This window comes from Myxosarcina sp. GI1 (assembly GCF_000756305.1).
Taxonomy (GTDB): domain Bacteria; phylum Cyanobacteriota; class Cyanobacteriia; order Cyanobacteriales; family Xenococcaceae; genus Myxosarcina.
Genome location: NZ_JRFE01000017.1, coordinates 115,344 through 293,206, shown reverse-complemented (window position 1 = coordinate 293,206; position 177,863 = coordinate 115,344). Strand labels below are relative to the sequence as shown.

Genomic DNA, 177,863 nt, shown 5'->3' with positions numbered 1-177,863 from the left:
AACTTTAATCTAGAAGTTGCCTCTAACTTTAGTGATGCCGATCTCGACAGCAACCTGACCTATAGTGCGACTCTGGCTGACGACACGGCGTTACCCACTTGGTTAAAGTTCGACCCCACTACGGGAACTTTTAGCGGTACTCCTACCAATGGTGATGTTGGTAGTATCGCCGTTAAAGTTGTTGCCAGTGACGGCGGCGCAATCAACGCTAGCGATGAGTTTAACCTCGAAGTTACCAATACCAATGATACTCCTTATGTTGTCGATCCCATAGAGAGTCAAATCTTAGAGTTAGATCAAGCATTGAATCTGCCAGTCAGCGATGCTTTTGTCGATCCCGATGGCGATCTTCTTTCTTGCACAGCGACACTAGCCGACGGCTCTGCTTTACCTAGTTGGCTGAGATTGGAGCAAGTTCTCAATAGCTATTTCTTCGTCGGTACTCCTAGTCTCGAAGATCTTAACGAACCTCTTGATGTCAAAGTTACAGCTAATGACGGTAATCTAACGATCGCTACTAACTTCACGATTGCCAGAGCTAGCCTTTTTGGCAATAATAGTGGTGAAGCTACTAAGGGGTCTTCTGGAGATGATATTGTTAAAGGCTTGGAAAACAAAGATATTATCTTTGGACGAGGAGGAAACGATTTAATCAACGGTAATGGTGATAAAGATCGCCTTCATGGTAACGATGGCAGTGACGAGCTTAGTGGAGGTGATGAAGCTGATTATCTATCTGGTGGTACAGAAGGCGATCTTCTCTCTGGAGGTAATGGTAATGACTTTTTAGTAGGACTAGAAGGAAATGATACGCTTCTAGGAGGAGCAGGTATAGATGTACTGTTTGGTGGTGAAGGTAACGATTATCTCGATGGTGGTGCGGGAAGCGATCGCCATACGGGATTTTCAGGAACAGATATTTTTGTTTTAAATTCGGGCGACACTGGCAACAGCATTCTTGACTTTGAAGATGGTATCGATTTGATTGGGATTAACCTTCTTAGCTTTGGTGCTACGTCAGTACAAGACGTATATGACTCAATTTCTCTAAATGAAGTAAATGGCAATACACAAATTTTCTCTGGCAGTGATTTGTTAACTACAGTTTACAGAATTAGTCCCGCTCAATTAACTTCTGCTGATTATAGGGAAGCTTAATAGAACCAGATAACTTGAATTGAAAAAAATCGCAGCTATCCTCTCAACTTTTTCTCAAGTTTCAATCAATTAGCAAACAAAAATAATGAACAGCACAAAAATCAAAAAAGTAATAATTTTCACGGGTCTAACAGTAGCCTACACGATAATTTTTCAGCATAGCGTTCGTGCGTTTCAGTTTACTTTTGACGAAGCTAGTAGCGATGTAGCCAACGGAACTTATGTCTATGACATTAACCTTGAAGATGGTGAATCATTAAGCAGCACAGATCCAGCTAACGATCTCAATGTATACAATTTAGCGGAAGTAACAAATGTTTTCACCGATTCGGCAGGTCCATATACCTTATCGGAAGATGGTGGTTTTGACGAGATTTCTGCTAGTCTTACAGTAACAAATGAAGATTATTCTACAACAGACAACATAGTTACCATTGAATCGACTATTACTACCCCTGGACCAATTGATTATCTGGGCAATTCAGAAGGTGGTGCGACTCCGAGCTATACAGGTTCGACTTTAGGTCCTTCCGTTCAAGCGGTTCCTTTTGAATTTTCACCTAGTCAAGGTTTATTCTTAGTTGCGGGATTTTGGGGATTATTTTACTATCGAAAACATCGCAAAAAAAGAATTGCTAACCAAGAGCTTGTCAGTGAAAATAACTAAATCTTTGCGGCAATCTCCTCTATACCAAATCAACTTTTCAAAGTTACACTTAATTGTAATTGGTAAAACAAAAACCAGAGCTATAGACTGCTCTGGTTTTTGTTTTTTTAGCTTGAGACTTAAGCTTGTGCCGTTTCCTCACTAGCTTCAGTTTCTTCAGCAGATTCTACAGGAGTATCCAACTCTTCCTCTCCAAGTACAGTTTCTTCCGTTTCGGGTTCGGGTTCGGTAATAACAGTAGGAGTGACCACAGAAAGTACAGTACGCTTAGGATCTTCAATTACCGTAGCTCCTTCTGGAAGAGTCAGTTCGCCTACGTGTAAGGTTGTACCAACTTCAAAACTAGAAATATCTACCTCAATTGATTCGGGAATACTATCTGCTCTACAGCTGATGTTCAATTCAGTAATAACCTGTTCTACAACTCCACCTTCTTGTGCGCCTATAGCTTCACCAACCAAATGAACGGGTACGACAATTTCTACAGTTTGTTTGGCAGAAACGGTAAAGAAGCTGAGATGATAGAGAGTTTTTTTCCAGGGATGAACCTGTACTTCTCTAATCAAAGCTTTACCAGACCAAGAAATATCGGGAACTTTCAAATCTACCAAAGTATTGTTAATTGCTGCATCTTTTAATAAAGTTTCAGCTTTTTTAGCTGGTATGGTCAAAGATACAGATTCACCACCTTTATGTCCGTATAAAGAGGCAGGAATCAAACCTTCGCGCCGTAAAGCATTTGCCTTAGTGCCTTCTGGTCTGCTTTGACATTCAACTGTAATATTCATAGTTTGTAATGGTAATTAGATGGTTTAAAAATTAAAACTAAACGTTACTAATATAGTGACTAAAAGGCAAAGCTAATGTCACTTAAAAAATTGCGTTTTCGAGCGCGCTAAATAAATACTGCAAGAGAGTAAAAATTTTAAAACATATCAACGGGAATACCGTTGGCATCAAGCAGAGCGCGTTTGGGTCCGTGAATTGGATCTTCAACAATAATAGTTTGGTCGCGACTGGCACCGACAGAAACTATGGCAATTGGAACTTTCATAATTTCTGCCAGAAATTGCAGATAACGCAAAGCTTCTTTAGGCAAATCATCTAAAGAGCGGCACTCAGTAGTAGATTGCCGCCATCCAGGCAGGATTTTGTATACTGGCTCGCAGTTGGCAAAAGCACTGGCATTAGTAGGAAAATGATTGCAAATAACGCCATCAATCTTATATGCTACACAAACTTTAATTTCTTCTAATTCGTCTAGAACATCTAACTTGGTAATCGCCAGACAATCTAAACCATTGATGCGAACTGCATAACGACCGATAACAGCATCAAACCAACCGCAACGCCGACGACGACCTGTAGTAGTACCAAATTCCGCACCGCGATCGCACAATAAATTGCCGATGTTACCGTTTAATTCGGTTGGGAAAGGTCCTTCACCGACGCGAGTAGTATAAGCCTTAGCAACGCCAATAACGCGGTCTATAGTGGTAGGTCCTACTCCCGCACCTACACAAGCTCCTCCTGCAATTGGATTAGAAGAGGTAACGTAAGGATAAGTACCGTGATCTAAATCGAGTAAAGTTCCCTGCGCTCCTTCAAAAAGAATGTTTTTTTTCTCTTGTACTGCCTGGTAAATTTTGAGAGAACTATCGACTACGTGAGAACGCAAACGCTCTGCATAGACTAAGTATTCTTTTATAATGCGCTCTGAATCCAGTGGGGGCAGATTATATAATTTCTCTAAAATTGCATTTTTATAATCAATCGTCCATTTTAACTGCTTGTGTAAATGTTTCGGATTCATTAAATCTAAAATCCGAATTCCAGTTCTTTCTGATTTATCGGCATAGGTAGGACCAATTCCCCTACCAGTAGTTCCAATTTTATATTCACCCCGACTCTCTTCCGAAGCGCGATCGATCTGGCGATGATAGGGCATCGTTACGTGAGCAGTCTGAGAGATGTATAAATTATCTACCGATACGCCCAAAGCCTTAAGCTGGTCTATTTCCTCAATCAACACTTGAGGATCGATTACTGTTCCAGAACCAATAATACATTCTGTATTCGGGTACAAAATACCCGAGGGAATCAAATGTAACTTAAAAGTTTGTCCCCGAACCACAACTGTATGTCCGGCATTAACTCCTCCTTGGGAGCGTACTACTACGTCTGCCGAGCGGCTTAGTAGATCGGTTATTTTTCCTTTTCCTTCGTCACCCCATTGGGCACCGATAACGATAACGTTAGCCAAGGGTTTATTTATAAGCTAAAGTTTACACAAACTATTACTATATTTTTTTATTAGTCAAAGTGTCAAGCAATTTTAAAATATTTTTTAGGCGATCGACAACTAAAGAACCGCACTTTAATAGTCAATAACTAAAGTGCGGTAGATTTACTGAGATTGCCGATCGCTTTATTACGAGCGAACTGCTAGCAATTTTTAATAAAGTCCTGGATTAACGCGCTCTGAACCTTGATTCATCGAGGGAGCAGGTTGGGTAACGATAAATTTATCCAGGTTTGCCTGCAACCGCTCTTTTTGGCGATCGCTCAAGCCAGGAATATCCAGTACATCTTCTACGTTGTTATAGGGAGCGTGTTCTAGAATTTTGCTAGCTAGATTGGGATAAAAACCTCGTAGCTCGCGAAATTCTCTAATATTGCTATTATTTAAATCTAGTTTGCCTCTTTCTAGTTCGAGTCGTTTTGCATCAGCAGCATTGACACGTTCGGCTACTAGCGAGGGAGTGCGCCAATTTAACAAATTTAATTCACTCGCTTGAGCTTGGTTAATTCCCGTCAATCCCCACGAACTAACAATTAGTAGTAAGCCAGCAATGATACCGATTAGTTTCTTCATTAACTAAATTCCTCCTGTTCTCAATATATTTTACTTATAGAGTTAGTATTCTATCTCTACAGCCTTAACGTTCTTGTTATTCGTTATTGTCTTTGGATGGTTGTCAAGTCCTTAAAGACAAACTTAATCTTATTTAAAGATCGCTTTAATAATTATCATAATTGGTTCGCTCCACTTTTTGAACCACAATTTACTTCCAAAACCAGATATCTGACGAAAAAATTATTCGAGCCTTGCCCAATTTATATTTGTGTTAATCTCGTGTAGTTCAACGACCGCCAGTTTTACTATAGTAAATTGAGAGTTCAAATTAGACGGTAGTATTAGACTGGCAGTTGAATTTATAAAAAGAGAGATTATCATTAAGTGCAGGAGCATTATAAAGTGTGTCTACTTTGAAACCTATAGTTTTTGATTTTCTCTTTTTTGGTAAAAGGGAAAAAGAATTATTTTGAAAACTCCAGTTTTCACTTCACGGACGCGGTTTATTTTTCTTGTGGAGCAAGATTTTAGGAAATTAATTTATTTGAAGATAGAGCCTTTGCAATCAGATGTCTAAAATCGTTATGAACAGTCGTCACAAACAAAGATCGGTACCACAGAAATCACTTGTTAGAGAACTAATTATTTTGTTTGCCTTCCTCGCCATATTTTGGATAGTTGAAATTATTGATGTTTTGGTGTTTCAGGGAAGTTTGGATCGATACGGTATTCAACCCCATAGTTTGACTGGACTACGTGGGATTGTTTTTGCTCCTTTTTTACATGGTGGGTTTGGTCATCTCATCGCTAATTCCATACCATTTTTAGTTTTGGGCTGGTTGACGATGATTCAAGAAACCAGCGACTTTTTTATCGTCACGTTATTGTCGGCAATAGTAGGCGGTATGGGAGTTTGGTTGTTTGCACCTACTGGTTCGGTTCACGTTGGTGCGAGTATTTTAATTTATGGCTACTTGGGCTTTCTTTTGTTCAGGGGATATTTTCAGAAAAACATTCCCTCAATTATTCTGTCGATCGTGGTCTTTTTTGTTTACGGTGGTTATGTCTGGGGTGTTTTACCCTCGCAAATGGGCATTTCCTGGCAGGGACACTTATTCGGCTTTATCGGTGGAATAATTGCCGCTAGTGCGATCGCTAAAGAAAAGAAATACTATAAATAAATCTTTGTGGCGATCGCCTTGAAACACTGCATTTAGCGATCGCCAATCGCAAAACTAATATATGTAATTTTTGTAATTAACTTAGCCGAAGAACAGTATTTACTCGTCATAAGTATCGATAAAAAGATCGATACCTAGTTTAATAAAAGCAGCAAAGAAAAAGGATATAAATAAAGTTATTCCAATTTCTTGGAGTTGCTGTATACTTTCCAAATTGTTAATACGTTCGGCAGAAAATGAATTACAAGCGAATGTTATTAATAGCCCTATTAATGGAAAAATGAATAGAAAAATATTAGAAATAAGTAAGCCACTATACTGAGAAACTCTATTGTTAGAATATTTAATATGAGTTATATCGCCTAAAAATGTATAGAAACTTGCACTAACTATCTCAGCTTGAGCATTATACTTAACTACTACAAATTTGTACTTTCTGAGGCGATCGCGGACAAATTTAATAGGATAGTTTTTTTTATAAAGATAGTTTAGCGGACTGAGTCGCGTTTTTGTAACGCAACCAAGTTATTGCACAAAAAATTCGACCGAGTACTATTACTCCTATTACTTCTACAATAGCCGTCAAAGCGATCGCACCATTACTAAAAGAAATATTAATTTCTGACATATTTTAAACGCTTCTTTCAAAGCCTAAGATCATCCACCACTTATTTTGGCTTTGTAACCCAATTTTGTCAGAGTTTCTAATAACTTTTGTTTGTGGTCACCTTGAATTTCTAAGGTATCGTCTTTTATCGTACCACCACAGCCGCACTGGCTTTTTAGCTTTTTGAGTAATTTGCTCAAAGTTTTCGTGTTATGCTGAAATCCCGTCATTACCGTAACGGTTTTGCCCTTACGACCCGATCGCGTTGCCTGAATTCTAATATCTTGTTTTTCTGGCGGTAAATCGGGAACTGCTCTTTCCATAGCCGAGGAATTATCGGGAGTTCCAAATTCCTGATAAACAATACGATTTTTTCCAGAATTGGGTTTAGCAGCCATTATTTCTTATAAAATACTCTTTTTATACATTAGCAAGCATTGAGAAATGCTATTAAGGGAGTAAAAAATTTATTTATGGTTTTTCAACCGCCGATGACCATGATGGACTTCTTTCGCAAAAGTGCGGGTAAATGGTTTACCGAAAGAAGCGTGCATCACTTTGACGTAGTTGCCGACGAGTCGGGGCAATCTAACCTGATAGTTACTGTAATAGAACCCGACGACCCCAGAGTTAAAGAAGCCTGCGAACTACATGGTTTAGATTTGAGTCTGGCGAAGGGAGGAAGTAGCTTTAGTTGGCAGTCTAACATGGACGATCGCGAACCCAACCCCGATTATGCTGCGGTATTAATTGATGTTCCCGATGACGAAACAGGACTGACGGGTAAATTGATTCGCGACAAAGGTTATGTAGAAGGTTTGCCTGTAATTAGCCGCTACTGGTTTGGCAAAGATGGCGTATTAACAATCGATACCGATTACGATAAGAACCAGGGACAAGAACGCTGTTGGTTTATTACCGATGATTTTCGCGTGCGCGTTGGCACTGTCCAAATGCTTAATGGTATTAGCTTAGTAAGCTATTGTTCCGAACGTCGCTGTGTATCTAGTGAAGTTTTAAAGCAAATGGTGCAAAAACATAAAGAGCGTTTAAACTAAGCTTGCCTTTGCCAAGGACGATAGCGTTGGGCATAATAGTCTAAAATTTGCTCGATTTGCTGTTTGTGGCGATCGCTTAAAGATTGCGGATGTTCGATCCATAAAGCTTCAATTTGACTTTTACTATAATCAAATTCGTTTTCACTACTTAGAGGACGAATAATCAATTCAGTTTGTACGGTTGTCACCTGTCGCAAATGAGCCGCAACTTCTCGATATACTGCTAGAGGTAGTTCGGGATTTACCAATCGATATTTAATTTTGTTTTTCGCGATCGATGATTGCATCCTGTTGACTCCATTGCACTAGCAATTATTAGTATCTGTATAATCTGCCAAGATTCCTATTTTAGCGACCAAAATCATTGCATAATATAAAGATATACTAAGAAGTTAGCTATAGGGGATCGTCAAAAAAAATGCCAAAATTTAATTCCTGCTATGGCGATCGCCATGTTACACCCAAAATTGTAAGCTTAAAAAATTAGTCTAATATGAAAACTGTTTCAGATAGTAAAAGAGCTTTTTATAACCATCACACTCGACCGATTAACTCAGTTTATCGCCGAGTAATAGAAGAATTGTTAGTAGAAATGCACCTGCTTTCAGTCAACGCTGATTTTAACTCCGATCCTATTTATTATCTAGGAGTTGTCACTTCTTTCGAGCGTTTAATGCAGGGATATCAACCAGAAAAAGACAAACAGTCTATATTTAATGCTCTTTGTAAATCTACTGATGGCGATCCCGAAGTATATAAAGAGCAGGCAGGTAGTTTGTTATCTTTAGCTCAAGGTAAAACTTTAGAAGAATTAATCGAATGGTTGGGTAATCCTCAAAGCCAAGAAGGCGGAGAAAACATTGTCGAACCAATTCAAGCAATTGCTAAAAACCAAAATTTTAAATACAGCCGTCCTTTTGGAATTGGACTGTATACTTTGCTAGAAGAAGCAGATTTAGAGTTAATCAAAGACGATAAAAAACGCAACGAAACTTTAGATACACTAGCAGAGAAGCTTAATTTACCCGCAGAAAAACTCAAAAAAGATTTAGAGCTATACCGCAGCAATCTTGAAAAAATGGAGCAGCTGCTCAAAGTAATTGAAGATGTTTTGCAAGCAGGACGCAAACAAAGAGAAAGAAGAGAACAAGAAAAGCAAACAAAAGAAACAGCTACTGAATAATTATTTTTCTAGGTGAGCCAGTCTCACCTTATCAATGAGCAATTATCAATTTCGGGCGGTCAGCAAACGAGCTTCGCGTTTCGCCGTTGCGATCGCAACGGCGGCGGACACAGCCCTTAAAGAGGGCAAGTTGCGCTTGACGCGCTTGGCAGCTTTGCTGCCGTGTCCGCGAGGAAACCTCCGAATTACGCTCTCACAATGAACAGTAAGTAGTTAAGTGTAACTGTTTAGTTTAGCTGTTGAATAAAGAATTTTTCATTGTAGTTCTGCTCTTTGTTTATTGATGTTCCGATACCTGTTGTTCTACTGCCGATAATCGTCCGTCAATATTTCTCACGTCTTCTTTTAGTTCGATTAATAATGTAGCTAGGCGTTCGTAAAAAGGATCGCTCGGTCCAACTGCTTCTCCATTAACTATCGGAGGATTACCCGATCTATTACTAGAATAAGGTTTAGAGTTACTAGATCTGGGAAGATTACTACTCGGCGACTGGCTCAAACGACCGACCTGACTTTCTAATCGATTGATTCTAGTACGCAAACTGCTAATTTCTGAGTTTAAACTTGTATTACTTTGCGCTAAGGCTTGAGGTCGAGAGAGCAAATAAACCCCTATGTATACGCTTATAGCTAACAACAAACTAATAACAGCACGGAAGCGCGATCGCTTTTGAAAAAAATTCATAAACTTGTTCGAGTCTCAAAGCAGATAATTTATTACGCTTGCTCTAGCTCTAGTTTATTTTTTTGACTGTAAATTACTCTTCCATAGAAAGATAGAATTCGACGAAAGAAAAAAAATCGGGATACTTGCGCGATCGCCACATATCCCGATTTTTTAAGAATGTCTCAGCAGTTGTTTTTTTCTAGCTTTAAAACTTTTTTAAAGCGTCAGAGATTGAGCGTCAGTTTCAATTAGCTTGGCTAAATCTTGCAAGAAAGCAGCAGCCTGTGCGCCATAAATAATGCGATGATCGCAGGTGATATTAACTTTCATCTGTCTTTGTACGCCAAACATTCCTGCTTCATTGGCTACAAGTTGGGGACGAGAGCCGCCAATAGCTAAAATCGAGCCTTGTCCTGGAGGTAAAATAGCATCAAAGTTATCTACACCAAACATCCCCAAGTTAGATAAGGTGAAAGTTCCACTATTGTATTCTTCTGGCTGTAACTGTTTGGCTCTAGCGCGGTTTACCAAATCTTTCCAGGTGCGAGACAGAGAATAAATATCTACCTCATCTGCACAACGCAATACGGGAGTAATTAAGCCGCCATCGGGCATAGCTACCGCAACGGCGATATTAATTTCCGAACTGTAACGAATGGCATTATCGCCATAGCCAGCATTAACTATAGAATGCTTTTGTAGAGTCATGGCAACTGCCTTAGCCAGCAACGCCGTCATGGTTACACCTTTGGGTTTGATTTTTTTATACAATTCGTCAAGAGCATCGGTAACGATCGTATAGGTGACATGGAAAATCGGTACTTGCAGACTAGCAGTCATGTTTTGCACTACTGCTTTTTGTAGAGTATTTAGCGGTACAGTTTCTCCTGGTGCGACTCGTTGGGGAACAGGAGCGGGCTGTGGCGCAGTGGTAGGTGCTGGAGTGGGTGTGACTTGACTTTGTTTTTGAGGTACTGCAAAGCTAGTAGCCTCTGGTTGGGGTTGAGAAGTAGTTTTACCTGCGGCTTGTTCGATGTCGTCAGCGACGATGCGTCCGTAAGGACCACTACCTTTTAAACTTTTCAAATCTACCTTAAGCTCTTTGGCAAGTTTTCTCGCTCTAGGAGAGGCAACGAGTCTGCCACTACTACTACCATTACTGCTACTGCTCGCAGGAGTTGGAGCAGGGGTGCTGGCTGCTGCGGCAGCAGGTGGAGTTTCTGGTTGTGGGGTTGATTTGGAGGTGCTGGTTGTACCAGAAGATTTAGCCTGTTGTTGGGCGGTTTCAATTTCGGCTTCGGTTTCGGCAATTAAAGCGATCGCGTCACCAACGGGTGCTTCATTTCCTGCTTCTACTAAAATTGCTGCCAAATAACCTTCATTAAAAGATTCGACATCCATGTCGGCTTTGTCCGACTCGACCACTACCACCGTCTCTCCTTTTTCGACCTTATCCCCAGGAGATTTTACCCATTCGACAATTTTACCTTCGGTCATTGTAGAGCTAAGAGCGGGCATAAAAATATCGTGAATCATGGTAGCAGTCTATTTCCTGAATAATTATCTAATTAACGATCTTAGTTACTGGTTCGATGTGTCTCATATACCGACAATTTTTCCAGTTATCTTAAAAGATCTCGATATATAATGATACCCAATCGTGGCAGTTAGCGTTGTGCTAACTGTGGAGTTTTTCCCGTTAGTCCCGTCATAAATTTCAGGGCAAAAACTTTTAACGGTTTGACATTGTTCATCAACCACAAACCACTGCGACGAATTATTACTATAGGCAACCAGTTGTTAGAAAACATGCGGTCTAATAGATCGGTAAAGCCAAGAACGGCTAGATTTTCTAACTTACGCCAGTTTTGATAGCGTTTTAGTACCTGGCGATCGCCTATATCTCTACCTTGTTGGCTGGCTACCGTAAGAATTTCCGCCAGGGTAGCTGCATCTCTAATGCCCAAATTTAAACCCTGTCCGCCAACGGGATGACAGCAATGCGCCGCATCGCCGACTAAAGCTAGTCGCCGTTCGATATAGCGATCGCACTGCATCAACTGTACGGGAAACAAAAAGCGATCGCTTGTTAGCTGTAAGTTACCCAAAACACCACCCGTATGTCGTTGTAGTTCGGCTAAAAATTGTGTTGCTTCTAGCTGCTGTAAAGCCTTGGCTCTGCCGTGGGGATTAGTCCAGACAATCTGACAGTGATTTTCTGGTAGGGGTAAAATTCCCATTGGTCCTGTAGCGTGAAATTTTTCAAAAGCGATGTCATTCTGTGGTGCAGTATGTTTGACCGTAAACGCCACACAAGACTGCCAATATTTCCAACCGTGAGTTTTAATCTTGGCTAAAGCGCGAAGACGCGATCGCGCACCGTCAGCACCGATAACTAAGTTGGTTTTGATAAACTGCGATTTTCCGTCTATTTTGACTTCTACGGTAGCAGCAGAGTTATTAATTTCTACATCAATAACTTCAGCAGGACATAGCCAGCTAACGTTAGGACAATCTGTGTTGAGATAATTTTGTAGAGCCGTTAAGACGATATTATGCTGCGCGACGTATCCCAAATGCTCTGTATCTAGGTCCTGAGTATTAAATTTCACTGCTGAAATGCGATCGCCGTCTGAAAGATCGATTTGAGAAAATTTACCTATATAGGGAAAAATTTCATCCCATACGCCAATTTTTTGATAAATACGGCTAGAAAGCAGCGAAAAAGCATAAGCCTGTTGTTTGGCTGCAGCTGAGGCTAGAGTTTTGGCTTCAATAATAATTATTTTTAGTCCAGAATCTTTTAAAGCTGAAGCCAAAGTTGCTCCAACAATTCCACCACCGACAATAACTAAATCGGATTCTAAGAAGTTGTGGTTCTGAGGGCGGCTTTGTATTTGTTCGAGAAGCATTAGCAATAATATTTTAAGAAAATGATATATATATTTACATTTTTACATTTTCTTTTATCGTGACGCACCGATCTTTTATAGTTCTTTTTCCTCTTGATAGCGATACGTATTGACATTGTGACACTTATTACTTTCAAGCAATTAACAATGAGCAATTGTTCAATGTAATATTACTGTCCGAATTCCGAACGAGCCTGTTCGACAATTGCCGAGGTTACTTCTTCTAACTCCGCATTACGAGCCAATTCTTCTATACGTTGGCGTGCTTGAGAACGAACGAAGAAAGGAATTTTTTTGAGTTTGTCCCGTGCTTCTGGTGTCCAATACAGATCGTCCATTAGATCGAAGTTATTCATAATGGTGCTTAATTCCAAAGTAAATATCTTTAATCTTAAACTTTAAGATCGTTTAGAGTTGTCGCACTTAGGCAAAATTAACTATCAGAAATCGCTATAACTAAAAAACAAAATGATGCCAAATTAATCTAATTTTCCATCAACCAAACCATTAAAACCGTAAACCTCTCGATTACCAGCGTAAGCCACCAACTCTACTTCTTTTTCGTCTCCTGGTTCAAAACGCACCGCAGTACCAGCAGGAATATTGAGACGCATTCCTTTAGTAGCTTCGCGATCGAATTGTAAAGCCGAATTGACTTCATAAAAGTGAAAATGCGAACCTACCTGAATTGGGCGATCGCCTGTACTTGCTACTCGAATTTTTTTAGTTTCTTTCCCTGCATTGAGTTCGATTTCTCCTTCTGGAGTAAAGATTTCACCTGGAATCATAAGTTACCGTGAGTTGAATATTTTAAAGTTTGTGATGCTGCCTTTTGTAGCTATAAGCTTTAATAATTTCAAACAAAAAACTGATAATTGTTCATTGTTCACTGAATGGGATTGTGTACCGTCACTAATTTAGTACCATCGGGAAAAGTTGCTTCTACCTGAACTTCGGCAATCATTTCTGGGATACCTTTCATTACATCATCGGCAGAAAGTAAAGTTTTACCAAAGCTCATCAATTCGCTTACAGTTTTACCTTCTCTAGCACCTTCTAAAATCGCTGCCGAAATATAGGCAGTCGCTTCGGGGTAGTTTAGTTTTAGTCCCTTATCTTTGCGCCTTTCTGCTAGTAAGGCAACGGTAAAAATAGTCAGCTTATCTTGTTCTTGAGGTGAGAGTTTCATCAGCTTATTGAATTGGCGATCGCAAAATACTATTGTGTAAAAGTATAAAGCAGCATCGCCACAAACTTAAACCGCATCCATTTTGATAACGATAGTTTTTAAGGTGGAGAATCAACTCTTGCCTCTTGCCCAACCCCAAACTCCACCTATATAAACGAACAAGATCTAATTAGATTCTGTTTCTAATTGTTGCCGCGCTTTTTCCCATCTTTCTTCTGCTGTTGACATTACCTGTTCTAATTTTTCGGTTATTTCTCCTGGATACTCTTCTAGAACCCTGGTAGAAAAAGACATCCGATTTTTGTATTCGTCAATTTGTTTGATGACTACTTTGATTTCCTGCCCGACTTTGAAAAGGGTAGTTAGAGCTTCGATATGGGTATTACTTACTTCGCGGATGTGCAGCAAACCCGTTACGCCGCCGATATCGACAAATACACCATAAGGTTTGATGTTGACAATTTTTCCCGTTATTAATTCTCCTTCACCAATTTTAGTCATGGCCACGGCGCGCATGGCATCTCGTTGTGAGAGGACTAACTTTCTCTGTTCGGGATTGACCTCTAAAAAAGTAGCGGTTAGTAGTTGTCCTACAAGAGATTCAAGATTATCTCGTTGTTGCAGGTGCGATCGCGGAATAAAGCCTCTGAGTCCTTCTACTTCTCCCATAATTCCGCCTTTATTAACTCCTGTGACCCTCATTTGTGCAGATTTACCGCTATCGGCAATTTCGGCTACCCTCTCCCAGGCTTTGTCAATCTCCATTTGACGGACAGAAAGAGTAACTTGTCCATCGGAGTTTTGTTCTCTAATGATGACAAATTCTCGTTCTTCATTGAGAGGTAAAACCTCGGCTAAATTGTCTACTGTTTCTAAAGCAGCTTCTCTAGCGGGAACAAAAGCAGGAGATTTACCGCCAATATCTACATAAGCACCTTCAGGAGCGATTTGAATTACTGTTCCTCTTATTTTTTGCCCCTTAGCAAAATCATAATCGTATTGTTCGAGGGCGTTAGCAAAATCTTCCATAGAGAAAGATTGAGAGGATTTGGCAGAAGTAGAATCGGAATTCATGTTAGTTAGGTTATTCAATGTTGGCTTATTTCAAAAATTCTTTGAGTTGAGAATTCTTAAATTCGGCTAAATAAGTCTAACACTTTTCCCCAAGCATCTTCTGCTGCTTCTGGATTATAACTATCGCGGCGATCGCACATAAAGCCGTGAGTTGCGCCTTTATAGCGAAATATTTTATGGTCAATATTTTGGGCTTGTAATTCGGCTTCGATTTGCTCGGTTTGTTCGTTGGGAATTAAAGGATCTTCCGTGCCAAAAAAAGTATAAATAGTTCCTGTAATATTTTTAGTTCGACTTATAGTAGGTTGTTCTTCTCCAGGACACCAGGTAGCGATTTGTGCGCCGTAAAAAGAAGCAGTAACTCTCACATCGGGTAAAGTTGCGGCTAGATAAACCACATGACCACCATAGCAAAAACCGATCGTACCGACTCTGCCAGATTTTATATTGGGCAAGGTGTAAAGATAATCTATGGTGGCTTGAATATCGCTTAGTAACTCTGTAGCTTTAGTTTGGTTTTTATACTTTCTGCCAATTTCCATATCTTTGTCAGTGTAACCCGTTTCAAAGCCTGGCGCTTGTCGCTGATAAATTGCTGGCGCGATCGCAATATATCCTTCTTTGGCAATTCTTTCGGTAATATCGCGAATATGGTCGTTTACGCCAAAAATTTCTTGAATCACCACAATACCAGGATAAGTTCCTTCTGCTTCTGGCTTTGCTAAATAGGCATCGATAGCCACATCTGCATTATTAATTTTGACGGATTCAGTAGAAATTGCGGTAGTCATTAATTTAATCTTATATTTCCTCTTGCTGTCTAAATTTTAGAGCGATTGTAGTCCCGAACTCAGCTAAGATCCCTTTTTTTATTGTTAATTAAGAATTTAAATTCAATCTGGTATCCAACCGCACTGCAAACAAAATAAGTTTGGAGTAGCGTTTATAACCATGCTGGTGTCAAAGCGTTGGCACTAAAGAAGCGATCGCGCTTTGGTAATAACTCGATACGAAATTACTTCAACCCAATCTTGGAGATGCGCTCTAAGTGGACTTATGAATGCTTTAAACTTAACCGTCGAACAAAATAGTTCTCAAAACCAACCTGCCCTAGAAGACTATAGCCGACTCCAAGATTTTCTCGATATACTGCAACTATTAATTCGCGAACCATCTGTTGTTGGTAGTGAAGACTCTTTTTTTCGGGTACTTCGTCGAGAATTAGAAGAACTCAACATAAATGTTAGTTACTATCATGGGGTTCTGGTCGCTCAGGGTGACAAACCTCACGATTTAATTCTCTCTGCACATATCGATCGCCACGGTTTATTGTGTACGGGTGCTAATGAATTTCAATATGCAGCCTTTGTTGCCAGCAATCGTGCCGATTTGAGTGGTGACTCGGTTTCCGAACAGATGATGCGTACCATCGAAAATCGCTTTCAAGGACAACCAGTACAGGCGCATCTACCCTATACGGGAACCTATTTAGGTCAAGGATACATCAAACATACTTATATTTGCCCTGCCAGAAACAATTTAATTTTTGAGTTAGACGGTTTGGATTTCTTGCAGCCTGGTACGCCAGTCTCATTTCTCGATCGCCTGAAGATAGAAAACGGCTGTATTTCTGCTCAATTAGACAATGTAGTCAGTGCGGCGATAATAATTTATTTATTTAAAACTGGTTTTCCAGGTACGGCATTATTTACAGCACAAGAAGAAGCAGGCAAAAGCTGGCGGTATGCTCTATCTTGGTTTCAACGTCAGCAATTAAACACACAACGTCTATTAGTTCTAGATACCAGTCCCTATCCCACTCGCGAAGCGGCAGAAATCCAGCAAGTGGTGCTGCGTCGTCAAGATGCTAATGGAGCTTTTGCGGACGAACTGACATCGGAAATACAGCAAAAGTGCGAAAATTTGGGCATTACCTATACTTTTAAAGATGCCTATATCGAGGCTCAAAACAAAGAACGCAGCAAGCCCCTTTCTCTCGGTCGTACTGAGTTAGGTAGACTGGTAAGCGCGTCCGAAGGACAGATTAACGGGACTACCTTACAAATCCCTACTACTGGTTATCACACTCCCAATGAAACTGCTTCCCTCTCTTCAATTGCTGGAGTAATTGAGTTATTAGAAACGTATATTGACTGATATCTTATTGAAGTTTTCTTATTCGTTTGCTCGATAAGATTTTTAACTGTTAATCAACTCATAGAGATAGGCAAAACTAGATCGGGATTAATAATTAGCGACTCTGAGTTTGATAGCAAGCGGAGTAAAGTAACTGTTATTCCTTCTAGCACCAACCCAAAAAAGGAGGTGCTAGAATTTAAGTTACTGCAACCGAGCAAAATGGATTGGATAGAGACAGCATAATTATAGCTATCGAACCCGCAATATTTGATAAAGAAAGGCTGAAAAAATATTTGGGCAATTTAGAACCAGAATTATTAATTGAAGTTAAGCAAAAATTAAGTATTTACTTAAACTTACTGTCAATTAGTGAAAGTTAACGATATTTAGATACGGTCTATCCTGCCATCGATCGCCCTTGAGCTTCGGGTAAAGGTTCGGGTTTGACGGTTATATCAATACTTTCATTTTGCCGCTCAATTTCTAGCTGTAAATTGCGATCGATGCCATTTTCATCCAACAATCTTTGCAAAGTCTCGGCTTTAGTTACCGTTTGCTGGTTTACGGCTTTAATAATATCTCCTACCTGTAGTCCTGCTTTAGAAGCTGGAGAATTCCCAGAAACAGTCATAATTAAAATACCGCGATCGCTGGTAATATCTAACTGACGATTAAAAGACTGGTTAAATCTCTGCTTAATTTCGGGTGTCAGAGAAACCATTTCAATGCCGATGTATGGATGTTCGACCTTGCCGTAGTCAATTATCTGTCTGGCTATTCTACGAGCGGTGTTGATAGGAATAGCAAAACCCAACCCTTGTGCGCCACCAATAATGGCACTGTTGACGGCAATAACTTCTCCGTTGGCATTTAATAATGGTCCTCCAGAATTACCAGGATTGATCGCCGCATCGGTTTGTAAAAAACCAATTCTTTTATCGGGAATGCCAATATCGCGACTAAAACGATTGGTCGCGCTGATTACCCCTACCGTTACGGTTTCTTGTAAACCTAAAGGATTGCCAATAGCGATCGCCCATTCTCCCTGCTGCACCAAATCTGAGTCGCCAATGGTTACAGCAGGTAAGAATTCTGGCGACTCTACCTGAATTACAGCAATGTCAGTAATGGGGTCTTTGCCCAATACCCTACCGTCGAGAAGAAGTCCATCTTGAAAAGAAACTGTTACTTTGTCGGCGCGATCGACTACATGAGCGTTAGTTACAATCAAACCGTCAGTATCGATGACAAAGCCAGAACCTACACCTTGTAAAGTTGGTGCGGTTCTGTTACCAGGAGATCTGCCAAAAAATGGTAAAAATACGCCGTCCAAGCTACGGGAAACGTTAATCTGCACTACCGCAGGTTCGACATTTTTAACCACTGAAGTAACAAAATTATTCAGTTCGACGGGGGTAGGAATCGTACTACTATCACCTATAACTTCCGCCGCAACTGTCGATGGCTCGATAACCAGCAACCCAACTGCGAATGTGAACGCGATCGAGTAAAGAATCGCTTGTTTTATTAATTTTTTTAGTCTGACAGTTAGGTTTTTAAAATCGAGTTTCATCATCAAAATAGTTAGTTTGAGCGATCGCAATGTCTGTGATTGGTAAGTCTGCCTAGCTAAATTGACACAAAAATAACCCCCGATTCATCTTACGGAGGTAGTAAAATTTTAATAGCGCGATCGCTATTCTTTAGTTATCCAGTCAAACATCACAAAAGAGCTAACGCTACCGAAAAAATGCGCTCCCAAAATATTGACATTAGCAAAAATCAATAGCAAATCTAGAGTTCTGACAACTTTTTCCCGTTCGTAGACAGCCACTGATTGGGGTTTGGCAACTGCTTTAGCCAGTGTAGCAACGGTACTGATTTCTGAAGCCAAAAACGCCAATAACAGTCCTGCTAAGCTTACTATCAGACCTATACGCAATACTCTTACTATCTCTTGTCGTTTGGGGTGCAGGCTAGGATTAGGATTTTGCAAGCGTTTGGCTAAACGAGAATAGCGTAATGCCCAATATACTCTAAATCCCACGCAAACAATCGAGCACAAGGAGAAAAATAAACTCAAACCAATAACGGCACTATTAGTTTCGCTGAAACTACGGCTAAAAATTGTCAATAGTAAAATAATGCCCGATACAGCACCCAGAAATAGATGTATCCAGTAGCTGATTCTTGCCAACAGACGAAAGCGATTGGCAAATTCTTGTTTACTCGGTACTGAAGTTCTAGATCTTAAATTATCTTGCATTTCAAAAAAAGTATTTCAGCTATATAATAGTCAATGATTAATAGTCTTACTCAATTTTAGTAAGATGCGTGTTTTTTTATTGTCTTCACCTAAAATTCTACACTTCAATTATTTAAGCGAAGCTATATTAATATCTTGCTGCTTATATTATCAAATTACTTTAGCTATTTTCTCTATCTAAATAAAGAATTGTTTTTTGCCATAGTAGTACTTATAGCCAGTTTTTGCTGAATACATCTTTCCTTCAATTAGATAAAAACAGATAAAAAAACTTTCTATTTTATTTCATAGTGACTAGTGAATAGTGACTAACGACTAGTACTTAAATTATTCATTCATGTTTTTGTAGGTAGCTACTGAAGATGGCGAAATGCGATTGAGATAGCGGAAAATCCAATATTTCAAAACCGTATCTAAAATCACGGGAAAAGTAGCAATAAATAAAAAGTTAAAGTCACGGTTTTCTGGCAAACCTAAATGTCGAGAAATACCTTCGAGAATAACTTCCCATCCGTGAGGAGAGTGATAGCCCACAAACATATCTGTCAAAAGAATTATTAAAAAAGCTTTAGCACTATCACTCAAACCATAAGCAATTTCATCGATAAAAGACTTAATAACTAATATTTCTCGCTGACAAAAATAAATAATTGCGCCAAAAGCTAGTAAAGAACAAAAATCTGCAAAAATATTACCGATCGCGTTAATGCCTGAATTGCGATAGTCAGCAGCTATTTCTTCTGCTTTTACATGAATTCTTTCAACTTTTTCTGAGTCCGACAAAGGAGGAATTATGCCGATCAAACTTTCAAAATCCAGCTTTTCTTGATAACGCTGTAATTCTACAAAAGCTTCTTCTTCAAGATCGGTGTTGATAAATAAAGTTTGTTCTTGATGACTGGCAAAGTAGTTTTTTACAATTGGCGTAATTATAAAAGTTTTAGTTATTTGATGAGTCATTAAAGGTACAATAATCAAAAGCAGCAAAAATCTAATTGAAATTGCTGTTTTATTGCGACTCTGACGAAATCTTTTAATTACCTCTTCTTCTGTATCATCTGCTTTAGGATCGATTTCTCTACCGATGCGATTTAGAGTTCGCATAAAAGAGCGTGGCAGCACGCTGGTTTTGTCGGTAATAGTTTCGATGTTGGTATCTTTATTGGAACGCTTGCTTTCAAAGCTGTCGTCATCAATTATTAATTTGCGATCGCGCTTCGCGCGCTGGCTTTGCCAATCGTCTTCAGCAGCAAACCGTCCGTTTCTGGCAGTACCGCTCAAACGCCGAGCTTTTGCAGTCGTTTTGGTTGTAGGTGAAGTTTGCTTATTATATCTAGAAACGACTGAATCGATAAAGTTTAGTTTATTAATAACCGTTGCTTCGCGATCGCCAACAATACCTCTACCTCTAACTATCTGAGTAGAGTTTTCAGGTCGATTATCAGCAAAAATTCTTAAGGAACGACTGCTTCTAAACTCCGCCAATCTCATTTTAATCGTGTTGAGATAGTTTTTGACATCAGCCTGAAAAACCTTAACCACGCTTTCAGAATAATCAGCAGACTCTGCCGACACAACTCTACCGTTAAAATGCTCGTCTTCAATTGCCTTAATTTTGATCGCGGCACGATAGGCTGCATCGAGAGATCTTTCTGGTGTAGCAGATAGCCAGTTTCTGCCTAAATTGACAATATCGTTAAATTTCATCTTCTATAAAGAACGATCGATTATAAATTTTGGATCTCGTTCGGACACAGCCAACTTTAGAATAACTTTTATGATACTAAGAGAGAAGGAAGAATAGTAACAAATTACCAAAAACTTAAATTGTGTCGAGCTTATCTCTTTGGTTTACAGGAACGACGCGCACGGGAAAGACTTCACGTTTGGTGGCTGAGTTTCGCGACTGGGTCAGAAAACAGTCCCTCGTTCGCCACAGTAAAGCGAAACGCCCATCTCTTAATGACTTGTCTGCAACGGTGTTAGTTTTTGCCGCCAACAATCAAAATCGCCGCGAGTTAAACGACCGCCTGTCTGTTGCTGTTGAAGGTACATATCCCGTATTATGCAAAACTCCCCTGGGTTTTATCACTGACGAAGTAATGCTGTTTTTTCCGCTATTATTCGAGCGGTTGCAGCTTAAAGCTCAATTTCCTCTAAGATTGCGTCCCGAAACCGAACAGGAACTGGCAACTAAGCTGTGGCGAGAACAGCCAGATTGGGAAACCTTGTGCGAATTTGACAGCGAATATCGCCTGGTACGTCAAACTTTGGATTTATTGCAGTTAGCCGGGGCTAGTGGCATACCTGCCGAAGATATTAGCTTGATTTTACAGGAAGGATATCTCGGGCGAGAAACCAGCATAGAAGCACAATCGCATTTATGGCAACGGATGGGTGAATTGCTTCAAATTTGGCGTACATGGTGTTTGGAGCGTGGTTTGTTAAGCTATGGTTTAATTTACGAGCTTTATTGGCGTTATTTACTACCCGATCCTCAATATCAATATCATTTGACTCGACGCTATCAAACGATTTTTGCTGACGATACCGATGATTATCCCGCGATCGCCCGCGATTTGTTTGAATTTCTCTTAGATCGAGGAGCTAAAGGTACATTTACCTACAACCCCGATGGTAAAATTCGCCTGGGTCTAAACGCCGATCCAGATTACTTAAAAGGTTTAGCCGTTCGCTGCCAGATAGAAACTCTACCACCACTAAATAATAGTCTGGCAACAGAATTTGCTACCACTGCAGTCGAACTAGTTAGCGAAGAAGCATACCTGGTTGATTTACCAGACAAAATTCAATCGTTAGAAACTATTTCTCGCGCAGAATTACTCAACCAAACCGCAGAGATAATTATTCGCGTCGTCAAACAAAATTTAGTCAAATCCGAAGAAATTGCCATCATTGCCCCTGGTTTAGACGAAATTGCTCGCTACACGCTGATTCAAACTTTAGAAGCTCAAAAAATTGCCGTCGCGCCACTAAACGAACAGCGTCCGTTGATTAGTTCCCCCGTAGTAAGAGCCTTGCTAACTTTATTAGCGTTAATTTATCCAGATTTAGGACGTACCATCGACCGTAACGCGATCGCTGAAATGCTAACGGTTCTCAGCCAGAAACCTCAAGGAGAACTGCTAATTCCCGATATCGATCCCGTAAGAGGGGGACTAATTGCCGACTATTGCTATCATGCCGATCTCCAACAGCCTTATTTATCTACCGTCGAATCTTTCCCCCGTTGGGATCGCTTGGGACATCAAGCCACTACTGCTTATAAAAAAATTGTCGAATGGATCGAAGGGACAAAAATTCAGTTAGGACAAACATTTATCGTACCCACCGTGTTGTTAGATCGCGCGATCGCAACTTTCTTTGATGGTGGCAGTTATTTTCAGCGCGATCGCCTGGCAGTTTTGCGGGAACTCATTGAAACCGCCCAACATTTTTGGGAAGTAGACCGCAGACTGCGCCAAAACGAACCGAGTTTTCAAACTCAAACCGCTACCGTCGCTCAATTTATTCAGCTACTGCGACGGGGTACGATTACCGCCAACCCCCGTCCAGTAGGGCAATTTCAAACCCAAACAGGCGCAGTTACTCTAGCTACAGTCTTTCAATATCGTTCTTTGCGTACCATCCATCGCTGGCAATTCTGGCTGGATACAGGTTCGCCTTTATGGCAGCAGGGAGGGGCAGCAACCCTATTTGGCGCACCTTTATTTCTCAAAAACTGGTCGGGACGTACCTGGATGCCCGAAGATGATTACGAACTAGACAAGCAGCGTTTGCAGCGTATTATTAGGGATGTTTTAGGACGCGCTCAAGAGAAAGTTTTCTTGTGTCACAGCGATCTCGGTGTCAACGGTACGGAGCAAATGGGCGCGTTATTGCCGTTGGTGCATTCAGCCAAGCCGTTTGCCGAAGAAGCAGGAAGGGATAAGGCAGTGCCTTATCCGTACGTGTAAGATATAGGGTAAGCAGGTTGGGTAGAGATGGGTAGCGATCGCTCGCTAGATAGATGTAGGTTGGGGAGCGCGAAAGTGCGGTGCAGCGGCAAAGCCGCAAGCGTCGCAGGCGCGACTTGGAGCGATAGCTCCTGCGAGGTTCCCCCCATGAGCAACTTTCGTAAGAAGAACGATAGTGAAACCCAACAATGGAGCAAACAGTGAAAATTAACCTTGTTAAACTCGCGATCGAGTCAAAATGTGAAGGGTGTTTTTTATGGCGATCGCGGTAATTAAATTATTACTTACTTTAAGAACGCTGGGTTTCGTTCCTCAACCCAACCTACAGAACGGGCTGACTCACCAACGCCGAATCGTTTGTATTTAGTCGTAGCGGTCGCTATTCTTTACAGCACGATTATGGGAACAACAGTTCAGCTATCTGGATTGAGACAACAAGTCGATCTTCATTATTCGAGAGGGTTGAGTTATCTAAAAATAGGCTTGCGATGGTTGAGAGGCTCAATTCATAAAGGCAGGGAGTTGCTTCAATTATTGCCTTTGCCCTACCTCGATCCTGAACGTTGTTTTGCCAGTCGCCGAGCTGAAGCCGATTATTATGAGCAATTATTATTTTCTCGTGTACGCTCTCTTCATTGTGCCTAATAACGTCAGGCTTTGATTGATATGTGTCCATCAGCCAGCTGCAAGACTACTGATGAATCTGCTTTTGATGCGTGCGGGTTATCCAATTGCGATTATCTCAAATGCCAAGCGCAACGATTATATAAATGCTATTTTTTACGGACAGCAAAATTGAGATAATCTCAGTCAGCTTGTAGACTTGGTTCTTGAGGCTGCCAAAAGTTCTTTAATTGAAACTTTGAGAATTGTAGCAACTGCTGCTGAGAGTCGAGGTAAAGGATTGCCTTTTTATGAAGATACAATGGCTTTTTTAAATGAATGACTTCTTTAGTCAAACAGATTTTTGACCTTTGCTATACATAATTTATTTGTCGATCGAGAAGTAAAGGTATAGTTGAAAGTAGAGAGTTTAATCCCATATAGCGATCGCAAGACACAAGAAATGGTTGCACCACAAACTGAGACAATCTTTAAAGCCGCAGCCTGAAATTCGTCTTCAAGTGTTTGCCTCAGTACTAAGTTATTAGCGCTCGCCTGCCATAAAAATTAGCAAAAAGCTTAACTCGGTAGCACCTAAGAATCTATAGTGGAAAAGGCTACCTAATTCAAAAAAAAGATCGTGAAAGCAATTACTGTTCTTGGCTCGACTGGTTCTATCGGTACGCAGACTTTAGATATCGTGTCTCAGAATCCCGATAAATTCCGCGTAGTAGGATTGGCAACTGGTAACAACATCGAATTATTAGCCGAGCAAATTCGCACTTTTAACCCCGAAATTGTGGCGATTTGTAACGAAAACAAATTAGCAGAATTACACCAGGCGATCGCTTCGCACTCCCACCAACCAATAATTTTGGCAGGAGAAGGGGGAGTGGCAGAAGTTGCCAGCTACGGAGATGCTGAAAGCGTAGTTACAGGAATTGTGGGTTGTGCTGGTTTGTTGCCTACTGTGGCGGCAATAAAAGCAGGTAAAGATATTGCTTTAGCCAATAAAGAAACCTTAATTGCTGGTGCGCCTGTGGTTTTACCTCTAGTCGAAAAACACGGGGTTAAACTACTGCCAGCAGACTCCGAACATTCGGCAATTTTTCAGTGTCTTCAAGGAGTGCCAGAAGGCGGTTTGCGCCGCATTATTCTTACTGCCTCTGGCGGTGCTTTTCGCGATCTTTCCGTAGAGAAATTAGCTTCAGTTACGGTTAAGGATGCCCTCAAACATCCTAACTGGTCGATGGGTAAAAAAATTACTATCGATTCGGCAACACTGATGAATAAGGGATTAGAAGTAATCGAGGCGCACTATCTATTTGATATGGATTACGATCGCATCGATATTGTCATTCATCCCCAAAGCATTATTCATTCTTTAATTGAAGTTCAGGATACCTCAGTTTTAGCTCAGTTGGGTTGGCCCGATATGCGTTTACCCCTCCTCTACGCTCTTTCCTATCCCGAACGCATCTATACTGACTGGAAACAGTTCGATTTGGTATCGGCAGGAGATTTAACTTTCCGCGAACCCGACCATAAAAAATATCCCTGTATGCAGTTAGCTTATGCTGCGGGTAGAGAAGGTGGTTTGATGCCAGCCGTATTAAATGCCGCTAACGAACAAGCAGTAGAATTATTTTTAGACGAACAGATCGAGTTTTTAGATATTCCCCGAATTATCGAAACCGTTTGCGATCGCTTTACCAGACACAATACTGCTAGTCCTAATCTCTCAGATATTATTGAGGCGGATAAATGGGCAAGACAGCAGGTAAAAGAAATTAAGCAAGAAGTTTAATTATCTGATAAAGGTTGAAAAGATGCGATCGCCTTTGGCACAATCACCCAATTTACTTCAAGGACTTTTAGATTGAAATAAGATAAAAGACGCGATCGCTTACATTTTGTAATTCATTATTACCAACGCGATCGCACTACCTATTTATTTAGCGGTCTTCCTAAATAAAAAAACCGATTCTGTACACAGAATCGGAATAATTAAACTATTTATTTAGTTTTCATAGTTTTCGTTCGATATCTCAAAAACTAGTCACGACCATTGATAGCAATCAGCAACCTTAAAATGAATACAAAGAGGTTGATGTAAGTTAAATACATCGAGAGTGCTGCTGGTAAATACTGTTCGTTCTTGTAGGTACGGGGCAAGATATAAAAATCAACTACTGCCGAACCTGCAAATAATGCAACTCCGATACCAGATATAGCAACTTCTAGCCAGCTAGGAGTATAAACGCCAAATACAGAAAATAGTAATTGTCCGACAAGTACGACGAGTAGAGCGATAATTCCCAGGCGAACGGTTTGCGCTAGTGCCATACCGTCTTCGTCGGAAAGATTTGAGCCAATATTACGCCCTGCAATAAAGGTCACACCACAGCCTAAAGCGGCGATACCGACACCCTGGATTCCTACACCGCTAGTACTGAGAGCCAAAGCTACGATACCGCTGAGGGTATAGCCCGAAAGCAGGCTGTAAAGAGCTAATAAAGGTAGTGCAGTGCTATTGTTACCTTTTTCCGCAATGCCGCGAGCGACAAAGAATAAAGCGAATTCGGCAATTAAAGCTACCCAAAAAGTGGGCATAAAGATTTCGGGACGAGAACCAAGTACGCCCAAACCGCCATAAGTACCAACAGCGGTTAAAATCAATCCGCCTCCTAGATAAGGCAGAGCATTGGAGATAACTTCAGGACCGACTATCGACTGTCCTTGAGCCTCTCTCATGGCTTTTCTAAAGTTACTGGTATTACTCATGAAATTTTTTACTGAAATTTTTTCAATATTTACTATCGATCGTAACTCAACCGATCGCTTTAGGGTTTATGGTAATTACCGAATTTGTAAACCTAATTACTCGCCATAAATCGTAACCATAATCTGTCGCTGTCTAGGTTTGATGTCGCATTCTAAGTGAAAAATTTGCTGCCAGGTGCCTAGCTTTAATTTTCCTTGAGATACGGGAACCGTCAGCGAAGGTCCTAAAGTGGTAGCCTGTAAATGAGAATGCCCATTGCCATCGTGCCAGGTTTGTTCGTGTCCGTAATCTCGACTAGGAGGCATGAGCTTATTTAAGATAGCTGGTAAATCTTGCTGCAATCCAGGTTCAAACTCGATCGCGCCAATTACACCAGTGCTGCCTATATTAAATACATGAGCGATTCCTGTCTTGATGCCCGATTGTTTGACGATTTTATCTACGAAAGTCGTAAGATCGTGCATATCTCCGTCGGGTTGAGTTTGAATGGTTATTTGTTCTTGAAAAATCGTAATTGCACCTCCTGCGATCGCAATTATTAATTAATCGAGTTAGTATTATCCTTTTACACTGATAATAAAGATATAAAGTAAGGGCGCGACCCCGAATCGAATTCGGGGGCTCGTGTCGCCCGTAAAAATACTTAAATTTATCTCAGCGATCGGCGATCGCTAGCAGTAAAGGAAACATTTAAAATCAAATGCTCGATACTAACTCAATTTTAGAAGTTTTACGCCCCGTACAAGACCCCGAACTCCAAAAAAGTTTGGTAGAGCTAAACATGATTCGCAACGTCAAGGTAGAAGGCGACAAAGTTAGCTTTACCCTAGTTTTAACTACCCCTGCTTGTCCTTTAAGAGAATTTATCGTTGAAGATTGTCAAAAAGCTGTCAAACAGCTACCAGGAGTAGAAACAGTAGAAATAGAGGTAACAGCCGAAACCCCACAGCAAAAGTCTTTACCAGATCGTACTTCTGTAGAGGGAGTTAAAAACATTATTGCCATTTCTAGCGGTAAGGGAGGAGTCGGCAAAAGTTCGGTAGCGGTTAATGTAGCTGTTGCTTTGGCTAATAAGGGTGCCAAAGTCGGTTTGTTAGATGCCGATATTTACGGTCCCAATGCCCCTAATATGTTAGGACTGTCTCAGGCTCAAATTGTCGTCAGACAGGGCAGTAATGGAGAAGTGTTAGAGCCTGCTTTTAACTATGGGGTCAAACTAGTATCGATGGCGTTTTTAATCGACCCCGATCAGCCTGTAATTTGGCGCGGACCGATGTTGAACGGCATTATTCGTCAGTTTCTCTATCAGGTAGAGTGGGGAGAATTAGATTATTTGATTGTCGATATGCCTCCAGGTACGGGAGACGCACAGCTAACCATGACTCAAGCCGTACCGATGGCAGGGGCGATAATCGTCACTACGCCGCAAACCGTGTCTTTATTAGATGCTCGTCGGGGTTTAAAAATGTTTCAACAGTTAGGAGTAAAAGTGCTGGGTATTGTCGAAAATATGAGCTATTTTATTCCTCCTGATATGCCAGAGAAAAGTTACGATTTGTTTGGTTCGGGAGGAGGCGAAAGAACTTCTCAAGAACTGGACGTACCTTTACTCGGTTGCATACCCCTGGAAATTGGCTTGAGAGAAGGAGGCGACAAAGGCATTCCTATAGTCATTGCCGAACCAGAGTCGGCTTCTGCTAAAGCTATAATGGCTGTTGCCGAACAGATTGCGGCTAAAGTTTCTATTGCAGCGTTTGCATAATTACAGTCGATAACTTGGTTATTAAAATAAATAAAAAGCTTGTTTAAAGCAAAAGTTTATAGAAAGTAGGTAATAGTTTTACATTGCCAAAATAGCTTATCTCTAAAAATAGAAGGTTGCCTATTTTCACTCAAGCCTAGTGTTATCTATTGCCTAAGTAAAACTATGCTTTAAACTATTTCTAATACCAGTTTTTTTGATAATAGATACAGCAAGCGATCGCCATATAAATTTTATAAGCTAAAAAAAAGCGATCGCTCTAGCTACAAAACATCAATACATTAATATTATTTAAATAACCTGCAACCCTAAATCAAACACAGACTAAACAGAATATTTTGTCAAAATCTTAATATAATCACTCAATACAAATTATGTTTGCAGCCTGAAACTTTCAATTTCAAGTAACATATAGTTGCTACGATAATCAGAATTAAATTGTTACAACAATACTTCTGCAAATGAATTTCTCTAGTCGTCGAATTATTTCGCAGTCGCAGCTAAATGCTTTTGAGTTATTGAGTAAACCTATTTGGATTTTCAAGCTTGAGGAACGAAAAGTATGGTGGGCTAACCAAGCTGGTAAAAATTTTGGCAATATCTTTAGCTTAGAACAATTTATAGCTCGCGAAGCGAATAATTTTGAAGCGGAAACTGGGTTAGATTTACAAAACTATTGGCAGCAATTTTCTCATAAAACTATAGACAAAACTTGGACGTTTAGCGACCGCGATAGTAGCGTCTCACTTTGGCTTACTTGTTCTTTCGTCAATATAAGTACTGACAAGTTGGCAATTTTAGTAGAAGGTAATCTCGATTTAGAAACAAAAAAACAAATTGAAGTCTTGAATCAAACTACATCTATAATTTCCGTGTATAACTTTGACGGTTCTGTAGTGATGCAGAATTCGGCAGCAAGACTTTGTTATGGCAACAATCGTGCATTTTCAGAGCCAAATATTGATTTTTTCAAAGGAAAATTTGTCAATCCTGGTATTGCCGAGCGTGCCATAGCATATTTAGAGCGAGGAGAAACTTTTAATACCGAAACAGAAGTATATACCCTCAAGAATATTCGTTGGCACGAACTGAGAATAGAACCGATAAATTCGTTCGTTACTCAAAAAAAGTTAATTCTAGTCACGGAAAACGATATTACCGAGCGCAAGCAGAGTGAGCTAGCTCTATACGCTGAAAAAGAATTCGCTCACCTGACTTTGAATAGTATTAGTGATGCTATTGTCGCTACTAATATCAAAGGTAAAATTAAATATTTTAATTCTACAGCAGAAAAACTATCGGGTTTGAAAAGCCATGAGGTCAAAGGAAAATTTTTAACTGAAGTTTTAACCTTTGTTGATGAAGAAACTCGCCAACCAATAATCGATCCAGTAGCTAGAGTTTTACGAGAAGATCGAACAATACATTTAGCACCTAGCACTGTTTTTGTCTCACAGGGAACTACAGAATATGCCGTTGATAGCTCAATTTCTCCAATTAAAGCTAAAAATGACAAGATTATGGGTTTAGTTTTGGTTTTTAAAGACGTTACTTCTACTCGTAAGCTCAATCGCCAACTATCTTGGCAGGCTACACACGATTATTTGACTAAGCTATTTAATCGTCAGGAATTCGAGCGTCGCTTACAAACAGCAATTAATACAGCCAAACAGGAGCGAGAACACCATGTTTTTTGCTACATGGACTTAGACCAATTCAAAATAGTTAACGATACCTGCGGTCATTTAGCTGGAGATGAATTACTGCGTCAAATAGCAACTATACTGCAACAACGAGTTCGTGCTACAGATACCCTTGCTCGTCTGGGAGGTGATGAATTTGGGTTATTGCTCTATCAATGTTCTTTATTGCAAGCGGAAGAAACAGCTAATACCCTCAAACAAATAATTCGCAATTTTCGTTTTATCTGGCAAGGTAAAAGTTTTAATATTGGCGTTAGTATCGGTCTGGTAATAATTGACGAATATACTACCGATTTGGCAGCTATTTTTAGTGCTGCTGATGCAGCTTGTTATGCCGCTAAAGAAGATGGTCGTAACTGTGTGAAAATTTATCGGCTTGACGACAATAATTTAGCCAAGCAGCGCGGAGAGAGACGGTGGATTTCTAGAATCAAGCAGGCGATAGCAGAAGATCGTTTTTGCCTTTACTGTCAAAAAATAGTACCCGTAGAAAAGTCATCGAAAATAGAATATTACGAAATTTTGTTGCGGTTGCAAGATGAAGCGGAGCGGCTCATCCCGCCAATGGCTTTTATTCCTGCTGCAGAACGTTATGGATTGATGATTACAATAGACTGCTGGGTAATTAGTACTTTTTTTGCCTACTACGATAACTACTGCGAGCAACATTTATCTAAAACTAAAAAGCTTTCTCAAACTATTTTTACCATTAATATTTCTGGTGTCAGCATTAATAATCCTCAATTTCTTAACTTCATTAAAGATGAATTTAGTCGCTCGCGATTTTCACCACAAATCTGTTTTGAAATTACCGAAACTAGCGCGATCGCTAATTTAGCCAAAGCTACGCAGTTTATTAACGAACTTAAAACAATAGGTTGTTGTTTTGCTTTAGATGATTTCGGTAGAGGAATGAGTTCTTTGTATTATTTAAAAAATTTACCTGTAGACTATCTCAAAATTGATGGTAGCTTTATAAAAAATCTCGATCGCGATCGTGTCAATTACGTAATGATCGAAAGCTTTAATCGGATCGGTCATGCTATGGGAATTAAAACTATCGTCGAATTTGTTGAAGATAGCCTCATTCTCACGAAACTAGAAGCTATTGGTATAGATTATGCTCAAGGTTATGGAATTTCTAGACCGCAATCGATAGATTTATTGATGTTATAGTAGTGCGTTTTAAGGTTAAGACACAAAATAAGATTTTGGGAGTCAGGAGAGAGATATAGATGAAATAAATAAAAAATGTCCTAATGTTTTTTCGTAGAGCTATATAAGACAGGCAATGGTTAATAGTTAACGCGGTAGTAAAAAATTTAAAATAACTACCAATCAAACTGAAAGACTGTTAGACTGGGCGGTCGATAGTAAGTATAGCAGGACATAACTTCAAGATAAATTTTTAACTATGTCACCTTCAAGTAATACTTCAGCTTCTAATTACAATTCTCATAATAGCGACAAAATAGTTCATAAGCCATTTGCTACAGGGGAAATTAATATTTTTCGTCCTTTTAAAGGCAAAATCGATCGCCGACGCGAAATAACAACACCAATAACAGATGGATTAGAAACTGCAACTACCGATACTTTAATATCATCTCAGTTAAAGTGGCAAAACCGAATTTTTAATGTCTGGAGTCTTGGTGCGATCGCTATTGTGCTTTTGACTAATGCTATAGCTATAGGAACGATAAAAATGCGTAACGCTCAACAAGCTGCCGCACCTGTAAAAACTCAACGTCCTACCATCGGTCATCGGGATCTAACAGCTAACGAATTTATGCCCTTAGATTTAAGCACTTTGAGCAATCTACCCTCTGCCGAAAAACCACAGGCAAATGAAGAATCGGAACTAGTACCGCAGTCTCTAATTCCTCCTGCATTTGTTCCTTTTAATAACAATACTTTTTTAGCTCGAAGCGATCGCTATCATTATGTGCTTACCGAATATGCTGGCGATCGCTCATTAGAATTCGTACGCGAAAAGCTTACCAATATTTCACTAGTTCATCTACCCGAAGGAATGTTTGTTTATTTAGGGGCTTTTGTAGAGCGAGAGCCTGCTAATAATTTTATTCTCAAACTACGACAAGAAGGAATCGAAGCGAAAATTTATCCATTTGAGTAAGAGCTAGTTTTAACTCGCTACGCGAGAAGGAAGAAAAAAGAAAACAAAATTTACTTTAAAATTAACCTTTCTCCTTCTTCCTCCCAACATCTTCCTGCGTTTGAGCGGGCTATAGTTTTAGTAACGTTTTTCTAAATATTGACCGATAGTAATTTCCTGTCCCGCACGAGAAATAATTGTTTGTCTGGTGCGATAGTTGGTACCAATTAATTTGATTTCTTCTTCAAATACCGAACCGTTGTACTCGGTACGCAGACACATGGTTTCGGGATTAGTAAAAGAACAAACGGCAATTATTGGTTTTGGAGTAGCAAAACCGCGATCGCGATAGAGTATATTTCCTGAAATGCCAAACCTGGTAGAACCTTTACTAGGTTTGCGATTTTGATTAGTGTAGTTACTTTCCCAAGTCACTTTAGTACCGCAAACTAAAGCTTCTGTATCTTCTAATTCGTGGAGTCTGGCAAGTTCGAGCAACTCTGGCGCACCAGCTTCAATAAAAGAAATGGACAAAAAGCTTACAACTTCTTGAGGTTCTGTCTCTTTATTCAAGGTGTAATAACGTCGCTGGGATTTCCAATTACCTACAGACTTACGAAAAAAATCCAGTGCTAAAGACTGTAATGTAGCGTTAGCTGTTTGCCCAGATATCATAAAAACCTCACCTCTTTTATCGTTTAAATACACCCTTTCTTGGCACTAATGTCAAGAACAAAGGTAATATTGTTACCTTTTTTAATATAACAGATTTAATCTTGTTGGTTTTATAGCTAAAGATAGGGAAGGTGGCTCAGGCTCGATTCTTAGTTTTTTACTGATTTTTTTAAGTCTAGACAAGAGTTACCCAGTTTTTCTGATGCCTTAGCTCTGGTGCGCCGATTTTTCTGGGCAAGTTATTTCCATCTCATCTAAATCTACTGACACTAGAAAAGTCCCTCGTTCTTTATTCAACCGTTTGAAAGATCTTGCTATTTATACAGTTTGATTGGATAAAGTCGAGCTTAGATCGAGTCGGCTTACTTACCGTAATCACTAATTGATATTAATGCGACGATATTTTGCTTGAACGAATAAATAAACTCCGTAAGCTACTAAACCCAAAGCCACAATACATAAAAGAATCTTACCGAAAGGCTGTTGAGCGATAGTTTGCAATACTCCATCCAGTCCCTTAACTTCGCTGGCATCAGATTGTTTTGCTGCTTGAATAAAGAAAAAGCCAAGAATGATAAAAATCACGCCTCTGGCTGCAACGCCAAAACGACTAATATTTACCAGCCAATCTTGTTTGTTATTATCCATTTCAGATATCTTAAGCTGCTTGCGGAACTTTATCTTATAAGCTTCATAAAGACGATAAATACCAATGCCAATAACTAAGGCACCTCCTATACCTACCAACCACTGTCCAAAAGGCTGCTGCAAAACTTTTGCCGTCCAATCTTGCTGGGAGTTACCACCACTGCTGCCACCTCCCGAACCGAGAGCGAGTAAAATTGCGTTTACCGCTACACCAACGTATGCCAAACCACTAATCGCATATCCCAAGCGGCGAGCAATACCTTTAGCGTCGTCTCCTTTATGTTCGGGATCGTTTATTGCCTGGATCAAACGCCAAACTACATAACCTATAAGTCCAATACCAATTATTAGTAATAAAACTGTACCGAAGGGCTTGCTGGCAATGGTGTGCAATACTCCTGAAGTGCTAGTAGTTTGCCCTCCACCTGCGTTAAATGCAGCTAGTACTGCCAAGACACCGATTAAGGCATAAACTACCCCTTTAGCCACATAGCCAAATCTAGCTAATTTTTCCATAATATTTTCTATCGGTCAAAGCTTTGCAGACCGTTAAACAACTATATTTTTATGTATAAAATTTGTTATTTTATATAATACAGTGTTGATTAGAGTTTAATACATCTATCTTTAAGTTTATTTATTTGAGTAACCGACAAAAATCTTTTGCAAAGGATCTTCAAAAAACGTTCGCCACCGCCAAAAAATTACTGCAAACAAGTCGCAATTTGCTTTTTCCCAAAACGTCTATTTTCTAGCTAATTTTACCGTAACGGTATACTGTGGCTTTTATTAAGTAAAGCTTCCAATCCTTAATTTTTTTATTGCTCTTACCTCGTTAATTTGTTGAAAACAACCATCTTCTATCCATAGAACGATGAATTTTATACGTATAAAAACTTAATATTGTAAGTAACCAAGACAACTACAGAACTATATTATGTTGCAGATGTTGAATGAAAGGTACAGTAGCCGCTAGCCATAGAAGCAATATTAATTTATTGCTTAAATTTCAGTAATTATTCAGCATCACTACAAATCATCCAAATTGGTAAGTAAGAGGTTATTGCATTATTTTCTAATAACTACCAGGGTAAATAAATTTTTTTATAGAGAACACCAACGGTACAAGAGCATACAAATCATTCATGAAAACTAACATAGAAGCATATTTAAAAGAAATAGGTAGAACACCATTATTAGATGCAGCGCAAGAAGTAAAACTAGCCAATCAAGTTCAGGCGATGTTGCCTTTATTAGAACAAGAAGAATTGACCAATGAAGAGAAAAAAATAGTCAAGCATGGGCAAAGAGCTAAGCAAAAAATGGCAAAAGCAAATCTGCGATTGGTAGTATCCATTGCCAAAAAATACCAAAATCGCGGTTTATCTTTTCTAGATTTGATTCAGGAAGGTAGCTTTGGATTGATTAGAGCTATTGAAAAATTCGATCCCACTAAAGGCTATAAATTCTCTACCTACGCTTATTGGTGGGTGCGTCAAGCAATGACCAGAGCGATCGCCAATCAGGCTCGTACGATTAGACTACCAATACATATTACCCAAGATTTAAATAAAATCAAAAAAGCTACTCGACAACTATCACAAGATCTTGGCAGACAGCCTTCAGAGCAAGAATTAGCAGACAAACTCGATCTAGACATTAAGAAGTTGAGATCTATTCGTCAGGCTGCTAAGAGAACTAAATCTAGAAGCCTTAACATTGTAATTGACGACCAAAAAACCGAGTTAGAACAACTTTTATCTTCAGACTCGCCATTACCAACAGATATACTTGCAGAAACCGAACTAAGAGATAGAATTGATAATTTATTAAATAGTTTGTCTCCCAAACAGAGAGACGTAATTGCTCTCCGCTTTGGACTCAGTGATGGCAAGCCAATGACCTACGAACAAATAGGCAATCATTGTGGTATCAGTAGAGAAAGAGTACGCCAAATTAAAAACAAAGCCCTAAAACTGCTTAGAAAGAAAGCACTCGATCTTAGAGAAGCAGTATAGATTATCTTAGAAGGTTGTTTTGGAGCTTAGCATAGTCCTCAAAAAATTAACAAACTTTAAGTTTAATGCAACCAAATTTGCTCTTTGTGTTCTAAAAATATTCTTTATAGGCGAAGGTAATAGGAAAATATTTCTATTACCTTTAATTTTATCTAAGCTGGCATACAAAAATAACCTTCGGCTTAACTCTGTGCTTCACTTTACTTTCGCTTTTAGCTTAGAAAAAGTACCAGCGAAACAGGAGTTAGTGAAACTATTTAGTATTTAGTGCTTCGTACTTATATTATTTTGTTTGGTTTACTATGCACGAAAACTGCTGTAATTTTAACCACCATAAGCAGAAAGTGTGAGATTTTTAATCTCTTGAGTCTCATCATAGATGGTTAACGTGTGTGGTTTACAACGCATAGTTTCTACTTTTACAACTCTCGCTCCTTCTCCTGTTATATCCTCGATATAACCTGCTTGAGCGGTATGAGCTTCATCCACAGTCAAAAAAGGTCCGAAGTAATAAGTACACTGTGGCTCGTCGGAAATAATTTTTACCCAATGCGCTAAGCCAATGCTGTTTAGTAATGTTGTTAACATCTCTTTCATTTGGTTATCCTCTATTTTTACTAAATTAAATTAATTTTTATAAAGGGTTTATTCTTTTTTATCTAAATTATTTTATTTTTACCAACTTTATTTTTTATTTATATCTTCCAATTGACTTAGTTTTAAATTAAATAATGTTTTTCTTGGGATCGCTCTGTCGTTGCCGTAATATTTCGTAGAGTGCGATCGCTGTAGCTACCGAAGCATTAAGGCTAGGTGTCGTACCCACTAAAGGAATTGCTGCCAATTCATCGCAATAGCGTTGAGTTAGAGAACTGATGCCTTTACCTTCCGAGCCTACTACCAATGCTACTGCACCGCTAAAATTAATAGTGTGTAATAATTTACTACTTTCTGCTATGGTGCCATAAACCCAAAAGCCAGCTTCTTTTAGTTGCGCGATCGCCTGATTCAAATTCACCACTCTTGCAATTGGTAAATGCTCTGTAGCACCTGCTGCCGCTTTCATTACAGTAGAGGTTATTCCTACCGCTCTTCTTTGAGGAATAATCAATCCTCCTACTCCCATAGCTTCTGCCGTACGAATAATTGCTCCTAAATTGTGGGGATCTTCAATGCCATCGGCAATAACAATCGTCGGCTCGCTTTGTAATTTGGCTTTGTCAATTAACTTATCTAATTCCCAATAAGCATAAGGAGCAATTTGGGCGATAACGCCCTGGTGATTGACTCCAGAACTTAAAATATTAAGGCGATAATTATCCACTTCATCTATTATTGCCCCTTTGGCTTTAGCTTCGGACAATAAAGACGCAAATTTAGAACTGGTTCGTAACTTATGCGTAATCCAAATTTTACTAATAGCGCGATCGCTTGCTAAAACAGCCAAAACGCTATGGCGACCGTAAACTAAGTCAGTAGCCAAAGAAACATTTGCCTCTGATTCTGTATTCTCTGCCAAATCTCGATTGGATAGGAGCGGGCGAGGTCTGGAGCTATTTCCTTGAGACGATAAGCCTGTAGCATGGCTTTGCTTGCGTTGTGAGTGACGTTTCATTAATATTTAGCTTATTTTCGGTATCGATTTTAATTTAGCTAATAATTCTTGCAAGCGTTGAAAATCTGTTAAATAAAGATAGCCGATTAAAGTTTCAAAACTAGTTGCCTGTTGATATACCTTTAATGTCAAACGTTTGGGCTTTACACGACAGGCATTTCTTCCGCGACGTAAAATATCCTTTTCTAAAGCGGTTAAATATGGTTCGAGAATTTCTAATTTAGCTGCCTGAGCTTCGGCTTTTACCTGTCGAATAACCAAATTATGATAGTCTGCCATGCGTTTTGGAGGCATTAACAGGAAGGTACGAACATACAACTCGTAAACGGCATCGCCAATATATGCCAAAGCTAATGGTGACAGCCGTTCGATTTGGACAAATCGCTTTTCGGCTGTCAAATTAGCCATGTTGTTTATGTTTGCCCAAGCTCTAACCGAGTCAAATGGCATTTTATGATAATCGGAGTCTGGTAAATTCACACCCAAACAGGACGTTATTTTTTGAGATTTTCTAGTGCGATATCTACTGAAGGCTGTAGAGAGAGAAATTTCTCTAATCGAACTAACTTGACAGTCTGAGTCACGCGAGGATTGGTGACAACTTGCAAGCTACCTCCTCCAGTTTGAGCTTGTTTTACTAGCTGCACTAAAGCTCCCAAACCAGAGCTATCAATAAAATCAATTTGAGACAAAACCAAGACCACGTCTTTTGGTCCTTCATCTATACAGTTACCGATTACCTTACGAAATGCTGGTTCGGAAAAAGCATCGAGCAATCCAGTAAGACGAAAGATTTGATAATTTTTACTGACTTCGCGAGTGCCTCTCAAGCTCACAGTCAGGTTTAGCTGTTCTGGAATAATTTCCTCCTCAACTTTTCCTAGATTTCGATCTTGAAGTATACTCCATCTTTCAGATAACGAGGGCAACTTCAATCGCATTAATGCTCAAGTATAGATCATTTTAAACTCAGACGGTATGAGTCGCCAGACGCAAACGTACATTAGTCGGCTAAAAACAATTAGTTTCGTCTCAATTGTTATCCATCTTAACTTTAGATTGAAACAAATACTGCTTAATAGAAATATACATCTTATGAATTTATTGTCTCAAGTAAGCAAAAATAAAAAAGAAATTTCTTACTCCAAACTCTTTCTAAGGAATATTTATTTTAGCGATCGATGTCTGAATTTTGGTCAAATCTTTTATCCTCTAAATTTTTTTGCCAGTTAAATCAAGTAAAATCTAAAATTTGGCAGTTTGCGATTTTATTTATTGCTACGATCTTACTGCTTGGTTGGCTCGTACCTGCATTTTCCCAACAGCCAGTTACCGTTAGTATTCTAATGCGAGCCGATGAAGGCGCACAGTGGCAGCCACTAGTAGAAAAATTTCAGCAGCAGCATCCTCAGATTAAAATTAAAGTTTTTGCTGCTCCCAGCGATAGCAATCAAGTCGAAGATTTATACACTTCTACATTTTTGCTTGGCGAATCCGTATACGATTTAGTCTATATGGATATTATCTGGACTCCCAAGTTTGCTGCTGCTGGCTGGCTAGAAGATTTATCGGGACGTTTATCGGCTGATGAACTCAATGAGTTTTTAGAAGGCGATGTCAATGGCGGAATGTATCAGGGTAAGCTGTATCGCGTTCCGTTTCGTTCCGATGGAGGAATGCTCTACTACCGCACCGATTTTTTACAACAGGCTGGATATGAGCCACCAGAAACCTTTACCGATTTGATCGAAATTTCTCAAGATTTACAGCAGCAGGGTTTGGCAGATTGGGGTTATGTCTGGCAGGGCAAGCAGTATGAAGGATTGTCGGCAATGTTTGTCGAAATACTTGAAGGTAGTGGCGGTTTTTGGATCGATCCCGATACCTCAGAAGTTGGATTAGATCGATCGGAAGCAATTGAAGCAGTAGAATTTTTACGCACTACCATCGATAAGAGAATTTCTCCTCCTGGGGTTACTACCTACGCCGAAGAAGAAACTCGCCGTCTGTTTGAAAATGGTAAAACTGTATTTTTACGTAACTGGCCCTACGTTTACAGTCTAGCTTCAGAATCGCAGATTGCAGGTAAGTTTGCTATTAAACCTATGATTCATCAGTCAGGCAAGACTAGCGGTGCTTGCTTGGGAGGTTGGGGATTGGGCATTGCCAAAAATAGCAAACATCCCGAAGCAGCTTGGAAGGTAATTGAATTTTTTAGCAGTGAAGCTAGTCAACGCCAGTATGTTTTGGAAACAGGATACGTTCCCAGTCGTAAAGCTTTATTTACCGATCCGCAAATCGTAGCAAAATATAGTTATTATCCCCAATTATTAGAGGTAGTACAAAATTCAGCTTTACGTCCGCCAATTCCTCAATATTCTCAGGCTTCTGACATTTTACAGCGTTATTTGAGTGCAGCTTTCACTGGTAAAATGAATTCCGAGTCGGCAATGAAAGCTGCTGCTGCCGAAACTCGCAGATTATTAAAGTAATTATGACTCTAGAACGACAAGGAAAAATTACTGGTTGGCTGCTGTTGATTCCTGCCTTAATCGTGCTGTGTTTGGTATTTATTTATCCCATCGCTAGGGCTTTTTGGTTGAGTTTGTATGCCGAAAATCTGGGAACTCAGTTACAGCCTGTTTTTGCTGGTTTTAGTAATTACCAACGAATGATCGGTGACGGTAGATTTTGGCAAAGTATGCTAAATACTGCCATTTTTACGGTATTTAGCATTACCTTGGAGTTAATTCTCGGTTTGGGTACTGCCTTAGTTTTAAACCGAACATTTTTTGGACGGGGAGTCGTTAGAACTATTGCTATTATTCCCTGGGCGTTACCTACAGCGGTTATGGGTTTGGCTTGGGCGTGGATTTTTAACGATCAGTATGGTGTAATTAACGATATTTTACAGAGATTGGGACTAATTGACACGGGTATTAACTGGCTCGGAGATCCGACTCTAGCAATGGTGGCTTTAATTGTTGCTGATGTTTGGAAAACTACCCCGTTTATCAGTATTATTTTGTTAGCAAGATTACAGTCGATTTCTCAAGACTTGTACGAAGCCCATGCCTTAGATGGAGCTAGTCCCTGGCAGAGCTTTTATCAAATAACTCTGCCTCTATTGATGCCGCAGATATTAATTGCTTTGCTGTTTAGATTTGCTCAGGCATTTGGAATTTTCGATTTGGTACAGGTGATGACGGGGGGAGGACCTGCTGGTGCAACCGAGACGGTTTCAATATATATTTATTCGACGGTAATGCGCTATTTAGATTTTGGTTATGGCGCGGCTTTAGTAGTAGTAACGTTTCTGCTGTTAATTTTGGCTGTAGCTATTACCTCCTGGTTGATAACTAAGGCTCGTTCTTATATTTAGCCAGACTAAACTTTAAAGATAAATAACTTATGTCTTCCATACAGTTACAAAAAGATCGACAGGCAAAACTAACTCTTGGTAAAGTCGTTTTATGGTCGAGCATTTTAGCAGTCTTAGTTTTTTTTCTCGCACCGATAATCTGGCAAGTCTTAACGTCAATCAAAGTAAATGAAGATATCTCGGCAATTCCCAACGTTTATTTGCCAGACAAGATTACTTTCAAACACTATCAAGCATTATTCGTTCGTCGTCCTTTTTTACTATATATTTTCAACAGTGCTTTGGTATCGATAGTCTCTACAATTTTATGTCTGGTTATTGGTTCTCCAGCAGCTTACGCTCTAGCTAGAACTAAGCTACCAGGTAGAAATATAATTCTGTCTGGTGTTTTAATCGTTTCTCTGTTTCCCTATGTTCTACTCTTTTTAGGATTGTTAGAAATAGTTAAAGCCGTTGGTTTGGGCAACAGTTATCTAGCTTTGATTATTCCCTATACGGCAATCAATCTACCGCTAACAATTCTGGTAATGCGGAGCTTTTTCGAGCAGTTACCCAAGGATCTTGAAGATGCTGCCAAAATTGACGGTTATAAAACTTTGGGGATGTTGGTCAAAATTGTCTTGCCCATGACTTTACCTGCTTTGGCTACTACAGGTATTTTGACCTTTATTTTTGCCTGGAATGAGTACATTTTTGCCCTGACTTTTATTACCCAGGAAGCTAAAAAAACTATTCCTGTTGCAACAGCACAGCTAGGAGGAGCAACTCTATTTGAGATTCCCTACGGTCCGATCGCAGCAGCAACGGTTTTAGGTACTCTACCGTTGGTTATTCTGGTACTGGTCTTCCAGCGTCAGATCGTACAGGGCTTAACTGCGGGAGCGGTTAAAGGATAGTAACTAATTATCAAACCGCCAATGTATATCTCAGAACCCGATAAAGGCGAGATCCGTAACTGCATCGAACGACAGCTAAAGGCATTTCAAGAAGATGATGCCGAAGGAGCGTTTGCTATTGCTAGCCCTGCTATACAGCAGCAGTTTGTAACGGCAGAAAACTTTTTAGCGATGGTAAAAAAAGATTATCATGTCGTCTATCACCCGCGATCGGTAATGTTTCGCGGTTTTACTTCAATTGATGATTTTCCCGCCCAGATAGTAATGCTAATGGATGAAGCAGGAACCCTGGTTAAAGCGGTTTATATCATGCAGCAACAGCGCGACGATCTTAGCTGGCGCATTCATGGTTGTATGTTAGTATCTCTCGACGAATCTTTAGAGTGAAGGTAGAGGGTGAAAAAATGAAAGAAAATAGGACAATTTAGTAGCGCGATCGCATTTTTAAAAGCTAACTACACAAAACCTTAGCGTGATGGCGAATATGGTCTTCAATGAAGGTGCTAATAGTAAAGTAGCTATGATCGTATCCTTCTTGAAATCTTAAATTTAAAGCTTGACCAGATTGCTTACAGGCTTCCTCAAATATTTCTGGTAATAATTGTTTTTGATGATAGAAATTATCGGCGGTTCCCTGATCGATAAGAATGGGATAGTCTAGCTGTGTTTGTCGGACGAGTTCGCTTGCGTCGTATTGTTTCCAAGTGGCGCGATCGCTACCTAAATAGGTAGTAAAGGCTTTTTCTCCCCAGGGACAGTTCATCGGCGCGGCAATGGGGGCAAATGCCGAGGCAGAAAGATATTTATCGGGATTTTTCAAAGCACAAATTAAAGCTCCGTGTCCTCCCATCGAATGCCCAAAAATACTTTGTTTTTTTGGCAATACGTTAAAGTTTGCGGCAATCAATTCTGGTAATTCCTGGGTAACGTAGCTATACATCTGATAGTGCTGTTGCCAGGGTTTAACGGTAGCATCGACATAAAAACTAGCACCACTACCAATATCCCAATCATCATCTGCTCCAGGTATACCCAAATTGCGAGGGCTGGTATCGGGCGCGACTAGCATAATACCGTAGGCAGAAGCGTATTTTTGCGCTCCTGCTTTAACGGTAAAGTTTTCTTCAGTACAAGTCAAACCAGATAGATAGTAAAGAATGGGGACTGGTTGAGTTTTTGCCTGTGGAGGTATGTAAACGGCAAAGTTCATCTCACAATTGCAAGTTACAGAAGCATGAGAATAATAGGCAACGGTTCCACCAAAGCAGAGATTTTCCGATTTTAGCTGGAGAGAGTTAGGCATAATTTTGAATTACGATACTATTTCGGTTAATGCTGGCTGTAGTTCTGGATATTGGTAATCAAAGCCAGCAGCCTGAGTTCTTTTGGGCAATACCTGTTGACCTTCTAAAACTACTTGCGCTCCATCTGCGAGCAGCATTTCCAAAACAAAATCGGGAACTGGTAGCCAGGAAGGGCGATTCATAACCTTACCCAAAGTGTGGCTGAGTTGATTCATTCTCACGGGGTTGGGTGCAGTGGCATTATAGACTCCTTCTAAGTTTGAATTAGCGATCGCTTCACAGATTAAATTAACCAGATCTTCGCGATGAATCCAGGAAAACCACTGTTTGCCACTACCAATTGGACCTCCTGCAAACATTTTAAAAGGTCCGATCATTTTGCCTAATGCGCCACCGTTAGCCAAAACGATACCGATGCGTAAAATAACCAAACGCACGCCATACTCTTTGGCTGGTTTGGCTGCGGCTTCCCACTCTTGGCAGACGCGAGCCAAAAAATCGTTACCAGAATCGCTGCTTTCTTCAAAAGTTGCGGTTTCACTAGTGCCATAATAGCCAATTGCCGAACCGCTTACTAAAACTTGAGGCTTTGATTTGGCTTGCGCGATCGCTTCAACTATTTTTTCTGTCACCTGTTTGCGGCTGTCCATAATTGCCTGTTTTTTAGACTTCGTCCAGCGTTCTGCCAGGGGTTCTCCTGCTAGATTAACCACTGCATCGGAGCCTGAAACTTTTTTTTGCCATTCACCAGAGGTGTCTGGCGTATATTTGATTACTTCCAAATTCGGATAAGCCGTACTGGGAAAAATTCGTTTAGCTTTGTCTGAGTTACGAGTAAAAACTAAAATTTGGTGTCCTTCGCTATTTAGCTTTTCGACTAGGCGAGTACCGACAAGTCCTGTTGCTCCTGTTATTGCTATTTTCATATATAAATATTAGCTAATTGTTATCTACGTAAAGATTTTATCTAAGTTGCAGTCGCTATCGATCGCCAGATCGCTTCTAATCTAAAAGCGACCGCTGTGTTAGCGATCGCCTCTTATAAATTCATTTAAATACGATAATTATGGTCTAATATTATCAGTCTGCTCGGTTTCTTCGCCGCCTTGAATTTTTAGCAGCAAAAACCCCCAACTCATGCCGATTAAAGTCAGCACGATTCCTAAAATTGCTCCGTTAAACAACATACTTTCAGCACTCATGCAAATTTCTCCTAGTTATTTGTTTTAATATTTATTAATGGATTAATCTTACCTTATCGATTACTAATAATACTTTAGATCGTCTCTATAACGAGATTTTGTTAGTAGCGATCGCCTTATTTTAGTCACTAAAATTATGATTCCACATTTAGCAGTTACTTTGGGCGATCCAGCAGGAATTGGAGGCGAAGTTATTTTAAAAGCCCTTGCAGATTCGTCTCTAACTAAAAACTGCCAGATTACAGTAGTTGGTAATCGATCGCTCTTGCAAGCTACTTACGAACATTTACTGGAAAATAGCCAGTTAGAAGCTAGAGATTTAGCCAACCCCCGACATCTATCAGTTATCGATCTGCCTTGGGATGAAACCCTGAACTTTGGACGGGGTAATGCTGCTACAGGACAAATTAGTTTTGCTTGTTTAGAACGAGCGATCGCTCTAACTCTAGCAGGAAAATTTCAGGGTATCGTTACCGCACCAATTGCTAAATTTCTCTGGAAAGCCGCAGGTTATAACTATCCAGGACAGACAGAAGTTTTAGCGCAAAAAGCAGGAGTAGATAAGTTTGGAATGCTGTTTGCAGCGCGCTCGCCTCACACTAATTGGCAATTAATTACGCTTCTGGCTACCACACATATTTCTCTAGCGCAGATATCTCAAACCCTAACGCCCGACTTACTATCTGAAAAACTAAGTTTGTTAATAGACTGTTTGCGACAGGATTTTGACTTCGATCGCCCGCAAATTGCGATCGCGGGTTTAAATCCCCACAGTGGTGAGGCAGGACAACTAGGAACCGAGGAAAGAGATTGGTTGAACACTTGGCTGAAAGACGAACGAACCAAATATCCTCAAGTTGAGTTACTCGGTCTAATTCCTCCCGATACCATGTGGGTCAAACCAGGACAGGCTTGGTATGGCAATTATGACGGCAAGAGTGCTAACGCTGCCGATGCCTATCTCGCCCTCTATCACGATCAGGGATTGATTCCCGTAAAGTTAATGGCATTCGATCGCGCCATAAATACTACCATCGGTCTACCGTTTATTCGGACTTCACCCGATCATGGAACGGCATTTGATATTGCTGGTCGCGGAATTGCCGATCCTAGCAGTATGAAAGCAGCGATCGAACTCGCTACTAAAATAAGCATTCAGAGAACTAGGGACAATTTGTAAATTACCCTTACTCTTTTTTAGCAATTCTAGGTTTTTCTTTGCTAGAGCGAGATTTATTTTTTCTGCCAGAATTATTAGAAGCTTGACGGGTCGGGCGATCGCTTTTTTCACCGTCATAAATATCTAAATAAACCGAATGACCTGCCAAAGCAGCAGCAGTATCTATAACAGTTCTAATTGCTTGAATATTGCGTCCACCGCGACCGAACACTTTGCCTCGGCTTTCGCTATCGAAAGCAACTCTCAGCCAAATTTTTTCTCTAACTACTTCACTGTTGGCATACAGAGATTCTGGGTTGTCTAACAAAGGCTCGATTAAAAATTCAACCAGCCCTACATAGTCTGGGCTAGTTTTGGTCTGTCTAGGCATTAACTCTGTCGAGAACTTGGGCTTTTCTAAGAATGCTTTTAACGGTTTCGCTAGGCTGTGCGCCCTGTTCTAGTCGTTTGACAATTGCAGGAACGTTGAGTCTAGTTTCGTCAGTTCTAGGATTGTAATAGCCCAATTCTTCAATGGGACGACCATCGCGGCGATCTCTGCTATCAATCGCTACCAAACGGTAGCTGACTTCTCTTTTTTTACCAAATCTTTTTAAACGGAGTTTGAGCATATATATTTAAGTTCTTTAAGAGCGAAATACAGTCCTTAACGATTGTAAACTATCTATCTATTTTGCGAAATTTTAATTCAGACAATTTTCTATTCTACAACGTACCAAAACCTTTTTTCTTTTTTTTCTTCTTTTTCTTAGGACTGGTTTCCTGCTGAGGGCGAAAACCAGGCATCGCACCGCCGCCCATACCTGGCATTCCCATTCCTGGCATACCGCCGCCCATACCTGGCATTCCCATTCCTGGCATGCCTCCTCTACCCATTTGCTGCATCATCGAGCGCATCTTAGTAAAGTCTTTAATCAATTTACTGACATCTTTTTCTAAAAAACCAGAACCTTTAGCAATACGGCGGCGACGACCAGGAGATTTTGCCAGTAAATCTGGATTGGCTCTCTCATCTTTAGTCATCGAATTGATCATCGACTCGGTTTGTTTGAGTTGAGATTCACCTTTTGCCAAATCTGCACCGCTAATTTTGCCCATACCAGGAATTAGCTTGAGAATGCCACCTAGAGAACCCATATTTTTGAGCAGGCGCATCTGCTTGAGAAAGTCGTTAAAGTCGAACTGAGCCTCCATGATTTTGGACTGCATCTGTTCTACATCGGCGAGATCGATTTCTTCTTGAGCTTTTTCAACCAGGGTAAGGACATCACCCATATTAAGAATCCGAGAAGCCAGGCGATCGGGATAAAATGGCTCTAGTGCCTCGACTTTTTCTCCCGTCCCGACAAACTTAATTGGCTGTCCCGATACCTGTCTGACGGATAGTGCCGCACCACCGCGACTATCGCCATCTAACTTAGTTAGAATTGCTCCTGAAATGCCAATTTCTTCGCTGAAGGTATGGGTAAGATTGGCTGCTTCTTGTCCCGTCATCGCATCGACTACCAGCAAGGTATCGTCTGGCTTGACAGTTTCTTTAATGCGGGCTAATTCCCCCATCATTTCTGGGTCTATTTGCAGTCTACCAGCAGTATCGATAATTACCGTATCTACTTCCATTTCCTGGGCGCGGGCAACACCCTGACGGGCAATTTCTACGGGATCGGCATCAGTTCCCATTTCAAATACGGGAACATCAATTTGTTTGCCCAAAGTCAACAACTGATCGATCGCCGCAGGACGGTATACGTCGGTACCAACCATTAAACAACTGCGTTTTTGCTTGCGTAGATACAGAGCGAGTTTGGCGGTAGCGGTAGTTTTACCCGTACCCTGCAAACCTGCCATCAAAATAACTGTAGGCGGTTTCTCTGCTTTAGCCAGGGGAACGTTGCTTTCCCCCATTACTCGTACTAATTCGTCGTAAACAATTTTGATAAATTGCTGTCCTGGATTGACACCAGAAATTACCCCTTCTCCGAGGGCTTTTTCTTCCACCTCGGCAATAAAGGTTTTAACTACCTGCAAGTTGACATCGGCAGATAGTAAGGCGCGTCGTACTTCCTTAAGCGCGTCTTGAATATTAGATTTAGATATTTTGTCCTGACCGCGTAGTTTTTTCCACGCATCATCTAATTTATCGGCTAGAGCATCAAACATAAAGCAGTTATTGAATTTATTATTGGCTAATTATTATTTGTTTGTTATTGATTAGATTTTAGTTTAGTTATCCTATTTTACAAATTCTTCGGGTTTGGTTATCGTTTTTGTAGAACACTCTCGAACGGTATGAAAAAAATTTTGTTCTTTTTGCCGATCTATACTTTCTTTATTAAACCTAATGCCTAGTGTCTAGTGCCTAGTGCCTAATCTTCAATTGACCAAACAAAGACTCGATACTTTACTTGTAAGCCTTAACTTCTGCAATTCTCGTGCTGTAGCACAACGTTATATCAGAGCGGGAGAAGTTACGGTAGACGATCGCCTGATTGATAAACCAGGTACTGAGGTTGATGTCAATGCGGCAATTGTCCTCAAGCAAAAACCACCTTATGTATCTCGCGGTGGAGAAAAGTTAGCTGAAGCTCTAAAAACTTTTGACATCGACGTTAACGGACGTATTTGTCTCGATGGGGGAATTTCTACTGGCGGGTTTACCGATTGTTTGTTGCAGGCAGGAGCGGCACTGGTATACGGTGTTGATGTCGGCTACGGACAGGTAGCCTGGAGTTTACGGCAGAGCGATCGCGTAATTCTTAAAGAAAGGACTAATTTTCGCTATCTCACTCCTCAAGAACTTTATGGCGATTGCGATCGCGCTAATTTGGGAGTGATGGATTTATCCTTTATTTCTCTAACCAAAGTTTTAGCCAACCTACGTAACTTTTTAGCCTCACCTCACGAAGTAGTTTTGCTAGTCAAACCGCAGTTTGAAGTGGGAAAAGACAAGGTTGGTAAAAATGGCGTAATTCGCAACCCCCAACATCGAGCCGAGGCAATTTATCGAGTTTGGCAAGTCGCCCGCGATCTAGGCTGGCAATACCAAGGGCTAATTCCCTCTCCCCTTCGAGGTCCTGCGGGAAATATCGAGTATTTACTCTGGTTGAAAACGCACCTACCAGAACAGCCAATAAATTCCCAACAAATTGAGAAAATTATTAGCGAAGTAGCCAATATTTCTAGTTGATTAAAGTATCCCTGGAACGCTTTAAAATTTGTTCTTTAAAAGCTTTGCGAGCAAAACTGTCTTCTGCATTTTGTCGTAAAAACTCCGAGTCAATTTTAACCAGAATTTTTGGACCTGAATTTGCCAGACGTAAAGTCATGCCGTCAACTAGTGAAACTATAGTGATACTTTTTCCGTTAACATAGGTACCATTTGCTCCTAAATTAATTGCTTCCCAACTTTGTTCGGTTTTCTTAAACTCCAGATGATAGCGCGATACTACAGCACTATAAAGTACAACTTCATTATCGGAAGCACGTCCGACCCGAATAGTAGATTCATTTTTAAAAGTCCAGCTTTGAACTGGTACTTCTTGAAGGGGATGCAATAAAGTTAGAGTAATCACAAATAAGTTATATAGGTCAGTTAAGGATTGACAAACAACTGGCAAAATAAAATAAAAATTACAATTTCATATTAGCCGATCGCTTTTTGAATGTCGGTACGTTAGTTATGTCTGAGGCAAATCAGACTTTAAAGAATAATAGTTTGTTTATACTATGTTCGAGTCATAGATCGAGCGGCAAAACAGAGTTTTATAATTAAACCGCCACTTTATAAAAAACGGTGCTTTCCAAAATCCGCTCTAGTGAACTGTCTTAATACAAGTGCGATCGCTCGATATTTAATGAGGTAAATAGTACTCCGCTTTGAAAAGACGGAGTACTGTTAGCTAACGCCAGCTTTTATTTTCCAAATTTCTGATCTGGCGTTCGAGGCGATCTATTCTGCCTCTCAACTCGTCTAATTCTGATTGTCGAGGAACGCCTAAATCCTGTAACATATTTTTGACCTGTCTTTCAGCTTGCTGCTGCATATCGCCAGAATCAGATCTAAATTGGCTCATCAAATCGTCAACCATAGACTTGGCTTGCTCGGAGTTAATTTTTCCATCTCTGACCCATTCTTCGCTAACTTCACGAATCTTTTCGGCAACCAGAGAAGTCGTACCAATACCAACCATCAATAGCTGTTTCAACCAATCGTTATTTTCCATATTAATTTCCTCAAATTTATTTACTATGTTACTGCGACCTAAGAATAGTCACAGCATACCTACGTCTGTTAGGCATAGGCTTTTAAAACAATTTCGAGAACCAACTCTCTACCTACTGTGACTGACGGTTAAGCATACAAAAATATTATTATCAATTTTTTATTTATATGGTTATTGAATGGCTTAAGTTTAGAGTAGCATCAGATGCCAGAGAAAAATTTATTCAGCAAGATGAAGCAATTTGGACGGCAGCACTAAAAAGTCGTTCTGGTTTTATCGGCAAAGAAGTTTGGCTCGATCCGAGTAAAGCCAGTGAAGTTATTTTTGTAATTCGCTGGCAAAGTCGCCAACAGTGGAAATCTATTCCTATGGATTTTCTGGCAGCTACGGAACGTGAATTTATCCAGGCTATGGGAAAAACTAAGTATAAAATGATAGAAAGCAAAGAATTTCAAATCCGCAAATTTTCCCGTTTAGACATAGAAAAGTAGCTTTGGTTGTTTTATGGCTCACTGTCCTCGCTGCGATCGCGCTATTGATTCTCAAGCAATAGAATGCCCTCACTGTCACGAACGGCTTAAAGCTTTCGGACATCCAGGGATTCCCCTGCACCGAGCTACAGAAACCGAGTTTTTATGCGATCGCTGCGTCTATCATCATGACGATACCTGTAATTTTCCCCAACGCCCCAACGCCAAAACCTGTACTTTGTTTCGCGATCGCTCTTTGCCTATAGTTGAAGAAACCGCGCCTCCAGCTATAAGTAGTTGGCAATCGTTTAAAAACTGGTGCGCTCGCCATCGTGCTTTGGTAATAGTTGCCGTAATTGCTCTGTTTAGTGTTTTACTAACTTTACTGTCAGCTTAAGCGAGTAACGATTGCAAATCTGACTTGCACTCTCCCTTGCTCCCCTGCCTTCCAAACTAGTTGCTACTATGGTTTACTGTCCTGTTTTTCCGTTGCTCGTACCAGATTATGGTCTAGAGACTTATCGTAAATAGGTAAATCGAACCAAAAAGTAGTTCCTTTTCCAACCTCGCTTGTAAGATGAACCTGACTGTTGTGTTTTTCAATAATATTGCGGACGATAGAAAGTCCCAGTCCCGTTCCTTCTAAAGTATGAACGCGATTTTCAACTCTAAAAAATCGCTCGAAAATAGCTTCTTTGTCCTCGGGAGAAATACCAATTCCCGTATCGATTACTTCTACTCTTACCTGTTGTGGTTGAGTGGGAATTACGGTGTCGGGTTCGACAGGGTATGCCCGAATAGTTACTTTACCACCTGCATGAGTAAATTTAAGACTATTGCCAACCAAGTTAGTCAACACCTGTAATAACAAATCGTAATGCCCTAAAACAGTGGGTAAATTTGGCGCAATTTCCCGTTCGATTCTAATTCCCTTATCTTTGGCATTAAGCTGATAAGTTCTAAGAGTTTGTTCGATTGGTTGGGTCAGATCTACTTCACCAAGTTTATAAGTTTTTGAAGATTCTAAGCGAGATAGATCTAAAACATCATTGACCAAACGGCTGAGGCGATCGGTTTCGTGATTTGCCGTTGCTAAAAATTCTCGCTTTTGTTCTTCGGTTAAATCCTCACCGTATTCAAACAGAGTTTCGATAAAAGATTTGATATTAAATAAAGGCGTTCTCAATTCATGAGAAACATTGCTAATAAATTGACTTTTAGCTTCGTTGAGTTCTACTTCGCGGGTAATATCTTGAATGGTCATGGCAATTCCTTTGATATTTTCCCGTTCGCTATCGACAACTCGTCTGAGTAAAACTCTAACAGTTCTTTCTACTGGTTGCGCGATCGTAATGCGAAATTCATCTTGAGGAATTAGATGTTCGCTATTACCAATCGTTAAACTATGTTCATGAGTCTGAACCTCCGATTCGCTTTCGTTCTTGTTAGCAATAATTTGATATAGAGGCTTAGTTAGTTTGATAGTAAGTTCTGAGGGTAGATGATGGAGTATATTTTCACCGATCGCATTTTCTTTCCAGTCAAAGAGCCTTCTAGCAGTAGGATTGACCAAAATAATCTTCATATTGGTGTCGATGAGAACCGCACCGTCAGCGATGGTAGTTACTAGCGTTTCTAATTTGGCTTTTTCGGCAGTTAATTCTTCAATATTTTGTTCTTCGTATTTTTCCAGACGTTCTGCCATGAAGTTAAAGCTAGCGATCAATTCGCCTAATTCTCCTCTAAGTGGCAAATCGATGCGCTGTTTGAAGTTTTTGGCGGCAATGTTTCTCACACCGACTAGTAGTTCTTTAATCGGTCTGGTAATCATCAAAGCATTAAAGACATTGCCTAAAATTACCATCGCCCAGATGGTAATAAATACCGAAATTGTGACATCTCTAGTCAGGTTGGAAGAAGCGACTATTGTAGGATTGGGATTGATGCCGACAGCTAAAACTCCCAAGTATTTATTTTCTTGTCTTAAAGGAACGAATACGTCAGTAACTTCCCCATTAGGAGTATCGTGCTGGCGAATAAATGGCAGTTCGCTATTTTCAGCATAATCGTCTGGTAATTGAATTTGTCGCTTAATTGTCAGAGAATTTTGTACCTCAGCCTGAGAATAGGGAATACCAAAAAAGATATTACCATCGCGATCGGCATAAATTAGATAGCGTACGCTGGAAGTACTGAGGAAAAAACGACTGGAAAAACGAGCTAAACCACTAAGATCGTCTTCAGCAATAAAAGGAGTAGCATTAGCCGCCAGCAACAATCCCAAATCGCTACCAAAACGAGTGTCGTGAATTCTGGCATCCTGTTGAATTGTATTTACCGTCCAGAAAGTAAGACCACTCATCACCAAGGAAACTACTAAGGTAGCTGCTGCCATGAGTTTGGTCTGGAGAGTGAATTCCGACCACCAAAGGGCAATAATTTCTTTAAGCTTGGTAATAAGAGTCAGCAAAATACTCCGCGTAAATAATTAATAAATGTTAAGTTGCTTGCAATTATAGTCTATCAATTAGTACGGAAGTAATCGATGAATTTTATAGTTTGAGACGATGACCGATATCGCGACGATAATACATAGCTTCAAATTGAATAGTCGCTACCGTACCGTATGCCAGCGAGATTGCTTCTGAGTGGTTGTTTCCCAGGGCGGTAACTCCTAAAACCCTGCCACCATCGGTTATAAGGCGATCGCCCTGTAATTTGGTTCCTGCATGAAAAATTGTCACTCCCGATTCGCTATTGGTTTTTAGTCCAGAAATTTCATATCCTTTTTGATAGCTGTCGGGATAGCCGCCAGAAGCTATGACCACACAAACTGAAGCTTTATCATTCCAGGTTATGGGCGGTTGCGCTGCCAATCTCTGTTCTACGCAAGCAAACAATAATTTCTCCAGAGGCGTTGCCAACAAAGGTAAAACTACTTGAGTTTCAGGATCGCCAAAGCGACAGTTAAATTCGATTACTTTAGGATTGCCTTGGGGTGTAATCATCAAACCAGCATAAATTACACCTCGATAATCGATACCCCGTTTGTTTAGAGCTTTGAGAATGGGTTGCAAAATTTCCTGTTGAATTCGCTGCTGCAAGCTATCATCTACTAGAGGCAGTGGCGCGTAAGCTCCCATACCGCCAGTATTTTTTCCCGTATCTTTTTCGCCAATACGTTTGTGATCCTGAGCGGGTATTAACGGGCGAATAGTTTTACCATCGGTAAGTGCCAAAACCGAAACTTCTTCCCCTGCTAGAAATTCTTCAATTACCAACTGAGTAAAATTTTGCGCGAATAAACCGTCGATCGCCGCGATCGCTTCTGAAACTGTAGCAGCGACAATTACTCCTTTACCTGCTGCCAAACCATCGACTTTGATTACTATCGGCGCACCTTGTCGTTCGACATATTCCCTAGCAGCAGCAGCATCAGTAAAAGTATGGGCTTGGGCAGTAGGAATATTTTCTGACTGCATTAACTCTTTTGCCCAGGACTTACTCGACTCTAGCCTCGCTCCTGCCTGAGTAGGACCGAATACGGGAATCTGCTGCTGCTGTAAATAATCAGTAATACCCATAGCTAGAGGTACTTCAGGTCCTACTACTACCAGAGAAATATCATTGGCTTTTACCGCACTAGCTATTCCTTGAAAATCATCGACGGCTACAGCTAAATTTTGACAATTTTTCAGTGTGGCGGTACCGCCATTACCTGGAGCGCAAAATACTCTTTCGACATTGGACGAGCGCAATAATGTCCATGCCAGGGCGTGTTCTCTACCACCGTTACCTACTACTAAAATTTTCATTGACAAGCGACTTACAAACAACCAACTATCAACTATATAACTAATAGGGGAGCAAACGTTAATCGATCGCCATCGCTGCATTTTTTGTCTGAGTTAATATTTTATCGATGGAGATTTAATTAAAAGCTTGCAACTTCTCGAACAGTTGGGTTACTTTTGTTAGATCTTTATCACCAGGCGATCGCTCCACACCACTAGAAAGATCGATTCCGTCAGGATTCAAACGTGACAAAGGGTCTAAAATATTTTCTGGGGTTAAACCTCCTGCCAGCAGCCAAGGTAGCTCGGGATTAAATTGCTCTAAGTCCTCCCAATCGAGAGTTTTTCCCGTACCGCCTAACATTTGAGGGTCATAAGCATCTAACAAAATAGTATCTATCCGATGGAGATAGGGTTTGAGCTCGGCTAAAATTGCGGCAGTTTTGATTCTAAAAGCTTTAATTAATTCGATTTCTGAAGGCAGAATTTGACGCAGGCGATCGCAATATTCTGGAGTCTCATGACCGTGAAGCTGCACACTGGTCAACTTAGCAGTAAGTACCGTCTGCAAAATGGTTTCTGAAGCGGTATTGGCAAATACGCCAATTTTATCTACGTCGGGTGGCAAAGTTTCCACTATTGCTTTAATTTGTTGCGGTCTAACGTATCTAGGCGATCGCTCCACACAAATAAACCCTAAAGCAGTCGCACCTAATGCAGCGATCGCTTTTCCTTGTTGCGCTTGAGTAATGCCACAAATTTTAACTCGCACGATTAAAATCTATCTTACTGTTAATTATTTAAAAGAAACGAAGTTGTTTGCCCAAAGATTTTTATAATCTCTATAAACTAAACCACATAAAGTATAAACAATTCAAGGAAACAATATTTATATGCTATCTACTTTAGTCTTCGCGGCTCAGACAACTCCTGCAACTATTGATTGGAATCCTTCGGTAGCCATCGTGATGATTATGTGCAATTTAATTGCGATCGCCATTGGACGGTATGCGATTCAAAAACCAGGTCAAGGTCCAGATTTACCCGTCCCCCAACCAGAAATGTGGGATAAGTTTGGCGTTCCCGAACTGTTGGCAACTACTAGCTTAGGACATATTATTGGTGCTGGCGTGATTTTAGGATTGGGTAACGCTGGAGTTCTTTAGAAAGTAAATTTTGAGAACCGAGAGCGAATGATTATATCCGCTCTATCAGTTGGTAGTTAACACTATACTACAAACAGAACAGTGTTCTTTAGCTTTGTCTCCGTAGCCTGGCTGCGGAGTTTATCTAGCTATTGTCGATTTTCAAAAGAATGCGGCTCAGAGTGTTGTTCGTACAGCACCGAGAAAGGTGCAGCAGTGATACCATGAACGATAACAGAACCCATAACAATCAGACTAGTAAAGTACCATATCAGATCTATACCAGTTTCATGTGCGGCCAGGTTAGCGTAGAAAATTGCTGCAACGCCAATCGGACCAAACCAACCCATAAAGAGGGCATCTTTATATCCTTGAGTATGGGGAATAAAGCGATTGAGAAGCAAGAAAGCTGGAAGGCGACGCAGCAACAAAATTGCTACCACCAGAGCTAATCCTTGCCAACCGATAGATAGCCATTCTTGCCACGGTAAAAACAAACCAAACAGAGTAAAGGTTACTGTAGTAGTAATCAGATCGAAGGCATCTTGGACATTTTCTTCTTGTAAGCGATCTGACGCTTTGATAACCAGGTCAAAACCCACCCCTGCCATAAAGACAGCTAAAATGCCGTCACTGCCAATTAATTTAATTCCCCCTAAAACAATCAAAGTCAAAGCAACCACGTACGCTAAAAAAGACTGTTTGTCCATCGTTTTCTTGCGCTGTCCCCATTGCAAAAATTTGGCTGCCAGATAACCAATAAGTAAGCCAAAAATTATCGCTGCTCCCACATCCCAAAGCAAAGTAACAGTAAGCCAATGAACGATAGGATTGGGATGAGATGGAATAAGAATAAGCAGGGGTAAAAAAACAAAGGGATAGGCTAAACCATCATTCAATCCAGACTCAGCAGCCAGGAGATTGCGAACTCTTGAAGGAAGGTGCTTTTCGGCAAATTTACCAGTAACGATGGTTGAGGCTAAAACTGGGTCGGTGGGGGCGATCGCTGCACCCATGAGGAGCGCGACCCAAAGATCTACCCCCAGAAACCAATATATTAGTAAGCTACTGACTGCCCACATTGCCAGCATTAAAGGACCGAGCAAAATCGCCAAACTACGCCAGCGATGCAAGGGATAAGCTTTTTCCAAACGGAGAGCAGTAGAAACAAGCTGAATCGCGATTGCCAGACGAGTGATTTCTTCAAAAATTAGTTCTCTGGTTGCCCATTGTTGGGGATTAAAAATATTAAAAATGGGTCCCAAAACGATTCCCAAACAGACAGCGAGAATAGGAGCAGAAAGATAAAGTCGCTCTTTAATATAGCGAGACAGCAATCCGTAAAGGAACAGAATCCCTCCCAAACCTAACAGAGCGATATTAAACTTTGTTGGGTCGAGAGACTGAGCCATAACTTTGTAAATGTCAAAACCAAAATATTATCAGACTTATTATCAAATTTATTACGCGATCGCTTCATCTTTCAGAAGATAGAAGGGTAAATAGATTACAGCCAGAAAAAAAATTACTAGCGCGGTAATTTATCACTCAGGCTAGATTCAAGTAATGGTGCTATGGAACGAAACTTTAGCCTAGATTGCGATCGCTCGTTACAGTGAACTATTTCCTATTAAAATAGAATTGGTTCGCTTCCAGATGTAGAAGCAATTGTCATCGAATCAGCAGAAACAGTTGCCGTGATTAAGAAAGAAACTAAACTATAGAAGGACTGAAGGATTCTTCGGCAAAGATACAGAACGAGTTAGTTTTATGTTAGACATTTAGTAGTGAAGATCGCTCTATTTAATGAAGTAACTCGGTTCGGGTCATTAAAAATAGCTTTGAGATATCAGACCGAGACTTTGAATATTCGATTGTTTAAACCTTTGCAGTTTAGGGTGCTGCTTCTAGTTTTTCTCGGTTTAGCGATCGCACCAAGCTTATAGGAAACTCCTGCCTGCTGATTCTGGCAGCATAGTTGGCGGACAAATATGCTCGAAAATCTTGGCGCTCGCTAATATAGGTCTTAAAAAAAGCCAAACTTAGTTGTTTGAGATAATTTTGAGCGATGCGAGGACTCGGACCAATAGCTCTTTGTGGTACGGGAATACTGCCAGAAGACTCATTGAGTACCGAAAAATGGGTTCCTCCTTTAAGTAAAGCCAAATATTTTTGCTCTGTAGTCAGCCAGGTAAAGGGCATGATTTGTTCTGCTAATGCTGGAGTAACAGGATCGGCACTACCAGACATCAACATGACGGGAATTTCTATCTCGCTCATGCCAGCTTGACCAAAAACTGCACTAACTAAAGGATTGATCGCTATTGCTGCGACAATTCTGCGATCGCGCAGTTGGTATTCTCGACGGGGTAATTCTAATGCCAAACACTGCAAGAGCAATGAGATATTGAAAGTATCTTCGAGATTGCTGCACTCACTTCGCAGATTGTCAAAATTTAACTCGGCACCTGCTAAAGCTAAAGCGGTATAGGCTCCAAATGATTGTCCGATAATTCCTACCTGCTGAGTATTTAGCTGTTGAGAGTAGTTGGCTTCGAGTTCGTCTAGCAAAAATTTAATGTCCAAAGGGCGATCGACTAATTCACGAGGTGGAGTGACATCATTGGCAAAACCTTCTAACAAATCCTGAATTTGACTGGAGTTACTACCTGGATGTTCGGGGACGGCAACTGCAAAACCACGAGCGGCTAAATATTTGGCTAAATAGGCAAAGGTAGTGCGATCGCTGCCCAAACCATGAGAAATAACAATTAGGGGAGTTTTACCCTCAGTTTGAGGTAAATAGAGATCGACAGGGAAAGTTCGTTTGCGTTGGCGATCGCGCAAAGTTAACAGTTGTTGGCGATAGGAAAAGTCATTAGAGCTTATGGGTAAAAGGTTAGAAGCGGCAAGATTTTCATTTCTTTCTGCACTCGCCTCTCGTTCGACAGCAGCGAAAGCTCTTTCGCTTTTTTGAATGATTTCACTAATACTGCCAACAATGGCAAACCCCTGATTGGAATCAATGCGAATGCCTTGAGTGGGATATTTTTTAAGTACGTTAAGCAAAGTCAAACCTTCTCGTTCGTCGGCTGCGGCTAAAATTAATGCCGAACGCAAAGCATAAAAACCTGGTTGTCTTGCGGAAGTTTTGATAACCCTGCCAATTCTTTCGAGTATTTTTTCTCCCTGATAGGAATAGAGAAATTGCGCGATCGCTAAGGGACTTAGATCGGCTTTAGTGCTTAAAGCAGTTTTAAGTTGTTCTAACTGTGCTGGTTGGAGATAGCCAGCAAAAGTATTAAAATCGCTCTCGATCTTGCCTTCTTTGGCATAAATCTCTAAAGATTTTACCGATAAACTAAATTCTAGCGGTCCATAATCTAAATAAATGTTTTCCGCACTTATAGCTTTTGACGCTGGCAAAGCAGGAATACCCAAACAGCAGCCCAAATTAATTATCGCAACTGCTAATTTAAAACCCAATCGAGAACGCTTACTACTATTTATTCGAGCGGTAGAGCGATCGGCAATAACAGACGAAATTGGTGACATCAAACTTTTGTAGCGCAATTATTCTCTACCGTTCTAACATTTTCTCGACCCAATTCTAAATTAGTTAAAAACTGCGTCTACCCCCTTGTTAAAACCATTAGTTTTTTATAATAGCTTAAGGCTTAAAGCTTCAATTAAAATTCATAGCCAAAAGTTTCAATATCGATACTGAATGCCTCACTAACAAGCAGACGTGTTTCTGCAGTGTAGTAGTCACGATATTTGTCACGCTTGGTAGTGTTTACCTTTGGTAATTGCTGGCGAACTATGTCGAGGCGATCGCAGATTTTGTCGAAGTCTGACTGAAAGTGTTCGTACCGACCGATAAAATCTACTAATAATTTGCCATCGGCATAGAGAAAATCGTATTGCAACCTGACTTCTTCACTACAACGCCAGCGGATGTAGCGATCGAAATTTTCCATACTTTTGACCAAGGGAATGAGTGGATGCATAGTGTCGGGGCTTCTTAGCATATAGTAATATAACGACACCTGCCAGTCCCAGGGATTTCTGACAAAAGCGAACTTAAAATAATTATCGTAGCGATCTGCACCGATTAGCGTCCTGACCTTTTCGGCACTAAAGTGTTTGTGAGGACGTGCCAGCACTGGCATATCGCTATTAGTAACTTTTCTCGCCAATAATTTTAACCGACAGGTAAGATCGAAACGCCGATCGTATTTTTCCAACATCTTTTGAACGCTAGTACCGCCTGTTTTATAAATATGAATAAAGACAAATTTTTTGGAGTCTGAGACTAACATGGGCGATCGATGATTGGCATTATGTTGTAAATACTATACAGCTTCTACCTAAATAGTCTGGCAGAAATTTGTTTTACTTTTGCTTTTGGTTTTACAATGAGTTTTTTCCATATCTTGTCAACAGCCAAAATTGCTCTAGTCATACTATGAAACAACTCAAGGGAAGAGATTTACTAGCCACACCTGACTTGAACCAACAAGAAATAGAAGATGTGTTGCAGCTAGCCAAACAGCTAAAAAATGGTGAATTAAAGCCTCGCTGCGATAAAGTCCTGGGTTTATTATTTTATAAAGCTTCGACTCGTACTCGCGTTTCTTTTAGCGTGGCAATGTATCAGTTGGGCGGTCAAGTAATCGATCTCAACCCTAAAGTTACTCAAGTAGGACGAGGCGAACCAATTGAAGATACTGCCAGAGTATTAGACCGCTATTTAGATATTTTGGCGATTCGTACCTTTGCCCAACAAGATTTGCAAACCTTTGCCGAGTATGCTGCAATTCCTATTATTAACGCTCTGACCGACTTAGAACATCCCTGCCAAATTTTGGCAGATTTATTGACCGTACGAGAAAATTTTGGCTCTTTAAAGGGTTTGACTTTAACCTATGTCGGTGATGGTAACAACGTGGCTCATTCTTTACTTTTAGGCGGTGCTTTAACGGGTTTAAACGTAAGGATCGCCGCGCCTGAAGATTATCAGCCAAATTCAGAAATTGTTAGCCAAGCCAAACAATTAGCTACCAATTCAGAAATTGAAGTTCTAACAGATCCCATTGAAGCGGTAACGGGAGCGCAAATTGTCTATACAGACGTTTGGGCAAGTATGGGACAAGAAGATTTAGCCGATGCCAGAATGCCTATTTTTCAGCCATATCAGGTCAACGAAAAGCTGATGAGTCATGCCGACAAAGAAGCAATTGTGCTGCACTGCTTGCCCGCCCATCGTGGAGAAGAAATTACCGCCGAAGTCATGGAAGGAGCGCGATCGCGCATCTGGGATCAGGCAGAAAATCGCATGCACGCACAAAAGGCTTTGATTGCTGCTCTATTAGGATTGGAGGAATAATGGCGATCGGAAATGATACGGGCAAGGCATGCCTTGCCCCTGCTACTACTGCATTTCTCCTAAATTAAACAAAAAGGGAACGCTGCCGTTGGATTCGCCGCCCATTACTAAGACTTTGGGCATTTGCGAACCTCCCTGTCGCCAGGCTTCGATCGCTTCTTTTTGCAGTACTAGTTCGCCACCTTGTGCTTTGAGGGTTTCTGCCAGTAATCTTTGAGCCTCAGCGCGTCCTTTAGCGCGGTTGACATCTGCTTGAGCCTGTTGTTCTGCTTCCCTGGCAATATATACAGCTCGTCTGGCTTTTTGCTCGGCAATTTGTTTTTCCTCTACGGCTCTAGCAAATTCGGGAGAGAAGCTCAGATCGACTACGCTGGTATCGAGAACGGTAATGCCATACTTATCTAATCGCGAACCAAGGGCAATATCAAAATCTTCTTTAAGTTCGCTGCGTTTGGTAATTGCTTCTTCTACAGTTCTTCTAGCGGCAGCAATTTTAAATGATTCTTGAGTTTGGGGAGCAATAATTTTGGCAACAATATTTTGTAAGGTTCCCTGTTTGCGTCTAATTTCGACAATTTGAATTGGATCGAGACGAAAGTTAATCGCAAAGCGAGCTTTAAGATCTTGTAAATCTTTAGTAGAGCTTTCGGCAGGAACTTCAAATTTTTGAACGGTTATATCGTATATATCGACGTTAGAAACTAGGGGTGGTCGAAAATGAAGTCCTTCGAGTAATTCTCCATCTTGAGCTTTACCTAAAATACTCAGAACCCCTGCTTCACCTGGATTGATAATTACAAAGGAATTAAATGCTATGAGGATAATTAGAGCGGCAATAATACCACCTGCTAGTGGCTGCCAACTGGTAGACTGATTATTCATTCTTGTATATATTTAAAAAGTTTTCGTAATGCTTTGTTCGCGCACGATTTTGAAACTCCGTTATAAAATCACAGAGTATGCAACCTAGAAAGTTTATCGTATTTCAGAAATTAAAAGCGGGAATTATTTACCCAAACTTTTGCTAGCGTACTACAAAATTAACAGTTGACTTTAATCTAGTAAATAATAATGTCATTTAGCAACGAGGATTTAGCCTTTCTTCCCGCACTCAAACAAGCTCGATTAATTCGCGATCGCGCTATTTCGCCTTTGGAATTAACCGAATTATATTTATCCAGAATCGATAAATACAACCCCCAGCTAAACTGTTTTTATCATGTAGCAGCAGATTCAGCGATCGCCGATGCCCGACAAAAAACCGAATATCTGGCAAAGAGTAAAAGTAATAGCGATTTACCGCCTTTATTTGGTGTACCCACTGCTATTAAAGATCTGACCTCAGTTAAAGGTATGCCGACTACTTACGGAGTAGGAGCGATAAAAGATAATTTTGCTACCTATGACGATAACATTACCCTCAAGCTCAAACAGGCAGGCACAATTATTTTAGGCAAAACTGCAACTTCTCAACTTGGTTCTTTACCCTACACCGAACCAGAAGGATTTGCTCCCACTCGCAACCCCTGGAATTTAAACTATACACCAGGAGGTTCTAGCGGTGGTGCGGCGGCAGCAGTAGCGGCTGGCTTATGCTCTATCGCTCAAGGTGGCGATGCAGGAGGCTCAATTCGAGGTCCCGCTTTTTGCTGCAATCTGGTCGGACTCAAACCCAGTCGGGGCAGAGTTTCCTACGCGCCCGTTGGCGATCGCCAAAACGGTATTGCCAGTAGTGGAATGCTAGTGCGTACCGTAGCCGATGCCGCAGCTTTACTAGATACTATTTCTGGTTACGTGACGGGCGATCCCTATTGGTTGCCAAATCCCGAAACATCTTTTTTGGAGATGAGCGAACGAGAACTGCCTCAGTTACGCATTGCCTACGCCACCGAAATTTTACCCGTAGGAAAAGCGGCTGCTGAATGTCAACAAAGCCTTGACTCAACAATTCAAATCTTGGCTGAAATGGGTCATGAGATAGAACCCATATCCATAGACCTTAGCGAGTTGATTGAACCATTTAAGCGGATCTGGGCTGCTGGAGTAGCAGCAGCAGGAATTCCTGCCGAGATTTTGAGTCAGATCAATCGCTGGATTATGCAACAGGCTGGTACGGCAGGAGAATATTTACAGGCAGCAGGGCAGATGCAGGCGATCGCCAGAAACATAGTTAGTATTTGCGATCGCTACGATGCTCTAATAGTTCCTACTTATATGCACCCCGCCATTAAAGTTGGCGAATGGGCGCATTTAAATTCCGAAGAAACTTTAGAAAAAATTGTTAGCTGGATTCTACCCTGTCCTCCCTTTAATGCGACGGGACAGCCATCTATTAATATACCTGCTGGTTTCGATCGCAATGGCGTACCTTTAGGCGTACAGCTAGTAGGAAAACCTGCTGCTGAAGAGACAATTTTAGCACTTGCAGCCCAAATCGAAGCAGCTAAACCCTGGAGTCACTTTTGTCCAACAGGGTTTAAAGTTTCTGTGTAGTAGTAGAGGATAGGCGATCGCTGACTTGGGAAGAACGCAGAGCCTTGACTTCTTTGATTTACAGTTACATTAATCTCTATGACACTTTTCGACTCGATATAAATTGGCGACTGGCTATTAGTGCAGAAGCAGCATGATGAAACGGCTTCTATTGCTATGACAAATCTAATAGAAAAGCTAAAGCTGATATTTCATTGTAATACACAGCTAAACTGAAAAAAACAGTGATTTTGGAAAATTTACAATTGTAAGAGAGGTAATAATCGACAATATTTTAATATTTAAAAATTATTTATATGAATAGTAAACAAATTACTAAAGTTATTTCTGAAAAGTATCGGATTATTAAACTTCTAGGAGAAGGAGGAGTAGGAAAAACTTATGAAGCAGAAAACATAACTACTTCCGAAAAAGTGGCAATTAAAACAGTTTCTCTGCGCCAAACTAAAGATTGGAAAGTCTTAGAACTATTTGAAAGAGAAGCCAAAACCTTAGCCTCTCTCAATCATCCTGCCATACCCAAATATATTGAATACTTTCACGTTGACACTGCCGAAGATCGTTATTTCTATTTAGTAAGAGAGTTAGTTACGGGTGATTCATTATTCGATTTAGTGAAAAAAGGTAAACGCTTTAATGAGAGTGAAGTAAAGCAAATAGCTATTAAGGTTTTAGAAATACTTGACTATCTCCATCAACAAACACCACTCATAATTCATCGCGATATCAAGCCTCAAAACTTAATTAGGAGTACTGATGGAAAGTTATTTTTAGTTGATTTTGGTTCGGTACAAGAAATCTATCGTCAAACCCTCAGTGGTGGTAGCACTTTCGTTGGAACCTTGGGCTATATGCCTCCCGAACAGTTAAGAGGACAAACTAGCTTTGCTACCGACTTGTATAGTCTTGGTGCAACTCTACTGTTTTTATTGACCAAGCAAACTCCCGACAAGCTTCCGCAAAAAAAATTGAAACTCGATGTTCGTGCTTCAACTAAAGTTTCGGATAAATTTGCGAACTGGCTCGATAAGCTGTTAGAGCCTATTGTGGAAGAAAGATTTCAATCTGTAGCAGAAGCTTTAGAAGTTTTTTATAGTGAGAACAAATTTCCCCAGCCTGCTAATAGTCGAATTGTATTAACTAGAAACCAGAGTAAGATCGAGATAAAAATGCCTAACTCTGGATTTCAAGGCAGTATTTTAATACATTTATATACGCATGGTATATTTTCTTTGGCTGCCGTATTAACAGCGTTGTTTATATCTGCTGTCGTCAACTTAATAGCTTTTGCCACAAAATCATTGATATTTGCTACACTTGCTTCTTTGTCTTTAATTCCTTTTTGGAGATTTTTAATATATCCTTTAGGAATGTTTTTCTGGGGATTATTTGGTTATACAGAGATAGAAATCGATCGAGATAGATTTAAGCTTCGGAAAAGTATTTTCAAATTAGGAAAGCAAATTTATGGAAAAACAAATAAAATACAAAGTATAGAACAAGGATACACATCTTACGATGTAGATGATATAAATGACAACAAAAGCTATTGTTGCCATTTAAACGAAACTAGTAGAACGACGGAATTCGGTTATATGATTAGACCTGATGAGCAAAAATGGATAGTTAATGAAATTTCTGATTTTATTACCCAGATTAACTAGAGCTAAAATATTAGAAAAACAAAATTTACATATTAAGTCTTTTAATTTGAGCGAGCGATTTTTGATAGTCATCCAAATTGTTTTGCGCTTTCCAAATTAAAGCTGCTTTCTCAAAATCATTAATAGCTAGCTGTTTTTCTCCGATAGCCAAATGTGCATAACCTCTATTCCAATAGATTTCTGCTTCTTCTGAATCAGGATCTATTTCCAAAGCTCTATTATAGTAATGCAAAGCTTGTGAGGCATTATCTTTAGAGGCATAGGCATTACCAAGGAAATAATTGGCTGTAAAGAAGTTAGGATTTATTGTAATTGCTTGCTCCAAGTCTTTAATACTCTCTTCTATCCTCCCCAAATTTAATTTAATTGCTCCTCGGCTATAGTAAGCATCGCAAGATTCGGGTCTAATTATTATTGCTTGGTTAAAATCTTCGAGTGCTTCTTCCAATTGTCCTCTTTTAAAGAATAAGTTACCACGATTGTAATAGGCACTATAATTGTGCGAATCTAAAAAGATTGCTTTATTGAGATCGGCAAGTACCTCATTTTGATTATTTAATTTAATATTGATTTTGCTTCTGTTGAGGTACATAGTAGGGTTGTTAGGTAAAATTGCTACTATCTTGTTACACTCAACAAGTGCTTGCTGCCATTCATTTTTATGGAGATATATACCCACTAGAAACTCGATCGCCCGAATATTGTTCGGTTCGATACGTAGCAACAACTTAAGATCTTCGCTCGCCGCTTCCAAATTACCTGCTTCAAAACTAAGCATACTTCTCAATTCGTATCCCTCAGATTCCTCTGGTTTAATTTGAATAGCTTTGGTAAAGTCTGAAAATGCTTTTTGTGTATTTCCAGTTTTAGCGTAGGCAATACCTCTATTAATATAAGCTTTAAAATCAGCAGAATCTAAATTTAAGACTTGTGTATAATCTTCAATTACTTGGGGATAATTTTCTTGTTCTAAATGAAGATGTCCTCGTCTGCGGTAAGTTTCTATATCGTCATAATTGAGCCTGATTATATAGTCTAAGTCAGCAATTGCCCCTGAAATATCTCCTAATTTTTGTTTTACTCTACTGCGATTTTCATAGAGGGCTACATCTATATCTTCTCGCTTGAGTTCGATCGCTCGGTTCAAAGATTCTAAAGATTCTTGCATCCTACCGAGTCGATAACAAATTTCGCTTCTGTGATTATGAGCAGCTACAAAATCTGGTTTGGCTTGTAGAACACGATTAAAATCATCTAAGGCTTCTGACAATAACCCTAGCTCTGAGTAAAGTACGCCTCTATTTTGGTAAACTTCAATATCATCAGGATTTAGTTGTACTGCTTTATTCAAGTCCTCTAACGCTCCGTTTCGATCGTTATTGTGGTAACGAGCAATGCCTCGAAGTCTGTAGACTAAAGCATTGTTGTTTTGAGAAGATATAAGGCGATCGCAATCAGCGATAACCTGTAGATAGCGTTCGAGATATGTATTGCATAAAGCTCTTACAGTTAATACTGGCATTTGGTCGGGATCTAAGGCAATAGCTCGGTCGAAATCTGCTACCGCTCTCTCGAAATTCTGAAATATATAAAACACAGCACCACGATCGAGGTAGCTTTCGGCATCATGTGGTTGGGAAATTAGAACTTGTCGAAGCTCGTCAGGGAATTGAAAATCTTTATCTAACAGTTCGGGATTAATTTGTAAGACAGATTGTAAATCTTTAATAGCTGCTTGAAAATTACCTAAAGTGAGATTAATCTTGAGGCGAGCGCTTAAAGCTTCTGCGTCGTCGGGTTTGAGCCGCAGAACTTGTTCTAGATCCCTCAAAGCGGCTTCTAGGTTTCCTTGTTTCCAAAGTATTCTGCTTCTATTTTCATATGCGGCAACGTAGTTGGGATTTAGTTCTAGAGTGCGATTAAAATCAGCAATTGCTTGTTCGTAGTTGCCAAAAGTAACATATACTCCGCCACGATTACAGTAAGCTTCAGCAGAACTAGGGTCTAAAATTAAGGCTCTATTGAATAGATCGAGAGCTGGTTCGTATTCTTCTCTAATAAAGGAAACAAGACCACGCAAATTGTATAGAGTAGCATCATTTTGATTTAGAGCGAGAGCTTTACCACTGTCTTCCCAAACGCCCTCAAAATCGCCTAATGATAGACGCAGTATAGCTCTGATTTTATAACTTTCAAATGAATCTGGTTGTAGCTCTAATCCGCGCTCTAAGTCTGACAAGGCAGCCAGCACTTCTCCCTGTTCCATTCGAGCCAGGGCGCGAAATTCATAAACTTCAGTATCGTGGGGAGTAAACTCAATTGCCCGATTAAAATTTGCAATGGCTTCTGTAAAATTATCGAGAAGTAAATAAGCGTGTCCTCGTTGTTTGTAGACTTCAACCAAATTAGGATTTAATAGTAAAGCTCGGTCGAAGTTTTCAATTGCTCCTAAAAAATCTTTTTGTTCGAGTTTTTCTAGTCCTTGTTGGTAAAGAGTTTCGGCATTTGCTGATGTCATTTTTGTAGCTTTTAATTTTAAATATTCAATAAATTCAGTCAAGCGATGAAATGTTTGCTTCCCCAAAAATAGAGTTATCTGTCAAACCTATTGCAGAGAAAACTAAAGTATCGTTCTGTTATAGAATTCCCCAACAAGTCTCAAAAATGGTTGATTTTAAAAAAATTTTAGGAAAATTTAAATGGTGTTGTTGACATTTACATAGTCATCCATTAAATGCTTCGTTTGCATTTGTATTCAAGAATATAAAAATCGCTGCGATCGACTCTACGATTAAAGGCGATAATGGGATTTTGCCTAAATATTAAGTAACTAATAGCTATCTGGAGAGTCTACAACTATATGTCTTACACGATTGAGGCGGTACTCAATTCAGCAGAAAAAAGCGATCTGCGCGAATTTATTAGCGAATTGGAAGCTTCCGACAAAAGATATTTATTGCGTAACGATATTCTGAATGCTTTTCATAAATTTTGTCAGCAAAAAGACGATCCGCAATTTGAGTCTAGTTCGCGCCTGGGTAAGTTAATTTATTACACTCAGGAAATTATTTTAGATGAAGAAAGCATTTGCCTGATTATCAGACCCAAAATCGCCCAACAAGAAGCCTATCGCATTTTTGACGATCTGACTGTCGAACCGATCTCAATCCCTCAGCTATTAGACATACGCGATCGCTTTGTAGGTCGCCATCATCCTGAAGAAGGTGATGTTTTTGAAATTGACTTTCAACCTTTTTACGATTATTCGCCAATTATTCGCGACTCTAAAAACATTGGTAAAGGGTTGCAGTATCTCAATCGTTTTTTATCCAGCAAACTCTTTCAAGACCCGAACCAGTGGCTAGAGGCTCTGTATAATTTTCTTCATATTCATAGATACAATGGCGTTACTCTATTGATCAATGGTAGGATTGCCAATCGCCACCAGCTATCCGATCGCGTCAAGCAGGCTTTAAACTTTGTTGGTGAATTACCAAGCGATAAACCTTTTGAAGAATTTCACTTCGATCTGCAAAACTTGGGTTTTGAACCTGGATGGGGTAATACCGCAGGACGAGTTAGAGAAACTTTAGAAATTTTAGACGAACTGATCGACTCTCCAGACGATCGCGTTTTGGAAGCTTTTCTCTCACGCATTCCAATGATCTTCCGTATCGTTTTAGTGTCAATTCACGGCTGGTTTGCTCAAGAAGGTGTATTGGGTCGTCCTGATACGGGGGGACAGGTTGTATACGTTTTAGACCAGGCTCGAAGCTTAGAAAAACAGCTAAAGGAAGATATTACCCTGGCTGGCTTGGATAGTTTTAAAGTTAAACCTAAAGTAATTATTCTCTCGCGTTTGATACCCAATAATGACGGCACTCGCTGTAACGAAAGGTTAGAAAAAGTACACGGCACCGATAACGCCTGGATTTTGCGCGTTCCCTTCCGCGAATTTAACCCCAACATGACCCAAAACTGGATTTCGCGGTTTGAAATATATCCTTATTTAGAGACTTATGCGATCGATGCCGAAAAAGAACTTTTTGCCGAGTTTCAATCTAGCCCAGATTTAATTGTAGGCAACTATTCCGATGGCAATTTGGTGGCATTTTTGTTGGCGAGAAGATTAAAAGTTACTCAATTTAATGTCGCTCATGCTTTAGAAAAATCGAAATATTTGTTTAGTAACCTTTACTGGCAGGATTTAGAAAGCACCTATCATTTTTCTCTCCAGTTTACTGCCGATATTATCGCCATGAATGCCGCTAACTGTATCGTTAGCAGTACCTATCAAGAAATTGTCGGTAGACCCGATAGCGTCGGACAATACGAATCTTATGAAAATCTGACCATGCCCGACCTCTACCACGTAGTCAACGGGATCGAATTATTTTCGCCAAAGTTTAATGTCGTTCCCCCGGGAGTTAACGAAAACGTCTATTTTCCCTATACGCGACATGAAGACCGCGTACCTAATAAGATCGAGAAGCTAGAAGAACTGTTATTTACTGCCGAAGACCCAGAGTTTATCTATGGCAAACTCGAAAATCCCAACCGCCGTCCACTATTTTCGATGGCGCGACTAGACCGCATCAAAAATCTTACGGGTTTGGCAGAATGTTTCGGTCAATCACCAGAACTACAGGAACGCTGTAATTTAATTTTGGTTGCGGGTAAAATTCACACTTCTGGTTCGACGGACAACGAAGAACGAGAAGAAATTGAAAAGATGTATCGCATTATCGAGCGGTACGACCTCTATAGCAAAATACGCTGGTTGGGTATTCGTCTGCCCAAAGTCGATTCGGGAGAAATTTATCGGGTAATTGCCGATCGCCAGGGGATTTTCGTCCAGCCTGCTTTGTTTGAAGCGTTTGGTTTGACTATTCTCGAAGCAATGATTTCTGGTTTACCTACTTTTGGCACCCAGTTTGGTGGACCTCTAGAAATTATTCAAGACACAGTTAACGGATATTATATCAATCCTACCAATTTAAAGGAAACCGCTCAAAAACTGCTTGATTTTATTAGCAAATGCGATCGCGATCCCAGCTATTGGCAGCAGATTTCGGATAAAGGGATGGAACGAGTTTACAGCACCTATACCTGGAAAATTCATACCAGTCGCTTACTATCTCTGGCTCGAATTTACGGCTTTTGGAACTTTACCTCTAGCGAAAAACGCGAAGACTTACTGCGCTATATCGAATCGCTATTTTATCTAATTTACAAACCAAGAGCTAAGGCGTTGTTAGAAGAACATTGGCAACGGTAAAGAAGGCTTTAAGCTTTAGGCTTTAGGGAACAGGCAAAAGACAATGAGCAATTATCATTTAACATTTATCGTCTGTAGTGCTCAATGTTCATTGTTCATTGTTCTCTGTTCATTGCTGAATGGCTGACTTATTTTACGACTTTTGTTCATTTTAGTGATAAGACAGTAGGGCGGTATTAGGCAATTTTCAAGTGAGGTAGATTAAATTATGTTTGACTGTATTATTGTTGGTGCTGGTCCTGCTGGAGCGAGTGCGGCTTATCAACTGGCGCAAAAACAGCATTCGGTTTTAGTAATTGACAAAGCTGCTTTTCCCCGTAATAAATCCTGTGGTGGTGGTGTTTCTCCTGCGATCGCCAAGTTATTTGATTTTGATTTTGCTCCCGTTATCGAGCGTACCGTTTCTAAGGTGAAATACACCTGGAAAATGGACGATCCAATGGAAATACAGCTAAGAAACATTAGCCCCATGTGGATGGTACAGCGCGATAAGTTCGATAACTTTTTAATCGATCGCGCTAAAGAAAAGGGCGTTGAGTTTAAAGACAATTTGGAAGTAACAGGAATTGAGTTACAGGGAGATAGTTGGCAGGTTAGCACTAGCAATGGCAATTTCTCGGCTAAGTATTTGATTGCTGCTGACGGTGCTAATAGTAAAGTTGCAGAATGGTTGGGTTATGCTGCGGCGCAAAAAGTTCCTGCTGCCAGTTTGGAAGTTTCAGGGGAAGTGAGCGATCGCCGTTCGGATATGGCGTTTTTTGACTTTGGTTCGCTAAAAAATGGTTTTATGTGGTGTTTTCCCAAAGCCGATGGCTATACCTTTAGCGCGGCATTTGTGCGCGATCGCCAGGGCAAACCCGAAGAACTCAAACAGCAGCTTAATAACTATGCTGCCAAGTTTGACTTAGATACATCAAATGCTGAATATCGCGAACACGAAATTAATCTGTGGCAAGAAGATCGCCCCTTACATAGCGAGCGCGCCTTAATTATTGGTGAAGCTGCTGGTATTGTCGATCCGTTAATTGGGGAGGGAATTCGCCCCGCGATGTTTACGGGTGTTGCTGCTGCCGAGGCAATCGATAAAGCCTTAGCTGGTGATGCTGAAGCTTTGGCGCAGTATAGCGAAACTATTAAGCAAGAATGGAGTTCGGATCTGGGTAAAGCACAGTTTTTAGCCAATATCTTTTATAAAGCACCCAAACTAGCATACAAACTAGGTTTGAAACGCTCTAGTGCGGGGCAATTGATGGGTAGAATTCTCTGCGGTGAATTAACCTATTCTGAAGTTGCGGCGATCGCAACTAAAAAATTGAGATTTATTCCTGGTTTGGGGTAAATAAAAAGTAGCGAGTAGCAAGTAGCAAGTGGTAGCTCGAAATTGAACGGTCATAATTTTGATAATAAAGAGATCGCATCTTTGTAGGGTGGGCAAACGCTCGCAACATTCAATAGAGATTTTACTGTAGAGCTACATTGCCCACCTTTTTTTATAAAATTTTAAAAAATTAATTTAACCCCACAGCATCACCGTAGGGTAGGCATTGTCAAACACTTTAAAGGTGACGAATAATCATCTGATGCTTACCGCGATCGCATTTTAATGCTAACAATCGGTTATTTGGTGGGCAAAGAGTTATCCCCAAGCGATAATTGACTCTGCTGATTGTTTGCCCACCCTACAAGGCTACAAGGCATGGTCGAGGCTTCAGGTTCGAGAGATGTAAAAATATTTACCCCATAGGGCATTCTCTAATTGAAGTGATCGCTATACCCAATCATAATGCCCAACTATCGAAGACTGTATATTCCAGGTGGCACCTATTTCTTTACTATAGTTACTTATTGTCGCCGACCTTTGTTTAAAGATCCTCAAAACATTGAAATTTTACGTATGGCAATCGCTAAAATTAAGGATAAAAAACCTTTCAAAATATTAGCGGCGGTAATTTTGCCAGACCATCTACATTTCCTGTGGCAATTACCTCCTGACGATGCTGATTATTCTCAACGAATATCGAGAATGAAAGTTTTATTTACTCGTGCTTACAAAGCTAAAAACTTTTCAAATCTCGAACTTTCGGCATCTCGTCACAAACATCGCGAAAGTGATGTCTGGCAACGTAGGTTTTGGGAACATGCGATCGCCGATGAAACAGATCTGCAAAAACATTTAGATTACATTCATAATAATCCCGTCAAACATAAATTGGTTTCTTGTCCTCATTTGTGGCAATATTCTAGCTTTGATCGCTGGGTAAAACGAGGCAGATATCCAGCGAATTGGGGTTGTGTTTGCGATCGCTTTTCCGTTTAAACATGGATTATTGATGGGTAGGGTGGGCATTACTAACTACTTGAAACGTGACGCATAATTTTCTTAATGCCCACCGCAATTAAAATTTAATGTCGATGATTGGTTGATTTGGTGGGCAAAGAGTTATCCCTGAAACGATAATTAACTCTGATAATTATTTGCCTACCCTACTAATTTTGCCCACCCTAATGACTAATAACTTAAAAAAATTTGACAAATTACCTAAAGTTTACCTCTACGAATAAATCGCCTCTCTCAGTGTCTGGCGCATCACTTCTACTGGTACGGGTTGCTGTAGCCAAATCTCTAAAGCTGCCGCTCCTTGCATAACCAGCATTTCTAGCCCATCGATCGAAACTGCACCATTATCTTTGGCAAGCTGTAAAAACTTGGTCGGACTAGGATTATAAATCAGGTCGTAGGCGATCGCATCTGGTTTTAACTTCTTCATTGCTATAGCATCTACGGGTGAATTATCTACATTAGGAGACATACCTACTGGTGTTGTGTTAATCAACAGATCGGCAGCAGGAATTAAAATATTTAAATTATCTAAGTAATGAATTTTTAAAATAGAACTAATTTCGGGTATATTCTGCCAACTTTGATAAAATTGCGCCAATTTTTGATAATTGCGCCCCACGACGTGAATTTCTGGGCAACCGAGTTCTGCAAGACCTACTATTACCGCTCTAGCCGCACCGCCATTACCTATAACTACAGGATTAACATTGCTCCAATCTCGCGACATAGCTTTTAAAGGAGCGATAAAGCCAGTGACATCGGTATTGGTACCGCTCCAACCTGTTTCAGTACGCCAGACGGTATTAACCGCACCTACTTTTTTAGCAGTAGGAGAGATTTCATAGAGCAAAGGCATCACTGCTGTTTTGTGGGGAATAGTGATATTAAACCCAACTAGATCGATCGCCGCAAATCCTGCTAATGCTGTCTGTAAATCTATTGCTTTTACTGGTAGAGGTAGATAAACATAGTCCAATCCCAACTGCGCGATCGCCGCATTGTGCATTACTGGCGAACAAGAATGTTTGACTGGATCGCCAATTACTCCTAACAGTTGGGTGGTTCCTGCGATCGATTGTTTTATACTCATGTATCTTAAAACAGTAAAAATAAAGCGATCGAACTAAAATATTGGTAACATTTTTAGGCGATCGAACTCAGGGAACAACTATGTTGGTTTCTTTTCCCAGATCGAAACTATCATAGCTAATGATAAAGACCCATAATTGACAATTTACAGCTAACACCGATCAATGTCCCATCCTCTCTATGTCGCTTTTATTTGGCATCAACATCAACCCCTTTATAAATCACGCGAAGCAGTAGGCACAGACTCTTGGGGACAATATCGTTTGCCCTGGGTGCGCTTACACGGAACTAAAGATTATCTCGATTTAGTCTTGCTGCTGGAACGCTATCCAAAGCTGCATCAAACCGTAAACCTGGTTCCCTCTTTAATCTTGCAGCTAGAAGACTATGCCGCAGGTGAGGCGATCGATCCCTATTTAGCTTTGGCTTTAACCCCAGTAGCAAAGCTTACAATCGAACAAAAGCAGTATATCATCGAGCATTTTTTTGATGGCTACTACCACACCTTAGTAGAACCCCATCCTCGCTATAACCAACTCTATCAACAGCGACAGGAAAAAGGGAAACCCTGGTGTCTGGAAAACTGGAAAGGTCGGGACTATAGCGACTTGTTAGCGTGGCATAATCTAGCTTGGATCGATCCGTTATTTTGGGACGACCGAGAAATTGCCGCCTGGTTGAAAAAAGGCAAAGATTTTACTTTAAGCGATCGCCAGCGTATTTATTCCAAACAAAAAGAAATTATTCGTCGCATCATTCCCCAACACAAAAAAATGCAGGATGCAGGACAGCTGGAAGTTACCACAACTCCCTACACCCATCCGATTTTACCTCTACTTGCCGATACTAATTCTGGTCGCGTAGCAGTACCCGAAATGGCGTTGCCGCAGATGCGTTTTCAGTGGGAAGAAGATATACCCCGTCATCTCAGCAAAGCCTGGGATATGTATTTACAGAGATTCAACCGAGAACCATATGGGCTATGGCCCTCAGAACAATCTGTCAGTCCGACAATATTGCCCTACATTAGCAAGCAGGGTTTTAAGTGGATTTGTTCCGACGAAGCCGTACTCGGTTGGAGTATCAAGCACTTCTTCCATCGCGACGAAGCAGGTAACGTTTACGAACCAGAACTACTCTATCGTCCCTATCGCTTGGAAACCGAACACGGCGATTTGTCAATTGTGTTCCGCGATCATCGTCTGTCAGATTTAGTTGGCTTTACCTATAGCGGTATGAATCCCCGTCATGCCGCATCGGATTTAATCGGTCATTTGGATGCGATTGCGCGATCGCTAAAATCCCATCAAGGTAATCCCGAAGCCGCTTTAGAACAACCCTGGCTAGTAACCATTGCTCTCGATGGCGAAAACTGCTGGGAATACTATCAGCGCGACGGCATACCTTTTTTAGAAGCTCTGTACGAACGTCTGAGCAAAGATGAAGACATCAAGTTAGTAACCGTCAACGAATTTATCGAACAGTTTCCCCCTAGTGCAACTATTCCTGCCGAGGGACTACATAGCGGTTCCTGGGTAGATGGCAACTTTACTACCTGGATTGGCGATCCTGTCAAAAATCGTGCCTGGGACTTGTTAACTGCTGCTAGAGAAGTATTAGCACAACATCCCGAAGCTACAGAAGAAAACAACCCCGAAGTCTGGGAGGCTTTGTATGCTGCTGAAGGTTCGGATTGGTTCTGGTGGTTTGGTGAAGGACATTCTTCCAATCAAGATGCCATGTTCGATCGCCTGTTCCGCGAACATATCTGCGCCATCTATCGCGCTTTGAATGAACCAATTCCCAAAAATTTATATCAGTCAGTAGATGTTCATGAAGCTAGAGGCGATCGCCAGCCTTTAAGCTACATTCATCCAATTATTAACGGGAACGGAGACGAGCAAGATTGGGACAGAGCGGGTAGAATCGAAATTGGTGGTGCTAGAGGCACTATGCACCGCAGCAGCACAGTGCAGCGACTTTTTTACGGTTTGGATCACCGCAACTTTTATTTCCGTCTCGATTTTAAATCTGGTGTTAAACCTGGGGAAGATTTACCAGGAGAACTGCATTTATTCTGGTATTATCCTAATGTAATCAAACACAATAGCCCCGCTTCTCTGTCTGGTTTACCCGACGAAGCACCATTAAATTATCAGTTTCACCATCATCTGGGAATCAATCTAATTACCGAGTCGGTTTGGTTAGAAGAAGCCGAAGAACATTATACCTGGCATACTCGTGCGTGTCGTGCCGAAGCAGTGTTTGATAAATGCTTAGAAATTGCCGTTCCCTGGGCAGATTTGCACATCGAACCAGACTATCCCCTACATATTCTTGCTGTTTTTGCCGAGCGTGGTGAGTACCGCAGCTATGTGCCAGAAAATAATTTAGTGACCTTGCAAGCTCCATAGCCTGCTTTTTAGCTGGTAATAGCAATAAATAAAAATATGAGGTGTGTTTTTCTCTCTAGCCCTCGCTTGATTGTCAAACACGCCTTTTGATATTTTTATTTTTTAAAGATTTTAAAGAATAGATAAATAAGTCAATCTTAACTTAATTTAACTATAGGCATTAGGCTTACTTTAATACTTTAGTGGTTAGTGGTGTTTGCATTTGAGTTAAAGAGCGCTCTGTTACCATTCGATCTCAGTTATTCTGTTCGCCTCGCTTTTATAAAAAAAGTTTTTTATAATGTTTTTGAATATTTGTCAACTGACTTGAGATAAATATTAAGCAAAAATTCGAATATAAGGATTTTTTTTACATTTTTTTACATTTTTTTAATAATTAGTGATAGACTCTATTGTGTAAACTTGCTTTAATAAAATAGTAAATCAACAAAAGTAAGTCATTTTTTTCCCAAGCTTTTAGCCGATTAAATGATTAGTCTTAACTCGAGGAGTATTTTTTTCAACTATGACTATGTGCAGATACTCATGGTAAGGGAAATATGCTTAAATATATCGGGATCGAAAAATTTAACAAGCTAAAAAGCTTAACAACAGTACTTTTTTGAGGATAATTATTTTTTAAAATTTAGCCAGGCAACCCCCATATTTATGTGTCGCAGGGAAAAACGCTCGGCTAAAAATTGGAAACCAGCGAGCTGCTAGATATGCAGTCAGAGATATTGCCATTAATGCTAATGGTTATATTTTTAATGCCGCAAAAATTTGTACCTATGTTGAAACAATGTATTTATTGTTACGACTACAGCAAATAAAATCTACGCAAGCACGCTAGTGAAAGTTAAATCTGCAAAATAATTTTGTAGTAAGTTTAGTTGTGTTTATTTCGAGAAAGTAATGAGTCAAATTGAAGCCAAGTTTGTAGCTACAGACAATAACTTTCGCGTAGAAGGTTATGAAAAGATTGAGTACGATCTTCTGTTTGTAGAAGGAGTATTCAAAGTAGAAAATACGGAAATAGCCGAAAGCTATCGTAAGTTCGGACGCTGTTTAATGGTAGTAGATGCCAACGTGTATCAGCTCTATAAAAAAGAGATCGATGCTTACTTTCAGCATTACGACATCGAACTAAAGGTATTCCCCATCATCATTACCGAACTCGATAAAAGTATGCGGACATTAGAAAAAATTGTCGATGCTTTTGCCGATTTTGGTTTGGTACGTAAAGAGCCAGTTTTGGTAGTTGGCGGTGGTTTGATTACCGACGTAGCGGGTTTTGCCTGTGCGGCATATCGTCGTAGCAGCAACTATATTCGCATTCCTACAACCATGATAGGTTTGGTGGATGCCAGCGTTGCCATTAAAGTGGCAGTCAACCACAAAAAACTCAAAAATCGCCTCGGTGCTTATCATGCCTCGAAGCAAGTAATCTTAGACTTTTCTTTCTTACGCACCTTACCTACCGCTCAGGTACGTAACGGTATGGCAGAGTTAGTCAAGATTGCCGTAGTCTCTCATAATGAAGTATTCGAGCTATTGGAAAAATATGGCAAACGACTACTAGAGACTCGCTTTGGCTATCTCAATGGTGATGAAGAGATTAAAGAAATCGGACGCAAAGTAACCTACAAAGCAATTAAAAAAATGCTGGAGTTGGAAGCACCTAACTTACACGAACTCGATTTAGATCGGGTAATTGCTTACGGACATACCTGGAGTCCTACTGTAGAGCTTACTCCCGAAGTACCTTTATATCACGGTCATGCGGTTAATATCGACATGGCACTGTCGGCTACGATCGCAGCAAGACGCGGCTATATTACCGAAGCAGAACGCGATCGCATCCTCCAGACAATGAATAATATTGGTTTGGCTTTAGACAATCCCTTATTAGACATCGATCTGTTGTGGAAAGCCAGCGAGTCGATAACTCAAACTAGAGATGGTTTGTTGAGAGCGGCAGTACCAAAACCCATTGGTACTTGTTACTTTATTAACGATCTGTCTAAAGAAGAGTTAGAAGAAGCCTTAGCCGAACACAGACGCATTTGCGCTGACTATCCCGATGCAGGGTTAGGTACGCAAGTGTACATGAACGAAGGTAAAGAAGATGCAGAATTAGAATTAGCAGGGAGCATTTAATTGTGGTGAGTACAGCAGCAAAAAAAACTGCTAGACCAGTTACTCCTTTAGGAATTCTCGTCCAGCAGCTAGAACAAATCCTCAAGTTAGCAGAAACCGAAACGGTTTCCACCGAACTCAAGACATCCTTAATCCAAGCATATCATCTAGCCGCAGGTATCGACCCCTATCTGGAAGACTGCACTACTCCCGAATCTGAAGCTTTAGCTAACTTATCTCAGAAAACTCAACAAGAGGACTGGAGCAAACACTTTAGTGACGGTGCGACGGTACGCGCTTTAGAACAAGAGATGCTGTCGGGACATATTGAGGGGCAAATGCTGAAAATGCTGGTATCCCTTACCAAATCCAAACGCGTCTTAGAAGTAGGGATGTTTACGGGCTATTCCGCTCTGGCGATCGCTGAAGCTCTCCCTGATGATGGTTATGTAGTAGCTTGTGAAGTTGACGACTATGTAGCAAAATTTGCGATCGACTGCTTTGCTGCTTCTCCTCATGGAGAAAAGATTAAGGTCGAGGTAGCACCAGCCTTAGAAACCATGCAGCAATTGCTAGAAAGAGGTGAGTCATTTGATTTAGTGTTTATAGATGCAGATAAAAGCGAATATATCGACTATTTTCGTCTGCTCTTAGATACCAAATTGCTCGCTCCCGATGGTTTTATCTGCGTAGACAATACCCTACTGCAAGGACAACCATATCTATCAGCAGACAAGCAAACCACTAACGGCAAAGCGATCGCTCGTTTTAATCGTTTTGTCGCTGAAGATCCGCGTGTCGAACAAGTCATGATTCCTTTGCGTGACGGATTGACCATCATCAAACGCAAGTAAGAGATTACTCCGCCGACTTCGCAATGCGAAGGCGAATTGCTTCAGCGATTGACAGAGCCTGCTCTGACCGTTGGTAAGTACCACAAAATAAAGAGCCAGGGTAACAGAAAAAAATCCGCTCTCTTTATCCTGCTCTTTACTTTCTGCTTCCTATTTTGTTAAAAATATGGCACAAATACTATTTGTTTCGGGACAGGGGACAGCTTCGGCAATAGTCAAGAACCTTGGCACTTTGTTCTTATTATTACTCTTACTTCCCTTTAATCTAGCAGTAGTTTTTTTATCTTTAATTTGGAGTATCTTTACCACTCCGTTTCGCCGCAGAAACATTGGCACTAACGAGAAGAAAAGAATTTTGATTACTGGTGCCAAGATGACTAAAGCCTTACAGCTAGCCCGCTTTTTTCATCGCGACGGACACGCAGTATTTTTAGTCGAAACCCATAAATATTGGCTGTCGGGACATCGCTTTTCACGTGCGGTTAAAGGCTTTTATACTGTACCAGTGCCCGAACAAGACCCAGAAGGCTATTGTCAGGCATTACTAAAAATAGTCAAACAAAATAATATCGATCTGTTTATTCCCGTTTCCAGCCCCATCGCTAGTTATTACGATTCTTTAGCCAAAAAAACTTTAGAACCATATTGCCAAGCCATTCATCTCGATCCAGAATTAACCGAGATTTTGGATGACAAATATGCCTTTTGTTCTAAAGCTCGCGAACTTGGTTTGTCCGCACCTAAAGTATTTCGCATTAGCGATCCGCAACAGATTCTCGATTTTGATTTTGACAGCGATGGTAGCAGATATATTCTTAAAAGTATTCCTTACGATTCGGTGCTGCGCCTCGATCTAACTAGATTGCCCTTTGAGGGAATGGAAGGTTTTGTTAGAAACTTACCTATTAGTGAAGATAAACCTTGGGTAATGCAAGAGTTTATTCGCGGTAAAGAATATTGCTTTCACGCTACCGTACGCAATGGCAAAATTAGACTGCACTGCTGTTCCGAATCTTCTCCCTTTCAAATCAATTACCAACAAGTAGATAACCCCGCTATCTATCAGTGGGTAGAAAAGTTTGTCAGCGAACTCAACTTAACAGGACAGGTTTGTTTTGACGTAATTCAAGCAGCAGATGGCAAGGTTTATCCCATTGAGTGCAATCCCCGTCTGCATTCGGCTATTACCATGTTTCACGACCATCCTGGAGTAGCTAAAGCTTATTTGACTGATGGCGAACCTGGAGAAGAACCGATTACTCCCTTACCTGACAGCAAACCAACCTACTGGACATATCATGAGTTGTGGCGACTGACTGGAATAAGCTCTTTGTCCGAACTAAAAGCCTGGTGGCATAAAGTGACGACGGGTACGGACGCAATTTTAGATCTAGACGATCCGTTGCCTTTCTTAATGCTTCATAACTGGCAGATTCCCCTGTTACTTTTAGATAACCTCCGCCGCCTCAAAGGTTGGGTCAAAATTGACTTTAACATCGGTAAATTAGTCGAACTAGGCGGAGACTAAATTTTGTCAAACAAGGTTAAAACGAAATAATTTTTAAGTCGATGGTTGAACTGTTGCTTGACTACTAACTATTAACTACTAACTACTAACAAAAATAAATAATGGTATCGACTGTATCTAACTCCAAAACCGCAGCCAAACAAAAAGTTTTCGATTTAATGTTAACTTTTGTTAAAAGCAAATGTCTTTATGTCGCTACTCGCTTGGGTATCTTCAATATCCTTGACAATGAAGGAGAACAAAGCGTAGAAAGTCTGGCTAGCAAAACCGATACTAATGCAGAAAGACTTTACTTTATTCTCCGCGCCTTAGCTCATGTCGACGTTCTAGAAGAAAAGCCAGAAAGAGTTTTCGCACCTACGGAAGTATCGTCCTTATTGGTAACTAATAAAGAACCTTCGGCAGGACATTTGGCAATGCACCTCATCGAACCCGCCCAGTGGGATGCCTGGCGAAGTTTGCCAGAAGGTTTAAAGCAAGGGGTAGTTCCTTTTGAACTCGCCAACGGCAAAGGAGTTTACGACTATTGTCGCGATAATGAATGGAGTGGCGACACCTTTATTAAGGCGATGAGCTTTTTAACTAATTCGCAAGTCGGCGGTTTGCTCGATGCCTATGACTTTAGCCAATACGATACGGTTATGGATGTCGGTGGCGGACAGGGTGGATTAATTTCTCACATTGTCAAGCGTTATGGCTGCAAGGGAATTTTATTCGACGTGCCTTATGTAGCAGAAACCGCTAAAGCTTATATTGCCAAGCAGGGACTAGATCCCGATGCCATTGAAATTAAAGTAGGAGATGTGTTTGAGGAAATACCTCAAGGTGCGGATGCGATTGTCATGAAGCACTTTATCTCGGCTTGGAACGATGAAGACGCTTTAAAAATTTTGGAAAACTGCAAACGCGCCCTACCAGCACACGGTAGAGTAATTTTATTACAGTCTTTTGTTCCCGATATCGACGAACCTAAAGTGGAAGCCGATGGCATTATGCCTGGGATTTTTGCCGTACAAATTAACGTCGCTACTCCTGGCGGTGGCTGGCGTACCAAAAAGCAATTTCAAGAGTTGTTCGAGCAAAGCGGTTTTAAATTAGAAAAAGTAATCAAAACCGATAATAGTCTTTCGGGTATGGAATTTAGCAAACAGTAAACCATTAACTCGTTGTGAGACAAGAAAATAAGAAAGAAGAAAATAGTTGTTAAATTAAGCTACAACATCTTCTTCCCTCTTCCCTCTTCCCTCTTCCCTCTTCCTTCTTCCTTTCTAACAATGTCGATCGCTCTTACTTTTATCGCTTTTTTGCTGTTGTTTACCGTAGTGGGTATCTACTCGGTAACTCAAAAGCAAGATACAACTGCTGACTATTTACTAGCTGGCAGAAAGGTCAATCCCTGGCTGGTGGCACTATCAGCACTGTCGACTGGTCAAAGTGCCTTTTTGTTTACGGGACAGGTAGGATATGCCTATACTCAGGGTTTATCGGCGATTTGGTTGGCGATAGGTTGGGCAATTGGCGATTATTTCTCTTGGCTACTGGTTTTTAAACGATTGCGCCTAGTTTCTGAAACTTCTAATTCAGAAACCGTTCCTGCTTTTCTGGCACAGAAACAGCAGGGCTATCGCTGGATTGCGATTGTTTCGGCTTTAATTACCATTGCTTTTTTGGGTTCGTATGCCGCAGCGCAACTACTGGCAGGAAGTAAAGCCCTCAACAGCCTGTTTGGTTGGAATTACTCTTGGGGAATTATTATTGGCGCGGTTGTTGTCGTCGCTTACTGCTTTTCTGGCGGAATTCGCGCCTCGATTTGGACTGATGCCGTGCAGACGATAGTGATGATCGCTGCGTTGCTGATTTTGTTTGTGGTGACTATTGTAGAAGGCGGTGGAGTTGCAAATATATATAGCAATTTAGGACAGATAGATGCAAATCTGGTCAGCTTATTTCCTTCCGATTTGGCCTGGGGATTTTTGCCCTTTTTCATCGGCTGGCTGATAGCAGGATTTGGCGCGGTGGGACAACCTCATATTTTAGTTCGGGCAATGGCGATCGATTCTGCTAATAATATGGGCAAAGCGCGAGATATTAGGACTATTTGCGGCATAATCACCGCTTTTACGGCTATAGCTATTGGTTTGACAGGTAGAGTCTTGTTACCAAATATTAACGATCCAGAATTAGCACTACTCGATCTCTCTGTAGACTTATTACCAGGAGTTTTGGTAGGAGTAATGCTAGCGGGTTTGTTTGCGGCAACTATTTCTACTGCCGATTCGCAAATCTTATCCTGTTCGGCAGCTTTAACTCAAGATTTGTTCCCAGGGTTGGCTAAATCCTATCGCTACGCTAAAATTGGCACTTTAATAGTTACGGCTATTGTTTTAGCGATCGCGCTAATTAATAACGACAGCGTATTTAATCTAATTACCTTCGCCTGGTCGATTTTGGCTTCTGGTTTGGGAGTTTTATTGATTATACGAGTGTTTGAAAAACCGATAACTACACCTGTGGCGATCGCCGTAATGATAGCAGGAATTGCAGGTGCTTTAGTTTGGAAATCGGTTTTAGGCTTATCAGGTGCGATGTACGAAGTTTTACCAGGGATGGCAATAGGATTTTTAGTTTATGCTGTGGCGAGTCTGTTTTTAGGCTCTAAAATGCAAAGAGAGTAGAGTAAATTTTTGCTTAGAAAAATTTTTGCCACCAAACTTCTTCACCTACTGGTTCTTCGCGATCGTATTCTTTATCAAAATTCTTACTATTTGTTTCTTTTAGCAATTCTTTGAAGGTATATTTCTGTTTTTTTAAAAGTGAAAACGATGTTGTTATCATTTACATCGATAGAATTTGACATGATTGTCTTGTTCAATTTGATTTGGTTATATCAAAAACCATTTAGCTTTTTATTGCCAGTCAAAAGTAGTCAAAGTAAAAAATCTAATTTTACACTCTTAAAATCTTCAGAAATTTTATTGATTTAATCGATAAAATTTCACTGCCGTTTCTCTCTGTTATATTTTTTAATTATTAAAACAAGCGGCGTTAAGTGCATTTGGCAAAAAACGCCGCAATACCTAGCTTTTAATTAACTTATTAGTTAGCGCCGTCAAAACAACTGCGTTAATTCTGAAGAAATTAAGAAAGTTGATTCTTCACTCAAGAGATGAATTTGAGAATTGCTCGGATTATCAAAAGCAACTACAAGTTCGTTATCAGAAACACCAGCTATATATTTACTTTTATCTAAGTATTCATAAAGTGTTTCTTGACGATAATCAATGTTGCCATCTCCATCATAATCAGCTTCGTAAACGCTAGTTAGTTGATTGCCCCATTTGTCATAGGTATTCGTGGTTGAATAGCGATAATCAATGTTACCGTCTCCATCGTAATCGGACTCAGAAACGCTAGTTAGCAAATTACCTCGTTTATTGTAGGTGTTGGTAGTTGAATACAAAGAATCAATATTACCATCACCATCGTTATCAGATTCTGAAATGGTAGTTAGTTGATTGCCCCGTTTATCGTAGGTATTGGTAGTTGAATTACGATAATTAAAAAGACCATCGCCATCGTAATCGGATTCATAAACGCTACTTAATTGATTACCTTGTTTATCGTAGGTATTGGTAGTTGAATACAAAGAGTCAATATTGCCGTCTCCATCACTATCAGATTCCGAAATGCTAGTTAGCAGATTGCGCCGTTTATCGTAGGTATTGGTAGTTGAATTACGATAATCAAAAAGACCATCGCCATCGTAATCGGATTCATAAACACTACTTAATTGATTACCTCGTTTATCGTAGGTATTGGTAGTTGAAGAACGAGAATTAATGCTACCATCTGCACCATCGTCATATTCGTAAACGCTACTCAGCAAATTGCCACGTTTGTTGTAGGTACTGGTGGTTGAAGAACGATAATTAAGTAGACCGTCTCCATCATAATCAGATTCATAAATGCTGGTTAGTTGATTGCCTCGTTTATCGTAGGTATTGGTAGTTGAATACAAAGAGTCAATATTACCATCGCCATCGTAATCAGATTCATAAACGCTGGTCAGTCGATTTCCCTTTTTGTCGTAGGTGCTGGTGTTTGAGTAGCGAGAGTCAATGTCACCGTCTGCGTCATTGTCATATTCAGAAATGCTGGTTAGTTGATTTCCCTTTTTGTTGTAGGTATTCTTAGTTGAATACAAAGAGTCAATATTGCCGTCTCCATCACTATCAGATTCCGAAATGCTAGTTAGCAGATTGCCTTGTTTATCGTAGGTATTCTTAGTTGAATACAAAGAGTCAATATTACCATCACCATCATTATCAGATTCTGAAATGGTAGTTAGTAAATTGCCTTGTTTATCGTAGGTATTCTTAGTTAAATAGCGAGAATTGGAAAGATTGTCCCCATCATAATCAGATTCCGAAACGCTAGTTAACAGATTGCCTTGTTTATCGTAAGTATTGGTAGTTGAATAGCGAGAGTCAATGTCACCGTCTGCGTCATTGTCATATTCAGAAACGCTGGTTAGTTGATTTCCTTTTTTGTCGTAGGTGTTAGTAGTTGAATAACGATAATCGATATTGCCATCTCCATCGTTATCAGCTTCGTATACGTTTGTTAGTTGATTACTATTTTTATCAAATGTGTAAACATTTAAATAGCGAGAATCAATGTTGCCATCTGCATCATAATTAATGCTTGTAGAGATAGTTTGAGATAAGGTTTTCATTTTTTCTTCTCTTTTTGTCTAAAAAAAAGAGAAGCTTTTTCGATTAGTACGACCAAGTTTTGAATTTATGTACTAATTTTATCAACGACAAATTTATCGAAATTTTTTGCACATTTAAGCCACTGTAAATAAATTTTTAGCAAGTTTATCCTTTTATTAGCTATTAAGAGAATTGTTTTATAAGTGGATTAAATGTCCTAATTAGATGAAAAGCAATGATTTGGTCTAATAAATTCGATCTTAGCTTTCTTTTTTTTTGCTTTTTAACAATTTGATACTTTTTCGAGCTAGTTAATTAAGCAGTTAATTAACTACATTTGTATTCTACATAAAACTACTTGAAATCAATCGTGTGTTTTATAATATGTTACAAAAATTATAAATATTTCAAGATGCGATCGCTATATTGAACGCGGTCATTGAGACAACCTGAATTCTCTAATTTGTAGCGATCGCGCTTTACACATTGCGATTTTAGATTAAAGGTTTTAAATCTGGTTCTACCCATTGCAGCCTTGCCGTTTTCGACATCAATCTATCTTTGCTGTAGTATTCAAATAGAAAAGATTTATCTCCGTAGCGACTAGCTCATTAGCAAGTATATCGAGCGATCGCTTCGTTTCTATCTGTTGGACGAATTTATCAATTAGCCAGACATAAAAACGAGTAATTGTCTCGTGATATCCCTGAGTCTCTGTATTGGCAACTCCACAGACGACGTTATATTCCTTAATACTCTGACGTAATTTTTGCAGCGAATCACCAGGAGAATAATGTAGCAAATGCCATAAACCCACTCTCAGATGAGCCTCGTGAGTCCACTCTGGTTTAGGTAGCGTACGAGATAAAAATGCTGCGACCAATAGCTCTGTTGATGAGTACATAAGACTGAGATTGGATCTGTATTTTTTAGTTTAGATGCAATCTCAGTAGGGGTATTGTTTACTAATTACAATTGAAGATAATCTCACAATATTAAATGAAGATAAATGTGCGGCGATCGCCAACAAATAGCAGAAGTTACAAGAACTCGATTCTCTAAATTGAAAACAAACGTAAGCTGGTTAAAAATTATGGCGTTGCTAAATCAAGAAAAACAAGATTTGTTATTTTGAGTTCTTTTTAGAAAAAATTGTCGGTATGCTTAAAAAACTCGCAGCAACCATACCTCCACAGGCTCCTATGCCCATTTGAACTATTACTTCTTCAGAGGAACTCTCTCGACTTTCCATATTATCGATCGCTCCTACTACTGCGCCTATAGTCCCCATTATCAAGATAAAGATGTAGGTTTTTGCTACTGAAATATTTTGACTTTTGCGGTTATTATTTTGCTTCATTACGACAGTAAATTTCAATGCACTTAAAAGGTAAAGTACCCACTGACGAAGATTTAAGCATCAATTTCAAAATATAAAGAGTGTCGAGAAATACAGCTATGGCGATCGCTTTTATTTCGTTAGCGCAATATTTCCCCCTCCATACTGGATTACCATTAGTAGACCTCCCAACATTGCTAAATTTTTCAAAAACATCGCTTGCTGAAGTTCGGTAGAAAAGTTTGTATGAAAAATTAAGGTAGCGGGAACTAAAAATATAATTAGTAAGGTTGCGCCCCATCGGGGTTTAATTCCTAGCAATAGAGAACATGCCCCTAAAAGTTCCAGGGCGATCGCCGCTATGAGAAAGATTGATGTCAATGGCATTCCATGAGCAGACATATATTGCTGAGTGATAATGGGATGCAAAATCTTATTGATACCCGACCAAATAAAGAGTGCAGAAAGCGAGATACGAGCTAAAAGAGGAAGATAATTTTCAGTAGCATATAGTTCCCTGCGAAGACTTTTTTTATCGTTTGAAACTTCAGTAGATACGGTTTTCATTGCTTGTTCTCTAATTCTTGTCTTGACCTCTGTTTTACTCTGCCATTCTTTGCATCAAGTCGGTAATATTACTTTGACTGAGATCTTTTTGTTGCCACTTACCTACTAAGTTTAAAGTACCGTCTAAAAAGCCTTGACGACAAGCGCGACGCTGAATTTTCCCGCTGGTAGTTTTAGGAATGCTGCCCGTTTTGAGTAACAGTATGGTGTAGACATCTACAGTATGTTCTATTCCTACTGCTTGGCGAATAGCCGTTATAATTTCTTCTACAGGTAAACGCCGTAAGAAAGTTCTCTCTACTTCGCTAGCGATAACCAATCTTTCTTCTCCCGCAATTTCTACAGCAAAAGCAGCACCTGCATTAGTTCTTAGTGCGGGATGGGCATCTTGAACCGTTTGTTCGATGTGTTGGGGATAGCGATATGTACCCCAGATAATCATTACATCTTTGATCCGCCCGACGATATAGAGTTCGCCATCGCGGATAAATCCCAAGTCTCCAGTGCGTAAATAGGTTGTTTCTTTATTGTTGGCAAGATGAGCATTAAAGTCTCGTTCTGTTGCTTCTGGCTGCTGCCAGTAGCCTTTAGCAACTCCTCTGCCATTGACCCAAATTTCGCCGACGCGATTGCTCGGACATCTGGTTAAGGTTTCTGGATCTACAATGATAATTTCATCGCCCAACCAAGGGCAACCACAACTAACTACTGCTTTTGCCCGTTCTGTATCTGGTTCGACGCAGACAACCTTGTTTTCGGCTAAATCTGGCTCGCTGAGATACAAAACCTGGGGATATTTAGTTTTATCGACTCCCGTAATAAATAGAGTTGCTTCTGCCATCCCGTAGCAAGGATAAAAAGCCTCTGGCTTAAAACCACAGGGAGCGTATAGTTCGGCAAATTTAGCTAAAGTTTCAGCCCTTACTGTTTCAGCACCAGAAAAAGCCACTTCCCAATGGCTGAGATCGAGCGTCTCTCTTTGTTGGGGAGTAACTTTTTGGCACAAGAGATCGTAAGCAAAGTTTGGTCCGCCACTAGTAGTAATTTGATAGCGAGACATAGCCTGTAGCCATAAAACTGGCTGTTGAATTAGAGCTAGCGGCGACATTAAAACTGCGGGATAGCCTCCGTATAACGGCTGCATTACACCACCTACTAAGCCCATATCGTGAAACATAGGCAGCCACATCAAAATTTTGGTCTGTTGATGATGTTGAAAAGCCTGTTTGATTACTTCAGAGTTGTGCAGGATGTTGCCGTGAGTTACCATCACTCCTTTAGGGTTTCCTGTCGAACCAGAGGTGTATTGGAAAAAAGCTAGAGTATCGCTGTTTAGTTTTGGCTGCTGCCAGTTGCTAGCTAAATTTAGCTCTACGCGATCGCTAGCTATCCAAGGTAATTCTGCTAACTTAGGAGATAGTTTGACGTAACTCGCTATATTGCCCTTAATTCGTTCTAAAAGACTGTGGTTAGTGAGAATTACCTTAGCTTGAGAGTCAACAAGGCGATTTTGAAACTTGGAAATGGATTTGGTTTGCTGGGGAGGATAATCGGTAACGGCAATTACTCCTGCATACAAACAGCCCATAAAAGCAGCAATAAACTCTAATCCCTTATCATAGGGATAGATTAGCAAGGCGCGGTCGCCCGATTTAAGTGTACTTTGCAGCTTGGCAGCGATCGCTCTTGCCTGAGTATCTAATTCTCGATAAGTTACTTTACCCGATTCGTTTACGCCATCTGCTAAAAAAGTATAGGCAGTTTGTTCTGGAGCAATTGCGGCTCTGTGGAGTAAAATATCGACTGCTGTTAAATAGTTAACCATGCTTTGCTATTAAGTTATATCGAGTACGGATAATCACTTTAAATAAGGTTATCCTCAATGCCCTATTTCCCCAATCCTTCATATCTAAAATATTAAACTGTTCGACCAGACCTACAGATTATGGGTAATTGTCATCGTAACTGATGCTCAGACTAATTCAGCAGGTATTGTCGGCAGCAAAATTTTAAAGTTCGTACCTCTACCAACTCTACTATTAACTTCAATAGAACCACCAATGCGTTCTACTAGTTGTCGTACAATGGTCAATCCCAAACCCGCACCTGTAGTTTGCTGCTGATTGATGGCTTTAGTACTATAAAAACTATCAAAAACTTTATCGATTTCTTTAGCTTCAATACCAATTCCCGTATCGGCGATCGATAATTCAATGTATTCATTTTTGAGAGATGCCTGTACGTATACTTTACCGCCAGCAGGAGTAAACTGTAAGCTGTTGTTAAGTAAATTGATAATAATTTGTCTCAGCCAAGCCACAGGGCATGCTATAGGGGGCAAAGAAGCAGGTATAGTATATCCTAATTGAATGTTTTGTTCTCTTGCCAGTGGTTGATATGTACTAACAATCCCTGGAACAAATTCATCTAAATTCAACTGTCGATTTTCTGTAGGCGTACCCAACTGAAGCAGTTCGAGCAAACCACGTACTAGAGAATTTTGGCGATCGCATTCGCTACCAATCATCTGTAAATAACGCTGTCGCTGTTCGCCTTTAATTTGTTTAGATTCTAATAAGCTCAAAGCAGTCTTCATATGGGTAATTGGCGATCGCAACTCTCGCGCCAAGCTATTTAAAAACTCTTCTTGTAAGCCTGAAATTGCTGAATTCGTGCTTTGCTGTCGTTCTGAAGTCCGATGACTTTGAGTTCTTAATAATTCGCAACGTTCGATTTGCTTGAGTAACAGTTGGGCAAGCAGTGTCGATTCTCTATCTACTATTTGAGGAACCTGTAAGTCTGCTGCAACTATAAAATTATTAGTATCAGCTGCATTAGCAATTTGTTTTACTCCCGCCAAAATCTGTTCGATTACAGACGAATTAAAGCTAGATACCATTTGAATATAAGGCTGGGTCAACCTTTTTTGTGAAGATTCGACAACAATTTGTCCTTTTTGCCATTGAGATAAGAGCGCGATGGAGAATTGAGACGATAAGACAATCAAAAAAGACTCTCGTTGCAACCAAGAGTTTTTAATAAATTTAACAGGAACAACTTTTTTATTAGCTGCATCATCAGCCAGCGGACGAAAAGATTTTTTTTGCGTATTACACAAATAAATACGTTTGGCTTTGCCCGTTTGATAGTATTTTTGTATTAATTCCAGCCAAGTTTGGGTTTGAGGTAGCTTGACCCAAATTGTCGCTTGAAGCTGTTGTTCGATCGCCAGCTCGATAATTGCTTCAACATAAAATTTAAGAGTTTCAGCACCGATGGCAATCGAAGTTAAGGGAGTTTCTAAATCTTGAGTTAATTGATATAAAGATTCGGGAGACTTAACAGAGTTCATATTATTGCTAACAAGCTCATAACTAATTGCCAATCGAATACCGAATTTATGGTTACTATCTGTCAGGGTATAAACTACCGAAAAATGGCAGTCTACCAACCCCGACATTTAGTTGAGTTTGAATCTTAAATTAAAGTCAAATATGCAGACGATAATGAAAAAATATTACAAACAACTAGCTAAAGTTGCAACTACAGATTTTGCCAGCGAGTCTAAATGATAACCACCTTCCAAACCAAACAAAATCCTGGAGGAAACAGGCAGTATAGATTTAGTCAGCCAGGCATAGTCATCAGGATGTAGCGATATTCCCGCTAGAGGATCTTCACGATTGGCATCGTAACCCGCGCTGACAATTAGTAAATCTGGCTCGAACCCGCTTAAAAATGGCACTACTTCTCTGGTAAAAACTGGCTGATAGTCTTCGATGGTGCTGCCTGGATTCATCGGTAGATTAAGTACATTATTGTATTTACCGCGATCGCTCTTAGCTCCCGTACCTGGATAACAGGGATGTTGGTGTAAAGAACAGTAGATAATCTGGGAGTTATGTTCGACAATTGCCTCCGTACCGTTGCCATGATGTACGTCCCAATCTAGAATTGCTACTCGCTCGACTCCCGATTGTTGTAAAGCGTAATTTGCCGCGATCGCCGCATTAGAAAATAAACAAAAACCCATTCCTGTTTTAGCAGTTGCATGATGTCCTGGAGGACGTGCCAAAACAAATGCAGGACTATGTTTGTCGAGTACCCAATCTACTCCGTCTAACCAGGCATTGACTGCCAGTAGGGCAACTTCATAACTCCGAGCCGATAAAATTGTATCTCCGTCTAAATATCCTCCTCCTTTTTCCGAAATCAGTTTAATTCGTTCGATGTGTGCGGCAGTATGAATCTGACGCACCCAGGATAATACTTCTCTGTTTTCAATCGGGGTGGGTGAAAGCCATTCTAATTTGTCTTGCCAGGAAACCTGTTGTAAAGCTTCCGCTATTGCCGTCAAGCGCGCGGGACATTCGGGATGAGCGTAGCCCGTATCGTGTTCTAAAAATTCTGGAGAATAAATAACTGAAAGCATACTGGTAATTTAAAATTCAGCGATGCAATTAGTTTTAATCATAGATGAAGAATTGAATTGCAGAATTCGGAATTTTAATCTGTAGGGGCAAAGCACTACCTTGCCCCTCCGAATTATCTAACAAACTGAGGCATAATTTCTGCGGCGGTAAACAAACCAAAGATACCGCGTCCATTTAAAGCCGCACCTGCTTTGAGATAACCAAAAGCGGGACCACAAACATTGGCTGCCATGCTGGTTTCGTCGCCTAAGGTAAAGGTGTGAGTTGAGATTTTGCCCTCAAAGGTGCGTCCTGTAATTTTGACGTTGGTACTGAGAGGTTTTTTCGGATTGCGCGTATCCACAACACCCCCAACAGTAACGCGATCGCGACCGCAAATTCCCGCTAGCTCCAGCATAATATCATCGGCATGTTCCATATTTTCTAAGGCTAAAATTCCGTTGGTTTTATCTAGTAAAGCAGCCACTTCGCGATCGCTCATATTCCTTGCCCTCTCGACATCGTATCCAGGCATGTGAGCAATATCTTCGCGTATCGTAGCGCGATATGCCTCCCAGTTAGCAATACCCACGCCAAAAGTAATTTTAACGCTGTGAATTTCGGCAAAACTTTGAGCGGCAACGGCAGCGGCGGCGGTTAATAATCCTGGAGTGGCACCACAACCTGTTAGATAGGTGATTTTTGCTTGCTGTAGTTCGGAGCGTAATTCTAACAGTTGTTCTACCGCACTAGTGCGTTTGAGAGCATCAACTAGTACTCCCTGCCACCCAGAGCGAATGAACTGTCGGACAACATCTGCCATAAAAGTATTGGGTAGATTGGGCAATGCTAGAAAATATCCATCTACAGCAGCATTGGTCAATAAATCTTGAATGCTAGTGTTACTAAAAGTACCGTAAGGTTCGAGATAACCCAAAGAATGGCGATCTCTATAGGCTTCAACTGCCGTATTAACATCTAATCCTGTCTGACAGTAAGCGTAGCCTTTTTGGTCTGCTGCTGCCGTCCAAATCATTTCGCTTTTTGGAGCCAAAACTCTGGCTGCGGCTTGTCCCAAACCTCCAAAACCCAAAACACCAATTCTTAGGGGTTGGTTCACTCTGTCTACAATCATGTTTATGTCTAATTAATATTTAACCAGTTTTAATTATGTGAGTTAACGGCATCATAAGTAAATTAAAAGTCGATCTAAAAAATTTTTGCTATCGGTCGATTTTTTCTGTCATTTTGTATAGATTTATTAATTAATTGCCGTTCTAACCCTTGACTCGCTGTATAAACTAAGAAAAACTTAAATAATGAGATAGTAAGTAATTTATCAATTATTAATTTTTGATAATATTTTCATATTATTAATACAACTGTTAAAGATGAGTATCATCAAAAGCAGTTGGAAAACGCAACTAATTAGATCTATCTAACGTTTAGCTCTAATATCAGCCAAACAAAAGCGATCGCCATCAAAGCAATGGAAACACTAGAATTTATCATTTATCCTGACGGCAGAGTAAAAGAAACGGTTACAGGCATTGTCGGGTCTTCTTGTCAAGAGGTGACCAGGGCAATTGAAGCGCAGCTTGGAGTAGTAGTTTCTCAATTGCAAACTTCAGATTACTACGCTCAACAAGTAAATCAGTCGGAAAAAGTTGCCACTCAAAGCACCTTTAGTGCATCGGATTGGTAAGTTCGTGAAATGGTTTGAAAAAAAGTTCATTAAGAAACAAGAAATATGTCACATTTTAGTAATATCAAAACCAAGATTCGCAATTTGTCTTCATTAAAAGCCGCTCTCAACGATGTAGGAGTAAATTGGAAATCAGGTCCCGCGCAAGTCCGAGGATATCAGGGGCAAACTCGCCAAGCCGAAGTGCTAATCGAACAAAACAATAACTACGATGTTGGTTTTAGCTGGAACGGCAGTGAATATGAGTTAGTAGCCGACCTGCAATATTGGCAACAGCCCCTAACGGTAGACGGTTTTTTAAGACAGGTAACTCAACGTTATGCCTATCATACTGTTGTCAACGAAGCTAGTAATCAAGGATTTTCAATTTCAGAACAACAACAAAATAAAGACGGTTCGCTCCGTCTCGTAGTTCAACGCTGGAGTGCGTAATGTCCGATTTTTCTAATACCTCCAATCGCTCTGGTTTTGAGCCAGAATTAGGGGGTATATTCCGAGAATCAGAAACTAGAACGGGTTTTGAGCCAGAATTAGGTGGAGCTTTGCGCCAAAAAGGTGCATATGTCGATGAAAATAGATGTATCGGCTGCAAACACTGCGCCCATACCGCACCTAATACTTTTTATATCGAATCGGAACACGGACGAGCTAGAGTCTTCAATCAAGATGGTGATTCATTAGAAATTATCGAAGAGGCGATCGATACTTGTCCTGTAAACTGCATTCACTGGGTAGACTGGATCGAACTCAAGCAGTTAGAGGCAGACCGCAAATATCAAATTATCGAACATTTAGCTTTGCCGCCAGCAATGAGAAAATCATCGATGAATAAAAAAAGCCGTATGCCTGGAAAAATTAAATAATTAAAGATAACTCAGTTAATTTTTTTAGACCTCAATAGGTAAACTCTATTGAGGTTTTATATTTGTTTTTATAGTTCACGGGGAGGATATCTTGAATAGTTCGATCGCATCACCTAATTTAATCTCATCTCTGTGGTATCCCCTCAGTCTGGTCATGCTGTATCTGGCAATTTTAGTTCTTATTGCCGAGGGATTAAGCCGCTTTGTGGCTAATGATTCCGAACTGACCAGAAAGATAGTTCATATTGGCAGCGGCAATGTAATTATGCTCGCCTGGTGGCTGAATATTTCCACTACCGTAATTATTAGTGCCGCCGTAATTGCGGCAGCGATCGCCGTAAGTTCTTATTTTTTGCCTATTCTGCCAAGTATTAACAGTGTCGGACGCAACAGTCTGGGTACGCTATTTTATGCCATCAGCATCGGTGTTTTAGCGGCTTTGTTTTGGCAAGATTATCCTCAATACACCACAATTGGCATTTTAGTAATGGCCTGGGGAGATGGTATGGCGGCTATTATCGGACAAAATTTTGGCAATCACACTTATAAAATTGGCAAGATTACTAAAAGCTGGGAAGGTTCTCTGGCAATGGCAATTTCAGCATTTATAGTTTGCGCTTCGATCCTGCTCGCAGTTGAGGGTCAAAGCTGGCAGAATTGGTCAATTTCCCTTATCGTGGCAATAGTAGCTACTGCTTTAGAAGCTTTTTCGCTTCTAGGAATTGATAATTTAACCGTTCCTATTGGCAGTGCTACACTCTGTTTTTGGTGTGTTCGAGTATTATTAAATTAATTAATCTTTTGTAAAATTATTAAAATTCTATTGGAATTCTTGCGTTTTAACTATTACTAACTATGACAAATTCGACCTCTACCCCAAACCCCGACCAATCTCCTTTAGAAGATCGACCACAAGATAGTTACGTTAAGCTAGCTATGCGTAATATGGTGCGAAAAGGAGGCAGATCTTTAAGACACTTTTTCCTGACTACCGTTGGTTTATTAGCAGTGTTAATTGGTTTGGCTTATTTGACCAGATAAAATCGTATGAATTCAATTACGGCTCAGATTCAGCTTACAGCTTTTATCGAAAATCATTACTCGAAAGCAATTACTGAGGATCTGGACAATATTAGCTCGATCGATTGGAACCGTTGGTTTCAAAACTGGATTAATTTCTTACAGCCCCAAATTTTTAATAATACCTACAAACGACACGAGTACCCGAAACAGCTACGCAGCCGCCAGCCCATGCTGCAAACGCCTTCTCCGAAGGCTGATGACGCATTCACGTCGCGTATTCGGAGGACGCGTTCTTATGAACTCAGCTTGAGATTGACAAGCGATCGCGAAATGGCAACTTTTAATCGCCAATATCGTCATCAAGATCGGGCGACGGATGTTTTGGCATTTGCTGCATTAGAAACAGATATGCCCCAAATAACAGATTTCGACGAACCGCTATATTTAGGAGATATTATTATTTCTCTCGATACTGCCCTCAGACAAGCACAGTCGCACAATCATTCTTTAACTAAAGAATTAGCTTGGTTGTCGAGTCATGGTTTATTGCATCTTTTAGGATGGGATCATCCAGATGAAGCTAGTCTGACTGAAATGCTCGATCGCCAGTCAGATTTATTAAGCCTAGTTGGTTTATAGTCCAGCTATCGTTTAGTAGCAAAATTTGCTATGAAGATCGCTCGATATAAATATTTGTAGTTAAAGATTTTTTCTATATACCGAATGTTGGATTAGGATAACAAATAAAAACTAGCTTCGATTTCGTTAAGCAAGTGTGAGGATAACCCTAGAGGTTTTAGTTTAAATATGACCGAATCAACCAATTTCAATAATGTAGTTCGAGACACTTCTGATTCTACTAATAAACCAGTTTTGAGACAGTTGGCCTGGCAAGTCGCACCTAACTTATTTTTAAGTTTTAAATATGCCTGGGCAGGGGTAAAATACGCCTTTCTCACTCAAAGGAACTTTCGGATACATACAGCAATAGGCGCACTTGCAGTTAGCCTCGGCAGTTATCTACACATTCAGCCGATGGAAATGGCAGTTATTGTTTTGACATGCGCCATTGTCATGGTTTTAGAATTGATTAATACGGCGATTGAAGCGGTAGTCGATCTAACAGTAAAGCAAAGTTATCACGAACTCGCTAAAATTGCTAAGGACTGTGCGGCAGGGGCAGTTTTAATTGGTGCGACCGCAGCGGTGTTAGTAGCCGCGTTTATTTTATTACCCCCTCTGCTACAGCCATTAGTATCGTTTTAATAACGGAGATTGGCGTTGATTATAGTTATAGACAACTACGATAGTTTTACTTATAACTTAGTTCAATATCTAGGAGAGTTGGGACAAGAGTTTCCAGTTGCCAAAGATATTAAAGTGTATCGGAACGATCGCATCGATTTAGAAACTATTGAAGCTTTAAAGCCAGATGGTGTAGTTATTTCTCCCGGTCCAGGTCGTCCTGAAGATGCGGGGATTTCACTACAGTTAATCGAAAAGCTCGGCTCCAGGCTGCCTATTTTAGGAGTTTGTCTGGGTCATCAAAGTATCGGGCAGGTGTTTGGCGGTAAAATTGTTGCCGCTCCCAGCTTGATGCACGGCAAAACCTCCGAAGTCAGCCATCAAAATGTGGGCGTATTTAAAGGAATCGATTCGCCTTTTACCGCTACGCGATACCATAGTTTGGTAATCGATCGCAGTTCCATACCCGACGTTTTAGAAATAACTGCCTGGGTAGAAGACGGGACGATTATGGGCGTACGCCATCGGAACTTTCCTCATATTCAAGGAGTCCAATTTCATCCAGAAAGTATTCTGACTAATTCGGGCAAGCAATTACTGCGTAATTTTTTAGAATCTATCAGTTGACAATTTAGCTAACAAGTTTATGAAACGGCGACAGTTAATCTGTTATGGTGTGGGAGGAGCAGTAGGAGCGATCGCTGCTAACTGGGTTTCTGCCTCTAAATCTCTGGCTCAAAACACCAGCGAATCAATAACCATAGAGTATTTTGGTCATACCTGTTTTTTGTTTACAGGTAACGGTTTGAAAGTTTTGGTCAATCCCTTTCGTGCCGCAGGCTGTACTGCTGGCTATTCGCTTCCCCAGGTAGAAGTAGATGTGGTCTTAATTAGCAGCTTTCTCTTAGATGAGGGGGCGGTAGAAGAAGTAGCGGGTAACCCCAGAATTATTACTCAATCTGGAGATTATCAAGTAGGCAATATTAAATTTCAGGGAATCAGTACCCCACACGACCGCGAAGGCGGCAGGCGTTTTGGCAAAAATACTGCCTGGCGTTGGAATCAGGCAGGAATTAATATTCTGCATTTAGGCGGTGCCGCAGCACCGATTACCATCGAAGAAAAAATTCTCATGGGTAGTCCCGATGTGGTGCTAATTCCCGTCGGTGGTGGGGCCAAAGCCTACGATCCCCAACAGGCTAAAAAAGCAATTTCCGCACTCAATCCTAAAGTAGTAATTCCCACTCAGTATCTTACTGCTGCTGCTAATAAAGAAAATTGCGATCTTGTAGGAGTAGAAGAATTTTTAAATTTGACTTCCGAGATGGAAGTCAAAAGATTAGATAGCAATAGTATTTCTATTAAGCCTACAGATCTACCCCAAGAAGGTACTTTAGTTCGAGTTCTCAACTATACTTAACCTAAACTTTTTTGATAATGCTATAAAATCTATCGAACTTATGTATACTTAAGCTCGTTCGGCAGATGAGTTACTTATTTTTTTTGGGAATAGGCTTGGGAACAATTTGGTGGGGCATTAGAACCACAGAAGAAGTAGCGCGGCTCACGGCGGCAATTGTCGGTGCCTTACTTTTGATATGGGGACTGTGTCTAACTCCCCAATCATTTTTACTCATAGCAGAGGTGTTAGCAATTCTGGCAATATTTCGGATTTGTGTTCGCTGCTGCAAATGTTAGTAAAATCTACGATAACAATTTTTTACTATTAAGCAAAACTCAATCTTTCTATGGTCTTAATTATGTACTAATTTGGAATGAATTATGTACGAGATACCTCCAAATGTTACAGGGTTTGCAACCGAGCAAATAATGGATATTTCTAAATTTAAAATTCTCTGTTATTCCTTACAAGGATTCGGTTTGTTGAAAGTAGTAGAAGTTTACGAGTATAGGTATCCAGATAATTTCTACAAAGCCAAAGTACAGGATAAAGAAGAAAAATTTTATATTTACATAAATTACGGTACTTTTGTATTTGGATTCAGTAAAGTTTCAGATATATATAAATTAGGTGGATCTTTTATAGATAAACCATTATTAAAAGAAGCTTTAAAGGAATTGGATGATAAACATTCTGTTGTCTCGGCAAATATCTTAAACTCAGAAGCTACTAAGAGAAATTTAGGTTTACTAAATGAGCAGGAATATAGACAAGTTATATATTGGTATCCAGATACCATAGGGGAAGTACTTTTTTCGCCATGTTTCGATTGACTTTTGCTAACTTAAAAACTTAACTAATTCCTCTAGTTTCTGCCATGCCGCACCACTGGCAATAATTTCTCGTGCTGTTTCTATACTTTGAAGATTATCGCCAAAAGGCACTAACTCGGCAACCTGTAAAGCTAAAGCAGCATTTAAAGCCACTACATCCTGTTGCGATCGCTTGCCTTTGCCTTGTAAAACGTTTTTTAAAATAGCAGCGTTCTCGTTCACTTCTCCTCCTTTTAATTCTGCTAAAGAGGCGTGAGTCAAACCTAATTCTTGGGGATCGATCGCACTATAGTTAACTTTCCCCTCGCTCAACAATGCCAGATCGCTTTTGTCCCCCAACCCTGCTTCATCTAATCTTTCTCGACCGTGTAAGACAATTGCCTTTGAGATTTTGAGCCGATTTAAAGCCTCCGCCATACTGCTGATAAACTTAGGGTCATACACGCCAATTACCTGACCTGTAGGAGAAAGAGGATTGACCAGAGGACCTAATAAGTTAAATACCGTTCTAACTTTGAGGGTAGTTCTTAAAGGAGCGACAGCTTTCATGGCAGGGTGCCACCCAGGAGCGAATAAAAAAGTAATTCCTACTTCATCTAGTGCCGAGCGCACCTGTTCGGTTGGTGCCTTGAGATTTACTCCCAAATACTCTAAAACATCTGCCGAACCAACTTTGCTAGAAGCAGAACGATTGCCATGTTTGGCAACTCTAACACCTGCTGCTGCCACTACAAACGCTACCGCAGTAGAAATATTAAAAGTAGCAGCACCGTCGCCTCCCGTACCGCAGGTGTCGATAACTGGCAAGTCGTGTCGAACTTCTGGCTGTTGCCTGGACTGAGATTTTAGTACCTGTGCCATTCCTGCTAGTTCGTCGGCAGATACTCCCTTAGCTTGTATTGCCGCCAAAATTGCCCCCGAAACGACGATGGGAATGTTTTCTTGTAGCCACCCCGTCATCAATTCAGCCGCTTGAGCTTGAGATAGAGAACGACCTTCTAAGAGTTGCTGTAAGAGTTGGGAAAAGTCTAAATCTGTCTTGCCAGATATCATTATTGGTACTTGCGATTGCAACAGTTGCGTTGTCAGAAAAGATTTACAATCTAAAATTGTATTCTCTATTAAGTTAGATTTGTCGGAAAGTTTAGTATATCTATGAAATATTTTCTTCGCCTAAGTGCTTGTTTATTGTTGTTAATCGTGTTAGCTTTTCCCCTGCCCGCTCTTGGAGCAAGTTCTACTTCTGTTACTCCTTCTGCTTTCAGTGAGTTTACTAAAGACGAACTCCGAAACAAAAATTTTGCTGGTAAGGATCTAGAGAGTGTTGATTTTGCCAAAGTCGAGCTAGAAGATGCCGATTTTAGTAACGCCAATCTTCGAGGAGCGGTATTTAACGCTTCCAATCTGTCTAATGCCAATCTCAGCGGTGTTGACTTTACCTATGGGTTTGCTTATTTGACTAATTTTGATGGTGCCAATTTGAGCGATGCTATTTTTGAAGAGGCAGTTCTTTCATTTTCTACATTTGAAGGAACTAAGATAAAAGGGGCTGATTTTACTAATGCAGTTTTAGAAAAATGGCAGATTAAACAACTATGTGCTGACGCTTCTGGCGAAAATTCTAAAACAGGTGTTAACACTAGAGACTCTATAGGCTGTAGATAGCTTATCAATGAACAGCGAACAATGAACAGTGTTTAGTGCTTCGTTGCTCATTGCTCATTGTGAGGGCATAATTCGGAGGTTTCCTCCGAATGCTGACCACCCGAAATTGCTCATCGATAATTTGTCGCGCTGCTACAATTTTTCTTGAGAAATCATGGTTTGACAGTAGTTAATAAGTTTATCTATGCGAGTATCTATGCTCTGCAATCTCGCTTTTTTAGTAGCAGTTTGACGAGCGGAAGCTAAAAAAATTACATCTGTCGATAATAAACGAAATTCTCTAATTAGTTCTCTTTGTATGGCTTGCCAGCTAGGTGCGATCTCCACTTCGGCTAAATGTTCCGCGCTTGAGTGAGCTATTTTTTCCTCAAACCACTGCTGTATTTTTCTAAAGCGTTCTTTGGTTGTGGTTGGGTTGATTTTTTGTGCATCGTCTTTAAAGTTCTCTTTAAATTTTGTTAATAAAACTAAAAATTCCTGATATGCTTTTTGTTGTGGTGCAGATAACATTTTAAAGACTGAATACGGTAAAATTTTGTTAAACAAGCTTGACTTTTATACTGTCATCTTAACGACAAAATATATTATAATGAAGTTTTTATCGTTAATTATTTAAAATCGAACTTTAAAGAATCTGCGAGCATTTGCTCTTGTAGCTAGAGATTTTCTCAAATACCGCCGTTTCTTCGTTTGATTTATACTTTTATTATCTATTATCAAGCTCTAACCTAACTAATTAGTGGCTTTCGAGAATTTTAAAAATAGTTATTCATCTAAAATATTTTTTATTTTAAACAATTAATTCTCGTTCCTTTTGCAGATAACCCAGCCACCACCACCAATTTATGACTGCCATCTATCTCGCCGAAACTCCAAAAACAGAACTAGAACTTCCTGATTGGTTACAAGCGTGTTTGCTCCAACAAAAGTCGGACAGCAACCAGACGGATGCCGATTTAATTTGTCGCGCCTTCAATTTTGCTTATAAATTGCACGAAGGTCAATACCGAAAATCTGGAGCTCCTTATATTGCTCATCCAGTTGCCGTAGCTGGCTTATTAAGGGACTTAGGAGGTGATAGCGTCACTATTGCGGCTGGTTTTTTGCATGATGTTGTCGAAGATACCGAGGTAACTTTAGAGGAAATTGAAGAACTTTTTGGTCTTCAGGTACGGCAGTTAGTAGAGGGCGTAACCAAGCTTTCTAAATTTAATTTTTCTAGTAAGACCGAACGCCAGGCTGAAAATTTTCGGCGGATGTTTTTAGCAATGGCAACCGACATCCGCGTGATTGTGGTCAAGCTAGCAGATCGGCTGCATAATATGCGGACGTTAGAGCATCTCGATCCTAAAAAGCAAAAGCGCATCAGCTTGGAAACGCGAGAAATATTTGCTCCTCTAGCCAATAGATTGGGAATTGGTCGGTTTAAATGGGAATTAGAAGATTTATGCTTCAAATACTTAGAACCAGAAGCTTACGAGCAAATAAAAGCTTTAGTTGCCGAACGCCGCGCCGATCGCGAAGCGAGAATTGCTTGGGTAACAGAAACATTGCGATCGCGTCTGGAAAAACTAAAAATTAGAATTTCAGAACTGCAAGGCAGACCAAAACATCTTTACGGCATTTACCAAAAGATGCAGCGGCAGCATAAGGAATTCAGTCAAATTTACGATATTGCTGCCTTTAGAATTATTGTCGAAACTAATGAGGAATGTTACCGCGCTTTAGCGGTAGTTCACGATGCTTTCAAACCAATCCCAGGACGTTTTAAAGACTATATTGGTTTGCCCAAACCAAACCGCTATCAATCTCTTCATACTACCGTCGTCGGTTCCAACGGTCGTCCGATCGAAGTTCAAATTCGGACGATGGAAATGCACCACGTTGCCGAATATGGAATTGCCGCTCACTGGAAGTATAAAGAATCAGGTTCGAGCGACCTACAGGTATCTTCAGATGATGACAAGTTTACCTGGCTACGGCAGCTTTTAGAATGGCAAAACGATCTTAAAGATGCTCAAGAATATATCGACAGCCTCAAAGACAATTTATTTGAAGACGATGTTTATGTCTTTACTCCTAACGGAGATGTTATCGCTCTGGCACATGGATCTACAGCCGTAGATTTTGCTTATCGCATCCATACCGAGGTAGGCAATCACATGAAAGGGGCGAGAGTCAACGGACGCTGGACGATGCTATCTCAACCTTTAGAAAATGGCGATATTGTCGAAATTGTTACGCAAAAAAACAGCCATCCCAGTTTGGACTGGCTCAACTTTGTCGTCACTCCCTCAGCACGCAATCGCATTCGCCAATGGTACAAAAGATCGCATCGGGATGAAAACATCGCTCGCGGTAAAGAGCTATTAGAAAAAGAGTTGGGTAAAAGTGGCTTGGATTCGCTGTTAAAATCCGAACCGATGCAAACGGTAGCCCAGCGCTGCAACTATTTATCTGTAGATGACTTACTAGCAGCATTAGGCTATGGAGAGATAACTTTAAATCAGGTTGTCAATCGCCTACGAGATGTAGTTAAAGAACAGCAGCCAGTAGAAGAAGTTGAATCGGAACTCGATACTGAAATATCGGTTTCTAACGATCGCGTTGCTCCCTCTAGTTCTAATAGCAATTCACCGATTATCGGCGTAGAAGGTCTGTTGCATCACCTGGCAGGCTGTTGCAAGCCCCTGCCTGGAGAATCAATCATAGGTGTGGTAACTCAAAATGCTCGCGGCATTTCCATTCACTGCCAAGATTGCGTCAATGTAGAAAAAGTACCAGGAGAACGTTTGGTACCCGTTAGCTGGAATTCCAACGACGAACGAGGACAGGTTTTGACCTATCCTGTAGACATTCAAATCGAAGCACTCGATCGCGTCGGGGTACTAAAAGATATCTTAGCTCGGTTGAGCGATCGCGGAATCAACATTCGTAATGCAGGAGTTAAAACCAGTCGCAATCGACCAGCTTTAATTTCTCTAAGTTTGGATATCCGCGATCGCCAACAGTTTGAATACATCTTACAGAGAATTCAAAAGATGAGCGACGTGTTAAATATTCATCGGGTGATAAACAGCGATCGCTAATAGATAACAGGAAAGATTTTTTGTGACGCGGAGACAGTAGAAGTATCTAGTAGAGAAATTCCCAAGTCTCTTAGTCTCCTGTTATTCTCTAAAGCATAAAGCATAACTTGCTACTTTTTACTTTTTACTTTTTTTTACGTCCACCTGCGGAAAAATGCCCCGTCTTCACCTGCATTAATGGTTAACTGTTCGATCGCCTGCATGGCTTCGGCATCTAAAGACTGGTAGTTCTGCGCTACTCTAAAATTAGACTCTAACTGTGCGGGATCTTCGGCAGCAATAATACAGCAATGTACTCCAGGTAGGGAAAGACTGTAGCCCATTGCTTGCTCCATGCCCTTCAGAATGCCAGAAGTTAGTAATCGTCCGTAAGCAGGTACTTTCATAGCAATTACACCAACATTTTTCTCCTGTGCCACTGGTAAGACGGTAGAGGAAAAGGGACGGGGATGATGTACGTCGGCAGCATTGAGAGAAATTAGAGTAGTATCGAAGTCGTAGCGGCGCAAACCTTCGGCAATAATATCTGGTTCGTGATGACCTGTAATTCCCGCAAATTTAATCAATCCCTGCTCTTTTGCTTGTTCTACGGCTTTTATTGCCCCACTGTCGCTAAAAATCTCGTCTAATTCTTCGGTAAAAGAAACGTGGTGGAGTTGCCAGGAATCGAGATAGTCTGTGTTGAGACGTTTGAGCGATCGCTCCAGTTCGCGCCAGGCACTATCATAGTCTCTAGCGTCGGTTTTACTATTAATGTAGATGCGATCGCGATATGGGGGTAAGACTTTGCCATAATGCGCTTCCGACGGACCGTAATTAGCTGCGGTATCGTAATAGCGAATGCCTAATTCTAAAGCTTTTTCAATCAAAGCGATCGCTTCTGGTTCTCGTCCGCTTTGAGATATTGGGGTTTGTCCCGCTCCTCCCAGCCCAAAAATTGGTAGACTAACATTAGTTCTGCCTAATACTCTTTCGGGCATAGTAGAAGTCGTTGGCATCGAGACGGCTCGCTTTTGCTGTTTGGTTAGAGCTTTCGTACCGATAGCTGTTGCTGCTGCTGCACTGCCGATTAGGAAAATGCGTCTATTGGTTTTCTGGCTCATAATAAATTGGTTTTTTTAGATCTTAACGAATATTTTTGTAGTTAATTTTTGATTTTATATGACAGTCATTCACGGTAGTTGGCTTATAGATTGCGAACGAGATTGCTTTTTTGTCTGGGGTGAGACTTGGCGATCGCTGGTTAATATTGATTCTATAAGTGATGCGGAAGGAAGCCTAGTTCACCCTTTTTGTTTGTCCGAAACAGAATTATCGGACTTTTTTACCAAGAATAATTTGTCCTTAGAACGAGTTTTAAACAGCAAACTAAAAGATATTTGGACAACAAAACAAATTGCTATACCTACCGTTACAGGTAAAAGCTCCAAAATGCAGCCAGTATATGCAGATGACAGTACATCGGCAGCTAGCGAATCTAGTTTAGAAAAACAGGTTTGGCAGGTTGAAGGATTTTGTTTGACTCCTTTAGAAGCGATCGCTCTATTACAAATGCTATCGCTTAATTCTTTACAGGCAGATAATAACTATCTATCTGGCGAATTGCAGTATGCAACACATATTTATCGCTGGACTTTAGATTTGATTGTCAGACAAAAGTATTTACCAGGGATAGAACGTGGAACTACAATTAAAAGCGTTTGGCAACCTTTATTAGACAGCGAGACAGATCGGGTGAGATTTGCCAGATTTGTGCGCTTAATGCCCCCTGCTTGTTTGGCTTATGGTAGCCAGGCAGCAATAGAACCGCAAACTTTATTATTGCGATCGCTGTCGGTAATTTTAGATGCCAGACTGCGTACTTGGAGCGATTTTAATGCCAAAGCGACTAAAAATATCTCGATTCAGCCCTGGTTGCGATCGCTTGTCGAATTTCCCAGTACCTTGGAAACCGATCGTAAAAATATTAGTCGCCTCGATACGGCACTGTATAACTGGACGCTACCAATAAATGAATATTTAATAAATAGCCAAAACGATAATTTTGGGCGCGATCGCTATCGGGTTTGTTTGGTGTTGCAGCCACCAGAAGTCACTGAAAAGAATGGCGTACAAAGCGACTGGCAGTTAAATTATTATTTACAAGCGTTAGATCGAGCAGAGTTTAGGGTTAAAGCAGCTACTATTTGGCAATGCGAAGATGATTCTCTAACAGTTAAAGGCAGAACTATCGAAAGCCCTCAAGCTGCACTACTAAAAGGTTTAGGATTGGCAAGCCGTATCTATGCACCAATAAAAGCCAGTTTAGAACAAAGTAATCCGATTAGTTGTCAACTAGATCCGATCCAGGTTTACGAGTTTATTCGTTCTATTGCCTGGCAACTACAAAATAGCGGTTTGGGCATAATTTTACCTCCTGGTTTAGCATCGGGAGACAGCGAACAAAGATTGGGAATCAAAATTACTGCTGGAGTTGCTACCAAAAAAAGAGAACGTTTAAGCTTAGAAAGCTTACTAAAATACAAGCTAGAAATTGCTGTTGGCGATCGCAGCGTTTCCCAACAGGATTTTCAGCGTTTATTAGACCAAAAATCGCCCATAGTTGAAATTGAAGGACAGTGGTTGGCTTTGCAGCCAGCAGATGTCAAAGCGGCACAGGCGGTTTTAAGCGATTCTAACGAGCAGATGAATTTAAGCGTAGAAGATGCTCTGCGTCTATCTACTGGCGATACCAATGTTTTAGCCAAACTGCCCGTAACCAAATTTGAATCTACGGGAATTTTGAAGGAACTCATCAATAATTTAACTGACAACAAAGCGGTAGAACCCGTCAACAACATTAAAGGTTTTAAAGGCGAACTACGACCCTATCAGGCTAAAGGAGTAGGTTGGCTATCTTTTCTCGAAACCTGGGGTTTGGGTGCTTGTTTGGCAGACGACATGGGATTAGGAAAAACCATCGAACTGATTGCTTTTTTACTCAATCTCAAACAGCAGGATATTTTAACCAAACCGACTCTATTAATCTGTCCGACTTCGGTACTTAATAATTGGCAACGAGAAGTTAGAAAATTCGCTCCAGATCTTAAAACAGTAATTCACCATGGAGATAAACGCAGTAAAGGAAAAACCTTTGCTAGAGAAGTAAAAGATAAACAGTTGGTAATTACTAGTTATTCTTTGGTGCATCGAGATCTAAAAACCTTAGAAGCGATCGATTGGCAGGGAGTAGTATTAGACGAGGCTCAAAATATTAAAAATTCTGCTGCCAAACAGTCCCAGGCAGTACGGCAAGTAAAAGCAGGATTTCGCATTGCTTTAACCGGTACTCCCGTTGAAAATCGCTTGTCAGAACTATGGTCGATCTTAGATTTTCTCAATCCTGGTTTTTTGGGCAAACAGACTTTCTTTCAAAAAAGATTTGCCATTCCTATAGAAAAATATGGCGATCGCGATTCTTTAAATACGCTCCGTTCTCTAGTTAGACCGTTTATTTTGCGTCGTCTGAAAACCGATAAAAACATCATTCAAGACTTACCAGAAAAGCAGGAAATGAATGTTTTTTGTGGTCTGTCGGCAGAGCAAGCAGAGCTTTATCAGAAGTTAGTCGATAAATCACTAAACGAAATTGAAGACTCAGAAGGAATCAAACGTAAAGGATTAATTCTTACTTTATTGTTGCGCTTAAAACAGCTATGCAACCATCCAGAGTTAGTCGAAAAAAGTAAGGGCAAAATAAAAATCGATTCTGCTACCTTTGGCAATCGTTCTGGTAAGTTATTGCGTTTAGAAGAAATGTTAGCCGAACTTATTGCTGAAGGCGATCGCGCTTTAATCTTTACTCAATTTTCTGAATGGGGCAAGATGCTAAAACCCTATCTAGAAACCAAACTAAACAGCGAAGTTTTGTTTTTATATGGCGCAACTCGTCGCGAAGCCAGACAGGAAATGGTCGATCGCTTTCAAAACGATCCCAACGGTTCGAGAATTTTTATTTTGTCTTTAAAAGCAGGCGGTACGGGTTTGAATCTAACTAGAGCCAATCATGTCTTTCACGTCGATCGCTGGTGGAATCCCGCCGTAGAAAATCAGGCTACAGATCGGGCATTTCGTATCGGACAAAAACGTAACGTGCAGGTACACAAATTTGTCTGTACTGGTACTTTAGAAGAGAGAATTAATGACATTATTGAAAGTAAAAAAGAACTGGCAGAACAAACTGTAAATGCGGGCGAACAATGGTTGACCAAACTAGATAGCGATCGCCTGCGTAATCTATTATTATTAGACCGCGATGCAATTATTGATGATTAGATTTACTAAGACTGAAAATTTTAGCTAAAATAGAATCTTAGGTATTTTTACTCATTTAAAAAAGCTAATTTTAGTTATAAAGCGATTTATTAACATCGGCTAAATTTAATGAAGCTTTATTAAGTACAAATACTAGAAAGTTCAAAAATAAAAGTCATTTTGTTAAATTTATTACACGCTCGATTAATTATCAATCGAGCTTTAATTAATATTGCTTATTTATAAGAATTTTTAATAAATTTACTTTTTTAACTTCAATATGAAACACTTTCATGATGAATGGCTACAAGAATGGTGCGATAATAATGGTTGGACGGATTTGATCAGCGAACGCCACGATCGCTATTGGGCTTTTCCACCTAACGGAGTAATGCCAGAACCAATTCCCTCTAAAATTTTAATGACAATTAAAAAAGAAAAAGGTTTTACCGATACAGAAAAGCGGTGGGCTACTGCTGCTGTAATTATTAGTATCGTGGCAATTATTGCTAGCTGGGTAATGTCTTGTCCGTTACCAATTATGCCCGCGTTTTGTTTTGATGCGATCGTGTTTGCGCTAATGGAATGCGAAGTATAGTTGATATGAGTAAAACGATGAGCAATGAGCAGTTAGCAATGAACAATGGGAGTTTAACTGCTTATTGTTCATTGTTTATTGGTGAATTGTTATTTGTAGCGCAATAGTCGTTGTAAAATTATCTAGAGTTCGAGAAATCAAACAGAGAATTTAAACGAAATGTGGTAGATTTCTGGTATTTATAGAGCAAGTAGTTTTCATCTGGCGATCGCCTACAAAAACAGATAACTTAACTTTACTATGATTGGATTTGGTAAAAATAGACCAGAAATAGCACAACAAAAATGGCGATTGCAACTAGATCGTTTTGTAGAAGAAAATCAAAAGCAATTGGCGGCTTTAGTTTGGGGTTTACAGCAAGAATGGCAAAACTCAGACAATATTCATATTCTCGGTATCGATCTACAGCCTGAGCCTCACTTTGTAGTTTGCGCTAAAGAAGATATCGAAAAATTAAATCAGAATACTAGAGGGCAAATACAAGAAATTTTAGGCATAATTGACGGCTACCAACCAGAAACTGAAGTTTTGATTTTGGCTATTGGCGAAGGACAAGTAAAACTAATTAACTATCAACCAACGTCAGCACCACCCGATTGTTTTGCGGAAGTAACAGAAGACATCGATCGCCTGATTGAAATATTAGAAGCGGCTTTAGTTGAAATTATTAATTGAAATAGCTATTTGGATAAATAAAGAGAATTAATATTACTGGAAAATAATAACGCGATCGCTTTTTTTATTTAGAAATAAATAGTTTTTAGAAATGCGATCGGTTTAAAGTGCGATTTGACCATAGTATTGTAATTTCAGAATTTTGCTGCTTGCTTATATTTTATAGCGCGATCGCTTAACAAATTGAAGTTTAACTTGCATAGTACGATTCGTTTCTAAGTATTTTTTTAACAGTTATTAAGAAGCTTTATTACTAGCAATCAAATTTCTAATAACAGAAACCAAATTATTAGAAATTTGCATGGTTGCTTGTTCTATGGTATCTTCAATAGCTTCCTCTTATGCTACTGCTTTATCTTCAGTTTAATTCTCGTAACCATTAATAACTCTCTTTACATCGCTCGATCGCAAGTTTCATGATTTTAATATTTAATCCGCTTAATGTATATAATTTATAAATCGAATATTTCAAGATAATCAAGGCAATATTTCTGATATTACTGGCAAAAAGATAGAAAAAATATTTTGTGTAGGAGGAAAAGATGCCAATACAAAAATTTTTAGTTTATTTGTCATTTGGATAAAACTAAGAAAACAAAACTGCTGGCATAGATTTTTTTTAGATGAGGGACTTTGTTTTGTAGAAACATATGACCGCTTTGAAAAAATATATTTAGAAGATATAGAAGATTATCCCGTATTTAATTTAGGAGATCGCTTTCCTTTAAAAGATTTAACTATAATTTCCGCAACAGTTTACCCACTAAATATTGATGGTGTGACATTAGAAATTATTTTGGAAACTAGGTATCAAATGTTATTTTGGTGTGATGATGTTGATTATAAAAGCAATTTATCGCTTGTTTTTACTAACAATTAAATGTAATACTAAATGTATTACATTTTTTCTCTGTGCCTCTGTGTCTCTGCGCGAAATTACTTCATCTTAATTCCCAACACCTGAGTATGTGCGCCTCTGGCTTGAGTTACACCGATGGTTCTTTCCGAAGCTTCAATCATTGGACGACGCAGACTGACGACGATAAACTGTGCTTCCTGCGCCTGTTTTTTCACCATACGCGAAAGCTTTTCTACATTAGCACCGTCGAGGAACATATCCACTTCATCAAAGGCATAGAAAGGAGAGGGACGATATTTTTGCAGGGAGAAGATAAAACCAAGAGCAGTTAAAGATTTTTCTCCCCCAGACATCGAACTCAATCTTTGTACGGGTTTGCCTTTGGGATGGGCGACGAGATTTAAACCGCCATTAAAAGGATCGTTTTCGTCTTCTAGCTGTAAATGTCCGTCACCGTCGGATAGTTCGGCATAAATAATTTTAAAGTTTTCGTTTACGGCATCAAAAGCTTCTTTAAAGGCTCGCAAACGTAAAGTAGTAAACTTTTCGACACGGAGTAATAATTCGGTTCTTTCTGCTTCAATGGTGTCTAGTTTGTCCGACAGTTCCTGTAGTCTGGCTTCGGTTTGTTCGTATTCTTCTAACGCCAGCATATTTACAGGTTCCATTGCTTCGAGGCGTTTGTGTCCGTTACGAATTTGTTTTTGTAATTGTTCTAACTGTTCTGTTAAATTGTTAAAAGCAATTGCCTCTCCTGGTTCGCTTTCGATATCATTTACTAACTGGGGAATTTCTGGAATGGGATTGGGTAGTTCGCGTTCGCGTTCGGCTATTTGATGTTGTAAAGTTTGTATGCTAGTTTGTCTTTCCTTTTGGGTTTCTCTTAGTTTTTCCAATTGCCAAGCTTGCTTTTGATAAGTTTCGCGCCATTCTCTAAGACTTTGCTCGCTGCGATCGCGCTCTTGTTTGGTAGTTCCTAATTTTTCCGATAGCTGTTGCAGTTCGGCTTCAGTGGCAGCTATTTTTTGTTCGATTTCTTTTAGTTCCTCAGCAATATTTGTTTGTTGTTCGTCAATAGTTTCTCGCTCTGTTTGAATATCGGTTATATATTGTTCTGCTGTAGCTACTTTATCAGTAAGTCGCTGCTGGTTATTGGTTAAATCTTGCAGATGACTTTCTGTTTGTCTGAGTTCTATTTCTTGCTGATGTAAATTATCTTCTTGACTTTTAATTAAGGCTCGAACCTGTTGCCATTCGCTTTGAGAATGAGATTCTTCTAACTTAGCTAGCTGTTGTTGATATTGTTGTAATTGAGTTTCTAAATTGGGAATAGTTGCTGCCAAATTTTGTAGACGAGTCTGTAGGTTATCTCTTTCTTGGCGATTTAAATGTAACTGATTTATATATAATTCTCTCTGACCCGTTAGCCGTTTGATTTCTGTTTCTAATTGTTGTTGCCGTAGCTGTTTTTCCCTGATAACTTGTCTAACTTCGGTTAAATTTTCACCGAGATTCTTGACTCGAACTGTTAAATCCGCTATTGTTTGACTATTACCTGATATGATGCGGGATAACTCTGTCAAGCGATCCTTTATTGTTTCGGCTGCATCGCTTTCTTTGGTAGTAGCGTTACCAAAATGCAGGGTAGAACGAGCAGATTTGCTTCCCCCCGTCATCGCGCCACTAGCTTCTAAAAGATCTCCTTCTAAAGTAACGATGCGATATTTTCCTAACTGCGATCGCGCATTGTCAAGGCTGTCATAAACTACGGTATTACCGAAGACGTAAGCAAATATCTTATCGTAGCGAGAGTCACAGCTTACCAAGTTAACTGCCAGATCGATAAATCCTCGACCGAAGCGCATCGTTGCTGTATTGCCCGTATTAGGAGAATTTATTTTATTGAGTGGTAAAAAAGTTGCCCTACCAGCGCGCTGTCTTTTAAGAAGTTCGATTCCTTCTGCGGCAACGCGATCGCTTTCTACAACAATAAAACCCAATCTGCCACCAGCAGCCGTTTCTAAAGCTAATTGGTAACGAGGTTCTACCTGTCCCAACTGCACTACTAGACCATGAACTCCAGACAGGTTAGAGTTTAAAATGATTTTACTGGCGTAAGTTCCCTGTATTTCTTGCTGCGCCTGTTTGGTTGCTTCTAATTTATCTAAAGCACGCTGTTTATCTCGCTGTTCGTTTAAGAGACGCTGTTGGGTTTCTTCAAGAACGCTGCGATCGCTTTCCGCATCCGATAGCTGTTGAGCGAGTTCTGCTATCTCTGCCGTTGCCTCTTTTACCTGACTTGATAAGGCTGTAAAGTCGGCTTGTTTGCTAGCAAGTTCGCTTTCGGTAGTTTCCAGCGACGCGCTTTGCTGGCTAATACTAGTTTCTAATTGACTCAGCTTTTCACTAATTCTAGCTTGTTCGGTACGCTGGGGGTTGAGAGTATTTTGAATTGCCGTAACTTCACGGGTGAGACTCGCCTGTTCTTGTACCCAAGCCTCAGAAGCTGCCGCGATCGCATCGGCATTTTCTTTAGTTTTAGCTACGGTTTCTTTAGCTTCGTCTACTTGCTGAGTAAGTTCGGGAAGGCGATCGCTTAATTTATTTTTCTCGTTAGCAAGTTGACTTATTTCTCGTCGATGCTCTTCTAAACATTGTTGTGTTTGTACCAGAGATAATTGTTTTTGCTGACTGGTGTTAGTCAACTCGCTTTGTTGTTGCTGTAGCTGATGGCGTTTGGCTTTATGAGTTGCCAACTCAGAGGCTACCGATAGCTGTTCGTCTTCTCCTAAAGCCTTTACTTTAGCGTTTAGTTCTTCTAACTGGACTGTTTTTTCTTTTATGTCGGTGTTGAGTTTTTCTAACTCTGTAGTCAGTCTTACTGTCGTGTTTTCTCCCTTACTAAAAGCCGCTTGTAACTCTTGCTGCTGTTGCTGGAGCGATCGCCAGACTAAAACTATCTCTTGCTGTTGCTTTTCCTGTATTTTCTCTTTTAACTTGCGGTATTTTTCAGCCTTTACCCGATCCGCTGCCAAGCGATCGCGATTTGCTACCAGTTCCTGAGCAATAATCTGACATTTTTCGGCTTTTTCTCGGACTTTATCAAGTGTATTGCGCGTTTGCTGAATTTTGCGATCGAATGCTGCCACTCCCGCCAGTTCGTCAATAATTTCCCTTCTCTCTCGCGAATTCATAGTAATGATACGCGTAACGTCACCTTGCAGCACGACATTGTATCCTTCGGGATAAATTCTTAATTTTTCTAGCTGTTCGTGTACTTCAGTCGCCGTCGCTACCGCATCGTTGATATAGAAGGTGGAAGAGTAATTGCCGTTTTTACCCACTCGCAAGCGTCTAGTTACTTTCCACTCCCAAACACCGTTATTAGAAATTGCTACTACTTTATTACTGTCTTTGGTTTCCCTTACTTCTGATGTCTCTGTTTTCAGTTCGCTCTCAGCTTCATAATGATGACCGTTACCGTTACCGTTATTTTCTACAGCTTTTAACTCTTCTGAAGATACGAGAGTTACTTCTGAAGCAGCAGCAACTGTATCTGATAAATCTCCTAAATCTGACAGATCGAAAGTAACCGAAACTACGGTTTCCGTCCCTTTACTATTTCCATTGCTACTATATTTATGATTGATCAAATCTGGCAGGCGATCGGCACGCATTCCTTTAGAACTAGCCAAACCCAGACAAAATAGCAGCGCGTCTAAAATATTAGATTTTCCCGAACCATTTGGTCCCGAAACCACCGTAAAACCAGGCAGTATCGGTATTTTTGTCGTACCGCCAAAAGATTTAAAATGGGATAGTTCAACGCGCTTGATATGAACCATGTACTAGATTTTATCTCAGTAGTGGATGTATAGAGTATTAATATACTAATTGACAGACAGAGTATCGCAAACACTACTGGTTTTTACACACTTTTAGCTGTTTTGTGTAGATAAACTCAGTTTTCTTAACAGTTAGTTACATAAGGCTAGATTCGGCAAACCAAGAACAATGCTTGAGATGACCTTAACCTATTCAAGTGGTTTTTTTAGGAGGTTTTTCCACCTATAGAATAATATCCAATAAGTTTACGTACAATAAATAGCTATACGTCTTACTGTTGATGTGACATGAAGTTACATATCCTCAGTGATTTGCACAATGAATTTGAATTATTTCATCCTCCTCAGACAGATGCGGATGTAGTCATTCTTGCGGGAGATATTCATGTCGGCAAAAAGGGAATTGCCTGGGCTATAACAAACTTTCCAGATAAACCAGTAATTTATGTGCTTGGTAATCATGAGTACTATGGCAGAGCATTTCCCAAACATATCAATGACCTAAAGCAACTAGCCGCAAAGACAAACATCCATGTTTTGGAAAATGATAGCTTGGTTGTTGGAGAAGTTACATTTTTGGGGTGTACGCTGTGGACAAACTTTAAGCTGTTTGGCGATCCTAAGATTGCTGGCTATCAAGCGACACAAGTGATGACAGACTATCGAAAAATTCGTGTCAGCCCACAGTATCGCAAGCTTCGATCACTAGATACTGCTATTATTCACAGAAAATCATTAATGTGGCTGCATGAGCAGACAACAAATCTGAGAGAAAATCGAAAAAAAGTCGTTGTAATTACACATCATGCACCTAGTAAGCGATCGGTTTCGGAACGCGATCGAGACGACATTTTGAGTGCAGCCTATGCTTCACACCTTGATGCTTTTGTAAACAAATCTGCTATTAATGTTTGGGTTCATGGTCATATTCATTCACAGCAAAACTATATAATTGGCAACACAAGGGTAGTTTGTAATCCTAGAGGATACCCTGATGAGCGCAACAAACATTTCATTCCTAACCTTATAGTCAATGTATAAATACGTTTGTAAATAAAATGATAGTAAAAAAAAATGCGAGCTTATTAAATTAAAAGATTTATAAAAGACTCGTTGTGGGCGATTACGCTTTGTACAGCTTTCAAATCGCCAAATACCTCAATTATTTATATTTATAATAATTGAGAGCAATCGCCTTTATCGTATCCCACAATTTACTTTTGTACGTAAATTACGACAAAATACTGTGTAAACAACAATTATGGGTCGCCTGGGATTCGAACCCAGAACCAATCGGTTAAAAGCCGAGTACTCTACCGTTGAGCTAGCGACCCTCGAACAAATAGCGTTTTGTTCGCACGGTTATTAAATTTAACATAGATTTTGAAAAAAATCGAGCAAAATCTTACAAAGAACTGCAAACCAACTTTAAAACAGACTCGAACGTACTTCCAGGTTCGATGTAGGTTAGCCGATCTTTTGTGTTTAAAGCGTTACGCGGTGCGCTCCAGGGTTCGAGGCAAATATAATCTTTGCCTTTTACAGTCCAAAAAACCAAAGTATTGTAAAAGCGATCGCAGTCAATAACTATCTGTCTATTTGTCGAGCGATCGCGCCATGTTGCTGACTGTCTATGAAGCGAAGTAAATGCCACATCAATTTCTTCTCGTTTAAAATCAAAATTACCATCAAAAGCATGAGTTTCTTGACTTTCTTTTTCTGTGTAGCGATCGCTAGGAATATCAAATTCTAAACGCTCTTTGTCCGTCACTGCGAAATAAGGATGAAAACCAGCCGAAAACGGCATTACTTCTTGAGACTTGTTGGTATATTGCTGGAGTATTGTCAAACTATTACCCTGTAGCTGATAGGTAAAAACTAGTTCAAATTCAAACGGATAAACAGCGAGAGTCTTATCGTTACTACTCAAAGCGATAGTAATACTTGCACAATCATTAGTTTTAGTTGCTGTTACTTGCCAGGGTAGATCGCGAGCAAATCCATGTTGTTTTAGTTTGTATTCTCGTCCCTGGTAAGTGTAAGTGTCATTTATTAAATTGCCACAAATTGGAAACAGTATGGGATTGCCACCACGTACGCTTTGTTCTCGATTGGCAAATCTCTGTGTATCCAAATAAAAAATTTCTCCATCGCGATCGCGCCAGCGAGAAATAATTCCCCCTCTTTCTGGTACTACCTCTATTTCCGAGCCTGCCGATTTATCTTTAAGAATAAAAGTTTCGTACTGTTTTTGTTCTTTTGCAACTTCAAACATAATTTTTTAATTTTCACTCTGTAAATTACTTTCAATTTAAAAGCATTTCAGAGCTTTTGCCTTAGCTTTAACTGCGCTTTGTAAAGCAGGTGATAGCCAAGAATAATACTGTTGATACACTGGCAAACGAGGTTTTAGCTGCCAGCCAGCAGGCTCTAAAATTTTCTCAAGGTAATCTTTTGTAGGATGGGGATAGTCTGGATTAACTTCATCTTTCGGACTTATTCCTCCTAAATCTGTTGCTCCTGCTGCCAAACAATCCCAGAAAAATTGAGGCGTAACTAAATTTGGTGGTATTTGAATGGCTATACTATCAGGTAGAATTGCGCGAGCTTGAGCGATCGTTTCCACCAATAAGTGAGGAGTAAAACTGGGAGCATTTAGTTGTTGTCTGCTTCCTACACTATGAGGTTGCAAAATAACTTCCTGAATGTTGCCCCATTTTCGATGGATATTGGCGATCGCCTCTAAAGTTTCTTGGCGGTCTGCTTTAGTTTCGCCAATTCCCAATAGCAAACCTGTAGTGAAAGGAATTTTTAGTTTTCCTGCCCATTCTAACTGCTGTAAGCGCAGTTCTGGTTTTTTACTTGGTGCTTGCCGATGTACGGTGGTCAGAAATTTAGGGTTTAACTGTTCTAACATCAAACCCAATGAAACATTAACTTGTTTCAATTGCTTCATTTCTTGCCAACTCAATGGACCGACATTGGTATGTGGCAGAAAATCCATTGATAGTGCTAACTCACATAACTGATAGATTCTCTCAAACCAGGAAGCTCTTCGAGAAGAAGCTGGATGAACTTCGCCACTAAGAACCAATATTTCAGCTATTTGTGTAGATGGTAGATTTTTTAGCTTATTTTTTGCTGCTGAAATAGTTAACCAGATATCTTTTCCAATATCTACTCTGAAATTGCAGTAGCTACAGCGATTAAAACATTCATATGTAGGAACTAATGTATAAGCGGGGCTATAAGTAACGACCTTATTCATATTTTTAAAGATAAGTTTTATTAATAAGTTGCATTAGACAATATTTAGTTAAAATACTTTACAAAACTAAAGATAATCACTAATATTAAGATATCGAAGAATTTTATTCACTTCGATAATTGTATAAATTACAAAGGAATTATAAACACACATGACAACTACACTAAGAACTCGCGAAAATCGCAGTGCTTGGGAGAACTTTTGTCAGTGGGTAACCAGCACCAACAACCGCATTTATATCGGTTGGTTCGGTGTCCTAATGATCCCCACACTCCTAGCAGCAACCACCTGTTTCCTAATCGCCTTCGTCGCAGCACCGCCTGTAGACATCGACGGCATTAGAGAACCAGTAGCAGGTTCATTACTGTACGGTAACAATATCGTATCGGGAGCAGTAGTACCAAGCTCAAACGCAATTGGACTACACTTCTATCCCATCTGGGAAGCAGCCTCATTAGATGAGTGGCTGTACAACGGTGGTCCTTATCAGCTAATCGTCTTCCACTTCCTAATCGGAGTCTTCTCCTACTTAGGACGTCAGTGGGAACTATCCTACAGACTAGGAATGCGACCCTGGATCTGCGTAGCCTATTCAGCACCAGTATCGGCTGCCACAGCAGTATTCCTAATCTATCCTTTAGGACAAGGAAGCTTTTCTGACGGAATGCCATTAGGTATTTCTGGTACGTTTAACTTCATGTTCGTGTTCCAAGCCGAACACAACATTCTGATGCACCCCTTCCACATGTTAGGTGTAGCAGGCGTATTCGGTGGAGCATTATTCTCTGCCATGCACGGTAGTTTGGTAACCTCTTCTTTGGTAAGAGAAACAACCGAAACCGAGTCACAGAACTACGGTTACAAATTCGGACAAGAAGAAGAAACCTACAACATCGTAGCCGCACACGGTTATTTTGGTCGCTTGATTTTCCAATATGCGTCTTTCAACAATAGCCGCAGTTTACACTTCTTCTTAGGAGCGTGGCCTGTAATCGGTATTTGGTTCACCGCAATGGGAATCAGTACGATGGCGTTCAACTTGAACGGTTTCAACTTCAACCAGTCGGTAATGGATTCTCAAGGAAGAGTTGTAAACACTTGGGCAGACGTACTCAACAGAGCCAACCTTGGTTTTGAGGTAATGCACGAGCGTAATGCACACAACTTCCCCTTAGACCTTGCTAGTGCCGAAGCTACTCCTGTAGCAATGAACGCACCTGCGATTGAAGGCTAAACACCAAACAACTGAATAACTAGAATAACTAAATAAAAAAATGCTCTCCACGAAAGTGGGGGGCGTTTTTTATTTCAAGCTCTCATCATGACTGGTAGAAAATATCTAATAGAGAACGACAAATTAATGGCTGAGACATATACTATGATTAACAAGATTTTGTTAGTTATCTAAAAACTCATTGATTAAGCCGAAACAATCAAAAAAATAATTACGATCTGCACCGAAAAACTAATGGACACAAAACTAATACCGATTATTTTGGCAGGTGGCAAAGGAGAACGTTTTTGGCCTGTTAGCCGCCTTAAAAAACCCAAACAACTATTATGTCTCGATGGTAGCGATCGCAGTTTATTGCAGGCTACAGCTAATCGTCTGTTAGATTTGGCAGGTGGCTGGTCTAATCTTTGGGTTATTACCTCAGCAGTCGTTGCAGATGGTGTAAGAGCGCAACTACCAGATTTACCAGAGTCTAATATTTTAGTAGAGCCAGAGGGTAAAGATACAGCACCTGCGGTAGCTTGGGCAACTTTAGAAGTTACTAAGCAACAAGGAGAAGACGCAGTTTTAGGATTTTTTCCTGCCGATCATTGGATTGGAGACGAAAAAGCGTACCAACAAACATTAGAAGCAGCAATCTCTCAAGCTCAAAATGAAGCAGCGATTGTTACTTTAGGCATTAAGCCAGATCGTCCTTCTACTGGATATGGTTACATCAAACAGGGACAGGAAGTAAGCAACTTTAACAATTTACCAGTGTATAAAGTAAACCGCTTTACTGAAAAACCCGATCGCCAAACCGCCAAGTCTTTTATCGATACGGGCGAATACAGTTGGAACAGTGGCATGTTTATTTTTAAAGCTGGCGTAGTCTTAAATGAGTTAAAAACCTATGCTCCCGAAATAATCAAACCTCTAATCGAACGAGGTAAAGATGCTTATGGACAATTAAAAAAAGAAAGTATCGACTATGCTTTGATGGAAAAAACCAAGCTAGCTTACGTTTTACCAGCTAACTTCGGTTGGGACGATTTGGGCGACTGGAATGGTGTAGAACGTTTGTTAAAAGGCGATCGCGAAAATGTAGAATTAGCAACGCACATTGGCAAAGACACCAAAAATACAATTATTTATAGCAGTAACGATAGTGAGTTAATTGTCACTATTGGACTGACAGATGTAGCAATTGTACGCGACGGCGATGTTACGCTTGTAGTTAATAAAAACCGTACTCAAGAAATCAAACAAATAGTTAAATCGTTACAAAAAGAACCTAAGTTTCATCGTCTACTTTAGTCTGGCTGTATAACAGTTATAACGTTATTTTTGGCGATCGCTTTAAACATCAGTTAAAATGCCGACTTCATTAGTCACTAGCGAATGAACCACAAAAGGGAAACCAGCACCAGACAATCCTTGTTTTATGCGATCGCTAGTAGCCTCAAAAATCACAAATAAAGGTCGAACCTGTCCTGCGGCTTCGCTAAACATATGTTGTTTATTTGCGGGCATCAGCCATTCATAATCACGGTCTAAATAAACTTGAGTTTGTCGCCAGCGATCGATTAAATCGGAAAAATCTTCTTCTGGACGATGAATAAAAATCAAAATTTCTGTATCCAGTTTAATTTGCCATTGAGGATCGCAGGTCAAAATTCCCAAATCGCATGGCAGTCTGGTAGCCCGCGTTTCAATTTTAGGTTTTAATGGATCCAACTGTAAATCCGAGCGACGAATGCGGACTATAGGTAAAGGAATGGTAATTAAACTTTGTTCTGGTTGGTGAATGCTCGGTAGCATTTCAAAATAAGGACTATACTGTCTGAGTAGTGCGATCGCTCCTAGAGAGCTACAATACTCAGCCAGTAAAGTTTCGTAATCGGATTTTGTTACGCTCATTGGGAAAAAACTTAGAAATTAACCTAACTGGTCGAAGATAGAGAACATAGGTAGATACATCGAAAGTAAAATCGTACCTACCATTAAGGCGATACCGACCATCATGATTGGCTCGATCATACTAGTTAAAGCTTTAACTGCCTGCTCGACTTCATCTTCATAAAAATCGGCAACTTTTTCCATCATGCTGTCGAGTTCTCCAGTTTCTTCCCCAATACTGATCATTTGAATTGCTAAAGGCGGAAAAACATTTTCTTTTTGAATTGCCAGAGAAATCATCCCCCCCTGCTGAATATCATTCTTGGCTGCCTGTACGGCATTAACGATTACCTGATTGCCAATAGTGTTGCAAACGATATCAAAACAGTTGAGGACTGGTACTCCCGAGCGAGTAAGCGTACCAAAAACTCTACAAAAGCGAGATACAGCAATTTTTTGATTCAGATCGCCGAATAAAGGCATTTTAAGTGCTAAAGTATCTATCTGCAACTTTCCCATAGGAGTTTTGTAATAGTTACGGAATAAAAATCCTCCTATCATAAATACTGCTACGGGGATAATTGCCTTCCAACTTCGCAAGGTAGCACTAAGAAAAAGCATAAATTTAGTTAAAGCTGGCAGTTCGGCACCTAACTGCTCGAAAATACCTGCAAAAACAGGGATTAGAAAGATCGTCATTCCTAAAAAAGCGACAACGGCAAAAATACCAACTGTAACGGGATAAGCCATTGCTGATTTAATTTGGTTTTGCAGTTTTGCCATGTCTTCTAACAGTTTAGAAAGACGCATTAGTACTTCATCTAGTACCCCACCAGCTTCTCCAGCCTCAACCATATACACATAGAGATCGTCAAAACACTGTGGATGTTTGCTCATGGAGTCTGAAAGACTCGTACCTTGCTGTACTTCAGCACTAATTGCCAGCAGAGCTTTTTTGAGTTTGATGTTGGGAGCCTGATCCGAGAGAATTCCCAAAGCTCGAATAATAGCAACACCAGCATTCACCATCACTGAAAATTGCCGCGAGAATACTGCTTTATCTTTGACCGTAACTTTTGCCAAAGCCATCTCGATCTGAGACAGATCGAAATCAAAAGCAGATTTATCAATTTTACCAATCGCTACATAACGATTCTGCAAAATACTACGAGCCTGTTCGGGAGAAGCAGCCTCTACTTTCTCTGAAAGAATTTTTCCCGAATGGTCTTTAACTTTGGCTACATATATAGGCATACAAATATATTTAAATTTTTAATTTTAGATGTATCGAAAAAAAAATCGAGTTTAACGTCTTCTGGCTGTAGTAGCTTTAGTACTAGTTGTAATTCCCATACCACTGCCTGCAACTAGACGCTGTAGTTCGTCTGGTTTTGCACTTTTTGCCAGTCCTTCTTCTATAGAAATCGTGCCAGATTTAACTAAGTTAGCTAGAGCTTGTTCCATCGTTTGCATGTCCATTTTGGCTCCAGTTTGAATTGCCGAATAGACCTGAGAAGCTTTACCTTCACGGATTAAGTTGGCAATTGCAGGAGTAACTACCATAATCTCCTGTGCCATCGCCCGACCAAATTCCCCAGGTTTGGGATTGTGCTTTTTGACTAAATTTTGACTAAACACAGCAATTAAAGAATTAGACAACATCGCTCTAATCTGAGCTTGCTGTCCCGACGGAAATACATCGATCATCCTGTCTACCGTACCTGCTGCCGAATTGGTATGTAACGTCCCAAAAACTAAGTGACCCGTTTCCGCTGCCGAAATTGCCAGAGAAATAGTTTCCATATCCCGCATTTCTCCTACCAGGATAATATCTGGGTCTTCCCTCAGTGCGGCTTTGAGTGCATTGGCAAAACTTTTGGTATCTTCGTTTTTTTGTCGTTGATGAAACAAACTCTTAATATTAGGAAAGACATATTCAATAGGGTCTTCTACAGTTAGAATATGCTCGGCTCGCGTGCGGTTAATCAGATCCAGCATTGCTGCTAGAGTAGTAGTTTTACCAGAACCAGTAGGTCCCGTCACCAACACTAAACCCCTGGGTCTTTGAGTCATGTTACGCACTACATCAGGCAACCCTAATTGATCGAAATTAGGAATTTTAGAAGATAAAGCCCGCAAACAAGCTGCATAGCAACCCCTCTCCTTGTAGACATTGACCCGAAACCTCGCTAAACCCTTAACACCGTAGGAACAGTCTAATTCCCAGTTCTGCTCTAATTCTTTTCTCTGATTGTTATTAAGCATACTAAAAATTAGTTTTTGACATTCTTGCGGATTGAGTTCTTCTCCGACAGGAGTTAATTTACCGCTAATGCGAAAATATATTGGCGCGCTGGCTTGAATGTGCATATCAGAGCCACCCATTTCTACCAGTTGTTCCATATAGTCTTCGATCATTAAATCCATAATTCTTTCCTCATTAAAAGATTGCTAAAAACTAAAATAATTCGTGCTGCTAGTTGTCACTAAAACGCGGTGTCATACAGTAAGGACAATCCAACCACTCTGGCTGTAATTCTGCGCTACAGGTACGACAAACCAAACCACTTTTACGTTTGGCTTTGAGTTCGGCTTCTAAACCAGAGTCGGTAAACGTCACCCGTTCTACTTCTTCTAAAGTCGTATGACCTTCTTTAACCAAATCCAGGCTATACGCCAGGATGGTGATCATGCCTTCTTCTACTGCTGCTTCTTTGATGCGATCGGTATTAGCACCTTCGTTAACCAATGATTGAAGGCGTTCTGAGTTCCGCATTACTTCGTAAACACCAACTCGTCCTTTGTAGCCAACTCCACTGCATTTTTTGCAGATACTACCGTTAGATTTGGCAGTCTGCATTTGTTCTGGTTCTAACGTGTTGGCTTTGTAAAAAGTAATTTCTTCTTCTTTAGAAGCAGATAAACCAAATCTAGAAAGTTCTTCGTGTGTAGGAGTATAGGCAATACGACATTCACTACAAACGCGACGCATTAATCTTTGAGCTAGTACTCCAACTAATGCTCCTGAGATCATAAACGGTTCGACACCCATTTCATCCAAACGAGCGATCGCGCCAGCCGCATCGTTAGTGTGTAGGGTGGTTAAAACCAAGTGTCCCGTCAATGCAGCTTCAATTGCCGTTTTAGCCGTTTCCGAGTCCCTAGTTTCACCTACCAGAATCACGTCGGGATCTTGCCGCAAGAAAGCTCTGAGAATAGAGGCAAAGTTCATCCCTTTTTCGCGAATCACCTGCACTTGAGTAATACCGTCCAAAGAATACTCAATGGGGTCTTCAGCAGTACTAATATTAATCCCTGGATTGTTTCTTTCGGCTAGTACCGAATAAAGCGTAGTCGATTTACCAGACCCAGTAGGTCCCGTCACTAAAATTAAACCAAAGGGACGGCTTGCCATATCTCGCACTAACTCTAATGTTGGTTCGTGAGAAATTAATTTATCTAACCCCAACTGGGTTGCCGAGTTATCTAAAATCCGCAGTACGACTTTTTCTCCGTAGCGACTAGGCAGAGTATTGACCCGAAAGTCTACTTTACGCCCCTGAAACATCCGCCGAATCTTACCATCTTGAGGCAGCCTTTTTTCGGCAATATCCAAGTCAGCCATAATTTTAAACCGAGCCACTACCGCAGGGATAATTTTCTTCGGCATGGGGTCGAATGGCTGCTGCAAAACACCATCTTTACGAAAACGGACTTTGAGAAACTCTTCTTGCGGTTCGATGTGGATATCCGAAATTCCTTCCTGTAAAGCTTTTGCCAAAATTTTGTTCACCAGAGTAATAATTGGTGCAGCTTGTGCTTCATTGACTGCACCCAGGTCGTCAGCTACCTCCTCGTCAGTTTCTTCCAGATTAAAATCCATGTTGTCTAGATCGAGAGAAACATCGACATTAACCTGTTGTTTTTTGGTGGTTTCTTTTTTTACCTGTTCGTCAAGAAAGCGATCGATTAGCTTTTGATAGTCCGATTGAGTGATTACCCTTCTTTGAACTTCTATCCCCTTGGGACGTAAAATTCGATTGAGATCGTCTTGAGCTTCCAAATTTTCAGGATCGACCATTGCCACCACTAACACTGGTGGCTCACCCTCTTTTTTTTCTAGAGGAATAAAACGATAGCGACGACATAAATCTAACGGAATTAATGAATCAATCAATTCCGTCATTTGATGAGCGTTGAAGTTATCTGACTCGATTTCTGGATCTAGTGATTCTACACCATAAAGAACTTTTAGCTCGAACAAATGATGTTTCTTATGCTGAACTACTAAATCTGGCGGTAGCTGCTTGCCCGTAGCCGATTCGATAATATCTACTAAAGAGCGATCGGTTTTACGGCTTTCTAATAAAGCCTTCTGCATTACCTCGCGATCGACAACCCCTCTTTCTACTAACTTATTACCAAAAGGAGAAAAAGAGTTACGCAGGGCAAGCGCCCGCGTTCGTTTAGAACTGGTGGTTTTAGAATTAGTAGATCTAGCAGCAGAATAAGTCATAAACAATTACAATATTTCCTGACATTTTTTAGTATTCCCCAACCAAGAGCGAAAATTTTCAATAGACTCAAGATCTATCTTGGTAGTAGAGATTGAAATAAAAAAAAGATATAGCGAAGTGATGATTACCGACCGTAGATAATCGCTCAATTCCATAAGATGTTACATTTGATAAGCGATAAACTTAAGTTAATTAATAGGTCAACTCAGCACTAAATTATTTAATATCTCGATAAAACTACAGAGCTAGTTTTTTGTACTAGTGCAATATCTCGACATTTTGTACCGTAAGACAAACATCCTATGATTGAAGAGCAGAAACAACCAGAAACTAATAATATTGCCAATACTTCACCAACAGAACAAGACCATAGTGAATTTGAAACCGAACAATCGGTAACAACTCCGAGCGATATGAATGTAGTGTCGGAACAATTGAGTTCGCCAGAAGCAGAAAAAAAAGGCAATGAATCTGTAGATTCCTCCACAGGCAGTGAAAGCGAGCTTAATAATTCTTTAGAAGAAAACGAAAGTATAATCGCTGCTTTTCAGGCAGAAAATGCCAACCTCAAACGGCTTTTAGACGAAAAGACCGAACAATTCGAGCGGCAACTTCAACAGATAAATAATCTCAAAGCTCAATCTACTAGACTAGCCGCTGATTTTGAAAATTTTCGCCGCCGAACTAATAATGAAAAAGAAAGCTTCGAGCAACAAATTAAGAAAAATGTCATTGTCGAACTTTTACCTGCGATCGATAATTTTGAACGTGCCAGAACTCAGTTAAAACCAGGCAACGAAGGAGAAAAAGCTATTCATAGCAGCTATCAGGGTGTATATAAAACTTTGGTAGATTGTTTGAAACGCTTGGGCGTTTCGGCAATGCGTCCCGAAGGCGAACAATTCGATCCTCAGTATCATGAAGCAATGTTACGTGAAGCAACTGATGAATATCCTGAAGGCACAGTATTAGAACAGTTGATGCGGGGATATGTTCTGGGCGATACAATTTTACGCCATGCCATGGTTAAGGTTGCTGTTCCTAAAGAACCCGTGATAACCTCGGAAGAGGAAAACATAGAAGAAATAGAACAGTTAGATAGTACGGAGTCTTGAACTAGTATTCTGTCATAGCTAGCGGCAGTTGACTATTGTAGCAGTTGAAACGACTCAATCTAGAGATATTTCTCTAGATATTGTCGTTAGTTTTAATCTCTCTATGTTTTATAACAAACACGAGCGACATTAATGCCTAAAAGTTATGGCAAAAGTTATCGGAATAGACTTAGGAACCACTAATAGCTGTGTTTCGGTGTTGGAAGGTGGAAAGCCAATTGTCATTGCTAATTCTGAAGGCAGCCGCACAACTCCCAGTATGGTTGCTTTTGGAAAAAACAACAGTAGATTAGTCGGACAATTGGCAAAAAGACAATCGGTAACCAATGCCCAAAACACTATTCACAGTATCAAGCGTTTTATCGGTCGTCGTTGGGAAGACACTGAAGAAGAACGTTCTAGAATTCCTTACACATGTGTTCCAGGTCGAGACAATACGGTAGATGTTCGGATTAAAGATCGTCAATACACACCACAGGAAATTTCGGCTTTGGTTCTACAAAAGCTTAAAAGTGATGCCGAGAATTTCCTGGGAGAACCTGTAACTCAAGCCGTTATTACCGTACCTGCTTATTTTACAGATGCTCAAAGACAGGCTACAAAAGATGCGGGTGTTATTGCAGGTTTAGAAGTGTTGCGCATCATTAATGAACCAACGGCAGCAGCACTAGCCTATGGTTTGGATAAACCAGAGCGAGAAGAACTTATTCTTGTTTTCGATCTTGGTGGTGGAACTTTTGACGTTTCAATTCTTCAGCTTGGTAATGGTGTGTTTGAAGTCAAAGCCACCTCTGGTAATAATCATTTAGGTGGAGATGATTTTGACAACGTGATTGTTCGCTGGTTGATTAAAACCTTTTACGCTCGAGAAAAAATAGATTTGAGAAGTGACAGAATGGCTTTGCAAAGAATGCGCGAAGCTGCAGAAAAAGCTAAAATAGAACTGTCTGTCACAGAAATTACTACAATTAACCTGCCTTTTATCACTGCCGACGAAACTGGTCCCAAGCATTTGGAAATGGAGCTGAGTCGAGCAAAATTTGAAGAACTATCAAAGCCTTTAGTACAAAAAACCTTAGAACCAGTTAAATTAGCACTTAAAGATGCAGAAACAAAACCTAGCGATATAGACCGTATTATTTTGGTAGGAGGTTCTACTCGTATTCCCGCAGTTCAACAGGCAATTCAAGCTATTTTTAAATCGGTACAGTTAGATCGCTCTGTTAACCCAGATGAAGCTGTTGCTTTGGGGGCAGCTATTCAAGGAGGTGTATTAGCGGGAGAAGTCGAAGACGTTTTACTGCTCGACATTACTCCCCTATCTCTGGGCATTGAAACTTTGGGAGAAGTATTTACCAAAATTATCGAACGCAACACCACCGTACCAACCACTAAGTCTCAAATCTTTTCTACGGCAACTGATGGACAAACAACTGTTGAAATTCATGTGTTACAAGGTGAAAGAGCCTTGGCTAAAGACAATAAAAGTTTGGGTAAGTTTCTCTTGACAGGCATTCCAGTTGCTCCTAGAGGGATACCGCAAATCGAAGTAGCCTTTGAAATTGATGTTAACGGTATTTTACAGGTTTCCGCTCGAGATAAAGGAACTAGCAAACAACAAAGTGTTACCATTAGCAACACTGGTGGTTTAAGTTCTAACGAAGTAGAGCGAATGCGCTTGGAAGCCGAAAAATATGCAGAACAAGACCATCGCCGTCTAGAAGTCGTTCGATTACAAAATCAGGCTGACAATTTGATTTACGATTACGAATCTACTTTTAACGAACAGCAAAACCTGGTTCGCGACGATCTTCAAGCTAAAATTGCCAAGCTCAAATCGGAATTTAAACTTGCCTGTCAAAACCCTAATGTCAGTATCGCTCAAGTTGAAAATATTTTAGAGCAAATCCGCGAAACTTTACTAGAAATAGGTACAGACTTATATCAGAATACTGACTTCGAGCCAAAAAATAATATCTTTAATGCTAATGCAGAAATCGATATGTTAGAGAAAGACGACATCAAAGCACTAGTTAGCGTACCTGAAAATGACAAGTTTAATGGTGGTGAAGGCAATTCAAACAGTAATGAAACTGTGTTTGATGATTACGAAACTGTAGACTAATTCTTCGTAGTAACCGAACTAGGTATTATGGTTCTGATTTTGCTAAAGTACAAGGTACATTAACAAATTATATAAAATATTCAGAGTTTATGGCAGGGGACTACTATCAAATCCTGGGCGTATCCCGCGATGCAGACAAAGAAGAGCTAAAGCGTGCCTATCGTCGTCTGGCTCGAAAATATCATCCTGATGTCAATAAAGAGTCGGGAGCAGAAGAAAAATTCAAAGAAATTAACCGCGCCTACGAAGTCCTATCCGAACCAGAAACCCGTGCGCGATACGATCGCTTTGGAGAAGCTGGTGTGTCCTCTGGGGCAGGAGCTTCTGGCTTTGAGTATGGTGACATGGGCGGATTTGCCGATATCTTTGAGACTATTTTTAGCGGTTTTGGTGGCGGTGTAGGTACTGGCGGAACTCAATCGCGTCGGCGTAGCGGTCCAACTAGAGGCGACGATCTTAGATTAGATTTAAGATTAGAATTTCGCGAAGCAGTATTTGGTGGTGAAAAGCAAATTCGCATTCCCCATTTGGAAACATGTCAGGTATGCAACGGTACGGGAGCTAAACCTGGAACGGGAGTCAATACCTGTAGTACCTGTAATGGTGCTGGACAGGTGCGCCGAGCTACTCGTACGCCATTTGGTAGCTTTGCTCAAGTTTCCGTTTGTCCTAGCTGTAATGGTACGGGAGAGGTAATTGAAGAAAAATGCGATACCTGTAACGGTGCTGGTCGCCAACAAAAAACTAAAAAGCTAAAAATTACTATTCCACCAGGAGTAGACAACGGTACGCGATTGAGAGTTTCGGGAGAAGGAGATGCAGGAAATCGTAGTGGTACTCCTGGTGATTTATATGTTTATTTATTTATCGAATCCGACAGCGAATTTGTTAGGGAAGGAATTAATATTCGCTCGGAAATCGAAGTAAGTTATTTGCAGGCAATTTTGGGTTGTCATTTAGAAGTAAATACTGTAGATGGCAAAGAAGACCTTGCTATCCCTGCTGGTACACAGCCAGACACGATTTTGACTCTCGAAAACAAAGGCGTACCAAAACTAGGTAATCCCGTAAGTCGAGGCGACCATTTAATTACGGTTAAAGTAAATATTCCTACTCGCGTCAATAGTAAAGAGCGAGAGCTGCTAAGTGAACTAGCTAAAATAAAAGGTGAGAAACTGGGTAAAGGTGGTAAAGAAGGATTTTTAGGAGGATTGTTTCACTAATGAGCGAATCATCCTCAATTGGAGCAGACGCTCGTCTCGATTTGAGAGGTACTCCCTGTCCGATTAACTTCGTACGCACTAAGCTACGTTTAGAACAAATGTCCCCTGGTTCTTTACTTGAAGTGTGGCTCGACCCCGGCGAACCAATCGAACAAGTTCCCGATAGTCTGACAATGGAAGGATATCAGTTAGAAAAAATTGAAGATCGACAGGAATTTTTTTCGCTGTTAGTTCGTCGTCCTGAAACTTTGTGATGGCTGATGAGTCGCTTTTGGAAAAATGCGAGTTATGGGGAACGGTAGTCGCCGTTCAGGCTAACTTCTATCAAGTGCGCTTGGAGTCCAATCTAAATAGTAGAAAAACAATTTCGCAACAGTATTTACTCTGTACTCGCCGTAGCCGTTTAAAAAAAATTGGTCAGAAAGTAATAGTCGGCGATCGTGTCGTCATTGAAGAACCAGACTGGCAGGATAATCGCGGTGCAATTTCTCGCGTACTGCCCCGCCAAACAGTACTTCAGCGCCCTCCCGTAGCTAATGCTGACTGCTTATTATTGATGTTTGCAGTTAGAGAACCAACCCTAGACCCCTGGCAATTAAGCCGTTTTTTGGTTAAAGCAGAATCGACTAATATTAAATCGATTTTAGGTCTTAACAAATGCGATCTCATTGAGAAAACAGAACGCGATCGCTGGCAACAGCGTTTGCAGAGTTGGGGATACGAACCACTATTTATTAGTGTTACGCAAAAATTGGGTCTTGAAAATTTATTAAAGTTTCTTCGAGACAAAATTACTGTAGTTGCAGGACCGAGTGGCGTAGGTAAATCTAGTACGATTGAAACTTTAATTCCGTCGATTGATTTACGAGTAGGCGAAGTATCGGGCAAACTACAACGGGGAAGGCATACTACACGCCACGTAGAGTTATTCGAGCTTCCTGAAGGGGGTTTGTTAGCCGATAGTCCAGGATTCAATCAACCAGATTTAAACTGCGACCCTGCCAATTTAGCCTGGTATTTTCCTGAAGCTAGAGCCAGACTCAAACAAGATAACTGTCAATTTGGTAATTGTCTACATCGCGACGAACCAAATTGTGTAGTCAGAGGTGATTGGGAACGCTACGAACACTATTTAAACTTTTTAGAAATTGCGATCGCCAAGGAAGAAGCACGACAGCAAACTCCCGATACCGAACAGAGTTTGAAGTTAAAGGTCAAGCGATCGGGCAAAAAACAGTACGAACCTAGATTGGAAAGTAAAAAGTATCGTCGTCCTTCCCGCCGCGAAAAACACCAGAATTTACAGGATATTTATAGCGATCGCTCTGTTGAAGAAATTTATGAAGAGCTAGAAGATTGAATGGATTGAACTAATTAAGCAACCCACCTAATCAATAAAACTAGTCTTTAAAATTATTTTCTATACGGCGTTCTACTTGTTCCCAAAACTGATTGCGTTCTTCTGCCAATATAAATTTTATCCATACATGATTGTCATTCTTTGGACAAAATATTCCTTGAGGTTTCTTATATTTAGTAATCAATTCTTTAGAGTTTATAACGAGAAGTTCTGAATGGCAAACAGGGCATAAAATTTTTATTTTTTTTATTTAGTCGAACAACTTCCTTATAACTATGTTTTTTCGAGTTGTATATTACATCAACGTTCATCTTTGTTCGTCAACTAAGCTGTTGGAATAATTTTTCTACTTCGGGATTGTAAATTAGTAAATAGTTCCAATAATTTTCAAATACAGACTCTACATAACCTTTGGTTTCGCTATAGGGAATCTGCTCGACAAACTCATCAGCATCTTTTAAACCGTATCGCGACACCCATTGAGCAACTGCATTAGGTCCTGCGTTGTAACTAGCGACGGCTAACATTGAATTATTTTGATATTTCTGGTGGGTAAAGTCGAGATAGTAGGTACCGATGTTGATATTGTCTTCGGGATTGGTTAGAGAATAGTCTGATAAGCCAATACTACTAGCCACGTGTTCCCCTGTTGCGGGCATTACCTGCATTAAACCAGTAGCCCCTGCCCAAGAACGAATTTTGGGTTCAAAGCGGGATTCTTGACGAATTAGGGCAGTTACTAATAAGGGGTTTAACTGACGAGACTGCGACCAATTAAGAATTGATTTTTCAAAGGGAAACGGATATAAGCCCTGCCAATACTGTGCCGTTTGTCGCAATGCCTGCCACTGTTGTTTTTCTGAAGGCTTATTGCGATCTTTGAGAAACCAAATTTGATTGATACCCCGCAAGTTTTTACCCTGGTCAAGCTTTAATAAACCGCTGGTAAATTCTTCGGCAATAGTTAATTCTTTTTTATAAGCAGTTTCAATTTGAAATTGCGCCAAGGCTTCGGATTTTAAACCCAATCGATCCAGTTCGCGTACAATTTCTGAACCTGCGGGAAGCGGAGCGCGATCGCTTTGCTTGACGACTTCGGGTAGCTTTTGGCGCACGGTGGTAAAATCTCCCACGTCCCAATTTAGTGCTACAGCCGCTCGCCAAGCGTAATAAGAACGGGGAAAGTTCGCCAAAACAGCTTTAAAAGCAGTAGTAGCTTCTGAGATTTTACCTAACTTTTGCGCCCATTTGCCGATCCAAAAGGTGGCTTTGGGTGCGAGAGGACTTTCGGGATTATTAACAGCTATCTGTTGCGCCCAATGCCAGGCGGCAGTTAAATTTCCTGCCTTAGCTTGTATATTGGCAATTTCCCAACGATATTCGGCAGCCGCTTCTGAATTGGTGTATTGAGTTAAAACGAGTTTGCGAGCTTGGGTAGCGGAAATCGAACTATTTAGAGTGTCAAGAAGATCTGCTTTTTCCATTAGAGCTTCTGGTGCTTCTTGGGGAAATTTTGCGATCGCCCGATCTAAATAAATAATTGCCTGTTGTTTATCAACAATAGTAGCCAACCGACGCAAACCCAAACCAGTATCTTCGGCGTTAGGAAATTGTTCGATAAGCTGTAGATAAAGCTTTTTTGCTGTGGCTATATCGTTACCAAGATGATGACCTCTGGCGGCGCGATAAAGATTGCCAGGGGTAAGAGAAGACTTGGCGTAGGCTCGTCCTGCTTTGCCGTAATCCCACTTCAACCAATAGCCATCAGCGATCGCTTGCCAATCCTGTGGGGTAAGTTGACTAGCGTATTCGTTCATCAGGCGATCGCGCATTTTACCTACCTCTTCATCATCGGGAGTGTATTTTGCTAATAACGCCATTAGCCGAAGCTGGTTAGGATTTTGCTCTAGCAATTGGCGAACTATTTGATGGGTGCGGGGATGGGCGGGAAACCGTTTTATAGCCTGTTGCCAATAAGCGGGATTAGACTTGCCTAAAAGATATAAAGCTTCGGCAGCAGCAGCAGAGTCGGGATAGTTATTAACGACTTGCTGCCAGCTAGTTTCTGCTTCGTTGTTATTTCCCGCTAACTGATAAGCTTGTCCCTGTTTGAGTAAAACATAGGAAGCCAGAATAGGATACTGGTTTTCTAAATTTTCTAACTCTTGTAATGCCTGTTGCCCTTGCTGTTGGTTAATCAGATTGGATGCTAGTAAAAAACTGGTACGACTATCTAAAGTTTGCTGTGATGGCTCAGTAGTTGACGACAAAAGCTGTACTTCAGAAGTTTCTGGATCGACACGATCTAAATTCTTATTAACAACTGAATTGCTACAGCCTAAAGCTATTGTCGAGCCAAACAATACCAAACTAGTTGCTAGCCAATTTTTAGCTTTTAGTGTTTTTTGTATCACAGGCTATTAAATCCAGTTTTTAATGAAGTGCGATTACAGCGTTTCAGATCGATCGAGTACGAATCTAGAGCGGATAAGAAACTCTAAGCTTTCTAAAGCCTGTTTACTATTGTCTATTACCTCACCGATTTAATGCGTACCCTATCTGACCGACAACTGCTGTATATTAAAATTATTCCCCAGAGCGATTTTTTTCTAACGTCGTCTATTTGAAAGTATTTAGTTATTTCAAATAAGCAATTGTTACACCCGAACCGCCTTCTTTTTGAGGTGCGAGTTCAAACTTACTTACTTGTGGATGACGTTGTAAAAACTCCTGAACTCCCTGACGCAAACGCCCCGTTCCTTTGCCGTGTATTATCCACACCACTCCCGACTCGGTAGCAGAGGCGATCGCGTTTTCTAAGTCTACTTCGGCATTAGCAACCCGACTACCGCGAATATCTAAAGTGTTTTTAGAGGTGCGAACCGTGACGGGAGGTGGCGTTACCTTAGATTTAGCAGGCGTACTAGCTTTAGGGGTTTTAGCTTTAGCGGGAACGTCAACTTTTTGTCCGTCTAAAGACTCAATTTCCCTCAAAGATACGGTCATTTTCATAATGCCAAAGCGAATCGTTGCCTCTGACTCGGCTTCGTCGATGCTTAAGACTTCCCCTGTTTGTCCGAGACTGGAAATTTTAATTTTTTCTCCTACCTGCGGTTTATAAGCTGGTTTATCTGGTTTGGCTGGCTGAGTTTTGGCTAGTTCTTTTTGACTGATTTTATTTAGTTGTTCGCTGGCTTGTTGGGCTTTTTGGGCAGTTGGTTCGCCTTGCTGCAAGCGTCGAATCACTTTTGCTACTTCGGCTTTGGCTTCGGCGATCGCTTGTTGCACTGCCTGTTCTTGAGATATTTTTAAGGCTTTTTCTCTTTCTTGCAGCTCTGCGGCTTTAGTTGAAACTTCACCATAAAAACGTTCGGTTTGCTCCAGTAATTTACCAGCTTCTTGAGCTTTGGCTTCTTGTTCGCGTCGTTGTGCCTCTAGCGCAGCAATTACCTGATTAACATCTTCAGCAGCATCTATACCTGACTGATTTCTAGCTTCTTCGATAATTTCCGATTTTAAACCAAGTCGTTTGGCAATAGTTAGCGCATTAGAACGCCCTGGAATCCCCCACAATAAACGATAAGTAGGCTGTAAGGTGCTGTCGTCAAATTCTACCGAAGCATTTTCAAATCGTTCGTCTTGGTATTTTAAAGCTTTTAATTCACCGTAGTGGGTAGTGGCTACCGTCAGCAAACTATGTTCTGCTAAATATTTGAGTAAAGCGATCGCTAAAGCACTACCTTCTGCGGGATCGGTTCCCGCACCAATTTCGTCGAGTAAAACCAGAGAATTATGGGCGGTTATTTCCTCATTGTGAGGACTTAAAGCTTCAATAATGCGGCTAATACGGCGTATATGACCAGAAAAAGTCGATAAGCTCTGCTGTAAAGATTGTTCGTCGCCAATATCTGCCAATACCGATTCAAACCAAGGCAACTCCACTGGTTCTTTAGCAGGTACAAAAATTCCCGCTTTTGCCATTAGAGCGGCTAACCCCAAAGTTTTTAAAGTAACAGTTTTTCCTCCTGTATTAGGTCCCGTGATCGCTACTACTTTAGTTTGAGGTTGAACTAGCACGTCGATAGGTACTACTTCGGCTCCTTCTTCATGACGGTGTTGCCAAATTAGTAGGGGATGACGCAGACGACGTAGAGTAATAGTCTCTTCTTTGTCAAAATCAATAAATCTGGGAGGATTGGCTTCTAACCACAAACTGTATCTTGCTCTAGCGGTAGCTAAATCTAAAACAGTTGCCACTGCCAAAACCGTTTCTAAATCTTCTATTACCTCTGCTACTTTATCAGTTAATGCTCGTAAAACTGCTTCTTCTTCGCGTTTTTCCTGACGTTCTTTTTGCCTGAGTTGATTGCCTAACTCTACAACTGCCCCAGGCTCGATATAAAAAGTAGAACCCGTACTGGAAACATCGTGAACGATACCTTTAATAGTTTCTTTTTGGGCTGCTTTTACCGACAGCACAAAGCGATCGCCTCTTTGAGTGATTACGGCTTCTTGAATGGCAGTGCTGTTGCGCTGCATGATATTTTGTAAGGTTTTATAGATTCTCTGCCGCAGCTGTTTGATTTCACTACGAATCTCCGCTAGTTGGGGATTGGCGCGATCGCTTACCTCAGCGCGATCGTCGATGCAGCGATGTATCTCCTGTTCGATTTCAGGATAGGTTCGCAAGTCTGCGATTAATTTTTCTAGAGTCGGCATTTCTTCAGCTTTAGCATCGATTACTCTACGCAAACGCCGTACGCCAGCTAAAGTAGTAGCTAAATTGAGTAATTCTTCAGCGGTTAACATCCCGCCAATATTAGCTCTTTCTAAAGAGTCGCCAATATCTTCTATCCCTTTAAAATTCCATCCAGAATCGATTTCTTGCTCTAAATAATAAATTTCTTTAGTTTGTGCCAATAGCTGCTGGCTTTCTTGTTTAGTAGCTGGCAATTTTAACTGTTTTGCTGCGATCGCTCCAAGTTTGGTTGCGGCAAAAGTAGCTAAATGTTGACACAAACGTCGCCATTCTAATAATTCTAGGGTTTCTGTAATAATCAAAGTCGAGTATATCTGGTTTTATATATCTATTTACATTATTTAGCTATTTTAGAAAATTGAGCGTTGATGCTTGCAGTAATCGAGTAAAAACTCAAATTTTTTTAAATTGTTTGTTTAAACAAATCATTTCGAGCGGTATTTTTTTATTTACTTGCAGTAGCGCGATCTTCCAAAGAGAATAGCGCGTCACTCATCAACGGCAGAATCGATCGCACCTACATTTAAGTCTAAAGATATATTGCGAGGTCTGAGTTCAATTGTTAAACTTAATAACATATACTTGACATAAATCTCATAACCGCAATTATAGAGGACTAATTATCATGGAAACACCACAAAACAAATTTGGTTTTACTCGCTTTGCTGAAATCTGGAATGGTCGTTTGGCTATGTTAGGTTTTGTCATTGCCGTAGCAGTAGAATTGGCGACAGGACAAGGAATTTTAAGTCAATTAGGCTTGATGTAATTTTTAAAGTAAATATAGTTACTAATAACAGTAACTTTCAACCCCGTGTATCGATCGCGCGATCGATACACGGGGTTTTTGCTGTAGCTCAATAAAACTAAAGCTAAATTTATGATGAAAGTAATTAGCATTTGTTTAATAGCTGCAAACTTCAGTAAAAATAGTCAACATAATCTAAAAAATCATATTTAAAATGTTTTTGACTAATAGATTCCAAGTAATTTTTGCCAAATTTTTACTTGTTCTAATATCGCAAAGTTTTTACAACAACAAACAAGTTTCTGCAACTTCAGGACAAGTTAAAGAGATAGCAGCAAATAATGCAGATTTTTACTACACGGGTAGAATTGAAGGACAAAATTCTTCAACACCAGTTTTTAGTTATCCAGGCTCGATGGTTGAATTTAAATTTTCAGGTACTGGTTTAAAAGTCAAACTGTCTGAAGATAATTGGGGCGGAGAAAATTATGTCGATGTTTATCTCAACGATGATTCCGAACCCAAGACAATTCTTTTAAAACAGGGCGAACAGCCAAAAATTTACGATATCGCAAATGGGTTAGAAAATAAAACTCATAAAGTATTGCTAGTCAAACGCAATGATTACGTAACGGGCGAATTTAAATTTCATGGCATAGTTACCGATGGCAATTTACTTCCAGGAAATTTTGCCTCCAACAAAAAAATTGAAGTTTATGGAGACTCAATCGCAGCAGGTGCTACAGTAGAATCCGATCGGGTAGGTACTTCCGATCCTCCAGGCAGCAATCACGATTTGGCTAATGCCTATCTTAGTTTTGGCTCGATTTTAGCTAGAGACTATGGTGCGGAAGTTTCTTTAGTAGCTCAAGGAGGCGTTTCTTTAGTTGACGGATATGGTTTTTGGCACGAACAAACTGGTATGGAAGCAATTTATGATAAAGCCAAACCCCTTGACGACGCTCCTCAATGGAATTTCGCTAAATACAATCCCGACTTAGTTATCGTTGCTTTAGGTCAAAACGACGCTTCAAGTATCAATATCGGCTCCGATCTATCCAGTCAAGAATGGAAAAGTCGCTATAAGCAGTTTATTAGCGAGCTTCGTGCCAAACATCCCAACGCCTATTTTATCGGGATGTTTCCCAATATGTATCACGATTCTAAATGGGATAACTATTTAACTGAAGCGATCGCCGAATACAAACAGGAAACTAACGACAATAAGGTATATTCTTTAATCACCGAGCAAGTTACTTCGGGTCATCCTAGATTTAGCGAACAAAAAGCAATGGCAGATGCGCTTAAAACTCTCATCGACGGTACTTTAGTCGATGATGGTTTTAATTGGGATGTTAGTAAGTAGTTAGGGCAAGGCATTATCTATCGTAGGAAATCCAATCTAAATAGTTAGGATTGGTAATTAATTCTTCTGCCAGAATAAAGCTAGCGATCGTCCAGGTTTGATATTTTCTGGCTTCTTTGCCTACCAAGCGACCATTTTTACCGTCATAGTATTCTGCCCACTCATCTAAGGGTAAACGCTGGTTAGAGATTGCCATCGCTCTTTTTGCTAGATCGAAGCGATCGAGCTTTAAGGCTGCCGCCACCAAAAAACCGAGTAGAACGGGCCAGTTACCACCGTTATGGTAAGACCAGGGACGATTTTTGGGATCGCATCCCGTTAATAGCTGCCAGTCTCTGCCTTTAAGAGCGGGAAAACAAATCTTCATTGGCATCCACCCAATAAGATCTTGCCACTTTTCTTCAATAGTGTGCATAATGACTTCGCCCTGCTGTGGCGATACCAAAGAAGACAGAATTGCCACTAAGTTACCTAAAGAAAAGAAGCGACAGTCTAACTGAGAAGGACCGAGATTACCAACTAAGTAGCCTCCATTTTCGGGAAACCATTCACTGAGTTCTGCATAGGGTATCGAATCGGAATAAATATTAAACTGATTTAAGACATCTTGTCCGTATTCCTCAGCCTTGTAGCGGTAGATAACGTTTAAGCGTTGGGGATCTAGCCAGTAATGATAGCGAATATGTTCGGTCAGGGGAGGAATACGACCAGCGATCGCCTGACGTATTTTAGCATTTTCGTTATTGTCGATTAACAGTTCTTCGGCGCAGCGCAAAGCCATGTGAAACAAAGACTGAATTTCTAAAGGATGTCCATTAATTCCCATACGGCGGTCGATCATGCAGGCACCATCGGGAACGAGTAAAGTCGGGTACATTTCAAATCTTGCTGCCAGACAAAGTTCGATAATAATTCGCATTCCCTTCTGCATTTCGGGACTATGTGCCAGAGAATATTCTCCCGTAGCTTTGATATAAGCCCGCAGTAAAAACAGCCACCAAAAACAGGAATCAACAGGAGTTACCCTACCAATAGCATGATCGCCAAAGTCTGCTAGTAAATATTGTTCTTCTCCCTGATGGATGACTTTAAAACTAGCAGGCATTAAGCCCCGTCCTGGTTCGAGAAAATCTAGCTGTTTTTCTTTTATCTGTAGTTTTAAAGTTTGTATTAAAAAATTACGTACGATTTCAGTTTTGCCTTTAATCAAAAACACTAAAGCCGCAGGAACAAAATCGCGAACAAAACACTGATCGTAGTTGAGTGCGGGACTAGAAGAATCACAGGCAGCTAAAGTACCAATAGGGCGGTCGTAGTAATAAATAATCGATCTTTGCAAAATTTCCCAAGCTTCTGTGGCGAGAGTTCGATTTTGTTCCATAGTTAAAAAATTCAATAAAATCCCTATCAGTCATTAATTCATTCAATTTTAAGCTAGTAAAGAACTTAAATCTGAGATGTAACTAGAGCGAATTTCGGGCATCTAGTAGCGATCAAAAAACAATTTGCTATATTTTAAGGTCGAATTGAGACGGCGCGATCGCTTGAAAGATAAGCTAAGCCTTTTAGTCTAGCGTTGCGCTTACGCCAGGGCGATCGCCTGAGAAACATTTACCAACACTCTTCGTCATAATTAATTAACAAACTTCACTAGTAAATAACAAATTTTCAAGCCCGATAAATTATCACTGCAAATTATTAGTCTAGTAGCTTTTCAAATTAAGCTCTCGTTAATTATCATTAGTCTATGTTCAACAGCCCTTTAAAATCATTAATTGCTCGAACCAGTTTGGCTGCTAGCGTAATGCTACTAGCCAATAGCAATGGTGTTGATGCTTTTCCCGTTCCTAGCAGCAAACATTTAGCTAGCATAGATCGATACTTACAGACGATAAGCCTGGGGGGCTTGCGCTCCGCGATTGCCGAAGGCAGCGCGCAGGGAGCGATGGCGCAAAATACTGACGACCCCCCAGAAGTAATCATCGACAACGATCCAGGCAGTGTCAATCCCTCGCCTACTAGAAGAACCAGCAGCGATACACGGTTTAGCTGCGAAATTACTAATGGCGAATATACGGTTATGTATTATCCTGAAAGTCAGCCCGAACGGGGTTATCCCTGGGCAATTCCCAGTCAATTAGGAGGCGGTTGGACTCCCGAAAGACGCTGTAATGAAATTACCCGTCGCTTTGAAGCCTACCGCGCCGATGGCTTATTAGAGTTAACCACTGACGTTGAAAACAACTATGATATTATCTGCGTCACAACTCAAGTCGATCCCTCAGACTGTCGAATTGTGTTCACCGTGCCACCAGGACAAGATCCCCAATTAACCCGCGATTTGGTCTTTGAAAATTTGTTAGCTGCCGATGATGGTCAGCAAACAGACGGAGTATATACTCTAACTGATAATGACTCCGAAAACCAAATTTTTGAAGGTGTGGGCAAGATTTTAGAGGATATCGGCATCAACCGTACGAGTAACACTGCTCGTAAATCTCCAGAAAAAATCGATCTGCGTCCCTTTCTCGATCCTGCTGATGGAGGTACGGGCAGTCAACTCAAACAAGACAAGGCTGGTGTTTCTACAGGCAACCCCTCGGAACGCAAACCTGCAGTATTTCGCTAAACCTATCTTAAAGTAGAGTTACTTCTGCTGTATTACTTCTAAGATTGACTGTAGATTTTAGGAGTATTTAACTCTGTAGCGATCGCTACAGAGTTAAGACAAACATTGATGAAGTTACCAGATTTAAATTCGCGATCGCTCGATCGCATTATTGAAATGGCTTGGGAAGATCGAACGCCTTTTGGAGCAATTGAGGCTCAGTTTGGTCTGTCGGAAGATCGGGTCATTGCTATTATGCGCCGAGAACTAAAAGCCTCTAGCTTTAGAATGTGGCGCAAACGAGTTTCGGGACGCAAAACCAAACATTTAGCCAAACGCAAATTTGTTGAGGGTAGATTTAAATCTCAAAATCAGAAGTAAAAAGTTTATGTATTGGTAATACCTACAATCACCAAAATCCTCGTCTACCGTTGGGCAAAATAGTCAGCCAGTTGGTTTTGGCAGTCTCTAATTGTTCTTTATCGATCTTAGCATTGGTTAAATTAGCACCGCTGAGATTAACACCTTTTAGCTTACAGCGATCGAAATTAGCCTCGCTCAGGTTTGCACCGCGCAAATCGGCACCCTCCAAATTAACCTCAACAAAAAAAGCGCGATTTAGTTTGGCATTACGCAAGATTGCTTGACGCATATCCGAACTACTAAAATTGCAAAAGCTCAAATCCGCACTCTGAAAATTAGTTTTAATCATTATTGAGTTTTGAAAGTTACTTTCCGCCAGTTCGGATTTTTGCAAGTCTTGCCTACTGAGGTCTTTTAAGCCAAAGTCTCTTCTACCTGTAGCATAGGCATCTATAATAATTTCTGCCTCTACCTTAACAGGCTTGGGTTTTTCTCTAGCAGCATTGCGGTCTAAACCGCCAGCAGTTCTTTTACTATTAAGTGTTAATCGATTTCTAGAGGAATTTTTACCTAAAGGGGAAATTCTATCTCCAAATCTGTGAGCAGTTCTAGAACCTGCTTGTCGAGGATTAGGAATAATATTTCTACGTAAAGGAAGACTATTTGTCCGAGAAAGTGGAGAGCTACGTGGCTCCTCAACCTTGGTGTGGCTAATTATGCTTTCAGCCAAACTATCAACATGATGTTCGATATCTAGTGCCTGCAAAACCTCATCGGCAGTCTTATAACGATTTTTAACCGATACCTCCAACATTTGGGTTAAAATATCGACAAAACTATCGCTGACTTTGATATTTTTAAACCAGTCAATTTCTCCTGTTATGGGATCGCACTCTAGATTTTTAGGAGCTTTTCCCGTCATTAAATAAATACAGGTAACACCCAAAGCATAAACATCACTGGAATATACGGGACGCATTGCCAACTGTTCGGGAGGGGCAAAACCAGGAGTACCTACAGCAAAGGCAGTCAACGCGGTAGCATCTCCACCAGCTACCGTATTGCCCTGATTTTTGACAACGCCAAAATCAATTAGCACCAGTCTATTATCGATTTCTCTTCTAATGATGTTAGCTGGTTTTATATCGCGGTGAATTACTTTTTGAGCGTGAATGTCTTTAAGAATAACTAAAATTTCTTTAAGAACCTGCCTGATCTGGGTTTCGTTTAAAACTCCGTTTTTCTTAACTTCCTGTTGTAAATTATTACCTTTAACAAATTCTTGTATTAAATAGAATTGCTGTCTATCTTCAAAATAATCGAGTAGTCTGGGGATTTGGGGATGATTGCCGATTCTTCCTAAAGTTTTAGCTTCGCGCTCGAAAAGTTCCCTTGCCATCGACAAAAAGTTAGGATTATCAGTGTTGGGACGTAACTGTTTGATCACGCACAAGGGATTTCCTGGTAGTGAAAGATCGGCAGCCAAAAAAGTCGCACCAAAACCTCCTTTCCCTAGACCTTTCACTAAATGATAGCGACCGTGCAACAACAGTTTTGCTCCACAAGCTCTACAATTTTTAGCTTTGGGATGATTGATAGGTTTGGGGCAAGTTGGATTGAGGCAATAACTCATTCAAAATACCTAATAATACGCCGTCCAATAAAGTTTGATTCAACTAGATATTTTATTTAGGCAGCAAATCTCGTTGGCGATTGAATTTCTAGACTCTAGTTACTTATCAACAGCATATCCTAAGTTTTTAGTATTTGGGGTGACTAAAGTTAATAAGATAATTTTATTCAACAGTCTATGACTTGTTTTACTCTGAAAACCACCTGTTTTGACTTTTAGAATAGTTTACTTCATGATAACTGTATAGACAAAATAATTTTAAATTACCAGATTTTTGAAACAAAAGCTGTATTCGTATCGTAATAAAGTTAAATAATTTATCTGTAAATATACCGAAAGAATAAAACAAAATTTTAAAACCTCGCTTATTGCTACGGGAATTCAAGCAAACAAAATGGTCAATCGTAAAAATGTAAATTTAAAAAAAAGCGATCGCGGCGCAACATTTCAAATGGTTGTTTAGTATTCGAACTACAGTCTGTAAAGCCGTAAGCTTTAAAAAAAGCTATAGTTGCAACGCTTATTAGTTTTGCTAACTGCCTTGGCGTGGTAAGCGGAGTAATTTCTGACTTCGTGAATATACTTATTAAGGTTAGAATATTTGAGCGGAAAAAATTTGTTGGGATAATTCAGGATTCGATGCGCGTCTCTTTAAACTGGTTAAAAGAATTAGTCGATGTCAATCTATCTCCAGAAAAGTTGGGGAAAATATTAACGATCGCAGGCTTTGAGTTAGAAGCCATTGAAGATTTACGAGCCAATGCCGATGGCGTAGTAGTAGGAAAAGTAATTAAACGAGATCGTCATCCCAATGCCGATAAGCTTAGTGTTTGTGTAGTAGATGTCGGCACGGAAACTCCTTTAAATATTGTTTGCGGCGCAGCTAATGTCAGAGCCGATATTTATGTACCAGTAGCCACAGTTGGTACTTATTTACCCGCGATCGATCTCAAGCTAAAGCGTACCAAACTACGGGGCGAACCTTCAGAAGGAATGATTTGTTCTCTAACTGAGTTGGGTTTAGAAACCGAATCGGACGGTATCTATATTTTTCCCACAGAAAATTTACAGCCTGGAGATGATGTACGTCCTCTATTGGGTTTGGATGATGTAATTTTAGATTTGGCAACCACAGCCAATCGCGCCGATGCCTTGAGTATGGTAGGAATAGCGCGAGAAGTGGCAGCATTGACCGATAAAACCGTGCGCTTGCCTCAAATACCAGAAATAGATATTTCACAAAATAATTCTCTGTCAATTGAGATTGAAGATAAACAAGCTTGCCCTGCATACATCGGTACGGTTATCGAAGACGTAAAACTAGCAGGTTCTCCCGACTGGCTCAGGCGGCGATTGCAAAATGCAGGAGTTCGACCGATTAACAATGTCGTCGATATAACTAACTATGTACTGTTGGAATGGGGACAGCCCCTACATGCTTTCGACCGTGAAAAATTGCAGCAGGTAGCTGGTAAGAGCGATTTAACTATTGGTGTGCGGTTTGCCAAAACTCAAGAAACTCTCAAAACGTTAGATGACAAAGAGAGAAGCTTGAGCGATCGCAACTTGTTAATTACCGCTAATGACCAACCAGTAGCTCTAGCAGGAGTTATGGGTGGAGCGGCTACAGAAGTCGATAATAATACTCAAAATATCGTTTTAGAAGCGGCGTTGTTCGATCCCGTTACTATTCGTCGTTCTTCTCGCGCCGTAAGTTTGCATAGTGAGGCTTCGACTCGTTACGAACGAGGTGTCAATCAGGTAGAGATAGATGCAGCTAGCAATCGAGCGATCTCCTTACTGCAAGAATTGACGGGCGGTAATGCGATCGCGCAAACTATAGCTGATAACCGAGTCGCTTCAGGTAGTAAAAGTACCATAGAACTACGGTTGTCGAGAATTCATCAGGTTTTAGGAACGGTTAGGGCAGAAAATGGCAGTGGCTATATTGAAGCTACAGATGTAGAATCAATTCTTTCTGCTTTAGGCTGCAAGTTAGAAACGGTTTCAGAAAGCGAGCGCGTTTGGAGAGTTACCATTCCTCCCTATCGCTATCGAGATTTAGAACGCGAAATCGATCTTATTGAAGAAGTAGCCCGTCTTTATGGTTACGATCGCTTTGAAGATACCCTACCTGCTAAAACCGAACCAGGTTATCTTTCCTTTGAATACTATGTTAAAAACAAGCTGCGAACCACCTTTCGAGGTGTCGGACTGACTGAGGTGGTGCATTATTCGCTAGTCAAGCCAACGGGGAAAGAAATAGCCTTAGCCAATCCTTTATTTGCCGAGTATTCGGCTTTGAGAATCGATTTACTTTCTGGTTTAATCGATGCTTTGGCATACAATTTATCTCAGGGCAATGGCGCGCTCAATGGTTTTGAAATCGAACGAGTCTTCGTACCTACAGAAAATAACCTACAGGAAACCGATGTGGTTGCGGGAATTATGGGCGGCAATTTATTCTCTAGTGGTTTGTGGGTTACTGGTGGCAAAGAAAAGCCAATGACTTGGTATGAGGCAAAAGGTATTTTAGATAATGTCTTTACCAATCTGGGTTTATCCGTAGCATATCAGCCAGAAACTAACGAAGACAGACTGCATCCAGGGCGTACTGCTTCTCTATGGCTAGAGGGCAAAAGTTTGGGAATTTTTGGGCAACTTCACCCCCAACTAGGACAGCAACGGGATTTACCAGAAGAAGTTTATTTATTTCAACTGGCGTTTGATGTTTTATTGGCAGCGTTAGAGCGAGAAGAACTTATTACACCAAAATTTCAAGCTTATTCAACTTATCCAGGTGCGGTTAGAGATCTGGCATTTTTTGCACCTATGGAGTTGTCGGTAGCCGCATTAGAGCGTGCGATGTCCAAAGCAGGGGGTAAGCTGCTACAGGAAATTGCCATCTTTGATGAATATAAAGGTAAAAACGTCCCTGAAGGACAGCGCAGTCTGGCTTTTAACTTAATCTATCGAGCGAGCGATCGCACTTTAAGCGATAAGGATGTCGATCCAGTTCACCAAAAAGTACGCGATACTCTGGTTAAAAAGTTTGATGTCACCCTTCGTAGTTGACATAAAAAAATGCTGTATTTTTCAACGTCTAGAAACTCGATCGCAACAGCCTCCTTTGCCCTTGGCTTCATACATGGCTAGATCGGCAGCGGACAAGTATTCGTGACAATCCTGGTATTTAGGATCGGAAATAACAATGCCAATGCTAGCCTTGAGTACGATCGTATGACCGTTAAGCTCTAACTTTTGATTTAGCGATCGCTGAATTTTGCTGGTACAATCTCTGGCATTTTTTAAGCTGTCAATATCTTCTAAAAGAATTACAAATTCATCGCCACCAAAACGCGATATGGTATCGCTCTCTCGCAGACAACTCCACAGGCGACGAGCAACTTCAATCAGTACCTGATTACCTGCTAAATGTCCCAGACGGTCGTTGACTTGCTTAAAATCGTCTAGATCGATAAATAATAACGCAAAAGTTCGTTCCCGATGCCGTTGATATATTTTAAGAGTATGCTCGAACCGCTCGATCAATCCACTGTAGTTTAGTAATCCTGTTAGAACATCGCAACAGGAGACTTTATTCAGTCTTTCAATTTCTCGCTCGTAGCTGTTGTCTTGAATGAGCCAGCATAACCCGATCGTTTTACCAGTCGAACTATAAAGAATAGATACAGATAGTGTAGCTGAGATTGGTTCGGTTTCCCAAGGCTGTAAACATACTCTTTTTTTCTCCAATGGCTTGCCATGAACTAACTGCTCGATAATCGATTTACGAAAATGCGATCGCTCGGTTTCGGCTATAAAAATGCTTAAAAGTTTACCGACTAAAAGCACTTGAGGAACCTTAAGCAGCTTCGCTGCTGCTTGATTTACTTCTTGGATACCACCCCAGCGATCGGTAATTACATAAGCTGCCGAAGAATTGAGAAATATTGTTTTATAACGATGAAGCTTCCACTCTGCTATATCTCTATCTATTGCTAACTTCTTAAACTGCCGCTGAAAATCTTCTAGAGAAAAAGTAAATTTGCTTAGTAACTCTGATAATAACTCAGGCGATCGCCCTAAATTTTCGTAATGTATTTTTTCTAACTCTTGATGGACAAACTGAATCGATTGCTCTAAACTATTTTCTTTCATTGCAAGCTTCAGGCAGTGATTAGCCTAGACCAAGTTAGTGAATATACTTAAATTTAAAGCAATCTTTTTTATATCTGTGTTCGATAGTGAACATAAATTACACTCGCAAATGTACATTACGAAAACCAATTAGTTTACTGAAGCTTATTTAATGTTTTGTAAAATTAAAACTGAATTTAATTTACAATTCTAAGTTATTAAGTTAATTTACAATTTAAGTTAGCGTAGCGAGCAAACGATGATTTACTTTGACGGAAACTTCTTTTGTACCTCTTAACTGGCAAGAATTAACTTTACGGTTGAGTATTGCTTTTATAGTCGGTGCGACGATTGGTTTGGAAAGAGAAATTAAAAGCAAACCAGCAGGATTAAGAACTAATATTTTGGTGTGTTTTAGTTCGGCTTTAATAGTCATCGTACCAATTCAAATAGGAGCGGCACAACAAAATCTAGATGTTTTAGGCAGAGTTATTTCTGGAGTAATTACGGGCGTAAGCTTTATTGGTGGCGGAACGATACTCCGCGATCCAGACCGAGTAAAAGGCTTAACTTCAGCAGCAGCAATTTGGGTTACAGCAGTATTAGGAATTACTATTGGTTGCGGTTTGTTGTGGTTAGGAATAATTGGAGCTACAGTAACCTGGGTAGTTCTGAGATTATTTGCTATTTGGGAAAAAAAACTTTGAAATTACTTTAGTTTGTCAAAGGTTAATAAATCTCTGACAAAAATCAGTAATGTCGATCGGAAACTTGCCGTAGTTGCTTAGATGCTAAAGTTAAAAAAGCTCTACTGATTGCTCTTTTGAACTTTACTCCCAAATAAACTTAGGCTGTAAGCTAAAGTACGCAGGGTAAGTCTGGCAGTTAGAATTTTTTTTGGAGCGATCGCCTATCCTAAATCAGTCTTCAATAATGCAGCATAAAAGCGAGAAAATCAATTTCAACAGCAAAATTTTTTATCTAGTTTGTCTGCTTTTAATGTTGTTTAGTTTAAAAGGGCAATTGAATCTACACCAGTTACAATCTTACTTGCGCGGTTCTGCTCATTTGATTTCCAAGATACACAGATATTTTAACCAACCGCGATCGCTCAAAAGACCTCAAAGTTATCCTCCTAGTCTTTACGGCACACAACCGCTAGTTATGGAAGGAGGCGATCCCTACATTCGGGCATTGATGCGAACGATTACCGCTAGTGAGTCTAATGTTGCTCGTCCTTATAACGTTATTTACGGCGGTCGAATGGTAGAAGATTTAAGCGAACATCCCGAAATTTGCGTTCCCATAGTAGCAGGACCAAATGTTGGCAATTGCAGCACTGCCGCAGGACGCTATCAGATGCTCGATATTACCTGGGAAAAACAAGCCCAACGCTATCATCCCAAGCCTTCTGGTTTGTGGATGTGGAGAAGCTATAGCTTTGCTGCTGAATATCAAGATCTAGTGGTTCATGATTGGTTGAGCGATCGCGGAGTTTGGAATGCCGATATACCCCAACTATTGCGCCAGGAAAGAATTGATGTAGTATTGCGGTTGCTTTCGTTCACCTGGACGAGTCTGGGATACGGAATTGAAACCAATTCTATGAGTAGATATTTGCCCCAGGTCTACCAAAATATGTTGCAAGAAGAATTAAACAATGAACAATGAACATTGCTAAATGCTCATTGCTCATTGAAATGACGATAGTATGACTGAGAGGCGATCGAGTTTTTTGTTTGAGTCTCTTACTTTATAGCTTTATTTTATAGATGCGATCGCTATGTTCGTTGATTTATCGATCTTAGTTGGTTTGGGAATATTTGCGGGACTTTTGGCAGGTATTCTGGGTATCGGTGGCGGTACGGTTTTGGTACCGATTATCAAGACTTTAGGCTACACTCCAGTGCAGGCAGTAGCAACCAGCAGTTTGGCAATTGTCATGACTTCTATTTCAGGCACTTTCCAAAATTGGCGCATGGGCAATCTCAATTTACGACAGGTTATCTTACTAGCCTTACCTTCCTTATTTACCGCCCAATTAGGTGTATGGATTGCCAGTTCGATTCCGCCATACATTTTATTATTAGCTTTTGCCTGTTTTCTGCTCCTCAATATCTTTTTAACCAATTTACGCAAGATGGCGATCGCCCGAACCAGGGATACAGATGGTTCTGCCAAACTCAATCCAGCTCTAGCGAGAATTTTTACTGGCGGTATTTCTGGTGTTCTGGCTGGTTTGTTTGGTATTGGTGGCGGCGTTATTTTAGTTCCCCTACAAATAGTGCTGTTGGGAGAAAAAATCAAATCGGCAATCCAAACCAGTTTGGCTGTAATCGTCCTCACTTCTATTTCTGCCTGTATCGGACACGCTAATCGAGGCAATATTCTCTGGTTTGAAGGCATTGTCCTGGGTATAGGAGGCTTAATCGGAGCACAATTCAGTTCGCGATTTTTACCGAGATTGCCCGATAAGTTTGTAACTCTCAGCTTTGATTTTTTGCTAGGTTTGCTCTCGATTTACGTTTTTTACCAAGCATACAACAGCTACACGACACGCTAGCGCAATCGCACCTGTTTCGATCTTTGGTTCGTTGTCAATAGCCAAAAAAATTTGTTAGCTTATACATAGTCGTTATGAGTATGTATAAACAACAAATAATCTCATGGTAAAAATAGTTGGCATTGCAGGGAGTCTACGAGACAATTCTTATAGCGTTTTAGCACTTCAACAGGCAACAAACAGGATTAAAGCTTTAGGTGCAGAAGCAGAAATTATCGATCTTAAGGAAATGAAATTACCTTTTTGTGATGGTGGCGATGACTATCCCGATTATCCAGATGTTGAGGTAATGAGAGCTAAAGTAAAAGCTGCTGACGGTTTGATTTTGGCAACACCCGAATATCACGGTAGCGTTAGCGGTGTAATTAAAAATGCCTTAGATTTGATGAGCTTCGAGCATTTGTCGGGTAAAGTTGCAGGAGTCATTAGCGTTTTAGGCGGACAATCTAACAGCAACGCTCTAAACGATCTGCGAATAATAATCCGCTGGGTTCACGGTTGGGTAATTCCAGAACAAATCTCCGTAGGACAGGCATGGCAAGCTTTTGACAATGAGGGAAAACTAAAAGACGAAAAGCTCTCCCAAAGATTCGATAGTTTTGCTCAAAGTTTGGTAGAGAATACGGCTAAACTACGTGGTTAATTATCGATTGAGCCAGTCTTGTCCGTAGAGATGTTTGGCGATCGCCGTATTGGTAAGATTATATTGCAGGGGAGTAATGGTAACGTAGCGATCGCCAATCGCCTGTACGTCAGTCACAATATAGGACGGTAAATTATTATCGTTTGGCTGTTCTAAATCTTCAATAATTTCTCCTGCCAGCCAATAATAATTTTTACCGCGAGGATCTTGTCTTTGTTCAAACTTTTCGATGTAGCGGCGCAATCCCTGGCGAGTAACTAACATTCCTTTGATGGCTGTTTCTGCTACTGGCGGAACATTAACGCTGAGTAAGGGTGGTTGGGGAAACTCAGTTTCAACTAAGCGATCGACTAACTTTAGTGCTACGTTCGCAGCAGTTTGAAACTCAAAATCGCTAAAGCTTGCCAAACTAAAAGCGACACTGGGAATACCTTCTAAAGCTCCTTCCATCGCCGCCGAAACCGTTCCCGAATACAAAACATCCGTACCGAGATTGGGACCGTGATTGATGCCAGACAAAACCAGATTGGGGCGATCGCGACAAACAGCATTTAGGGCAAATTTAACGCAATCGGCAGGAGTACCAGAACAAGACCAGGCAGTAACTCTTTTGTCAAAAATAGAATTAACCTCTCTAGCGCGAATTGGCTGATGGATGGTCAGTCCGTGTCCCGTTGCCGAACGTTCGCGATCGGGACAGACAACCGTAATCTTATAACCCGCTTTAGCTAAGGTATTGGCGAGAGTCCGTACCCCCAAAGCAAAAATACCGTCATCGTTACTAATTAAAATATTGAGGGATTGTCTGTCAGTCATGTTTAACAGTAAGAAAGTATTTTTTAAAGCGATCGAATATTTGTCTGGTAATTTCGGTAAACTAAGGTGTACCTCGATCGACCACTATCTATAATAGTCACTCCAAATTGTAAATCTAATTAGTAATGACGACTTCACCCATTCAGACTCAACTAGAAACCTTACAAACTGAAGCGATCGACGCGATCGCTGATTCTAGCAGCTTAGATGAACTAGAACAATTAAGAGTTAAATATCTAGGCAAAAAAGGACAACTATCGCAAATTTTGCGAGGAATGGGTAAATTAAGTCCCGAAGAACGTCCAGCAGTTGGTAATAAAGCCAACGTGGTCAAAGAGGCAGTTCAAACCAATCTCGATCGGCAAAAAGATCGACTACAGCAAGCAGCAGTCGCTGCCAAGATTGCTGCCGAAACTTTAGATGTCACGATGCCTGGGGTAAGCCGTCCTTTGGGTAGAGTTCATCCTTTAAACGGTACGGTCGATCGCGTGTTGGATATTTTTGTTGGTTTGGGCTACACGGTAGCTACAGGACCGCAAATAGAGAGCGACTATTATAACTTTGAAGCACTCAATACACCTCAAGATCACCCTGCTAGGGATATGCAGGATACTTTCTATCTTCCAGATGGTAACTTACTGCGTACCCACACCTCATCGGTGCAAATTCGCTACATGGAAAATAACGAACCGCCAATTAGAATTATTGCCCCAGGTCGTGTATATCGCCGCGATACGGTAGATGCTACCCACTCGGCAGTATTTCATCAGGTAGAACTATTGGCGGTAGATAAAGGACTAAAATTCACCGATCTTAAAGGTACAATCAAAGAATTTTTGCAGCGCATGTTTGGTTCGGAGTTACCAGTGCAGTTTCGCGCCAGCTACTTCCCCTTCACCGAACCCTCGGCAGAAGTAGACGTACAGTGGAAAGGTAAATGGCTAGAGGTTATGGGTTGCGGTATGGTAGATCCCAATGTACTCAAAGCTGTTGGTTACGACCCTGAAGTATATACTGGTTTTGCGGCGGGTTTTGGCGTAGAAAGATTTGCAATGGTGCTACACCAAATTGACGATATTCGCCGTTTGTATAATAGCGACTTAAGATTTTTGAGACAGTTTTAAATATGGGTTTAATATGAGGCAATTGCTTGTTTATTGCAATGAAATACTAGCCCGATCTAAACTAACGAAACTTTTTTGTGGTTCGCGACTTCATAATGTTTCAGGATCTAATTCCTGAGTTTGTCCCGAACGATATTCTGTCATTGCCTCAGCAGCCAGCTTTGCTAGTGCATCTTCTGAATCATTAAAAGTTTTTTCCCATCGTCTCTCTTCTTCAAGTTCTTCTAGAATAATTGTTGCAATAATATCTTGTTCCTCTTTAGGTAAATTTTTAATTTTGGCAATTGCCTATTCTAATAGTTTGGTCATTGGTAATTTACTAGTTTGTAAAGTAATTAATTGCCTTTTAAGTGCATAAAACCTATAGAAATATAAATTATTTTTGAGCAACGCCTTTATACATATATCCAACTATTTTAGGAAACTTTGGAGCATAGAATTCTTCTATGGTTAGCTCGGAAAACTTTTGTGCTACTAAGTTTTGAATATTGCGATTGAGATGGCAACCGTCGGCAATAACTTTTTGTATCGGTGTCAGACGGTTTTGCCAGACGCGAACGCCATCATCTTTGCTCGCTCCGTGTTCGATAAATAAAAACTTACCACCAGGTTTTAAAAGTCGATAAATCTCTGCGATCGCGCTATTTACATCGGGAATGCTACATAAAGTCCAAGTACTGACAATGGTATCAAAACTCTCATCTTCCATTGGCAAATTTTCACCATTAAGGACACGACGATCTACAGTAATCTTAGAATCGGCAATTCGCGATCGCGATATTTTATTCATGCCAGGATTGGGATCTACAGTAGTAATTTTCTCTACTCTGTCGGGATAGTGAGGTAAATTCAAACCCGTACCAAAACCAATTTCTAAAATCTCTCCCGATACATCCGCTAATAGCTGCTGGCGATATTCGGCAAGTACGGGATCTGACATCGCCCAATCTATACAGTATGGAATTATAAAATTAGAATAGAAACCCATTACTCAAACCTGCTTAGTATATCGTGTCTGAGTTTAATTTAGCTCGATTTGGATAGGTACATTAGTTTTTTAATGCAGTCATATTCAGCGATCGCAACTGACATTAGCTTAAAATTAATAAAACTGCGAATCCATACGACGTTCTAATTGTTCGATCCTTCTTTCCAATCTGTCTAAACGATTTCTTTCTGCCTCTAATTCTTCAACTGCACTTCGCGAACCTCGCTCGCGGTCGTAGTCGCGATAATCATCACGCTGCCGTCTTTCTCTTCTCTCGTCTCTTTCCCATTCTTCCCGATATTCTTCTCCCGTCCTTCTGTAGCGATCGCCATCGCGATAATATCGTTCGTCTCGTTGTAGATTATCGAGTTCGTGTCTTCGGCGATCGCGCTCGGCTTCTCTACTATAATCAGATTCGTATGGTTTACCCTTAGCTATTAGGCTGTCAAATTGATGATGTTCGATAAGATTCGACTCAATTCCTAACAGAGGCGGGGCAATCGCATTTAGTAAAATAATTTCTAACATGGCATTTTTTTCAACACATGACTAATGACGGTTTAAAGAGTCAGCAAGCAATTTAGACAATATACAGGTCTTCATCAATTAAAAAGTCTACACCGCCTTCAATAATGGCAAAGGTTTCTCTGTCAAACGAGAGTTCGCCCGAATCAATATCGTAGTTAAAGCGATCGTATTCAAAGGTGCCAATGCCAAATCCTTCGGCATAAACTTCGACTATATCTCCTTCTTCATAGTAAAAGTCTTCAATAGTATCGACTCCTGTATTCAAAATTGTAGAAAAGACAAACTTATCTGCACCTAAACCGCCATTTAAGATATCGTCATTTTCTTGTCCTTCTAAGATATCGTCGCCATCGCCACCTATTAAAGTATCTTCACCTTCACCACCGAGTAAAGTATCGTCGTCATCTTCACCATATAAAATATCTTCTCCCGTACCGCCTACTAAAGTATCCTCTCCGTCCTGACCGCCATAGAGAACATCATTATGGGCTTCCCCAAACATGAGGTCGTCTCCCTCTTCTCCTTGCAAAGTATCATAGCCGTCGTATCCTAAAAGTACGTCATCTCCTTCTTCACCGACGACTATATCTTGATCCGAACCGCCATTAATGGTGTCATCACCATCGTAACCTAACAGAATATCGTTACCTAGATAGCCGTCGATAATATCATCACCTTCGCGACCATCCATAAAGTCATCTTCGGCACTTAAAGGAAACAAAGTTCTAAAATCTTCACTACTAGATGTTCCGATATACTCAGCCATGTCAATTATTCCTCAACTATTTGTTTGCGTTTGTCTATGGTTTTGAAGCTATATTTTTTGTCAAAAATGTAGTTTGTTGTTAGTTTAGCTAGCGATTTTTTTAAAAGTTAAAAAATAGTTATTTGTCTTTTGAAAACTATTTTTTAAAGATTGCCATGCAAATATTTTAAGTTAGTTTTGGTTGTTTTTACAGTTCTAAGATTCAGTTATGTTTTAGTCGTATATAAAATGCTAAAGAACAAAAATAAAAAACTTGGTAATTTAATTATTTTTGAGAATCAAGTGGATATAAATATAAAAATCAATTTAGTTAAAAATAAAAAATCTAATTACGATCTAAATTTATTTTTACTAAAAATAGCGATCGCTCAAATAAATAATTTGGATTTGCTCGTTTGTTTATTAGCAGTGACGGAACAAAACAAGAGATTGTTTCCAAACGAACAAAATAGTAGTTTAATTACACATATTGAATTTAGCCACAAAATAGAAAAGTCACAGATTACGCCATCGTTTCAAGGCGAAGTAATAATAATCTGTGACCGTTAATCGAACTAAAAGCGCAAACTTTGCACTCTTGTAGACTATACTGCTGATTAACTTTCTGCTTGTTTAGGCTCGAACTCTAAAGAAACTCCATTCATACAGTAACGTTGTCCTGTCGGTTTGGGACCATCATTAAATACGTGACCGAGGTGACCGCCACAGCGACTACAGTGTACTTCGGTTCTAGTCATAAATAGGGAGCGATCGACAGTAGTTTCTACAGCATCTTCTATAGGTGCATAAAAACTAGGCCATCCCGTACCGCTATTAAATTTGGTATCAGAGGTAAATAAAGGTTGACCGCAGCCAGCACAGACAAACGTACCCTTATCATAGTTTTTATCGAGGGGACTGGTTCCCGCTCTTTCGGTACCGTGCTTGCGGAGGACGCGAAACTGTTCTGGGGTTAAAGTTTCTTGCCACTCTCGATCGGTTTTTTGGACTTCAAATTCTTTTTTAGAAGCTGTCATAATTTTGTAACTTATCTTAACACTCGTTAATACTATTACTTATTATGTGCCAAATTTAACTCTGCTTGGAGTTGGAAATTACTAAAAGTAAGTATGGGTTTCACTTAAAAGCGCGATCGCCTGAAGAAATAAACTGTAGTTTTGGTTAAAAAACTTTTAAAATTGTTAACGAAGTAGATTACTTTAAGGTTAAATAATCAGGATATAAAACTATGACCCCTTCTTTGACTAATTTTCTTTTAAGTTTAGTGCTAGGCGGCATAATTGTTGTCGTTCCAGCAATTATCGCTCTAATATTTCTCAGTCAAAGCGACAAAGTTACTCGTTCTTAGTCGTTTGACAGGCTAAGAGTCAGAGAAACCCAGTCGTGTTTCGGTTGGGCTTTCTTTGACTTTGTCAAATTACCATAATTAATACTCGTTCTTAAGGCAGCACTCCAATGTACTTTATGTTTGAAGGTATTGTCTAAGTTCGAGCTATAGCGGGGTGGATAAAGCTCGTTGATTGTAGCAAACTGTTCTAAGAACTAAACTTATTTAAAAATTCAGTTCATAGCGAAAGCAGACATTGTTATAAAACGACAGTGTATTTTAAACCACCCCTTATACTATAAATAGATAGAGTAAATAATATTGAAAACATAAATTGCGTGGTGCGATAAATTTATCTCATAAATATCGAAGATGCTTGTTGGGTAGTCGGCGCAAAATAAAATTATGTCCGTCAACACTAACGAGACAAACTTTTGGTGACAGTGCAATCAAAAGTTACGATAGATGGAGCGATCGCCAAAACAAATAAGGAGATTATTTTTATGGTTAATTTTGGGCTAAATTCAGCCAGTATTTTAGGCATTTTTCTGGCGGTAGCAGGAGCATCACTATATTTCATGCGTTCTGTGCGCCCAGAACTATCGCGAGACCACGATATATTTTTTGCTGCCGTAGGTTTGCTGTGCGGCTTTATTTTGTTGTTTCAAGGTTGGCGACTAGATCCGATCTTACAATTTGGGCAATTTTTGCTAACTGGCACGACAGTCTTTTTTGCTGTAGAAAGCATTCGTTTGCGAGGTGTGGCTACAGAACAAGCCAGACGTAATACTCCTACAGTCGATCGCGACCGTCCCGTTAGTCGTTCTAGAGTTTATACAGAAGCAGAATTAGATAAATTTGATGTGGATGAGGATAGAGGAACTCCTAATTATAATAGTCCTAGATTGAGGGGTTACGAAGAACCATATTCACGTTCGGCTCGCAGACCCTCCGATACTAGAAGTAGCGAACCCGCGTACGATAATTACTCTTATTCGGATTCGGGAGTAGAACCAAGTAGCCGTAGTCGCAGTAGCCGTAGCCGCAATAGCCGCCCCGATGCGACCGAACCTCCTAATACTCGCTCTCGCCGTCGTCAAACCGCGCAACCCCGCAATCGTGATGTTTACGCCGAGCAGCCAAATCCAGCAAGAGATGTAGCTTCTTATTCCTCGCCTCGTCCGCGCACTCGTCCAGCTAGTAACGGAGGTTATACAGATCCTCCCTCAACCGTTAGACGCAGAGCTAATCCAGCCAATTTGGGTAGAAATTACGAACCCGAAGCAGATAGAGGCTACGATGCAGATTTGAGCAGAGACTACGAACCTGGTTCGGATAGATATGATGCGGATTTAGGTAGAGATTACGAACCCGATTTAGATAGAAGCTACGAACCCGATCTAGGTAGAGATTACGAACCCGATTTAGACAGAGGCTACGATGCTAATTTAGGTAGCGACTATGAGGATAATTACGACGATGAGGAGATTGCTACCGATTATGTCGATTATCAACCACTAGAAGATTCTCAAGCTGATTATTCAAATGATTCGAGCGATCGCCCGATAATTTCGACCGATGAACGGCAACCGCGACGAGACGAGCGCTCGGAACGAAACAATCTCAATTTCGATTATTAAATAATGCTCCAAGCTATAAATTAAGTCCAAATTAATTTTTCACGTCTTGTAGCAGGTAAAAATCGATATCTAAATTAGCTAATTAAATTAAACTGGTTGGGTATTGAATGTACTACTTAGAGGTTGCAAATGACCAAAGACGATTGTTGGGGTTAAAGTGGCTCGGCTCGATCGCTCTGGTATTTTTAGCAGCTTGTAATTCTCCTAGCAGTCAGCCAGTTTCTCGCTCTCTTAATAGCCGCTATCATGAAGAACAACCCGATATAAGCGGTGACGGACGCACCCTGGTTTTTATCTCCAATCGTAATGGTAACAACCAAATCTATGTCTACGATCTGCAACAGCGTCATTTTTTAGACTTACCAGGCTTAAACCGTACGGGAGAAATAGCTCAAACTCCTAGTATTAGCCGTACTGGTCGCTATATAGTTTATATTTCCAGTATCGAAGGCAGACCCAATATTGTTCTGTACGATCGCGCAGTTAAGCGATCGCAAAATATGACCGAAAGATATCGTAGTTGGGTACGCAATCCTCGCATTAGTCCCAACGGACGTTATATAGTATTTGAAACGGCTCGTCGCGGTCAGTGGGATATTGAAGTCCTCGATCGCGGAACTAATATAGAATTAGATATTGCTAATGGTAGCCGAGTAACTAATATTTGATAATTAAGCTCTTTTTACTGTTTAAAGGAGCGATTACGCTATAGTGAATCATTCAAAACTACTATTGCTAACCATCACATTTGGTCTCTTAGGCGGTTGTGGCGGATATCCGCGACTGCTCAACTTTCCCTTCGATACGGGAGGCAGAAGCTTAAACAGTCCTGCTTTGGAAGTATATCCGCAAATTTCGTCTCAGTTTATTGTTTTTGTCTCCGATCGTAACGGTTCGCAAGATATTTATCTGTATGATGCACAAGAACGGCGTTTGCTCGACTTGCCGACTTTAAATTCTTTCGATGAAGTGGCTGCCAATCCTTCCATTACAGAAGATGGACGCTACATCGCTTTTACTCTATCTCGTCAGGGGCGATCGGATATCTACATTTACGATCGCACTACCATAGTTAAACGTAACTTAACTACTAACTTACAGGCACAAGTTCGCAACCCCGTTATTAGTGCCGATGGTTCTAAAGTTGCCTTTGAAATTGCCGCTAACGGACAGTGGGATATTGCCGTTTACAATCGTTCTGGACAACCAATTAATTTACCGTAAAAGCGATCGCGCTTAGATTTGTTCTGTAGTTGCGCTATTTATACTTTCTTTCAAATTTTAACAATCTATTTTTAAAATCACAGCAACCAAAAATCAGTAATGTCAGTATGTGATTGTCAATTAATTTGTTTGATTGGAAGTCTATGAAATATTTAATTTTGATAAATTGTTTTGGTGCTGTAGCTTGGTTTCACTCATTAATGTCATCGGATTTCTCACTACAAGGAATAATAACAGGATTTATTGTTTATGCTGTTTGTCTTGTAGTAGCAGCGATTGTAGAATTGGCTGAAAATCCTTTAAATACTCTAAGAAAGTTTTTTGAAATGCTTGGTTTTGCTGCTGCTGGAATTAGTATTATTTTTGGTTTTGTAGACGGTCAATATATAAACAGCATTGAAATTCATCCTTCAATTCCTGTATTCGGCATAATAATAGGTATAGTAGCTACTTTTTTATCTAGAACGGAGAGCGAAATTTCATATTAAAATATAATATAGCAATTGTCAGTTGAGTAAAATACCAGGCTGCCTGACACAAATTCCTCAAAACCTTACATCGTATAAAATTTGTTTTTTACGCTAAAAAGGCATTTCAAAATCAAGCGATCGCTTGAAAGCATTAATTTAATATACTGACAAAATTCAATTACTACGAAGAATATGAGTTTTACCTGTAAAAAGCGACGAATAATCTTACCAAAACGGGTTTTGGGCAAGGTATCGCTAAAGCAAATTTTTTCAGGACGGGCGATCGCTTTAAAATATACATTGTTTTAGTACTATAGTAAAAATAGTCAATTTATACAAAAATAACTTGTAGAAAATGATTTTTAGCGATGTAGTTGAAGCCATAAAACAACTATCCACAGAAGAAAAGCAAGAAATTCAATTGCTTATAGCTAGATATCTTTGTGAAGAACGCCGTGAGGAAATCTATCGAAATTTTCAGCTAGCTAGAAAAGAACAGCAAGATAAACTGCAATTTTCATCAGATATTAACGAACTAAAACGAATTCTTAAAGACGAATGATAAAAGTCAGTTTTAGTTCTTCTTTTAAAAGAACGTTTAAGAAAAAAATTAGGAAAAAACTAGATTTAGAAATAAAATTTTGGCAGAAAATAGAACGATTTACAATCGACCCTTACGATCCAAGTTTAAAAACACATAAGTTATCGGGAAAACTTCAAGAATTATGGAGTTTTAGCGTTGACTACGATTTAAGGGTTCTATTTTACTTCACAAATGAAGGTAATGCCGTGTTTGTAGATATTGGTAGTCATGATGAAGTCTACTAAATAGCTATTATTATATTGGGATGAGCGTTACACTCATCCCCAATCAACAGCAGTTAACCCTGACGTAGCTTATCTAACACGCTGAGGTCTTCCATTGTCGAAATATCCCCTACTAATTCTTCACCTGAGGCTAAGTTGCGTAAAAAACGACGAATAATCTTACCAGAACGGGTTTTGGGCAGGGCATCGGTAAAGCGAATCTCCCCAGGGCGAGCGATCGCACCAATTTCTTTACCTACGTGCTGTTTGAGTTCGGCTTTGAGTTCGTCGCTAGCGGTGTGAGTGCCTTCTAGAATCACGAAAGCATAAACTTCTTCCCCTTTTACTTCATCGGGACGCGAGACTACTGCCGCTTCAGCTACAGCAGGATGGGATACTAGTGCCGATTCTACTTCCATCGTGCCTAAACGATGACCCGAAACGTTCATCACGTCGTCAACGCGACCCATAACCCAAAAGTAACCATCTTCATCTTTTCTCGCGCCATCGCCAGCAAAATACAGATAGTTGCCGTCTTTTGGTGGTATATGTTCCCAATAGGTACGACGAAAGCGATCGTCATCTTTATATACCGTTCGCATCATACTAGGCCAGGGATGTTTGACTACTAAATAACCGCCTTGATTTTCACCTACGGAGTTGCCTTCCAAATCTACGACATCGGCAATAATGCCAGGAAACGGAAAAGTAGCAGAACCAGGTTTAGTGGGTATTGCTCCAGGCAAAGGAGTTAGCATAAAGCCTCCCGTTTCGGTTTGCCACCAGGTATCGACAATGGGACAGCGATCGCCACCGATTACCTGACGATACCAGATCCAGGCTTTGGGGTTGATCGGCTCGCCAACCGTACCTAAAATGCGTAACGAAGACAAATCGCGGTTGTTGGGATGTTCGTCACCCATTTTAATAAAGGCACGGATTGCAGTTGGAGCGGTATAAAAAATAGTTACGTCATATTTTTCTACTACATCCCAAAAACACCCAGGATTGGAAGCACGAGGCGCACCTTCATACATTACGCTTGTCGCACCGTTAGAAAGAGGTCCATAGACGATATAGCTGTGACCCGTAATCCAGCCAACATCGGCAGTACACCAGTAGACATCGGTTTCTTTCAGATCGAATGTCCATTTAGTAGTTATGTGGGTATAGAGGTTGTATCCGCCTGTAGTGTGGACTACACCCTTGGGTTTGCCTGTTGTACCGCTAGTGTAGAGAATAAATAGTAAATCTTCGCTGTCCATCGGTTCGGCAGCACAATCGGCAGAAGCGTCAGGCTGTAGTTCGTGCCACCAATGGTCGCGGTCTGCCTGCATATTTATATCCTGTTTGGTACGCTGGACTACCAAGACATTAGCGACGCTAGGAACGCTGTTATCTGCTAAAGCTTCATCAACTGCATTTTTAAGCGGTACAATTTTATCTTTGCGGAAACCGCCATCGGCAGTAATTACTAATTTGGCTTCGGCATCTTGCAGACGGGCTTTTAAGGCTTCGCTACTAAAACCGCCAAATACGACGCTATGAGGCGCACCAATTCTGGCACAGGCTAACATAGCGATCGCTGCTTCGGGAATCATCGGCATATAAATCCCCACGCGATCGCCTTTTTTAACTCCTAGATCTTTAATAACGTTTGCCATCTGACAGACTTCGCGATGCAGTTGGGCATAAGTAAGAGTCCGCGAGTCTCCTGGTTCTCCTTCCCAAATTAATGCTGCTTTGTTTTTGCGCCAGGTAGTTAGATGTCTATCCAAACAGTTGTAAGAAATATTTATTTTGCCGTTGATAAACCATTTAGCAAAAGGCGGTTGCCAATCTAAGACTTTATCCCACTTTTGAAACCAATGCAGTTCGTTTGTGGCTAGTTCTGCCCAAAATGCTTGGGGATCTTGCGCTGCTTTATCATATAGTTGCTGATATTCTTCCATGCTTTTAATGCGAGCATGTTCTGAAAATTCAGCAGGAGGATTGAAGAGGCGTTTTTCCTGTAATACGGATTCTATAGTGTCTGACATAGTTGCTCTTAAATTACCGTTAAAGCTAATCTTGCCATACTATAGTCGTTCTAATTAATTTCCTTACGGTTCAAATTATCGTTTCGAGGTAATGGGTAATGGGTAATAGGGAATAGAAAGAAAAAAAGAGTACATATGGAATAGGATAAAAAAGCTTTTAGACTTTAGCAACTAGAGTTGATTGCTATCTGCTATCTGTCTGTTATCTGCCAATTATCTTTAAGTTAATAGCTACTGCGAAGCGGTTAAATCGCTTAGGCTAGAGGTAATAATTGTAACGGGATTTAAAGGCGTAAAGCGAGTGAGATTTTTAATGGGTGTAGAGCGAGAAATTTGCAGTTGCAATAGACGATAGTGCCACTTATTATTATTCAGCCAATTTACCGCTTGATGGCAATGTTCTAAAGTTGCCAGAGCGATAACCAAAACACCATCATGTTTAATTTTCTTACTACAAAGCTCTAAAATATCGAGCAAATTACCGCCACTACCACCAATAAAAATGCGATTTGGATCGGGTAATTTTAGTAATGATTCTGGAGCTTTCCCGCTAACAGGATTGACATTATTTACTTTAAATCTCTGACAATTTTTGATAATTAAAGTTACTCCCATGCTGGTTTTTTCTACCGCAAAAATCTGTGAATCAGGGCATAAGCGAGCAATTTCGATCGATACCGAACCTGTACCAGCACCAATATCCCAAACTATTTGTTGGGGCTGTAACGCAAGTTCGCCTAAAATTGCTGTTCTGATTTCTTTCTTAGTAATTAAACTGGGGCGATCGCTAAAGCTTAAAAAAACGCGATCGCTCAAACCTAACATTGGTAAGCGGTCTAAGTTTACTTCACATACTTTTATTTCTCTCAGTAAAATTACTACATTTAAAGAAGCAAAATCTTGTTGTAGCTCGGCAAGTTTACTAACTTTATTTGCAGCAAAGAAAGTAATGTTTTCGCTACTGCCTCCTAAATTTTCGCAAATATGAAAGGAATAACTTACGGGTAAATTTAAACTTAAAAAAAGACGGGCGATCGCGCTAGGATTGTTACTGCTATCGGTTAAAATAGCAATTTTTTCTTTACCCTGTTTTAAAAATTTGATTAATTTCTTGGTATTGCGTCCGTGAACGCTAATAAAAACTGCATCATGCCAGGTAATTTTGAGACGATTAAAAGCTAATTGAATCGAACTAAGATGAGGATGAAAATTAATTTTTTCGGCGGGTATTTTTTCTAATAACAAACGTCCCAAACCAAAAAAAAGTGGATCGCCACTTACTAAAACTACAATCTGTTCGCCTACCTCTAAAAGTTGCAAAATAGATGCAATAGCCGCCTGGAAATCGTCTATAAAAAGTTTTTTAGCAGGAAAACTTTCTACATAACTTAAATGACGGTAACTTCCTGCCAAAACAGTAGCATTATTAATAATCTCTACTGCTGGTTTAGTCAATCCAGCTACACCATCTAGACCAATACCAACTACTTCAATTTGTGCCATCTATTCTGAAGCAGAATTAGATACAAACTTATAACCTACATAAAGTAATAAGCCAATAAAAGCTATACTAATCAAACTACTAACAATATGTAAAAAAGTATTGAGTAAAGAAAAACTCAACCATACAGCACCGACAGCAACAGCAATTTTACCAACTTGTGGTAGGCGATCGAACCAGTTTTTAGCCGAATTCAACCAGTTTTTATAGGTGTCACTTACTGAAATTTCTGTCGATTCGTTAGGAACTTGAGAAGTTGTATCGCGATTTACTTCTGCTTCTAATTTCTCTAGTTCGCGTTGCCAATCTCGATCGCCTGGGGAACTCATTGCTTTTACCTGTAAATGTTTTGCTCGTTTCTTATAGGTTAGCAGTTTCCCAGATATAAAAGTGCAATCGCCCGTAGCAATCTAGGTAATTCAACATATAGAAAAAGCTCTTTATTAATGTTAATAATAAATACAAATCAACCAGTAGTGACAGACAGTTAAATGTTGGCAGCAATTCTCTTCGATCTAGATGGTACTTTAGCTAATACCGATCCCATTCATTTTGCCGTCTGGCAAGATATTTTAACGCGTTACGAACTAGAGATAGATCGCCCCTTTTATCGACAGCGAATCTCAGGACGTACCAATGCAGAAATTCTTAAAGATATTTTACCGCAACTATCTCTAGAAGAAGCATGGCATTTAGCTATTGAAAAAGAAGAGAATTACCGCAAGTTAGCAGGTACTTTACAACCAATGCCTGGTTTGTTGAGAGTATTGCAGTTGACCGATACCGTACCTTTGAAAAAAGCTGTGGTAACTAATGCACCACAAGAAAACGCCGAACATATGCTGCGAATTTTACAGCTTACTAATGTTTTTCCCGTAGTAATTATGGCGCAAGATGCTCCTCCAGGAAAACCTCATCCCGCACCATACAATTTAGCGTTAGAGCGTTTGGGAGTAACTAAAGAACAGGCAATTGTGTTTGAAGATTCTCCTGCTGGCATTCGTTCTGCCGTCAGCGCGGGTATTTATACTATTGGTGTTGCCTCGACTCATCCACCCGAAGATTTAATTAAATTGGGTGCGGATATGGCAATAGATGATTTTAATGACGAACAATTGTGGCAGTTGTTAGATAAAAAAATATTTTATTAAAGCTTGAGTACGATTTAAACTGTATTAAACAAGCGATCGCTGCAAAAGTTTTTGTATGACAACTATACTTTACCTACTTTTAGGATTAATGGCTGGAGCTTTAAGCGGATTAATCGGTATTGGTGGTGGCGTAATTATCGTTCCTTCTTTAATTTTTTGGTTTGGGTTTTCTCAAAAAGAAGCTCAAGGGACGACTTTAGGTTTATTAGTGCCACCGATCGGCATTTTAGCGGCGTGGGCGTATTATCAACAAGGATACGTAAACTTAAAAGTAGCAGCTTTAATTTGTGCTGGGTTTGTCTTGGGTAGTTTTTTTGGAGCCAAATTTGCAGTGGGAATACCTAACGCTGTATTGGAAAAAGTTTTTGGTGTAGCGTTATTGTTGATTGCTTTAAAAATGATTTTTAGTTCTGGTAGTAGCAGTTAATTTATGAATGAGAATCGATATTAAGTGCGATCGCAATTTTTAAAAACCAATCTAAAATCTAACCTTGTCAAGCTTTACGTTCTCAATGGACTGGCTTTTGCTTGGTTTCCTATTCCTACTATCGTTCTGTTCTATCAGAGTCACGGACTAAATATCGAACAAACTCTGCTGCTAAAAACTATACTCTCGATATCTATTTTGGTTCTAGAAGTACCATCGGGATATATTGCCGATATTTTTGGTCGTAAAGCCTGTTTGGTAGCTGGTAGCGGAGTTTGGATTGTTGGCTGGCTGATTTATGGGTTTTGTAACTCGTTTTACTGGTTTGCCCTGGCGGAAGTTTTAGCAGGTGTAGCGGGAAGCTTAATTAGTGGTGCGGATACGGCGATCGCCTATGACTCATTAGTAGAGTTAAAGCGAGAAAACTTTTACCCTGCTTTTGCAGGAAGATTGGTAGCCGTAGCAGGAGTTAGCGAGGCTGTATCTGGAATTATCGGTGCGGCGATCGCCGAGACTAATTTAGCCTATCCTTTTTTCTTGCAGACTGCTTGTTTGATTATCTACTTTTTCTTAGCGATAACTTTGGTCGAACCAGAACGTCACGACTCTATCGACGAACCAAAGATAGCTTTAAAGCAAATTATTTTAGAAACTTTAGAGCGTCCCCCTTTAAGATGGTTGATTTTGTTAAGTGCGACTTTTTCTACCGCCAGCTTTTTAATGGTTTGGCTGTCTCAAGCCTATTTAGAACAAATAAATTTACCCGTTAGAGCTTTTGGCATAGTTTGGGCAGTGTTTCATCTATTGATGAGTTTAGCTTCTGTGTTTGCGGATAGAGTAGAGAGGGTTTTAGGAATTAAGAGAGCTTTATTAGGGTTGGTTTTGCTGCTAGCTAGTTCCTACTTGTTGTTAGCAACTGCATACACTTATTGGGGAATATTATTTATCGTTGTGGTTTATATGGTGAGAGGTATGGTTTCGCCGTTAATCCTCAACGTAATCAATCGGCAAACAGTTTCTTCGGTAAGAGCAACGGTGCTTTCTCTAAATAGCTTTGCCTTTCGTTTGAGTTTTGCCATTGTTAGCACTACTCTTAGTGCCATTGCGTCAAATTCACTAGCTGTAGAAATGGCGATCGCTGGAGGTTGGATTTTAATTGCTGGTAGCTGGTGTTGGTGGCGACTGGTAAAACTTCAGCTACTAGAGTAGCTGAAGCCGCTATTCATAGGCTTTAGGTTCAAGCCTCGTCCTGAATCTATTCTTCTTCTACAACTTGACGAATGCGACGTTCGAGGCGGTCTAAGTCCAAACCACCTTGGTCGCGGCTAATACGACGAACTGTTTCATTTACCTGAGTTAGATCGCTAAGTAGATCCTGCAAGATTTCTTGCTGCTGACGAGCCTGAGTAACTTCCTGTGGTTCTTGTACCAGATCTCTTAGTATTGTCGCTTCCGATCTCGATGCTACCAAAGGATCGGTTTCGCCTTCTAGATGTACGAAGGTGCGTTTGCCAGGTCCTCTTTCTGCTTCTATAGGTACCAAGGCGGTGACGCGATCGGAGCGTACGTACTTACCAAAACCTAGTGGTACGATTACCGATGACTGTATTTTCATGAAAGATAAAAAATTGAAGCTTTTTGTTTGATTATTTATATTATAAAATCAGCTCTATTCTTTATGTGATAGGGGTTTTACTACATTTATATGTGGGGATTTTTGCTTGGACAAAACCGTAACTTGGGCTAAGAAAGAATATCAATCGCAATCGCTACTAAAAAATTATAATATTTGGGATAAAAACTGCTTGCTTCTTTCTTCTTTGGGATTATTAAAAAACTCTTCTGGAGTTGCAATTTCTACAATAGTTCCATCATCCATAAAGACCAGACGATCGGCTACTTCTTTAGCAAAACCTACTTCATGAGTTACACAGACCATTGTCATTCCCGACTCTGCCAAACTTCTCATCGTATCCAACACTTCCCTAACCATTTCGGGATCTAGGGCTGAAGTTGGTTCGTCAAATAACATAATTTTAGGCTGCATCGCCAAAGCACGAGCGATCGCCACACGCTGTTGTTGTCCTCCCGATAGTTGCCCTGGAAATTTGTGCGCCTGTTCGAGAATACCCACTTTTTCGAGTAGCTGCATGGCAATTTCATCGGCTTGTTTTTTAGATCGCCTGCGTACCCACACTGGCGCGAGAGTAACGTTTTTTAGCACTGTTAGATGGGGAAACAGATTAAACTGTTGAAACACCATTCCTACTTCGCGGCGAATGGCTTCGATGTTTTTTAAATCGCGAGAAAGTTCGATGCCATCAATTTCGATACTGCCTTTCTGATATGGTTCGAGAGCGTTAAAAGTACGAATAAAAGTAGATTTTCCCGAACCAGAAGGTCCCATAATTACAACTACTTCTTGTTTTTTAACGTTTAGGGTAACTCCTTTGAGGGCATGAAAATTATTGTCATACCACTTTTCTACATCTTTAGCGATAATTATTGATTCTGAAGGATCTGGCTGTTGTAGATTGGTATGGCTCTGAGATTGAATCATCGATATCAAGAAGCGATCGCAGTTTTCTCTATCTTACCTAGCGATCGACAAAATAAATACTGCTATTTTTTTACTAAGTTTTGACAAGCCGTTACTAAATCTTGATGCACTTCGGTTGAGGTAGCAATTATCAATCCAGGCAAGCTCAGATTTTGGCAAGCAGAAAGCCGAGGCAGTTCGCTGCCATTAAAAGTACTGACGATACAGCCTGCTTCTCTGGCTAAAAACGCTAACGCGCCGCCGTCGATAAATTTACCCCTGCGTAAAATCGCACCAGCTACTTTATTGCTAGTAAAAATTCCGTTGGTGTTAGGAATGGGTTTGGTGGCAGAGTAATCTTTTTGAACGTCAATAATCCCATACTTATCGGTCAAACTAGCTTTTAAATGACCCATTTCCCACCCCAACAAGATATTTGGTTCGGGATTGGCTATTTTTAAAGGACTACAGGCTTCTAAATCTTTATCTAAAGTACCCCAGTATGCACCCTCACCTCGTAAAGCATAGTAGTAAGTTTTAATTGCAGGAGAAATAGCAATTACTGCTTCAAAGTCGTCTGCATTTACAATTGCCAGAATAATTTGATAGTTATCGTGTCCGTCTAGATAAAATTTGGTACCGTCTATCGGATCGAGAGTAATTAGATAGTCGTCTGGTTCCCCTAAGTCTATGGCGCGAAAATATTTTGTATTGCGTGATTGTTCGTGTTCTTCACCATGAAAGCGAATATTGGGAAATGTACCTAACAGGGCAACTTCAACAAAAGTTTGAATCGAAAGATCGGCATCAGTTAACGCTGTAGCAAAAAAATTATCACCACCATCTTTAGCTGGCAGTACGGCAATTTTATTTTGAATATAGTCTGCATAGCCAGCAGCTACTCGCAGATGAGGTAGTAAGGTACAGAGAATTTCGCGGGGTTTTGACTGAGAAGACATTATAGATTTTTAGGCGATGATGTACGAGATGAGCCAATTTTAACTAGTTTCGCAGGTAGTGTAGATCGTATTAGGGTAAAAAGGTAAAAAACGATCGCAACAATGAATAATATCCAATATACTCTCGCTCAGTTAAACCAAATGGAGCGAGAAGAATTTACCACAGCATTAGGGGAAATTTGGGAAGAAACCCCAGAAATTGCGCGAAAAACTTGGGTGAGCAAACCTTTTGCAAGTTTTGAGGCATTATATCAATCTATGGTTGCAATAGTGAAAGAAATGAGCGAAGTCGAACAGTTAGCTTTAATTAAAGCTCATCCAGATCTTGGTAGTAAAACCAAAATGGCAGAGGCTTCAGTACAGGAGCAGGCAGGAGTAGGTTTAGATCGTCTGACCTCAGAAGAATACGAGCGTTTTCAGTCTCTCAATCAGGCTTATAAAAATAAGTTTGGTTTTCCGTTTATTATCGCCGTCAGAAACCAGACCAAAGATAGTATTTTGGAGGCTTTTGCCAGTCGTCTGGAAAACTCATTAGAACGAGAAAAACAACAGGCTATAACAGAAATTAGTAAAATCGCTAGACTGCGCTTAGAGTCAATTCTCGCGTGATTTTGCTCGAATTGCGGCTTAAAATAAAACTTTAAACAGAGCGCGAATTTGTGAATTTTTCTCAAAAAAGGGGAATGCTAAAAAATAGATCGAGCCTACGCCGATTAACATTTTTACAGACCAAATCAAGAGGTTAGAATTTTTCTGGATCTAAGCTCAATTTTTAATTTGGCAGAAATATTATGAGTAACTTTTTAAACGAGCTTTTATCCTCTAAGTCCTATATACCTCATGGTCATTGTTATCTATGGCAAACTCCACTGGTTGCGCTGCATTTAGTTAGCGACTTACTAATTGCGATCGCCTATTTTTCAATTCCCATTATGCTGCTTTACTTTGTTTTTAAGCGCAGTGATGTTCCGTTTCAAAGCTTTTTTGTAATGTTTGGGGCGTTTATCGTACTTTGTGGCACGGGACACTTATTAGAAATTTGGACTTTGTGGCATCCTGCCTACTGGTTATCGGGGGTAGAACAAGCTCTGACTGCCTTTGTCTCTTGCTATACGGCAGTGGAAATGGCTACTTTAGTACCGCGTTTTCTATCCCTCAAGACACCCGAACAGCTAGAAATCGTCAATCGGGAACTGCAAAAAGAAATTGTCGAACGACAAAAAGCAGAAACCGAACTCCGACGGATTAATGAAGATCTTGAAGTAAGAGTTCAACAGCGTACTAGTGAGGTACAACAGGCGGCAGAACAAAAACAAGCAATTACCAGAATTGTCCTGCGGATGAGACAAACTCTGGATTTACAGCAAATTTTCTTCGATACTACTGAAGAACTAAGACAGACTATTGATTGCGATCGCGTATTAATCTATCAATTTAACTCCGATTGGAGCGGTCAACTAGTTGCCGAGTCAGTTGCTAAAAAATGGTCTAAACTAACTTCTCAATTAGATGAAAAGCCGCTAACGCGAGTGGCGATCGAGCAAGATGACTGCGCCATAAAAATTATTAAAGACACCTACCTGCAAGAATCTGAAGGCAGCATTTTTACTCAGAAAGATAGCTATCGTGCCGTTAGCGATATCCACCAAGCTAACTTCAATAAATGTTATCTAGAATTATTGGAGCAAATAGAAGCAAAAGCTTACTTGGTCGTGCCGATTTTTTGTGGCGATCGCTTGTGGGGATTGCTATTTGCCTACGAACTATCCGCTCCTCGTCAGTGGCAACAGGGAAGCGTTCAGATTATGATTCAGGTTGGTACCCAGTTGGGTGTAGCCGTACAGCAAGCAGAACTATTGGCACATACCCAAAAGCAAGCGCGAGAATTGAGAGTGGCAAAAAATGAAGCAGAAAGAGCCAACCGTACCAAAAGTGAATTCTTAGCCAATATGAGCCACGAATTGCGAACTCCTCTCAATGCCATTCTCGGTTACGCTCAACTGATTCAAAGGTCTGACGAACTTTCCGAAAAACATCAAAAGTATATTGATATTATTGACTGTAATGGCGAGCACTTGTTGAGTCTAATTAACGATGTTTTGGAAATGTCAAAAATTGAGGCGGGATACAGTGCTGTTAATGAAACCAGTTTCGATCTCTATAGTTTGCTCGTAGAACTTGAAGATCTGCTCAAGCTGAGAGCGCAACTCAAACAACTTCAATTATCTTTTGAACGCTGTCAAGATGTACCTCAATACATCAAAACCGATCGCAATAAACTACGTCAGATACTAATTAACATTCTGGGCAATGCAGTTAAGTTTACCGAAAGAGGTTCGATTGAGTTAAAGGTTTGGCTGCAAGGAGAAATGCTTTACTTTAGCGTTGAAGATACAGGTCCTGGCATCGCCGCAGAAGCAATAGATAATATTTTTACTGCTTTCACTCAAGCCGAAGCAGGATGGCAATCGAGCGAAGGATCGGGACTGGGACTATCTATCAGTCGCGTGTTTGTCGAGTTGATGGGAGGCGAAATTACAGTTAAAAGCAAGCTCGGACAGGGAACTACCTTTACTTTTACTACTCCCTATATTTCTACAGCACCAGTCCCGTCAGAAAAATCTCCATCATTTTATGGTATGCCAATCGCTTTAGCTGCTGATAGTTCGGACTTTCGTATTTTAGTTGCCGAAGACAAACCTACCAATCGCGAACTTATGATCAAAATACTTGGTTCGGTGGGATTTCAAGTTCGAGCAGTTGCTAATGGTCGAGAAGCGATCGCTCTCTGGGAAAGTTGGGAACCCCATTTAATTTGGATGGATATGCAAATGCCCGTAATGAATGGGTACGAAGCCAGCAAACATATTAAATCTTTTTTGAAAGGTCAGGCAACTGTAGTTATAGCCCTTACCGCCAGCGTGTTTGAAGAAGAACGACAGAAAATTCTGGCATTTGGCTGTGATGATTTTGTCCGCAAACCCGTTCGCCAACGGGAGCTGTTTGCCAAAATGGCACAATATCTGGGAGTGAAATATATCTACAAAGAAGACGAGCGATCGAACTCTAATAGGGAAAGAGTAGAGCAAATTGATAATGTCAAACTTAACGCTCAAAGTCTTGAATTTATGTCTATAGAATGGATTGAGGAAGTTTGTCGGCAAGCTTCTGGAGGCGACGATTTACGATTGCTAGAACTAGTCGAACAAATTCCTTCAGAAAGAAAAAAGATCAAAATAGCTCTAACCAAACTCATTGAAAACTTTGATTTTGAAGAAATTATCAACCTGACCAGTTAACGGTAAGTTTTGAATAATTTATCTAGGTTCGAGCGATATATCTAAACTTTTAGAACGTCAGGCGACAAATAGCAATCAATATAAATAAATAATATGACCGATAATAATTTAAATATTCCAGAAGTCGATCTCGATAAGGCAAGCGAAGCATCTTTACCTAAAGATATTTTAATCGTAGATGACACTCTGGAAAATTTGCGGTTGCTTTCTGATATGCTTACCGAAAGAGGCTATACGGTTCGCAAAGCAACTAGTGGCAAGATGACTTTAAAAGTTGTGGAGACTCTGCCACCAGACTTAATTTTGCTAGATATTATGATGCCCGACCTGAATGGGTATGAAGTTTGTAAAATACTCAAGGAAAATTCGGAAACTGCTGCGATTCCAATTATTTTTTTAAGTGCTTTGGATGACGTATTGGACAAAGTTAAAGCTTTTAGTGTTGGAGGAGTAGATTATATAACCAAACCCTTTCAAATTGAAGAGGTATTAGTCAGAGTAAACAATCAATTGTCTTTAAAAGCGGCGCAACAGAAAATTCACCAATTAAATAGCCAGCTTGAAGAAAGGGTAAACGAACGCACACAACAGTTATTGCTTGCTAACGAACGTCTGCGTGAAATGTCTGTATATGATGGTTTGACTGGACTGGTAAATCGTTCTGAGTTTATGGAGAGGCTAGAAAAATCACTATACAGAGCCAAAATAAATGCGTCCTACCAGTTTTCCGTGTTGTTTCTCGACTGCGATCGCTTTAAAATCGTCAACGATTCTCTCGGTCATTTAGTTGGAGACGAACTACTAAAACAAATTGCCGATCGGTTACGAAGCATTGTTCGTAAAAAAGACATTTTATCTCGTTTGGGTGGAGATGAATTTGCCTTGCTGTTATTGAAAATTCCCAATCTCGATATTGCGATCGAAATAGCAGAACGAATTATTACTGTTTTAAAACAGCCTTTTGAGTGCAATGGTTATGAAATTTTTATCAATGTTAGTATTGGCATTGTCTTAAGTAGTCCCGACTACGAAAAACCAGAACATATTTTAAGAGATGCCGATACGGCTATGTATCGAGCCAAAGACATCGGAACTGGACAATATCAAGTTTTTACGCCGACGATGTATAAAGCCGCTCATAAATTGTTAGAGATCGAAACAGATTTACATCGAGCGCTCCAACAAAACGAGTTTATAGTTTACTATCAACCAATTATCAATCTCGCTACGGGTAAAATTGTTGGCTTTGAAGCTTTGGTTCGCTGGCTGCATTTGCAACATGGGATAGTTCCACCCGACTCGTTTCTTCCCATTGCCGAAGAAACTGGTCTGATTTGCTCGATTGGTAGCTTAGTTATGCAGCAAGCCTGTTCTCAGCTAGCACAATGGAAACAACAAGGATTTGATAAGTTAAAAGTATACATTAATCTAGCAGCACAACAATTAAATCAAGCTAATCTAGTTGAAGAAATCTCTTGTATTCTTCTAGAAACTCAACTTCATTCGGAATCAGTTAAGTTAGAGATTACCGAAAGTTCGATGATTCAAAATTTACAATCGACTAAAGCGATCGTTCGGCAACTACGCGAACGCGGATTACAATTTAGTATTGACGATTTTGGCACTGGTTATTCTTCCTTAAGTCAACTACAAACCTTTCCCGTAAATACTCTTAAAATAGATCGCTCTTTTATTCAAAATCTCGATGGAACCAAGGAAAATTCAGGTTTGGTTGCGGTAATTCTCAGCATAGCGCAGGTTATGAATTTAGATGTGGTGGCTGAAGGCGTTGAAACTCCAGAACAGTTAGCCAAACTTCGAGAGCTTGGTTGTCATTTCGGACAGGGATATTTATTTTCCAAGCCTTTGAATGTTGAAGATGCTAGTAAACTAATAGCTCAAAATCCTCAATGGTAAAAAGGCAGAGGGCAGAAGAATTTAAACTATTTAACGCATATAATCTTTAATATAAATAACTGTTAGCTTGTATCGCTATAAATAAGTAATTCAGACAATGTCTGTTATTAACAACAGTGAAGTTGCTCGGTTAATCAAAACTGATTACCAATTATCAGATATACAAAATCTAATTTCGTTTTTACAGGAGCGAGATACTTTTGCCTTTCCTACGCTAGATAACGGTCTATTCCCTGCCGCAGTTGTTTCTAACTCTACTGAATACACGGGATATGCTGCCGTATGGGTACGCGATAATGTTTATGTTGCTTATTGTCATTACCTTTCAGGAAAAACCAATATTGCTGTTAACAATGTGCGCTGTTTGATGCAATACATAAAAAAACATCGCTTTCGTTGGTTAAATATTATTGACGGCAAAGTAGATCTTGCTGAGGTAATGCAGCGTCCTCACGTACGATTTAATGGTAAAGATTTAAGCGAAATCGAGCAGGATTGGCAACAGGCACAGAATGATGCTTGGGGCTATTTTTTGTGGTTTTACTGTAAGTTAATTAACGACAAAGCCATAGAGCCTACGCCAGAAGATTTAGCAATCTTGGCACTGTTTCCAGAATATTTTAAAGCCATTGCCTACTGGCAAGATGAAGATAGCGGTCATTGGGAAGAAGATCGTAAAATTTCGGCTTCTAGTATTGGCGTGGTAATAGCAAGTTTGCAGTCTTTTAGACAGTTACTTATTTATTATACTGAGAGCGCGCGCGATCGCTACCAAATACCAATTGCGATCGAACTTTTAGATAGCTTAATCCAAAAAGGCTCGAAGGCTCTAGCAAAAATACTGCCTGCCGAATGTATTCAGCCCGAACATCCAAGACGTTACGATGCTGCTTTGCTATTTTTAATTTATCCCCTGGAAATTTTAGATAGTAATACGAGCGATCGCATCATTGCCGACGTAACTGAAAATCTACAAGGAAAATATGGTATTTCTAGATACTTGCATGATTCTTTTTGGTGTCGCGACTACCAACAGATTCCCGAAAATATACGTACTAGCATATCTACCGAACGAGAACAGTGGCTACAAGAACGGGGACGCTCTTTAAAATTGGGGGAAGAAGCGCAATGGTGTATCTTCGATCCGATTCTTTCAGCTATATATGGAGTTAGATTTCATCATACTCATCAGTCGGAGTTCTTGACCAAACAAATTTATTATTTAAATCGTTCGTTAGGACAGCTAACTGCTACAGATTCAAAATTTGGTGGGTTTAAATGTCCCGAACTATATTACTTAAAGCAAGATAAATACGTTCCTAACGATGCCACACCACTTTTATGGACGCAGGCAAATTTGCTAATGGCATTAAAGATAATGGAACAAAGCTTGAGTAAATAGCGCGATTCTAGTTCTTTGTGTACAAACACTAAAATATTTAGCTGGTTTTGGGAACTCTAGATAGAGTCGGGAACGAACTGGAGGTTGCCTCTAGTTCGCAAGCCTGACCGTTGGTACAAAAACTGTAGGTGTATTTTGAAACGATTATTTACTTTAGCTGTTGTTTACTTGGTTCTCATTGCCGTTCCCGTTAGTGCCAAAGACTTGTTAGAAACTCAATTAGAAAAATCTTTAGCTGTAGCTGTAGTTCGTAAGAGCATAATCTCAAGAGGACTGGCTAACTGCAAAGCCAGAAACCACCGCCAAACAATTCACTTACTAAAAACCTTTTTAAATCACTTTAAGGTTAGTGCCACTCCTTTAGAAAAAAGAGGCTATCACTGTCTGGCTTTAGCCTACCAAAGTGTTGGCGAGTCTGCTGCTGCCACAGAAACTATCGAGCGCACGTTAACGTTGTTTGAAAATTCTCCAATCGAACAAGCTGATTTTGAGTACACTGCGGGTATTATTGCTTATCGACAAGATCGAAAAGTATTAGCTGTCAAACATTGGCAAAAAGCCCGTCAACTGTATTTAGAAAATAATGCTGCCAAACAGTGGTTAAAAACTACTTTTGATTTGGCGTTCGGCTATCAAAAACTCGGTCAGATCGATCGGCAGCAGCAGCTATTATTAGATATAAAAAGTTACAAAAATAAATTTGCAAATATACAGCAGTTTTTATTTGAATGAGGTAACCCTTAGATTAGTTAGGCAGCAAACACCAGGGGAGCGGCGATTCTCGTTTGGTTTGAATTTGTACTTAACTAATATGAAAATTGTTGCAAATAAACATATAGTTAATATTTTTTGAATAGCAGTATAGCTGATTTAAACTTTGTCATCAGTAAATTCAAATGAATCTTATTCGCATCAAGCGCGAACTTATACCATTTATTAAAACTGGTTATACAGTTGCTCGATTGTTTTAATATTAAGAATAAAGACGTTGCTGAATCAAAAGCTAACGGCTAATAGCTACAAACAAATCAATTTTCAATTCCATAATTAAGATCGGCAACTCTAAAATAAATTGACGAGCTTCTTTTTATAATGTTTGATTCAAATGACTTGACTCAAATTATTGTTTTTGGCGATAGCCTATCTGATTCTGGTAATTCATTTGCCCTTACGCTAGGCGCAATTCCACCCCCACCTTATTATTTAGGTCGTTTTTCTAATGGTTTGGTGGCAGTTGAATACTTAGCTGAAGATTTAGAACTTACCTTAGACCCTTACTACGATGATGGAGCAGGTAATAACTTTGCAGTAGGTGGTGCTAGAACTGGAACGGGTAACTCTATTAATGACGATATCGCACCTTTGTTGCCCGATGTAACTTTACCAGGATTGGCAGATCAAATTGATGCCTTTACCAGCAGTAATTCTGATAATGTAGACCCTGATGCCCTGTATTTAGTCTGGGCAGGAGCTAATGACTTCTTGGATTATCTTGGCGGTAGCGTTGCCTCAGATCCAGCAGAGTTAGTCGAGCGAGGAATTACTAATATCGTTGACAGCGTTAGCAAGCTGGCAGATTTAGGCGCACAAAATCTAATTGTATCTAACCTACCATCTTTAGGTAGACTGCCCTCTAATTTTGAGTTTCAAGGTGAGGCAACTGCTATTACCAAAGCTTTCAATGGCGGTTTATCCTTAGCGTTAGACAATTTTGAAGCTGCCTCTAGTAACGCTGAAATTATAGAAGTAGATTTATTTACCGAACTTGAAGCCATAGCAGCTAATCCAGAACAGTTTGGCTTTAGTAATGTAACCGATCCTTTATTATTTTCGGGGCAACTACCAACAGAGCCTAACACCGAAACTGGTTTTTTCTTTTGGGACGCTTTTCATCCAACTACTGAAGCACACGCTCTATTAGCAGACGTTATCGCTCAAACTATTAGTGGAGAAATACCCCAACCGACTTTTAACGAAATAAGCGGTACGGCAGAGAGAGACTTTTTGTTGGGAACTCAGGAACAAGACAATATAGATGGTTTAGATGGTAGCGATTTAATCTTTGGCTGGAATAGCAGCGATCGCCTTGAAGGTGGGGCGGGTGACGATTGGCTATTGGGAAATAAAGGTAACGATCTCCTTGATGGTGGTGAAAATAGCGACTTTGTCTGGGGTGGTTCTGGTGAAGATTTGCTGTTTGGTAGCAATGGCAATGACATGCTTTTAGGTGCCGCAGGTAAAGATATTATCATTGGCGGAAGCGATCGCGATTATCTCTGGGGTGGTTCTAACGGGGACTATCTTCTAGGTGGCGATAGTAAAGACAAAATTTGGGGAAATCTGGGCAACGATACCCTTAACGGTGGTGACGGCAACGATCTGCTTAGAGGTGGTCGAGGAAAGGATTTAATTGATGGAGGTGCTGGCAACGATACTCTATATGGTAATGCTGGTGCCGATATATTTGAATTAACTCCTGGCTTTGGCACCGATTATATTTCCGATTTTGAAGCCGACAGCGATTCGCTGATGCTTTCTGGCGAACTAAATTTTGGCGATTTGTCTTTCGCTGAGGACAAAATTTTTGTCGCCGCTACCGATGAAACCCTAGCTGTTCTTACAGGATTTGATACGACTACTTTAACTGAGAGTGACTTTAATGTCGTTTGATTTTACAAAGTAGCTACATTGCCACACAGTTTGTTTGCAGGTATTGCTTCCATCATTTTTTTAGGATCGGGAAGATCTAGATTATTCATCAATCGAATAAAGCTAGCTCGCTCTCTACCTGCAAAGCGAGAATTCCAGCGTTTTTCTTCTCCAATCGTTGAAACTGTATGTCCTCGATAATCATGGGCGGGATAGACTAATGTGCTATCGGGGAGAGTAAATAATCTTTGCGTTACCGAATCGTATAGCGTACCTGCATCGCCGCTTTGAAAATCCGTACGTCCACAACCGCGAATAAATAAAGCATCTCCTGTCAAAATTCTATCACCGTTGATTAAATAAGCCATGTGACTATCTGTATGTCCTGGAGTCGCGATCGCTTCGACAACAATATTACCCAAATTTAAAATCTCTTTATCCTGAATATGACGGTTAGCACAGTCAGCCGCAGCATTGTGGGGAACGATACTCAAACAGCCAGTTAACTCTCTTAGTTTGCCCGAACCCGTTATGTGGTCGGCATGGATATGGGTTTCTAAGCAATAACGCAGGCTTAGATCCAATTCTTTAAGTAGCTTCAAGTCTCGTTCTACCTGCTCTAAAACGGGATCGACCAAAACTGCAACTTTGAGTGTTAAATTGGCGATTAGATAGGTATAGGTACTCGACTCGCTGTCAAATAATTGGCGAAACAGCATGATATTTATCCATCAAAAAATAGAGCTTTGTTTTTGTTTGCTTCAATATTCAAGTTAAACAAATAAATTGAAGAACTTGTGAACAAAAAATATTTTTATTCAAACAGATATATAGTAATACAATAATTCTTTAAAACTTAATAACAAAAAAATAACAGAGATTAATTTACATCAAATCTCTGCTTGCAAAATTTTGTATTTTTTATTGGCTTAATTTAGCTTTCGACTTTGACTTTAGAATAAACGCCATTCTCGTCTTCGCCGTATTTATCCTTTATTTTGTCCCAAGCACTATGCTCGGCTTTCATCTCATCTTTGGTTTCATTCAAGGCTTTTTTATAGTACTCAACAAAATCTTGTTGTGCTTCTGTAGATAAGTGAGTACGAATTTCGGGTGATAAATCTTCAGGACTTTCACAACCTTCGGCACAGGGACGCGGTAAAGTACCTTCGCTAACGTGAACTTCTTCACCACCTGCGCTTTCAATAAGCATTTGATATTCACCAGTTTTGTCAGCAGGAACTTCAGCCATAACTAGAAAATCTCCAGCTTTGAGTCGAGTTTCGTAGACTGCTGCTTTGTCTTCTGACATACCCAACGTAGATAGAGCAGAAGCCAAACCACCACCAGCACTACCCGCTAAGGCACCAGTTGCTGCTCCCAACAATACCGAACCAATAGGTCCCGCCGCTACTACCGAACCAACGAAGGGAATAAATAGTACTCCTACACCAGTTAACAGACTAAGTAGCGATCCAAACAACGAACCAAATATGGCTCCAGTACGCAAACCACCCAAAATTACGTCTTTTTTAGAGATGAATCCAGCAATACGGGTTTGAGACTCAAAATTTCTACCCATTACCGAGATGTGGTTTTTATCCACACCTCGGTCGATTAAGCGTCGAACGACATTGTCTATCTGCTTTTCTTCTTTGAGAACTGCAGTAATAGTGCGTTCTGCTTTATATTCTGTTTCTGCCATTTTCTGTCAAATTGATTACTTTTTTTATTTTAAGCTTTAACGGCAGGTTTGGTTTCGGAACCAGGACGTTCGCCACTAGGATCTAATTCTTGTCCCTCTAGGAAAGAACGCAGCATCCAAGCCATTTCCTCGTGTTGCTCCATCATTCCTGTTAAGAAGTCGGCAGTTCCTTCATCGTGGTATTTTTCGCCACACTGGTCAATGTGATCTCTTAAATTGCGAATAATTTGTTCGTGGTCTACTACCAAACGTTCCACCATTTTGTTGGCATTGGGCAAATCGTTAGGATG

165 protein-coding genes, 1 tRNA gene and 1 pseudogene (1 of these 167 only partly in view) are annotated in these 177,863 nt (G+C 40.2%); 86 read left to right on the top strand and 81 right to left on the bottom strand.

Features of this window, described 5'->3' with window-relative positions:
• Positions 1 to 1,158: putative Ig domain-containing protein (locus tag KV40_RS32165; RefSeq protein WP_172657283.1), on the top strand; the 1,158-nt coding region annotated here is incomplete at its 5' end.
• Positions 1,159 to 1,243: 85 nt separating this feature from the next.
• Positions 1,244 to 1,825 carry a hypothetical protein gene (locus KV40_RS14185; RefSeq protein ID WP_036482575.1) on the top strand — a complete coding sequence of 194 codons (582 nt, stop codon included), beginning with the start codon at positions 1,244 to 1,246 and terminating at the stop codon, positions 1,823 to 1,825.
• Between the two features lie 119 nt (positions 1,826 to 1,944).
• Here the strand turns inward: KV40_RS14185 and KV40_RS14180 are convergent, their stop codons facing one another.
• The 3 genes from KV40_RS14180 to psbU form a co-directional block, all read right to left on the bottom strand.
• Positions 1,945 to 2,613, bottom strand: coding sequence for a 50S ribosomal protein L25/general stress protein Ctc (locus KV40_RS14180; protein WP_036482572.1), 669 nt, complete (start codon positions 2,611 to 2,613; stop codon positions 1,945 to 1,947).
• 137 nt (positions 2,614 to 2,750) lie between these two features.
• A complete protein-coding gene (locus tag KV40_RS14175; RefSeq protein ID WP_036482568.1) occupies positions 2,751 to 4,088 on the bottom strand; it encodes an adenylosuccinate synthase in 1,338 nt (445 codons plus the stop codon).
• Between the two features lie 192 nt (positions 4,089 to 4,280).
• Complete coding sequence (gene psbU, locus KV40_RS14170) at positions 4,281 to 4,700, bottom strand: photosystem II complex extrinsic protein PsbU (protein WP_036482565.1); 420 nt, start codon at positions 4,698 to 4,700, stop codon at positions 4,281 to 4,283.
• Between the two features lie 566 nt (positions 4,701 to 5,266).
• On the opposite strand from psbU, the gene KV40_RS14165 reads away from it, so the two are divergent.
• On the top strand, positions 5,267 to 5,863 hold the full coding sequence (locus tag KV40_RS14165; protein ID WP_036482676.1) for a rhomboid family intramembrane serine protease: 597 nt from the start codon (positions 5,267 to 5,269) through the stop codon (positions 5,861 to 5,863).
• 475 nt (positions 5,864 to 6,338) lie between these two features.
• On the opposite strand, the gene KV40_RS34910 is transcribed toward KV40_RS14165, so the two are convergent.
• Positions 6,339 to 6,491, bottom strand: coding sequence for a hypothetical protein (locus KV40_RS34910; protein ID WP_156114038.1), 153 nt, complete (start codon positions 6,489 to 6,491; stop codon positions 6,339 to 6,341).
• Positions 6,492 to 6,520: 29 nt separating this feature from the next.
• Complete coding sequence (locus KV40_RS14160) at positions 6,521 to 6,868, bottom strand: translation initiation factor (protein ID WP_036482562.1); 348 nt, start codon at positions 6,866 to 6,868, stop codon at positions 6,521 to 6,523.
• 75 nt (positions 6,869 to 6,943) lie between these two features.
• On the opposite strand from KV40_RS14160, the gene KV40_RS14155 reads away from it, so the two are divergent.
• Complete coding sequence (locus tag KV40_RS14155; RefSeq protein WP_036482559.1) at positions 6,944 to 7,528, top strand: phycobiliprotein lyase; 585 nt, start codon at positions 6,944 to 6,946, stop codon at positions 7,526 to 7,528.
• Here the strand turns inward: KV40_RS14155 and KV40_RS14150 are convergent.
• Complete coding sequence (locus tag KV40_RS14150; protein WP_036482556.1) at positions 7,525 to 7,815, bottom strand: hypothetical protein; 291 nt, start codon at positions 7,813 to 7,815, stop codon at positions 7,525 to 7,527. The genes KV40_RS14155 and KV40_RS14150 overlap by 4 nt on opposite strands.
• 206 nt (positions 7,816 to 8,021) lie before the next feature.
• Here KV40_RS14150 and psb29 point away from each other — a divergent pair, with 206 nt between their 5' ends.
• Positions 8,022 to 8,711, top strand: coding sequence for a photosystem II biogenesis protein Psp29 (psb29, locus tag KV40_RS14145; RefSeq protein ID WP_036482552.1), 690 nt, complete (start codon positions 8,022 to 8,024; stop codon positions 8,709 to 8,711).
• A gap of 277 nt (positions 8,712 to 8,988) precedes the next feature.
• Here psb29 and KV40_RS14140 read toward each other — a convergent pair whose 3' ends face one another.
• From KV40_RS14140 to KV40_RS14105, 8 genes are all read right to left on the bottom strand, one after another.
• Entirely contained in the window at positions 8,989 to 9,396 is a 408-nt protein-coding gene (locus KV40_RS14140; protein ID WP_072013827.1) for a hypothetical protein, read from the bottom strand.
• A gap of 198 nt (positions 9,397 to 9,594) precedes the next feature.
• Positions 9,595 to 10,914 (bottom strand): dihydrolipoamide acetyltransferase family protein, encoded by a 1,320-nt coding sequence (locus tag KV40_RS14135; RefSeq protein ID WP_036482549.1) that lies wholly within the window; start codon positions 10,912 to 10,914, stop codon positions 9,595 to 9,597.
• 131 nt (positions 10,915 to 11,045) lie between these two features.
• The gene (locus KV40_RS14130; RefSeq protein ID WP_036482545.1) at positions 11,046 to 12,290 is read right to left on the bottom strand and encodes an FAD-dependent hydroxylase; all 1,245 of its coding nucleotides are present in this window, start codon (positions 12,288 to 12,290) and stop codon (positions 11,046 to 11,048) included.
• Positions 12,291 to 12,460: 170 nt separating this feature from the next.
• Positions 12,461 to 12,646 (bottom strand): PCP reductase family protein, encoded by a 186-nt coding sequence (locus KV40_RS14125; RefSeq protein ID WP_036482543.1) that lies wholly within the window; start codon positions 12,644 to 12,646, stop codon positions 12,461 to 12,463.
• Positions 12,647 to 12,769: 123 nt separating this feature from the next.
• Entirely contained in the window at positions 12,770 to 13,078 is a 309-nt protein-coding gene (gene ureB / locus KV40_RS14120) for an urease subunit beta (protein ID WP_036482540.1), read from the bottom strand.
• A gap of 98 nt (positions 13,079 to 13,176) precedes the next feature.
• Entirely contained in the window at positions 13,177 to 13,479 is a 303-nt protein-coding gene (gene ureA, locus KV40_RS14115) for an urease subunit gamma (RefSeq protein ID WP_036482538.1), read from the bottom strand.
• A gap of 165 nt (positions 13,480 to 13,644) precedes the next feature.
• A complete protein-coding gene (locus KV40_RS14110; protein ID WP_036482536.1) occupies positions 13,645 to 14,553 on the bottom strand; it encodes a S1 RNA-binding domain-containing protein in 909 nt (302 codons plus the stop codon).
• Between the two features lie 56 nt (positions 14,554 to 14,609).
• Positions 14,610 to 15,344: a dienelactone hydrolase family protein gene (locus tag KV40_RS14105; protein ID WP_036482535.1), complete on the bottom strand. Its 735-nt coding sequence runs from the start codon at positions 15,342 to 15,344 to the stop codon at positions 14,610 to 14,612.
• Between the two features lie 265 nt (positions 15,345 to 15,609).
• On the opposite strand from KV40_RS14105, the gene KV40_RS14100 reads away from it, so the two are divergent.
• Both KV40_RS14100 and KV40_RS37310 read left to right on the top strand, forming a co-directional pair.
• Positions 15,610 to 16,710, top strand: coding sequence for a peptidase M42 (locus KV40_RS14100; RefSeq protein WP_036482534.1), 1,101 nt, complete (start codon positions 15,610 to 15,612; stop codon positions 16,708 to 16,710).
• A 203-nt stretch (positions 16,711 to 16,913) separates the two neighbouring features.
• A pseudogene (locus KV40_RS37310) lies at positions 16,914 to 17,072 on the top strand (hypothetical protein); the annotation flags it as partial.
• A 17-nt stretch (positions 17,073 to 17,089) separates the two neighbouring features.
• Here KV40_RS37310 and KV40_RS14095 read toward each other — a convergent pair.
• From KV40_RS14095 to KV40_RS14085, 3 genes are all read right to left on the bottom strand, one after another.
• The gene (locus KV40_RS14095; RefSeq protein WP_156114037.1) at positions 17,090 to 18,268 is read right to left on the bottom strand and encodes a trypsin-like peptidase domain-containing protein; all 1,179 of its coding nucleotides are present in this window, start codon (positions 18,266 to 18,268) and stop codon (positions 17,090 to 17,092) included.
• Between the two features lie 120 nt (positions 18,269 to 18,388).
• Complete coding sequence (locus tag KV40_RS14090) at positions 18,389 to 18,958, bottom strand: DUF3611 family protein (protein WP_036482529.1); 570 nt, start codon at positions 18,956 to 18,958, stop codon at positions 18,389 to 18,391.
• Between the two features lie 327 nt (positions 18,959 to 19,285).
• Positions 19,286 to 20,665: a proton extrusion protein PcxA gene (locus KV40_RS14085; RefSeq protein WP_036482526.1), complete on the bottom strand. Its 1,380-nt coding sequence runs from the start codon at positions 20,663 to 20,665 to the stop codon at positions 19,286 to 19,288.
• A 122-nt stretch (positions 20,666 to 20,787) separates the two neighbouring features.
• Between KV40_RS14085 and KV40_RS14080 the strand changes: the two genes are divergently transcribed.
• The 3 genes from KV40_RS14080 (at position 20,788) to dxr (ending at position 25,345) form a co-directional block, all read left to right on the top strand.
• Positions 20,788 to 22,935 (top strand): hypothetical protein, encoded by a 2,148-nt coding sequence (locus tag KV40_RS14080; RefSeq protein WP_052055633.1) that lies wholly within the window; start codon positions 20,788 to 20,790, stop codon positions 22,933 to 22,935.
• Positions 22,936 to 23,334: 399 nt separating this feature from the next.
• The gene (locus tag KV40_RS33385; protein ID WP_072013826.1) at positions 23,335 to 23,580 is read left to right on the top strand and encodes a hypothetical protein; all 246 of its coding nucleotides are present in this window, start codon (positions 23,335 to 23,337) and stop codon (positions 23,578 to 23,580) included.
• A gap of 598 nt (positions 23,581 to 24,178) precedes the next feature.
• Positions 24,179 to 25,345 (top strand): 1-deoxy-D-xylulose-5-phosphate reductoisomerase, encoded by a 1,167-nt coding sequence (gene dxr / locus KV40_RS14070; protein ID WP_036482521.1) that lies wholly within the window; start codon positions 24,179 to 24,181, stop codon positions 25,343 to 25,345.
• Positions 25,346 to 25,593: 248 nt separating this feature from the next.
• On the opposite strand, the gene KV40_RS14065 is transcribed toward dxr, so the two are convergent.
• Together KV40_RS14065 and KV40_RS14060 are read right to left on the bottom strand one after the other, a co-directional pair.
• Positions 25,594 to 26,322, bottom strand: a complete 729-nt coding sequence (locus tag KV40_RS14065; RefSeq protein WP_036482520.1) for a Bax inhibitor-1 family protein — start codon at positions 26,320 to 26,322, stop codon at positions 25,594 to 25,596.
• 96 nt (positions 26,323 to 26,418) lie between these two features.
• On the bottom strand, positions 26,419 to 26,832 hold the full coding sequence (locus tag KV40_RS14060; protein ID WP_036482517.1) for a secondary thiamine-phosphate synthase enzyme YjbQ: 414 nt from the start codon (positions 26,830 to 26,832) through the stop codon (positions 26,419 to 26,421).
• A 191-nt stretch (positions 26,833 to 27,023) separates the two neighbouring features.
• On the opposite strand from KV40_RS14060, the gene KV40_RS14055 reads away from it, so the two are divergent.
• The 3 genes from KV40_RS14055 (at position 27,024) to KV40_RS14045 (ending at position 31,925) form a co-directional block, all read left to right on the top strand.
• Positions 27,024 to 28,085: an Mrp/NBP35 family ATP-binding protein gene (locus tag KV40_RS14055; protein WP_036482514.1), complete on the top strand. Its 1,062-nt coding sequence runs from the start codon at positions 27,024 to 27,026 to the stop codon at positions 28,083 to 28,085.
• A 461-nt stretch (positions 28,086 to 28,546) separates the two neighbouring features.
• Positions 28,547 to 30,964 carry an EAL domain-containing protein gene (locus tag KV40_RS14050; RefSeq protein WP_052055631.1) on the top strand — a complete coding sequence of 806 codons (2,418 nt, stop codon included), beginning with the start codon at positions 28,547 to 28,549 and terminating at the stop codon, positions 30,962 to 30,964.
• Positions 30,965 to 31,202: 238 nt separating this feature from the next.
• Positions 31,203 to 31,925, top strand: a complete 723-nt coding sequence (locus KV40_RS14045; protein ID WP_036482511.1) for a hypothetical protein — start codon at positions 31,203 to 31,205, stop codon at positions 31,923 to 31,925.
• A 117-nt stretch (positions 31,926 to 32,042) separates the two neighbouring features.
• Here KV40_RS14045 and KV40_RS14040 read toward each other — a convergent pair whose 3' ends face one another.
• Together KV40_RS14040 and KV40_RS14035 are read right to left on the bottom strand one after the other, a co-directional pair.
• Positions 32,043 to 32,579 (bottom strand): phycobiliprotein lyase, encoded by a 537-nt coding sequence (locus KV40_RS14040; RefSeq protein WP_036482508.1) that lies wholly within the window; start codon positions 32,577 to 32,579, stop codon positions 32,043 to 32,045.
• Between the two features lie 378 nt (positions 32,580 to 32,957).
• On the bottom strand, positions 32,958 to 33,743 hold the full coding sequence (locus KV40_RS14035; protein WP_052055630.1) for a DUF1206 domain-containing protein: 786 nt from the start codon (positions 33,741 to 33,743) through the stop codon (positions 32,958 to 32,960).
• Positions 33,744 to 34,372: 629 nt separating this feature from the next.
• On the opposite strand from KV40_RS14035, the gene KV40_RS14030 reads away from it, so the two are divergent.
• Entirely contained in the window at positions 34,373 to 35,245 is an 873-nt protein-coding gene (locus KV40_RS14030) for a sigma-70 family RNA polymerase sigma factor (protein WP_036482502.1), read from the top strand.
• Between the two features lie 324 nt (positions 35,246 to 35,569).
• On the opposite strand, the gene KV40_RS14020 is transcribed toward KV40_RS14030, so the two are convergent.
• The 4 genes from KV40_RS14020 to KV40_RS14005 all read right to left on the bottom strand — a co-directional run bounded on the left by KV40_RS14020 (position 35,570) and on the right by KV40_RS14005 (position 37,696).
• Positions 35,570 to 35,842 carry a DUF1816 domain-containing protein gene (locus KV40_RS14020; RefSeq protein ID WP_036482496.1) on the bottom strand — a complete coding sequence of 91 codons (273 nt, stop codon included), beginning with the start codon at positions 35,840 to 35,842 and terminating at the stop codon, positions 35,570 to 35,572.
• Positions 35,843 to 35,969: 127 nt separating this feature from the next.
• Positions 35,970 to 36,860, bottom strand: a complete 891-nt coding sequence (gene rlmB, locus KV40_RS14015; protein ID WP_052055629.1) for a 23S rRNA (guanosine(2251)-2'-O)-methyltransferase RlmB — start codon at positions 36,858 to 36,860, stop codon at positions 35,970 to 35,972.
• 6 nt (positions 36,861 to 36,866) lie between these two features.
• Positions 36,867 to 37,268, bottom strand: a complete 402-nt coding sequence (locus KV40_RS14010) for a Mini-ribonuclease 3 (RefSeq protein WP_371260782.1) — start codon at positions 37,266 to 37,268, stop codon at positions 36,867 to 36,869.
• Between the two features lie 86 nt (positions 37,269 to 37,354).
• On the bottom strand, positions 37,355 to 37,696 hold the full coding sequence (locus KV40_RS14005; RefSeq protein ID WP_172657287.1) for an STAS domain-containing protein: 342 nt from the start codon (positions 37,694 to 37,696) through the stop codon (positions 37,355 to 37,357).
• Between the two features lie 345 nt (positions 37,697 to 38,041).
• Here KV40_RS14005 and KV40_RS14000 point away from each other — a divergent pair, with 345 nt between their 5' ends.
• Genes KV40_RS14000 through KV40_RS13985 form a run of 4 tightly spaced genes read left to right on the top strand, consistent with a single transcriptional unit; the run spans position 38,042 to position 41,525 of the window.
• On the top strand, positions 38,042 to 39,352 hold the full coding sequence (locus tag KV40_RS14000) for an ABC transporter substrate-binding protein (RefSeq protein WP_036482492.1): 1,311 nt from the start codon (positions 38,042 to 38,044) through the stop codon (positions 39,350 to 39,352).
• 2 nt (positions 39,353 to 39,354) lie between these two features.
• Positions 39,355 to 40,242 carry a carbohydrate ABC transporter permease gene (locus KV40_RS13995; protein WP_036482490.1) on the top strand — a complete coding sequence of 296 codons (888 nt, stop codon included), beginning with the start codon at positions 39,355 to 39,357 and terminating at the stop codon, positions 40,240 to 40,242.
• Positions 40,243 to 40,271: 29 nt separating this feature from the next.
• Positions 40,272 to 41,138, top strand: a complete 867-nt coding sequence (locus KV40_RS13990; RefSeq protein ID WP_036482488.1) for a carbohydrate ABC transporter permease — start codon at positions 40,272 to 40,274, stop codon at positions 41,136 to 41,138.
• A 21-nt stretch (positions 41,139 to 41,159) separates the two neighbouring features.
• Positions 41,160 to 41,525 carry a DUF4864 domain-containing protein gene (locus KV40_RS13985; RefSeq protein ID WP_036482486.1) on the top strand — a complete coding sequence of 122 codons (366 nt, stop codon included), beginning with the start codon at positions 41,160 to 41,162 and terminating at the stop codon, positions 41,523 to 41,525.
• A gap of 64 nt (positions 41,526 to 41,589) precedes the next feature.
• Here the strand turns inward: KV40_RS13985 and fghA are convergent, their stop codons facing one another.
• The 3 genes from fghA to KV40_RS13970 form a co-directional block, all read right to left on the bottom strand.
• Positions 41,590 to 42,441 carry an S-formylglutathione hydrolase gene (fghA, locus tag KV40_RS13980; RefSeq protein WP_036482484.1) on the bottom strand — a complete coding sequence of 284 codons (852 nt, stop codon included), beginning with the start codon at positions 42,439 to 42,441 and terminating at the stop codon, positions 41,590 to 41,592.
• A gap of 9 nt (positions 42,442 to 42,450) precedes the next feature.
• The gene (locus tag KV40_RS13975; protein WP_036482481.1) at positions 42,451 to 43,368 is read right to left on the bottom strand and encodes a TIGR01777 family oxidoreductase; all 918 of its coding nucleotides are present in this window, start codon (positions 43,366 to 43,368) and stop codon (positions 42,451 to 42,453) included.
• A 138-nt stretch (positions 43,369 to 43,506) separates the two neighbouring features.
• Positions 43,507 to 43,644: a PetM family cytochrome b6-f complex subunit 7 gene (locus KV40_RS13970; RefSeq protein ID WP_036482478.1), complete on the bottom strand. Its 138-nt coding sequence runs from the start codon at positions 43,642 to 43,644 to the stop codon at positions 43,507 to 43,509.
• A 136-nt stretch (positions 43,645 to 43,780) separates the two neighbouring features.
• Between KV40_RS13970 and pdxA the strand changes: the two genes are divergently transcribed.
• On the top strand, positions 43,781 to 44,824 hold the full coding sequence (gene pdxA, locus KV40_RS13965; protein WP_036482475.1) for a 4-hydroxythreonine-4-phosphate dehydrogenase PdxA: 1,044 nt from the start codon (positions 43,781 to 43,783) through the stop codon (positions 44,822 to 44,824).
• Positions 44,825 to 44,831: 7 nt separating this feature from the next.
• Here pdxA and KV40_RS13960 read toward each other — a convergent pair whose 3' ends face one another.
• The 3 genes from KV40_RS13960 to ffh form a co-directional block, all read right to left on the bottom strand.
• Positions 44,832 to 45,194: a KH domain-containing protein gene (locus KV40_RS13960; RefSeq protein WP_036482472.1), complete on the bottom strand. Its 363-nt coding sequence runs from the start codon at positions 45,192 to 45,194 to the stop codon at positions 44,832 to 44,834.
• Positions 45,187 to 45,435 carry a 30S ribosomal protein S16 gene (gene rpsP, locus KV40_RS13955; protein WP_036482469.1) on the bottom strand — a complete coding sequence of 83 codons (249 nt, stop codon included), beginning with the start codon at positions 45,433 to 45,435 and terminating at the stop codon, positions 45,187 to 45,189. The genes KV40_RS13960 and rpsP overlap by 8 nt, the downstream gene beginning before the upstream one ends.
• A gap of 94 nt (positions 45,436 to 45,529) precedes the next feature.
• Positions 45,530 to 46,984 carry a signal recognition particle protein gene (gene ffh / locus KV40_RS13950; protein ID WP_036482466.1) on the bottom strand — a complete coding sequence of 485 codons (1,455 nt, stop codon included), beginning with the start codon at positions 46,982 to 46,984 and terminating at the stop codon, positions 45,530 to 45,532.
• Between the two features lie 217 nt (positions 46,985 to 47,201).
• On the opposite strand from ffh, the gene KV40_RS13945 reads away from it, so the two are divergent.
• The gene (locus tag KV40_RS13945; RefSeq protein ID WP_036482664.1) at positions 47,202 to 48,011 is read left to right on the top strand and encodes a TlyA family RNA methyltransferase; all 810 of its coding nucleotides are present in this window, start codon (positions 47,202 to 47,204) and stop codon (positions 48,009 to 48,011) included.
• Here KV40_RS13945 and KV40_RS13940 read toward each other — a convergent pair.
• Together KV40_RS13940 and KV40_RS13935 are read right to left on the bottom strand one after the other, a co-directional pair.
• Positions 48,004 to 48,396: an FHA domain-containing protein gene (locus tag KV40_RS13940; RefSeq protein ID WP_036482463.1), complete on the bottom strand. Its 393-nt coding sequence runs from the start codon at positions 48,394 to 48,396 to the stop codon at positions 48,004 to 48,006. The genes KV40_RS13945 and KV40_RS13940 overlap by 8 nt on opposite strands.
• A gap of 327 nt (positions 48,397 to 48,723) precedes the next feature.
• Positions 48,724 to 49,053, bottom strand: coding sequence for a phasin family protein (locus tag KV40_RS13935; RefSeq protein ID WP_256381128.1), 330 nt, complete (start codon positions 49,051 to 49,053; stop codon positions 48,724 to 48,726).
• Positions 49,054 to 49,214: 161 nt separating this feature from the next.
• Here KV40_RS13935 and KV40_RS13930 point away from each other — a divergent pair, with 161 nt between their 5' ends.
• Complete coding sequence (locus KV40_RS13930) at positions 49,215 to 49,538, top strand: TIGR03792 family protein (RefSeq protein ID WP_036482457.1); 324 nt, start codon at positions 49,215 to 49,217, stop codon at positions 49,536 to 49,538.
• Between the two features lie 13 nt (positions 49,539 to 49,551).
• A complete protein-coding gene (locus KV40_RS13925; protein ID WP_036482453.1) occupies positions 49,552 to 49,914 on the top strand; it encodes a hypothetical protein in 363 nt (120 codons plus the stop codon).
• Between the two features lie 66 nt (positions 49,915 to 49,980).
• Here the strand turns inward: KV40_RS13925 and nblS are convergent, their stop codons facing one another.
• From nblS to KV40_RS13910, 3 genes are all read right to left on the bottom strand, one after another.
• A complete protein-coding gene (gene nblS, locus KV40_RS13920; protein WP_081942854.1) occupies positions 49,981 to 51,912 on the bottom strand; it encodes a two-component system sensor histidine kinase NblS in 1,932 nt (643 codons plus the stop codon).
• A 157-nt stretch (positions 51,913 to 52,069) separates the two neighbouring features.
• Positions 52,070 to 53,332, bottom strand: a complete 1,263-nt coding sequence (gene purD, locus KV40_RS13915; RefSeq protein ID WP_036482447.1) for a phosphoribosylamine--glycine ligase — start codon at positions 53,330 to 53,332, stop codon at positions 52,070 to 52,072.
• A 115-nt stretch (positions 53,333 to 53,447) separates the two neighbouring features.
• Complete coding sequence (locus KV40_RS13910; RefSeq protein ID WP_036482443.1) at positions 53,448 to 54,083, bottom strand: phosphoribosylanthranilate isomerase; 636 nt, start codon at positions 54,081 to 54,083, stop codon at positions 53,448 to 53,450.
• A gap of 121 nt (positions 54,084 to 54,204) precedes the next feature.
• Here KV40_RS13910 and psaK point away from each other — a divergent pair, with 121 nt between their 5' ends.
• Entirely contained in the window at positions 54,205 to 54,477 is a 273-nt protein-coding gene (gene psaK, locus KV40_RS13905; protein ID WP_036482440.1) for a photosystem I reaction center subunit PsaK, read from the top strand.
• 128 nt (positions 54,478 to 54,605) lie between these two features.
• Here the strand turns inward: psaK and KV40_RS13900 are convergent, their stop codons facing one another.
• The 3 genes from KV40_RS13900 to KV40_RS13890 form a co-directional block, all read right to left on the bottom strand.
• Positions 54,606 to 55,868, bottom strand: a complete 1,263-nt coding sequence (locus KV40_RS13900; protein ID WP_036482437.1) for a cation:proton antiporter — start codon at positions 55,866 to 55,868, stop codon at positions 54,606 to 54,608.
• A gap of 481 nt (positions 55,869 to 56,349) precedes the next feature.
• Positions 56,350 to 58,011, bottom strand: a complete 1,662-nt coding sequence (locus KV40_RS13895) for an alpha/beta hydrolase (protein ID WP_081942846.1) — start codon at positions 58,009 to 58,011, stop codon at positions 56,350 to 56,352.
• Positions 58,012 to 58,145: 134 nt separating this feature from the next.
• Complete coding sequence (locus tag KV40_RS13890) at positions 58,146 to 58,778, bottom strand: sulfotransferase family 2 domain-containing protein (protein ID WP_036482434.1); 633 nt, start codon at positions 58,776 to 58,778, stop codon at positions 58,146 to 58,148.
• Between the two features lie 146 nt (positions 58,779 to 58,924).
• Here KV40_RS13890 and argF point away from each other — a divergent pair, with 146 nt between their 5' ends.
• Positions 58,925 to 59,845, top strand: coding sequence for an ornithine carbamoyltransferase (argF, locus tag KV40_RS13885; protein WP_036482431.1), 921 nt, complete (start codon positions 58,925 to 58,927; stop codon positions 59,843 to 59,845).
• Between the two features lie 45 nt (positions 59,846 to 59,890).
• Here argF and KV40_RS13880 read toward each other — a convergent pair whose 3' ends face one another.
• Positions 59,891 to 60,727 (bottom strand): prohibitin family protein, encoded by an 837-nt coding sequence (locus tag KV40_RS13880; protein WP_036482429.1) that lies wholly within the window; start codon positions 60,725 to 60,727, stop codon positions 59,891 to 59,893.
• Between the two features lie 189 nt (positions 60,728 to 60,916).
• On the opposite strand from KV40_RS13880, the gene KV40_RS13875 reads away from it, so the two are divergent.
• Both KV40_RS13875 and KV40_RS13870 read left to right on the top strand, forming a co-directional pair.
• Positions 60,917 to 62,338, top strand: a complete 1,422-nt coding sequence (locus KV40_RS13875; protein ID WP_036482426.1) for an amidase — start codon at positions 60,917 to 60,919, stop codon at positions 62,336 to 62,338.
• A 296-nt stretch (positions 62,339 to 62,634) separates the two neighbouring features.
• A complete protein-coding gene (locus tag KV40_RS13870; RefSeq protein WP_036482423.1) occupies positions 62,635 to 64,002 on the top strand; it encodes a serine/threonine-protein kinase in 1,368 nt (455 codons plus the stop codon).
• 25 nt (positions 64,003 to 64,027) lie between these two features.
• Here KV40_RS13870 and KV40_RS13865 read toward each other — a convergent pair whose 3' ends face one another.
• A complete protein-coding gene (locus KV40_RS13865; protein WP_156114036.1) occupies positions 64,028 to 66,520 on the bottom strand; it encodes a tetratricopeptide repeat protein in 2,493 nt (830 codons plus the stop codon).
• Between the two features lie 342 nt (positions 66,521 to 66,862).
• Here KV40_RS13865 and KV40_RS13860 point away from each other — a divergent pair, with 342 nt between their 5' ends.
• The 3 genes from KV40_RS13860 to KV40_RS13850 all read left to right on the top strand — a co-directional run bounded on the left by KV40_RS13860 (position 66,863) and on the right by KV40_RS13850 (position 71,597).
• Complete coding sequence (locus KV40_RS13860; protein ID WP_036482419.1) at positions 66,863 to 69,280, top strand: sucrose synthase; 2,418 nt, start codon at positions 66,863 to 66,865, stop codon at positions 69,278 to 69,280.
• A 208-nt stretch (positions 69,281 to 69,488) separates the two neighbouring features.
• Entirely contained in the window at positions 69,489 to 70,619 is a 1,131-nt protein-coding gene (locus KV40_RS13855; RefSeq protein WP_036482416.1) for a geranylgeranyl reductase family protein, read from the top strand.
• 444 nt (positions 70,620 to 71,063) lie between these two features.
• Positions 71,064 to 71,597 carry a transposase gene (locus KV40_RS13850; protein WP_052055627.1) on the top strand — a complete coding sequence of 178 codons (534 nt, stop codon included), beginning with the start codon at positions 71,064 to 71,066 and terminating at the stop codon, positions 71,595 to 71,597.
• A gap of 235 nt (positions 71,598 to 71,832) precedes the next feature.
• On the opposite strand, the gene KV40_RS13845 is transcribed toward KV40_RS13850, so the two are convergent.
• Positions 71,833 to 72,711 carry a shikimate dehydrogenase gene (locus KV40_RS13845; protein WP_036482413.1) on the bottom strand — a complete coding sequence of 293 codons (879 nt, stop codon included), beginning with the start codon at positions 72,709 to 72,711 and terminating at the stop codon, positions 71,833 to 71,835.
• A gap of 163 nt (positions 72,712 to 72,874) precedes the next feature.
• Between KV40_RS13845 and KV40_RS13840 the strand changes: the two genes are divergently transcribed.
• The 6 genes from KV40_RS13840 (at position 72,875) to KV40_RS13815 (ending at position 82,299) form a co-directional block, all read left to right on the top strand.
• Positions 72,875 to 75,124 carry a glycoside hydrolase gene (locus KV40_RS13840; RefSeq protein WP_036482411.1) on the top strand — a complete coding sequence of 750 codons (2,250 nt, stop codon included), beginning with the start codon at positions 72,875 to 72,877 and terminating at the stop codon, positions 75,122 to 75,124.
• Between the two features lie 894 nt (positions 75,125 to 76,018).
• On the top strand, positions 76,019 to 77,263 hold the full coding sequence (locus KV40_RS13835; protein WP_036482409.1) for a sedoheptulose 7-phosphate cyclase: 1,245 nt from the start codon (positions 76,019 to 76,021) through the stop codon (positions 77,261 to 77,263).
• 2 nt (positions 77,264 to 77,265) lie between these two features.
• Complete coding sequence (locus tag KV40_RS13830) at positions 77,266 to 78,096, top strand: O-methyltransferase (RefSeq protein WP_253274259.1); 831 nt, start codon at positions 77,266 to 77,268, stop codon at positions 78,094 to 78,096.
• Positions 78,097 to 78,262: 166 nt separating this feature from the next.
• Positions 78,263 to 79,624: an ATP-grasp domain-containing protein gene (locus KV40_RS13825; RefSeq protein ID WP_036482405.1), complete on the top strand. Its 1,362-nt coding sequence runs from the start codon at positions 78,263 to 78,265 to the stop codon at positions 79,622 to 79,624.
• Between the two features lie 101 nt (positions 79,625 to 79,725).
• Entirely contained in the window at positions 79,726 to 80,778 is a 1,053-nt protein-coding gene (locus KV40_RS13820; RefSeq protein WP_036482403.1) for a methyltransferase, read from the top strand.
• A 120-nt stretch (positions 80,779 to 80,898) separates the two neighbouring features.
• Positions 80,899 to 82,299: a sodium/proline symporter gene (locus KV40_RS13815; protein WP_036482400.1), complete on the top strand. Its 1,401-nt coding sequence runs from the start codon at positions 80,899 to 80,901 to the stop codon at positions 82,297 to 82,299.
• 13 nt (positions 82,300 to 82,312) lie between these two features.
• Here KV40_RS13815 and KV40_RS34905 read toward each other — a convergent pair whose 3' ends face one another.
• The 9 genes from KV40_RS34905 to KV40_RS13775 form a co-directional block, all read right to left on the bottom strand.
• Complete coding sequence (locus KV40_RS34905) at positions 82,313 to 82,459, bottom strand: hypothetical protein (RefSeq protein WP_156114035.1); 147 nt, start codon at positions 82,457 to 82,459, stop codon at positions 82,313 to 82,315.
• Between the two features lie 274 nt (positions 82,460 to 82,733).
• Positions 82,734 to 84,359 (bottom strand): hypothetical protein, encoded by a 1,626-nt coding sequence (locus KV40_RS13810; protein WP_036482397.1) that lies wholly within the window; start codon positions 84,357 to 84,359, stop codon positions 82,734 to 82,736.
• Positions 84,360 to 84,889: 530 nt separating this feature from the next.
• Entirely contained in the window at positions 84,890 to 85,243 is a 354-nt protein-coding gene (locus tag KV40_RS13805; protein WP_052055626.1) for a hypothetical protein, read from the bottom strand.
• Positions 85,244 to 85,465: 222 nt separating this feature from the next.
• Positions 85,466 to 85,699, bottom strand: a complete 234-nt coding sequence (locus tag KV40_RS13800; protein WP_036482394.1) for a hypothetical protein — start codon at positions 85,697 to 85,699, stop codon at positions 85,466 to 85,468.
• 111 nt (positions 85,700 to 85,810) lie between these two features.
• On the bottom strand, positions 85,811 to 86,245 hold the full coding sequence (locus KV40_RS13795) for a DoxX family protein (protein WP_072013823.1): 435 nt from the start codon (positions 86,243 to 86,245) through the stop codon (positions 85,811 to 85,813).
• Between the two features lie 34 nt (positions 86,246 to 86,279).
• Positions 86,280 to 88,070, bottom strand: a complete 1,791-nt coding sequence (locus KV40_RS13790; protein ID WP_036482391.1) for a fatty acyl-AMP ligase — start codon at positions 88,068 to 88,070, stop codon at positions 86,280 to 86,282.
• A 147-nt stretch (positions 88,071 to 88,217) separates the two neighbouring features.
• The gene (locus tag KV40_RS13785) at positions 88,218 to 89,597 is read right to left on the bottom strand and encodes an ATP-binding protein (RefSeq protein WP_036482648.1); all 1,380 of its coding nucleotides are present in this window, start codon (positions 89,595 to 89,597) and stop codon (positions 88,218 to 88,220) included.
• 165 nt (positions 89,598 to 89,762) lie between these two features.
• A complete protein-coding gene (locus KV40_RS13780) occupies positions 89,763 to 90,677 on the bottom strand; it encodes a histone deacetylase (protein ID WP_036482388.1) in 915 nt (304 codons plus the stop codon).
• A 113-nt stretch (positions 90,678 to 90,790) separates the two neighbouring features.
• Positions 90,791 to 91,792 (bottom strand): saccharopine dehydrogenase-like oxidoreductase, encoded by a 1,002-nt coding sequence (locus tag KV40_RS13775; RefSeq protein WP_036482385.1) that lies wholly within the window; start codon positions 91,790 to 91,792, stop codon positions 90,791 to 90,793.
• 354 nt (positions 91,793 to 92,146) lie between these two features.
• Here KV40_RS13775 and KV40_RS13770 point away from each other — a divergent pair, with 354 nt between their 5' ends.
• From KV40_RS13770 to KV40_RS13720, 11 genes are all read left to right on the top strand, one after another.
• Positions 92,147 to 92,362 (top strand): DUF2997 domain-containing protein, encoded by a 216-nt coding sequence (locus tag KV40_RS13770; RefSeq protein WP_036482382.1) that lies wholly within the window; start codon positions 92,147 to 92,149, stop codon positions 92,360 to 92,362.
• Positions 92,363 to 92,407: 45 nt separating this feature from the next.
• A complete protein-coding gene (locus KV40_RS13765; protein ID WP_036482379.1) occupies positions 92,408 to 92,794 on the top strand; it encodes a DUF1257 domain-containing protein in 387 nt (128 codons plus the stop codon).
• Positions 92,794 to 93,225, top strand: coding sequence for a ferredoxin (locus KV40_RS13760; protein ID WP_036482376.1), 432 nt, complete (start codon positions 92,794 to 92,796; stop codon positions 93,223 to 93,225). The genes KV40_RS13765 and KV40_RS13760 overlap by 1 nt, the downstream gene beginning before the upstream one ends.
• A 154-nt stretch (positions 93,226 to 93,379) precedes the next feature.
• Positions 93,380 to 94,018, top strand: coding sequence for a diacylglycerol/polyprenol kinase family protein (locus KV40_RS13755; protein ID WP_072013822.1), 639 nt, complete (start codon positions 93,380 to 93,382; stop codon positions 94,016 to 94,018).
• A 62-nt stretch (positions 94,019 to 94,080) separates the two neighbouring features.
• The gene (locus KV40_RS13750; protein ID WP_036482373.1) at positions 94,081 to 94,266 is read left to right on the top strand and encodes a DUF3285 domain-containing protein; all 186 of its coding nucleotides are present in this window, start codon (positions 94,081 to 94,083) and stop codon (positions 94,264 to 94,266) included.
• A gap of 6 nt (positions 94,267 to 94,272) precedes the next feature.
• A complete protein-coding gene (gene ybeY, locus KV40_RS13745) occupies positions 94,273 to 94,887 on the top strand; it encodes an rRNA maturation RNase YbeY (RefSeq protein WP_052055625.1) in 615 nt (204 codons plus the stop codon).
• Between the two features lie 168 nt (positions 94,888 to 95,055).
• Positions 95,056 to 95,514, top strand: coding sequence for a diacylglycerol kinase family protein (locus KV40_RS13740; RefSeq protein ID WP_036482371.1), 459 nt, complete (start codon positions 95,056 to 95,058; stop codon positions 95,512 to 95,514).
• 15 nt (positions 95,515 to 95,529) lie between these two features.
• Positions 95,530 to 96,120, top strand: coding sequence for an aminodeoxychorismate/anthranilate synthase component II (locus tag KV40_RS13735; RefSeq protein WP_036482368.1), 591 nt, complete (start codon positions 95,530 to 95,532; stop codon positions 96,118 to 96,120).
• A gap of 19 nt (positions 96,121 to 96,139) precedes the next feature.
• Entirely contained in the window at positions 96,140 to 96,913 is a 774-nt protein-coding gene (locus tag KV40_RS13730; RefSeq protein ID WP_036482366.1) for an MBL fold metallo-hydrolase, read from the top strand.
• A gap of 65 nt (positions 96,914 to 96,978) precedes the next feature.
• Positions 96,979 to 97,191, top strand: coding sequence for a hypothetical protein (locus tag KV40_RS13725; protein WP_036482364.1), 213 nt, complete (start codon positions 96,979 to 96,981; stop codon positions 97,189 to 97,191).
• An 84-nt stretch (positions 97,192 to 97,275) separates the two neighbouring features.
• Positions 97,276 to 97,728, top strand: coding sequence for a hypothetical protein (locus KV40_RS13720; protein ID WP_036482362.1), 453 nt, complete (start codon positions 97,276 to 97,278; stop codon positions 97,726 to 97,728).
• 6 nt (positions 97,729 to 97,734) lie between these two features.
• Here the strand turns inward: KV40_RS13720 and trpD are convergent, their stop codons facing one another.
• The gene (gene trpD / locus KV40_RS13715; protein ID WP_036482361.1) at positions 97,735 to 98,781 is read right to left on the bottom strand and encodes an anthranilate phosphoribosyltransferase; all 1,047 of its coding nucleotides are present in this window, start codon (positions 98,779 to 98,781) and stop codon (positions 97,735 to 97,737) included.
• A gap of 102 nt (positions 98,782 to 98,883) precedes the next feature.
• Here trpD and KV40_RS13710 point away from each other — a divergent pair, with 102 nt between their 5' ends.
• Positions 98,884 to 99,393 (top strand): pentapeptide repeat-containing protein, encoded by a 510-nt coding sequence (locus KV40_RS13710; protein ID WP_036482358.1) that lies wholly within the window; start codon positions 98,884 to 98,886, stop codon positions 99,391 to 99,393.
• 132 nt (positions 99,394 to 99,525) lie between these two features.
• Here the strand turns inward: KV40_RS13710 and patD are convergent, their stop codons facing one another.
• Positions 99,526 to 99,903, bottom strand: coding sequence for a heterocyst frequency control protein PatD (gene patD, locus KV40_RS13705; protein WP_036482355.1), 378 nt, complete (start codon positions 99,901 to 99,903; stop codon positions 99,526 to 99,528).
• A 335-nt stretch (positions 99,904 to 100,238) separates the two neighbouring features.
• Here patD and KV40_RS13700 point away from each other — a divergent pair, with 335 nt between their 5' ends.
• On the top strand, positions 100,239 to 102,482 hold the full coding sequence (locus KV40_RS13700) for a bifunctional (p)ppGpp synthetase/guanosine-3',5'-bis(diphosphate) 3'-pyrophosphohydrolase (protein ID WP_036482352.1): 2,244 nt from the start codon (positions 100,239 to 100,241) through the stop codon (positions 102,480 to 102,482).
• Between the two features lie 134 nt (positions 102,483 to 102,616).
• Here KV40_RS13700 and KV40_RS13695 read toward each other — a convergent pair whose 3' ends face one another.
• Positions 102,617 to 103,585, bottom strand: coding sequence for an aldo/keto reductase (locus KV40_RS13695; RefSeq protein WP_036482348.1), 969 nt, complete (start codon positions 103,583 to 103,585; stop codon positions 102,617 to 102,619).
• A gap of 58 nt (positions 103,586 to 103,643) precedes the next feature.
• Here KV40_RS13695 and KV40_RS13690 point away from each other — a divergent pair, with 58 nt between their 5' ends.
• The 3 genes from KV40_RS13690 (at position 103,644) to KV40_RS13680 (ending at position 108,048) form a co-directional block, all read left to right on the top strand.
• Positions 103,644 to 106,796 carry a DEAD/DEAH box helicase gene (locus KV40_RS13690; RefSeq protein ID WP_036482345.1) on the top strand — a complete coding sequence of 1,051 codons (3,153 nt, stop codon included), beginning with the start codon at positions 103,644 to 103,646 and terminating at the stop codon, positions 106,794 to 106,796.
• Positions 106,797 to 107,055: 259 nt separating this feature from the next.
• Complete coding sequence (locus KV40_RS13685) at positions 107,056 to 107,373, top strand: hypothetical protein (RefSeq protein WP_036482342.1); 318 nt, start codon at positions 107,056 to 107,058, stop codon at positions 107,371 to 107,373.
• A gap of 240 nt (positions 107,374 to 107,613) precedes the next feature.
• Positions 107,614 to 108,048, top strand: a complete 435-nt coding sequence (locus KV40_RS13680; RefSeq protein WP_036482339.1) for a hypothetical protein — start codon at positions 107,614 to 107,616, stop codon at positions 108,046 to 108,048.
• Between the two features lie 936 nt (positions 108,049 to 108,984).
• On the opposite strand, the gene smc is transcribed toward KV40_RS13680, so the two are convergent.
• Complete coding sequence (smc, locus tag KV40_RS13675) at positions 108,985 to 112,752, bottom strand: chromosome segregation protein SMC (protein ID WP_036482336.1); 3,768 nt, start codon at positions 112,750 to 112,752, stop codon at positions 108,985 to 108,987.
• 288 nt (positions 112,753 to 113,040) lie between these two features.
• Between smc and KV40_RS13670 the strand changes: the two genes are divergently transcribed.
• Positions 113,041 to 113,793: a metallophosphoesterase gene (locus tag KV40_RS13670; protein WP_036482333.1), complete on the top strand. Its 753-nt coding sequence runs from the start codon at positions 113,041 to 113,043 to the stop codon at positions 113,791 to 113,793.
• A gap of 221 nt (positions 113,794 to 114,014) precedes the next feature.
• On the opposite strand, the gene KV40_RS13665 is transcribed toward KV40_RS13670, so the two are convergent.
• From KV40_RS13665 to cofG, 3 genes are all read right to left on the bottom strand, one after another.
• Positions 114,015 to 114,086 (bottom strand) — tRNA-Lys (locus tag KV40_RS13665).
• Positions 114,087 to 114,157: 71 nt separating this feature from the next.
• Positions 114,158 to 115,027: an aldose epimerase gene (locus tag KV40_RS13660; protein ID WP_036482329.1), complete on the bottom strand. Its 870-nt coding sequence runs from the start codon at positions 115,025 to 115,027 to the stop codon at positions 114,158 to 114,160.
• A 36-nt stretch (positions 115,028 to 115,063) separates the two neighbouring features.
• Positions 115,064 to 116,020: a 7,8-didemethyl-8-hydroxy-5-deazariboflavin synthase subunit CofG gene (cofG, locus tag KV40_RS13655; RefSeq protein ID WP_036482325.1), complete on the bottom strand. Its 957-nt coding sequence runs from the start codon at positions 116,018 to 116,020 to the stop codon at positions 115,064 to 115,066.
• 151 nt (positions 116,021 to 116,171) lie between these two features.
• On the opposite strand from cofG, the gene psbA reads away from it, so the two are divergent.
• The gene (psbA, locus tag KV40_RS13650) at positions 116,172 to 117,254 is read left to right on the top strand and encodes a photosystem II q(b) protein (RefSeq protein ID WP_036482322.1); all 1,083 of its coding nucleotides are present in this window, start codon (positions 116,172 to 116,174) and stop codon (positions 117,252 to 117,254) included.
• A 234-nt stretch (positions 117,255 to 117,488) separates the two neighbouring features.
• Positions 117,489 to 118,550 (top strand): mannose-1-phosphate guanylyltransferase, encoded by a 1,062-nt coding sequence (locus KV40_RS13645; protein WP_036482319.1) that lies wholly within the window; start codon positions 117,489 to 117,491, stop codon positions 118,548 to 118,550.
• Positions 118,551 to 118,592: 42 nt separating this feature from the next.
• On the opposite strand, the gene KV40_RS13640 is transcribed toward KV40_RS13645, so the two are convergent.
• The 4 genes from KV40_RS13640 to KV40_RS13625 are packed head-to-tail and all read right to left on the bottom strand — an operon-like array spanning position 118,593 to position 123,648.
• Positions 118,593 to 119,153 carry a hypothetical protein gene (locus KV40_RS13640; RefSeq protein ID WP_036482316.1) on the bottom strand — a complete coding sequence of 187 codons (561 nt, stop codon included), beginning with the start codon at positions 119,151 to 119,153 and terminating at the stop codon, positions 118,593 to 118,595.
• An 18-nt stretch (positions 119,154 to 119,171) separates the two neighbouring features.
• Positions 119,172 to 120,386: a type II secretion system F family protein gene (locus KV40_RS13635; protein ID WP_036482314.1), complete on the bottom strand. Its 1,215-nt coding sequence runs from the start codon at positions 120,384 to 120,386 to the stop codon at positions 119,172 to 119,174.
• 51 nt (positions 120,387 to 120,437) lie between these two features.
• Complete coding sequence (locus tag KV40_RS13630; protein ID WP_036482313.1) at positions 120,438 to 121,559, bottom strand: type IV pilus twitching motility protein PilT; 1,122 nt, start codon at positions 121,557 to 121,559, stop codon at positions 120,438 to 120,440.
• A gap of 49 nt (positions 121,560 to 121,608) precedes the next feature.
• Entirely contained in the window at positions 121,609 to 123,648 is a 2,040-nt protein-coding gene (locus KV40_RS13625) for a GspE/PulE family protein (RefSeq protein WP_036482310.1), read from the bottom strand.
• 303 nt (positions 123,649 to 123,951) lie between these two features.
• Here KV40_RS13625 and grpE point away from each other — a divergent pair, with 303 nt between their 5' ends.
• The 5 genes from grpE (at position 123,952) to rsgA (ending at position 129,472) form a co-directional block, all read left to right on the top strand.
• A complete protein-coding gene (grpE, locus tag KV40_RS13620; protein ID WP_036482308.1) occupies positions 123,952 to 124,764 on the top strand; it encodes a nucleotide exchange factor GrpE in 813 nt (270 codons plus the stop codon).
• 145 nt (positions 124,765 to 124,909) lie between these two features.
• Positions 124,910 to 126,889 carry a molecular chaperone DnaK gene (dnaK, locus tag KV40_RS13615; protein WP_036482306.1) on the top strand — a complete coding sequence of 660 codons (1,980 nt, stop codon included), beginning with the start codon at positions 124,910 to 124,912 and terminating at the stop codon, positions 126,887 to 126,889.
• 89 nt (positions 126,890 to 126,978) lie between these two features.
• The gene (gene dnaJ / locus KV40_RS13610) at positions 126,979 to 128,112 is read left to right on the top strand and encodes a molecular chaperone DnaJ (protein ID WP_036482304.1); all 1,134 of its coding nucleotides are present in this window, start codon (positions 126,979 to 126,981) and stop codon (positions 128,110 to 128,112) included.
• Positions 128,112 to 128,366: a sulfurtransferase TusA family protein gene (locus tag KV40_RS13605; RefSeq protein WP_036482301.1), complete on the top strand. Its 255-nt coding sequence runs from the start codon at positions 128,112 to 128,114 to the stop codon at positions 128,364 to 128,366. Before dnaJ ends, KV40_RS13605 begins: the two co-directional genes overlap by 1 nt.
• The gene (gene rsgA, locus KV40_RS13600; RefSeq protein ID WP_036482298.1) at positions 128,366 to 129,472 is read left to right on the top strand and encodes a small ribosomal subunit biogenesis GTPase RsgA; all 1,107 of its coding nucleotides are present in this window, start codon (positions 128,366 to 128,368) and stop codon (positions 129,470 to 129,472) included. The genes KV40_RS13605 and rsgA overlap by 1 nt, the downstream gene beginning before the upstream one ends.
• Positions 129,473 to 129,792: 320 nt before the next feature.
• Here rsgA and KV40_RS13595 read toward each other — a convergent pair whose 3' ends face one another.
• Together KV40_RS13595 and KV40_RS13590 are read right to left on the bottom strand one after the other, a co-directional pair.
• On the bottom strand, positions 129,793 to 131,886 hold the full coding sequence (locus KV40_RS13595; protein WP_156114034.1) for a transglycosylase SLT domain-containing protein: 2,094 nt from the start codon (positions 131,884 to 131,886) through the stop codon (positions 129,793 to 129,795).
• Positions 131,887 to 132,109: 223 nt separating this feature from the next.
• Positions 132,110 to 134,533: an endonuclease MutS2 gene (locus tag KV40_RS13590; RefSeq protein WP_036482295.1), complete on the bottom strand. Its 2,424-nt coding sequence runs from the start codon at positions 134,531 to 134,533 to the stop codon at positions 132,110 to 132,112.
• Between the two features lie 323 nt (positions 134,534 to 134,856).
• Between KV40_RS13590 and KV40_RS13585 the strand changes: the two genes are divergently transcribed.
• Positions 134,857 to 135,000: a chlorophyll a/b-binding protein gene (locus KV40_RS13585; RefSeq protein WP_036482292.1), complete on the top strand. Its 144-nt coding sequence runs from the start codon at positions 134,857 to 134,859 to the stop codon at positions 134,998 to 135,000.
• 193 nt (positions 135,001 to 135,193) lie between these two features.
• Positions 135,194 to 136,345, top strand: a complete 1,152-nt coding sequence (locus KV40_RS13580; protein ID WP_036482290.1) for a GDSL-type esterase/lipase family protein — start codon at positions 135,194 to 135,196, stop codon at positions 136,343 to 136,345.
• 13 nt (positions 136,346 to 136,358) lie between these two features.
• Here the strand turns inward: KV40_RS13580 and KV40_RS13575 are convergent, their stop codons facing one another.
• Positions 136,359 to 137,726, bottom strand: coding sequence for a glycoside hydrolase 100 family protein (locus tag KV40_RS13575; protein WP_036482288.1), 1,368 nt, complete (start codon positions 137,724 to 137,726; stop codon positions 136,359 to 136,361).
• A 366-nt stretch (positions 137,727 to 138,092) separates the two neighbouring features.
• On the opposite strand from KV40_RS13575, the gene KV40_RS13570 reads away from it, so the two are divergent.
• The gene (locus tag KV40_RS13570) at positions 138,093 to 138,974 is read left to right on the top strand and encodes a COP23 domain-containing protein (RefSeq protein WP_036482287.1); all 882 of its coding nucleotides are present in this window, start codon (positions 138,093 to 138,095) and stop codon (positions 138,972 to 138,974) included.
• 108 nt (positions 138,975 to 139,082) lie between these two features.
• Positions 139,083 to 139,334: a TIGR03643 family protein gene (locus KV40_RS13565; protein WP_036482285.1), complete on the top strand. Its 252-nt coding sequence runs from the start codon at positions 139,083 to 139,085 to the stop codon at positions 139,332 to 139,334.
• Positions 139,335 to 139,362: 28 nt separating this feature from the next.
• On the opposite strand, the gene KV40_RS13560 is transcribed toward KV40_RS13565, so the two are convergent.
• Positions 139,363 to 140,949: a serine/threonine-protein kinase gene (locus KV40_RS13560; protein WP_036482283.1), complete on the bottom strand. Its 1,587-nt coding sequence runs from the start codon at positions 140,947 to 140,949 to the stop codon at positions 139,363 to 139,365.
• 597 nt (positions 140,950 to 141,546) lie between these two features.
• Between KV40_RS13560 and pheT the strand changes: the two genes are divergently transcribed.
• Entirely contained in the window at positions 141,547 to 144,024 is a 2,478-nt protein-coding gene (gene pheT, locus KV40_RS13555; RefSeq protein WP_371260781.1) for a phenylalanine--tRNA ligase subunit beta, read from the top strand.
• A gap of 21 nt (positions 144,025 to 144,045) precedes the next feature.
• Here pheT and KV40_RS32160 read toward each other — a convergent pair whose 3' ends face one another.
• Complete coding sequence (locus KV40_RS32160) at positions 144,046 to 145,110, bottom strand: diguanylate cyclase domain-containing protein (RefSeq protein ID WP_052055624.1); 1,065 nt, start codon at positions 145,108 to 145,110, stop codon at positions 144,046 to 144,048.
• A gap of 248 nt (positions 145,111 to 145,358) precedes the next feature.
• Between KV40_RS32160 and KV40_RS13545 the strand changes: the two genes are divergently transcribed.
• The 4 genes from KV40_RS13545 to KV40_RS13530 all read left to right on the top strand — a co-directional run bounded on the left by KV40_RS13545 (position 145,359) and on the right by KV40_RS13530 (position 148,295).
• Positions 145,359 to 145,796: an MgtC/SapB family protein gene (locus tag KV40_RS13545; RefSeq protein ID WP_036482279.1), complete on the top strand. Its 438-nt coding sequence runs from the start codon at positions 145,359 to 145,361 to the stop codon at positions 145,794 to 145,796.
• A 316-nt stretch (positions 145,797 to 146,112) separates the two neighbouring features.
• Positions 146,113 to 146,760 carry a glycoside hydrolase family protein gene (locus KV40_RS13540; RefSeq protein WP_253274256.1) on the top strand — a complete coding sequence of 216 codons (648 nt, stop codon included), beginning with the start codon at positions 146,113 to 146,115 and terminating at the stop codon, positions 146,758 to 146,760.
• Between the two features lie 112 nt (positions 146,761 to 146,872).
• Positions 146,873 to 147,652 (top strand): sulfite exporter TauE/SafE family protein, encoded by a 780-nt coding sequence (locus tag KV40_RS13535; RefSeq protein ID WP_036482277.1) that lies wholly within the window; start codon positions 146,873 to 146,875, stop codon positions 147,650 to 147,652.
• Positions 147,653 to 147,755: 103 nt separating this feature from the next.
• A complete protein-coding gene (locus tag KV40_RS13530; protein ID WP_036482275.1) occupies positions 147,756 to 148,295 on the top strand; it encodes an NADPH-dependent FMN reductase in 540 nt (179 codons plus the stop codon).
• Here KV40_RS13530 and surE read toward each other — a convergent pair whose 3' ends face one another.
• Positions 148,296 to 149,111 carry a 5'/3'-nucleotidase SurE gene (gene surE, locus KV40_RS13525; protein WP_036482273.1) on the bottom strand — a complete coding sequence of 272 codons (816 nt, stop codon included), beginning with the start codon at positions 149,109 to 149,111 and terminating at the stop codon, positions 148,296 to 148,298.
• Positions 149,112 to 149,236: 125 nt separating this feature from the next.
• On the opposite strand from surE, the gene pheS reads away from it, so the two are divergent.
• Positions 149,237 to 150,235 carry a phenylalanine--tRNA ligase subunit alpha gene (gene pheS, locus KV40_RS13520; protein ID WP_036482270.1) on the top strand — a complete coding sequence of 333 codons (999 nt, stop codon included), beginning with the start codon at positions 149,237 to 149,239 and terminating at the stop codon, positions 150,233 to 150,235.
• 376 nt (positions 150,236 to 150,611) lie between these two features.
• Here the strand turns inward: pheS and KV40_RS13515 are convergent, their stop codons facing one another.
• From KV40_RS13515 to KV40_RS13505, 3 genes are all read right to left on the bottom strand, one after another.
• Positions 150,612 to 151,223, bottom strand: coding sequence for a class I SAM-dependent methyltransferase (locus tag KV40_RS13515; protein ID WP_036482267.1), 612 nt, complete (start codon positions 151,221 to 151,223; stop codon positions 150,612 to 150,614).
• 114 nt (positions 151,224 to 151,337) lie between these two features.
• Positions 151,338 to 151,751: a hypothetical protein gene (locus KV40_RS13510; protein WP_036482264.1), complete on the bottom strand. Its 414-nt coding sequence runs from the start codon at positions 151,749 to 151,751 to the stop codon at positions 151,338 to 151,340.
• 52 nt (positions 151,752 to 151,803) lie between these two features.
• Positions 151,804 to 152,517, bottom strand: coding sequence for a calcium-binding protein (locus KV40_RS13505; RefSeq protein ID WP_052055623.1), 714 nt, complete (start codon positions 152,515 to 152,517; stop codon positions 151,804 to 151,806).
• A gap of 228 nt (positions 152,518 to 152,745) precedes the next feature.
• On the opposite strand from KV40_RS13505, the gene KV40_RS13500 reads away from it, so the two are divergent.
• Positions 152,746 to 153,066 (top strand): hypothetical protein, encoded by a 321-nt coding sequence (locus KV40_RS13500; protein WP_036482259.1) that lies wholly within the window; start codon positions 152,746 to 152,748, stop codon positions 153,064 to 153,066.
• A 47-nt stretch (positions 153,067 to 153,113) separates the two neighbouring features.
• On the opposite strand, the gene msrB is transcribed toward KV40_RS13500, so the two are convergent.
• On the bottom strand, positions 153,114 to 153,533 hold the full coding sequence (gene msrB, locus KV40_RS13495; RefSeq protein ID WP_081942845.1) for a peptide-methionine (R)-S-oxide reductase MsrB: 420 nt from the start codon (positions 153,531 to 153,533) through the stop codon (positions 153,114 to 153,116).
• Positions 153,534 to 153,745: 212 nt separating this feature from the next.
• Here msrB and psbX point away from each other — a divergent pair, with 212 nt between their 5' ends.
• The 7 genes from psbX to KV40_RS13460 all read left to right on the top strand — a co-directional run bounded on the left by psbX (position 153,746) and on the right by KV40_RS13460 (position 158,006).
• Positions 153,746 to 153,865 (top strand): photosystem II reaction center X protein, encoded by a 120-nt coding sequence (gene psbX, locus KV40_RS13490; protein WP_036482254.1) that lies wholly within the window; start codon positions 153,746 to 153,748, stop codon positions 153,863 to 153,865.
• 482 nt (positions 153,866 to 154,347) lie between these two features.
• Positions 154,348 to 155,484 (top strand): Ycf66 family protein, encoded by a 1,137-nt coding sequence (locus KV40_RS34170; protein WP_081942850.1) that lies wholly within the window; start codon positions 154,348 to 154,350, stop codon positions 155,482 to 155,484.
• A gap of 107 nt (positions 155,485 to 155,591) precedes the next feature.
• Positions 155,592 to 156,152, top strand: coding sequence for a TolB family protein (locus KV40_RS13480; RefSeq protein ID WP_036482251.1), 561 nt, complete (start codon positions 155,592 to 155,594; stop codon positions 156,150 to 156,152).
• A 43-nt stretch (positions 156,153 to 156,195) separates the two neighbouring features.
• The gene (locus KV40_RS13475; RefSeq protein WP_216595608.1) at positions 156,196 to 156,708 is read left to right on the top strand and encodes a Tol biopolymer transporter periplasmic protein; all 513 of its coding nucleotides are present in this window, start codon (positions 156,196 to 156,198) and stop codon (positions 156,706 to 156,708) included.
• A gap of 143 nt (positions 156,709 to 156,851) precedes the next feature.
• Positions 156,852 to 157,196: a hypothetical protein gene (locus KV40_RS13470; protein WP_036482248.1), complete on the top strand. Its 345-nt coding sequence runs from the start codon at positions 156,852 to 156,854 to the stop codon at positions 157,194 to 157,196.
• Between the two features lie 337 nt (positions 157,197 to 157,533).
• The gene (locus KV40_RS13465; RefSeq protein WP_036482245.1) at positions 157,534 to 157,740 is read left to right on the top strand and encodes a hypothetical protein; all 207 of its coding nucleotides are present in this window, start codon (positions 157,534 to 157,536) and stop codon (positions 157,738 to 157,740) included.
• Positions 157,740 to 158,006, top strand: a complete 267-nt coding sequence (locus tag KV40_RS13460) for a type II toxin-antitoxin system YafQ family toxin (RefSeq protein WP_036482618.1) — start codon at positions 157,740 to 157,742, stop codon at positions 158,004 to 158,006. Before KV40_RS13465 ends, KV40_RS13460 begins: the two co-directional genes overlap by 1 nt.
• Before the next feature lie 53 nt (positions 158,007 to 158,059).
• On the opposite strand, the gene acs is transcribed toward KV40_RS13460, so the two are convergent.
• The 3 genes from acs to KV40_RS13445 form a co-directional block, all read right to left on the bottom strand.
• The gene (gene acs, locus KV40_RS13455; protein WP_036482242.1) at positions 158,060 to 160,024 is read right to left on the bottom strand and encodes an acetate--CoA ligase; all 1,965 of its coding nucleotides are present in this window, start codon (positions 160,022 to 160,024) and stop codon (positions 158,060 to 158,062) included.
• Between the two features lie 231 nt (positions 160,025 to 160,255).
• On the bottom strand, positions 160,256 to 161,527 hold the full coding sequence (locus KV40_RS13450; RefSeq protein WP_036482239.1) for a bifunctional cobalt-precorrin-7 (C(5))-methyltransferase/cobalt-precorrin-6B (C(15))-methyltransferase: 1,272 nt from the start codon (positions 161,525 to 161,527) through the stop codon (positions 160,256 to 160,258).
• Positions 161,528 to 161,854 (bottom strand): hypothetical protein, encoded by a 327-nt coding sequence (locus KV40_RS13445; protein ID WP_036482236.1) that lies wholly within the window; start codon positions 161,852 to 161,854, stop codon positions 161,528 to 161,530.
• Between the two features lie 162 nt (positions 161,855 to 162,016).
• On the opposite strand from KV40_RS13445, the gene KV40_RS13440 reads away from it, so the two are divergent.
• Genes KV40_RS13440 through KV40_RS13430 form a run of 3 tightly spaced genes read left to right on the top strand, consistent with a single transcriptional unit; the run spans position 162,017 to position 164,312 of the window.
• Positions 162,017 to 162,676, top strand: coding sequence for an HAD family phosphatase (locus KV40_RS13440; RefSeq protein ID WP_036482233.1), 660 nt, complete (start codon positions 162,017 to 162,019; stop codon positions 162,674 to 162,676).
• 55 nt (positions 162,677 to 162,731) lie between these two features.
• On the top strand, positions 162,732 to 163,103 hold the full coding sequence (locus tag KV40_RS13435; RefSeq protein ID WP_036482230.1) for a TSUP family transporter: 372 nt from the start codon (positions 162,732 to 162,734) through the stop codon (positions 163,101 to 163,103).
• A gap of 24 nt (positions 163,104 to 163,127) precedes the next feature.
• Positions 163,128 to 164,312: an MFS transporter gene (locus KV40_RS13430; protein WP_036482227.1), complete on the top strand. Its 1,185-nt coding sequence runs from the start codon at positions 163,128 to 163,130 to the stop codon at positions 164,310 to 164,312.
• A 46-nt stretch (positions 164,313 to 164,358) separates the two neighbouring features.
• On the opposite strand, the gene KV40_RS13425 is transcribed toward KV40_RS13430, so the two are convergent.
• From KV40_RS13425 to KV40_RS13415, 3 genes are all read right to left on the bottom strand, one after another.
• Complete coding sequence (locus KV40_RS13425) at positions 164,359 to 164,718, bottom strand: hypothetical protein (RefSeq protein ID WP_036482224.1); 360 nt, start codon at positions 164,716 to 164,718, stop codon at positions 164,359 to 164,361.
• 165 nt (positions 164,719 to 164,883) lie between these two features.
• Positions 164,884 to 165,663, bottom strand: a complete 780-nt coding sequence (locus KV40_RS13420; protein WP_052055621.1) for an amino acid ABC transporter ATP-binding protein — start codon at positions 165,661 to 165,663, stop codon at positions 164,884 to 164,886.
• A gap of 62 nt (positions 165,664 to 165,725) precedes the next feature.
• Positions 165,726 to 166,601: an inositol monophosphatase family protein gene (locus tag KV40_RS13415; protein ID WP_036482221.1), complete on the bottom strand. Its 876-nt coding sequence runs from the start codon at positions 166,599 to 166,601 to the stop codon at positions 165,726 to 165,728.
• A gap of 102 nt (positions 166,602 to 166,703) precedes the next feature.
• On the opposite strand from KV40_RS13415, the gene uraD reads away from it, so the two are divergent.
• From uraD to KV40_RS13385, 6 genes are all read left to right on the top strand, one after another.
• Complete coding sequence (uraD, locus tag KV40_RS13410) at positions 166,704 to 167,210, top strand: 2-oxo-4-hydroxy-4-carboxy-5-ureidoimidazoline decarboxylase (protein ID WP_253274253.1); 507 nt, start codon at positions 166,704 to 166,706, stop codon at positions 167,208 to 167,210.
• Between the two features lie 182 nt (positions 167,211 to 167,392).
• Positions 167,393 to 169,900 carry a GAF domain-containing hybrid sensor histidine kinase/response regulator gene (locus KV40_RS13405; protein WP_036482218.1) on the top strand — a complete coding sequence of 836 codons (2,508 nt, stop codon included), beginning with the start codon at positions 167,393 to 167,395 and terminating at the stop codon, positions 169,898 to 169,900.
• 93 nt (positions 169,901 to 169,993) lie between these two features.
• Positions 169,994 to 171,817, top strand: coding sequence for a GGDEF domain-containing response regulator (locus KV40_RS13400; protein ID WP_052055620.1), 1,824 nt, complete (start codon positions 169,994 to 169,996; stop codon positions 171,815 to 171,817).
• Between the two features lie 97 nt (positions 171,818 to 171,914).
• Positions 171,915 to 173,219, top strand: a complete 1,305-nt coding sequence (locus tag KV40_RS13395; RefSeq protein ID WP_036482215.1) for a glycoside hydrolase family 15 protein — start codon at positions 171,915 to 171,917, stop codon at positions 173,217 to 173,219.
• Positions 173,220 to 173,354: 135 nt separating this feature from the next.
• Positions 173,355 to 173,951, top strand: a complete 597-nt coding sequence (locus KV40_RS13390; protein WP_156114033.1) for a hypothetical protein — start codon at positions 173,355 to 173,357, stop codon at positions 173,949 to 173,951.
• 360 nt (positions 173,952 to 174,311) lie between these two features.
• Positions 174,312 to 175,889, top strand: coding sequence for an SGNH/GDSL hydrolase family protein (locus KV40_RS13385; protein ID WP_052055619.1), 1,578 nt, complete (start codon positions 174,312 to 174,314; stop codon positions 175,887 to 175,889).
• Between the two features lie 2 nt (positions 175,890 to 175,891).
• On the opposite strand, the gene KV40_RS13380 is transcribed toward KV40_RS13385, so the two are convergent.
• The 3 genes from KV40_RS13380 to KV40_RS13370 form a co-directional block, all read right to left on the bottom strand.
• Entirely contained in the window at positions 175,892 to 176,587 is a 696-nt protein-coding gene (locus KV40_RS13380; protein ID WP_036482209.1) for an MBL fold metallo-hydrolase, read from the bottom strand.
• Between the two features lie 215 nt (positions 176,588 to 176,802).
• Positions 176,803 to 177,573 (bottom strand): ChaB family protein, encoded by a 771-nt coding sequence (locus KV40_RS13375; RefSeq protein WP_036482206.1) that lies wholly within the window; start codon positions 177,571 to 177,573, stop codon positions 176,803 to 176,805.
• A gap of 29 nt (positions 177,574 to 177,602) precedes the next feature.
• Positions 177,603 to 177,863: the end of a Dps family protein gene (locus KV40_RS13370; RefSeq protein ID WP_036482204.1), read on the bottom strand. 279 nt of this gene lie beyond the right edge of the window; only the last 261 of its 540 coding nucleotides appear in the window; its start codon lies beyond the right edge, outside the window — the gene reads right to left on this strand; it ends in the stop codon at positions 177,603 to 177,605.

Bases quoted from the DNA above. Each gene is read 5' to 3' on its own strand.
- KV40_RS14185 (WP_036482575.1), top strand. From the start codon at position 1,244: ATGAACAGCACAAAAATCAAAAAAGTAATAATTTTCACGGGTCTAACA.
- KV40_RS14180 (WP_036482572.1), bottom strand. From the start codon at position 2,613: ATGAATATTACAGTTGAATGTCAAAGCAGACCAGAAGGCACTAAGGCA.
- psbU (WP_036482565.1), bottom strand. From the start codon at position 4,700: ATGAAGAAACTAATCGGTATCATTGCTGGCTTACTACTAATTGTTAGT.
- KV40_RS14165 (WP_036482676.1), top strand. From the start codon at position 5,267: ATGAACAGTCGTCACAAACAAAGATCGGTACCACAGAAATCACTTGTT.
- KV40_RS34910 (WP_156114038.1), bottom strand. From the start codon at position 6,491: ATGTCAGAAATTAATATTTCTTTTAGTAATGGTGCGATCGCTTTGACG.
- KV40_RS14160 (WP_036482562.1), bottom strand. From the start codon at position 6,868: ATGGCTGCTAAACCCAATTCTGGAAAAAATCGTATTGTTTATCAGGAA.
- KV40_RS14155 (WP_036482559.1), top strand. From the start codon at position 6,944: ATGGTTTTTCAACCGCCGATGACCATGATGGACTTCTTTCGCAAAAGT.
- KV40_RS14150 (WP_036482556.1), bottom strand. From the start codon at position 7,815: ATGCAATCATCGATCGCGAAAAACAAAATTAAATATCGATTGGTAAAT.
- psb29 (WP_036482552.1), top strand. From the start codon at position 8,022: ATGAAAACTGTTTCAGATAGTAAAAGAGCTTTTTATAACCATCACACT.
- KV40_RS14140 (WP_072013827.1), bottom strand. From the start codon at position 9,396: ATGAATTTTTTTCAAAAGCGATCGCGCTTCCGTGCTGTTATTAGTTTG.
- KV40_RS14135 (WP_036482549.1), bottom strand. From the start codon at position 10,914: ATGATTCACGATATTTTTATGCCCGCTCTTAGCTCTACAATGACCGAA.
- KV40_RS14130 (WP_036482545.1), bottom strand. From the start codon at position 12,290: ATGCTTCTCGAACAAATACAAAGCCGCCCTCAGAACCACAACTTCTTA.
- KV40_RS14125 (WP_036482543.1), bottom strand. From the start codon at position 12,646: ATGAATAACTTCGATCTAATGGACGATCTGTATTGGACACCAGAAGCA.
- ureB (WP_036482540.1), bottom strand. From the start codon at position 13,078: ATGATTCCAGGTGAAATCTTTACTCCAGAAGGAGAAATCGAACTCAAT.
- ureA (WP_036482538.1), bottom strand. From the start codon at position 13,479: ATGAAACTCTCACCTCAAGAACAAGATAAGCTGACTATTTTTACCGTT.
- KV40_RS14110 (WP_036482536.1), bottom strand. From the start codon at position 14,553: ATGAATTCCGATTCTACTTCTGCCAAATCCTCTCAATCTTTCTCTATG.
- KV40_RS14105 (WP_036482535.1), bottom strand. From the start codon at position 15,344: ATGACTACCGCAATTTCTACTGAATCCGTCAAAATTAATAATGCAGAT.
- KV40_RS14100 (WP_036482534.1), top strand. From the start codon at position 15,610: ATGAATGCTTTAAACTTAACCGTCGAACAAAATAGTTCTCAAAACCAA.
- KV40_RS14095 (WP_156114037.1), bottom strand. From the start codon at position 18,268: ATGATGAAACTCGATTTTAAAAACCTAACTGTCAGACTAAAAAAATTA.
- KV40_RS14090 (WP_036482529.1), bottom strand. From the start codon at position 18,958: ATGCAAGATAATTTAAGATCTAGAACTTCAGTACCGAGTAAACAAGAA.
- KV40_RS14085 (WP_036482526.1), bottom strand. From the start codon at position 20,665: ATGAAATTTAACGATATTGTCAATTTAGGCAGAAACTGGCTATCTGCT.
- KV40_RS33385 (WP_072013826.1), top strand. From the start codon at position 23,335: ATGGGAACAACAGTTCAGCTATCTGGATTGAGACAACAAGTCGATCTT.
- KV40_RS14065 (WP_036482520.1), bottom strand. From the start codon at position 26,322: ATGAGTAATACCAGTAACTTTAGAAAAGCCATGAGAGAGGCTCAAGGA.
- KV40_RS14055 (WP_036482514.1), top strand. From the start codon at position 27,024: ATGCTCGATACTAACTCAATTTTAGAAGTTTTACGCCCCGTACAAGAC.
- KV40_RS14050 (WP_052055631.1), top strand. From the start codon at position 28,547: ATGAATTTCTCTAGTCGTCGAATTATTTCGCAGTCGCAGCTAAATGCT.
- KV40_RS14045 (WP_036482511.1), top strand. From the start codon at position 31,203: ATGTCACCTTCAAGTAATACTTCAGCTTCTAATTACAATTCTCATAAT.
- KV40_RS14040 (WP_036482508.1), bottom strand. From the start codon at position 32,579: ATGATATCTGGGCAAACAGCTAACGCTACATTACAGTCTTTAGCACTG.
- KV40_RS14035 (WP_052055630.1), bottom strand. From the start codon at position 33,743: ATGGAAAAATTAGCTAGATTTGGCTATGTGGCTAAAGGGGTAGTTTAT.
- KV40_RS14030 (WP_036482502.1), top strand. From the start codon at position 34,373: ATGAAAACTAACATAGAAGCATATTTAAAAGAAATAGGTAGAACACCA.
- KV40_RS14020 (WP_036482496.1), bottom strand. From the start codon at position 35,842: ATGAAAGAGATGTTAACAACATTACTAAACAGCATTGGCTTAGCGCAT.
- rlmB (WP_052055629.1), bottom strand. From the start codon at position 36,860: ATGAAACGTCACTCACAACGCAAGCAAAGCCATGCTACAGGCTTATCG.
- KV40_RS14010 (WP_371260782.1), bottom strand. From the start codon at position 37,268: ATGGCTAATTTGACAGCCGAAAAGCGATTTGTCCAAATCGAACGGCTG.
- KV40_RS14000 (WP_036482492.1), top strand. From the start codon at position 38,042: ATGTCTGAATTTTGGTCAAATCTTTTATCCTCTAAATTTTTTTGCCAG.
- KV40_RS13995 (WP_036482490.1), top strand. From the start codon at position 39,355: ATGACTCTAGAACGACAAGGAAAAATTACTGGTTGGCTGCTGTTGATT.
- KV40_RS13990 (WP_036482488.1), top strand. From the start codon at position 40,272: ATGTCTTCCATACAGTTACAAAAAGATCGACAGGCAAAACTAACTCTT.
- KV40_RS13985 (WP_036482486.1), top strand. From the start codon at position 41,160: ATGTATATCTCAGAACCCGATAAAGGCGAGATCCGTAACTGCATCGAA.
- fghA (WP_036482484.1), bottom strand. From the start codon at position 42,441: ATGCCTAACTCTCTCCAGCTAAAATCGGAAAATCTCTGCTTTGGTGGA.
- KV40_RS13975 (WP_036482481.1), bottom strand. From the start codon at position 43,368: ATGAAAATAGCAATAACAGGAGCAACAGGACTTGTCGGTACTCGCCTA.
- KV40_RS13970 (WP_036482478.1), bottom strand. From the start codon at position 43,644: ATGAGTGCTGAAAGTATGTTGTTTAACGGAGCAATTTTAGGAATCGTG.
- pdxA (WP_036482475.1), top strand. From the start codon at position 43,781: ATGATTCCACATTTAGCAGTTACTTTGGGCGATCCAGCAGGAATTGGA.
- KV40_RS13960 (WP_036482472.1), bottom strand. From the start codon at position 45,194: ATGCCTAGACAGACCAAAACTAGCCCAGACTATGTAGGGCTGGTTGAA.
- rpsP (WP_036482469.1), bottom strand. From the start codon at position 45,435: ATGCTCAAACTCCGTTTAAAAAGATTTGGTAAAAAAAGAGAAGTCAGC.
- ffh (WP_036482466.1), bottom strand. From the start codon at position 46,984: ATGTTTGATGCTCTAGCCGATAAATTAGATGATGCGTGGAAAAAACTA.
- KV40_RS13930 (WP_036482457.1), top strand. From the start codon at position 49,215: ATGGTTATTGAATGGCTTAAGTTTAGAGTAGCATCAGATGCCAGAGAA.
- KV40_RS13925 (WP_036482453.1), top strand. From the start codon at position 49,552: ATGGCTCACTGTCCTCGCTGCGATCGCGCTATTGATTCTCAAGCAATA.
- nblS (WP_081942854.1), bottom strand. From the start codon at position 51,912: ATGGCAGCAGCTACCTTAGTAGTTTCCTTGGTGATGAGTGGTCTTACT.
- purD (WP_036482447.1), bottom strand. From the start codon at position 53,332: ATGAAAATTTTAGTAGTAGGTAACGGTGGTAGAGAACACGCCCTGGCA.
- psaK (WP_036482440.1), top strand. From the start codon at position 54,205: ATGCTATCTACTTTAGTCTTCGCGGCTCAGACAACTCCTGCAACTATT.
- KV40_RS13900 (WP_036482437.1), bottom strand. From the start codon at position 55,868: ATGGCTCAGTCTCTCGACCCAACAAAGTTTAATATCGCTCTGTTAGGT.
- KV40_RS13895 (WP_081942846.1), bottom strand. From the start codon at position 58,011: ATGTCACCAATTTCGTCTGTTATTGCCGATCGCTCTACCGCTCGAATA.
- KV40_RS13890 (WP_036482434.1), bottom strand. From the start codon at position 58,778: ATGTTAGTCTCAGACTCCAAAAAATTTGTCTTTATTCATATTTATAAA.
- argF (WP_036482431.1), top strand. From the start codon at position 58,925: ATGAAACAACTCAAGGGAAGAGATTTACTAGCCACACCTGACTTGAAC.
- KV40_RS13880 (WP_036482429.1), bottom strand. From the start codon at position 60,727: ATGAATAATCAGTCTACCAGTTGGCAGCCACTAGCAGGTGGTATTATT.
- KV40_RS13875 (WP_036482426.1), top strand. From the start codon at position 60,917: ATGTCATTTAGCAACGAGGATTTAGCCTTTCTTCCCGCACTCAAACAA.
- KV40_RS13870 (WP_036482423.1), top strand. From the start codon at position 62,635: ATGAATAGTAAACAAATTACTAAAGTTATTTCTGAAAAGTATCGGATT.
- KV40_RS13865 (WP_156114036.1), bottom strand. From the start codon at position 66,520: ATGACATCAGCAAATGCCGAAACTCTTTACCAACAAGGACTAGAAAAA.
- KV40_RS13860 (WP_036482419.1), top strand. From the start codon at position 66,863: ATGTCTTACACGATTGAGGCGGTACTCAATTCAGCAGAAAAAAGCGAT.
- KV40_RS13855 (WP_036482416.1), top strand. From the start codon at position 69,489: ATGTTTGACTGTATTATTGTTGGTGCTGGTCCTGCTGGAGCGAGTGCG.
- KV40_RS13850 (WP_052055627.1), top strand. From the start codon at position 71,064: ATGCCCAACTATCGAAGACTGTATATTCCAGGTGGCACCTATTTCTTT.
- KV40_RS13845 (WP_036482413.1), bottom strand. From the start codon at position 72,711: ATGAGTATAAAACAATCGATCGCAGGAACCACCCAACTGTTAGGAGTA.
- KV40_RS13840 (WP_036482411.1), top strand. From the start codon at position 72,875: ATGTCCCATCCTCTCTATGTCGCTTTTATTTGGCATCAACATCAACCC.
- KV40_RS13835 (WP_036482409.1), top strand. From the start codon at position 76,019: ATGAGTCAAATTGAAGCCAAGTTTGTAGCTACAGACAATAACTTTCGC.
- KV40_RS13825 (WP_036482405.1), top strand. From the start codon at position 78,263: ATGGCACAAATACTATTTGTTTCGGGACAGGGGACAGCTTCGGCAATA.
- KV40_RS13820 (WP_036482403.1), top strand. From the start codon at position 79,726: ATGGTATCGACTGTATCTAACTCCAAAACCGCAGCCAAACAAAAAGTT.
- KV40_RS13815 (WP_036482400.1), top strand. From the start codon at position 80,899: ATGTCGATCGCTCTTACTTTTATCGCTTTTTTGCTGTTGTTTACCGTA.
- KV40_RS34905 (WP_156114035.1), bottom strand. From the start codon at position 82,459: ATGATAACAACATCGTTTTCACTTTTAAAAAAACAGAAATATACCTTC.
- KV40_RS13810 (WP_036482397.1), bottom strand. From the start codon at position 84,359: ATGAAAACCTTATCTCAAACTATCTCTACAAGCATTAATTATGATGCA.
- KV40_RS13805 (WP_052055626.1), bottom strand. From the start codon at position 85,243: ATGTACTCATCAACAGAGCTATTGGTCGCAGCATTTTTATCTCGTACG.
- KV40_RS13800 (WP_036482394.1), bottom strand. From the start codon at position 85,699: ATGAAGCAAAATAATAACCGCAAAAGTCAAAATATTTCAGTAGCAAAA.
- KV40_RS13795 (WP_072013823.1), bottom strand. From the start codon at position 86,245: ATGAAAACCGTATCTACTGAAGTTTCAAACGATAAAAAAAGTCTTCGC.
- KV40_RS13790 (WP_036482391.1), bottom strand. From the start codon at position 88,070: ATGGTTAACTATTTAACAGCAGTCGATATTTTACTCCACAGAGCCGCA.
- KV40_RS13785 (WP_036482648.1), bottom strand. From the start codon at position 89,597: ATGAACTCTGTTAAGTCTCCCGAATCTTTATATCAATTAACTCAAGAT.
- KV40_RS13780 (WP_036482388.1), bottom strand. From the start codon at position 90,677: ATGCTTTCAGTTATTTATTCTCCAGAATTTTTAGAACACGATACGGGC.
- KV40_RS13775 (WP_036482385.1), bottom strand. From the start codon at position 91,792: ATGATTGTAGACAGAGTGAACCAACCCCTAAGAATTGGTGTTTTGGGT.
- KV40_RS13770 (WP_036482382.1), top strand. From the start codon at position 92,147: ATGGAAACACTAGAATTTATCATTTATCCTGACGGCAGAGTAAAAGAA.
- KV40_RS13765 (WP_036482379.1), top strand. From the start codon at position 92,408: ATGTCACATTTTAGTAATATCAAAACCAAGATTCGCAATTTGTCTTCA.
- KV40_RS13760 (WP_036482376.1), top strand. From the start codon at position 92,794: ATGTCCGATTTTTCTAATACCTCCAATCGCTCTGGTTTTGAGCCAGAA.
- KV40_RS13755 (WP_072013822.1), top strand. From the start codon at position 93,380: ATGCTGTATCTGGCAATTTTAGTTCTTATTGCCGAGGGATTAAGCCGC.
- KV40_RS13750 (WP_036482373.1), top strand. From the start codon at position 94,081: ATGACAAATTCGACCTCTACCCCAAACCCCGACCAATCTCCTTTAGAA.
- ybeY (WP_052055625.1), top strand. From the start codon at position 94,273: ATGAATTCAATTACGGCTCAGATTCAGCTTACAGCTTTTATCGAAAAT.
- KV40_RS13740 (WP_036482371.1), top strand. From the start codon at position 95,056: ATGACCGAATCAACCAATTTCAATAATGTAGTTCGAGACACTTCTGAT.
- KV40_RS13730 (WP_036482366.1), top strand. From the start codon at position 96,140: ATGAAACGGCGACAGTTAATCTGTTATGGTGTGGGAGGAGCAGTAGGA.
- KV40_RS13725 (WP_036482364.1), top strand. From the start codon at position 96,979: ATGAGTTACTTATTTTTTTTGGGAATAGGCTTGGGAACAATTTGGTGG.
- KV40_RS13720 (WP_036482362.1), top strand. From the start codon at position 97,276: ATGTACGAGATACCTCCAAATGTTACAGGGTTTGCAACCGAGCAAATA.
- trpD (WP_036482361.1), bottom strand. From the start codon at position 98,781: ATGATATCTGGCAAGACAGATTTAGACTTTTCCCAACTCTTACAGCAA.
- KV40_RS13710 (WP_036482358.1), top strand. From the start codon at position 98,884: ATGAAATATTTTCTTCGCCTAAGTGCTTGTTTATTGTTGTTAATCGTG.
- patD (WP_036482355.1), bottom strand. From the start codon at position 99,903: ATGTTATCTGCACCACAACAAAAAGCATATCAGGAATTTTTAGTTTTA.
- KV40_RS13700 (WP_036482352.1), top strand. From the start codon at position 100,239: ATGACTGCCATCTATCTCGCCGAAACTCCAAAAACAGAACTAGAACTT.
- KV40_RS13695 (WP_036482348.1), bottom strand. From the start codon at position 103,585: ATGAGCCAGAAAACCAATAGACGCATTTTCCTAATCGGCAGTGCAGCA.
- KV40_RS13690 (WP_036482345.1), top strand. From the start codon at position 103,644: ATGACAGTCATTCACGGTAGTTGGCTTATAGATTGCGAACGAGATTGC.
- KV40_RS13685 (WP_036482342.1), top strand. From the start codon at position 107,056: ATGAAACACTTTCATGATGAATGGCTACAAGAATGGTGCGATAATAAT.
- KV40_RS13680 (WP_036482339.1), top strand. From the start codon at position 107,614: ATGATTGGATTTGGTAAAAATAGACCAGAAATAGCACAACAAAAATGG.
- smc (WP_036482336.1), bottom strand. From the start codon at position 112,752: ATGGTTCATATCAAGCGCGTTGAACTATCCCATTTTAAATCTTTTGGC.
- KV40_RS13670 (WP_036482333.1), top strand. From the start codon at position 113,041: ATGAAGTTACATATCCTCAGTGATTTGCACAATGAATTTGAATTATTT.
- KV40_RS13660 (WP_036482329.1), bottom strand. From the start codon at position 115,027: ATGTTTGAAGTTGCAAAAGAACAAAAACAGTACGAAACTTTTATTCTT.
- cofG (WP_036482325.1), bottom strand. From the start codon at position 116,020: ATGAATAAGGTCGTTACTTATAGCCCCGCTTATACATTAGTTCCTACA.
- psbA (WP_036482322.1), top strand. From the start codon at position 116,172: ATGACAACTACACTAAGAACTCGCGAAAATCGCAGTGCTTGGGAGAAC.
- KV40_RS13645 (WP_036482319.1), top strand. From the start codon at position 117,489: ATGGACACAAAACTAATACCGATTATTTTGGCAGGTGGCAAAGGAGAA.
- KV40_RS13640 (WP_036482316.1), bottom strand. From the start codon at position 119,153: ATGAGCGTAACAAAATCCGATTACGAAACTTTACTGGCTGAGTATTGT.
- KV40_RS13635 (WP_036482314.1), bottom strand. From the start codon at position 120,386: ATGCCTATATATGTAGCCAAAGTTAAAGACCATTCGGGAAAAATTCTT.
- KV40_RS13630 (WP_036482313.1), bottom strand. From the start codon at position 121,559: ATGGATTTAATGATCGAAGACTATATGGAACAACTGGTAGAAATGGGT.
- KV40_RS13625 (WP_036482310.1), bottom strand. From the start codon at position 123,648: ATGACTTATTCTGCTGCTAGATCTACTAATTCTAAAACCACCAGTTCT.
- grpE (WP_036482308.1), top strand. From the start codon at position 123,952: ATGATTGAAGAGCAGAAACAACCAGAAACTAATAATATTGCCAATACT.
- dnaK (WP_036482306.1), top strand. From the start codon at position 124,910: ATGGCAAAAGTTATCGGAATAGACTTAGGAACCACTAATAGCTGTGTT.
- dnaJ (WP_036482304.1), top strand. From the start codon at position 126,979: ATGGCAGGGGACTACTATCAAATCCTGGGCGTATCCCGCGATGCAGAC.
- KV40_RS13605 (WP_036482301.1), top strand. From the start codon at position 128,112: ATGAGCGAATCATCCTCAATTGGAGCAGACGCTCGTCTCGATTTGAGA.
- rsgA (WP_036482298.1), top strand. From the start codon at position 128,366: ATGGCTGATGAGTCGCTTTTGGAAAAATGCGAGTTATGGGGAACGGTA.
- KV40_RS13585 (WP_036482292.1), top strand. From the start codon at position 134,857: ATGGAAACACCACAAAACAAATTTGGTTTTACTCGCTTTGCTGAAATC.
- KV40_RS13580 (WP_036482290.1), top strand. From the start codon at position 135,194: ATGTTTTTGACTAATAGATTCCAAGTAATTTTTGCCAAATTTTTACTT.
- KV40_RS13575 (WP_036482288.1), bottom strand. From the start codon at position 137,726: ATGGAACAAAATCGAACTCTCGCCACAGAAGCTTGGGAAATTTTGCAA.
- KV40_RS13570 (WP_036482287.1), top strand. From the start codon at position 138,093: ATGTTCAACAGCCCTTTAAAATCATTAATTGCTCGAACCAGTTTGGCT.
- KV40_RS13565 (WP_036482285.1), top strand. From the start codon at position 139,083: ATGAAGTTACCAGATTTAAATTCGCGATCGCTCGATCGCATTATTGAA.
- KV40_RS13560 (WP_036482283.1), bottom strand. From the start codon at position 140,949: ATGAGTTATTGCCTCAATCCAACTTGCCCCAAACCTATCAATCATCCC.
- KV40_RS32160 (WP_052055624.1), bottom strand. From the start codon at position 145,110: ATGAAAGAAAATAGTTTAGAGCAATCGATTCAGTTTGTCCATCAAGAG.
- KV40_RS13535 (WP_036482277.1), top strand. From the start codon at position 146,873: ATGTTCGTTGATTTATCGATCTTAGTTGGTTTGGGAATATTTGCGGGA.
- KV40_RS13530 (WP_036482275.1), top strand. From the start codon at position 147,756: ATGGTAAAAATAGTTGGCATTGCAGGGAGTCTACGAGACAATTCTTAT.
- surE (WP_036482273.1), bottom strand. From the start codon at position 149,111: ATGACTGACAGACAATCCCTCAATATTTTAATTAGTAACGATGACGGT.
- pheS (WP_036482270.1), top strand. From the start codon at position 149,237: ATGACGACTTCACCCATTCAGACTCAACTAGAAACCTTACAAACTGAA.
- KV40_RS13515 (WP_036482267.1), bottom strand. From the start codon at position 151,223: ATGGGTTTCTATTCTAATTTTATAATTCCATACTGTATAGATTGGGCG.
- KV40_RS13510 (WP_036482264.1), bottom strand. From the start codon at position 151,751: ATGTTAGAAATTATTTTACTAAATGCGATTGCCCCGCCTCTGTTAGGA.
- KV40_RS13505 (WP_052055623.1), bottom strand. From the start codon at position 152,517: ATGGCTGAGTATATCGGAACATCTAGTAGTGAAGATTTTAGAACTTTG.
- KV40_RS13500 (WP_036482259.1), top strand. From the start codon at position 152,746: ATGCTAAAGAACAAAAATAAAAAACTTGGTAATTTAATTATTTTTGAG.
- msrB (WP_081942845.1), bottom strand. From the start codon at position 153,533: ATGACAGCTTCTAAAAAAGAATTTGAAGTCCAAAAAACCGATCGAGAG.
- psbX (WP_036482254.1), top strand. From the start codon at position 153,746: ATGACCCCTTCTTTGACTAATTTTCTTTTAAGTTTAGTGCTAGGCGGC.
- KV40_RS34170 (WP_081942850.1), top strand. From the start codon at position 154,348: ATGGTTAATTTTGGGCTAAATTCAGCCAGTATTTTAGGCATTTTTCTG.
- KV40_RS13480 (WP_036482251.1), top strand. From the start codon at position 155,592: ATGTACTACTTAGAGGTTGCAAATGACCAAAGACGATTGTTGGGGTTA.
- KV40_RS13470 (WP_036482248.1), top strand. From the start codon at position 156,852: ATGAAATATTTAATTTTGATAAATTGTTTTGGTGCTGTAGCTTGGTTT.
- KV40_RS13465 (WP_036482245.1), top strand. From the start codon at position 157,534: ATGATTTTTAGCGATGTAGTTGAAGCCATAAAACAACTATCCACAGAA.
- acs (WP_036482242.1), bottom strand. From the start codon at position 160,024: ATGTCAGACACTATAGAATCCGTATTACAGGAAAAACGCCTCTTCAAT.
- KV40_RS13450 (WP_036482239.1), bottom strand. From the start codon at position 161,527: ATGGCACAAATTGAAGTAGTTGGTATTGGTCTAGATGGTGTAGCTGGA.
- KV40_RS13445 (WP_036482236.1), bottom strand. From the start codon at position 161,854: ATGAGTTCCCCAGGCGATCGAGATTGGCAACGCGAACTAGAGAAATTA.
- KV40_RS13440 (WP_036482233.1), top strand. From the start codon at position 162,017: ATGTTGGCAGCAATTCTCTTCGATCTAGATGGTACTTTAGCTAATACC.
- KV40_RS13435 (WP_036482230.1), top strand. From the start codon at position 162,732: ATGACAACTATACTTTACCTACTTTTAGGATTAATGGCTGGAGCTTTA.
- KV40_RS13425 (WP_036482224.1), bottom strand. From the start codon at position 164,718: ATGAAAATACAGTCATCGGTAATCGTACCACTAGGTTTTGGTAAGTAC.
- KV40_RS13420 (WP_052055621.1), bottom strand. From the start codon at position 165,663: ATGATTCAATCTCAGAGCCATACCAATCTACAACAGCCAGATCCTTCA.
- KV40_RS13415 (WP_036482221.1), bottom strand. From the start codon at position 166,601: ATGTCTTCTCAGTCAAAACCCCGCGAAATTCTCTGTACCTTACTACCT.
- uraD (WP_253274253.1), top strand. From the start codon at position 166,704: ATGAATAATATCCAATATACTCTCGCTCAGTTAAACCAAATGGAGCGA.
- KV40_RS13405 (WP_036482218.1), top strand. From the start codon at position 167,393: ATGAGTAACTTTTTAAACGAGCTTTTATCCTCTAAGTCCTATATACCT.
- KV40_RS13400 (WP_052055620.1), top strand. From the start codon at position 169,994: ATGACCGATAATAATTTAAATATTCCAGAAGTCGATCTCGATAAGGCA.
- KV40_RS13395 (WP_036482215.1), top strand. From the start codon at position 171,915: ATGTCTGTTATTAACAACAGTGAAGTTGCTCGGTTAATCAAAACTGAT.
- KV40_RS13385 (WP_052055619.1), top strand. From the start codon at position 174,312: ATGTTTGATTCAAATGACTTGACTCAAATTATTGTTTTTGGCGATAGC.
- KV40_RS13380 (WP_036482209.1), bottom strand. From the start codon at position 176,587: ATGCTGTTTCGCCAATTATTTGACAGCGAGTCGAGTACCTATACCTAT.
- KV40_RS13375 (WP_036482206.1), bottom strand. From the start codon at position 177,573: ATGGCAGAAACAGAATATAAAGCAGAACGCACTATTACTGCAGTTCTC.